The 230,686-nt window shown below is 68.8% G+C and carries 186 protein-coding genes, 2 pseudogenes and 1 riboswitch (2 of these 189 cut by a window edge); of the genes and pseudogenes, 131 read left to right on the forward strand and 57 right to left on the reverse strand.

The features are described from left to right. Positions 1 to 411: the 5' portion of a hypothetical protein gene (locus ACFV2O_RS12985; protein ID WP_379251953.1), read on the reverse strand. The gene continues 60 nt to the left of window position 1, outside the view; the window shows 411 of its 471 coding nt (coding positions 1–411); its start codon is at positions 409 to 411; its stop codon lies off the left edge, out of view. 172 nt (positions 412 to 583) lie between these two features. Between ACFV2O_RS12985 and ACFV2O_RS12990 the strand changes: the two genes are divergently transcribed. After that, the gene (locus tag ACFV2O_RS12990) at positions 584 to 1,870 is read left to right on the forward strand and encodes a SidA/IucD/PvdA family monooxygenase (protein WP_379251954.1); all 1,287 of its coding nucleotides are present in this window, start codon (positions 584 to 586) and stop codon (positions 1,868 to 1,870) included. Between the two features lie 44 nt (positions 1,871 to 1,914). On the opposite strand, the gene ACFV2O_RS12995 is transcribed toward ACFV2O_RS12990, so the two are convergent. Further along, positions 1,915 to 2,580 (reverse strand): GNAT family N-acetyltransferase, encoded by a 666-nt coding sequence (locus tag ACFV2O_RS12995; RefSeq protein WP_379251955.1) that lies wholly within the window; start codon positions 2,578 to 2,580, stop codon positions 1,915 to 1,917. Between the two features lie 144 nt (positions 2,581 to 2,724). Here ACFV2O_RS12995 and ACFV2O_RS13000 point away from each other — a divergent pair, with 144 nt between their 5' ends. The 7 genes from ACFV2O_RS13000 to ACFV2O_RS13030 all read left to right on the forward strand — a co-directional run bounded on the left by ACFV2O_RS13000 (position 2,725) and on the right by ACFV2O_RS13030 (position 22,237). After that, positions 2,725 to 3,498 (forward strand): thioesterase II family protein, encoded by a 774-nt coding sequence (locus ACFV2O_RS13000; RefSeq protein ID WP_379251956.1) that lies wholly within the window; start codon positions 2,725 to 2,727, stop codon positions 3,496 to 3,498. A gap of 7 nt (positions 3,499 to 3,505) precedes the next feature. Further along, on the forward strand, positions 3,506 to 4,834 hold the full coding sequence (locus ACFV2O_RS13005; protein WP_379251957.1) for a polyketide synthase: 1,329 nt from the start codon (positions 3,506 to 3,508) through the stop codon (positions 4,832 to 4,834). Further along, positions 4,827 to 7,856, forward strand: coding sequence for a nocobactin polyketide synthase NbtC (gene nbtC / locus ACFV2O_RS13010; protein WP_379251958.1), 3,030 nt, complete (start codon positions 4,827 to 4,829; stop codon positions 7,854 to 7,856). Before ACFV2O_RS13005 ends, nbtC begins: the two co-directional genes overlap by 8 nt. 35 nt (positions 7,857 to 7,891) lie before the next feature. Further along, the gene (locus ACFV2O_RS13015; RefSeq protein WP_379251959.1) at positions 7,892 to 12,421 is read left to right on the forward strand and encodes an amino acid adenylation domain-containing protein; all 4,530 of its coding nucleotides are present in this window, start codon (positions 7,892 to 7,894) and stop codon (positions 12,419 to 12,421) included. A 52-nt stretch (positions 12,422 to 12,473) separates the two neighbouring features. Beyond that, on the forward strand, positions 12,474 to 17,483 hold the full coding sequence (locus tag ACFV2O_RS13020; protein WP_379251960.1) for an amino acid adenylation domain-containing protein: 5,010 nt from the start codon (positions 12,474 to 12,476) through the stop codon (positions 17,481 to 17,483). A gap of 109 nt (positions 17,484 to 17,592) precedes the next feature. After that, on the forward strand, positions 17,593 to 18,654 hold the full coding sequence (locus ACFV2O_RS13025; protein ID WP_379251961.1) for an MAB_1171c family putative transporter: 1,062 nt from the start codon (positions 17,593 to 17,595) through the stop codon (positions 18,652 to 18,654). A gap of 82 nt (positions 18,655 to 18,736) precedes the next feature. Then, on the forward strand, positions 18,737 to 22,237 hold the full coding sequence (locus ACFV2O_RS13030; RefSeq protein ID WP_379251962.1) for an amino acid adenylation domain-containing protein: 3,501 nt from the start codon (positions 18,737 to 18,739) through the stop codon (positions 22,235 to 22,237). Between the two features lie 309 nt (positions 22,238 to 22,546). On the opposite strand, the gene ACFV2O_RS13035 is transcribed toward ACFV2O_RS13030, so the two are convergent. Beyond that, positions 22,547 to 23,518 (reverse strand): ABC transporter substrate-binding protein, encoded by a 972-nt coding sequence (locus ACFV2O_RS13035; protein WP_379251963.1) that lies wholly within the window; start codon positions 23,516 to 23,518, stop codon positions 22,547 to 22,549. Between the two features lie 150 nt (positions 23,519 to 23,668). On the opposite strand from ACFV2O_RS13035, the gene ACFV2O_RS13040 reads away from it, so the two are divergent. Continuing rightward, positions 23,669 to 25,459 (forward strand): MFS transporter, encoded by a 1,791-nt coding sequence (locus ACFV2O_RS13040; protein WP_379251964.1) that lies wholly within the window; start codon positions 23,669 to 23,671, stop codon positions 25,457 to 25,459. A 64-nt stretch (positions 25,460 to 25,523) separates the two neighbouring features. Then, a complete protein-coding gene (locus ACFV2O_RS13045; protein WP_379251965.1) occupies positions 25,524 to 26,654 on the forward strand; it encodes an MAB_1171c family putative transporter in 1,131 nt (376 codons plus the stop codon). Between the two features lie 216 nt (positions 26,655 to 26,870). On the opposite strand, the gene ACFV2O_RS13050 is transcribed toward ACFV2O_RS13045, so the two are convergent. Continuing rightward, positions 26,871 to 27,260 (reverse strand): cupin domain-containing protein, encoded by a 390-nt coding sequence (locus ACFV2O_RS13050; protein WP_379251966.1) that lies wholly within the window; start codon positions 27,258 to 27,260, stop codon positions 26,871 to 26,873. Between the two features lie 230 nt (positions 27,261 to 27,490). Further along, a complete protein-coding gene (locus tag ACFV2O_RS13055; RefSeq protein WP_379251967.1) occupies positions 27,491 to 28,951 on the reverse strand; it encodes an MFS transporter in 1,461 nt (486 codons plus the stop codon). 69 nt (positions 28,952 to 29,020) lie between these two features. On the opposite strand from ACFV2O_RS13055, the gene ACFV2O_RS13060 reads away from it, so the two are divergent. Further along, on the forward strand, positions 29,021 to 29,683 hold the full coding sequence (locus tag ACFV2O_RS13060; RefSeq protein WP_379251968.1) for a TetR/AcrR family transcriptional regulator: 663 nt from the start codon (positions 29,021 to 29,023) through the stop codon (positions 29,681 to 29,683). A 43-nt stretch (positions 29,684 to 29,726) separates the two neighbouring features. Here the strand turns inward: ACFV2O_RS13060 and ACFV2O_RS13065 are convergent, their stop codons facing one another. Continuing rightward, positions 29,727 to 31,775, reverse strand: a complete 2,049-nt coding sequence (locus ACFV2O_RS13065; RefSeq protein ID WP_379251969.1) for a M13 family metallopeptidase — start codon at positions 31,773 to 31,775, stop codon at positions 29,727 to 29,729. A 347-nt stretch (positions 31,776 to 32,122) separates the two neighbouring features. Here ACFV2O_RS13065 and rplN point away from each other — a divergent pair, with 347 nt between their 5' ends. From rplN to ACFV2O_RS13090, 5 genes are all read left to right on the forward strand, one after another. Next, positions 32,123 to 32,491, forward strand: coding sequence for a 50S ribosomal protein L14 (gene rplN / locus ACFV2O_RS13070; protein ID WP_039795505.1), 369 nt, complete (start codon positions 32,123 to 32,125; stop codon positions 32,489 to 32,491). Position 32,492: 1 nt separating this feature from the next. Next, the gene (gene rplX / locus ACFV2O_RS13075; protein ID WP_039795507.1) at positions 32,493 to 32,810 is read left to right on the forward strand and encodes a 50S ribosomal protein L24; all 318 of its coding nucleotides are present in this window, start codon (positions 32,493 to 32,495) and stop codon (positions 32,808 to 32,810) included. 1 nt (position 32,811) lies between these two features. Continuing rightward, entirely contained in the window at positions 32,812 to 33,375 is a 564-nt protein-coding gene (gene rplE, locus ACFV2O_RS13080; protein WP_355076098.1) for a 50S ribosomal protein L5, read from the forward strand. A gap of 4 nt (positions 33,376 to 33,379) precedes the next feature. Beyond that, positions 33,380 to 33,565 (forward strand): type Z 30S ribosomal protein S14, encoded by a 186-nt coding sequence (locus tag ACFV2O_RS13085; protein ID WP_014981705.1) that lies wholly within the window; start codon positions 33,380 to 33,382, stop codon positions 33,563 to 33,565. 121 nt (positions 33,566 to 33,686) lie between these two features. Beyond that, a complete protein-coding gene (locus tag ACFV2O_RS13090) occupies positions 33,687 to 34,268 on the forward strand; it encodes a Uma2 family endonuclease (RefSeq protein ID WP_379251970.1) in 582 nt (193 codons plus the stop codon). Between the two features lie 269 nt (positions 34,269 to 34,537). Here ACFV2O_RS13090 and ACFV2O_RS13095 read toward each other — a convergent pair whose 3' ends face one another. Continuing rightward, positions 34,538 to 35,230: an NAD(P)H oxidoreductase gene (locus ACFV2O_RS13095; RefSeq protein WP_379251971.1), complete on the reverse strand. Its 693-nt coding sequence runs from the start codon at positions 35,228 to 35,230 to the stop codon at positions 34,538 to 34,540. 132 nt (positions 35,231 to 35,362) lie between these two features. On the opposite strand from ACFV2O_RS13095, the gene ACFV2O_RS13100 reads away from it, so the two are divergent. Together ACFV2O_RS13100 and ACFV2O_RS13105 are read left to right on the forward strand one after the other, a co-directional pair. Continuing rightward, positions 35,363 to 36,301, forward strand: coding sequence for an AraC family transcriptional regulator (locus ACFV2O_RS13100; protein WP_379251972.1), 939 nt, complete (start codon positions 35,363 to 35,365; stop codon positions 36,299 to 36,301). A gap of 77 nt (positions 36,302 to 36,378) precedes the next feature. After that, positions 36,379 to 36,510 (forward strand): hypothetical protein, encoded by a 132-nt coding sequence (locus tag ACFV2O_RS13105; protein ID WP_379251973.1) that lies wholly within the window; start codon positions 36,379 to 36,381, stop codon positions 36,508 to 36,510. An 85-nt stretch (positions 36,511 to 36,595) separates the two neighbouring features. On the opposite strand, the gene ACFV2O_RS13110 is transcribed toward ACFV2O_RS13105, so the two are convergent. Continuing rightward, positions 36,596 to 37,414, reverse strand: a complete 819-nt coding sequence (locus ACFV2O_RS13110; RefSeq protein WP_379251974.1) for an alpha/beta fold hydrolase — start codon at positions 37,412 to 37,414, stop codon at positions 36,596 to 36,598. Between the two features lie 32 nt (positions 37,415 to 37,446). Here ACFV2O_RS13110 and rpsN point away from each other — a divergent pair, with 32 nt between their 5' ends. From rpsN to ACFV2O_RS13145, 7 genes are all read left to right on the forward strand, one after another. Beyond that, positions 37,447 to 37,629: a 30S ribosomal protein S14 gene (gene rpsN, locus ACFV2O_RS13115; protein WP_379252175.1), complete on the forward strand. Its 183-nt coding sequence runs from the start codon at positions 37,447 to 37,449 to the stop codon at positions 37,627 to 37,629. 166 nt (positions 37,630 to 37,795) lie between these two features. Beyond that, positions 37,796 to 38,164, forward strand: a complete 369-nt coding sequence (locus tag ACFV2O_RS13120; protein ID WP_379251975.1) for a WXG100 family type VII secretion target — start codon at positions 37,796 to 37,798, stop codon at positions 38,162 to 38,164. A gap of 10 nt (positions 38,165 to 38,174) precedes the next feature. Continuing rightward, entirely contained in the window at positions 38,175 to 38,474 is a 300-nt protein-coding gene (locus ACFV2O_RS13125) for a WXG100 family type VII secretion target (protein WP_379251976.1), read from the forward strand. 119 nt (positions 38,475 to 38,593) lie between these two features. Beyond that, complete coding sequence (locus ACFV2O_RS13130; protein WP_379251977.1) at positions 38,594 to 39,763, forward strand: polymorphic toxin type 24 domain-containing protein; 1,170 nt, start codon at positions 38,594 to 38,596, stop codon at positions 39,761 to 39,763. Between the two features lie 10 nt (positions 39,764 to 39,773). Next, complete coding sequence (locus tag ACFV2O_RS13135; protein ID WP_379251978.1) at positions 39,774 to 40,181, forward strand: HEAT repeat domain-containing protein; 408 nt, start codon at positions 39,774 to 39,776, stop codon at positions 40,179 to 40,181. A gap of 463 nt (positions 40,182 to 40,644) precedes the next feature. Then, the gene (locus tag ACFV2O_RS13140) at positions 40,645 to 41,058 is read left to right on the forward strand and encodes a hypothetical protein (protein WP_379251979.1); all 414 of its coding nucleotides are present in this window, start codon (positions 40,645 to 40,647) and stop codon (positions 41,056 to 41,058) included. Then, a complete protein-coding gene (locus ACFV2O_RS13145; protein ID WP_379251980.1) occupies positions 41,048 to 41,254 on the forward strand; it encodes a DUF397 domain-containing protein in 207 nt (68 codons plus the stop codon). Before ACFV2O_RS13140 ends, ACFV2O_RS13145 begins: the two co-directional genes overlap by 11 nt. Before the next feature lie 540 nt (positions 41,255 to 41,794). Here the strand turns inward: ACFV2O_RS13145 and ACFV2O_RS13150 are convergent. Continuing rightward, complete coding sequence (locus tag ACFV2O_RS13150) at positions 41,795 to 42,448, reverse strand: Uma2 family endonuclease (protein ID WP_379251981.1); 654 nt, start codon at positions 42,446 to 42,448, stop codon at positions 41,795 to 41,797. Between the two features lie 283 nt (positions 42,449 to 42,731). Here ACFV2O_RS13150 and rpsH point away from each other — a divergent pair, with 283 nt between their 5' ends. From rpsH to map, 9 genes are all read left to right on the forward strand, one after another. Next, positions 42,732 to 43,130 carry a 30S ribosomal protein S8 gene (gene rpsH / locus ACFV2O_RS13155; RefSeq protein ID WP_039795549.1) on the forward strand — a complete coding sequence of 133 codons (399 nt, stop codon included), beginning with the start codon at positions 42,732 to 42,734 and terminating at the stop codon, positions 43,128 to 43,130. Between the two features lie 14 nt (positions 43,131 to 43,144). After that, entirely contained in the window at positions 43,145 to 43,684 is a 540-nt protein-coding gene (gene rplF, locus ACFV2O_RS13160; RefSeq protein ID WP_379251982.1) for a 50S ribosomal protein L6, read from the forward strand. A 2-nt stretch (positions 43,685 to 43,686) separates the two neighbouring features. Further along, the gene (rplR, locus tag ACFV2O_RS13165) at positions 43,687 to 44,094 is read left to right on the forward strand and encodes a 50S ribosomal protein L18 (RefSeq protein ID WP_355076134.1); all 408 of its coding nucleotides are present in this window, start codon (positions 43,687 to 43,689) and stop codon (positions 44,092 to 44,094) included. Positions 44,095 to 44,125: 31 nt separating this feature from the next. After that, a complete protein-coding gene (rpsE, locus tag ACFV2O_RS13170; RefSeq protein ID WP_039795557.1) occupies positions 44,126 to 44,785 on the forward strand; it encodes a 30S ribosomal protein S5 in 660 nt (219 codons plus the stop codon). Next, positions 44,785 to 44,964: a 50S ribosomal protein L30 gene (gene rpmD / locus ACFV2O_RS13175; protein WP_039795559.1), complete on the forward strand. Its 180-nt coding sequence runs from the start codon at positions 44,785 to 44,787 to the stop codon at positions 44,962 to 44,964. The genes rpsE and rpmD overlap by 1 nt, the downstream gene beginning before the upstream one ends. Before the next feature lies 1 nt (position 44,965). Then, positions 44,966 to 45,409: a 50S ribosomal protein L15 gene (gene rplO / locus ACFV2O_RS13180; RefSeq protein ID WP_039795561.1), complete on the forward strand. Its 444-nt coding sequence runs from the start codon at positions 44,966 to 44,968 to the stop codon at positions 45,407 to 45,409. 172 nt (positions 45,410 to 45,581) lie between these two features. Next, a complete protein-coding gene (gene secY / locus ACFV2O_RS13185; RefSeq protein WP_355076137.1) occupies positions 45,582 to 46,904 on the forward strand; it encodes a preprotein translocase subunit SecY in 1,323 nt (440 codons plus the stop codon). Continuing rightward, positions 46,901 to 47,446: an adenylate kinase gene (locus ACFV2O_RS13190; protein ID WP_379251983.1), complete on the forward strand. Its 546-nt coding sequence runs from the start codon at positions 46,901 to 46,903 to the stop codon at positions 47,444 to 47,446. Before secY ends, ACFV2O_RS13190 begins: the two co-directional genes overlap by 4 nt. Before the next feature lie 29 nt (positions 47,447 to 47,475). Further along, entirely contained in the window at positions 47,476 to 48,273 is a 798-nt protein-coding gene (map, locus tag ACFV2O_RS13195; RefSeq protein WP_355076141.1) for a type I methionyl aminopeptidase, read from the forward strand. A 433-nt stretch (positions 48,274 to 48,706) separates the two neighbouring features. On the opposite strand, the gene ACFV2O_RS13200 is transcribed toward map, so the two are convergent. The 4 genes from ACFV2O_RS13200 to ACFV2O_RS13215 all read right to left on the reverse strand — a co-directional run bounded on the left by ACFV2O_RS13200 (position 48,707) and on the right by ACFV2O_RS13215 (position 52,299). Beyond that, complete coding sequence (locus ACFV2O_RS13200) at positions 48,707 to 49,504, reverse strand: class I SAM-dependent methyltransferase (RefSeq protein ID WP_379251984.1); 798 nt, start codon at positions 49,502 to 49,504, stop codon at positions 48,707 to 48,709. Between the two features lie 36 nt (positions 49,505 to 49,540). Beyond that, on the reverse strand, positions 49,541 to 49,912 hold the full coding sequence (locus tag ACFV2O_RS13205) for a DUF4254 domain-containing protein (protein ID WP_379251985.1): 372 nt from the start codon (positions 49,910 to 49,912) through the stop codon (positions 49,541 to 49,543). A 56-nt stretch (positions 49,913 to 49,968) separates the two neighbouring features. Beyond that, a complete protein-coding gene (locus ACFV2O_RS13210) occupies positions 49,969 to 50,427 on the reverse strand; it encodes a DNA-directed RNA polymerase subunit beta (protein WP_356964781.1) in 459 nt (152 codons plus the stop codon). 348 nt (positions 50,428 to 50,775) lie between these two features. Next, positions 50,776 to 52,299: a hypothetical protein gene (locus ACFV2O_RS13215; RefSeq protein ID WP_379251986.1), complete on the reverse strand. Its 1,524-nt coding sequence runs from the start codon at positions 52,297 to 52,299 to the stop codon at positions 50,776 to 50,778. Between the two features lie 166 nt (positions 52,300 to 52,465). Here ACFV2O_RS13215 and dtd point away from each other — a divergent pair, with 166 nt between their 5' ends. The 19 genes from dtd to ACFV2O_RS13310 all read left to right on the forward strand — a co-directional run bounded on the left by dtd (position 52,466) and on the right by ACFV2O_RS13310 (position 97,249). After that, positions 52,466 to 52,909: a D-aminoacyl-tRNA deacylase gene (gene dtd / locus ACFV2O_RS13220; protein WP_379251987.1), complete on the forward strand. Its 444-nt coding sequence runs from the start codon at positions 52,466 to 52,468 to the stop codon at positions 52,907 to 52,909. A gap of 184 nt (positions 52,910 to 53,093) precedes the next feature. Continuing rightward, a complete protein-coding gene (locus ACFV2O_RS13225; RefSeq protein ID WP_356964778.1) occupies positions 53,094 to 53,417 on the forward strand; it encodes a hypothetical protein in 324 nt (107 codons plus the stop codon). An 18-nt stretch (positions 53,418 to 53,435) separates the two neighbouring features. Then, positions 53,436 to 53,936 (forward strand): YbaB/EbfC family nucleoid-associated protein, encoded by a 501-nt coding sequence (locus ACFV2O_RS13230; RefSeq protein ID WP_379251988.1) that lies wholly within the window; start codon positions 53,436 to 53,438, stop codon positions 53,934 to 53,936. A 37-nt stretch (positions 53,937 to 53,973) separates the two neighbouring features. After that, entirely contained in the window at positions 53,974 to 85,725 is a 31,752-nt protein-coding gene (locus ACFV2O_RS13235) for a hypothetical protein (RefSeq protein ID WP_379251989.1), read from the forward strand. 45 nt (positions 85,726 to 85,770) lie between these two features. Further along, positions 85,771 to 86,055, forward strand: a complete 285-nt coding sequence (locus tag ACFV2O_RS13240) for a hypothetical protein (RefSeq protein ID WP_039795825.1) — start codon at positions 85,771 to 85,773, stop codon at positions 86,053 to 86,055. Between the two features lie 29 nt (positions 86,056 to 86,084). Beyond that, a complete protein-coding gene (locus ACFV2O_RS13245; protein WP_355076159.1) occupies positions 86,085 to 86,576 on the forward strand; it encodes a DUF6301 family protein in 492 nt (163 codons plus the stop codon). Then, positions 86,573 to 87,016, forward strand: coding sequence for a hypothetical protein (locus tag ACFV2O_RS13250; protein ID WP_355076160.1), 444 nt, complete (start codon positions 86,573 to 86,575; stop codon positions 87,014 to 87,016). The genes ACFV2O_RS13245 and ACFV2O_RS13250 overlap by 4 nt, the downstream gene beginning before the upstream one ends. Positions 87,017 to 87,121: 105 nt before the next feature. After that, positions 87,122 to 88,720, forward strand: a complete 1,599-nt coding sequence (locus ACFV2O_RS13255) for a hypothetical protein (RefSeq protein ID WP_379251990.1) — start codon at positions 87,122 to 87,124, stop codon at positions 88,718 to 88,720. A gap of 473 nt (positions 88,721 to 89,193) precedes the next feature. Beyond that, the gene (locus ACFV2O_RS13260; RefSeq protein ID WP_379251991.1) at positions 89,194 to 91,032 is read left to right on the forward strand and encodes a hypothetical protein; all 1,839 of its coding nucleotides are present in this window, start codon (positions 89,194 to 89,196) and stop codon (positions 91,030 to 91,032) included. Further along, positions 91,029 to 91,802 carry an ESX secretion-associated protein EspG gene (locus tag ACFV2O_RS13265; RefSeq protein ID WP_355076166.1) on the forward strand — a complete coding sequence of 258 codons (774 nt, stop codon included), beginning with the start codon at positions 91,029 to 91,031 and terminating at the stop codon, positions 91,800 to 91,802. Before ACFV2O_RS13260 ends, ACFV2O_RS13265 begins: the two co-directional genes overlap by 4 nt. Positions 91,803 to 91,857: 55 nt before the next feature. Then, positions 91,858 to 92,214, forward strand: a complete 357-nt coding sequence (locus tag ACFV2O_RS13270) for a hypothetical protein (protein WP_379251992.1) — start codon at positions 91,858 to 91,860, stop codon at positions 92,212 to 92,214. Between the two features lie 38 nt (positions 92,215 to 92,252). Further along, on the forward strand, positions 92,253 to 92,540 hold the full coding sequence (locus tag ACFV2O_RS13275; protein ID WP_379251993.1) for a YbaB/EbfC family nucleoid-associated protein: 288 nt from the start codon (positions 92,253 to 92,255) through the stop codon (positions 92,538 to 92,540). 99 nt (positions 92,541 to 92,639) lie between these two features. Further along, entirely contained in the window at positions 92,640 to 92,957 is a 318-nt protein-coding gene (locus ACFV2O_RS13280) for a type VII secretion target (protein WP_379251994.1), read from the forward strand. After that, a complete protein-coding gene (locus ACFV2O_RS13285) occupies positions 92,954 to 94,327 on the forward strand; it encodes a hypothetical protein (RefSeq protein WP_379251995.1) in 1,374 nt (457 codons plus the stop codon). The genes ACFV2O_RS13280 and ACFV2O_RS13285 overlap by 4 nt, the downstream gene beginning before the upstream one ends. Positions 94,328 to 94,359: 32 nt before the next feature. Next, on the forward strand, positions 94,360 to 94,701 hold the full coding sequence (locus ACFV2O_RS13290) for a PE family protein (protein ID WP_379251996.1): 342 nt from the start codon (positions 94,360 to 94,362) through the stop codon (positions 94,699 to 94,701). A gap of 34 nt (positions 94,702 to 94,735) precedes the next feature. Further along, the gene (locus ACFV2O_RS13295; protein ID WP_379251997.1) at positions 94,736 to 95,737 is read left to right on the forward strand and encodes a PPE domain-containing protein; all 1,002 of its coding nucleotides are present in this window, start codon (positions 94,736 to 94,738) and stop codon (positions 95,735 to 95,737) included. After that, positions 95,734 to 96,525 (forward strand): ESX secretion-associated protein EspG, encoded by a 792-nt coding sequence (locus ACFV2O_RS13300; RefSeq protein ID WP_379251998.1) that lies wholly within the window; start codon positions 95,734 to 95,736, stop codon positions 96,523 to 96,525. The genes ACFV2O_RS13295 and ACFV2O_RS13300 overlap by 4 nt, the downstream gene beginning before the upstream one ends. A 62-nt stretch (positions 96,526 to 96,587) precedes the next feature. Next, positions 96,588 to 96,896, forward strand: a complete 309-nt coding sequence (locus ACFV2O_RS13305) for a WXG100 family type VII secretion target (RefSeq protein ID WP_355076182.1) — start codon at positions 96,588 to 96,590, stop codon at positions 96,894 to 96,896. Between the two features lie 59 nt (positions 96,897 to 96,955). Next, positions 96,956 to 97,249, forward strand: a complete 294-nt coding sequence (locus ACFV2O_RS13310) for a type VII secretion protein EsxR (RefSeq protein ID WP_356964767.1) — start codon at positions 96,956 to 96,958, stop codon at positions 97,247 to 97,249. Positions 97,250 to 97,316: 67 nt separating this feature from the next. Here ACFV2O_RS13310 and eccE (ACFV2O_RS13315) read toward each other — a convergent pair whose 3' ends face one another. Then, positions 97,317 to 98,969: a type VII secretion protein EccE gene (gene eccE / locus ACFV2O_RS13315; RefSeq protein ID WP_379251999.1), complete on the reverse strand. Its 1,653-nt coding sequence runs from the start codon at positions 98,967 to 98,969 to the stop codon at positions 97,317 to 97,319. Between the two features lie 265 nt (positions 98,970 to 99,234). Here eccE (ACFV2O_RS13315) and eccB (ACFV2O_RS13320) point away from each other — a divergent pair, with 265 nt between their 5' ends. Next, positions 99,235 to 100,743: a type VII secretion protein EccB gene (gene eccB / locus ACFV2O_RS13320; protein WP_379252000.1), complete on the forward strand. Its 1,509-nt coding sequence runs from the start codon at positions 99,235 to 99,237 to the stop codon at positions 100,741 to 100,743. 25 nt (positions 100,744 to 100,768) lie between these two features. On the opposite strand, the gene eccA is transcribed toward eccB (ACFV2O_RS13320), so the two are convergent. Next, the gene (gene eccA, locus ACFV2O_RS13325) at positions 100,769 to 102,601 is read right to left on the reverse strand and encodes a type VII secretion AAA-ATPase EccA (protein WP_379252001.1); all 1,833 of its coding nucleotides are present in this window, start codon (positions 102,599 to 102,601) and stop codon (positions 100,769 to 100,771) included. Between the two features lie 285 nt (positions 102,602 to 102,886). Between eccA and eccD (ACFV2O_RS13330) the strand changes: the two genes are divergently transcribed. The 3 genes from eccD (ACFV2O_RS13330) to eccCa (ACFV2O_RS13340) are packed head-to-tail and all read left to right on the forward strand — an operon-like array spanning position 102,887 to position 109,854. Next, entirely contained in the window at positions 102,887 to 104,317 is a 1,431-nt protein-coding gene (gene eccD / locus ACFV2O_RS13330; RefSeq protein WP_379252002.1) for a type VII secretion integral membrane protein EccD, read from the forward strand. 32 nt (positions 104,318 to 104,349) lie between these two features. Continuing rightward, positions 104,350 to 105,729, forward strand: coding sequence for a type VII secretion-associated serine protease mycosin (gene mycP, locus ACFV2O_RS13335; RefSeq protein ID WP_379252176.1), 1,380 nt, complete (start codon positions 104,350 to 104,352; stop codon positions 105,727 to 105,729). Positions 105,730 to 105,774: 45 nt separating this feature from the next. Then, positions 105,775 to 109,854 (forward strand): type VII secretion protein EccCa, encoded by a 4,080-nt coding sequence (gene eccCa / locus ACFV2O_RS13340; protein WP_379252003.1) that lies wholly within the window; start codon positions 105,775 to 105,777, stop codon positions 109,852 to 109,854. 165 nt (positions 109,855 to 110,019) lie between these two features. Here eccCa (ACFV2O_RS13340) and ACFV2O_RS13345 read toward each other — a convergent pair whose 3' ends face one another. Then, the gene (locus ACFV2O_RS13345) at positions 110,020 to 110,625 is read right to left on the reverse strand and encodes a GNAT family N-acetyltransferase (RefSeq protein WP_379252004.1); all 606 of its coding nucleotides are present in this window, start codon (positions 110,623 to 110,625) and stop codon (positions 110,020 to 110,022) included. 3 nt (positions 110,626 to 110,628) lie between these two features. Beyond that, a complete protein-coding gene (locus tag ACFV2O_RS13350) occupies positions 110,629 to 111,432 on the reverse strand; it encodes a GntR family transcriptional regulator (protein WP_355076198.1) in 804 nt (267 codons plus the stop codon). A gap of 358 nt (positions 111,433 to 111,790) precedes the next feature. Here ACFV2O_RS13350 and ACFV2O_RS13355 point away from each other — a divergent pair, with 358 nt between their 5' ends. Beyond that, positions 111,791 to 112,102, forward strand: coding sequence for a DUF4254 domain-containing protein (locus ACFV2O_RS13355; RefSeq protein WP_355076200.1), 312 nt, complete (start codon positions 111,791 to 111,793; stop codon positions 112,100 to 112,102). A gap of 50 nt (positions 112,103 to 112,152) precedes the next feature. On the opposite strand, the gene ACFV2O_RS13360 is transcribed toward ACFV2O_RS13355, so the two are convergent. Beyond that, a complete protein-coding gene (locus tag ACFV2O_RS13360) occupies positions 112,153 to 115,677 on the reverse strand; it encodes an AAA family ATPase (RefSeq protein ID WP_379252005.1) in 3,525 nt (1,174 codons plus the stop codon). Positions 115,678 to 116,189: 512 nt separating this feature from the next. Between ACFV2O_RS13360 and infA the strand changes: the two genes are divergently transcribed. From infA to truA, 8 genes are all read left to right on the forward strand, one after another. Beyond that, positions 116,190 to 116,411 (forward strand): translation initiation factor IF-1, encoded by a 222-nt coding sequence (gene infA, locus ACFV2O_RS13365; protein WP_003418601.1) that lies wholly within the window; start codon positions 116,190 to 116,192, stop codon positions 116,409 to 116,411. Positions 116,412 to 116,561: 150 nt separating this feature from the next. Then, the gene (gene rpmJ / locus ACFV2O_RS13370; protein WP_011207363.1) at positions 116,562 to 116,675 is read left to right on the forward strand and encodes a 50S ribosomal protein L36; all 114 of its coding nucleotides are present in this window, start codon (positions 116,562 to 116,564) and stop codon (positions 116,673 to 116,675) included. A 248-nt stretch (positions 116,676 to 116,923) separates the two neighbouring features. After that, positions 116,924 to 117,295, forward strand: coding sequence for a 30S ribosomal protein S13 (rpsM, locus tag ACFV2O_RS13375; protein ID WP_039795645.1), 372 nt, complete (start codon positions 116,924 to 116,926; stop codon positions 117,293 to 117,295). 9 nt (positions 117,296 to 117,304) lie between these two features. Further along, positions 117,305 to 117,718: a 30S ribosomal protein S11 gene (gene rpsK, locus ACFV2O_RS13380; protein ID WP_039795647.1), complete on the forward strand. Its 414-nt coding sequence runs from the start codon at positions 117,305 to 117,307 to the stop codon at positions 117,716 to 117,718. 20 nt (positions 117,719 to 117,738) lie between these two features. Beyond that, positions 117,739 to 118,344 (forward strand): 30S ribosomal protein S4, encoded by a 606-nt coding sequence (gene rpsD, locus ACFV2O_RS13385; protein WP_356964759.1) that lies wholly within the window; start codon positions 117,739 to 117,741, stop codon positions 118,342 to 118,344. A 108-nt stretch (positions 118,345 to 118,452) separates the two neighbouring features. Further along, on the forward strand, positions 118,453 to 119,511 hold the full coding sequence (locus tag ACFV2O_RS13390; RefSeq protein ID WP_039796155.1) for a DNA-directed RNA polymerase subunit alpha: 1,059 nt from the start codon (positions 118,453 to 118,455) through the stop codon (positions 119,509 to 119,511). A 50-nt stretch (positions 119,512 to 119,561) separates the two neighbouring features. Then, on the forward strand, positions 119,562 to 120,083 hold the full coding sequence (gene rplQ, locus ACFV2O_RS13395; RefSeq protein WP_355076207.1) for a 50S ribosomal protein L17: 522 nt from the start codon (positions 119,562 to 119,564) through the stop codon (positions 120,081 to 120,083). A gap of 106 nt (positions 120,084 to 120,189) precedes the next feature. After that, positions 120,190 to 121,065 carry a tRNA pseudouridine(38-40) synthase TruA gene (gene truA / locus ACFV2O_RS13400; protein WP_355076320.1) on the forward strand — a complete coding sequence of 292 codons (876 nt, stop codon included), beginning with the start codon at positions 120,190 to 120,192 and terminating at the stop codon, positions 121,063 to 121,065. Positions 121,066 to 121,207: 142 nt separating this feature from the next. On the opposite strand, the pseudogene ACFV2O_RS13405 reads toward truA, so the two are convergent. Next, positions 121,208 to 121,645 (reverse strand): annotated as a pseudogene (locus tag ACFV2O_RS13405) (Hsp20/alpha crystallin family protein); the annotation flags it as partial. Positions 121,646 to 121,818: 173 nt separating this feature from the next. Here ACFV2O_RS13405 and ACFV2O_RS13410 point away from each other — a divergent pair. The 5 genes from ACFV2O_RS13410 (at position 121,819) to ACFV2O_RS13430 (ending at position 127,313) form a co-directional block, all read left to right on the forward strand. Then, the gene (locus ACFV2O_RS13410) at positions 121,819 to 122,652 is read left to right on the forward strand and encodes an LLM class F420-dependent oxidoreductase (protein WP_379252006.1); all 834 of its coding nucleotides are present in this window, start codon (positions 121,819 to 121,821) and stop codon (positions 122,650 to 122,652) included. A gap of 160 nt (positions 122,653 to 122,812) precedes the next feature. Next, the gene (locus ACFV2O_RS13415) at positions 122,813 to 124,225 is read left to right on the forward strand and encodes an MFS transporter (protein WP_379252007.1); all 1,413 of its coding nucleotides are present in this window, start codon (positions 122,813 to 122,815) and stop codon (positions 124,223 to 124,225) included. Between the two features lie 46 nt (positions 124,226 to 124,271). Continuing rightward, positions 124,272 to 124,931, forward strand: coding sequence for a response regulator transcription factor (locus tag ACFV2O_RS13420; protein ID WP_195084845.1), 660 nt, complete (start codon positions 124,272 to 124,274; stop codon positions 124,929 to 124,931). A gap of 28 nt (positions 124,932 to 124,959) precedes the next feature. After that, positions 124,960 to 126,381, forward strand: a complete 1,422-nt coding sequence (locus ACFV2O_RS13425) for a sensor histidine kinase (RefSeq protein WP_379252008.1) — start codon at positions 124,960 to 124,962, stop codon at positions 126,379 to 126,381. Continuing rightward, positions 126,378 to 127,313, forward strand: coding sequence for a TAXI family TRAP transporter solute-binding subunit (locus ACFV2O_RS13430; protein ID WP_379252009.1), 936 nt, complete (start codon positions 126,378 to 126,380; stop codon positions 127,311 to 127,313). The genes ACFV2O_RS13425 and ACFV2O_RS13430 overlap by 4 nt, the downstream gene beginning before the upstream one ends. Positions 127,314 to 127,318: 5 nt before the next feature. Here the strand turns inward: ACFV2O_RS13430 and ACFV2O_RS13435 are convergent, their stop codons facing one another. Further along, positions 127,319 to 127,642, reverse strand: coding sequence for a metal-sensitive transcriptional regulator (locus ACFV2O_RS13435; protein WP_355076219.1), 324 nt, complete (start codon positions 127,640 to 127,642; stop codon positions 127,319 to 127,321). Positions 127,643 to 127,839: 197 nt separating this feature from the next. Between ACFV2O_RS13435 and ACFV2O_RS13440 the strand changes: the two genes are divergently transcribed. Both ACFV2O_RS13440 and ACFV2O_RS13445 read left to right on the forward strand, forming a co-directional pair. Then, a complete protein-coding gene (locus ACFV2O_RS13440) occupies positions 127,840 to 128,649 on the forward strand; it encodes an S-methyl-5'-thioadenosine phosphorylase (RefSeq protein ID WP_379252010.1) in 810 nt (269 codons plus the stop codon). A gap of 5 nt (positions 128,650 to 128,654) precedes the next feature. Continuing rightward, positions 128,655 to 129,644, forward strand: a complete 990-nt coding sequence (locus tag ACFV2O_RS13445) for an NAD-dependent epimerase/dehydratase family protein (protein ID WP_379252011.1) — start codon at positions 128,655 to 128,657, stop codon at positions 129,642 to 129,644. 1 nt (position 129,645) lies between these two features. On the opposite strand, the gene ACFV2O_RS13450 is transcribed toward ACFV2O_RS13445, so the two are convergent. Next, on the reverse strand, positions 129,646 to 129,795 hold the full coding sequence (locus tag ACFV2O_RS13450) for a hypothetical protein (protein WP_379252012.1): 150 nt from the start codon (positions 129,793 to 129,795) through the stop codon (positions 129,646 to 129,648). 73 nt (positions 129,796 to 129,868) lie between these two features. Here ACFV2O_RS13450 and ACFV2O_RS13455 point away from each other — a divergent pair, with 73 nt between their 5' ends. After that, on the forward strand, positions 129,869 to 130,429 hold the full coding sequence (locus ACFV2O_RS13455; RefSeq protein ID WP_379252013.1) for an NADPH-dependent FMN reductase: 561 nt from the start codon (positions 129,869 to 129,871) through the stop codon (positions 130,427 to 130,429). Between the two features lie 15 nt (positions 130,430 to 130,444). On the opposite strand, the gene eccE (ACFV2O_RS13460) is transcribed toward ACFV2O_RS13455, so the two are convergent. Further along, on the reverse strand, positions 130,445 to 132,088 hold the full coding sequence (eccE, locus tag ACFV2O_RS13460) for a type VII secretion protein EccE (protein WP_379252014.1): 1,644 nt from the start codon (positions 132,086 to 132,088) through the stop codon (positions 130,445 to 130,447). 112 nt (positions 132,089 to 132,200) lie between these two features. Here eccE (ACFV2O_RS13460) and eccB (ACFV2O_RS13465) point away from each other — a divergent pair, with 112 nt between their 5' ends. Next, positions 132,201 to 133,682, forward strand: a complete 1,482-nt coding sequence (gene eccB / locus ACFV2O_RS13465) for a type VII secretion protein EccB (RefSeq protein ID WP_379252015.1) — start codon at positions 132,201 to 132,203, stop codon at positions 133,680 to 133,682. 96 nt (positions 133,683 to 133,778) lie between these two features. Continuing rightward, positions 133,779 to 134,012: a hypothetical protein gene (locus ACFV2O_RS13470; protein WP_379252016.1), complete on the forward strand. Its 234-nt coding sequence runs from the start codon at positions 133,779 to 133,781 to the stop codon at positions 134,010 to 134,012. Positions 134,013 to 134,125: 113 nt separating this feature from the next. Here the strand turns inward: ACFV2O_RS13470 and mycP (ACFV2O_RS13475) are convergent, their stop codons facing one another. Together mycP (ACFV2O_RS13475) and eccD (ACFV2O_RS13480) are read right to left on the reverse strand one after the other, a co-directional pair. Continuing rightward, positions 134,126 to 135,493, reverse strand: a complete 1,368-nt coding sequence (gene mycP / locus ACFV2O_RS13475) for a type VII secretion-associated serine protease mycosin (RefSeq protein ID WP_379252177.1) — start codon at positions 135,491 to 135,493, stop codon at positions 134,126 to 134,128. 112 nt (positions 135,494 to 135,605) lie between these two features. Beyond that, positions 135,606 to 137,072, reverse strand: coding sequence for a type VII secretion integral membrane protein EccD (gene eccD / locus ACFV2O_RS13480; protein ID WP_379252017.1), 1,467 nt, complete (start codon positions 137,070 to 137,072; stop codon positions 135,606 to 135,608). 170 nt (positions 137,073 to 137,242) lie between these two features. Here eccD (ACFV2O_RS13480) and eccCa (ACFV2O_RS13485) point away from each other — a divergent pair, with 170 nt between their 5' ends. Continuing rightward, complete coding sequence (eccCa, locus tag ACFV2O_RS13485; protein ID WP_355076241.1) at positions 137,243 to 141,274, forward strand: type VII secretion protein EccCa; 4,032 nt, start codon at positions 137,243 to 137,245, stop codon at positions 141,272 to 141,274. After that, a complete protein-coding gene (locus ACFV2O_RS13490) occupies positions 141,274 to 142,701 on the forward strand; it encodes a type VII secretion-associated protein (RefSeq protein WP_379252018.1) in 1,428 nt (475 codons plus the stop codon). Before eccCa (ACFV2O_RS13485) ends, ACFV2O_RS13490 begins: the two co-directional genes overlap by 1 nt. Positions 142,702 to 142,802: 101 nt before the next feature. Here the strand turns inward: ACFV2O_RS13490 and ACFV2O_RS13495 are convergent, their stop codons facing one another. The 6 genes from ACFV2O_RS13495 to ACFV2O_RS13520 form a co-directional block, all read right to left on the reverse strand. Continuing rightward, positions 142,803 to 143,105 (reverse strand): WXG100 family type VII secretion target, encoded by a 303-nt coding sequence (locus ACFV2O_RS13495; protein ID WP_355076245.1) that lies wholly within the window; start codon positions 143,103 to 143,105, stop codon positions 142,803 to 142,805. A 36-nt stretch (positions 143,106 to 143,141) separates the two neighbouring features. Then, positions 143,142 to 143,459 (reverse strand): WXG100 family type VII secretion target, encoded by a 318-nt coding sequence (locus ACFV2O_RS13500; RefSeq protein WP_039795679.1) that lies wholly within the window; start codon positions 143,457 to 143,459, stop codon positions 143,142 to 143,144. Between the two features lie 407 nt (positions 143,460 to 143,866). Beyond that, positions 143,867 to 145,402: a serine/threonine-protein kinase gene (locus ACFV2O_RS13505; protein ID WP_379252019.1), complete on the reverse strand. Its 1,536-nt coding sequence runs from the start codon at positions 145,400 to 145,402 to the stop codon at positions 143,867 to 143,869. A gap of 82 nt (positions 145,403 to 145,484) precedes the next feature. Then, a complete protein-coding gene (locus ACFV2O_RS13510; protein ID WP_379252020.1) occupies positions 145,485 to 146,714 on the reverse strand; it encodes a hypothetical protein in 1,230 nt (409 codons plus the stop codon). After that, entirely contained in the window at positions 146,711 to 147,910 is a 1,200-nt protein-coding gene (locus ACFV2O_RS13515; RefSeq protein ID WP_379252021.1) for a hypothetical protein, read from the reverse strand. Before ACFV2O_RS13515 ends, ACFV2O_RS13510 begins: the two co-directional genes overlap by 4 nt. A gap of 112 nt (positions 147,911 to 148,022) precedes the next feature. Then, on the reverse strand, positions 148,023 to 149,228 hold the full coding sequence (locus ACFV2O_RS13520; protein WP_379252022.1) for a hypothetical protein: 1,206 nt from the start codon (positions 149,226 to 149,228) through the stop codon (positions 148,023 to 148,025). 145 nt (positions 149,229 to 149,373) lie between these two features. On the opposite strand from ACFV2O_RS13520, the gene ACFV2O_RS13525 reads away from it, so the two are divergent. Next, on the forward strand, positions 149,374 to 150,693 hold the full coding sequence (locus ACFV2O_RS13525; RefSeq protein ID WP_379252179.1) for an FHA domain-containing protein: 1,320 nt from the start codon (positions 149,374 to 149,376) through the stop codon (positions 150,691 to 150,693). A 7-nt stretch (positions 150,694 to 150,700) separates the two neighbouring features. On the opposite strand, the gene ACFV2O_RS13530 is transcribed toward ACFV2O_RS13525, so the two are convergent. Further along, positions 150,701 to 152,146 (reverse strand): metallopeptidase, encoded by a 1,446-nt coding sequence (locus tag ACFV2O_RS13530; RefSeq protein WP_379252023.1) that lies wholly within the window; start codon positions 152,144 to 152,146, stop codon positions 150,701 to 150,703. Positions 152,147 to 152,253: 107 nt separating this feature from the next. Between ACFV2O_RS13530 and ACFV2O_RS13535 the strand changes: the two genes are divergently transcribed. The 5 genes from ACFV2O_RS13535 (at position 152,254) to glmM (ending at position 159,198) form a co-directional block, all read left to right on the forward strand. Continuing rightward, entirely contained in the window at positions 152,254 to 154,746 is a 2,493-nt protein-coding gene (locus ACFV2O_RS13535) for an FHA domain-containing protein (RefSeq protein ID WP_379252024.1), read from the forward strand. 100 nt (positions 154,747 to 154,846) lie between these two features. Next, positions 154,847 to 156,481 (forward strand): hypothetical protein, encoded by a 1,635-nt coding sequence (locus ACFV2O_RS13540; protein ID WP_379252025.1) that lies wholly within the window; start codon positions 154,847 to 154,849, stop codon positions 156,479 to 156,481. Positions 156,482 to 156,655: 174 nt separating this feature from the next. Beyond that, positions 156,656 to 157,099, forward strand: a complete 444-nt coding sequence (rplM, locus tag ACFV2O_RS13545; RefSeq protein ID WP_067803768.1) for a 50S ribosomal protein L13 — start codon at positions 156,656 to 156,658, stop codon at positions 157,097 to 157,099. Next, positions 157,096 to 157,605 (forward strand): 30S ribosomal protein S9, encoded by a 510-nt coding sequence (gene rpsI, locus ACFV2O_RS13550; RefSeq protein ID WP_195080437.1) that lies wholly within the window; start codon positions 157,096 to 157,098, stop codon positions 157,603 to 157,605. Before rplM ends, rpsI begins: the two co-directional genes overlap by 4 nt. Positions 157,606 to 157,821: 216 nt before the next feature. Continuing rightward, positions 157,822 to 159,198, forward strand: coding sequence for a phosphoglucosamine mutase (gene glmM, locus ACFV2O_RS13555; protein WP_379252026.1), 1,377 nt, complete (start codon positions 157,822 to 157,824; stop codon positions 159,196 to 159,198). Positions 159,199 to 159,226: 28 nt separating this feature from the next. Here glmM and ACFV2O_RS13560 read toward each other — a convergent pair whose 3' ends face one another. Beyond that, complete coding sequence (locus tag ACFV2O_RS13560; RefSeq protein ID WP_379252027.1) at positions 159,227 to 160,882, reverse strand: ABC-F family ATP-binding cassette domain-containing protein; 1,656 nt, start codon at positions 160,880 to 160,882, stop codon at positions 159,227 to 159,229. Positions 160,883 to 161,029: 147 nt separating this feature from the next. On the opposite strand from ACFV2O_RS13560, the gene ACFV2O_RS13565 reads away from it, so the two are divergent. The 5 genes from ACFV2O_RS13565 to ACFV2O_RS13585 all read left to right on the forward strand — a co-directional run bounded on the left by ACFV2O_RS13565 (position 161,030) and on the right by ACFV2O_RS13585 (position 164,333). Then, a complete protein-coding gene (locus tag ACFV2O_RS13565) occupies positions 161,030 to 161,221 on the forward strand; it encodes a PspC domain-containing protein (RefSeq protein ID WP_039795694.1) in 192 nt (63 codons plus the stop codon). A 98-nt stretch (positions 161,222 to 161,319) separates the two neighbouring features. Then, positions 161,320 to 161,628: a DUF6802 family protein gene (locus ACFV2O_RS13570; RefSeq protein WP_379252028.1), complete on the forward strand. Its 309-nt coding sequence runs from the start codon at positions 161,320 to 161,322 to the stop codon at positions 161,626 to 161,628. 128 nt (positions 161,629 to 161,756) lie between these two features. Then, the gene (locus ACFV2O_RS13575; protein WP_355076269.1) at positions 161,757 to 162,068 is read left to right on the forward strand and encodes a hypothetical protein; all 312 of its coding nucleotides are present in this window, start codon (positions 161,757 to 161,759) and stop codon (positions 162,066 to 162,068) included. Between the two features lie 58 nt (positions 162,069 to 162,126). Next, positions 162,127 to 163,935, forward strand: a complete 1,809-nt coding sequence (locus ACFV2O_RS13580) for a hypothetical protein (protein WP_379252029.1) — start codon at positions 162,127 to 162,129, stop codon at positions 163,933 to 163,935. 47 nt (positions 163,936 to 163,982) lie between these two features. After that, positions 163,983 to 164,333, forward strand: a complete 351-nt coding sequence (locus ACFV2O_RS13585; RefSeq protein ID WP_379252030.1) for a hypothetical protein — start codon at positions 163,983 to 163,985, stop codon at positions 164,331 to 164,333. A 27-nt stretch (positions 164,334 to 164,360) separates the two neighbouring features. Here the strand turns inward: ACFV2O_RS13585 and ACFV2O_RS13590 are convergent, their stop codons facing one another. Next, positions 164,361 to 165,218: a hypothetical protein gene (locus ACFV2O_RS13590; protein ID WP_355076274.1), complete on the reverse strand. Its 858-nt coding sequence runs from the start codon at positions 165,216 to 165,218 to the stop codon at positions 164,361 to 164,363. A gap of 36 nt (positions 165,219 to 165,254) precedes the next feature. Between ACFV2O_RS13590 and glmS the strand changes: the two genes are divergently transcribed. Further along, the gene (glmS, locus tag ACFV2O_RS13595; RefSeq protein ID WP_356964722.1) at positions 165,255 to 167,138 is read left to right on the forward strand and encodes a glutamine--fructose-6-phosphate transaminase (isomerizing); all 1,884 of its coding nucleotides are present in this window, start codon (positions 165,255 to 165,257) and stop codon (positions 167,136 to 167,138) included. A 57-nt stretch (positions 167,139 to 167,195) separates the two neighbouring features. On the opposite strand, the gene ACFV2O_RS13600 is transcribed toward glmS, so the two are convergent. Beyond that, positions 167,196 to 168,383, reverse strand: coding sequence for an MFS transporter (locus ACFV2O_RS13600; RefSeq protein WP_379252031.1), 1,188 nt, complete (start codon positions 168,381 to 168,383; stop codon positions 167,196 to 167,198). Positions 168,384 to 168,522: 139 nt separating this feature from the next. Here ACFV2O_RS13600 and ACFV2O_RS13605 point away from each other — a divergent pair, with 139 nt between their 5' ends. Continuing rightward, positions 168,523 to 169,005 (forward strand): MarR family transcriptional regulator, encoded by a 483-nt coding sequence (locus ACFV2O_RS13605; protein WP_356964719.1) that lies wholly within the window; start codon positions 168,523 to 168,525, stop codon positions 169,003 to 169,005. A 171-nt stretch (positions 169,006 to 169,176) separates the two neighbouring features. On the opposite strand, the gene ACFV2O_RS13610 is transcribed toward ACFV2O_RS13605, so the two are convergent. Then, positions 169,177 to 169,602: a cupredoxin family copper-binding protein gene (locus ACFV2O_RS13610; RefSeq protein WP_355076281.1), complete on the reverse strand. Its 426-nt coding sequence runs from the start codon at positions 169,600 to 169,602 to the stop codon at positions 169,177 to 169,179. A 42-nt stretch (positions 169,603 to 169,644) separates the two neighbouring features. Between ACFV2O_RS13610 and ACFV2O_RS13615 the strand changes: the two genes are divergently transcribed. From ACFV2O_RS13615 to tsaD, 7 genes are all read left to right on the forward strand, one after another. Continuing rightward, complete coding sequence (locus tag ACFV2O_RS13615) at positions 169,645 to 171,090, forward strand: NAD(P)H-hydrate dehydratase (RefSeq protein ID WP_379252032.1); 1,446 nt, start codon at positions 169,645 to 169,647, stop codon at positions 171,088 to 171,090. A gap of 243 nt (positions 171,091 to 171,333) precedes the next feature. After that, the gene (gene alr, locus ACFV2O_RS13620; RefSeq protein ID WP_379252033.1) at positions 171,334 to 172,554 is read left to right on the forward strand and encodes an alanine racemase; all 1,221 of its coding nucleotides are present in this window, start codon (positions 171,334 to 171,336) and stop codon (positions 172,552 to 172,554) included. After that, a complete protein-coding gene (locus ACFV2O_RS13625) occupies positions 172,551 to 173,639 on the forward strand; it encodes an alpha/beta fold hydrolase (protein ID WP_379252034.1) in 1,089 nt (362 codons plus the stop codon). Before alr ends, ACFV2O_RS13625 begins: the two co-directional genes overlap by 4 nt. Further along, entirely contained in the window at positions 173,632 to 174,084 is a 453-nt protein-coding gene (tsaE, locus tag ACFV2O_RS13630; RefSeq protein ID WP_355076288.1) for a tRNA (adenosine(37)-N6)-threonylcarbamoyltransferase complex ATPase subunit type 1 TsaE, read from the forward strand. Before ACFV2O_RS13625 ends, tsaE begins: the two co-directional genes overlap by 8 nt. Before the next feature lie 55 nt (positions 174,085 to 174,139). Continuing rightward, a complete protein-coding gene (gene tsaB, locus ACFV2O_RS13635) occupies positions 174,140 to 174,856 on the forward strand; it encodes a tRNA (adenosine(37)-N6)-threonylcarbamoyltransferase complex dimerization subunit type 1 TsaB (RefSeq protein ID WP_356964715.1) in 717 nt (238 codons plus the stop codon). Positions 174,857 to 174,861: 5 nt separating this feature from the next. Then, the gene (gene rimI / locus ACFV2O_RS13640; protein WP_355076292.1) at positions 174,862 to 175,365 is read left to right on the forward strand and encodes a ribosomal protein S18-alanine N-acetyltransferase; all 504 of its coding nucleotides are present in this window, start codon (positions 174,862 to 174,864) and stop codon (positions 175,363 to 175,365) included. Continuing rightward, on the forward strand, positions 175,362 to 176,405 hold the full coding sequence (gene tsaD / locus ACFV2O_RS13645; protein ID WP_379252035.1) for a tRNA (adenosine(37)-N6)-threonylcarbamoyltransferase complex transferase subunit TsaD: 1,044 nt from the start codon (positions 175,362 to 175,364) through the stop codon (positions 176,403 to 176,405). Before rimI ends, tsaD begins: the two co-directional genes overlap by 4 nt. An 88-nt stretch (positions 176,406 to 176,493) precedes the next feature. On the opposite strand, the gene ACFV2O_RS13650 is transcribed toward tsaD, so the two are convergent. After that, positions 176,494 to 178,029: an Hsp70 family protein gene (locus ACFV2O_RS13650; protein WP_379252036.1), complete on the reverse strand. Its 1,536-nt coding sequence runs from the start codon at positions 178,027 to 178,029 to the stop codon at positions 176,494 to 176,496. Between the two features lie 586 nt (positions 178,030 to 178,615). Here ACFV2O_RS13650 and groES point away from each other — a divergent pair. Then, the gene (groES, locus tag ACFV2O_RS13655) at positions 178,616 to 178,918 is read left to right on the forward strand and encodes a co-chaperone GroES (protein ID WP_028479292.1); all 303 of its coding nucleotides are present in this window, start codon (positions 178,616 to 178,618) and stop codon (positions 178,916 to 178,918) included. A 174-nt stretch (positions 178,919 to 179,092) separates the two neighbouring features. Further along, the gene (gene groL / locus ACFV2O_RS13660; protein WP_356964710.1) at positions 179,093 to 180,703 is read left to right on the forward strand and encodes a chaperonin GroEL; all 1,611 of its coding nucleotides are present in this window, start codon (positions 179,093 to 179,095) and stop codon (positions 180,701 to 180,703) included. 210 nt (positions 180,704 to 180,913) lie between these two features. On the opposite strand, the gene ACFV2O_RS13665 is transcribed toward groL, so the two are convergent. The 3 genes from ACFV2O_RS13665 to ACFV2O_RS13675 form a co-directional block, all read right to left on the reverse strand. Further along, entirely contained in the window at positions 180,914 to 181,165 is a 252-nt protein-coding gene (locus ACFV2O_RS13665; protein ID WP_355076299.1) for a hypothetical protein, read from the reverse strand. A 1-nt stretch (position 181,166) separates the two neighbouring features. Then, entirely contained in the window at positions 181,167 to 181,742 is a 576-nt protein-coding gene (locus tag ACFV2O_RS13670; RefSeq protein WP_355076300.1) for a sigma-70 family RNA polymerase sigma factor, read from the reverse strand. A 429-nt stretch (positions 181,743 to 182,171) separates the two neighbouring features. Then, the gene (locus ACFV2O_RS13675; protein ID WP_355076302.1) at positions 182,172 to 182,465 is read right to left on the reverse strand and encodes a WhiB family transcriptional regulator; all 294 of its coding nucleotides are present in this window, start codon (positions 182,463 to 182,465) and stop codon (positions 182,172 to 182,174) included. A gap of 627 nt (positions 182,466 to 183,092) precedes the next feature. On the opposite strand from ACFV2O_RS13675, the gene ACFV2O_RS13680 reads away from it, so the two are divergent. The 3 genes from ACFV2O_RS13680 (at position 183,093) to ACFV2O_RS13690 (ending at position 185,849) form a co-directional block, all read left to right on the forward strand. Next, positions 183,093 to 183,965 carry a hypothetical protein gene (locus ACFV2O_RS13680; protein WP_379252037.1) on the forward strand — a complete coding sequence of 291 codons (873 nt, stop codon included), beginning with the start codon at positions 183,093 to 183,095 and terminating at the stop codon, positions 183,963 to 183,965. A gap of 134 nt (positions 183,966 to 184,099) precedes the next feature. Then, positions 184,100 to 184,678: a sigma-70 family RNA polymerase sigma factor gene (locus tag ACFV2O_RS13685; RefSeq protein ID WP_039795737.1), complete on the forward strand. Its 579-nt coding sequence runs from the start codon at positions 184,100 to 184,102 to the stop codon at positions 184,676 to 184,678. Next, entirely contained in the window at positions 184,671 to 185,849 is a 1,179-nt protein-coding gene (locus ACFV2O_RS13690) for an anti-sigma-D factor RsdA (protein WP_355076306.1), read from the forward strand. Before ACFV2O_RS13685 ends, ACFV2O_RS13690 begins: the two co-directional genes overlap by 8 nt. Positions 185,850 to 186,087: 238 nt before the next feature. Here ACFV2O_RS13690 and ACFV2O_RS13695 read toward each other — a convergent pair whose 3' ends face one another. Further along, positions 186,088 to 186,501 (reverse strand): DUF5319 domain-containing protein, encoded by a 414-nt coding sequence (locus tag ACFV2O_RS13695; protein ID WP_039795739.1) that lies wholly within the window; start codon positions 186,499 to 186,501, stop codon positions 186,088 to 186,090. A 223-nt stretch (positions 186,502 to 186,724) separates the two neighbouring features. Here ACFV2O_RS13695 and guaB point away from each other — a divergent pair, with 223 nt between their 5' ends. Beyond that, complete coding sequence (gene guaB / locus ACFV2O_RS13700) at positions 186,725 to 188,269, forward strand: IMP dehydrogenase (protein ID WP_355076308.1); 1,545 nt, start codon at positions 186,725 to 186,727, stop codon at positions 188,267 to 188,269. Between the two features lie 290 nt (positions 188,270 to 188,559). Beyond that, complete coding sequence (locus tag ACFV2O_RS13705; RefSeq protein ID WP_355081654.1) at positions 188,560 to 189,723, forward strand: GuaB3 family IMP dehydrogenase-related protein; 1,164 nt, start codon at positions 188,560 to 188,562, stop codon at positions 189,721 to 189,723. Between the two features lie 203 nt (positions 189,724 to 189,926). Here ACFV2O_RS13705 and ACFV2O_RS13710 read toward each other — a convergent pair whose 3' ends face one another. Next, positions 189,927 to 190,727, reverse strand: coding sequence for an alpha/beta fold hydrolase (locus tag ACFV2O_RS13710; protein WP_379252038.1), 801 nt, complete (start codon positions 190,725 to 190,727; stop codon positions 189,927 to 189,929). 119 nt (positions 190,728 to 190,846) lie between these two features. Here ACFV2O_RS13710 and guaA point away from each other — a divergent pair, with 119 nt between their 5' ends. Then, positions 190,847 to 192,421 (forward strand): glutamine-hydrolyzing GMP synthase, encoded by a 1,575-nt coding sequence (guaA, locus tag ACFV2O_RS13715; protein ID WP_379252039.1) that lies wholly within the window; start codon positions 190,847 to 190,849, stop codon positions 192,419 to 192,421. 54 nt (positions 192,422 to 192,475) lie between these two features. On the opposite strand, the gene ACFV2O_RS13720 is transcribed toward guaA, so the two are convergent. From ACFV2O_RS13720 to ACFV2O_RS13730, 3 genes are all read right to left on the reverse strand, one after another. Then, positions 192,476 to 192,610 carry a hypothetical protein gene (locus tag ACFV2O_RS13720; RefSeq protein WP_355078986.1) on the reverse strand — a complete coding sequence of 45 codons (135 nt, stop codon included), beginning with the start codon at positions 192,608 to 192,610 and terminating at the stop codon, positions 192,476 to 192,478. 97 nt (positions 192,611 to 192,707) lie between these two features. Beyond that, positions 192,708 to 192,926, reverse strand: coding sequence for a hypothetical protein (locus tag ACFV2O_RS13725; RefSeq protein ID WP_355078988.1), 219 nt, complete (start codon positions 192,924 to 192,926; stop codon positions 192,708 to 192,710). After that, positions 192,919 to 194,634: a PspC domain-containing protein gene (locus tag ACFV2O_RS13730; RefSeq protein ID WP_379252040.1), complete on the reverse strand. Its 1,716-nt coding sequence runs from the start codon at positions 194,632 to 194,634 to the stop codon at positions 192,919 to 192,921. Before ACFV2O_RS13730 ends, ACFV2O_RS13725 begins: the two co-directional genes overlap by 8 nt. A gap of 215 nt (positions 194,635 to 194,849) precedes the next feature. Between ACFV2O_RS13730 and ACFV2O_RS13735 the strand changes: the two genes are divergently transcribed. Further along, entirely contained in the window at positions 194,850 to 196,169 is a 1,320-nt protein-coding gene (locus ACFV2O_RS13735) for a PspC domain-containing protein (RefSeq protein ID WP_379252041.1), read from the forward strand. A gap of 96 nt (positions 196,170 to 196,265) precedes the next feature. Continuing rightward, positions 196,266 to 196,901: a response regulator transcription factor gene (locus tag ACFV2O_RS13740; protein ID WP_157111826.1), complete on the forward strand. Its 636-nt coding sequence runs from the start codon at positions 196,266 to 196,268 to the stop codon at positions 196,899 to 196,901. Positions 196,902 to 196,929: 28 nt separating this feature from the next. Here ACFV2O_RS13740 and ACFV2O_RS13745 read toward each other — a convergent pair whose 3' ends face one another. Continuing rightward, positions 196,930 to 198,051 (reverse strand): serine/threonine-protein kinase, encoded by a 1,122-nt coding sequence (locus tag ACFV2O_RS13745; protein ID WP_355078994.1) that lies wholly within the window; start codon positions 198,049 to 198,051, stop codon positions 196,930 to 196,932. A gap of 554 nt (positions 198,052 to 198,605) precedes the next feature. Here ACFV2O_RS13745 and ACFV2O_RS13750 point away from each other — a divergent pair. Further along, positions 198,606 to 199,397 carry a hypothetical protein gene (locus ACFV2O_RS13750; RefSeq protein WP_379252042.1) on the forward strand — a complete coding sequence of 264 codons (792 nt, stop codon included), beginning with the start codon at positions 198,606 to 198,608 and terminating at the stop codon, positions 199,395 to 199,397. 22 nt (positions 199,398 to 199,419) lie between these two features. Continuing rightward, the gene (locus tag ACFV2O_RS13755) at positions 199,420 to 201,006 is read left to right on the forward strand and encodes a DNA polymerase Y family protein (protein ID WP_379252043.1); all 1,587 of its coding nucleotides are present in this window, start codon (positions 199,420 to 199,422) and stop codon (positions 201,004 to 201,006) included. Between the two features lie 6 nt (positions 201,007 to 201,012). Here ACFV2O_RS13755 and ACFV2O_RS13760 read toward each other — a convergent pair whose 3' ends face one another. Beyond that, positions 201,013 to 201,711 (reverse strand): class I SAM-dependent DNA methyltransferase, encoded by a 699-nt coding sequence (locus tag ACFV2O_RS13760; protein ID WP_379252044.1) that lies wholly within the window; start codon positions 201,709 to 201,711, stop codon positions 201,013 to 201,015. Between the two features lie 196 nt (positions 201,712 to 201,907). On the opposite strand from ACFV2O_RS13760, the gene ACFV2O_RS13765 reads away from it, so the two are divergent. Then, a complete protein-coding gene (locus ACFV2O_RS13765; protein WP_379252045.1) occupies positions 201,908 to 202,663 on the forward strand; it encodes an alpha/beta fold hydrolase in 756 nt (251 codons plus the stop codon). Positions 202,664 to 202,701: 38 nt separating this feature from the next. On the opposite strand, the gene ACFV2O_RS13770 is transcribed toward ACFV2O_RS13765, so the two are convergent. Beyond that, positions 202,702 to 203,658 carry an SDR family NAD(P)-dependent oxidoreductase gene (locus ACFV2O_RS13770; protein WP_379252046.1) on the reverse strand — a complete coding sequence of 319 codons (957 nt, stop codon included), beginning with the start codon at positions 203,656 to 203,658 and terminating at the stop codon, positions 202,702 to 202,704. A 226-nt stretch (positions 203,659 to 203,884) separates the two neighbouring features. On the opposite strand from ACFV2O_RS13770, the gene ACFV2O_RS13775 reads away from it, so the two are divergent. The 4 genes from ACFV2O_RS13775 (at position 203,885) to ACFV2O_RS13790 (ending at position 209,019) form a co-directional block, all read left to right on the forward strand. After that, a complete protein-coding gene (locus ACFV2O_RS13775) occupies positions 203,885 to 204,340 on the forward strand; it encodes a hypothetical protein (RefSeq protein WP_356964698.1) in 456 nt (151 codons plus the stop codon). A 54-nt stretch (positions 204,341 to 204,394) separates the two neighbouring features. Beyond that, entirely contained in the window at positions 204,395 to 207,748 is a 3,354-nt protein-coding gene (locus ACFV2O_RS13780) for an error-prone DNA polymerase (protein ID WP_379252047.1), read from the forward strand. A gap of 88 nt (positions 207,749 to 207,836) precedes the next feature. Beyond that, positions 207,837 to 208,829 (forward strand): DUF4349 domain-containing protein, encoded by a 993-nt coding sequence (locus tag ACFV2O_RS13785; RefSeq protein WP_379252048.1) that lies wholly within the window; start codon positions 207,837 to 207,839, stop codon positions 208,827 to 208,829. Further along, positions 208,786 to 209,019 carry a DUF167 domain-containing protein gene (locus ACFV2O_RS13790; protein ID WP_364437822.1) on the forward strand — a complete coding sequence of 78 codons (234 nt, stop codon included), beginning with the start codon at positions 208,786 to 208,788 and terminating at the stop codon, positions 209,017 to 209,019. The genes ACFV2O_RS13785 and ACFV2O_RS13790 overlap by 44 nt, the downstream gene beginning before the upstream one ends. 15 nt (positions 209,020 to 209,034) lie before the next feature. Here the strand turns inward: ACFV2O_RS13790 and ACFV2O_RS13795 are convergent, their stop codons facing one another. Next, the gene (locus ACFV2O_RS13795; RefSeq protein WP_355079013.1) at positions 209,035 to 209,499 is read right to left on the reverse strand and encodes a tRNA (cytidine(34)-2'-O)-methyltransferase; all 465 of its coding nucleotides are present in this window, start codon (positions 209,497 to 209,499) and stop codon (positions 209,035 to 209,037) included. A gap of 217 nt (positions 209,500 to 209,716) precedes the next feature. Here ACFV2O_RS13795 and ACFV2O_RS13800 point away from each other — a divergent pair, with 217 nt between their 5' ends. Continuing rightward, positions 209,717 to 209,962: a DUF3017 domain-containing protein gene (locus tag ACFV2O_RS13800; protein ID WP_355079114.1), complete on the forward strand. Its 246-nt coding sequence runs from the start codon at positions 209,717 to 209,719 to the stop codon at positions 209,960 to 209,962. Positions 209,963 to 210,000: 38 nt separating this feature from the next. Here ACFV2O_RS13800 and ACFV2O_RS13805 read toward each other — a convergent pair whose 3' ends face one another. Further along, positions 210,001 to 210,648 carry a nitroreductase family protein gene (locus ACFV2O_RS13805; RefSeq protein ID WP_355079015.1) on the reverse strand — a complete coding sequence of 216 codons (648 nt, stop codon included), beginning with the start codon at positions 210,646 to 210,648 and terminating at the stop codon, positions 210,001 to 210,003. A gap of 69 nt (positions 210,649 to 210,717) precedes the next feature. Between ACFV2O_RS13805 and ACFV2O_RS13810 the strand changes: the two genes are divergently transcribed. After that, complete coding sequence (locus tag ACFV2O_RS13810) at positions 210,718 to 211,095, forward strand: winged helix-turn-helix transcriptional regulator (RefSeq protein ID WP_379252049.1); 378 nt, start codon at positions 210,718 to 210,720, stop codon at positions 211,093 to 211,095. Between the two features lie 63 nt (positions 211,096 to 211,158). On the opposite strand, the gene ACFV2O_RS13815 is transcribed toward ACFV2O_RS13810, so the two are convergent. The 3 genes from ACFV2O_RS13815 to ACFV2O_RS13825 form a co-directional block, all read right to left on the reverse strand. After that, positions 211,159 to 212,316, reverse strand: coding sequence for a homoserine O-acetyltransferase (locus tag ACFV2O_RS13815; RefSeq protein WP_379252050.1), 1,158 nt, complete (start codon positions 212,314 to 212,316; stop codon positions 211,159 to 211,161). Beyond that, a complete protein-coding gene (locus tag ACFV2O_RS13820) occupies positions 212,313 to 212,447 on the reverse strand; it encodes a hypothetical protein (protein ID WP_379252051.1) in 135 nt (44 codons plus the stop codon). The genes ACFV2O_RS13815 and ACFV2O_RS13820 overlap by 4 nt, the downstream gene beginning before the upstream one ends. An 86-nt stretch (positions 212,448 to 212,533) precedes the next feature. Further along, positions 212,534 to 212,644, reverse strand: a riboswitch (SAM riboswitch). 52 nt (positions 212,645 to 212,696) lie between these two features. Then, complete coding sequence (locus ACFV2O_RS13825) at positions 212,697 to 213,410, reverse strand: TetR family transcriptional regulator (protein ID WP_379252052.1); 714 nt, start codon at positions 213,408 to 213,410, stop codon at positions 212,697 to 212,699. Between the two features lie 132 nt (positions 213,411 to 213,542). On the opposite strand from ACFV2O_RS13825, the gene ACFV2O_RS13830 reads away from it, so the two are divergent. The 3 genes from ACFV2O_RS13830 to ACFV2O_RS13840 all read left to right on the forward strand — a co-directional run bounded on the left by ACFV2O_RS13830 (position 213,543) and on the right by ACFV2O_RS13840 (position 218,216). Further along, entirely contained in the window at positions 213,543 to 215,036 is a 1,494-nt protein-coding gene (locus ACFV2O_RS13830) for an MFS transporter (protein WP_379252053.1), read from the forward strand. A 355-nt stretch (positions 215,037 to 215,391) separates the two neighbouring features. Beyond that, positions 215,392 to 216,609, forward strand: a complete 1,218-nt coding sequence (locus ACFV2O_RS13835; protein WP_355079025.1) for an NADP-dependent isocitrate dehydrogenase — start codon at positions 215,392 to 215,394, stop codon at positions 216,607 to 216,609. 386 nt (positions 216,610 to 216,995) lie between these two features. Continuing rightward, complete coding sequence (locus ACFV2O_RS13840) at positions 216,996 to 218,216, forward strand: MFS transporter (RefSeq protein ID WP_379252054.1); 1,221 nt, start codon at positions 216,996 to 216,998, stop codon at positions 218,214 to 218,216. A 69-nt stretch (positions 218,217 to 218,285) separates the two neighbouring features. On the opposite strand, the gene ACFV2O_RS13845 is transcribed toward ACFV2O_RS13840, so the two are convergent. Next, positions 218,286 to 218,867 carry a helix-turn-helix domain-containing protein gene (locus tag ACFV2O_RS13845; protein ID WP_356964887.1) on the reverse strand — a complete coding sequence of 194 codons (582 nt, stop codon included), beginning with the start codon at positions 218,865 to 218,867 and terminating at the stop codon, positions 218,286 to 218,288. A 345-nt stretch (positions 218,868 to 219,212) separates the two neighbouring features. Between ACFV2O_RS13845 and ACFV2O_RS13850 the strand changes: the two genes are divergently transcribed. From ACFV2O_RS13850 to ACFV2O_RS13870, 5 genes are all read left to right on the forward strand, one after another. Next, positions 219,213 to 220,430 (forward strand): lipid-transfer protein, encoded by a 1,218-nt coding sequence (locus tag ACFV2O_RS13850; protein ID WP_379252055.1) that lies wholly within the window; start codon positions 219,213 to 219,215, stop codon positions 220,428 to 220,430. Between the two features lie 28 nt (positions 220,431 to 220,458). Beyond that, a complete protein-coding gene (locus tag ACFV2O_RS13855) occupies positions 220,459 to 220,896 on the forward strand; it encodes an SRPBCC family protein (RefSeq protein ID WP_356964688.1) in 438 nt (145 codons plus the stop codon). Positions 220,897 to 221,041: 145 nt separating this feature from the next. Next, positions 221,042 to 221,917, forward strand: coding sequence for a MaoC/PaaZ C-terminal domain-containing protein (locus ACFV2O_RS13860; protein WP_379252056.1), 876 nt, complete (start codon positions 221,042 to 221,044; stop codon positions 221,915 to 221,917). A gap of 61 nt (positions 221,918 to 221,978) precedes the next feature. Beyond that, a complete protein-coding gene (locus ACFV2O_RS13865) occupies positions 221,979 to 222,854 on the forward strand; it encodes an SDR family oxidoreductase (RefSeq protein ID WP_379252057.1) in 876 nt (291 codons plus the stop codon). A 26-nt stretch (positions 222,855 to 222,880) separates the two neighbouring features. Next, positions 222,881 to 224,131, forward strand: coding sequence for an acyl-CoA dehydrogenase family protein (locus ACFV2O_RS13870; RefSeq protein WP_379252058.1), 1,251 nt, complete (start codon positions 222,881 to 222,883; stop codon positions 224,129 to 224,131). A gap of 383 nt (positions 224,132 to 224,514) precedes the next feature. Here ACFV2O_RS13870 and ACFV2O_RS13875 read toward each other — a convergent pair whose 3' ends face one another. Then, the gene (locus ACFV2O_RS13875; RefSeq protein WP_379252059.1) at positions 224,515 to 225,405 is read right to left on the reverse strand and encodes an alpha/beta fold hydrolase; all 891 of its coding nucleotides are present in this window, start codon (positions 225,403 to 225,405) and stop codon (positions 224,515 to 224,517) included. Between the two features lie 62 nt (positions 225,406 to 225,467). Between ACFV2O_RS13875 and ACFV2O_RS13880 the strand changes: the two genes are divergently transcribed. Then, positions 225,468 to 226,244 (forward strand): exodeoxyribonuclease III, encoded by a 777-nt coding sequence (locus ACFV2O_RS13880; RefSeq protein WP_379252060.1) that lies wholly within the window; start codon positions 225,468 to 225,470, stop codon positions 226,242 to 226,244. 73 nt (positions 226,245 to 226,317) lie between these two features. Here the strand turns inward: ACFV2O_RS13880 and ACFV2O_RS13885 are convergent, their stop codons facing one another. Together ACFV2O_RS13885 and ACFV2O_RS13890 are read right to left on the reverse strand one after the other, a co-directional pair. Then, on the reverse strand, positions 226,318 to 227,169 hold the full coding sequence (locus ACFV2O_RS13885; RefSeq protein WP_379252061.1) for a helix-turn-helix domain-containing protein: 852 nt from the start codon (positions 227,167 to 227,169) through the stop codon (positions 226,318 to 226,320). Beyond that, a complete protein-coding gene (locus ACFV2O_RS13890; protein ID WP_379252062.1) occupies positions 227,166 to 227,675 on the reverse strand; it encodes a DUF6879 family protein in 510 nt (169 codons plus the stop codon). The genes ACFV2O_RS13885 and ACFV2O_RS13890 overlap by 4 nt, the downstream gene beginning before the upstream one ends. Before the next feature lie 233 nt (positions 227,676 to 227,908). On the opposite strand from ACFV2O_RS13890, the gene ACFV2O_RS13895 reads away from it, so the two are divergent. From ACFV2O_RS13895 to ACFV2O_RS13910, 4 genes and pseudogenes are all read left to right on the forward strand, one after another. Next, on the forward strand, positions 227,909 to 228,136 hold the full coding sequence (locus ACFV2O_RS13895; RefSeq protein ID WP_379252063.1) for a hypothetical protein: 228 nt from the start codon (positions 227,909 to 227,911) through the stop codon (positions 228,134 to 228,136). 224 nt (positions 228,137 to 228,360) lie between these two features. Then, positions 228,361 to 228,453 (forward strand): annotated as a pseudogene (locus ACFV2O_RS13900) (exodeoxyribonuclease III); the annotation flags it as partial. After that, positions 228,450 to 228,944, forward strand: a complete 495-nt coding sequence (locus ACFV2O_RS13905; protein ID WP_379252064.1) for a ribonuclease domain-containing protein — start codon at positions 228,450 to 228,452, stop codon at positions 228,942 to 228,944. The pseudogene ACFV2O_RS13900 and the gene ACFV2O_RS13905, both read left to right, overlap by 4 nt. Further along, positions 228,944 to 229,438, forward strand: coding sequence for a barstar family protein (locus ACFV2O_RS13910; RefSeq protein WP_355079045.1), 495 nt, complete (start codon positions 228,944 to 228,946; stop codon positions 229,436 to 229,438). Before ACFV2O_RS13905 ends, ACFV2O_RS13910 begins: the two co-directional genes overlap by 1 nt. Before the next feature lie 9 nt (positions 229,439 to 229,447). Here the strand turns inward: ACFV2O_RS13910 and ACFV2O_RS13915 are convergent, their stop codons facing one another. Then, the gene (locus ACFV2O_RS13915; RefSeq protein ID WP_379252065.1) at positions 229,448 to 230,083 is read right to left on the reverse strand and encodes a TetR/AcrR family transcriptional regulator; all 636 of its coding nucleotides are present in this window, start codon (positions 230,081 to 230,083) and stop codon (positions 229,448 to 229,450) included. Between the two features lie 102 nt (positions 230,084 to 230,185). On the opposite strand from ACFV2O_RS13915, the gene ACFV2O_RS13920 reads away from it, so the two are divergent. Then, on the forward strand, positions 230,186 to 230,686 hold the 5' portion of the coding sequence (locus tag ACFV2O_RS13920; protein ID WP_379252066.1) for an oxygenase MpaB family protein. The gene runs 468 nt beyond the window's last position; 501 of the gene's 969 nt are visible here — the first part of the coding sequence; it begins with the start codon at positions 230,186 to 230,188; the stop codon falls past the right edge of the window.

Below are 230,686 nucleotides of genomic sequence, written 5' to 3' on the forward strand. Positions count from 1 at the left end.
GGTGCCGTCGATCTGCTTCCAGGAGACGTCGTAGGTGAAGTCCGGGTAGCCCTCGGTGGTGATCAGGAGCTGGGCGTCGATCCGGTCGCCCGACGTGGACGGGTTGATCACGTTGTAGCGCAGGCTCGGCGGGGAGACCGCCAGCAGGCCCGCGATCTTGTCCATCGTGGCGACGCCGGCATCGCCGGATTCCAGCTCCGCCGCTCGCGTGCTGCGCGCGGCGCCGGTATTGATCGCCACGCGAAGTTTGGCGGTCAGCTCACCGGCGCCCGGGGCCTGGGCGTGCAAGGGTGCGACCAAGGGCGCCGCGACGGCGGGCGTGACCGTCCCGACCACGCCGGCGAATGCGGCGCTGACCACGACCGCCGTAGCGGCTAGTCGGGCGAGTGTCTTGTTCGGGGTCTTGGTCATTCGTTCATCCAATCTTTCGAGGGTGTGAGTGTCACCGCTCTAGTCGGGTACGAGTGTGCAATATAAGGTAAGCCTATGCAAACATGATCCGCACGGGTTCTGGTTGTCGGCGCGGCGGCAGGCCCGCGCACCCGGCGGGAAGCCGCGGGATGTCGGAGAGAGTGGAGAACCGGTGGAAACGCTTCTGGTCATCGGAGCTGGTCCGAAAGCCCTTGCGGTGGCGACGAAAGCGCATGTGCTGCGCACGCTCGGCCTTCCTGCGCCCCGGGTGATCGTCGTCGAGGCGCACGCGGTCGGCGGCAACTGGCTGCCGAGTGGCGGTTGGACCGACGGCAGGCACCGATTGGGCACCAGCCCGGAGAAGGACGTGGGCTTCCCTTACCACTCGACCTGGGCGCGCGGGCGCAATCAGGAAATCAACGCGGCCATGATGGCCTACAGCTGGACGTCCTTCCTGATCGAGCAGGGCACCTATGCGGAGTGGATCGATCGGGGCCGTCCGAACCCGGCCCATCACGTCTGGGCCAAGTACCTGCAATGGGTGGCTCGCCGGATCGATCTCGAACTGGTCTCCGGCACAGTGCGTTCCATCGGCGCGACCGCCGACGGCTGGCGCGTCACCGCGACCGATCCCGACGGTGGTGCGATCCGGTTGGACGCGGTCGGGCTGATGATCACCGGCCCCGGTGCGAGCACCAAGGCGCTCGCCGACCATCCGCGCGTGCTGAGTATCGCTCAATTCTGGGATCTGGCCGGGCGGCGCAGTCTGCCGGTCTCCTCCCGGGTCGCCGTGATCGGCGGCGGTGAGACCGCGGGCTCTGCCTTGGACGAGCTGGTGCGCCACGGCATGTTGTCCATTTCGGTGATCTCGCCGATGGCCACGATCTACACCCGCGGCGAAAGTTATTTCGAGAACTCGCTGTTCAGCGACCCGGTCAAGTGGGCGGGACTCACCGTCCAGGAGCGGCGTGACGTCATCCGCCGAACCGACCGCGGCGTCTTCTCGGTGCGGGTGCAGGAGAGCCTGCTCGGCGACAGCCGGGTGCATCACCTGCAGGGCCGTGCCGTCCGGGTGGTCGATCAAGGCGACGGCGTGGCGCTGACTTTGCGCAACGAGCGGCGCGCGGACCAATCGCACACTTTCGACCTGGTCATCGACGCCACCGGCGGACAGCCGCTGTGGTTCCTGGACCTCTTCGATCAGGACGCGGCCGACCTGCTGGAACTGGCGGTCGGCGGCAGGCCGTCCCAGGAGCGGATCGAAGTGTCGATCGGCTATGACCTCGCGGTCTCGGGGATGGAGACCAAGCTGTATCTGCCCAATCTCGCCGCGGTCGCGCAGGGGCCTGGTTTTCCGAATCTCAGTTGCCTCGGGGAGCTTTCCGATCGGGTACTGCAACCGGCGACGCGACGGTCCGGTGTGCCGTTGACGGGCGCCGTCGCGCGGGCTTTCGGGTGAGCGCCCCCGCCCTCGCGGTCGCGGCCGGGGGCGCGGACCGCTCCTCAGCGCCGCGCCGTCGGGACGTCCGCGGGCGTGCGCGGCAGGTAGTAGAGCGTGATCCGGCGATCCGGCCGGATGTCGAAGTCGCCGAGACTGGGCACGCCGAACCGCTCGGTCATGCGCCGCACCGCGACATTGCGGTGATCCGGTTCGATCAGGATGCGACGGCAGTTCGGTTCCGCCGCGAAGATTCCGGGCAGCAGGCCGCGGACGAAGGCGAACATGATGCCGCGCCCGATCACCTCCGGGTCGGCGGTGGCGAGGTGGAAGGCCACGTCATACGGGTCGGCGTGGTAGATCCGGGCGATCTCGTCTTTGGCGGGGCGATACAACTCCAGGTAGGCGATGTCGCGACGGCCCAGTTCCGGCCGGTCGGTGCCGGTGAAGTCGTACCCGACGATGTATGGGCGGGAATAGCTTCCGTCCAGCTGCGCGCGCAGATTCTGCCTGCGCAGTTCGACGGGCCACGGCTGTTCCCACGTCTCGATGAGATGCGGCCGGTTCATCCACTCGGTGAGCAGCTCCGCGTCCGCACCGTCCGCGTCGGCCGTCCGGATGTCGAACGGGGCGGGCAGAGCCGGTTGCGGCGGAGCGGGCACGGCCCGCAGTTCGTCGGGGATATCGGTCAGCTCGCGCGCGATGACATGAGGCGTCTGGGTGGGGTTCATCGGTCGTCGAGCTCCGTTCGGTAGTGGCTCCGCTGGATGAATGTAAGGTTACCCTATGCTAACCTCGCGTGGTCGGCGAGGCCCGGCCGTTCGGAAAGGACGGCGCGCGGGCGCCCACACCGCGTTATGTGTAGGAGCTGTTGGATGTCGAGAAGACCCGGGTGGATTCGGAAGTTTCACAAGCCCGTCACGGAAACGCTGCCGCCCCTGGTGCTGTTTCCCCATGCCGGCAGTGGCGCCTCCACCTATCGCGCCATGTCCAAGCGGCTCAGCGCCGATTTCGACGTCGTGCTCGTGCAATATCCGGGACGCCAGGACCGAGCCGCCGAACCCATGCCGGACAGTCTCGTCGAACTCGCGGCGGGTGCCCTTGCGGAATTCCTCGAATCGCCCTATCACCGAGGCATTCCCATCACTGTGTTCGGCCACAGCGTCGGCGCGATGGTGGCCTTCGAATTCGTCCGTCAGGCCGAGGCCGCCGGTGTGCCGGTAGCGCTGCTCGGCGCCTCCAGCGCGGTGGCGCCCGCATTGGTGGCCGACAGCGAGCCGCTGCCGACCGAGGAGGAGGCGTTGCTCGACCGGCTCGTCGCGCTGAACGGAACGGGCGCGGACGTTTTGGCCGATCGCGACATCATGCGAATGACGTTGCCCGTCCTGCAGGCCGACTATCGCGCGTTCGACGCCTACACGTGCGACCCGGACGTGCGGATCGGCGCGCGGATCGAGGTGATCGGCGGCGCCGACGACGACTTCGTCACCGTCGCCGAACTGCGTCCCTGGATCGCGCACAGCACTCGGGGCGGCTCGGTCACGCTCTTCGACGGCGGGCACTTCTATTTGTACGACCACATCGACGGCGTCGCGGAATTGCTTGCCTCCGCCGCCGCTGACGCCGGACAGTCCGCTCTTTCCAGTTAGGTTCACCATGTCAGGATCGGCTTCGGGGGACGAAGACCATATCGTCGTCGTCGGAATCGGGGTCGAGGCCCCCGCCGGAATAAACAGTCCACGCGAATTCTGGACGGCGCTGGCCGAATCCAGGGAACTCATCGGCCCATTGCCACGAGATCGGGAGTGGCCGATCGAAGGGTTGCTCACCCTCGGCCGCAACGAGGGCTGGAGCGACGTACGCGACGCGGGCGGATTCCTCACCGAAGCAGCGGAATTCGATGCGGCCTTTTTCGGGATAACGCCGCGCGAAGCCGTCGCGATGGATCCGCAGCAGCGGGTGGCGATGCGCGTCGCATGGCGGGCGGTCGAGGATGCCGGGCTCAATCCCGGCGCCGTCGAAGGTGCCGAAGCGGGGTGCTGGATGGGCGTCACGCCGCTGGAGTACGGCCCGCGCATGGCGAGCGTCAGCGAGCACAGCGGTTATCGAATGACCGGCACCACCCTCGGCGCGGTATCCGGCCGTATTTCGCACAGTCTCGGGCTGATCGGGCCTTCGATCAGTGTGGACACCTCCTGTGCGGCGGGTTTGACCGCCCTCCATCAAGCCGCGGCGGCCGTCCGCGCGGGCGAGTGCGACTGGGCCCTGGCAGGTGGTGTGTGCGTGATGGGCTCACCCGGCATGTTCGTCGAGTTCGCGAAGAACAACGCGCTCTCGACCGACGGCCACTGCCGCGCGTATTCCGCGGGCACCACCGGGACCCTCTGGGGCGAGGGCGCGGGAGTGGTTGTGCTGGAGCGCGAGTCGCGAGCGCGCCGGCTCGGCCATCGGATCTACGCTCGGCTGCTCGGCTCCCGGGTCAACCACAACGGCAAGAGCGGCCCGTTGGCCGTGCCCAGCGCCGACGCGCAGGAGCGGCTGATTCGCGCCGCGCTCATCGCGGCCCGCGTCGACCCGGAACAGATCGGGCTGGTCGAGGGGCACGGCACCGGCACGGCGGTGGGCGATCCCATCGAACTGTCCGCTCTCATCCGGACCTACGGCGCGCCGGAGCGCGTCCGGGGCGCGCTGCTGGGATCGGTCAAGTCGAATATCGGTCACACGCAGGCGGCGGCGGGCATGCTCGGCCTGATCAAGATGCTGCTGTGCGGCGCGCACGGGCACGTCGCGCCGAGTCTCTGGGCAGAACACCCGACCGAGGCGGTCGACTGGGAAGCCACCAGTCTGCGGCTGGCCACGAAATTCGTTCCATGGGAGCCGATCGACGGCATTCGCTACGGAGCGGTGTCGGCATTCGGAGTCGCGGGGACCAACGCGCACGCGGTCGTCGGGATGCCCGTCCTGGAGGAGGACAGCGATGTCTGAATATCTGCTGCCGGACGGCACCGTCCCCGTCCTGCTCTCCTCGGACAGCGCCGAAGGCTTGCGTGCGGAGGCCGCGGCGATACTGGCCTACGTGCACGACCACCCTCGGGTGGACTCGGATCGACTGGCGAGCCAGCTCTTCCGCACCAGGATCGCCCGCAGGTATCGCGCCCTGGCCATGGTCGTCACGCGCGAGGAGTTGACGGACGCGTTGCGGTCGATCGCGGCGGGTTCCGCGCACCCGGCGGTGGTGACGTCCGGCGCCGTCGCGTCGCGTCGCGTCGGCTTCGTCTTTCCCGGACAAGGCAGCCAGCACGCGGGTATGGGCAAGCCGTATTACGACTTCTCCCCGGCCTACCGGGCCGCCGTCGACGAGTGCGCGGCGGTGCACGAGGAGCGGTACGGCCATGCACGGCCGGTGCACTATCTGCTCGGCGCCGACGCCGAGTTCGGCGAGACGCTGTGGGAAGTGCAACCGGCCAGAATGTTCCACCTGATCGGCTTGGCCGCCATGTGGCAGGCGGCGGGCGTGCGCCCCACCGCGACCATCGGTCACAGCCAGGGTGAACTCGCGGCCTGCGTGGTCGCCGGTGTGCTCACGCTGCGCGATGCCGTGTCGATCGTCACGCACCGGGCCCGGCTTCTGGAGCGCGACCTTTCGGACGGCTACGCGGTGGCCGTGCTCGGCGCGGGGCGCGACGAATGCGAGGCGCTGCTGGCCCGCAATTCGGGCTGGGCGGAGGTCTCCTTGGTCAACTCACCCGAGTTGACCGGTGTCTCCGGCGACGAGGCCGCGATCGCGGAGCTGGTGGCGACCGCCACCGCGAAAGGTCTGTTCGCCAAGCAGATCCAGATGTCGTTTCCGTCGCACACCTCCGCGATGACGCGATTGCGCGACGAATTCCAATCGTCACTGGGCGAATTGAGCAGCAAGACCTTCACGCTCGGCGACGTCACCTGTTACGGCGGGACGCTCGGCGCGGCGATCACTCCCGAGTTGACCCACCACGACTACTGGTACTGGAACCTGCGCAACCGGGTGCGCTTCGATCGCGCGGTGGCGGCGGCTACCGCGGACGTGGACACCTTCGTCGAGATCGCCGAGCACCCGACGTTACAGCCCGCGCTGCGGGAGAATCTGTCCCCGGTCGCGCGGGATGCCCGCGACTTCCGGGTCGTGGGGACATCGCTGCGCACCGCGAACGGGTTGGGTGAATTCACCCGCAATCTGGTCGAAGTCGCGGTGCACGATTTGCATTACGACTGGCAGGCGCTCCGCACGGACTCCGGCGACCGCACTCCGGCGCTGCCGCTGCGTGACTTTCCCGCCACGGTGATGAACTCCAAGAGGTTGTGGGCGCCGTATCAATCGGGTGCCGAGGCGCCGATCCCGGTCGCCGTGCCCCCCGCGCGGTTGCGCGAGGAGTGGACCAGGTTGTCCCGGTTCGAGCTGGCCGCGCCGCGCACCGTACTGCTCGCCGAGCACGACGGCGCGGACGACCTCGCAGCGGCGCTGTGCGCGCGGGCCGCGCGCCACGGTGCCGCGATCGCCGACACCGCGACCGAGGCCGACACCATGGTGCTGCTGCTTCCGTCGAACACGGCCACGGACGAGCAAGGCGCGGTGGCCGAGCTCGCCGAGTTCGCCCGAGCCGCGGAAAGTTTGACCACGGAAGCCTCCGGTGTCACGGAATGCTGGCTGGTGACAACCGGTGCTGAGGCGGTGTCCCCGGACGATGCGCCGTCCCTGGGTCATTCGGCGGTCAGCGCCGCGTACCGCAGTCTCGGCCTCGACCATCTCGGCATCGCGTTCCGGCACCTGGACTTGCCCCCGGATGCCGCCGAGCAGGATCCGACGACGCTGGCGGACAAGATCCTCGAGGCCGTTCACGTGCCGGGCGAGCCGGAACTCGCGCTGCGGGGCGGCAAATTGCACGCCAAGCGTCTCGTTCGCGCCGAGCTGCTGGGCACTTCGGCGCCCCCGGATCTACGCGAGGTCCTCATTCTCGGTGGCACGGGGTACGTCGGCCTGGAATTCTGCGCGCAGCTCGCCCGCGACGGCGCACGGCGCGTCACCCTGGTGAATCGCACCGGGGAGACGAGCGTGCTCGCCGAGCGGCTGCGGGCGATCCGCGCCTCCGGATCCACCGAAATCGACGTGGTGGCCTGTGACATCACCGACGCCGACGCGGTCGCCGAGTTGGCGCGGCGCTTCGCCGAGCGCCCCGTGAGCGTGGTCGTGCACGCCGCGGTCCAGTACGCATGGGCGCGGTTCGAACCGGAGGCGGTAACCGAAGCGGCCGCCGCGAAGGTGATCGGGCTCGGCGAGGTGCTGCGCGCGGTGCCGCGGACAGTCGACTGCACCGTGCTGTTGTGCTCCTCGTTCGTGGCCACCCTCGGCGGGCGTGGTCAGGCGCTGTACGCGGGCACGAATCGCATGCTCGACAGCCTCGCCGTGCGACTGCGGGCGCAGGGCAGGGATTGCGTGTCGGTGCAATGGGGGCTGTGGGGTCTGCCCGGCGCGGTGCACGCCGACGTGGAAGCCAGGATCCTCGGCGCTGGTCTACGACCCATGCCCGCCGCGCCCGCCATCGCGGCGGGTTTCGCCGACCGTACCGGGAACAGCGCGGTGCTGTCGGCGGACTGGGAGCGCTTGCGGGATACGGCCGAGATCGTCGGCTTGGCGAGGGTTTTCGCGCCCGCATCGGCGGTCCCGGAGTCCGCGGCCGCGCCGTCCGAACCGTCCGCACCGAAGTCGGCCGCCGTCGAGCCGGAAGCCGATGCCACGCGGAGCGTCGCGGAGATCATCCGGCGCGAACTGGGGCAGGTGATGCTTCTCGACGGCCCCGACCACATCGACGGCTCCGTCCCGCTGGTCGCGCTCGGGTTCGATTCGTTGCAGGCGGTGGATCTGCGCGCGCGGCTGAAGACGATGTTGCGCCGCGAGTTGCCGGTCGCGGCGATCCTCGGCGGCGCGTCCCTGGACGACGTCGTTCTGCTCATGTCCGAGAACCGAGGCTGATGATGCCCGAGAACACAGGCTCAGGAGGCCGCTCGATGCCGGAGAACACGCAGGCGACCATGCCGGAGATCGAGGACGTACTGGCGTTGAGCCCGTTGCAGGAGGGGTTGTTCTCGCTGGCCAGGCTGGCCGGCGAGGGCGATCTGTACGCACTGCGGTTCGTGTACGAGATCGCCGGTCCCGTCGATGTGGCATTGCTGCGTCGCAGCGTCGCGGCCATCCTGCGGCGGCATCCGAATCTGCGCGCGTCGTTCTGGGACCGCGACCTGCCGCGGCCGGTGCAGATCGTCCCCACCGCTGCCGAGTTGCCCTGGGCCGAACGCGAAGTCGACCCGGGCGACCTCGACGCCGTCATCACGGCCGAGACGCGGGCGCCGTTCGACCTGACCCGCGGCCCGCTGCTGCGCGTGCTGCTGCTGAGATTGCCGGACGGCACTCGGCGCCTGGTGCTGACCGCGCACCACATCCTGCTGGACGGCTGGTCGCTCGGCGTGTTCTTCCGGGAACTGTTCGCCCTGTACCAGGCAGGCGGCGCGGCGGAGGCGCTGCCCGAACCCCGACCCTACCGGGACTACATCGGCTGGCTGTCGGCCCGCGACAGCGATGCCGCGTTGCGCTCCTGGCGCGGATACCTCGGCGATGTCGATCCGCTGATCCTCGCCGACCGTGGCGATTCGGCGGTCAACACGATCGTGCCCAGCGTCGACACGGTCACCCTGGACGCGGCCGACACCAGCCGGTTGACGGCGTGGGCGCGGTCGAACGGCCTGACGATGAACACCGTCGTGCAGTACGCCTGGGCCGTTGTCCTCGGCAGCTTGACCGACCGGCGCGACGTGGTCTTCGGCAGCACCGTCTCGGGGCGGCCCGACGAGTTGTCCGGGGTCGAGACGATGATCGGGCTGTTCATCAACACCGTCCCCGTCCGGGTGGCGGTCGGGGCCGAGAACGTGGTGCGGGACTGCAGGCGAACGCAGCGCGAGTCGGCTCCGATGCGTGATCTCGCCTACGTCAGCCTGTCGGCGATCCAGCGGTCGGTAGGCTCCGGCACGCTGTTCGACACCCTGTTCGTGTTCGAGAACGCGCCGATGTCCGACATCCTGCGCCCCATCGACATGGCGGACGGCGTTCGGGTGCGGCCGATGACCTCGGAGAGTTTGACGCACTATCCGCTCGCGGTGACCTCGTTCCTGTACGAAGGGCAGCTGGTGGTGACGGTCGAGGCGGTGCAGGCGGCACTGCGCGGCCTGTCCGGACCCGGCATCGGGGCGCGGTTGCTCTCGGTGCTGCGGCAACTGCCCGCGATCGGCGAGCGGGGGCCCGACGCGCTCGATGTCCTGCTGCCGGGCGAGACCGCTCCGCCACCGGCGCCGATCGCCGCCGACGTGCGCGGTGTGACCGTGTGGGAGCTGTTCGCGCGCCAGGTCGCCGCCACGCCGGACGCGCTTGCCCTCAGCACCGAAAACGATCGCTACACCTACCGCGAACTCTTCGATGCCGCAGGCCGATTGGCGAGCGCGCTGGTCGCACACGGGGCCGGTCCGGAAGAGGTCGTCGCCTTGGCGCTGCCGCGTTCGGCGCAGTCGATCGTGGCGATTCTCGCCGTGCTGGCGACCGGTGCGGCGTATGTGCCCGTGGATGTCACGCTGCCCGCGGCCCGTATCGAATCGATCGTGCGCCGGTCCCGGCCGCGCTCGATCCTGATCGACAGCTCGGGGCTGTCCGCGCTCGACGAGATCGCCGAGCGCCCGGAAGTGCTGGTAGTGAACGGTCTCTCCGACGGGCTTCCGGAGCTCGCGCCCGCGCCCGGCCACCCCGACCAGGCCGCCTATCTGATCTTCACCTCCGGCTCCACCGGCGAACCGAAAGGCGTCGTCGGCACCCATCCCGCGCTGGCCGCGTACTTCGCCGACCACCGCGACCGGGTGTATCGGCCCGCGGTGGCGCGGCTCGGGCGGCCGCTACGGATCGCGCACGCCTGGTCGCTCAGCTTCGACGCCTCCTGGCAGCCGCTGATCGGACTGTTCGACGGACATGCAATCCACCTGTTCGACGCCGAGGAGATGCGCGACGCGCGACGCCTGGTCGACGGCATCGTCCGGCACGGACTGGACATGATCGACACGACCCCGTCGATGTTCACTCAGCTGGCGGCGGCCGGACTGGTCGAGGCGGGCGTCACGCCGCTGTCCGTGCTGGCGCTCGGCGGCGAGGCCATCGGTGTGCCGCTGTGGAAACAGTTGTGCGCCCTGCCCGGCACCGCCGTGCACAACTGCTACGGCCCCACCGAGACGACGGTGGAGGCGGTGGTCGCGGCGGTGCGCGATGGCGATGCCGAACCGGCCATCGGGGCGCCGGTCACCGGAATGACCGGCTACGTGCTGGATTCGCGGCTGCGCCAGGTGCCGATCGGCGTCGTGGGCGAGTTGTACCTCTCGGGCGCTCAGGTCGCGCGTGGTTACGTCGGCATGCCGGGAACCACCGTTGGCCGATTCGTCGCAGATCCACACCGTGCCGGTGAAAGGATGTATCGGACGGGTGATCTCGTGCGCCGCTTGCCCTCGGGCGATCTCGCCTACGTCGGCCGGGCGGACGATCAGGTGAAGATTCGCGGCTACCGGATCGAGATCGGCGATATCGAGACAGCTCTGCTCGCCTTGCCCGGGGTGCGGGCCGCGGCGGTCGTCGTGGTGCGCCGTACGGGTGGTCCGAGCCTGGCGGCGTTCGCGGTGGGCGACGGTCTCGACGCGGTGCGGCTGCGCGCCGCGCTGGCCGATCGGCTGCCCGGTTACATGGTGCCGAACCGGATCGTGGTCGTCGAGCGGTTGCCGGTGACCAGCAACGGAAAACTCGATGCGAAACGGCTCGCGATGCTCGCCGAGGACCGGGCCGCCGGACCGGGAGCGGAGACGGCGCGCACCGGCACCGAGCACCGTCTGTGCGCCGCGATCGCCGAACTGTCCGGCGGTCCGGTCCCGAGCATCGATGACGACCTGATCGGCCTCGGCATGGACAGCATCGTGGCGATCTCCCTGGTGAACCGGCTGCGGCGGGACGGCCTCTCGATCAGCCCGAAGGCGGTCCTCGGCGCCGCCACGATCCGGGAACTCGCCGCGCGGATCGACGCGGAAGCCGGTCGCGAACGCGCGACGAGTTCGGAGGGCTACGGGCCGGTCGGCCCGACCCCGATCGTGTCGTGGATGCACGAGTACGGGGGCTACCGCAGACTCACGCTCAGCAATCTGCTCGAGTTGCCCGACGGCGTCGACCAAGGCGGCCTGACGGCGGTGCTGCAGGCGTTGCTCGACGGACACGACATGCTGCGGGCCCGCTTCGTCACCACACCCGAGGGATACGACCTGCACACGCGCGCCCCGGGCAGCGTCCGAGCGCGGGACATCCTGTCCCGGGTCGAGGAAGGCGACGACTTCTACGCGACGCTGGCCGCACGCGGCCGTGCGGCCACCGACGAGATCGACCCGTCCACCGGAGATCTGGTGCGCGCGGTGTGGTTCACCAGGTCCGGCGCTCCGGACGTGCTGCTGCTCACCATCCACCACCTGGCCGTCGACCCGGTCTCCTGGTACGTCATCTCCGCCGACCTCGCCGCGTACTGGGCCGAGGTGCTCGCGGGACGGACGCCCGTCCCGGCGGTCGAGCACACCGGCTACCGGCAGTGGGCCCGGCTGTTGCGCGAACGCGCGGGCGCCGAGGCGGTCACGGCTCAGCGCGACTACTGGACGCGCCAGGTCACCGCGCCGGACCCGGTGCTGGGCGCGCGGCTGCCCGATCCCAGGACCGACACCTGGGCTTCCTACCGGGTCCATCCCGTGCCCACCCCGGCCGAGACGAGCGCGGCCATCCTGGACAGCCTCGGCGGCGGCGCGGCGGGAGTCCGCGAATTCCTGCTCGCCGCTTTGACGATGACGCTGGCGAGCTGGCGTCTGGAACGCGGTCAGGACCCCACCGCGGGCGCGTATCTCGCGCTGGAAGGACACGGCAGAGAGGACGCGGTGCTCGGCGCCGACGTCGACAGCGCGCACACGGTGGGCTGGTTCACCAGCATCGTGCCCGCCCGGCTCGCAGCGGGCGCCGAGAGCGTGGATGTGGCCACCGCGCTGACCGATCCGGTTCGCGCCGCCGCACTGCTCGAACACGTCGCGGCACATCTGGCCGAACAGCCGAACGGCGGCGTGGACTTCGGCGTGCTGCGCTACCTCGCGCGAACCCCCGAACTGGTCGATGCGCCGCAGCCGCAGGTGCTCTTCGACTACCTGGGCCGGTTCGACCTGGCCGGTGCGGGACGGCCGTGGGCGCCGATCCCGGATCTGGCGTTGCACGAATGCCTTCCGCTCGTGGCGGAGCCCGACTTCCCGCTGCGCTATGCGCTCGACGTCGTCTCGGCGGTGCGGACCACCACCGAGGGGCCGCAGCTGGTCACCATGCTCCGCTGGAGCGAGGCGGTGTTCACGGTCGCGGACGTCGACCGGCTCGCCGAGCTATGGCACGACGCCGTCGTGGCCCTCGCGCGCGCGATCTCCGTGGTGACCGTCGGCGCCGACTGACCGCGATCGCCGAGCCACTCAGCCCATCCGAACCCAGTCCGAAGGACCCACCATGTCAGACGAGATTCTCGAGCGGCGCAAGCGGCTGCTGCAGCAGCGACTGCGCGAACAGCAACTCGCGCCCGCGCCCGCGCGACCCGCGCGCGGCAGGCGCCCCGGCGATCCGGCTCCGCTCTCGTCCGCGCAGCAGCGGATGTGGTTCGTGCAGACGGTCGCGCCGGAGGACACCACGCTCAACGTCTGCGTCGGCTACCGACTCGACGGTCCGTTGGACAGCGCACGGTTGCGCGCCGCCTTCGACACCGTCGTGGCGCGGCACGAGATCCTGCGCACCACCTATCACGTCGGCGCGGACGGCGAGCCATATCAAACGGCACACGCCGAACTGGGGCCGGTGTGGCAGCAGCACGATCTCACGGATCTCTCCGAGGAAGGCCGAGGCAGGCGACTCGAGGTTCTGGCGAGACGGGAGTTCGCGCGTCCGTTCGACCTGAGCTCCGAGTCGCCGCTGCGGGTGACGTTGGCGCGCACCGGTCCGGCCGAACACGTGCTCGTGCTGACGATCCACCACATCGCCTGGGACGACGACTCCTGGTCGGTCTTCTTCGCCGAGCTCAATGCCGCCTACCGCGGTGACCCGCAGGCGGAGATCCGTGCGCAGTACGTGGACGTGTCGCTCGCCGAGCGGCCCGCCGAAGACGACGCCGACCTGGCGTACTGGCGCGAGCGGTTGACTCCGCTCCCTGAGCGACTCGAGTTGCCCGGAACGCTCGCCGGTGGCGCGGCTACCCGCAACGCCGACAAGTGCGTGCTGCCCTTGCCCCAGGAACTGCTGGACCGGGTCACCGAGGTCGCGCGCGACCGTTCGGCCACCCCGTTCATGGTGTTGCTGGCAGCCTTCCAGGCGCTGGTCCAGCGGTACACCGCGGCGACGGACTTCCTCGTCGCGGTGCCGGTGACCGACCGCCGCGGTAGCGACGCCGAGGCGCTGATCGGCTATTTCGGCAACACGCTGCTGTTGCGCGCCCGAATCCGTCCGGGGCGCAGCTTCGCCGAGCTGGTCGACGTGACGAGGGACGCCGCCCGCGACGCGTTCGCGCATCAAGGGATCGGCGTCGAACGGGTCGTCCGCGAGGTGAGTTCGGACCGGATCGCGGGCAGCGACGGCCTGGCCCAGCTCGTGCAGCTGAGCTTCAGCGTGCGCGGCGGGGCGAACGGGTTCGATCTCGCCGGGGTCCGCTCCACCGAGCTGCCGTGGGGGAGCACGGTCGCGCAGGAGCCGCTGGGGCTGATGGTCGTCCTCGACGACGCGGGCGCGCGCGTGGAGGCCACCTACCTCGTCGACGAGCTGGACCGGTCGGTGGTGGCGCAATTGCTGCGCCACTACCTGGAATTGCTCACCGACGCGGTGCGCGATCCACGGCAGCCGGTCCGCGCGATCGATATGCTCGGCGCCGCCGACCGAGCGGACATCGTCGCGGCATCGCACGGTCCGCTCGTCGACGCGCCCGCGACAACGCTGGTCGAGTTGGTGCAGCGGCAGGCCGCGGCGACCCCCGATCGCGTCGCGGTGGTATCCGACGAAGCCGAACTCACCTACGGCGAGTTGAACCGGCGGGCGAATCGATTGGCGCACTGGCTGATCCGGCGCGGCGTCGGCGCCGAGCAGCTCGTCGCGCTGCGCATGGCGAACTCCATCGAATTCATCATCGCGAGTCTCGCGGTACTCAAGTCGGGTGGCGCGTACCTGCCGATCGATCCGGCCTATCCACCGGACCGCATCGACTATCTGTTGTCGGACGCGCGTCCGGCGCTGTCGTTCGACGCCGAAACGATCGCGGCGGCGATGACCGAGGCGGTCGACGCGCCGGACACGAATCCCACCGACGCCGAACGCGAGTCGCCGCTGCGCCCGTCGAACATCGCCTACGTGATCTACACCTCGGGCTCCACCGGACAGCCCAAGGGCGTGCCAGTGCCGCACGACGCGATCGCCGATCACCTGGTGAACTTCGCCGCCGACTGGGACGCCAGCGTCCCGGAGCGGGTGTTGCAGGCCACCTCGGTGAGCTTCGACGCGTCGCTGGCCGACATCTTCCTACCGCTGATCGCGGGCGCGAGCATCGTCGTCCCGAAACCGAACGCCTACCGCGATATTCCGTACGTCGCCGAGCTGATCGCTCGTCACGGGATCACCGTGCTGCACATGGTGCCCTCGCTGCTGGCCACTTTCCTCATGCTTCCCGAGGCGAACGACTGGCGGGCGTTGCGGCACGTGCCGGTCGGCGGCGAGGCGCTGCCCGGCGAGATCGCCGACCGGTTCGCCGCGCAATTCGACGCCGACCTGCGCAACCACTACGGGCCGACGGAAGCGGTGGTGTGCTCGACGTCCATGCCGGTCGACGGGCCGCAGGGCACCAGGATCGTGCCGATCGGATTCCCGAACCGCAACGTCTACGTCTACCTGCTCGACGACTCGCTGCGGCTGGTCCCGCCGGGCGTGATCGGCGAGATCTACCTGGGCGGACGCCAGCTCGCGCGCGGTTACCTCGATCGGCCCGCCCTGACCGCGGAGCGGTTCGTCGCCGACCCCTTCCTGCCCGGCGGAAGGCTGTACCGCACCGGCGATCTCGCCCGGCGCACCGCCGACGGCGAGATCGAATTCGTCGGCCGCGCCGACGAACAGGTGAAGGTGCGCGGGTTCCGCATCGAACTCGGTGAGGTGGAGGCCGCGGTGGCCGATCACCCCGGCGTCGCGCAGTGCGTCGCGATCGTCACCGAGCACGAGCGGCTCGGCCCGATCCTGGCCGCGTACCTGGTGCCCGCGCCGGGAAGCGAGATCGACCTCCAACAGGTGCGCGCGACGGTCGCGGCGACGCTGCCCGAGCACATGGTCCCCGCGGCCTTCGCCGTGATCGATGAAGTGCCGTTGAGCGCCCACGGCAAACTCGATCGCCGCGCGCTGCCGGAGCCGGAGCTGACGCAGACACGCACGTACCGGGCGCCCGAATCGCCCACCGAGATCCGGCTCGCCGCGCTGTACGGCGAGCTGTTCGACACCGAGCGAGTTGGCGCCGACGACTCGTTCTTCGAACTCGGCGGCCACTCCCTGCTCGCGGCCCGGCTGGTGGCCCTGGTGCGCGACACGTTCGGGATCGATATCGACGTGCGCGCGGCGTTCGACACTCCGACGGTCGCCGGGCTCGCCGCGCATCTGGTCGCCCGGTACCACGATCGGTTCGGCGAGAATCTCGATGAGGTCGTTCCCACCGGCCTACCCTCCGGTGACAACGCCGCGATGCCGACGAAACGACCGCGCCCCGAACGTATTCCGCTGTCGTACTCGCAGCGGGCGCTGTGGCTGCGGCGCAAGCTGGAAGGCCCGTTCGGGTGGGAGAACTTCCGGTTCGCCATCCGCTTCGACGGCGAACTCGACATCGCCTCGCTCACCGCGGCGCTCGGCGACGTGATCGCCCGTCACGAGTCGTTGCGCACCAGCTTCCCGGAACACGAGGGCACGCCGTACCAGCGGGTGGCCCCGGCGGGACCGGTCGAGTTGCCGCGCACCGCGCTCGACGGCGCTCGCCTGGACGAGGCGCTGGCGGCCGAGGCGAACCATGTGTTCGATCTGGCCGGGGAGTCGCTGCTCCGCTTGCGCCTGTTCGTCCTGGACGAGCGCACCCACGTGCTGTCGGTGCTGACCCATCACATGGTCACCGACCGGGAATCGTGCCGGGTCTTCCTCGAGGACCTCACCGTCGCCTACCGCGCGCGGGTGAGCGGCACGGCTCCGTCCTGGCCGGAACCGGCGCTGCACTTCGCCGACTTCGCGGTGTGGCAACGCGATACCTTCGACCACGCCCCCGGCCGCGACGATCTGAGCGAATACGGCAAAGCGCGACTCGACTACTGGCGCGCGGCCTTGGCGGGCCTTCCGGTGGAGATCGCGGTCGGCCACGACCGCCCGCGTCCCGTGCGGCTGGGCCATGCGGGTGTCAGCGCGACCCGGATCGTCGCGGCCGAGACGTGGCAGGCACTGCGATCGCTGGCGGAGACGACCGGCGCGACCGAGTTCATGCTGTGCCAGGCAGCGGCCGCGGTGCTGGTGCACACCCTCGGCGGCGGTGACGACGTGCCGATCGGCGCGACGGTCGCCAATCGGCCCTGGCGGTCGGTGGACCGGCTGATCGGCCTGTTCGCCGACATGATGGTGCTGCGCAACGATCTTTCGGGCGACCCGTCGCCGCGAACCGTGCTCCAGCGGGTGCGCGAATCGGCGCTCGGCGCTCTCGGCCACCAGGACGTACCGTTCGAGCGGATCGTGGAAACGCTCAACCCGCCCCGGGTACTCGGCCGCAATCCGCTGTTCCAGGTGATCATGCAGTTCGGGCACACCGCGCCGACCGTCGGCTTCACCGCCGAGACCACGCTGACCCCGCTCACGCCGCAGTACGACGCCGCGTTCATGGACTTCCACCTGGATTTCCTGGTGGAACCCGGTGGCGAGTTACTGGTGCGGGTGGTGGTCAACTCGGAGCTGTACGACCCGGCCTCCGGCGAGGAATTCGCCGACACGCTGGTGCGGATCTTGACCGCGTTCGCCACGAAACCCGATACCGCGGTGCGGGAATCGAACCTCGCGCCGCAGGGCTGGGACACCGCGCGTACCGTTGTGCGCCACGCGGCGTCCGAGTCCACGGTCGGCGAGGCCGAGGCGGGCCCGCCGCAGACCGAGACCGAGCGCGCTCTGGCGGCGCTGTTGGAGGAACTGCTGGAGATCACCGACGTGGACCGCACGGACGGATTCTTCGCGCTCGGCGGAGACAGCGTCATCGCGATCCAGTGGGCCGCGCGAGCGGGCGAGGCGGGCCTGGCGCTCACCCCGCAGCTGATCTTCGAGCACTTCACGCTGCACGAACTGGCGGCGGCCGTCGACGCGGCCGCCGATCAGGCGGCGGGCGCGCCTGCGCCGGAGGAGCACCGGTACGAGCCGATGTCGGCCTCGGGCCTGTCCGGTGACGCGTTGGCCATGCTGCGCGAATCCTGGTCCGCGCAACGCTGATTCGGGTGAGCCGGTCACGGTCGCGCACCGCGACCGGCGCACTGCCGTTGGACCTGGGGGCAGCGACGATTAGGGTTGCACCTCGATGGATTCGGTGTCTGTTTGGATCATGTTCCCGGTCATTCTGACTATCGCGGCGATCACGGTCGGCCGGTGGTTCCTGGTCGCGGACAGTGTCACCGATCGCATGATCAACCATGCGTGGGCGTGGAATCTGTGCGGTCTGGCGCTCTATGTCGCCGCCGCGGCGGCGGGGTCCGCGCAACTCGGGCAGCGACTGTTCCTGTGCTGCGGACTGATGACCACCGCCGTCGTCCTGGTGCTCGCGCAACTGGCGGCGGGTGCGGACCCCGAGGTCATGCTGCGACGGCAGAAGATCTACGCGGCCGTCGCCGCCGTGAGTTCGATTCTGACATTGATCTTTTCGCCCTTCGCCCGGAACGTGCTGCACGTCGGTTTGGACGAGATCGTGTGGACGTTGTCGGAGCTGCCCATGGTGGCCAGCGGATATCTGGTCGCAAATGCCAGTCTCCGAGAGTTGCGCACCGCCGCGCGGATGACGAAGGAGAAGCTGACGTATTCGGCGCTGCTGTTCCTCGCGGTCTATTGGGCCGCGGCGGCAGTGGTCACCGTGGTCCGCGCGCTCTTCGGCGTCCCGCCGAGCCATCCGGGGAACGTGCTGGCGAACTCGTCCTTCTTCTGTGTATTGATCATCGCGACGCTCACGGCGATACCGCTTTTCACCGCTGTGCTGACGCGCGCGGGGCTGGATAAGACCGGTCGGCGCTGCCGCCGCCTGCGTCCGCTGTGGTATGACCTGACCGCCGCCGTCCCGGAAGTCGTGTTGAGTCGGTCCGACGACGGAGACGGCGGTGCGGCGTCCCGGCTCTATCGGATGACGGTGGAGATCCAAGACGCGCTTTTGCATTTGAAGCCGTATATGCCGTCGCCCGCGCCGGGGCGGGAGGCCGCCGACGCGGGTCATGGCGTCGGCGATTACGCCCGTCAGATCGCCCACGCCATCCGGTCCCGAGCCGCCGGGCTGCGTCCGGTCACACCGACCGCTCCGTTCGCCGCCGTGGCGACCGGTGGTCACGATCGTGCCAACGGCTTGCGGCAATTACTCGAATTGGCGCGGGAATGGCCGAAAGCACGCGCCGATGTAGGTTAGGCATACCTATTTAGGGTCGGCTAAGCTGTGCCCCAGCAGTCCAGACCGCCGGATCCGGCGGCAGACAAGGAGTGGCAGCGCGATGGAGTCGACACAGCGTCGGGCAGAAGGAACGGTGGACATCGGCCGGGAGGAGATCCGGTCCGCGGTGGCCGACCAACTGGGCCTCGCCGCCAGGGAGATCGCCGATCACGACGACCTCATCCAACTGGGGCTGGACTCGATTCGCACCATGAAGCTCGCGGGCGGCTGGCGCAAACGCGGCGCCGACATCAACTTCGCTCAGCTGGCAGCCAGCCCTACGGTGGCTTCCTGGCACGGTCTGCTCGGCGCGAGTGCGGTCGGGCGGGCGGCAGGCCCGATGACCGTCGTGCCGGTGGCGAGCGCGGGCGACGAGGCGGCGCCCTTCCCCTTGGCCACCATGCAGCACGCGTACTGGATCGGCCGCTCCGACGAACAAGAGCTCGGCGGCGTCGCGGCGCACCTGTACATCGAATTCGACGGCGGCCGTATCGATCCGGAGCGGCTGGAGCGCGCGGTGGCCGATCTGGTCGCCACCCATCCCATGCTGCGCACCAGGTTCCTGCCGGATGGCACCCAGCAGACCATGACCGCACCCGGGAGGCCGGTGTTCGAGGTCGTCGACCTGCGTGATCGGTCGCCCGAGGCGGCCGAGGCCGCGCTCGCCGAGCTGCGTGACCGCAAGACCCACCAGCGTCTGGCCATCGAAGACGGTCAGGTCATCGATGTCACGCTCACCTTGCGCGACGCGGACCGCAGCCGACTGCACCTGGATGTCGACATGCTCGCGGGCGACGCCATGAGCTACCGGGTCCTGATCGCCGATCTGGCCAAGCTGTATCACGGGAGGGCCGTGCCGGTCCCCGGCTACACCTATCGCAGGCACCGCACCGAGCACCAGGGAGACGGCGCCGCTCGCGAGCGCGATCGGCAGTGGTGGCAGGAGCGGCTGCCGGAACTGCCGGGCGCGCCGGAACTTCCCACCGTGCCGGTGAGTGAGCGCACCGACCCGAATCGCACCGTGCGTTACGACCACTGGCTGGAGCCGGAAGCCAAGCAGCGGTTGCTCGCCGCCGCACACGAGCGCGGCATCACACCGGCCATGGCGCTGGCCGCGGTATTCGCCGAGACCATCGGCGGTTGGTCAGCGCAGAGCCGATTCCTGCTGAACGTGCCACTGTTCCACCGGGATCCCGTGCACCCCGACATCGATCGGGTGATCGGCGACTTCACGTCCTCGATCATGCTGGAGGTGGACGTCACCGACAGCATGTCGGTCACCGAGCGCGCCCGCACGTTACAGCGCGGCATGCACGAAAGCGGTACGCATACCGCGTATTCCGGGCTCGAAGTGCTGCGGGATCTGGGTAGGCATCGCGGTGAACCCGTGCTGGCCCCGGTCGTCTACACCAGCGCGCTGAACTTGGGCGAGTTGTTCGCCGACACGGTCACCGAGACCTTCGGCGAGCCCGTGTGGATCATCTCGCAGGGCCCGCAGGTACTGCTCGACGCGCAGGTCACCGAGGTCCGCGGCGGGCTGCTGTTGAACTGGGACGTGCGCGCGTCGGCCTTCCCGGACGGCATGATCGACGCCATGTTCGCCTGGTACCGCGCGGCGATCGGGCGGCTCGGTGACGGGGCGGCAGGGTGGAACGCGGAGGCCGCCGTGCGGCTGCCGGTCGACCAGGCCGCGGTGCGCGCCGCGGTCAACGCCACCGACGGCCCGGTCAGCGGGCGGTCCCTGCACCAGGGGTTCTTCGACAACGCGGCGGCGAATCCCGAAGCGCCCGCCGTGGTCTGGGGCCTGGGCGACGGCCGAGGCGCCTGGAGCTACGGGGAGTTGGCCGCTCGCGCGCTGGCGGTGGCGGGGGCCTTGCGCGCCGAGGGCGTGGAGCCGGGCGACGCGGTCGCCGTCGCGCTGCCGAAGGGGCCGGACCAGGTCACCGCCGTGCTCGGTGTGCTCGCCGCCGGGGCGACCTACGTGCCCATCGGATTCGATCAGCCTGCAGGCCGCCGGGCGGAGATCCTCCGCACCGGCGGTGTCCACGCGGCGCTGACGGTCGAGGGCGCGGACTTGGGCGCACCGATCACGTGCCTGTCCATCGACGCGGCCAGTGCCTATCCGGAGCCGCTCGCGGCCCCCGTCTACCCGGACACCGGCGAAATCGCCTATGTGCTGTTCACCTCCGGATCGACCGGCGTGCCCAAGGGTGTCGAGATCCCACACCGTGGCGCGATGAACACCATCGACGCGTTGAACGAGTGGTTCGGCGTCGGCGGCGCCGACCGCTCGCTTGGCCTGTCCGCCCTGGAATTCGACCTCTCGGTCTACGACATCTTCGGCTTGTTCGCGGTGGGCGGCGCGGTCGTGACCGTCGATCCGGAGCAGCGCGCGGACCCGTCCAGCTGGGTGGAACTGCTGCGCACGCATCGGGTCTCGATTCTCAACTGCGTACCGAGCATGCTGGACATGATCCTGGAGATCGGCGGTGATCAGCTGGGCGATTCGCTGCGCGCGGCCATCCTCGGCGGGGACTGGGTCGGCGCCGATCTCGCTCGCAGGCTGTCGGCGCAGGCGCCGGGTTGCCGATTCGCCGGACTCGGCGGCGCGACCGAGACCTCCATCCACACCACCATCTGCGAGGTGACGGGTGAACCGCCCGCACACTGGGCGACCGTGCCGTTCGGCGTTCCGTTGCGCAACGTCCGATGCCGCGTCGTCTCTCCCGCGGGCCGCGACTGCCCGGACTGGGTGCCAGGCGAACTGTGGGTCGGCGGCGTCGGTGTCGCCGCCGGCTACCGCAACGACCCGGAGCGCACCGCGGAACGCTTCGTCGAACACGACGGCATCCGCTGGTACAAGACCGGCGATATGGCCAGGTACTGGCCCGACGGCACGATCGAATTCCTCGGCCGTGCCGACCATCAGGTCCAGATCCGCGGATACCGGGTCGAACTCGGCGAGGTCGAGGCCGCGTTGCGCACGGTGCCCGGCGTCCGGCACGCCGTCGCGGCGGTCGCCGGTGCGGGCGCACCCAAGCTGGTCGCCGCCGTCGCGGGTGACCTGGACGAGATCGGCGACATCGCTACGGCGCTCGCGGACCTGTTGCCCGGCTACATGATCCCCGTTCGGATCGAACTCCTCGAGCAGATGCCGTTGACCGCCAATGGGAAATTGGACCGCCGCGCCGTGGTCGCCCTGCTCGAGCCAGGGGTGGGGGAGGACCGGGAGACCGCCCCACGCGACGACGTGGAGGCCGCGCTCGCCGACATCGTCGCGACCGTCCTCGGCATCGATGCGATCGGCGTGCACGACGACTTCTTCGGCCGCGGCGGCGATTCCGTGCTCGCCACGACCGTCATCGCCCGCGTGCGCGAGTGGTTGCAAGCCGAGCACGCGCTGGTCGCGGACCTGTTCGCCGCACGCACCGTCGCCCGGCTGGCCGAGTGCCTGCGGGAACGCGAGTTTCGGCACGGCGCGGACGGCAGGCTGTCCGCGGTGGCCCGGCTCTACCTCGAGGTCGCCGCGATGACGGACGAGGAGATCCTCGCGCAGACGTGAAAGCGGTTGGCAGGCAGCGCGGTTGTCCACGACGAACCGATCGGTGAGCGCGCCCGGCGGTCTTCGGTCCGCAGGCGGACCTGTGGACTGTCCGCGCTCCTCTCCGGATCGACCCTGATGACGGGCGTCGCCGCAGGCTCGCGTCGCCCCAGCGCGGACGCCGCTCCGAGCGCGCGGGCGCAGTCTGTCGCCGTGGACGCGGTCGAGTGGGTCATTCCCACACAGCCGATCGGGTCCCGCTGTGGACATGCGGCGGCGGGCAAGCAGCGCGTACCACCGCTTGCCGGGCCGAGTCGACTGACGCGGCGGCTATTTCGCCGCGGCGGCGAAGGCGGGTTCCAGCTTGTCGAGGATGTACGGCACCGAGAGCGCCGTCGGCGTGTTAACGGCGCTGATCTCCTGGGTGGTGAGGAACACGACCGAGCCCTTCTTGACCGCGGGCAGGTCGGCGTAGCCGGGTAGCTGCCGGAACTTCTCGTCCAAGCCGGAGGCGTAGCCGGCCAGCAAGAGATCGGCGGTCAATTCGTCGACCCGCTCGGGGGACAGGGCCAGCCTGCCCTGATTGGCGGGCAGGTCGGTGAGGTTCTTCGGAATGCCCAGACCCAATTGAGTGAAGACCTTCGACGATCCGTCGTCGGGGTCGGTCAACACCATGAGCTGTGCCGGACCGGCCAGCCAGGTACTGGCGAACGTCTTGCCCTTCAATCCGGGGTTCGCGGCGGCGATCGCGGCGACCTTGTCATCCACCTTCGCGATCACCTTGCTCGCCTCGTCCGGCTTGTGCAGCACCTTGCCGAGGGTGGTGATCTGGTCCTGCCAGGGCGCTACCGCCGCTTTGCTCAGGGCGGGCAACGTGGGCGCGACGCGGGAGAGTTCGTCGTAGGTCTTCTGGTCGGCGATGAACGGATCGACCAGGATCAGGTCCGGCTCCAGCGCGGCGACCTGTTCGGCGAGGTTCCCAGTGCTGGTGAGCGCCTTCGCCGACGCGAGGCTCTCCGGCTCCCACGGCGGGGTGCTCTTGGAGGCGATCGCGACATTGTCGAGGTATCCGACCGGCACTACGCCGAGCGCGAGCGTGGTGTCCAGCCACTGGTTGCCGAGGGCGACGATCTTGTTCGGAGTGCCTTCTACGGTCGTCTCGCCGCGGGCGTGGTGGATGGTCACCTGTTCGCCGCCGGACGCCGAGTCGTCCTTTGCCGATCCGCACGCGGCCAGGCCGAGGGCGAGGACTCCCGTCAGCGCCGCCCGCGACCAACGGCCGCGCGTCCGAACAGAGTTCATCTGCCGCACCTTCCTTCCGAGCAAGCTAGCCAAGGCTAACCTATGTAGCTCCGAGCTGGTATCGGTGCTCAGTGGAAGGCGGCTCCGTTTGATGGTTACATCGGCTAACTATATAGTTTGCCGTGATAACTATCTGGTGAGGGGCTGTCCGTGACGAATCCATCCATCGAAGTCGATCCGGGTGATGTCCGAACCATCCGGCGCCGGTTGCGCTACGACCGGGACCATCCGCGCTACAAGTGGATCGTTCTGACCAACACCACGCTGGGTGTCCTGCTCACGGCGATCAATTCCTCGATCGTGCTGATCTCGCTGCCCGCGATCTTCCGCGGCGTCGGGCTCAACCCACTCGAGGCGGGCAATGTCGGGTACCTGCTGTGGATGCTGATGGGTTACCTGCTCGCCACCGCCGTGCTGGTGGTGATGTTCGGGCGGCTCGGCGACATCTTCGGCCGGGTGCGGGTGTACAATCTGGGCTTCACCATCTTCGCGCTGTCGGCGGTCGCCTTGTCCTTCGATCCGTGGCACGGGGGCGCGGGCGCGTTGTGGATCATCGTCTGGCGCGTCGTCCAGGGTGTCGGCGGCGCGATGCTGACGGCCAACTCCTCGGCGATCCTCACCGATGCCTTCCCCGCGAGCCAGCGCGGCACCGCGCTCGGCATCAACATGGTCGCCGCGGTGGCCGGTTCGTTCTTCGGCCTGCTCATCGGTGGCGTGCTGTCGGAATGGGATTGGCGTGCGGTGTTCTGGGTCAGTGTCCCGATCGCCGTTCTCGGCGCGGTCTGGTCCTATCGTTCGCTGCACGAGGTCGGCATCCGGACCTCGGGCAAACTGGACTGGGCGGGCACCATCACCTTCGGTCTCGGACTCACGGCGCTGCTCACCGGCATCACCTACGGCATCCAGCCCTACGGCGGCCACGCGACCGGCTGGACGAGCCCGTGGGTGCTGGCCGCTGTACTGGGCGGCCTTCTCCTGCTGGCCGCGTTCTGCGTGGTGGAGACGAGGGTCCCCGATCCGATGTTCCACCTGGGCCTCTTCCGCCACCGCGCCTTCGGTCTCGGCAACTTCGCCAATCTGATGGTCTCGATCGGACGTGGCGGCATGCAGTTCATGCTCATCATCTGGCTACAGGGCATCTGGCTTCCGCTGCACGGGTACGACTTCGAGTCCACCCCGCTGTGGGCAGGCATCTACCTGCTGCCGTTGACCATCGGCTTCCTCGCCGCAGGCCCGATTTCGGGCTGGCTGTCCGATCGCTACGGGCCCCGGCTGTTCACCACCGGAGGCGCGTTGCTGACCGGCGCGACCTTCATCTTGCTGCTGGTCATCCCGGTGAACTTCGACTACTGGCTGTTCGCGTCGATCACCGTGCTCAACGGCATCGGCAGCGGGCTGTTCTTCTCGCCGAACACCGCCGCCATCATGTCCAGCGTTCCCGCCGCCCAGCGCGGCGCGGCCTCCGGGATGCGCGGCACCCTCTTCAACGGCGGCAACGCGCTGTCCATGGGAATCTTCTTCTCCCTGATGGTCCTCGGACTGGCGGCGAGCCTGCCATCGGCGCTGGACTCCGGTCTGCGCGCACAGGGCGTCTCCGCCGGAGCCGCCGCCGAACTCGCCGGCATGCCGCCGGTGGCGAGCATGTTCGCCGCGTTCCTCGGCTACAACCCGATCCAGGAGCTGCTCGGACCGTCGGGTGAACTCGACAAGCCAGGCGTCAACGCCGAAACCCTCACGGGCCAGGAGTTCTTCCCGAACCTGCTCACCGGCCCGTTCCACTCCGGATTGCTCGTGGTGTTCGTCTCGGCGGCGGTGATGATGCTCCTGGCGGCCGTGGCGTCGTGGTTCATCGGCGAGAAGTACGTCTACGACGAGGCCGCCGAACTCGCCGAAGCCGATCGGGTCACGCAGGACGCGTCCGCCGCGGTGCCCGTGCGCTGAAACACCGCGGCGGTTTCGCGCCCGGGCTGGCCCCACGCCGAGCGACGGCATACGGTCGATCGCGATGAACGCTGTTCCGACTCCAGTGGTGCTGTCGGTTGTCGTATTCGTCGCGCTCATGACCGCCGGGCGGTGGGTGCTCGTCGACGAGACGGCTACCGATCGGCTGATCAACCGCACGTTCAGCTGGAACCTGCTGGGTCTGCTGCTGTACGAGGTGACCGTCGCGGTGGGCCGTCCCGAGTTCGGGCCGCGCCTCTACCTCGGCTGCGGTCTCCTGGCGCTCGGCAGTTTCTACGGGCTGGCCAGGCTTGTCGACGGCGCCGATGCGGCAACCGTCCACCTGCGTCAGCGGCGATACGATGCGACGGCGGTCGCTGCCGTTGTTTCGCTGATCGTCGCCACGCCGATCCTGCGGTGGGCCTGGCAGTTGGACTATGTCGAAATCGTATGGACGATGTCCGCGCTCCCTGGAGGTCTCTGTGGGCTGCTCTTCGCCCGCGCCTGCGTTCGCGAACTGCGCGCCAGAGGCGTTTCGATCAGAGAGAAGCTGACGTTCGCGGTACTGCTGGCGTTCGCGACCTATTGGCTCATCTCGATGACGATCATGGTAGGTCGCGCGCTCACCGGTACGCCTCCGAGCCAGCCGGGCAAGGTGTGGGCCGTCGCGGCGGTTCTCACGTTCTCCGCCGTCACCCTGTTGACCATGATCCCCCTGGTCACAGCGCTGCTGGCGCGAACGGGCTTGGATCGGACCGGCCGTGACTGCCGTAGGTTGCGGCCGCTGTGGCGAGATCTCACCGCCGTGGTGCCGGAAGTGGTTCTGGCGGAGGACGGTTCCGCGCCGAGGGAAGCCACGTCCCGGCTCTATCGGATGACCGTCGAGATCTGGGATGCGCTGCTACACCTGAGACCGTATGTACCCGCTTTGTCCGAGGCCGGCTCGCCCGCCGGTCGCGACGATGCGCGTCGCTCTGCCCTCCAGGTCGCGCTGGCCGTGCGAGCCAAACGCGATGGTGACACACCGACTCCCGGCTCGATGGCTGCGGGCGCGGCGCATGGGGAGGCTCGCGATCGCGCGGCGGAGTTCCGGTTCCTGCTCGAATTGGCGCGTGTATGGCCGGAAGCCGTCGCGGCCGTGGGATATCGGTCGGACACGGCGCGGTTTTCCACAATCGCGGCGGTGTCCCGATAGCCGGACGTGTCTCGGCGACACGGCGAATCGATGGACATGATCGTTCCGCCCGGGCCACTCGGCTCCCGGATTCGGCTCCTACCGTATGTATCCCGGTCGGTACGTCATGGATCGGTCGCTCGCGCGGCCCGACCGCCGGGTGCGGGCAAGGCCGGCGGTGATCAGACCCCGCGGTGCTCGCACACGCGATCCATGCGCGAGCACCGATGGTGCGGATCACCGTGCGGTGACGGGCTCCTGGCGGGTCTCGTTGCGCAGGCCGACGGACATGATGTCGGACGGTTCGTCGAGTTCGATGCGGTGCCAGCGGTTGCGGGGGACGACGAACGCGGTGCCCGCGGTGAGGCGCACCATCGTCTCGTCGTCGCCCGCGTGCTCCGGTCGCAGGTAGAGACGCAACGCGCCGGTCAGGCAGCACACCGCTTCGTCGCTGCCGGGATGGACTTCCCAGTGGTCGGCGTGCACGTCGGCATCGGATTCGACGTGGAACGTCGCGAGCTGCCAGTCGCCGTCGCCGGTGCTCATCCGGCGTTCGCCGGCTGCTACGTGGCCGTCGCGGCCGAAATGAATGGCGCGGCCGAACAAATCGATCGGGGCCTGGTTCATGATGCTTCCTCTCGTCGGATTGGATGAGACTTTCCGGGCCGATCAAGGGCGGTGCCGGAACGAAGTGGGGGAGTGGATCGCCAGGCGCGGCATGGATACCGGCATCGGATCCATGCCGCACCAATGTGGATCGGCAGCAGCGAGGTCCGGTGGTAGCGGCTCGGTGCGCGGTCAGTGCAGAGCACTCGGCGCAATCCGACCCGTCTGGCTCTCGGGGCGGTTGCGCTGTCTTATGGTCGCGCGGCGGAAAACTTTTCGGATAGTTCGGCTTTGGGTCGAACCACGTCTGCTCTGGGTGTGGAAATCGTGCGGTGCGTCCTCGGCAGCACAGTCGCGGCGACGACGGTCGCCACGGCGAAGAATCCCGCCGCGCAGCACAGCGCGAGGGCGTAACCGTCGTTCAGCGCCGCGGGCGCGACGCTGTCTCCGGTGCGCGCCGCCGCGACGGTGGCGAGTGCGGCCACCCCGACACATCCACCCAGCTGCCGCGCGCTGTTGAAGGCCCCGGAAGCCATTCCCGCTTCGTGGGGCGCGACGCCCATGTTCGCGGCGGCGGCCACGGGAGCCAGGCATAATCCGAGGCCGAAGCCGCCCAGCAGCGAGGGTCCTAGAACATCGGCGAGGAAACTGCCGTCGGCGCTGATGAAAGCGAACCAGCCGATACCCGCCGTGGTGAGCACCCCGCCGATGACGAGTGCCGCTTTCGGGGACCGGCGGCCGCCCACGCGAGTGGCCACCACCGTCCCGGCGATGACACTGAGCGAGAACGGTACGAAAGCCGTACCCGCCGCGCCCGCGCTCATGCCCAGGACCTGCTGCTGGTACAGCGACAGCAGATAGAACGCGCTGAATTGGCCCGCCGCGGCCGAGAACACGAATACGTTCGCTCCGGCCACCCAGCGGTTGCCGAACAGTCCGAGCCGAACCAATGGTGTCGATGTGCGCGCCTCGACCGCGAGAAAAGCCGCGAGCAGGATCGCACCCGCCCCGAGCGTGAGGGCTGTGGCGGCGGAGAACCAACCGTGGTGTTCGGTCCGCACCACGCCGACCACCAGCAAACCTATTCCACCGGTGGCCAGGACGGCGCCCGGCACATCGATCCGCGCTCGCCCGCTCACTCGATCGGCCGCCACACCGGCCACCGCCGCGACCGATGCGACCACCACGATCGGGACGTTGACGAGCATCACCCAGCGCCAGTTGGCGTACTCGGTCAGCAATCCGCCCACCAGCACGCCGATCGCGCCGCCCGCCGCGTTCACCGCGCTCCACACGCCGAGCGCTCGCACCCGGGCGGGACCTTCCGGAAATGTCGTGGTCAACGTGGCCAAGGCGGCGGGCGCCACGGCCGCCGCCGCGAGTCCCTGGACGGCCCGCGCGGCGACGAGTTGCCATGGCTCCTGCGCGAATCCGCCCACCAGCGAGGCGATGCCGAACAGCACGAGCCCGCCGGTGAACAACCTGCGCCGCCCGAACAGGTCGCACGCCTTTCCGCCCAACAGCAGGAACCCGCCGAAAGTCAGCGCGTAGACGTGCACCACCCAGGCCAGATCGACCGGCGCGAAACCCAGATCGGCGCGGATGGCCGGCAGCGCCACGTTCACCACCGCCATGTCCAACGCGACCATGAACTGCGCGACGGCCACCGCCGTCAGAGCGACGCCGGGTCGCCCGCGAGAGTTTTTATACATGTATAGAAAGTAACCGCGCGAGTCGCCCCGTGTCCACACCCGGTTCTGCGGATGGGCGAAGATGGACGGATGCCGAGTTCGTCGTCGCAGCCACAACGCACCGGTCGACCTGCGCGTATCTCCCGAGCGGAGATCCTCGCGGCGGCCAACTCGGTGATCGAGGCCGAGGGCGTGGCGAAGCTGACCATGCGCCGCCTCGCCACCGAACTCGGCTGCACGCCGATGGCGCTCTACCACCACGTCCGGGACAAGGAAGACCTGCTGCGCCTACTGCTCAACGAATACGCCGACCAGGTGGCGTGGCCGGATTTGCCGGAGGAGCCGCGCGAGCGCGTCCGCGTCGCGGCGCGCGCCATGCACGACGTGCTCGCCGCACGGCCGTGGATCGTCGAAATCCTCACCGCCGACGACCTTTTGGGCGTCTCGGCGCTCTGGGTCAGCGAATCCATCGTGGACGGATTCGTCGCGGGAGGCCTACCGCTGGACCGCGCCGCCCAGGCGTACCGCGTCATCTGGCATTACACGGCGGGCGACCTCATCGTGCGCGCCCGATCCGCCCGCAGGGCCGCGGAGGACCGCCCCACCTTCCGCGCACAAGTCTTCGCCGACCTCGACGCCGACAGCTTCCCCCGCTTGGCCGCCCTCGGTTCCGACTATCTGTCCCTGGCCGCTCAGGACACCTACGACCTGGGCCTCGCCGCGCTCATCGACGGTCTGCTCCGGTCCGCATAGCGATCGAGCCCGCCGCGACGGGCAGGCTCGAACCTCACTTCGCTCAGAATGTCACCCGCTGATCGGGCGGCATGTACAACTTGTCGCCTTCCTTCAGCTCGAAAGCCTTATAGAACTCGTCGAGATTGCGCACGACCTGGTTGCAGCGGAATTCGTTGGGGGAGTGGGTGTCGGTGCTGAGGTAGCGGACGGTGAGTTCTTTCGTCTGCTTCTCACGCCAGCTGCGGGCCCAGGACAGGAACATGGTGCGGTAGTCGGGATTGTCGATCCCGCGGCGCTTCTCGGCGATGCGGAAGGCGGCCAGCGTGATCTGCAGTCCGCGCAGATCGGCGAGGTTCTCGCCCAAGGTGAGTTCGCCGTTGACGTGCTGATTCGGCTGCAGCCCCTCCGGGACGAGCGCGTTGTATTGGTCGACCAGTTGTTTGGCCTTGGCGTCGAACGCCGCGCGATCCTCTGGCGTCCACCAGTCGCGGCGGTTGCCGTCGCCGTCGTACTTGGAGCCCTGGTCGTCGAAGCCGTGGCCGATCTCGTGCCCGATGGTGGACCCGACCGCGCCGAAATTGACCGCGGGCAGAGCGTCCTTGTCGAAGAAGGGCGGCTGAAGGTAGGCGGCCGGGAAGACGATCTGGTTGGACGTCGCGGAGTAGTAGGCGTTCACCGTTTGCGGCGACATCCCCCATTCGGTCTTGTCGACGGGCGTGCCCAGGCGCGCGAACGTCCGCTTGACCTCGAACTCGTTGATGGCGAGCAACGACTCGATCAGCTTGCCCTTGGTGATCTTCAGCTTCGAGTAGTCGACCCACTTGTCCGGATAACCGATCTTGGGATCGATCTTGTCCAGCTTCGCCAGCGATGCCGCCCTGGTGGCAGGTGACATCCACGTCGAATTCGTGAAGTTCTCCCGGTAGGCCGCGATCACGTCGGCGAGCATCTCCTTGGCGCGATCCTTGGCTTCCGGCGGGAAATGCTTGGCCACATAGAGTTTCCCGAGCTGCTCGCCGAGCTTGTCGTCGACGATGCTCACGCCGTACTTCCAGCGTTCCGGGCGCTCGTCCTGTCCGTTGAGAATCCTGCCCTTGAAGTCGAAATTCGCGTCGTTGACGGCCTTCGGCAGATAGGGCGCGAACTCCCGCAACACGGCCAACTTCAAGTAGTCCCGCCACGTGGCGATGTCCACCTCGGTCCACAGCTGGCCCGCTGCCGTGATGAAGGACGGCTGGTTGACCACGATCGTCGCGAACAACTCGCGTGGGCGGTCGGTGTTGCCCGCCAGCCACGGATCCCAGTCGAACCCCGGGGCCAGCGCCGTCATATCGGTCCAGCTGTAGACGTTGTAGGTCGCGTCGGTGTCGCGGTTGCGTACGTTGTCCCAGTGCGCGGGGGCGATGCGCTTCTCCAGATCGAACACCCGCTGAGCGACACCGGCCGGGTCGGCCCATCCCGCGCCCGCGGCGACGCGCTCGAGGAAGGTGCGGTACTGCCCGAGCACCTCGGCGTATTCGGGCTTCCGGTAGTACTGCTCCCCGAGCCCGAGTCCGGACTGGCCGACCGAGGGGATGTAGGCGTTGGAATTCTTCCGGTCGACGCCGATGCCGAGCCCGATCAGCCCGCCGATCGGCAACTCGGCCATCACCTTGGCCAGCTCCGGCTTGGTGGCGGCCCCATCGATCTTCGCGAACAGCGGCGCCAGCGGCGTCATGCCGAGCCGCTCGATCTCGTCCCAGTCCACCCTGGCGTCGTAGAGATCCCTGATCTGCTGTTCTTCCGAGCCGGGCTTCGGGTCGTGGATACCGTCGATGATCTCGCGCAACTGCTGCTCGGTGCGCTCGCCCGCCTCGCTGCCCGAGCCGTAGCTGACCTTGTCCGGCGGCAGCTGGTACTCCCGCAGCCATTTCCCGTTGACGTGCCGGTACAGGTCGTCCTGCGGCCGTATCGTCTCGTCCGCTCCGCTGAGATCGACGCCGGTCAGCGTCCTGCTCGCGGGTTCGGTGTCGTCCGAACAGGCGACCAGCGCGGCGGCGGCCGGGACGGCTCCGAGGGCGATCAGGAAGGCACGACGATCCAGCTTCGCTGGCCGACCGGTAGATGTCACGAGAATCCTCTCCCCGACGCGGCGGTGCCGCTGGTGTACGAAGGCAGCCTTGCAGGACACGAGGCTACCGGCGCGGCGCCGGTCCGGCCCGGATTGGGGACGAGCGTCGTCGTGCGGGCCGGCGACCACCCCCGATTTGGGAACGACCTGCGGATTCCCATACACTAGACCGGTTGCCTGCGGGAGCTGTGCCCGCAATCCGGCAGTGAACCCCCAGTGGTTGGTTCCGCGTTTCTGGTTCGAACCGAGAAAACCGCTGGCAGGCGCGCGTCCGGAGGGCGACCGACCATGCCCGTCGGGTCGGCAATCCGGCGTGCACATACGTCCAGGTCAAGGAGGACGCTGAAGTGATTCAGCAGGAGTCGCGACTGCGCGTCGCCGACAACACGGGCGCGAAGGAGATCCTTTGCATCCGCGTTCTCGGCGGTTCGTCGCGTCGCTATGCCGGTATCGGCGACATCATCGTCGCTACCGTGAAGGACGCCATCCCCGGCGGCAACGTGAAGCGGGGTGACGTCGTCAAGGCCGTCGTCGTGCGCACCACCAAGGAGCGCCGTCGTCCGGACGGTTCCTACATCAAGTTCGACGAGAACGCGGCCGTGCTCATCAAGGCGGACAACGACCCGCGCGGCACCCGCATCTTCGGCCCGGTGGGCCGCGAGCTGCGCGACAAGAAGTTCATGAAGATCGTCTCGCTGGCCCCGGAGGTGCTCTGACATGAAGGTGCACAAGGGCGACACCGTGCTCGTCATCTCGGGCAAGGACAAGGGTGCCAAGGGCAAGGTCATCCAGGCCTACCCGAAGGAGAACCGGGTTCTCGTCGAGGGCGTGAACCGCATCAAGAAGCACGTCGCGAACTCCGCCAACCAGCGCGGCGCCTCCTCGGGCGGCATCGTGACCCAGGAAGCCCCCATCCACGTCTCCAACGTGATGGTCGTCGACTCCGACGGCAAGCCGGCCCGCGTCGGCTACCGGACCGACGAGGAGAGCGGCAAGCGGGTCCGGATCTCCCGTAAGAACGGGAAGGACATCTGACATGACCACGACCGAAAAAGTGCAGCCCCGGCTGAAGCAGCGCTACCGCGAAGAGATCAAGGACGCGCTGAACAAGGAATTCTCCTACGCCAACGTGATGCAGATCCCGGGCGTGGTGAAGGTCGTCGTCAACATGGGTGTCGGCGACGCCGCCCGCGACGCGAAGCTGATCAACGGCGCCGTCGAGGACCTGGCCCTGATCACCGGTCAGAAGCCGCAGATCCGCAAGGCGACCAAGTCCATCGCGCAGTTCAAGCTGCGTGAGGGCATGCCGATCGGCGCGAAGGTCACCCTGCGCGGCGACCGCATGTGGGAGTTCCTCGACCGCCTGGTCTCCATCGCGCTGCCCCGTATCCGCGACTTCCGCGGCCTGTCGCCGAAGCAGTTCGACGGCAACGGCAACTACACGTTCGGCCTGAGCGAGCAGTCGATGTTCCACGAGATCGACGTGGACCGGATCGACCGTCCGCGTGGTATGGACATCACCGTGGTGACCACCGCGACCAACAACGAAGAAGGCCGTGCCCTGCTCAAGCACCTCGGCTTCCCGTTCAAGGAGAACTGAGCACATGGCTAAGAAAGCACTGGTCAACAAGGCCAACGCCAAGCCGAAGTTCGCTGTCCGCGCCTACACCCGCTGCCAGCGCTGCGGCCGCCCCCACGCGGTCTACCGCAAGTTCGGCCTCTGCCGCGTGTGCCTGCGCGAAATGGCGCACCGCGGCGAGCTCCCGGGCGTGCACAAGAGCTCCTGGTGAGCTGACGCTCTGCGCGTCACCAACTGAAAATTGAACGAGGGCACGGACTCCATGCGAGTCCGTGCCCTCGCTCGCATCCTTGATCATGATTTCGCCACGGTTGACTAGGTAGGCTTCGGGCATGACGATCCAGTCACCGGACGACTTGCCGCACGAGATGACCGAGGAGCAGTACCGCCAACTGCCGGAGGGCGTCGCGCGTGAGATCGAGGTTGTGCACGGACACGTGATCGTCTGCGAGTCTCCGGTTCCTGAGCACAATCGCGTGGCACGCCGTTTGGCAGGCTCGATGGAGGAATTACCGAGCACCGAACCGTGCATCCGCGTCGAGACGGATATCGATGTCGTCCTCTGGCGGATACCGAAGTTCACGTTCCGCCGACCGGACGTGACGGTGTACCGCTGCTTGCCCGAGCGCGGAGCGAAGCCGGAAGCCGGTGACGCGCTGATCGTCGTCGAGGTGTCTTCACCGTCCACCGCCGCCGAAGACCTATTGGATAAAAAGGTTCAGTACGCGCGCGCAGGCATTCCGCTCTACTTGGTCGTTGTCCTCGACACCAAGTTCGACATCGAAGAGGTGCGGGAATTCCGCCTCGACGCCCACGCCGCCGAGTACCGTCTGCACCGTCTGCACCGTGACGGATTCGTCCGCCTGGAACACGTCGTGCTCGGCGACATCAGCTTCGCCGACCTGGTTCGGTAGTCGCTGGCTCATTTCGATGCCCTAGTCCCTCGAGCCCTATCAGGACCGTCCGGGTGGCAACACGCGGACAATCCCGTGGATGCAGCGGCGACAGGCCGTTCGTGGAAGCCAGGCGTGCATCTTCCCTCCAGGGACCGCCGCCGGGACGCCGGAAAAGGCTCCCTCGGTCCGCGCGATTACCGACGGCGATCATCCGTTGGGTCGATAAGCCCGCCATTCGAAGCAACGAGGGCAGATGTCTGCCTCCGCGTTTACGGACGGGCTCCGGGTCAGGCCGAAACTCGGTCGGCGGCGAGGAATTCGTCGACGAAGCCCAGCGCCCGGTTGTCCAACTCCGCGTAGTGCGCTTCGCGCGCCGCGCCGGTGAGGGCTTCGTCGAATAGCAGGTTGCCCGCGGCATCCAGGCGCTGCCGCTTCTCTTCCGCGCCGGGCAACAATCCCACCGATGACTGCGCGAGCCCGCAGTAGTAGGCGATGCCGTCGTCGAGTTGCGCGCTGAGCGCATCCCGCATGGGTCCGACGAGCGCGTCGTCGTCTGCCACGCCCGCCAGTCCCAGCCACAGCATCCGCTTGCCCGCGAGCCGGGATTTGCTGCGGCCGTAGGCGAATCCGTAGTTCCACACCCGATCGATCCAGCCCTTCAGAATCGCCGGGACCTGCATCCAGTACACCGGGAACACTGCGACGATTACGTCGGCAGCGAGGACGCGCCGCATATGGCTCTCGACCTCGGGGGAGTAGGCCTTCTCCCGGTTGCCCCATTCCGGAAGGTCGGCGGCGGTCATCCGGGGATCGAAGTTCTCGGCGTGCAGGTCCAGCAGGTCGATCCGGTAGCCGTCCGTAGTGAGCCGCCGGATGGCCAGTTCGGCGATATGGGCGGTCAGCGAATCGGGCCGGGGATGGGCGACGACGACCAGCGCGGTGCGGGTGATCGCGGTGTCCACGGTCGGGTTGTGCGGCAAGGTGGCCTCCACTGTTGGTCCGGAGTTTCGGACGATCGGTTGTTCGGTCCGGTTTCCATTCCATACCTCGAGCAGTGGACGATCTATGGGTGAAGATCTACATCTGATAGGAGTTCGTCTAATCTCGATGGCGTGGATCCTCTGAGCAAACTGCTGGGCGGTATACGTGCCGAGGGAGCTGTGCTCACTACCGCGGTCTTGGAAGCACCGTGGAGCATCCGGTTCGCCGACGAGGCGCCGTTGACCATGGTGACCGTGCTGCGCGGTGCGGGGACACTACTACTGCCGGGCGGTCTGGAACGTCGGATCACAATGGGGGACACCGCGATCGTGCGCGGCCCGCAACCGTTCGTTCTCGTCGACCGCGCCGATACTGTCGGCCTGCCGCACGAGGAATACGAGATCGCCTGCTTCGCGCCGGACGCGAAATGTGATCCCGCGCTCGATCGCGGTCGCTGGGAGAACGACCCCGCCGGTGCGACCGCTCTGATCGTCGGCGCTTATCGGGCTTCCGGCCGACGCCACGAACGTCTGCTGCGTGCTCTACCGCCGGTCCTGGTGGTGACCGACGACGTGGAGGTGTGCGCGTGGATGGAGTCGATCGCCGCCGATGCCGCCCGGCGTCCGGCCGGAGCGCAGGCGATGATGGACCGGCTGCTCGACTGGGCGCTGGTCTGCACGCTGCGCGACTGGTTCGACGAACTGGACGCCGACGCGCCGGGGTGGTATCGAGGGCCGGCCGATCCGGTGGTCGGGCCGGCGTTGGAGGCCATGCACGGAAAGCCCTCCGCCGGTTGGACAGTCGCGTCGCTGGCCGCCGAGGCGGGGGTATCCCGGGCGCTGTTCGCACGGCGGTTCTCCGAGGTCATGGGCCAGTCGCCCCTGGCGTACCTCACCGAATGCCGGATGGATGAGGCGGAGGAACTACTGGCTGACCGGAGTCTCACCGTGGCGCAGGTGGCGAAGGCCGTCGGCTATGCGGACGCTTTCGGTTTCAGCGCGGCGTTCAAGCGACTTCGAGGTATCCGCCCCACTGATTTCCGCGCTGCCACCCCCGGTCTCGGAGCGTGAATCGGTTCCGCCGCTTCGAGACCGGCTCCAGCGCGTTCTTGATCGGCAGAGCCGAGTGAAGACTTCCGATATCGTCGATGCACATCGAAGAGGTGCGGGAATTTCGCCTCGACGCCCACGCCGCCGAGTACCGCCCGCACCGTGACGGATTCGTCCGCCTGGAACACGTGGTGCTCGGCGACATCAGCTTCGCCGACCTGGTTCGGTAGTCGCTGGCTCGGCCAACCTGCCGGTACCGAAAGCACTGGTGGTAGCGGCGGGGTAGGACAAGTATCCGCCGCTACCGCACCGGCCTCATGCCTTGATGAAATCGAGGATGTCGGCGTTGAGCTGCGTGGCGTGCGAGATCATGATGCCGTGTCCGGTCGCGGGGTATTCCTTGTAGGTGTTGCTGGGAATCAGATCCTTGATCACCCGACCGCAGAGGTCGATGGGAGCCGAGGCATCGGCGTCACCGTGGATGACCAGCGTGGGCACGGTGAGTGCGCGCAACTCGTCGCGGAAGTCGGCGTGGTAGATCGTATTCATGATCTCGTCCGCGGCGAGAAGCGAACAGTCCATGCACTTCTGCACCATCCACGCGATCCGCGCCGAAGACACCTGGTTGCCCAGGTGCGTCGCGAAGAATGCCTGCGCGTTCTGTTCCATCCACAGCGGCCGATCCGCGGCTCGAGCCGCGTTCACCGCATCGAAGACCGCCTTCGGCACGCCGTTCGGATTGTCCTCGGCCTGCGCGAAATACGGCATCGTCACCGATACCAGCGCGACCCGGCTGATCCGATCGCTGCCGTACCGGGTCAGATACCGGACGATCTCACCGCCTGCCATCGAATGCGCGACCACGGTGACGTCGCGCAGATCGAGATGGTCCAGGAATGCGGCCAGATCCGCGGCCAGTGTGTCGTAGTCGTACCCGTGCCCGACCCAGTCCGACTTGCCGTGTCCACGCCGGTCGTACGACAGGCACCGCAGGCCCTGCTTGGACAGCGGCAGCATTTGCAGCTCCCATGAAGTGCTGCTCAACCAGCCACCGGCCAGGAAGAGCACCGGCTGTCCGGTACCCCAGTCCTGGTAGTGCAGGGTGGTGCCGTCGTGCGATTCGAAGTAGGGCATCGTTTTCTCCAATCCTCGGATACCTGATCATCATCTCGGGTCTTGATAATGAAGTCGATTACCTCTCGGGTAAGAGCCCTACTTCACGACGAGCAGCGCCGATTTCTCGATGTGGTCGCTGCCAGCGCTGCCGCCGCCATACGGTCTACCGCAAGCTCGGTCTGTGTCGCGTCTGCCGCGACGAGCTGCCGGGCGTGCACAAGAGCTCCTGGTGAGCTGGCGCTCGGCTGAGCGTCACCAACTGCATCGCGAGCGAGGGCACGGACTCCATACGAGTCCGTGCCCTCGCTCGCGTTTGGGGAAGCGGTCGCTCGGTGTTCCGCGGCCGGGTGAGCGCCGTTTCCGCGTTCGGCATTGTCGGGCAGCGCTTTTCCCGTCGCTATGGCCGGAGTACTTTGTCGGGTGGGACTGTTCGGTGACAGAGGGGGCAGAGGGTTGGTCGGGGAGCAGCCATCGCTGTCGGTCGATACCGACGCAGTCAAAGCCTTGGGGCGCTTGGCATTCGATGTCGCCACTCAGTGCCGGGACGGGTATTCGGCATTGGAGACCGATGTCCGCGACTTGCTGGAGAGCTGGACCGGTAACAACGCAGGCGCTTTCGCGGCCGGGTGGGAAGAGTTCCATCAAGGGGCGGTGCAGGTGTGGGATGCGCTGTTCGAGCTGGCGGAGAAGCTGGGAATCACCGCGGACACCGTGCGCGGCGCCGATCAATCATTCGCGGCGGGCGTCAGCTCGCTCGATCTGCCCTGAGGGGGACCGCATGTCCGATGAACAGGCGTTCTCGGTCGATCTCGACAAGTTCGAAAACTTGGCCGCCCGGATCCGCGGCTTCGCGGGGTTGCTGTCCGATCAGCTGACGGCGATCGACCAGAAAGTCAAGGAGGTCGATGCCGCGTCGGCCGGTGCGGCGATGGCGGCCTACCGTGAGGCGCACGACGAGTGGTTAGCGGGAGCCACCGACATCACCGAAGGGCTCACGGCTTTGGAGGAGGCCGTGAAACTCGCCCACGACGGCTATACCGGAGCTGTTGCCGAGGGCTTGAGGATCCTCGGGGTATGACGGCTCTGGCTGTCGACCCGAAGGCTTACTACCAAGCGGCCACCAACTGCTTCGACGCGGCCTCCGCGCTGCGGGACAGCTTTCTGTACATCTTCGCGGAGCTGTCCGAATGCGGATCGATGGCGGGCGTAGACGAGAACGGCCAGGAGTGGGCGCGTTCGTACAACACCTCCGCCTACGAAGCGGTGGGATTCTTCCAGGACGTCCACTCCACGCTGTACGCATACGGCAGCGCCCTCAACGACATCGGCTTCACGCACGCGCAAGCCGACGCCACCATGAAGGGCGCGCCGCAGCCGGACCGGCCGACAGACCCGGGAATGCCTGTGTTCGGCCCCTTCTCGGTCCCGGCTTCCGCTGGTGGCCCTGGCCAAGGGATCGTCGACAAGGGCATCAATATCATCAGCCACATCGGCATCCCCGTTCCCGACGGCGACACTGGAAAACTCGCCAAGGCAGCCGACGCCTGGGATCGCCTCGGCACGATCTACCAGAACACGAACGCCCGCGACAAGATCACGATCGCGGCGAGCCTGTTCGACAGCGTCACCGCCGACGACGCGGGCCACATCCGAGACGACCTCAAATCTCTTGCGAGCTCCATGGACCAACTGCTGACCGCGTGCACCCAGATCAGCCAGTCCTGCATCGCATATAAGGACGCGCTGACGGAACTCCGCGACGAGATCAAGGGCTTCTTGAATTCCCTCGTCCAGGAGCTCGCCATCGACGCCGCTATCACCATCGGCCTGTCGCTGATCAGCTTCGGCGCAGGCGCGGTCACCGCCGCCAAGTCGCTGGACACGGTGCGGAGATGGGCCGGGAAGATCAAAGACGGCATCATCGCCTGGCGAGCCCGCAAGGCGTTACAGATCGCTGGCGTCAAACAAGAAGCGAAAGACGCCGTTGTCAAAGCCAGGAAAGTCGTCACCGACCTGCGTGACCGATTGCGTGGGAAGGTCGATGACTCCGGAAAGCTGCCGAAGAAATCCCTGCGGCAGGAACTGGACAACGCCACCGTAACGACCGACCGCAGAATCGACATCGCGCACGGTCCACCGAATGGTTACGTGGTAAAAAAGGACGCCAACGGTAACATAACCAATTATGTGCAGTACGACGAATATGGAAGAGGTATCAAACGTGTCGATCTGACGGGTCGGCCCCACGGATCCGTGCCGACGCCGCATGTAGTCGAGATGGTCCATGATGTCGCGCCGGATGGCACGGTGTACGTGCGAGAATTGACGAAGCAGGTCCGGCCTGCGACACCGGACGAGATTCCATGATAGGAGCAGCGTGGAACTAGCGCGTGTGCTGGCTGATTCGCACTCGGCGGACTGGAAGGTGCGTGAGGGTGCGGCTACCGAACTCGGGAAATTGCTCCCATCGGAGCAAGTGATCGAACGACTGGCTGAACTTCTCGGTGACGATGATATGGCGGTAGAACTGGAGGCAACAGAGGTCTTGGCTCGTTTCGGTGGCCGAGCCGGACTCGTGGCCATCTTGCGCGAGTTGGGGAGAAGAATCGACGATCCCGATTCGGACTATATTGCTTACCGTCTGCAAGAGTTGCAAACCAACGATCGCATCCCGATCTTGCAGAATTCTCGTGAGATATTGATTCAGTCGCCCTCGCCTGAAGTGAGCGAGGGAATCAATCAAATCGAGCAGCTTTTCGGCTACTTGGCTCCGAAAAGTGAGTAGAATCTTCGTGTATCTTCGTGTATCTTCGTGTATCTTCGTGTATCTTCGTGTATCTTCGTGTATCTTCGTGTATCTTCGGATTGTATGAGGGCGGCTACGTACTCGGTGAGAAGTTGAAGAACTTTCTCCTGTGCAGCGTCTCGGACGATTGGGCTCCGATCGGCGAGTTCGACGGGACGATCGAGAAAATCGCAGCGGAAGAATATTCGCGCACATATGTGCTGCGTGTTGTCGAAGAATTGGCTAACGAGGGATATATCGAGTTCGGCGCCTTCCCCGGGGGCGGCAGGGGGTGGGAGCCCTGGAATGTCGGTACAAAGGAAGCGGTCAGGCGGATTTCGGATGGCTATAACGGGGTGCCTGGATATCTGAGTATTGCTGATAGCGAGATCGGCTCCAGTGAGATCTTCAGGGCGCGGATAACCGAGAGCGGCAGACGGCGATTGCGGGAGCTCTGGGTCATATGGAAGTCCTGCTGCGGAACGCCTTGGATACCGAGTTGCGCAAGCATTTCGAGGAGGCATCTCGCGGCATCCCTTGGTTCTTGCTGCCGTTGAACGACAACGTGACAACCGCAGTGGAAGTTGTCCGAAATCGCCTCCGAGAACAAGACCTCGAGTACCGAGATCAGATCGTTGCAGGCTTGAGCTTCGGATTCTGGACCGGACTACTCGGCCCGAAATACGAACAGCTGTGGCGGGATTGCCTGCGTCATGCCTTTCCTAACTCGTCGGGACGACGCATACAGGTGATGGTGGCTCTCGAGGTGCATCGTTACACTGAAATGGCCGACGCCATCCGAGAGACGGCCCTGGACGAAAAGACCTCACGATACCTGCTCCGCCTGGTAGCAAGGAGTTTTGACGGTGACCGCTGACCTATCCGGAGCGAACTGGTTCAAGAGCAGCCACAGTGAGTCCAACGGCCAATGCGTAGAGATCGCCCACCTGAACGACGGCACGATCGGCGTGCGCGACTCCAAGAACCCGACCGGCCCCGCCCTGACGTTCACCCCCACCGCCTGGGACACCTTCCTGTCCGCAACCAAACACGGCGAGTTCACCCACAGCTGAAGACTTTCGACCCCGGCGGCACCCCGCCGCCGGACCAGCACCTCCCCGCCCCACCAACTCCCCGGCCGACACCCGCGAGTGGCACACGGCTGCGGCAAAACGCGAATAGACCTCTCGGTGGTGTGCCACTCACGGGGACCACCTCACGCATGCAAGTAGGGATCGTCCGCCCAAGGATCACCGTAGTTCTCGTACAGATCGCCCACACCTCGAACGAGGCAGCAACAGTCCGGGCGCTCCAGGTGTAGAGCTTCATGGCGGCGGCGCGGTCACCCTGTGCGGCGTGTAGGTACGGAGCCATTCGAGGCTTGGAGAGCAGGTCCCAGACCTTGGTGTTGCTGTAGTCGACATCCCCCGTCACGAGCCGGTATGCTACGTCACGAACGCCCCAGTGTCGCCTCTGAGCTTCTCATGCGCCTGGGGCTCCTTCATTGGTTCGCATTAGCAACTGCAGCGAGCCATTGCAGTGATGGTTCGCAGGTCTCGCGTCCGGGCGTGCGGCGATACCTCGGACCAGCAGCGGCCAGTTCTCCGAGCGACTCAGACCTCCAACTCCGACCAGGGGATGTGGATCGGGAACGGGAAGTCGATGGTGATGGCGTCGGAATCGTTCGGTGACCATTTGCCGATCAGGAGATAGTTCGTCGGATAGAGCGGGCGTACGCCGGGTGGGAGCTCGCCGGGGACGGTTTCCAAGGCGTACGCGCGGACTGTCGCGATGGCACTCTTCTTACGCGCGAGCGTCACCTCCCAATACCAGGGGATGCCACCATCGGCGTAACGTCGCTGCTCCTCGTGCGGATCGATTGCGATGTTCGCCGGAGAACTGATGCGGCCGACAAGCAGCACGTCGTCAGCGCGGATGTCCTGGTAGGGGGTGTCGAGGCGGCGGTAGACGAGCACGTCGGGGGTGGCGAAGTCCGACTTGCCGGTCTTGCCGAAGAAGACGTTGGTTTCGAAGTCGACACGCCACCAGCTTTGTGGCTGCTCGGCCATGCCATCGCGGGCGCAGCGCTTGAGTGCGCTGGTCAGCGCGAACGTGAACGCTTGATGTTCGGCAGGTCCCCGCTGTCGCCAGACGACGCGCCCCTTGCGCAGTTCGATCCGTCCGGCGATCTCCTCGGGTAGCTGCTCGAGCTCCTCCCAGGTCATGGACTCTGGGAGGTCGGGTCGTTCGACGCCTGAGCTCGACATAGGCCCATGTTAGCCCGGTCACGGGCTGTTTCCGCTGGTCATGAGTCCAGCGAAGCGGGCACCTCACACACCCCGATTTTGCCCAGGTGAACCCCTTGCCTACACTAGAGCGGTTGCCTGGGCACCTCCATGTCCGCATGCGTGCGCTCGGGCGATCGAACCTCCTCCGGTCGGCAAGGGTCGGCCGGACCATCCGAATTGTCGTAGGCCCACCGCTGGGCATGCCGATGTGCATGGCTGCGCTGTATGGGAACCGCGGCGAGAAAGGTGTCTAGGTCGAACCATGACCATGACTGATCCGATCGCAGACTTCCTGACACGTCTGCGCAACGCCAACTCGGCGTACCACGATCAGGTGAAGGCTCCGCACTCGAAGCTCAAGGCGAACATCGCCGAGATCCTCAAGCGCGAGGGTTACATCGCCGACTACCGGACCGAGGACGCACAGGTGGGCAAGACGCTCATCGTCGACCTCAAGTACGGCCCGAGCCGTGAGCGCAGCCTCGCCGGCGTGCGCCGCGTCTCCAAGCCCGGTCTGCGCGTGTACGCGAAATCCACCAACCTGCCCAAGGTGCTCGGCGGCCTCGGCGTGGCGATCATCTCCACGTCCTCCGGCCTGCTGACCGACAAGCAGGCGGCCAAGCAGGGCGTGGGCGGCGAAGTCCTCGCTTACGTCTGGTAAGGGAGGTCAGGACAATGTCGCGTATTGGTAAGAAGCCCATCGCAATCCCCGCTGGCGTCGACATCACCATCGACGGCCAGGACATCTCGGTGAAGGGGCCCAAGGGCACCCTGTCGCTCACCGTCGCCGAGCCGATCACCGTCGCCAGGGGCGAGGACGGCCAGCTCGAGGTCGCCCGTCCGGACGACGAGCGCCGCAGCCGCGCGCTGCACGGCCTGACCCGCACTCTGGTGTCGAACATGGTCGTCGGCGTGACCCAGGGCTACGAGAAGAAGATGGAAATCTTCGGCGTCGGTTACCGCGTGGCGCTGAAGGGCCAGAACCTCGAGTTCGCCCTCGGCTACAGCCACCCGGTGCCGATCGAGGCCCCCGAGGGGATCACGTTCGCGGTGGAGTCGCCCACCAAGTTCTCCGTGTCCGGAATCGACAAGCAGAAGGTCGGCCAGATTTCGGCGGTCATCCACGGCCTGCGCAAGCCCGACCCGTACAAGGGCAAGGGCATCCGCTACGCCGGCGAGGTCGTTCGCCGCAAGGTCGGAAAGACGGGTAAGTGATCATGGCGCAAACCGAAAACCAGAAGGCCAAGCGCATCCCCCTGGGCAAGGACGTGTCGACGCAGCGCCGTCTGTCGAAGACGCGCCGTCACTTCCGCCTGCGCAAGAAGCTCGCGGGTACCACCGAGCGTCCGCGCCTGGTGGTCAACCGCTCCTCGCGCCACCTGCACGCGCAGCTGGTCGACGACTCGGTCGGCAAGACCATCGCCGCCGCCTCGACCATCGAGGCCGACGTGCGCGCGGTGGACGGCGACAAGTCGGCCAAGAGCAAGAAGGTCGGCGCCCTGCTGGCCGAGCGTGCCAAGGCCGCCGGTGTCGAGGCCGTCGTGTTCGACCGTGGTGGGCACGACTACCACGGCCGGATCGCCGCACTGGCCGATGCCGCTCGCGAAGGTGGGTTGAAATTCTGATGATCGATAACAAGAACGGAAGGAACGTCTGATGCCGGGACGTCAGAGGCGTGACGGCGGAAGCGGACCCGCCGGACAGAATGGCAGCGCCCCCGAGGGCGGCCGCGGCGATCGTCGCGGTGGCGGCGACCGTCGGGGCGGTGGCGACCGTCGCGACAACGCCGCGGAGAAGAACCAGCTCGAGCGGGTCGTCGCGATCAACCGCGTCTCCAAGGTCGTGAAGGGTGGTCGGCGCTTCAGCTTCACCGCCCTCGTGATCGTCGGTGACGGCAACGGCCTGGTCGGCGTCGGCTACGGCAAGGCCAAGGAAGTTCCCGCGGCCATCCAGAAGGGTGTCGAAGAGGCTCGCAAGAACTTCTTCCGCGTCCCGATGATCGGCTCCACCATCACGCACCCGGTTCAGGGTGAGGCGGCCGCCGGTGTGGTCATGCTGCGTCCGGCCTCGCCGGGTACCGGTGTGATCGCCGGTGGCGCGGCTCGTGCCGTGCTGGAGTGCGCCGGTATCCACGACATTCTGGCGAAGTCGCTCGGTAGCGACAACGCCATCAACGTCGTGCACGCGACTGTCACTGCCCTCAAGCAGCTGCAGCGTCCGGAAGAGGTCGCGGCCCGCCGTGGCCTGCCGCTCGAGGACGTCGCCCCTGCCGGCATGCTGCGTGCGCGCGCTCAGGCTGCCGGAGGTGTCAAGTAATGGCAGATCTCAAGGTGACCCAGATCAAGAGTTCGATCGGCGCCAAGAAGAATCAGCGGGACAGTCTTCGGACCCTCGGTCTGCGCGGTATCCGCAAGACCGTGGTCCGCGAGGACAACGCCCAGAACCGCGGGCTGATCAACGTCGTGCGCCACCTCGTGACCGTTGAGGAGGTCTGACATGACCATCAAGTTGCATCACCTGCGTCCGGCTCCCGGCGCCAAGACCGAGAAGATCCGTGTGGGTCGCGGTGAGGGCTCCAAGGGCAAGACGGCGGGCCGTGGTACCAAGGGCACCAAGGCGCGTAAGAACGTCCCGGCCGCCTTCGAGGGTGGGCAGATGCCGATCCACATGCGGCTGCCCAAGCTCAAGGGCTTCACGAACCCGTTCCGCACGGAATACCAGGTCGTGAACGTCGGCAAGATCGCGAAGCTGTTCCCCGAGGGCGGCGAGGTCGGCAAGGCCGAGCTCGTGGCGGCCGGTGCGGTTCGCAAGAACCAGCTGGTCAAGGTCCTGGGCGATGGTGAGATCGGCGTCGCGGTCCAGGTGACCGCGGACAAGGTCACCGGCGCGGCGAAGGAGAAGATCACCGCCGCCGGTGGCACCGTCACCGAGCTGGGCTGACGGTACTCTGCATTACAGCGGCGCCGGACGAGTGGAGAGCTCGTCCGGTGCCACTGTTAGAGTTCAATTGTTGTCTGCCAAGCCTCGTCGTGGTTTTCGGCGTCCCTTCTATGTCGAGCAGGGACATCGCTGAACATCCATGTCATGACCATGTCGTTCGCCAGGAGGATCAGTGCTTTCCGCCTTCGTATCGGCCTTCCGGACTCCGGACTTACGGCGGAAGATTCTCTTCACGCTGGGGTTGATCGCGTTGTACCGGCTGGGTGCCTCGCTGCCGTCCCCCGGTGTCGACTACAAGGCGGTCCAGGAGTGCATCGACCTGGTCTCGGGCGGTGAGTCCGGCGGCATCTACCAGCTGATCAACCTGTTCTCCGGTGGTGCGCTGTTGCAGCTGTCGGTCTTCGCGATCGGCATCATGCCCTACATCACCGCGAGCATCATCATCCAGCTGCTCACGGTCGTCATCCCGCGGTTCGAGGAACTGCGCAAGGAAGGCCAATCCGGCCAGACCAAGATGACGCAGTACACCAGATACCTGTCGATCGCCCTCGCGATCCTGCAGGCCACCGGCCTGGTCGCGCTCGCGGCCCGCCGCCAGCTGCTGCAGGGCTGCCAGAAGGACATCCTGGCCGACACCAGCATCTTCGGCATGATCATCATCGTGCTCGTGATGACCGCGGGCGCGGCGCTGGTGATGTGGTTCGGCGAGCAGATCACCGAGCGCGGCATCGGCAACGGTATGTCCCTGCTGATCTTCTCGGGTATCGCCGCCCGCATCCCGAGCGAGGGCAAGGCGATCCTGGACAGCCGGGGCGGTCTGGTCTTCGGGCTGGTGTGTGTCGCCGCGCTGGCGATCATCACCGCCGTGATCTTCGTCGAGCAGGGCCAGCGCCGGATCCCGGTCCAATACGCCAAGCGCGTGGTCGGCCGGAAGATGTACGGCGGCTCCTCGACCTACCTGCCGTTGAAGGTGAACCAGGCGGGCGTGATCCCGGTCATCTTCGCCTCGTCGCTGCTGTACCTGCCGAACCTGGTGGCGCAGCTGACGGGGTCGCAGAACAACCAGAATCCGAGCTGGTGGCAGGAGATCATCCAGAAATACCTGGTGAATCCCGGCAACCCGGTGTACATCGCGATCTACTTCAGCTTGATCGTGTTCTTCACCTACTTCTACGTCGCGATCACCTTCAACCCGGAGGAGCGCGCCGACGAGATGAAGAAGTTCGGCGGCTTCATTCCGGGCTACCGGCCCGGCAAGCCGACGGCCGACTACCTCAACTTCGTCCTGAGCCGTATCACCCTCCCCGGCTCGATCTATCTCGGTCTGGTAGCGGTGCTGCCGAACCTGTTCCTCGACATCGGCGCCTCCGGCGGTACCCAGAACCTTCCGTTCGGCGGTACCGCGGTGCTGATCATGGTGAGCGTCGGTTTGGACACCGTGAAGCAGATCGAGAGCCAGCTGATGAATCGAAATTACGAAGGGTTCCTCAAGTGAGAGTTGTACTGCTCGGTCCGCCGGGCGCCGGTAAAGGCACCCAGGCCGTCCTGCTGTCGGAGAAGCTGGGCGTTCCGCACATCTCCACCGGGGACCTGTTCCGCGCGAATATCAGCCAGCAGACCCCGCTGGGTCGCGAGGCGCAGAAGTACATGGACGCGGGCGACCTGGTGCCCAGCGACGTGACCAATCGCATGGTGGAGGCGCGGGTCAACGAGCCCGACGCCGCCAACGGCTTCGTCCTCGACGGCTACCCGCGCACGGTCGACCAGGCCGACGCGCTGGAGAAGATCCTCAAGCACATGAACACCTCGCTCGACGCGGTGCTGCGCTTCGTCGTCCCCGAGGACACCGTGGTCGAGCGGATGCTCGCGCGCGGCCGCGCCGACGACAACGAGAGCGTGATCCGCAACCGGCTGCGGGTGTACCGCGAGGAGACCGAGCCGCTGCTGGACCACTACGACGGCCTGGTCGTCTCGGTGGACGGCGTCGGCGAGGTCGACGACGTCAACGCGCGGGCGCTGCGCGCGCTGGGCCACTGAGCCGACTCGCGATGGAGCGCTGAGGGCGGATGGTCTTCAACCGCAAGAAGAAGGTCGTGCCGTTCCGGACGGCAGGCGAACTGGACGCCATGGCGGCGGCGGGCGCGATCGTCGGCCGCGCTTTGGTGGCCGTACGCGCGGCCGCCAAGCCCGGGGTGTCCACCGCGGAACTGGACGAGGTCGCCGAGCAGGTGATCCGGGACGCTGGCGCGGTGCCCTCCTTCAAGGGCTACCACGGCTTCCCGGCGTCCATCTGCGCATCGGTGAACGACCGCGTGGTGCACGGGATTCCGACGGCGGGGGAGATTCTCGCCGAGGGCGACCTGGTGTCCATCGACTGCGGCGCGATTCTCGACGGCTGGCACGGCGATTCGGCCTGGACGTTCGGCGTCGGCACCATCATCGAGGCCGATCGGTTGCTCAGCGAGGCGACCAAGTCGTCGATGGAGGCCGGTATCGCGGCGATGTTGCCCGGTAACCGGCTGACCGACGTCTCGCACGCCATCGAGCTGGGCACCCGGGCGGCCGAGAAGGAGCACGGGCGCGGCTACGGCATCGTCGACGGCTACGGTGGACATGCCATCGGGCGCGAGATGCACCTGGATCCGTTCCTCGCCAACGAGGGCGAGCCCGGTAAGGGCCCGAAGCTCGTGGTGGGATCGGTGCTCGCGATCGAGCCGATGCTCACGCTCGGCACCACCCAGACGAAGGTGCTCGACGACGACTGGACCGTGGTCACCGTGGACGGCAGTCGTGCGGCACATTGGGAGCACACGGTCGCCGTCACGGAGGACGGACCCCGGATCCTGACGTTGCGTCCGGAGTAGTGCGCGGCCGTCGGACGGGTCCGGTTCGGTGACACTGCGCGGCGAGGAAACGAGCCGCACCGACGCCAGGATTCCTGGTCGATCTCGCCGCTTCTCCGCGTGCGGGCACCATGCGCCGACACGCCACCGGGCGATACCCAGCGTTCGCTGGATCGGTGACGTCGTTCCTTGCACCCGCGTCCTTCGCGTCGAGCCGAAGCGGTGGGCCGGTCGGTGCCCGTGCGGGGTGGAACGGTTACTTTCTCCTTGGTTTCGAACTGTTCTGAACGATGCCGTCAGCGTATGGCGAGGCAGTAGCCGGTGACCTGAGTAGACCGCTACTCGAATCGGCTTGGCGCACGCCGCAGTTCGCCGCTATCCGGCCTGCTCCGTGGACACCGCGACGGGGCGGGCAACGCTGTGGCCTGGCTATTCCGTGTGCGTAAGTAGCCGTTCAATCCGCGCGGCGCAGAGTCGTTCGCAGCACCAAAGTGACTATCGGCAGATCGAATTCGCCTTCGGCCGTCTCCGGCCTCGCCAGCAGATAGGCCCTGATCCGGGCGAGCACCTCGGTCCGCTCGTCGGGGGAGACCACCACCGTGTGCGATTGCGTACCGATGGTCGCGGTCAGGGACTCTGCGGTGCGCCGATGTCGGTGCGGGAAGGTCGACCGCTCGAACACGTGCCGGCGGAACAGCGGGTGGTCGGGTAGCGCCACTTGTCCGCTCGGCGGCGGGGGCGTGGATACGCTGGATCCGGCCACCTTTTTCAGCCCCGCGACCCACTCCACGGAGCTGTCGTCGGTGTTCCACAAGGCAGCGAGAACGCCGCCGGGCCGCAGCACTCGGAGGAACTCCGGATAGGCACGGTCCAAGTCGAACCAGTGGAAAGCCTGCCCCGCGAAGATCGCGTCCACCGAATCGTCCGCGAGCGGAATGTCTTCGGCCGTACCGGCATGGGCGGCGACGTCCGGGAATCGGCGGGCGAGTTCGGCGCGCATGTGCTCGTCCGGTTCGACGGCGATCACGGTGGCGCCTGCTTCGAGCAGACCCTCGGTCAGCTTGCCGGTTCCGGCGCCGAGATCGAGGACGGTCAACGGTCGCCGGTGGGCGACGGAGGCCAGCGCCCAGCGGATGGCCGCGGCGGGATAATCGGGACGGTGTTCGGCGTACGCGGCGGCATGTGCGCCGAACGAACTCGCCCTTCTGGTGTGCAAGGCGAGCTTTTCTTCGTAGTCCTCCGGACTCCCCATCCGTTTCACTCTACGGATGGGGAGCCGCGACGGAACCTAAGATGCGCCGGGAAGTCTCCGCACGCCCGCGCAGACCTCGGCGGCCAGGTCGTCGTAGCCGACGGCCAGTTCGGCCAGGCGCTGCCAGGCGTCCCACAGATCCCATTCCGAACTGCTGGCCAGCGCCGCGTAGGCGTTCGCGGTGAACTGGGCCAGGCGATCGATCACGGCGCCGACGGTCTCGGTGTGCACGTGCGCCGCGCCGTGGGCGGGCGGCAATTGCGTGGTGATCCAGCGATCGATGTCGTGAATCAGGCTCGCACGCAACGCGTCTATCTCGCCGAGTGATTCGGGTCCCGCGCTGAGCCTTCGTTCGTGCAACGTGGTGAGTTCGTGTGCGCAGCGCAGCATCGGGTTGCTCTCGTGCATCTCGCCTCGGCAGGCTTGCAGCACTTGATGTTTCGCTGGAAGAACCGCCCCGGTGGTCATCGCCCGGCCGTTCTCGTGCAGGACCGTACGGTGTCGATGATGGACGACCCGGAGGGGCGGAAACCGTTCTCGGGAGCCACGATCCAGTGCCGATAGTCGGCGTCGGCCACGGCGGGAGACGGCAGTGCGATCTCACCGCCGGAGGGCACGATGGAGACGTTGAGACGGAACAGTTCCGCGAACAGCCGGACGTCGTCGGGTAAGTCGGGGCGGGTGAGGAAGGTCCACCGTTTGGACCGAACGTGAGAAACGATCGGGCCCAACGCTATTCGTCGATGGGTGAGATCGTCGCGAACTTTCTGCCCCAACGCGGCGGGCATCGTGATCGCGCCGACGAATCCGGCGCGGAGGACGATTCGGCCTATCTCCGGATGGACTCCGGCGGGCAGGTCGCAGGTGTGTCGATAGTAGGCGCATCGGGCGGTCGGGGTATCCGCCAACGCCAGTTGGTCCATAGGGCCCTCGGGTAGCTTCGTGTGACTTTTTCCAAGCCGCCCGGACGGCGCTGCGGCACCAGTGCTTGTGATCCGGTTCATCGTGCGGGCGTTGTCTCAGTAGAGCACTCCATGGAGCGGATCAAACATTCCGTTCAATTAGTTCTCGAGAAATTCGTTCGCCCGCCGGTTACCGGCGGGTGCGGTTACCGGTAGGGTGCGCGGGGACGCCCCGCGTTCAACTCGGCGTACGTAATTCCTGGTCGAACGACCTGTGCAGATGCGGGGCGGGAACGCGGGGAGTTTTGTTCAGCGCCGTCGCCGACGGGTGCGCTACCTTGCCGCAAATCGATACCGCGGCAGCGCGCCTCAGGGTGTCGTGCGGAAGTACAGCACGCGGTCGCCGTGCTCGGACAACGGCGTGTCGACACTGATCTGGCGCAGGCCGCAATCCGGCAGGTAGGTGAGGTTGGCGAACACCTTCGTGTTGCCGAAGGCCGCGCGCAGCTTGCTCTCCGTCGCCCGGTCGGGGTTGTACAAGGCCAGCGTCTCGAAATCGAGTGGCGCGAGCGGTTTGTCGAGGGGAGCCTGCCCGGCAGGACGGCCGAGCGCGGCGTACTGGGTGGCCGTACCGCGCTCGTACCAGCACAACTCGTAGGCCACGTCCTCCGTGACCGTGATCGCCGCGACCGGCCAGTCCTGGGAGAGGCGCAGTGCCAGCGGATGTTTCGCCACCGGGGTGAGTTCCCAGTTCAGGCTCATGACCGTCACCCAGCCGCCGTAGGGCTGGTCGATCAGCACGATGTCGTCGCCGAGGGTGGCGGAGGTGTTCAGCTTCGGCTCGCGGATCTTCCACTTCGACTCGGGCGTACCGAGATAGCTGTCGCGGTCGAGGGGATAGGCGTCGTCGACGGCGTAGGCCGCGATGATCGCGGCGCGCACCTGGGCGATGGCGTCCCGTTCCGGCACGTAGACGCTGAGCGCGCCGAAGGTGGAGCCGATCTGGACGGGCGTCGACGGCTGATCCTGCTCGGTGCCCGGCGCGAGCGGTCGCAGGCCGACGAGAGCCAGCTTCCAGTTGATCTCCTCGACGGTCGACAGGTCGCCGGAGGATTTGAACATGATCTGCTGCTGGGTGAGCCGTCCGGCTCCCTCCAGGGTGCGGCAGCCCAGTTCGACCAGCGCCCGGTGCGACTTGGGAGTGAGATCCAGGTCCTGGATGCCGCAGGCGCGCAACCGGATGGACATGCTGGTGGAGGTGAACGCGGCGTACCGCTCCCGGTACATGGCGATGGCCTGCTTGCGCGACCGGCCGACCATGAGCGTGCGCAGCAGCGTGCTCAAGCTGGCCAGGTACTTGCCGGACAACTCCGGGTTCGCCGCGGCCAGGCCGGCACGGATGCGGGCCGCCTCCTCGGTCGCGGCCACAGCGGCGTCCTGGTCGAGCCTGCCCAGCCAGACACCGCACTTGGACAGGCCGTCGGCGCACGGGCCCGCGACTTCCGGATGCGCCCGCGCCACTTGCCGGTAGACGTCACAGGCGCGCCGGATCGTCGTGGTGGCCAGTTCCCTGCGCCCGCTGTGCCGTGCCGCCTGCTCGAAGGAGCGCAGCGCGTCGTTCAATTCCCCGGCCAGACGGGCGGTGAGCACTTGGCCCCTGGACAGCAGGCGCAGGCGGATCGCCACCGCTTCTTCGGCGGGCGCCAGCGCTTCCCTCGTGCGGTCGCGCGTCGAGCCGTTGTTCTTGGTGGCGATCAGCCCCTTGGCGAGTTCGCCGAGCGAGGTGGCCAAGCGCAATTCGGATTCGACCGTCCGGTCGAGGGCCGCATACCGATCCGCCGCGATCTGACGCTCCATCGCGTCCAGATCCATCGCGCTCCTCGTTTCCAGCATGATCCTCCGCCAACGCGCGGCAACCGCGCAACACATTCTTCTGCGCACCGAGTTTGTCACGCTTGCCGCCCGCGCGCACCTGTATCCCGCCAGGCAGACCGGGTCGTTCGGCGGTCGGCGACCCGCCCGGCGGCTGACGCGATGGCGGAAGGCATGATCGAGGGTTGTGCGAGCCCTTCTACAGCGCGTGAGATCGGCCCGGGTGACGGTCGGCGAGCAGGTCGTCGGAAGCATCGATCCGGTGGTCGACGGCCTCCCGCACGGCCTGGTCGCCCTGGTCGGCGTGACGCACTCCGACACCGAGGCGACCGCGCGGGCATTGGCCGACAAAGTATGGCGGTTGCGCATCCTCGACGGGGAGCGCTCGGCGGCGGACCTGGGCGCGCCGATTCTGGTGGTCAGCCAGTTCACGCTGTACGCGGACACGAAGAAGGGCAGGCGTCCGTCGTGGTCGGCGGCCGCGCCCGGCGCTGTCGCCGAACCACTCGTCGAGCACTTCGCGGAGGCGTTGTGCGAATTCGGCGCAACCGTGGCCACCGGGCGGTTCGGCGCGCACATGCACATCGACCTGGTGAACGACGGTCCGGTCACCCTTATGGTGGAGCTGTGAGCTGTTGTCTTGCCCCGAAAATCGGGGGCTCCGAGCGTATCTGGTGATCCGCGCCTCGCTCGACCTGGGCGCGGAGTCTGCCCGCAAACATCGAGGAATTTCCCGTTCACGTTGACGTCACTGGTGATTAGTCATCCGCTGTTACCTTGGGTGGGAAGGACTCGAGGGTGGAGGAGCGGACGCGATGGCGGACAATGTCGAATTCGATGAGCATCTGTTCCGCAAGGCGGCCCAGAAGACGGGGCATGTCCAGGACCGGATCACCGGCATCATAGACAGATTGAGCACGTCGATCGCGGCGCGGGGGAACTGCTGGGGCAACGACAGTATCGGCCGTAACTTCGCCAACGGCCCGGACGGCTCGGGCGGTTACACCACGACCAGGGACAACCTGATCAAGGGCGCACGAAACATGGCGGGCACGTTCGAGAACTTCAGCAAAGGACAGACGAAGACCGCGAATCTGCTGCGCGACATGGAGCACGGCAACCGCGACGGCATCCGCTGACCCGGGGTTCACCGACCGATGACGAACGAGCAAGCCAAGGCGGACTTGGCCGACATCCTCGACGGCGTCCAAGAACAGATGCGGATCATCGCACGGTTGCAGCAGGAGCGCGCCGAACTGACCGGCCGCGCGACGGTGCGCGGCAAGCGGGTGACGGTGGTCGTGAACGCCGACAACACGGTGATCGATACCCAGTTCGGGCCGAATATCGAGGATCTCAGCCATGCCGAGATCGCCAAAGCGGTCACCGAGGCCGCGCAGCAGGCCAGCGCCGATGTGGCCCGCAAGACACGAGATCTCATGGCCCCTTTGGACACTCATCGGGCCCGGATGCCGAAGCTGTCCGATCTGGTCGAGGGCATGCCCGAGGTGCGCGCTCCGGAACCCGTCCCGGCTCCGACGGCGCCGCCGAACGCGCGGGAGCGCAGGGAGTTCTCCGACGGCAGCGGCATGCGCTTCACCGATACCGAGACGGTAGAACGCGATCGTGGTGGATCGGTCACCGATTCCAGCTGGTGAGCTCGGTGGCCGCACCGGGCCGTCGAGGTAGCTGAGCATGGCCATCGAGCTGCCCGGCGCGCTGAAGTACCTCGAGCCGATCGTCGGCATGGAGTGGCCCGAGGGCAACGAGGATCAGATGTGGGCCTTGGGCGGGGACTGGCGGACCGCCGCGTCCGAGTTGCGCTCGGTCATCCCCGACATCGTGGCGGCCAAGAGCGCGTCGATGACCGCCTATCCCTCGGGCGACGGCTACGAGGAGATGGTCAAGGCCTTCGACAGCTTCCTGACATTCGGCGGCGGCAACCCGCAGGACGACCAGACGCTGTCGAAGCTGGCCGACTACTTCAAGGAGATCGGCGACTCCGCTTACGACGTCGGCACCGAGATCGAGTACGGCAAGCTGATGTACTGGTCGTCGCTGGCGTTGCTGGCGGGGGAACTGGCGGCGTCGTTCGCGTCCGGCCCGTTCAAGCCCGCGGTGGACGCGGCGGCGATCGCGGCCACCCGGATCGCGGTCCGCATCATCGGTCAGCGGTTGGTGCAGGCGGTGATCCAGCGCGTGGGCCGGATCGTGGCGAACCGGTTCGTGAGTTTCCTGCTCCGACACATCGCGATCGACACGATCCTCGGCACCATGCAGGAACTCGGCGTGCAGGCCTATCAGGTCGAGCAGGGGCACCGCAAGAACATCAACGTCGAACAGGTCGTCGTCACCGCCGTCAGCTCCGCGGCGGGCGGCGCCGCGGCGGGGCCGTTGGGCGAGAGACTCGGCCACGCGCTGACCCGGCGGTTCGGCCCGGAGTTCAATCCGTTCCTGCACGGCATCATCACCGGGACGACGGCGGGATTGGTCGGCGCGGGTGCGGGTTTCGTCGGCGCGACCGCGACGCAGTTCGGCTTCGATGTCGCGACCGACGGGTTGGACCAGGCGCTACAGAACCTGGGGAACACGCCGGTCGACTGGCGGATGTTCACCGCGGGCGCCTCCAACGGCGCGATGACCAGCGTCGCGAAGGTCGGTTCCGCGCACATGTGGAACAAGATGATGCCGACCACGATGAGTCGTCCCGACTTGGGAACCCGCCTGAACAATCTCTTCGCCGACGCGGGCGGGGCGCGGGTGGGCTACCGGCCCGACGGCGCGGGAACGACCGGCGCGGGCGACGGCAGTCTGGCTCCAGGCGCTGGGAACACTTCCGGTGCGTCGGACACGTCCGGGGCGACGAACGGTGCGGGCGCACCGCGCGCCGGAATGCCCGCGGCCGGCAATAGTTCATCGAACTCCGGCGGCACGGATACGTCGCGCGCCACCGCGTCCGGGGGAGATCGGGTTTCGAGCGCGGCCTCCGATGGCGCGAGGTCGGAGGGCAACGACGCCGGGCGGAGTGGTGAGCCCGGCACTCCGGCGCAGACCGGGGAGCAGGGCACGTCCGGCGAGCGCGCGTCGTCTGGAGAGCGCGCGTCGTCGGGGGAGCAGTCGTCGGCTGGTGAGCAGTCTTCGGCTGGTGAGCGGTCCACGTCGGGTGAACAGTCGTCGTCGGGTGAGCGGACTACGTCGGGCGAGCAGTCGTCGTCGGGTGAGCGGACTACGTCGGGTGAACAGTCGTCGTCGGGTGAGCGGTCCACGTCGGGCGAGCACTCGTCGTCGGGGGAACGGTCCACCGGTCAGCGGTCGGCGTCCGACACCGGCGCGGGGCTCGCCGACGAAGGAAGACAGGACCGCGGCGCCGGAGCCGGTCGGTCCGAAGAGCCGAATATCGCCGCGGGTCAGCATGATAGGGCTACCGAACCGGGGGTCGCCCAGCGCGGCACCGTCGACGGCGTGCAGAACACGGAGACGCGATCGGTATCGGACACGGCGCCGACGGGCGCGGCACCGGTCGTGGGCGCTCCGCTGACCGGCCACCCGGCGTCGCCACACGCCGGACCGAGTATCGCGAGCACGCCGCCGTCCACTGGTGTCGCGCCGGGCGCGACGCACGCGTCTCCTGCTTCGCCGGGATCGAGCGACGCACGGCCCGCGTCGTCCGCCGATTCGCGCGCCCAGGCCGCCAACCCGGACAGCAGGGCGGCCGCCGACAGGGGCCGGGCCGGTGTGGCCGATCGCGCCGCCGGTTCCGGTCGCGACGAGGCCGGGGTGCGTGCGGGCAAGGCCGACTCCGAGGCGCCGCGAGCCGAATCCAGGCGGGAGGCGGGCGCGACCCGTCAGGTCGGGGAGACGCGCCAGGACGGCGGGACGCGCCCGGCCGGAGAGACGCGTCAGGCGAATGCGGATCGACCGGGCGAGGCGTCGCGATCACGCGATACCTCGGAATCCGACGACGGCAGGCGCGATACCGCGGAACCGGTTGTGCTGCCGCTCGCCGGTGACGCAGGTGAGTCCAGACCGGCGCGCCGCCCCGGCGGGGATACCGATGGCCCGGCCCGCCGCCCGGGCGCGGATGCTGATGGCCCGGCCCGCCGCCGGAGTGCGGACACCGATGGCCAGGCTCGCCGGGACACCGACGAGACGACACGGAACGATCCGGATTCCGATGCGCAACCGGATCATCCGGAGAATCGCGGGGAGTGCGCCAGGCTGTCGCTCGCGGAACTCCAGGAGGCCACCGGTAGCGATACCATCCGGCCGCCGGACGAGCCGGTCGGCGAGCGCGGCATGTCCCTGCGTGAAATCGAGGAGGCCGCGGGCGGGCGTCTCTGGGACTACCCGGACGGCGGGCCGGACGAGTCTCGTCACCAGGGCATCGCCGACGAATTGCTGCGGATGGCGGCGGGGATGGACCCGCGCGATGTCGCCGAAGGCCGTGGACCGCGCGCCCTCGTGGTGGACGAATACACCGGTCCGGTCGACGAGCACGGGGTCGGCGCGCACGCCTACACCTTGACCGTGCGCATGCATCCGGACACCGGCGAGTTCCGCATCGAGGTGTCCGACCCGGGAGCGGAGAGCCGCAAGGGGTTCCCGCCGGACGTGCCGTCGGACCTCCGCTCGGTTTCGGCGATCCTGTTCGACGGTGCGGGAAAGGTGGTGCCGCCGAGCGGTTCCGACCCGCGGGTGCGACCGGCCGACGAACGGCCGATCTATGGTCCCGAGGGCGAGATCGCGGGTCGGCGCGATGGCGAGACGCCGAAGCAGTTCCGCGCGCGGTTGCGCGCCGAGATGGCCGACATGCACTCCAGGCGGGCCGCCGAGCAAGCGCGGCGGCTGCGTGACCTGATCGACCGAATCGATGAGGCGGATCTGCCCGAAGGGGTGACGAAACGCTCGCTGCGGATCAAGGCGGGACAGGCCGAATGGCATGCCCGCGAGTTCCGCAAGAACGCCGACACTTGGTGGCGGGTCGCCGGTGGGCGTCCCGCGGACGATGCCCCGATACCGCCGCGCTCGGCATCGAACCCGATGCCGGACCCGGCGCGCTCGCGCAACGACTCGAATGCATCTGACCCGGAGCGTCTTCCGCCGGGCAACCGCGACCCGGACGCCACTGACGAAGCGAATCGGCCATCCGATCCGGCGGGTCCGCCGCGCGACAGCGAGGGAGTGCCGGAACCGGGTGATCGGAAGGTGGCGCCGCTGGATCGTGGTGATGCGGAGGGCGACGGCGCGCGACCCACACGCGACCGCACTCCGGCGCTCGACGAGTCGCCCGACTTCCTCGGTGAATCCGACGACGCCGAGCACCGGTCGGAGCACGGCGACGACGATGTGCCAACCGGTATGTACCGCGACGCCGACGGGGTGCTGCACAAGTTCGGTGACCGGCCCGACTCCTACCGGGATCCGGACGGAACGTGGCATCACGAAGACGACGCCGCGGGCACCTACCGCGACGACAGCTTCCGGTTGCACGACGAGCTGACCAAGGAATATCTCAGCGATCCGCTGACGAACCGCCCCTACCGGTTCATGGCCGATCCCGGCGACAAGCAGCCGTACACCGTGGTCGACGCGAAGATCGCAGCCCAGATCGCGGAAACGGTCACCGAGCGGGCGACGGTGGAGGCGCAGCGCAACAAGGCCAATGACGCGGTCAAGCGGCACATGGCGGAGTTCGAGATCAAGAAGATCAGTGATCTGGCCGAGGAGAAGCTCCCCGGGCGCGTGGAGAAACTCGAGATCGAGATTCTCGAGTCCGACCTCTCCGACGAGGAGAAGCAGGCGAAGCTGGATCGCCTCGGCGAGATGGAGCGCAACGCCGCGGAGTTCAACCGGCTGGGTCCGTTGCTGGTGAAGGCGTCCAAGACGCTCGGCGAACTGGCGGGCAGGGCGTTCGGGCTCGACTCGGAAGCGCGGCCGGGGGCGATACTGCTGTCGCCGTTCGATGGCGCGATCGATGGCGCCGATACCGTCGACATAGCGGTGCTGGTTCCCGGCGCCGACGGTGGTCCGCCGAAACTGGTGGTGATCGAGGCCAAGGGTGTCCACTGGGACCTTGGGGGTTCGAAAGTAGCTGAAGCGCAACAGGGTTCGCCGGAGTATCTGCGCCGCACGGCCGCGATCGACAAGAACTTGCGGCGGATTCTGACCGAGACGCCCGAGGAGATGGCGGCGCGCGGCGTCGACCCGGACAGCGCTGCGGGGCGGGCGCTGTCGAAGGCGCGTGAGCAACTGCTGGAGGCGCACCGGAACGGGACGCTGGAGGTCGAGTACCACCTGGTGCACGCCACCAAGAATGGCGTTGTCACCTCGCGCGAGTTCAACCTTCATCGGGACGGCGCGCTGGTGCGGGTCGATGTCATCGGCGGCATCGAATCGCCCGCGCTGGCGCGAACACCGGCTCGAGCGCCGCTCGCCGACGCCTCGGTACCTGATGCCGACGCTCCGGTACGCGATACCGGCACCTCGGCGCGCGACACCGGCACTCCGGCGCGGGACGCCGACGATTCGTCGGTCCCTCCGCAGGACGGCGACAGCGACGTGGCCACCGCCCGCGATGCGGAGCTGCTCGGCGTTCCGGGCGAGGACGAATGGTCGCACCTGAGTCCGGAGGAGGTCGGCGAGCGGCTGCAGGAGCACCTGCGCGACGCCATGCGGAATCCCGACTTCGAAGTCTTCGGGTTCGACCTCGACGGTCTGAACCCCGAGGTGGTGCGGGAATACGCCAGGGCAATGGTCGATCTGGTCGATCGGTTCCCGTCCGCCGACCTGCGCAGCATCGGTATCGGCGGGCTGCCGCCCGAGGTGATCGGCATGGCGCAGCCACGGCTGGACGCGTCCGGCCGCATGTTCACCGAATCGATCGTCCTCAGTTACGACCACGCGACCGGTGCGCAGACCTTCCGGGACCGGATGCGGATCGGTGTGGACAACGGCCGGTTCTCCGCGGAAGTTCTGGGCCGTCCGGTCCGTGCCGTCGTGGCGCACGAATACGGGCACGCGCTCGACCACGCGAGCCAGCAGAGCGCACGCCATCGCGCCGAGGAACACCTGTACGAGCGCTATCTCGACGACGACACCCGCGACCCCGGTCTCGCTTTCGAGGATTGGCTGCACCAGCTCAGCGGCCACAGCTTCGACCGCGACGGCAACCTGCGGCCGGAAGAGGCGCTGCCCGAGGCGTTCGCCGATCACGTGCTCCGTGGCGACGACGAACCGGTCAGCGCGCCCGCCCGAGCACTGCACGACCTGCTGACCCGGCTGGCCGCCGAGCCGCCGGAGAACAGCGACGCGCCGCTCTCGCTCGACGCCGACCACATCGACCTTCCGAACGACGGTTCGCGAGCGCGTGACCCCGACGACTCGTTCGGTCGCGACGGGGACGTCCTGTTCGAGGGCGACCTGCCGGAGGACGGGACGCCGCTGTATCGCGGCATCCCCCGGTTGCTGCCCGACGGGTCGGTGAATCCGTCGTATCGCGAGGCGATTTCGGGACGCGCGGTGCCACGCGGAACCGTGGACTTGTCCGCCGAAGAGCACATCTCCCAGCGCCGCGCCGCCGAGAGCGACACCACGTCGTGGTCGCGTACGCGCAGTGCCGCCGAGGCATTCGCCAACGGCGACGGGGTGATCCTGGAATGGCGGACCGGGGCGCCGCCGGAGGGCGCGTCCTGGAAGTACAAGCCGATCTTCGATCTGCCGGACCAGTTCTCCCAGGTGCTGATCCAGGGGACGCTGCACGACGCGCGCGCGACCAGGTTCGTCGCCGCGGACGCGCATCCCGATCTCGCGGTCGGGGAGCACCCGGGGCAACCGGCGGGCGACCCGACGCCGCCACGCCCGCCGGATGACGAGCCTGCGGCGCATGCTCTCGACACCGAACTGCTCGGCGCACCGACCGATGACGAATGGTCGCGCCTGAGCCCGGCGGAGGTCGGCGAGAAACTACGCGATGACCTGCGCCGGATGACGGAGAACCCGCAGTTCGAGGTGTTCGGCTTCGACCGCGACGGTCTCAACCCGGAGGCGGTGCGCGAGATCGCCCGCGCGATGGTCGACCTGCACTCGCGCTTCCCGCAGGTCGACATCCGCCGCATCGGCATCGGCGACTTGCCGGACAAGGCGATCGCGGAGGCGCATTCCGGGTACGAGGACGGGCACCACTACACCGAGTCGATCACGGTGAGCCCGAAATACGTCGCGAGCGCGCGGGACCTGCGGCAGACGATGACCGACCGGGTCGGCGACGGGTTGTACGACCGGGCGGTGCTGCGGCGGCCCGCGTATTCGATCGCCGTGCACGAGTTCGGGCACGCGCTGGAATTCGCGGGTGACAACGCCGCCAGGCGCGGAGCCGAGGACCAGCTGCTCGACCACTACATGGACAACCATCCGGACAACCGGACGATGGACGGCTTCACGGAATGGTTGCGCGACAACCTCAGCGGCTACAGCCTGACGTCCCAAGGGATCGAACCGTCGGAGGCGATGGCCGAGGCGTTGGTCCAGGTGGTCGCCCACGGCCGCGACAACGTGGCCGAGCCGGTCCGGATGCTGTACGACCGGTTGATCGATGCGGTCGAGGGCGATGCGAAGCTGCTCGGTGCGCCGTTCGACGACGAGTGGTCGCGGCTGGGTCCGGCGGAGGTCGGGGAGAAGCTGCGCGACACGATGCGGCGGATCACGGGCAATGCCGAGTTCGAGGTGACGGGCTTCGACCGGGCCGGCCTCAACGGGGAGGTGCTGCGGGAATACGCCCGGTCGATGGTCGAGATGTTCGAGCGGAACCCGCAGGCGAACCTGCGCCGAATCGTCGTCGGCGAGCTGCCGCGCGGCGTCTTCGCCGAAACCGGGCAGTTGATCGAGCACGGCACCCGGCGGGTGTACGCGGACGACCTGCTGATCAACGAGCGCTATGCCGCGAGCGCGACGGAGTTCCGGAAGGCCGTCGAAGAGAGCGTCGAATCGGGATGGTTGCATTCGAGCGCCACCCGCAGGCCCGTCCATGCGCTGGCGGTCCACGAGTTCGGCCACATCCTCGACATCAGCAGCGGTGGCTACGCCCGGCGCAAGCTCGACGCCGCGTTGCTGAACCACTACATGTCCAAGCAGCTGGGCGAACCGACGACCGAGGGCTACCTGGCGTGGCTGAAGGACAACCTCAGCGGATACAGCTTCGACAAGACCGGGCAGCTCAACCCGGCGGAGGCGCTGGCCGAGGCGTTCGCCGAAGTGCAGTCGCGTGGCCTGTTCCAGGTCAGCGAGCCAACGCGGGTGGCCTACAGCCTGCTGCACGAAGCGGTCGACCGCGGTGGCCGCCGCGGGTGGCTCGGCCGGTTCATGGACGGGCTGCGGCTGGAGCGGTTCATCTCGGGCGATGAGCCGGGCGGGTTCGAACGCGACGCCGTCGAAGCGCCGCAGAACTCCGAGCGACACGCGGTTCGGGCAGAGGACCCCCGGGACGGGGACGAGCCGCGCCGCCGAACCGATGCACAGCCCGCCGACCTCACCGAACCCGTCACCGCCGGTAGCGACGAGAACGGCGCGCGTGATCTGGTCCGCCCGGACGAGGCGCAACCGGCAGGCTGGCACCATCGCCCGACCGATGTGGCCGCGACGGAAGTACGTGAAGTGCTGGTGCGCAGCGAGATCGGCAGGCAAGCGCTCACCCGGCTGCGCGACCTCGGCGCCGCCATCCGGTTCGAGGAACCCGGCGACGGTCCCGGACAGCCGGACGGGTTCGACGGGCGGACGATGGAAGTGTTCGTCGGCACCCGTGGCCGCGACCAGCTGGCGCAGGCGGCGGCGGTCGTGCGGGCGGCGGAGCTGGCCGGTGCGGTCGCCGAGGGCAGACTCGAGGTGAACCCGGCCCGGATCCGCGCGCTGGACCGCGCCGATCACGTCGCCGCGCGGGTGCGGGTGGAGGCCGAAGCGCTCGGCCGCCAAGCCGAATTCCACCGGGAGATGCGCGAGGCCGGTTACGACCCGTACGGCGGGCCGGTGCGCGATGTGATCGATGCCGCGCAGCGCAGCGCGCTGGAATCGGCCTATCTGGATGTCTTCCACCGGGCCGTCGAGCCGGATGGCCTCGTGGACGACCCGGCGCGCCGGGCGATCCGGGATGCGGAGGCGGCTCGGCTTACCGCCCGGCGTGACGCCGCGGCCGCGGCGGTCGACGCGGCGCGGGCGCTGCGTGCGGAGGCGGCTCGCGGCCTGGCGGACGACGGGCAACTGAGCACTCGCGTCGCACTGGCCGACACCATGGAGCAGTTGCACGGCCGGACGATCCGGATCGACCAGGCGAGCGCCTGGCGAGACCGGTTGTCGGAACTGGAGCGGGCGTCGCTGCGGGTGATCGATCTCGAGGAGGTGCGCAACCGCGCCGACGCGGACCTGCGTCAGGTGCTGGACCTGGATGCCAGGGAACCGCGATCGGATTCGGGCGTGGACAGCGAGCGACGGCGCGCGGCGGGCGTGGCCGAGTTGCTGGCCGATCCGCGATTCGACGCACCGGAGGATCCACGCAAGGGCGTCAGCGGACGGCACGAGGCGGGCGAGGAGTGGGACGCCGCGCACCGCTCACCCGAGGGGGCGGCGGAATACGCTCCCTCCGATCTCGCGACGGCCCGCGAACTGGATCGGCTCCAGCGGACGGAGGCGGCGGCCAGGCGCGAGCTGGCGCGCATCGAGGCGGATTGGGATCGCGCGTTCCGGCGGCTGCAGGACGGATTCAACCTTCCCGACGACGAGATCCCGTCCACCCGGCAGGAGAAGTTCGACCTGGTCCGGGAACGGTCCGAGCGTATCGACATCTGGAATGGCACCAGCTACGTGCTGCTGCTCGCGGATCTGACCGCGCAGCACACGCGGGCGACCACGGAGCATGCCCGCGTACTGGGCGAGATCACCGACATCGTGCGGCGGGACCTGTCCGACCGCGCCGCCCTGGCCGGAGAACCGCCACCCACCGACATCCGGGTGCACCTCGACGAATCCGGTGACCTGCACGTCCTCCGAGACGCCGCCGACGCGCCCGCGCCGGCCGATCCGCCCCGGCACCGGGTGGACGAGGGGACGCACCAGCGGACGATCACCGAGCACGCGGCCGCATTGCGGAACGAGGCACTGGTCGAACTCAGCGGCAGTCGACAGGGCAGATGGGCGGCGGCCGTGCTCGAGCGGCTCGGGGTGGACATCCGGTTCAGCGCCGAGTCCGAGGCGAGCATCCGTCGCATGGACAGCGGCCGCTACGGACTGCGGCCGGACGCGGGCTACAACCCGGTCACCAATACCGTCGTGCTGGAATCCGACGCCGGATCTCGGCGGCACGCAGCGGAATTGGTGCGCGCGGCGCGGCTGGCCGAGCAAGTGAACGAGGCAGCGGGCGAACCGCTGGCGCGGCTGACGCTCTCCCGCGACGAATACGTCGACCTGATGCTGGACCGGATGGCCGAGGCGTACGCCCTGATGTACGCGGGCAACGCCGACGACACCGGCATGATCGATCCGAACCGGATCGGCGTCGACGACCTGGAACGCGCCTACGGCAAGGCCTACGACGACGCGCTGCGGTACGCCGAGAAGACGTACTGGAAGTCCGGCGTCGTCCGGTCCTTCCCGCTATACCACCGGGCCGCCTTCCGCGCCGGTGTGCGCGCCGTGCGTGAGCACCTGAACCACCTCGGGCCGCACGTCGACTGGCGCGACTACGGCGATCACTTCGGGGCGGCATGGGATCGGGCGCACGGCATCGCGCCGACCGAACGCGTCGTCGATGCCGACGCGCAGGCGCGCGACAGCCGTGCCAGGGTCGGGGAGCGCGCCACGCATGTCGCGCTGGAGATCGAAAGCCTGCGCATGCTGCGCGATCTGGGCGAATACGTCCCGGTAAGCCCGGCCGAACGCGCGTACACCGAGGCCTACGACAAGGCGTACCCCAAGGCGGAGAAGGCGCATCGCCGCAACCCCGAGGCTCCGCCGCCGGAGCAGGCCGCCCACCGGGCGGGACGCGAGGCGGTACGGCGCTATCTCGACCGGGTCGGCTTGGACCGGGCCGAGATCGCCCTCGACGTCGTCCGCGCGGCGGGCAACGAGGACGAGTCGCGGTGGGGTCATCCGCAGGCGCGCGAGGACGGGATCGCGCCGCGCTCCGAAGACCCCGCGACGCGCGAGATCGGGCGCGACGACGACGCCGAACTCGCCCGGCGCGTTCTGGATCAGGAATTCGACGGTGAGCCGCATCCGGAGCGGCTCACCGATCGCGTCGCGCGCTACCCGGCCGATTCCGAGCCGGGGAGGCGGCCGCGCCTGGTGGTCGTCGCAGAACCCGGACAGCACATCGACGCCCTGCGCGAACTGGCGGCGACCCACCCGGAACTCGCCGACGTGCTCTGGGACCGGTCGCACTATCTCGACTACCGCGAGGCGGTGCGCGGGGCAGGCGGCCTGCCGACCATGCACCACATCACCGTCACGGCGGCGGAGGGGCCGTACCGTCACCCCAGCAGGACCGAAGCGCTCACGGAGATGCTGGCGCACTATCTGCGCTACCGGGCGGAGGGCCGCACGCATCTCGGGTTCGAGGAGTGGCTGAGACAACTCGGACCCGACGCGTTCTACACCGCCGAAGACGCCGAGAAGGCCCGCGGTACCAGCCGCCAGGGTTTCCACGTGCCGGGCAGGCTGACCGAGGGCTTCCACGAGGCGGGGCACCGCACCGCTGCCGCCGCCGATCCGCCGTTGACGCCGCCGCATCCGGCCGAGGTAGCGCACCGGTTGTACACCCGCCGGATAGCGCTGCCCAGCGACTCGGGAATACCACGCCCGTCGCATCACGAACTGGAAATCTTCCGAGTCGGGTCGACGGTGCTGAGCATCCACCTGGAACCCGACGGCAACGGCGGCTGGCGGGTGCCCGCTCCGCTGTCGAACCGATCGGAATCCGATGTTCTGTCCACGCATCTGCGGGGCCTGTCCGCGCCCGACCGGAAGAAGCTGGTCGCGCGGATCATCGAGCTGCTCGGCGACGGCTCCACCGACTTGGCGGATCGCGCCGCGCCGCGCGGCAGGTTCGGCCGGTTCATCGATCGGTTGACGCCGGGCAGGGCGAGCACGCCGGAAGGCGAACAGCCGCACCGCGTCGAGCGGTCCGGGAATGACGATCCGCACGTCGATCGGGACCGCATGGCGGACGAGTCCCCGCGCGGTTCCCATCCGCCCGAGGACATCGCGGCGGACGCGCCCGATACGGAGGTGCTCGGCGCCGCGACCGCGGACGAGTGGTCGCAGCTGAGTCCGCACGAGGTCGGCGAGCTGTTGCGGGACCGGCTGCGCGAGGCCACGGGCAACCCAGGGTTCGAGGTGCTCGGGTTCGACCGGCCGGGCCTGAACCCCGAGGTGGTGCGCGAATACGCCAGGGCCGTGGTCGAAATGCACCAGCGGTTCCCGCACGTCGACCTGCGCGGCGTCGGCATCGGCGAGTTGAAGCGGGGCGAGCTCGGGTGGGCCGACGGTCAGATCGACGACGTCACCAAGAAGGTCTTCACCAGAGCGATCGTCCTCAGTCACGAGCACGCTACGAGCGCACGCGACTTCCGTGCGGCGGTGCACAACGCCGTAGGCAACGACCAACTGAAGCCGATGATGTTGCGGCGGCCCGTTTTCGCCGTCGCGGTGCACGAATACGGTCACGTGCTCGACCACGCCGGTGGTCTCGCCGCGCGGATGCGGGCGGAGCGCCATCTGCTCGAGCTGGCCGCCGCGGACCCCGACGGTGATTTCGGCGAGTGGCTGCGGGAACTCAGCGGGTACAGCCTCGACGAGGACGGCCTGCTCGACGATCACGAGGCGGTGGCCGAAGCTTTCGCCGAAGTCGTGCTGCGCGACCACTTCGGCGATCTCGGCCCGGCGAGCAAACCCGTACGCGCGCTGCACGATCTGTTGCTGCACCACGCGGAGCAGGGCGGAATCGGCCGTGCCGTCGACGCGCCGACGAACGACCGCCTGGTTCTCGACACCCACGACGACCAGGTCCGCGCCCTGCTCCGGCAGACCGACTACGGCAAACAGATTCTGGCGAGCTTGGACAGCGGCCCGATCCGCACCGGCTACGAAGACACCGCGCCGGACGGGCGGACCGGCGAGTTCCGGCGTCGCGAACTGTCGGCGCTCGCGTTCACCGCGGGCAATTCGCACGTGCGCCAGGCGCTGGCTCTGGCGCACGAATCGCTGCACGCGCAACGTCATCTCCAGCGCACCACGGCGAACACACCCGAGCGCATCCGCGCGATGTCGCGCGATGAATTCGTCGACGCGATGGTCGACGAGGAAGCCGCCGCCAGCGGCAGGCACCTCCGGCTCGCGGCCGAACTGCGCGCGCTCGGCTACGAGATCGCCGAACATCCGCTCGAAGAGCACTACCGGGCAGCGTTCGACCGCGAGCTGTCCCGGCGGCGCTGGGACAACGCGGGAACCCGCACCGAGGCCCACGATCTCGGCGTCGCGGCGCTGCGCGAGCCGCTGCGCCGGACGGAATGGAACAACGGGCGCAACTACGCCGACTACTACGGAAACATCTGGGACGAGGCCAATGTCGGTCGCGACGGCGCAGCGGAGGCGGGCAGGCACCATCCGTTCTCGCCGACCACCGCGGCCGAACTGTGGCACGGCGCGCTGACCCGCCAGGACGCCAGGCTGCGGGCGCGGGAGGCCGCCGCGGAATTCGCCCGCCGGGCGGAGGCGCTCTTCGGCACCCGCGACGTCTCCCGATCGACGATCGATCGGGCGCTGCGGGAGGCGGAGGACGCGGCCACCCGGTCGGACCACGATGCCGAATCGCTGCGCAGGCAGCACGATCTGCGTGTGCTGAGCGACGCGGCGGATCTGCGGGACCAGGCCGGCACCCGGCTCGAAGGGCAACAGCACAGTCTCGCCGCATCGGCCGCGCGGGGCGTGCTCGGCGCGGCCATCCGCGGTGAGTCGGGCGCCCGGGTGCTCACCGATCACGTCGCTCATGTGCCGGGCGAGCCGGACCGGCTGGTGATCGCCGCGGAAGCCGGTGACCACGAGCGAGTCATGCGGGAAGCCGAGCGCGACCCGTTCGCGGCCGCGCTGCTCGGCCGCGACGATGTCGACCGCCGGTTCCTCGAAGTGGAGATCGACGACTTCGGCCGCGTGCGCGTCCGATCCGTCGACGAGCCAGGGCCGATCGCGCCGAGCGACCCGGTCGGTGCGGTCACGCCGCGCGATCTCGCCGGGACCGCGGCAGCGGAGCGGACCGCCCGTCTCCGTGCGGAACTGGCCCGGACCGAGATCGGCAGGCAGATCGATCGGGCGCTGACCGAGCACAAGGTGCGGGTCGAGTACGAATCGGGCGCGCCGGATCGCTACTACCCCGCGCAACGGCGATTGGTTCTCGATCCGGGCCTGACCGACACCCAGCAGATACTCGCCCTGGTGCGCGGCGGCACGCTCGCCGATCTGGCCCACGCGCCGGACATGCCCGACGCCGCCCGGCTCCGGACGCAGTCGTCGCGCCGCGCGTACGTCGGCGCGATGCTCGACCTGGAGACGGCCGCGCGCATCATGCAATTCGCGGCGATCGGCGAACTGCGCGCGGCGCGGCACGAGATCCCCGAGACCGAACTCGAGCGGGTGTACATCCAGGCGTACGACGCCGCGCACGCGGCCGCGCGGGCGGCGGAGCCGAACGCCTGGCCCGAGGATCTGCAGGACAAGGCCCGCGAGGCCGCGTTCGAGGCGCTGCGCCCGCTGATGGACGCCGAGACCGTCGGCCCGGACCGGACCCACGCCGATTTCTACGGCGACGCCTGGGACGCCGCGCACGGCACCCGCTCGTTCGACCAGGTCGTGGCGGATGCGCTGGCTTCCGGCGAGATCGGCGCGACGATACTGCGCGAGGGCGATTCGGCGCACAGCGCCCGGAGCGTCGAGTTGGTCCGGTTCGCCAACGGCACCGAACTGATCCGCAAGATCGTCGTCAATCCGCGGCACGCCGTCGCCGAGGTACTCACCGGGGCGCTCGGCCGGGCCGTCGACGCCCCCGTGCCCGAGTCGGTACTGCACGAGCCCAACGTCGTCTACCAGCAGGTGATGCCAGGTGAACCGGCCGGGGACCGGCACCGCGATTTCGCCGATCCGCACGAACTCGGCTACGCCGATTCGATTCCCGGCCGCGCCCTCGGCCTGCTCGACACCGTGGTCCGGCCCCCGGACCGGGATCGTTTCGGCTGGCTCGCCGGGCCGGACCGGCAACTCGCGGGCATCGACCACAGCCGCGCCTTCGAGAACAGCGCCGAGGCCCGCGACGCGGTGAGCCCGTTCGCCGAAGGATTCCTCGCCCGCGACGCCGACGGAAGCGTCCGCTACCGCGACAACGAGCTGACCCGCGAGGCCGTCGACATCCTCATCGAACGGGTCGCCGCGCTGCGGCCGCAGTTCGAGCGCTACGGCCGCACCGACTGGCACGACCTGGCCATGCAGCGGCTGGCGCGGGTACGCGAGCACGCGCGCGACATCGCCCCTGTGCCGCCGCCCGACGCCATCACGCCGGTCGGCGACGACCACACCGTGGTCCGCGAATACGACCGACGCAACACCTGGCTCTACCCCAACGGCAAAGGCGGCATCCACGTCACCGTCGACACCGAGGGGGTGCTGCGCGTCCATATACAGCCCGCCACCAGACCGGCCGACGGCGCGGGCCTTTTCCGCAGCGCGATGTCCGAATTCGGGCACCTGGTGACCGAGATCCGGGGCGAATGGCACCGGGACGGTGGCCCGGGCCACGACCCGGACCTCTACCGGACGCCAGAGGAAACGATGCGCGACTCCCTCCTCGGCGAGCTGGCGGCCGAGCACGGCTTCACCGAAATACGTGTCGAAGCAGGCGATCCCGCGCCGACAGTGCGTTTCAGCGAGCCGGAGTTCGCCGACGCGGACACGCACTCGACGCCGGACGCCACCGGATCGCGCGAGCGGGTCGACGACAACCAGCGGGAACCGGCGGCGGACGACGCGGCCGACCAGCCGGAGCGCGCCGACAGCGAAGTCCGCGCCGACGACCTGTGGCAGCTGAGCCGGGTCGACGCCGAATCGGCCCAAGTGTGGCAGGTGCTCGAAGAGTCCGCCGTCGGTCGCGAGGCGGCGGAACTGCTCCGCGCGGAGGGCGCCCGGGTGCGGTTCGCCGACCTCGGCGACGAGATCGGCGCGGCCGACGCCTTCGACCGCCGCACCATGGACATCCGGCTCGACACCCATGACCGCGGACAGGTGGAGCTGGCCGGCGAACTCGTGCGTGTGGCCGCGCTGACCGAGGCGATCCGGGCAGGGCAGGTGGAGGTCACGCCGTCCCGGATCCGGGGCATGTCACGGGAGGACTACGTCACGGCGCAATTGCGCGCCGATGCCGTCGCGACCGGCAGGCAGGCGGAATTCCTGCGCGAACTGGAGAACGCCGGGTATCCCGGCCGGCCCACCGCGCTGGCGCCGGTCGAGGTCGAGTACCAGCGCGCGGTACGCAGGCAGTACCTCGACGCCTACGACGCGGCCGTGGCCCGGGCGCAAGAGGCCGACCCGGCGATGGATGCCGACCGGTTGCGCGAACGGGGACGGGAGGCGGGCGTCGAGGCGCTGCTCGCCGGTGACCTGTTCGACCCGCCGTGGTTCGCCGAGGAGAGCGCCAGTGCCCGCAGCACGCACGGCCGGGACTGGGACGCCGCCCAGCACCACGAGCGCTCGGCCGCTGAATACCGGCCGGCGACAGCGGAGGCCGCGCGCGAGACGCAGGACCTCGTGCGCAGGCACGCGGCTCACACCAGGGAGATCGGCCGCATCGACGCGATGTGGGATGAACTGGTACGCAAGCTCGACGGATTCGATCCCGAGCACAACGCGCTCGACCGCAGCGCGCTGGCACAGGATCGGGCGGATGTGCTCGCCCACCTGCGCGAACTCGCCCGCACGCGGCGCGAACTCGGCGACGACCAGCTGGCCGACTTCGACGCTCAGCTGCGGATCCTCAGCGAACTCGCCGCCGATCGCGTGCGCGCGGTCGCGGCCCGGGACGACGTCGCCCTCGAACTCGCGGCGCGAGTCGGGCACGACCTGATGGATCGGCAGGTTCGCGAGGCCGGTGGCAGCTGGCTCACCGACCGGGTGGCGTGGCTGCCCGGACGGCCGCCGAAGGTGTTCGTCGCGGAGACCGGCGACCGGTTCACCCGGGTGACCGGCGACGAGGCGCCCGACACGTCACTGCGGCACACCCTGGTGGTGGAGGATGTCGTCGCGGACCGGGTGTGGGTGGACGTCGACGACTCCGGCGCGGTGCGGTTGCGGCACGAGCAGACCGATCCTTCCGCGGTCCGGTCCGGGGACGACGGCCACTGGATGCGCGAGCGGACGCCGAATCCGCCCGACGATGTCGCTCGATCGGAGCGGCCCGCGGCCGAGGAGCCGGTACCGGCCGACCACCTGGCCAACCGGCTCGACCGCGTGATGCGCGAGCTGGACGGCGACAACCTGCGCGTCTACCAGAACATGCGCGGCGAGCGGGTGCGCGGCGACGGCAATTCCGTCGGCCGGTGGGCCATGAGCACCGTCGACCGGCTCGGCGTCGATATCCGGTTCACGTTCGACGACCCACCGGCCGCGCGTGACGGCAGGCAGCAGCTGCGGTCCGACAGCGGCTACGTCCCGTCGGCCGACAGCATTGTGCTGCACCTGAATTCGTCGGCGCTCGAGCTCGCCGAAGCGTGGGTGCACGCCGCCACCATGGCCGAGCAGACGCGGGTGGGCGACGGTCCGCTGGAACGGCTCACGCTGTCGCGTGACGAGTACGTCGGCACGATGCTCGACCGCCAGGCCGAGGCGCACGCCAGGGCCTTCGAGTTCGCCCGGGTCCGCGAGGAACGCGCGAAGTACCAGAGCGAGCGGGAACGCACCCCGGACGAACCGCGCACCGTCGAACACGACGACCGACTGCGCGAGACGTTCGACGAGGCACGCAAGAAGGCACGCAAGATCGCCGCACGCGCGTATCGCGACAACTCGTCGGTCCGGCCATCGATGCTCGACGCGGCGGCCTACCGGGCGGCGGTGCGCGAGGTGCGCGCCGCGCTGGTCGAACGCGGACCGCTGATCGACGGCGTCGACTACGCCACGCACTACGCCGCGGAATGGGACCGGGCCAACGGATTCACCGCCGCCGACCTCGACCACGCGCCCAGCCCGCACAAGGCGGACTCGCCCGAACTTCGGCGGATGCGCACCGGTGACTTCGCTGTCGAGATCGAAACCCTGCGCGTGCTGCGGGAATCGGGACGCTTCGTGCCCGTCGGCCCCGCCGAGACCGCCTACACGCAGGCCTACGATCGGGCCTACCGGAAGGCGTCGCACGCCGACGACGGCGTGCCGCCCGAGCGTCGCGCGCTGGACGCCGGGCTGACGGCGCTGCGCAAGTACGTCGACAAGGTGGGGCTGCCCGAGGCCGAGATCACGATGGAAGTCGCCCGTTCCGCCGCGGACAACCACGGCCGCTACCAGCCGTGGCCGATGGCCGATGATGCGGCGGAGCCGGCGCGGCACGCTCCCGTCGAGGCCGACGACTCGGCGGTGGCGCGGCGCACGGTCAACGCCCTGCTCGACCGGGATCCCGCCGGTGTCCGCCTGACCGAACGCATCGCGCTGTTCACCGGTGAGCGGGGTGTGCACCGCCTGGTCATCGTGGCGCAGCCCGGCGGGCATATCGACGCGTTGCGTGAACTGGCGGTGCGGAATTCGGCATATGCCGAGGTGTTGTGGAGCGGAACGCATCGCCTCGACTACCTCGCCGTCTCGCCGGACGACGGGGGCACCCGCTGGCTGCCCGCGGGGGTGGCGGAGGGGCCGTATCGCGCGCCCGACCGCTACGAGACGATGCAACAGTTCTTGGCGCACTATCTGCGCTATCGCGAGGCAGGCCGCACCGGTCTCGGCTTCGAGGCGTGGCTGCGTCAGCTCGGTCCGGAAATGTTCCACACCAAGCAGGATCAGCGGGAAGCGGACGCACACGAAGCCTACGAGGGCCGCCAGAACAAGGGCTCGCTGCGCCACGACGCGCTGACGAACTTCCGTACGGAACCGGAGGTCGGCGAACCGCATCCGGCGGTGGTGGCCCACCGGCTGGCCACCAGGCAGGTGCCGCTGCCCGAGCCGGGGAGCGGACCGGGCGTGTCGTGGCCGCGGACCACGGTCGGCAGCATCGATATCGCCGATTACTCGTTCGGCATCGTGCTGGAGGCCGATGGCAACGGCGGGTGGCGTGTGCCGGCCCCGACCGGCGACGGTGGTTTGGACGACGCCTTCGGCAGGCTCTTCCACGGCATGTCCGACGGCAGTGTCAAGAAGCTGGTCAAGCGGATCTCCCGGTTGCTCGGCGACGGCGGGTCCGATCTGGTCCGGCGCGAACCAAGGGGAGCGCTGCGGCGCATGGCCGACCGGCTGTCCTTCGGATCGCGCGACGACGCCCCGCGCTCGATCGACGCGGGCGAGACCGAGCACAACCCGCCGCAATTCGACCGGCCGCGCACCCCCGACCCGGATGAGGCCCGCCGCGCCGAGGCCGACCGGCGGCAGGCGGTGCTGGACCGGCTTGCCGCGCAGAACCACGACGCGGTGCGCGAACACGACGCCGCGCGCGCGGCGGACGATCCGGAACGGCTCGCAAGGGCCGAGGAGCGCGTCGAGCGCCTGGACCGGGCGATGGCGACCGCTCTGGAACGTGACGCGTTGCTGCGCGCGGATGCCCGGCCGGTCACCGATCGCGTCGGCATCCTGGCGGGCGAGCCTCCGCTGGTGCTGGTGGTGAATCTCGGCGGGACGGATCCGGCTCACGCGCTGGCCGAAACGGCCGCAGGGTATCCCGAGGTGGCGGACGCCCTCGCGCGAGGCGCACGGCCGCGCGAGCTGCGGGTCGACCCCGACGGCACCATCCGGGTCGTGCCGATCGCCCCTCGCGCGGATGTGGCCGCAGGCGGAGAGTCGCGGCACAGCGCGGCCGGGCGGAGATCCGATGACCCGGCCGAGCCGGGTGAATCCGGAACCGCGAAACCCGATTCCGGCGAGGATGGAGCCGATTCCGCCAACCTCGGCGATGGCGATGCCGAGACCGTGCGGCTCGGCTCCGGCGAGGGTGACGCCGATGGGAAGCCCGGCCCGGGCGATGGTGATGCTGATTCCGTGAAGCCTGACGCGGGCGATGGTGATGCTGATTCCGTGAAGCCTGACGCGGGCGATGGTGATGCTGATTCCGTGAAGCCTGACGCGGGCGATGGTGATGCCGATCCCGCGCAGCCCGCTTCGGGCGACGGCGGTGCCGAAAAGCCGCCGACCACACCGCGCTCCGCGGACGAACCCGGCGACGAGCCCGGCCCGCCATCCGACTGGTACTTCCGGATGCGGATCGAGCAGGCCGACTGGGAGGCGGACATGGCCGCCGACCACGCCGCCTGGTTGCGCGAGCAGGCCGACGCGAACCCGGACGACCGCTGGGCACGGTTACGCGCCGAACAGGCGGAATGGAACGCCCGCATGGCCGCCGACCGCGCGGCCTGGTTGCGACTGGAGCAGGCGGAGAACGAGACCTGGTCCGCCACGCTCGAAGCGGACCGGATGCGGCGCATCGCCGACGCCGATCCGGACGACCCATGGGCGGAACTCCACGCGCAACAAGCGGAATGGAACGCCCGGATGGCGGAGGACCGGGCGCAGTGGTTGCGCAGGCTCTACGCGCCGATCGGGAGCGAACCACACGCCGATTCGGCCACACCGGACTCGGCGGCGTCGACACGGACCGACTCCGCGCCGCCGTCCGCCGCTACTCCGGAGACGGACACACCACCGCTCGGCGCGGACGAGTCGCGGACCGGTAGCGCCGATGACGACCCGCGCGCTCGGATGTCACCCGAGACGCGGGCGGAATACGACCGACTCGCAACCGAACTCGAGCAGGCGCGGGACCGGCACGACGAATTACGCTCGCGGCGCGACGAACTGGCGGGACGGATGCCGATCGATGACGCCGACGACTGGGCGGCCCTGCGACCCGGACCGGACGGCCTGGACCGGACGCTGGAGGAGCTGCGCGGACGGACCATGCCGGTCAGCGAGATGCCGGAACGTCTCGCCCGGATCGACGAACTGGAACAGACCGCGCGGGACTTCGCCGACGCCGACGCGGAAACCGCCCGCCTGGAGACGCAACTCGCGGATCTCGAACTGTCCACCACTCCGGTGGGCGAATACGACCGGCTCGTCCAGCAGCGCCAGGCCCTGACCCGTGAACACGAGTTCTGGCGGGCCAAACGTGAGGACCGCGCCGCGCGCTGCGAATCCTGGGGTGACAGCGTCGTTCTGGACGAGTCGGCGTTGCGCGGGGATCAGCTGGAGACCACTGTGCTGCGGCTGTACGAGGCCGCGAACGTCCGGACGGTCGACGACGTCGGCGGCCCCGACGACGCGCCGCACACCGACCGGGTCGCGCCGGAGCCGCTGGAACTCGAGCATCGCAGGCGGACGATCGAGAAGCTCGCCGCGGCCGCCGAGCAGGTCAACCAGCTCGACGAGCGGATCCAGCAGGTGGACCGCCGAATCGATGAGTTGCGCAGGGCAGGCGTCGGAGCGCAGCGGTCCCGGCCGCAGGACGTGATCGACGCGCTGGAAGGGCTGGCCCAACAGCGGGCCGACGCGCTGCGCGGGGTCAAGCCGCTGCGGCACGAGCGCGACGACCTGGCGGCGCGCCTGGGCCTGCTGGATCCCGAAGGCCGAGTCGATCAGGCGGCCTGCGAGCCGGAGCGGCTGGACCGGACCGTGGCCGACCTGCGCGCGGCGGTCCGGGACGGGCTCGCCGACGGCACGCTCTCCGAGGCGGAGGCCGACGCTCGCCGCCGGGACATCGACGCGCTCGACGCCGTCGCACGCGAGGTGAACGACGCGCACAACGCGATCGGCCGCATCCAGGACGACATGGCCAGGGTTGCGGGCGCGTATCGGGATTTCATCGAACGCGTCGGCGGCCGGATGGTGACCGACCGGGTCGGCATCATCGACGGCGAGCGCCCGCGCATCATCGTGTTCGGCGCCCGGCCCGACCCGTCCGCCCCGCGCGCCGATCACGACGCCGCTCTGACCGACGCCCTGCGTCGCAGTTCCGATGTGGCACAGGCGATCGTGCGCCCGGAGACCACGGTCGACTACCGTCACGTGCTCGCCGACCGCGAAGACAACGTGCGGACGCAGCACATGGACCCGCCCGAGATCGAACGGTTGAGCACCGGGTGGATCGGCGGCCGCCGCCTGGACATCACCTCGTGGCGCGACGCCGATGGCGTCTGGCACCGCGTCGATCCGACCCGTCCGGACTGGGAATTCGGGCGCGATCGCAGCGAACTGCCGAAGAAGTACTCGCGGAAGGAACTGCTGGACGGTGTCAGCGGGTGGGCGATGGAGGACGTCGTCAACGACATCACCCTGCCGACCGACGACGTCCCGCCGGGGATGATCCCGGAGAGCACCCTTCCGCTGCACATGCCGCAGGCGCCTTCGCGGTACGACACCTCGGGCGTCGACGAGCACGACGTGTACACCCAGCACTGGGGCGGCGATTCGTACAACGTGGTGCGCCTGCTGCTGATGGCGGCGCAGGTGCCCAAGCATCCGGCGGTGAAGGCGTGGATCCAGCGTCATCCGGAGATCGGCGAGTGGGTGCAGGCGCGGCCGTGGCTGCGGCATGTGCCGCCGTTCGGCACGGTGTTCCGCAACTACGAATGGTTCGCCCCGCCGCAGCGCAACATCCAGCCGATGCACCGGCCGTGGAATGCGGCCGACCATGTGCCGCCGGGCGACCGGGTCGACATCCCGGAGGGCCTGCGGCGCGAGTGGGATCGTGACGTCGCTGCCTGGCAGCGGGTCCAGGACTGGGCGGACGGGGAATACCAGCGCTTCCTCGCCGACGACACCGACATCGACCGGATCGCCGACGGCCTGGACCGGCATCGGCGCGCCGAGCAGGAAACCCGGGCGCGTGAGGTGGTGGACGCCGTCGCACGGCTGGTCCGGCGGCAACCGGGTATCGATCCGCTCGGCGACGTCGACGCGCAACTCGGACGCATCCACGACGAGATCGACCGGATGGCGGCCGACCTCGCGGACCGGTTCGCCGCCGAGGACCCCGACGCGATTCGCGACACGGTGGAGGACATCCGCGAACTGCTCGCGGGCGGTGGCGATCCCGACGACATCGCCACCGCGTTCGCCGAGCACATGCGCGACGACGTTCCCGTGTTCACCCGCGAGGAACTGGCGCGTATCAAGGACCACCTGATGGTCGACCAGCATCGGGTACGCGAACACAGCGATCCGGCCGGCCGGTACACCGACGAGAAGATGGACCGCCTCGCCGATGTAGCGGAGGCGTGGCAGCGACTGATCGACGGCGCCCCGCTGTCACAAGACTTCGTGCTGCTCAACGACATGCTGGCCGAAGCGCGATTCCTGGATGAAAATCCGCTTTCGACCTGGCAGCAGGCCAACGCGCACGCGATCACGCTCGGCTATCACTGGGACGCCGACCGCCCGCCGTTGACCGATTGGCGCGCGGGCATCCCGTACGCTCCCGCTCCGCTCGCACCGGACCCGGGCTACCTGCCGCCCGCATCGGGTGCGACGCCGTCGCGGCCCCACGGCCCGACCGACGGCCCCGGCGAAGGACCCCGAGGCGGCGATCGCCGCCCGCCCGCCGGAGAGGAGCCGTCGCGTCCACGCGAAGAGGACGAATCGTCGGCGCCGAACGCCGACGGCGGTGCGCAGAAGCCCCCGGAGGATCCACCCGCACCCGCGCGTCCGGACGAGCCCGACGAGCCCGATGGTTCGGGTGACGGTGAGCAGGGTGCGCCGCGGACCGATAGTCCCGAGGACGAACCGGATGCGGCGTCGCCACGCACCGCTCGTCCGGATGAGTCCGATGGTTCGGGTGACGGTGGGCAGGGTGTGCCGCGGACCGACCGTCCTGAGCGCGAACCGGATGCGGCGGAGACGTCGCGCACCACGCGTCTGGGCGCGTCCGATGATTCGGGTGACGGTGAACTAGCCGTGCCGTCGACCGACCGTCCCGGGAGCGAGCCGGATGCGGCGTCGCCGCGCACCGTGCGTCCGGATGAGTCCGATGAAAGTGCGTCGGACGACCCGCGGAACGCCGCGCCGCACTCCCCATCCGTCACCGCGCGCGAGGATGCGCACCGAGCGCTCGCCGACCTCGACGAGCTGCACCGCCGAATCGACCAGCAGCTCGACGACCTGTTGCGCCGCGCGAGTACGGATCTGGACCGGATCGAGCAGCGCGCTCTCGACCGCCTGGCCGACATCGAAGCCGAGATCGCCGCACGGTTCGACGAGCTGTCCGCTCGGCCCGACCAGGGCGTCCCGGCCGCCGCCGAGGTCCCGCCGCTCATAGCGCCCACGGCCCGCCCGGGCGCGGAGAACTCGGCCGAGGCGGCGCTGGAGCGCATCCGCGCGGAGTTCGACGACGCGGCCCGGCGCACCGACGAACGATTCGACGAGCTGCTTCGCGACACCTTCGCCCAGCTCGACGGGATCGCGGTGGACCTCGATCAGCACTTCGACGCCGCCGTCGCCCGGCTCGACCGGCTCGCGGGCGGACCGGACGAGGCGGTACACCCGTCTCCGGAGGCCCAGGCGCTGGACGAGTCGCACACGCGCCTGCTGGACGAACTGGACGAGATCCACCGCCGCGCCATGGACCGCCTCGACGCACTCGAACGCGAGCTCGACGGGTTCCCATCGGGCACAGAGCCCACGCCACCGCCCGCGCCGGGGGAACCAGTGGCGGGAACTACGCGCGTGGGCGATCCGGCTCCGGGTGACGGCGACCGGTCTCCCAGGAGACCCGTCGCGGGAAGTGCGCGCGTCGGCGACCCGGCTTCACCCGGAGAAGCTCGGGAAACCAGAGGGCCTGTCGCGGGGAAAACACGAGCCGACGACCTAGGTGCGCCTGGCGGCGAAAGGCATACGGGTGTTGACGCCGAGCATCTGTCGGCTGAGCGTGATGCGGCGGCACAGAAGTTGGCGGATGCGCGGGCCGACCTCGCGGATGCTCGCCGTGGGTTGCCGGTGAACGACGAGGATCTGACGCGGGATGCGTTGGACTATACGCTCGAAGCCTTGCGTGGCCGCACATCGCGGGTGGACGAGCAGGGGCCGTGGCACGAGCGGATTGCGGAGTTGGAGCGTGCCGCGCGGCGCGTGTTCGACGCCGAGGACGAATTGGCGCGGGCCGAATACGCTCGCGCACAAGCGGCTCGGGCTGCCGACACCGGATCGACATCGGAAGACTCAGGCGCAGAGCCGGTCACACGTGAGGTCGAGACCGAAGCACCGGTGCGTGCCGACGCCGACCAGGATCGCCCGGTCGCTGGGCTGCCTGACACCGCCGAACCGCGGGCGGAGGCCGCAGGTGCGGATGGTGAGCCGCCATCCGGGCCGCCGACGCCGCCCACGAATGCCGAGCCACCGGCCGATGGCCGTCCGGATGGTGCTCGTCGCACCGGCAATCCCGTCCGCGACGTGCTCGAATTCCTTCGCGAACAGCGTGATTGGACCGATCAGCGCGATGCCGACCCGCTCACCGATGCCGAGGCCGAGCACGTTCGCCTGCTCGCCGAGGCATTGGGTCTCGACGAGAGATTCGCCGCGCTGCGCGATCCGCTGGCCGCTCTGGCCGAACTCGCCGAAATCGCGCGGGCGCGGGGCTTCCTCGACGATGCCGACGGCCCGCGCATGCGCTACCCGGACGATTTCGAGCCGCTCACCAGCGCGGAACGCTACGGAGACGAGCAGTTCTGGCTGGCCGAGGCGCCCGACGACGGTCTGCGCGACGTACAGGACGACTTGCGCCGCGCGGGCCTGCCGATCGAGCAGCCGCGACCACCGCGACTGCCCGCGGCTGCCACGAGCCCGGATGCCCTGCCACCTGCCGACCCAGGCCGCACGGTCGCCGACCCGGAACGCCTGTCCGCGCAACGGGACGCGGCGGTCCGCGAATTGGCCGACGCGCGCGCCGGTCTCGCGGATGCGCGGCGTGGTCTTCCGGTCGATGACGAGGATCTGACACGGGACGCATTGGACGACGCGCTCGACGGACTGCGCGGACGCACGCTGCGGTTGGACGAACAAGGTCCGTGGCAGGACCGTGTCACGGAGTTGGAGCGCGCTGCCCGCCGTGTCTTCGATGCCGAAGCGGAAGTCGCTCGGCTGGACGATGCCGGCGCACAGGCCACTCGGGCAGCCGAGCCGCACTCGAATGATGCGAACCGAGAGCGTGCCGGGGATGCGCACGAGTCGTCCCGCGCTCCGCGTCCTGAACCGATCGACCGGACTCGCGATCGGCTCGCACGCCGATTCGCCCTCGACGAGGACGATCTGTCCCCGGAGCATCTCGGCGCCACCATCGCCGACCTGCGTTACCGAAACTTGTTGCAGGCGGGCATGGTCGAGGCGCTCGCGGCAGCGACCGAGCGGGCGCGCGGCACGCGTCATCCGGACTTGCGCGCGCAGGTGCGCGAGACCCGCGACGCCTGGGCACGGCGGCTCCGCATCGATCCGGCCGATCTCGATCGCGATCCGGCCGGGACGGTGGAGCAGGCCCGTGCCGCGGTGCGCCGCGACGCGCAAGCCATCGCAGACCTCGCCGACGCCGTCCAAGCGGCCCGCGGCCAGACCGGCGCCGAGCCCCAGCCTGGGGAGACCCGCCGGTACACCCTCGAGGTCGATGGTGAGCGCGTGCCAGCGCGGCTGGTCGCCGACGAGAACGGCGGCTGGCGGGTGGAGACACCCGAACGTCTCGACGCACCCGGACCGGCGGACACCGACGTGCCCGCACCGCGGCAACCGGAGCGGCCGAAGTCGCGGCTGCGTCGCCTGTGGGAGGCACTGACGGCGGGATACCTCGGCGAGAGCCCGAAGTACCCGTCCGGCTCCGGCATCGACAGCGCGGGCCAATCGCTGATCGCGCACGAAGCGGGGCTGCCGCTCACCAAGCACTATGACCCGACTCCCGCGCCCGGCGACGAATACGAGGTGATGCAGACCAAGTTCAGTCCGGTCCGCATCCTCAAAGAAGCCGTCACCATGTGGCGCAAGCGGGAACTCGTCCCGTTCCTGAAACGCCTGACCTCCCGGGTCGCCGACTCGGCGGCCGAATACGGCACACCGGTCGCCCGCGACGGCGAGGAGTACCGGTACTGGCTGGAGGAGGCCGATCCGGAGCTGGTGCGCAGGGAACTCGGGGTGGAACTCGAGGAGCTGAAGCGACAGGCCGAGGACGCCGCCCGCGCGATCGCCGCGCCGGAGTCCAGGCCGGAGCCGACCGACGGCGAGACGCCCGACGCCACACCGGAACCGGCCCTGCGGTCGGGCGAGGAGCTGCCCGCGAGCACCGGTGAACTCACCGGCTGGCTGCACGAGTTGTCCGAGGCGACGGTCCGGCGGCAGGAACTGGCCGACGCTCTGGTGGCCGCGGCCGATGCGCTGGGCGTCGACCTCGGTGAACCGACCCCCGAGAACGTCCGTCGGGTCGTCGATCTGCTGCGGTATCAGCAGATCCGTCGGATCGGCGCGCTCACCGGCCTCGCCGAGGCGTCCCGCCGGTACAACGCCGAGCACGAGCGGATCCCGTACAGCGACGAGGTCGGCTTCTTCGACGCCAACCCGATGAACCGTTTCCTCGGTGAGGTAGTGCGCGCCTTCGGCGGCAACCCCACTCTGTTGGACTGGCAGGGCGTCAACAATGGCGGTGAGCCGAGCCGCGAGTGGGGTGACCTCTACGACACCGACCAGCCGGGCCAGGACCAGGGCCTGCGCTCCTTCTTCGAGAATGCGCTGCGCCGCGACCAGATCAAGGACGAGCGTTCCGTGTGGGCGCAGCTGCTCGGCACCGATCTGCACGCGCTCGACGCGCATCAGCTCGCGAACGCGCTCGCCGACGAGATGGACCGGATCCGCGAGCACGCGCGCGGCATGACGGCCTTCCGCGCCGACGCCGACGAGTTCCTGCGGGCCGATGCCGCGGCCGACGAACTCACGGGCCTGATCGGCGACATGGCCGGGCGGGACTGGGTACTCGCGCGGGGCGGCGCGATGCTGGAAGACGGCACCGGTCTCGGTCTGGTCCCCGGCGAGCCCGGCGGGCCGATGCGGTTGGTGGTCGTGGACGGCACGCTCGGCCACGACCGCGTCCTCGCCGACGCCCTCGCGGCGCACCCGAGGCTCGCCGAGGCCGTCAACGAGGGCATAGTCGAGGTCCACTACCTGGTCACCGACGTGCGTCCGGACCGGATCGCGATCGCCGACGGCGGGGCGACGCAGGTGCGTCACTTCACCGGCGAGGTCGAGGGACGCAGCCTCGACGTCACCGTGGTGAACGACGGCGACGGCTGGCGTGTCGTGCCGGACGCTGTCGTGAACTCCGACACGCTTCCTGTCGCGGACGAGGCGCCGGAACCGTTGTCGCGGGAGGAAATCGGCGAGGCCATCAGCGAACTCGCGCAGCGCCTCGCCATCACCGAAGCGGAGCTGGCTTCCCCGGAACTGCTCGCCGAGCGGCTCGCGGTGCTGCGCGACGAGAACGCCATTCGCGCGGGACAGATCGAGGCGATCATCGACTACGCGCGCACCGCCTGGGACATCGACGCCTATCACGAGGTCGGCGACGTGCGGCATGTGCTGGCCCACCGGCTCGGCCTGGACGCCGCGGACATGACACCGCGGCGCCTGGCCGAGGCGATGGCGGACCCGGATATCCGCAACGCCTTGCGGCAGCAACGGGCCGAGGCGCTGGTCAAATACGCGAAGCTGTTGCGCGGCATGGACCCGGCCGCGATCGATGCGGCCAACGACCGGCTGGTCCGGCGTCTCGACGCCTTGCCGGGAACAGTGCGGATCACCGGCCTCGGGCAGCTGGGCGAGGTGATCGCCAACCAGTCACATCGGCCGAACCTGCACCCCGACCTGGTCGACGCGCTCACCGACTACGCCGACGCGCTCGCCGCGGTCGATGTATTCGACCCGCGCGCCCACGGTGACCGAGCGCTCGATCCCCGTGTGTCCGATGTCGAGTTCCCGGTGCACGACAAAGCCGTTCGCCACCTGCTGGAGGTCATCGGCGACGTCGCCCACCTCACCGAGGCTCCCGGCCGGCTCGGCATGCTGGACGGCGACACCAGCGCCGCGCCCGGCCCCGATCGCGGGGCCGGGCGGGACTTCGCGCGCCTGGTCGGCGTGGACCTGACCGACGCGGGTCCGGAACGGTGGGCCGAGGTCTACGAGGTCTACCGCGACGGCAAGCTCGACCAGAACGAGCGACTGACCCCCGGTCAGCTCGCCGAAGTGCAGGCCGAGCTGCGCGCCGAGGTCGTCGGGCGCGCCGACGACATCGCCGCCCTCTCCGATCTCGTCCAACGTGCCGCGCGCACCGATGTGGAACGCCTGTCCGCGCAGCGCGCCGCGGTGGTTCGGGAGTTGGCGGACGCGCAGGCCGATCTTTCGGATGCCCGCCGTGGTCTTCCGGTGAATGACGAGGATCTGACGCGCGATGCGTTGGACGATGCGCTCGACAACCTGCGTGGGCGCACGTTGCGAGTGGAGGAGCAGGGCCCGTGGCAGGAGCGGGTCGGAGCGGTGGAGCGCGCGGCACGCCGCGTCTTCGACGCCGATGCGGAACTGGCCCGTTTGGACGACGCCCTCGAGCAGGCCGATCGAGCGGCCGAGGCGACCTCGCACGACCGAGCGCATCAGCCGGAGGCGCCGGACAGCGGTCACGCGGTCGAAAGCCCACGTGCCGATACCGAGCGGGCGCGGCTGTCCGACCAGCGGGACGCGGCGGCGCGGGAATTGGCGGACGCCCGGGCCGATCTCGCGGCGGCTCGCCGTGGATTACCGGTCGACGACGCGGATCTGACGCCGCAAGCCCTGGATGACGCACTGGAAAACCTGCGCTCGCGGACGATGCGAGTGGACGAGCAACAGCAGTGGCAGGACCGGCTGACCGGACTCGAGCAGGCCGCCCGCCACGTCTTCGACGCCGAAGCGGAGGTGGCCCGCCTGGACGACGCTCTCGCCCAGACACCCCAGCCATCCGACCGGTCGCCGAACGTTCCAGCAGAAGAACCAGCTCCAGACGCGGCAGCGAAATCGGCCCGTGCCGAGGCGGATACCGAGCGCGAGCGTCTGTCCGCGCAGCGTGCTGCGGCCGCCCGTGAGTTGACCGATGCACAAGCCGTACTCGCGGATGCTCGTCGCGGACTGCCGGTGAACGACGAGGATCTGACGCGGGATGCGTTGGATGACGCGCTTGATGGTCTGCGTGGGCGGACCATGCGGGTGGATGAGCAGGGCCCGTGGCAGGACCGAGTCACGGAGTTGGAGCGTGCGGCCCGCCGCGTATTCGACGCCGAAGACGAGCTCGCGCGGTTGGACGAGACACTCGAGCAGGCCGCTGGAGCCATCGAGCCGCTCTCGCCCGACGGACCGGAAGAATCGGTTTCGCGGGCAGCGGAAGAGTCCGCTCGTGCCGAGGCGGAAGCGGAGCGGGCGCGTCTGTCCGCGCAGCGTGCTGCGGCGGAGCGGGAGTTGGCTGATGCGCAGGCCGGTCTCGCGGATGCGCGGCGTGGTCTTCCGGTGAATGACGAGGATCTGACGCGGGATGCGTTGGATGACGCGCTCGATGGTCTACGCGGGCGGACCATGCGGGTGGATGAGCAGGGCCCGTGGCAGGAGCGGGTTGCGCGGCTCGAGGATGCGGCTCGGCGTGTGATCGATGCCGAGGACGAGCTCGCGCGGGCCGAAGACACTGTGCGCCAGCATCATTCGGAGCGCTCCGCGCATCGTTCCCCCCAGGAGGGTGCATCCGCTTCTCGGGTTGCGCGCGGTGGCGGGGAGAGGAATGGGGAGACGTCGCGCCGGGAGCGTGACGGTGGCGAGGATTCGCCGGAGAGCGGAACTCGCCTTCACCGCGACGGTGCTGACGAGTCGTCGGGCGGTGCTCGCTCGAACCGCGACGGTGATTCGGAGCCGCCCGCGGGTCCGTCGGGTCCGGGGCCGGTGCGTTCCCGCCGGATGCCGCCGAACTGGGCGCTGCGCTCGCACATTCCGCATCCGCCGAGGGACTACGAGTTCGAAATGCCGGGGCCGTTCCTGAACGAAGTGGAGCGGTGGCCCGTCCCTATGCCGCAACCGGAACCCCCGAAGCCGCCGAACCCACCCCAGCCACCCACGCCGCCGGTTCCGCCGCTCCCGCCGGCACCGCCGGTTCCGCCGAAGCCACCGGCACCGCCGACACCGCCGGTTCCGCCGACGCCACCGGCACCGCCGGTTCCGCCGACGCCACCGGTTCCGCCGCTCCCGCCGACTCCGCCGACTCCGGTTCCGCCGACGCCACCGCCGACTCCGGTTCCGCCGACGCCACCGCCGGTTCCTCCCACGCCGCCGGTTCCGCCTATACCCACAGAGCCGCCCATACCCACGGAGCCGCCGGTTCCGCCGACACCCACGGAGCCGCCGGTTCCGCCGACACCCCCGGAGCCGCCCACACCTACGGTTCCGCCCACGCAACCTCCGTACCCGCCGACGCCTCCCTTCCCGCCCGGCGGGCCGACACCCGGCCAGCCGACGCCTCCGTACCCGTCGACGCCACGGGGAACACTGCCCCCATACCCGTCGACTCCACCCTCATACCCGACTATGCCGACCCCCGGACCGTCCGCACCGCCATACGCGGGACCGTCCGTACCGTATCCACCCACGTCACCGACGTGGCCTGGCAACACGAACGACCCCGGCCGCCCCGACGGCACGGTCCCGCCGGGTATGCCCATGCCCCCGATGCCGCCCGGCATGCCGATGGCGCCAGCGGTGAACGGTGGCGCACGGACCAACGGCCGCGGGCCGCAGGGGAACGGGCGCCGCGGCCAGGACCCGGAACGCGGTATCTTCGTCCGCCCGTTCGCAGGCTTCGGGGTACCCGCGGAGTTCGACCCGATCACCGGCGCGCTGCGCGCCAACCCGTCCGAGGCGGCCACGCACGACGGCGTCTACGGTGAGCTCGGTGGAGTCTCGGTGGTGTTCTATCGACACGACGGCAGACTCGTCCTTCGTGTCGGTGACCGCACGGTCGAGCTCGACGGGCCCGTCGGCGTCGAATGGGGCACGGTGGGATGGCGCACCACCCGGTTCGCGGTGGCCATCGGCGGTGCCGTCTTCTGCGAGCTGACCTATCGCTCGGTGCCGGAGGAGATGGACATCGGCGCGCTGGTCCGAGCCGTGGTCGACGACCCGGTGCGCCGCGCCGAGATCTTCGCCGGATGACCGGACGGCGATGCGACAAGGTAACCATCGACGTGAGGAGTAGTGATGCGGATCGACCATCCGACCGATGACGAACTGCGAGAGAACTTCGACGAGATGCTCCGCTCCGTGCTGACCGGCGGTGGCATCCGCACGGAGACGGGCCTCGATATGAAGACCGAGGACGCGCTGTGGGCGATCGCCCGCGCCTATCCCGACGTGCCGGACGCGCTGGTCGACGCGGCCCGCTCGGCGTTCGCGGGCCAGCTCGACGGCTCCAACGCGCGCGAGCGGAAGGAGGCGCTGGCCCGCAAGATCGAGGAGATCAATCGTCGGCGGTCGGCCCGGTGAGCACCGATGTCACGACCTAAGGTGGGCCCATGACCGAATGGCGCGCGCTGACCGACAGCGAGATCGTCGACCTGGCGACCGGCCTGCGGTCGCTGGACGGCTCCCAGCCGATGGACGCGGTGCCGCGGCTGGCCGAGGCGTTCGGCTGGAAAGTGCTGACCGCCCATCCGGACCGGGCGATGCTGGACGCCGGATTCGGGATGGCCAGCGGAAAGATTCACGGACGTGCCGGCCTGATCGTCGACATCAAGCTGCGCGTCACCGATTTCGCCCCGGACGACGCGGACGGAAGGGCACGGTCGAGGGACGCGTTCGTGGCGATGGTCGCGGCGCTGACCGGCGCACTGGGCGAACCGACCACCCGGGTTCCTGGCGCCACGGCGGAGGTCCGCTGGGCGGGGCCGGAAACGACACTGGTGGTGGCGGACCTGGGCCGCTCGGTTCAGCTGTCCTCGACCGCCAATTCCTGGCTCGAACTGCACGATCAGGCCGTCGAGCTGGAGCAGCAGGAGCAGAGTTGACCGGGTGGGGAGATTTCGCCGCTGGTCTGGCCGTGGAACTGGCCGCGCTGCGCGCCGGTTCCATCGTGAAGCTGGTCGAGTCCGATACCGGACCGCGGCGGCGATACGCCCAGTTCCTCCAGCTCGATGACGCGCTCGAGGCCGAATTGGTCGATGACGAATGGCTCGACCCCGCCTTGCGCGCGGGCGCCGCGGGACGTGCGTTGATCGCCGAATCGGGTTGGCGCGAACGCGACACGAGCCACAACAACTGGTGGACCGAGCTGCCGTGGCCGAGTCCCACGACCGAATACCGCCGCCTGGCGGACATGGTCGTCACCGGGTTGCGCGACGGGTTCGGCATCGACGCCCCCACTGCCCTGGCCTATACGGGGTGGAACGAGCGTTCGGGGAATCGCAAGCTCGACCTGCCGCTACTGGGCCTGCGGCAGGAGCCGTGACGAGCACCGCGCGGACCGGCGCTGTATGAGGATGAACGACGAGCAGAGCAGGCATCGCGGCGTGTACGCCGGCTCCGATGCGGTGGATGAGGGGATTTCCGCGACGTGACCAGACCAGGCGGCCAGGCGACCGGCGACGAGCTCGGTGCTGCTCCAGAACACGGTGCTGACGAGCCGCACCTGTCGCCGTCCGCGGTCGAGGTGCCGGCCGAAGCGGTAGCCCACCAGTCCACGGAGGGCCACGAGGTCGCTACGGAGGAGCCCGATGTCGGCTTCACCCTCTCCGAGGCGGCGCCGGTCGAAGATGTCGCCGAACGGGCCAAGGCGCTCATGCACCAGGTCGCCCGGGAGCTGGCCGCGGGCGGTCCGCAGGGCTGGCGGCGGGTCGACGCGGTGTTCGCGCTGACGGTGGCCGCGGAGGTCGCGCTGGCCGTCTATTCCGACGATCGAGAGCGCGCCGCGCGGGTGACTCCCGAACCCGGGATCGTGGCGCTGGTCCGCGAGCATCGGGAGCTGGCGGCCGGGCTCGAGGACGGGCCCTGGTGGCGTTTGCTCTTCACGCTGACCAGCGACGGCCGGATGGAGGTCGACTACGACTACGGCGACGAGCCGTTTCCGGACGAGCAGTTGTTCCCCCCGGAGGTCTATCTCGCTGATCTCACGGCGTTTCCCCGGGATTCGCTGCCGGTCTGGCTCGGCGCCTACGTCGGTCACGGTGACCGTCAGTCGCGACCGCCGCAGGTGGCGGCGGCGCAGGCGCGGGCGGATCGGGAGGCGGGCGTGCGGGCTGTGCCGTCCGAGGACGAGCTGCCTCCGTTCCCCATCATGGCCGCCCGGTGGGCCGTGCTCGCCGCGGCGTTCGTCGCGGCCGAATCACCATGGGGCCCAAGGCTGCTACCTTCCGTGAGCTGGTTCGAGGGAGCCAAGCGCAGCGGTTGTTCGCTGTACGCGCTGCCCGGCGGGCGGGCCGTGCTGTCCGGCGGGGTGTGGAATGCCCCGGAACTGGCGGCGGCATACAACGACGGGCTCCAGTTGCCCGATCTGTACGCGGGCGCTCCGGAATGGGTGGCGGGACAGGTGTTGAACCACCGCTGCACCAGCGGTCTGCTGTCGTTCTGCTACTGGTGGGAGAACGGCCGCTGGTACCGCGGTGCGTCACCGGGGCCCGCCCGGTTCGCCGAGGCGATGCCGGGTGTGTGGAGTTCGGAGACGGTCGTGGACATCGTCGGCAGCCTGCTCGGCGACGACGCGAACGCGCGTCGGCGCGCGGCCGTCGGCGCGCTGGTGTCCGCCGCGGAGGCCGGTGTGGTCACGCGGGACACCCTCGCCGGTGTCTTCGATGACGACGAACGATTCGACGTGGACGGCGCTTTCTTCCAGCTGACCATGGCCGGGGTGACCATGACGGCGCCGGGGCCGATGTCGCGAGAGGACGCGCTCGCCCGGGTCGAGCGGTTGATCCGGGACAGCGGGGCCGATCTCGCGAACTATTCGCTGGAGGACCTGCGCGCCGATCGGATCAGCGTGGGCTGGATGGTGTACGTCCCGGTCGAGCCGGGTGAGATCGCGATCGGCCGGGCGATCTACTACATCGCCGATGACGGTGTGCTGGAACGGTCTTCGTCCTCGGTGGCGCCATCGGTCTACCGCGCGGAGTTCGAGCGGCGGTTCCGGAATCGGCACGGCGCGGTCGGAGCGTCCTGATCTTCGTGTCTCGTCTGCGCCGCAGCGGAAACCGGCTGGTCCGGGGCGGTGAGCGGCGCGAAGGGGCCACCAGGATTCGGGTCTGTACATGCGTCGGCGAACCGACTCACCATAGAATCGTTGGTGCGTCGTAAGACAATATTCGGTCTGCCGTAAGAACCGGCTGCCATATTGACGTGTGGCGCACAGCCGTTCACGGCACGCCAGCGATGAGGAGGGTCGTCAGCGTATGAGTTGCCGGGCGCAGGAGAGTGATCCCGTACGCGGGGGCGAACGGGACGCCGCGCCGTGGCGCGCATATCGTCGACGCCCACGTCGGGGAGGTATTCAGTTGTGCGGGTCGGAGTCTCTGCCTCCGGGATCGGACTTCGGCATCGTATCTCCCGGGGGCGTCGGCGCTCATCCAGTGCGCTTCCCAGCGATGACAACAGGTGCGGGAGCCTTCCGAATCGTCGAGACGGAAAGAGCGCGGCATGTCTGAGACGAATCCATGGAGCAGCCTGTCCCGCGAGGCACAGAACGGCACCTTGGAGCTGCGGCCCGGCACACTCGAAGCTCTGATCAACGCGGCGAACGGAGTTCGCGTCCGCGTCGCCTCGGTGAAAAAGGAGCTATCCAAGATCGATTCGCTGCCGCCGTTCGCCGATGTGTTGCTATCGGCCCAGGCGCTCGCCTCTCGCTTCTCGGAAAAGGGAAAAGAACTCGGCAGCATTCTGGACGACCACATCACCATCCTCGACGATCTGACCGATACCTTCTTCGCGGCGGCCAGGCACTACCGGGGCACCGAGGAAGACAACAGGGTCGATTTCGCCGCGCTGGAGCGCCGCGTGGGTGAACACAAGGGAATCACCGAAAACCTCTCGAAGCGCTGGGATCCCGCCGGTTTGACCACCGCGGGCGACGGCAGCGGAAACACCTACGCGCATCCGGATTGGAATGAGGTCGGGAACCGAAAGCCCGAGGAGAACCACGGATTGCCGACGAGTCTGGCCGATCCGGGCGATGTGAAATTCGAACCGCGGGGCGTGCGTGCGGACGACCCGGAGAACTTCACGTATTCCCAATATCAGACGATCATTTCGTCGATCACCGGGGGCAGTCCGACCATGCCGATCAAGGTCGCTCAAGCCGCGTCGGATTGGCGGTGGCTGGCCGGAGAACTCAAGGAAACGTTCGACATCCTCACCAACCAGATGACGACCAGTAGGTCGAGCTGGACGAGTCCGAACAACAATGGCGGTGCGGACCGAGCGCGCCAAGCGATCACCGCCTATGGCACCGGCACGGATCAGCTGAATACGAATATGAAGCTGATCGGCGACAGCCTCGAATACGTGTCGGAATGGCTGTATACCACCGGGGTGCTGCTCCAGCAGGGTGACGACTATCCGCCCACACGAACCTCGGGTGAGACCGACGACGCGTACCGGCAGCGGAAGGAAGAGGCCGCGGTCCGGAATTACGTCAGGGCGATGCAAGCGGCCTACGTCCCCGGCGTAGAGGAGACCGACAAGGTCATCGCGGTACTGCCGGATCCGATCCCGCCGACCACCGGCCGAGTGCCGGGGCCGGGGCCAGGACCGGGCGGTCCCGGGCCGGGCGCCGCACCGGGGCCGGGGACCAGCGCCGCGCAACTGGCGTCGATGCAGAACGCGCAACGGCAGGCCGAACAGCAGCAGAAGGCACTGGAAGACGCGCAGCGTCAAGCGCAATTGGACGCTCAGCGCCGCGCCGCCGAACAGCAGCAACAGCAACAACAACAGCAACAGCAGGCCGCGCAGCAAGCCGCCCAGCAGGCCGCCCAGCAGCTGGCGCAACAGGCGCAGCAGGCAGCCCAGCAGATCGCGCAACAGGCGCAGCAGATCGGGCAGCAGGCTGCCGGCGCCGCGCAGCAAGCGGCGCAACAGGCCGCGCAGCAGGCTGCGCTGGCGGGCCTGCCGGGCATGCCGAATCTGTCCGACGCGACGAAGAAACTCGAGTCGGCCCTGGCGAAGGGTGCGGGCGGCCCCGGTGGTTCGGCGGGCGGTCCCGGCGCACCGAAGTCGGCCGCGAACCAGAACCTGGAGAAGGCCTCGAAGTTGTTCCCGCGGGCGACGAACGCGGTCGCCGCGGCGGCCACTGGGCGCGCGGGTCTGGCGGCGGGCCAGGGCATGATGGGCGGCCCCGGCATGCCGATGGGCGGTCCCGGCGCCGCCCAGGGCGGCCAGCAGAAGGAGCACAAGCGCGCCGACTACCTGGATTCCACCGAGCATCTGGAAGAGGCGCTCGGCGACGCGCCCGTGGTAGCGAAACCCGTTGTCGAGCAATGAACGACACGTGGGAGTTCTCCGGTCTCGAATTCGCCGCGGCATGGCACGCGGCGAAGGAGAGCCTGCCGGATCCGTTCTTCTACCTCAGCGGCACGACATATTACGACGACGCGCGCAGGCAGAAAGCCGAAGCGTGGCAGCGGATCCAGGCCCGCTGGGGCCGGGCGCTGGAGGAGTTGATGGACGTGCTCACGGTTCCCGACATCCGGCTGGTGATCCGCGGGATCGACGGCCGGGACGCGCGGAACCCGAAGGGCGCCATCCGCATGCTCGCCGGCCGCAAGGGCGATCGCGCGTTCCTGGTGACCCAGAAGCCGGGAACGGAACGCCGAACCGAGGGATTCACGGTCGCCGAACACGACGTCCTGTCGCTCGGCCACAGCGTGGCCGAGGCATTGCCGAAGGTCGACGCCGGGCGCGGGTCCGCCTTCGATCTCATCGAGCCGGGCGGCGACGGGCTGGACTATTCCTATGGCCGGTCCCTGGTGAACGACGTCGAAGACCGCACGGCTGGCCGCAGCGAGTCCTTCGATCGCGCGCCCGCCGCCACGGTGGGCACCATCGTGGTGGAGCAAGGGCATTCACGGTTCGGTCCGCGCGGTATCACCCGGGCGCACCTGGCCTGGCGCGATCTCGTCGACGACGGGCGTTACGCGATCGTGCCGGGCAGCCCGCCGACAGTGCTCGCGGCGGACGTCCGGCGACTGACCGAATTGATCAACGCGCGGATCGCCGAAGTCGTCCAAGCCATCAAAGACGAGCGGATGTGATCGGTCGTATGCGCGCCGTTCCGTTTTCGATCTCGATTCTCCGAGGGGGTTTTCGATGACCGCATCGCAGCAGGGGAACCCGGGCGATTTTCCTGCCGAATTCGTGGCTACTTCGCTCACCGGCTCGATTTCGGTGCGCACCACCGAAATGGGTCTGCCGCTGGGCGTCAAGGTCGACGCCGATCAATTGCGCCGCGACCCGGAGGCGCTGGCGGGCGAGGTCCTGCGATTGTGCAAACAGGCGGCGAACCGCGCGGGCCTGGCGCGGCGGGCGCAATTGCGGCAACTGGGATTCACCTCGGAGATGCTGGCGCTGACCGGGTTGCCCACCGAACAGCAGGTGGCGACGCAGGAGATCATCGACGAGCAAGAGTACGACACCGAACCGCAGAGCTGGCTGCGATCGGTTTGAGCGGCAACGGAATTCGTGAGGTCGGCATGGTCGAAACAATGGACGAGCTCATCGCTCGGGTACAGAATCAGGTCTACCGGCTCACCGATCTCAATGACGCCATGAATGGGATCCGGGTAGCAGAGACATCGCCCGACGGCGCGGTGACCGCGGAGGTGGACGGCAACGCCGCGTTGATCGGACTCAGCTTTTCCGCCGCGGTGTCGAAACTTTCACCGGATGAGTTCGAGAAAACGGTCGTCGACACCGCGCGAGCGGCCGCGCACAAGGCTTTTGCGGAGCGCGGCGCACTTATCACCGCATTCAATGAGGAGGCCACCGGGTAGTCACCGGATGTTAACCACGACGGGATCGTGATACGCGGTCTTCGCTAGGTAAAGTTGAATACGAAACGTCGGGGGATGTTTCGGGATTGGACGATGATCATGAGCCACATTGAAGTAGTCCCGGATGCGCTGCGTGTGTACGGAAGCGAATCGGCGGCCATGGCCGCCGGAGTAGGGGCGATCGCCGCGACCGACCAAGCCGCGACGGTCGCCGCGGTGGTCCCGGTGTTCGGCCTGATCGGCCAGGAGTTCCTTGTCTCGTACGCTTTCGCCCAGGCCAACCACCTGTCGTCGGTGGCGCAGCTCGCCGCCGTGCACGCGGGTACGGCGTTGACGGCGCATCAGGCCGCCGCCACCTACGAGGGCACGGACACCGCGTCGGGCGCGGCCATCGGAGCCAACCGCACGCAGTCATGACCACGCCGGGAGCCATTCCGCCACCCGGCGCCGATCCACTGGATCCCACGATCCTGGAATTGCTGCGGGGCAGCGCTCTCGCGCCCATGCTCGACATGCCGGTGAACGACGTTCTGCGCAGCATGGGTTTACCGAATCTGCCGGAGATGCCTGCCTTCGTGCAGCTGCCGGAGCTGCCGCCGCTGCCGACGATCGATCTCGGCGCGCTCATGCGCCCGCTGACCGATCTCGCCTCCGCGTTCGGCACCGGTCAACTCGGCGCGCCCGCGCCCGCACCGGCCGGTGCCACCGCCGCGCCCGCGCCTCCGGCCGACCCGACGCAGTTGCTGCAGAACGTGTCCACCGTGATGCAGACGGTGATGCAGGTCGGCTCGTCGCTGGTGCAGACCTTGATGTCGGTCTGGCAGGGCATGGCGGCGATGGAGGCGGCGAAGAAGGCCGGTGCGGCGCAGACCGACGCGAACGAGCTCGCGGCGCAGAGCACCCAGGAGAAGTCGGTGCTCGGCAGCGCGGCGGGCAGCGTCTTCACCGGCGCGGGCCTGATGTCGGCGGTGCTGGCGAAGTTCTCCACCACCATGGCCTTCGCGCCGCTGCTCGCGGCTTCGCCGGGCGGGCAGGGTTTCCTCGTCGCGTCCGCGATCGAGGCGATGACCGAGGCGCTGGCGATCACCGCCAAGACCAAGGCGGAGATGGTCGGCCACAGTGCGAGCATGACGCAGGCCGGTCAGAAGGTGCCGATCACGAACGCGCCGACGGGAGTGAAGTCACCCGAACAGCTGACCCAGCTTATGAGCATGATCACGCCGCTGATCAGCACGGCCGGTCAGGTAGCGCAGTCGCTCGGGCAGTTGGCGGCCGCCAATCCTTCGCTGCTGGCGCCGAAACCGATCAGCGCCCCCGGCGCGCGCGAAGGCGCGGGTGAACGCGGGGAAGGCAAGGAAGGCGAGGAAGGCGAGCACGCAGGCGGCGCGGGTGGCATCGGCGGTGGCGGCCCGGGTGCGATCGCCGCGGCCGCCGCCCCGCTGAACCCCTGGCCGGGGACCCGGGTGGCCGGTGGGTCGCTCGGCAGCATCGGCGGTGCGAGCGCCGCTGGTACCGGAACGTCGTCCGAGGTGTCGACCACCGTCGCGGGTACCGCCGCGGCGGGGACCGGAACCGGGGCCGGATACATGCCGATGGGCGGCGCGGGCATGGCGGGAGCGGGCCTGGCCCGCGACGGCGAATCGACCACCGACGCGCTGCGCGGCCAGATGGTCACCGGTCAGCACGGCGACGAAGTGGTCGGCCGGATCGAGGGGGTCTCGCTGCCGGTGGTCGGCGCGGCCGACGCGACATCGGAACCACCGCCGGACAAGGAACTCACGCTCTGACGCGAGTGCCGAGCAGTACACAGGAGGGTCTTATGAGTGACGGGCGGGGTCAGGTGTACGACAGCGTGCGATTCGACTCGGTCACGGCGGCCAAGGCGTCGTCCGGGCTGGACGCGCTGGCCGACCGGTTGGCGTCGGATCTGCGCTCCGCGGAGGAAGCGCTGACCGTCGTCCCCGCCGGCGCCGACGAGGTGTCCGGCCGGGCCGCGCGGACCGCGAACGACGTGGCGTCGTCGTACCTGGCCGGCGCACAGGCCAGCGTGCACGAACTGCGCAAGCTGGCGGCCACGTTGCGGCTGCACTCGAACCAGTTCGACGGCATGGAATCGGCCAACACGGCCGATTTCGACACCACGGGCGGCCGGTCGGCCTGACCGTCGTCGAGCAACCGAAAGGTCTTCCGCGGCAATGATCGAACCACCGCAGCCAGGTTTCACCGGCGTGGTGTGGACCGCGCGCCCGCCCGAGCGGCTCGCGCGCGACCTCACCACGGGGCCGGGCGCCGTGCCGATGGCCGAGGCCGTCGCCGCGTGGTCGCGCCTCGCCGCGTCGTTCGGCGCCGCTGTGGTCGAGTACGAGAAGGTTCTCGCGGACGTGCGCGGGGCCTGGCAGTCGGGACGCAGCGACGAAGTGCTGCGACAGATCACGACTCTGCGGGACTGGCTGTCCGACGCCGCCGCCGCGGCGGCGGCCAACGCCACGCGGTTCCAGGCCCAGGTCGCCGCGTACGAGATCGCCCGGCTGGCGATGCCGAACACCGCCGATTTGGAAACCCTTCAGCAGGTCCAACGGATGCTGGAGTCGATGACCGGGATGCTCGGTACGCCGATCCGCGCGATCGCGGCGGACACCGACGCCGAGCAGGACGCGGCGAAGGCGATGGCCTCGCGGGTCATGCGGAACTACGAGATGGCCACCGAGCCACTGGCCTTGCCGTGGCAGCACCAGGAACCGCCCGTCGTGGCGTCGGAGCAGGCGCTGGCCGCCGAACAGGCCGCGGGATCGGCCGAGGCCGCGAATTCGGCCAGGATGCCGCGCGGTGCGGCGCCGATCGGTGCGATGCCGATCGGGACGGCGCCCATCCCGGCGATGCCGCGGGTGCCCACCGCGTACCAGGCGCCGGTGTACGCGCAGTCGGCCGCCACGGCCGAGGTCGTCCCGCGCGCCACCCCGGCCACGGTGAACGCGGGTGGGCAGCCCGCTCCGCTCGTTCCCGGTGCGCTGGGGCAAGCCGGGCCCGCACAAGACGCGGCACGATTCCCGCGCGCCGGCCTTCCCACGGAGACGAGCGATCAGATCGGCTTCGAGGGTGGCATCCAAGCCGCGCCCGCGGTGCTCGGCGGCGCCGAACCAGCGACGCACGCCGTCGCGCCGAGCGAGACCGGTGCCGAGACGGGAGGTGCGCCGTGACGTCGCTGACGAACGACGCGCTGCTCGTCGTCGCCGAGCGGCTCGGTGTGCAAACCTTGCCGTTGGTGCTTTCGGTCGGGCCGCAACAGGATTCGATCGAGGAGTATCGCGCCGCGCGGGAGCGTGCGCTGTCCGGCCTGATCGGTGACGGCCTGCTCGACGCCGAGGGCGAAGTCGAATCCGACCTCGCCGGTGCGCTGTTCGTCCTGGCGCAGCCGGACCGCGAACTCGTCGCCCGCGTCTACACCGAGGACGGCGCTCGCCGCTTCTGCCTGGCGCGCCGGGGCGAACAGCACGCGCTCGCCGTCCGCTCGGGCGACAGCTTCGAGGTGACGTCGATCTGGGCCGACGGCTCGGACGCCGCACTGACTCGTCCACTGCTGGCCGCGCTCGGCTCGTGCGAACCCGCGCGGATCGCCGGATTCAGTGCGCTCGCGAGCGAATTGGCCGACCGGATGGACGCGGCCGAGGGCTCCGGCGATTACGCCGACGCGGTGTACGCCCTTGGCGTCGGCGAGCGCGACGCCGCCGTGCTCGGCCTCGCCTTCGGCTCCTGCCGCGCCTACGCCGAGATCGTGGCCTACGCCCATCGAGACGGGCTGACCAGCCGGGCGCCCGGCGCGGTGGTGGTGTACGACACCGGCCGCGGCCGCATCGTCGTCGCCCCGATGGTCGCGCCGGATCAGCAGCTCTGGTCGACGGTCACGACGGGCACCGACCACCGGGTGACTCAGGCGGTCGCCACGTTGCTGGAAGGGCTGCCCGGGGGGAGGTGGCTGCCTCAGTAGCTGCTCGGTGAGATCGTCCGGATCTCCGCACCCATACAAGTTCTGACGAAAGGATCAACGAAATGGCTTACACATCTCTCGGCGACGGCTCGGGGAACACCTACGGTGTCGAGGCAGGCGGCATCGACAGCGTCGTCAGCCGCATGGAGGACTCGATCTCGACGCTGCGCACCTCGATCAACCAGATCGACGAGTCGGTGCAGGCCGTCGCGCGCGGCTGGCAGGGCGACGCCCACCGCGAGTTCAACACCGCGGCCCACGACTGGCACGACGAGGTCACCGCGCTCAACGGCAAGCTGGACCGGCTCTCGCAGGCCGTGACCTCCGGCAAGAACACCATCGTCGGCTCCGACCAGGCCGGTCTGGCGTGACCGCTGGACGGTGATGCCGTCCAGCCGGATCACCAACCTCTCAGCAGAAGGAGACAACCATGACCATCAAGTACAACTCCCCGGCCATCACCGAGATGGTCAGTGACCTGAACCAGTACGGTTCCAACATGAAGGCGCAGATCGACGAACTCAACGGCGCCGCAGCCGCGTTCCAGCAGAACCTGCAGGGTGAGCAGGCGGTCGCGAACTTCACCAAGGCGCACAAGGATCTGACCGGCGAGCTGGAGGACACCCTCCAGAAGCTGGACAACCTGGGCGTCAAGGTGGAGAATGCGCTGAACCGCGCCATCGAGGCCGACGGCAAGGTCGGCGACGGTTTCGCCGCCTTCTGATCGCGGGTAGCGACGAACAGCGGCCGGCTGGAACGGTAAGGGTTCCAGCCGGCCGTTTCGTGTGCGGTCAGCGGGCCGCGAGCGACTCGCCGATGTAGTGCATCTCGTCCGGTGTGGTGACCATCAGCACGGTCGCGCTGCGCGCGGCGGTGCGCACCGTGATCCGATTGGGCGCGTCCGGATCCTGGATGAGCGTGACGTCCGCGTCGACCGACCTGCCGGTATCGTCCGGCCGCCGCACGTGCACGATCGTCGCGCCGCCCGCGTGTGCGATCGGCGGAATTCCGTCGAACACCAGCACCGTCGTGCTCGGATAGGGAGCGGCGGGAGGCGGCGGGGGAGCGGGGGGATGGTAGCTGGCGCCCGCGGCCCGCGGAGCGATCGAGAGCACATGCGGTGCACCGAGATTCGCCACCATGGTGTGCCACGCCTCGGGCCTGGCGGTGTGCACGATGGCATGCGCGCCGAGCGCGGTGGCGCGCAGGATCACCTGCTGAGCGAGATCCAGGTTGCCGATCACCTCCAGGTGCCTGGTGCCCTCGCCGATCAACGGCACCGCGATGCCCTGCCCGCGCTCGTCGGCGCCGATGAGCTGGCCGCAGCCCGCCGTCGGCACCGCGAACTCGGTGAGCGCGGCCAGCGTGCCGCGATAGGCGATGTCGCTGCCCCAACGGCCTGCGTAACCGATGGGCAAGGTGTCCAACAGGATTCGCAGCTGGTTGCCGATCAGCTCGCGCAACCCTGGCAGGGGTGGTTGCTCGGGCGGTGCGACGGTGTCGAAGCGGACGACGGCGTTGAGCACAACGGTGTCGGCGAAATCGGTGCGCCGATCGTGGCGGCCCGCTCCCGGCCGCAAGCGCAACGTCACCGTGGTGGACAAGCTGGGCACCGCCCAGATGTCGGCCAGTCCGCGTGGGCCGATCATGTCGGCCGCGATCTGGTACTGGGTGAGGTAACGGCCTCGGTACTCCAACGTTTTCGGGGACTCGGCGAGTTGGTCGACGTCGAAGCCGTGGGTGAGCTGGCGCACGGCTGTGTTCATCTCGGTGGCGGTCAGCACGGACGCGGCGATGTCGTGTGCGGCGAGCCGGTTGGCGACCCGGCGGGTGGCGATGATCGCGGTGCGCAGCGCGCCGCTGCCACCGCCGCCGCGATTGTCGACCGCCTCGGCGTTGGCCAGCGGATCCATCCGCAGGACCAGCCAGCAAGTGCGGTGCGCGATGGCGGGCAGGGGGCCGAGGATGCGGTCGTAGAGTTGCGCGGCCACGCCGGTGCCCGCCGTGCGCGCGCCCGTGCTCACCACGTCGATGCCGGCCAGGGTCAGATCGAATTGATCGAGGCAGCGGGCGATCTCGGCGAGCGGGAGCAGTTGGTCGGTGCTGAGCGAACCACGGTCCAGCAGCGTCAGCGTGTCCGGCGGCGGATCGATCCGGAGCATGGTGAGCAGCAGATCGCCGTCCCAGCGCACGCCGTAACCGCCGCCCTCGGCGAGCGGAACGTCGAGGGCGGGAGCCTGTGTGAGGCGTTCGGCCGGGCGCAGTCCGGGACGTCTGCGGGCGATCGCGCTACCGAGGCGTTCGGCGGGCGTGTGTCCGCGCAGCGGCGCGAGACCGGCCAGCGCGACCACCGCGCCCGCGGCGATCGCACCCCAGATCGAATGGCTGACGGCGAGAACGATCCACGCGACCGCGGCGGCCGATATCGAGACGGGAACTGTCACGCGCAAGGGAAAAATGCGAAACAACCAGAATTCCGGATCGCGCAGTGTGTCATAGTCCGATCGGCGTTGATTTCTCGGCGCAGGCGCATCCGTTATTTCACTATCGGTTGCCTCGCCGTTCATCGTTTCGTACACAGTTGTTTGTCCCTGCTTCGCCTCGGTACGGCCGCCGTTGATCGGCTTCGGATTCCATCGGTTCAGGGCCGTCGGTGAATTACGGTACCGTGTCGAAGAGAATGGTGATCGATAGCTCGATGGAGACCATGTGCCTGCACAGCTGACCACCCGCGCTCAGGTCAATGGATACCGATTCCTGTTGCGCAGGCTCGATCACGCGCTGGTCCGTCGCGACGTGCGCATGTTGCACGATCCGATGCGTTCGCAGATCCGCTCGCTGTTCGTCGGCGCGGTGCTCGGCGTGCTCGTGGTGGCGGGCGCCGCGATCCTGGCCTTCCTGCGTCCGCAGGGCGCGATCGGCGACGCCGTGATCGTCTCCGGGAAGCAGAGCGGCGCGCTGTACGTGGTGGTACAGGGCCAGGACGGCAACAAGACCCTGCACCCGGTGCTGAATCTCGCGTCCGCGCGGTTGATCACCGGCGCCGACGCCGAGCCGCACGCGGTGAAGGACGACAAGCTCGGCGATCTGCCGCGCGGGCCGCTGCTCGGCATTCCCGGCGCGCCGAGCGCGCTGCCCGGTTCCACGCAGGGCAAGAATTCGGAGTGGTCGCTGTGCGAGACCATTCCGTTGTCCGAAGGCGGTAGCGCCGCCGCATCATCGGGTGGCACGACGACGGTGATCGCAGGCCACCCCGCGCTCGCGGACCGCATCCGGACCTCGAATCACGACGAGGCGCTGCTCGTCCGGCGCGACAACAAGACCTACCTGGTCTACGACGGCAAACGCGCCGAGGTGGACCCCGCCAATTCGGTGATGGCGAGGGCATTGGACCTGCGCCCCCAGCGGCCCCGTCCGGTCGGCACCGGGTTGCTCGGCGCGACGACGCAGGTTCCCGCGCTGGCTCCGCCGCAGATCCCCCGGGCGGGGGAGCGGGGGCCGGGCCCGCTGTCGGAGATCCCGGTCGGCGGCGTCATCTCGGTGTCCGGCGTGGGGCCGGACGGCGGTGCCGCGCTGTACGTCGTGCTCGCCGACGGTTTGCAGCCGGTGTCGCCGTTCACCGCGCAGGTGATCAGGTACGCCGATTCGCACGGCATGCGGGAGATCGCGACCATGCCTCCCGATGTGCTGGAACGGGTTCCGGTGGTCCGGCAACTGCCGGTCGACGACTTCCCGGTGCGTGCCCCGAGGATTCTGCCCGCCGAGGACGCGCCCGTCGCCTGCGTGGCCTGGGCGAAGTCGCCGGGCGCCGCTCCAGGGCAGGGCCAGGACAACACGGGCGACGGCCCCGGCGAGCGCGCGGCGGTCAGCCTGCTGGTCGGCACCCGTTTGCCGATCGCGGAGTCCGCGAAACCCGTCGAGGTGTCCACCTCCGACGGCGCGGGCGACCGGGTCGACGCGGCCTACATCCCGCCGGGTTCAGGAGAGTTCGTGCAGGTGACCGGCATGGAGCCGGGTAGCCCGCGCCGCGACAGCCTGTTCTACATCGCCGATACCGGCGTGCGCTACGGCATTCCGGACGCGGCCACCGCGAACGTGCTCGGACTGGGCGGCGCCCCGCGCCTCGCGCCATGGGCGATCGTCGGTCAGATGGTCCCCGGGCCCACGCTGTCGGCGCGAGAAGCGCTGGTCAGCCACGATTCGCTGCCCACGAAATAGCGCTCGCCGGGCCGCCCGACCGGACTCAGTCCGTCCAGCCGACGTTCAGCGAGGTGAGCAGGCTGGACAAGGCCAGCTCCATGTCCGACGCCTCGATGCGGCGCAGCACCGCCTCATCGATGTCGGTCAGGTCCAGCGATTCGTCGTTGGCCAGCCGGAATTCGCGCTCTTCCTCGGCCGCTTCGATCACGTTGCGGACGAACCGACCGTTGCCAGCGAGGTCGACGCCGCGGCGCGGCTGACCGCTCTGGTCGGTGCTCTGCATCGCGTACAGGCGCTCGCAGGCCCGGACCAGCTGCTCGAGCGCTTCTTCGGACAGGTCCGAATCGCGTTTCCTGGCGATCACCTGGCCGATCTGCCCCAGTTCGTCCGCCGTGTAGGACGGGAACTGCAACCGCTTCGAAAAGCGCGAGGCCAGGCCGTCGTTGGCGGTGAGCAGCCGGTCGATCTCGCCGTCGTAGCCCGCGATGATCACCACGAGGCGATCACGGTCGTTCTCCATGCGCGCCAGCAGCGTGTCCACCGCTTCCCCGCCGAACGCGTCGCCGCCTTGCAGACCGGTCTGGATCAGCGTGTACGCCTCGTCGATGAACAGCACGCCGTCCATGGCGGTGTCGATCAGCTTCTCGGTCTTGATCGCGGTGCCGCCCAGGTTCTGGCTGACGAAGTCGACGCGCTTGGCTTCGACCACCTTGTCGGTCTTCAACAGGCCGACGCCGCAGTAGATCTTCGCGACCACCCGCGCGATGGTCGTCTTACCGGTGCCGGGCGGCCCGGTGAAGGCCAGGTGCTGGCCGCGCGGCTGACTCGCCAAGCCCTTCTCGGCCCGGATCTTCGCCAGTTGCGCCGACGACTGGAGCTTCGCCACCTGGGTTTTCACCGAGGCCAAGCCGATCTGCGAGTCCAGTTCGGCTCTGGCCTCGACCAGGATCTTCTTCGCCCGGTCCTGGCTCTCGGCCTGTTCCATCTGCTCCATCGACGGCGAGGACGCCGGGTCCCACTTGTCGGTGCGCGCATCGATCACCTCGCGGCTGGTGACGGTGATCCGGTAGGTGCGGTCACGCATCGCGGCCGCGTTCGCCTCGAAATCCGGTGCCTGCGAGTACACCTTCTCGAACAGGGCTTGGGCTTCCTCCTCGTTGCCCGATTCCCGCAGGCACAAGCCGCGGCAGAACATCGCGGTCGACCGCGCCGCCGGGATCGGGCCCGCCTCGGCCTGCTGCATCCGCCGGATCGCCTCGCCGAACAAGCCGAGCTGGGCGCACGCGGTGCCGACCATCACGTGCGCGCCCGCCGCCAGGTACGGATCCTCCCAGTCCGCCGAACCGGCGAGCACCGCCATCACGTCGGGCCAGCGCTGGGTGTTGTAGTGCAGCACGCCACGGACATACGCGCAGATGCGGCTGTCGATCTCGCCTTCGGGGTTGCTCAGCTGTCCACCGCGGAACGTGTCGAGTTCGTCGAGCACCCGCTCGGCCTCGTCGTACTCCTTGTCGGCGATCAGCTGTGCCGCCCAGGCCAGCGTGACCTCGGTGTGGTTGGCCAGCGGGTAGTCGATGTACAGACCGGGCAGGAAGCGGCCCGCGAGTTCGCGTGGACGCAATCCGAGCCTGCGCTGCTCGCGGTAGAGCGTGCTCGCGCTGGTCTTGTGCAGATTGAACAGAACGTCCTTGGTCAGCTCGCCCGCGGCGGCGCGGCCGAGCCACGCGTCGCACATCGTGGGATCCCACTCCGTGGCGCGTTGAAAAGCCAGTTTCGCGTAGTCGAGATCACGTGCGGATTCTTGCCCCTCGATGGACAATCCGAGCGACAGGATTCCGGCATCGAATGCGCGTTGTGCTTGACGGTTGCCGGTCATTGCTGTCGAACCCCGAAATCTTCGTTTCTCGTAGTAGAGACGTTCATCTGGATACCAGACTACCGATCGCGCGTGGCCCGGTTCGTCCGTTACATTAGGTTCAGCTGCCGGGAGGTCGCAACGCAAGAGTCGGCTATGTGTGCGAGTGCTCGATGTGGTGAAGTCGGGCACTCGGGACGGGTTCCAGCAAATGCTGTCGATGCGTGAATCATTGTTCCGGATGAGGGCTGGGGAAGGTTGCCGTTGATCGAGTCGGCGAGCGGTATACGTGCCACCGAACCCGTATTGAGTCGTGTTTCGGTCATCGGTGGGAACACTCAGGTCGATGTCGGATTGCCGGCCACCGTGCCGATCGCCACATTCATCGGTGATCTGGTGGCGCTCATCGAATCGCGTAACCCGGAGCGGACCGAGGCCGAGGAGGAGTCGGCGCCGCTGGACGCGCGGCACTGGACCCTGGCCCGGCTCGGCCGGGAGGCGATCGCGCCGAGCCGCACGCTCACCGAGGCCGAGGTCTACGACGGTGAGTTGCTGGTGCTGCGGTCGGTGGCCGCGAAGGAAGCGCCCGCGCTGTTCGATGACGTCATCGACGCGGTATCACGGCTGACCGCCGAGGAATTCCTGAGCTGGTCCGGGGCAGCCGCGCGCTGGATGGGCCTGGTCGTGTCGGCGCTCAGCGTGCTGATCACGCTGGTCGTGCTGGTGATCTCGCGCGGGCACGGCGATCCGGTCGCACCCGCTCTCGCGCTGCTCGGCTGTGGCACAGCGGGTTTCGTCACAGCGGGTATCGCCGCGCACAGATACGCCGACACGGCGACCGCGACCTGGTTGTCCCTGGACGGACTGCTACTGCTCTTCGGCGGCGCCGCGCTGCTGGTGCCGGGCACGCTCGGCAGTCCCCATCTGCTGCTGGGCAGTTCGGTGCTGCTGATCGCGGCGCTGCTGGGCTACCGGATAACCGGCACCGGCGCGACGCTGTTCTCCTGCGCCGCCGCGCTCGCCGTGATCGCGGGCGTCGCCGCGGCGATCCACCTGATCTGGCATCCGGGCCTGCCGAAATTGTCGGCCGGTCTGCTGGTGGCGGGCATCGTGATCATCTCGGCGGTGCCGCGGCTGGCGGCCGTGCTCGCGCGGCTGCCGATTCCGCCGGTTCCCACCGCGGGCGGCGCGATCGACCCGGCCGACCACGAGCCGCGACCGACCATCGAGGGCATCGGCGCCATCGGCGCCAGCGCACTGCCCTCGGCCGCGGGACTAGGGGTACGGGCACGAACGGCCAACCGGTTCCAGTCCGGCCTGGTCGCGGCGTGCACCGCGAGCGCGGTCGTCGGCGCGTTCGGCGTGGCCGATCCGCTGGGTTCCGGACGCTGGCAGGGCATCACGCTGGCGGTCGTGACCGCGATCATCCTCGCGCTGCGCGGCCGCTCGTTCGCCGATCTCACCCAAGCCGCGACGATGATCGGCGGTGGGTGCCTGACTGTCGTGGCCCTGGCCGTCGGATTCGCCGTCGGGGATTCGGACTACACCTTGCTCGCGGCAGGCATCCTGCTCGCGTTCGCCGCGGGCGTGGTCGGGTTCGGGGTGATCGGTCCGCACATCGAGGTCACCCCGGTGACCCGGCGGATGATCGAGATCTTCGAGTACTTGCTGATCGTGGCGGTGATTCCGCTCGTGCTGTGGGTGATGAACATCTACTCGATGGCCCGGAACATATGACCGGCAGCGCCTTCCGCCGGATCGTCATGCGGATGGCCTGCGCGGCAACGGTTGCCGGCGCCGGAATCGGCGTGCCGTGGCCGAGTGCCCAGGCGATCGCCCCACCCGGCATCGACCCCGGCGCCCTCGGCGCCGCACAAGGTTTGAGCGCGCGGCCCGCGCCGTTGGAGCCGACCGAACAGCGCGCCGTCTGCGCCGAACCCCTGCTCACCGGCGCGCCGCCGGGCGAGCCTCCGATGGCCCAGCGCGTGCTGGATCTGCCGTCGGCGTGGCAGTTCAGCCGCGGCGCAGGGCAGAAGGTGGCCGTCATCGATACCGGGGTGAATCCGCACCCGCGGTTACGGTCTTTGCAACCTGGCGGTGACTTCGTCTCCGACAGCGACGGCACAGTCGATTGCGACGGCCACGGCACCCTGGTCGCCGGAATCATCGCGGCCCAGCCCAGCCCCGGCGACGCCTTCGCAGGCGTCGCGCCCGACGCGGACCTGCTCACCATCCGGCAGCTGAGCCTGGCCTACGAGCCGAAGGACCGCGGCGGCCGTGGCGATCCGCCGGGCAAGATCAGCAGCGACGGCTACGGCAGCGTGCTCACCCTGGCGGCGGCCGTGGTCCGCGCCGTCGATCTCGGCGCCACCGTCATCAACATCTCCGAAGTAGCTTGCACCGCAGCCGGTTCGGACACCGCCGACGCCTCGCTCGGCGCGGCGGTGAAGTACGCCTACGACCGCAATGTCGTCGTGGTCGCGGCCGCGGGCAATCTGCAGCCCGACGGCGCCTGCTCGAAACAGAACGAGGGTTCCGGCTGGAGTTCGGTGGCCACGGTCGCGAGTCCGGCCTGGTTCACGCCCTACGTGCTCTCGGTGGGCTCGGTGGACTCGACGGGCCAGGTGTCGGAGCTGTCGCTGCACGGCCCATGGGTGGGCGTCGCCGCGATCGGCCGCAATATCGTGTCGCTGGACAGCAAACCGGGCGCCACCGGCCTGGTCGACGGCGTCCAGACCACCGATGGAATCCGGGCCGTGGAGGGCACCAGCTTCGCGGCCCCCTACGTGGCCGGGCTGGCCGCGCTGGTGCGGGCCCGCTTTCCGGAACTCAGCGCGCAGCAGGTGATGGACCGCATCATCCGCACCGCACACGGACCGGGCACCGGCCGCGACGACCGGATCGGCCACGGCCTGATCGATCCGCTCGCCGCGCTCACCGCGCAGCTGCCGGAGAAACCCGTGAGCGCGGGCGCCGACGCCGCACGAGCCGTCGCCGCGCCGGTGATGCCGCCGGGCCCCGACCCGCGGCCGCGCCGGATCGCGGTGATCGGCTCCATCGTCGCCCTGGCCTGCCTCGCCATCGGTGTGGCCGTGGCGTTTCCGTTCCGGCGGACCAGGCAGGACCTGAACGCGGAATTCGATCCGTAGCGCGGGCGCAGCTCGACCGCTCGCCACCGACCGAACGAAGGAATCATGGCTACCGAAGGCTTTGTGCGCCGCCCCCGTATCGCGCCGCCCCGGGCGCCCGGTGGTGAGGTGGCGCTGACCGCTCCGCCGGAGATCGCGCGCGCCCTGCCCGCGCCGCTGATGATGAAGCTGATGCCGGTCGTCATGGTGGTCGCGGTGGTCGGCATGATCGCCATGATGGCGATGATGGGCCGCAACCTGCTGGCCAATCCGTTCATGATGATGTTCCCGATGATGATGCTCATGTCGATGGTCGGCATGATGGCGGGCTTCCGTGGCGGCGGCCCCAAGCGCGCGGTGGAACTCAACGAGGAGCGCAAGGACTACTTCCGCTATCTGGACCAGGTCCGCAAGGAGGTGCGCCGCACCGGCGGCAAGCAGCTGGAGACGCTCCGGTGGAGTCACCCCGAACCCGCCGACCTGCCGTCCCTGATCGGGACGAGGCGAATGTGGGAGCGCAGGCCCAACGACCCGGACTTCGGACACGTGCGCGTCGGGGTCGGCAGCCACCGGCTGGCCACCAAACTGGCGCGCCCCGAGACAGGGCCGTTGGAGGATCTGGAACCGGTGTCCACCGTGGCCCTGCGCCGATTCGTGCGCACCCATTCGGTGGTGCACCGCCTGCCGACCGCCGTGTCGCTGCGCGCGTTCCCCGCGATCAACATCGGCGGCCCGGTCGAGGACGCGCGCATGCTGGCGCGGGCGATGCTGATGGAGCTGGCCGCATTCCACGGACCCGACCATCTCGCCATCGCGATCGTCTGCTCGGACCCGGACGGCCCGGCCTGGTCCTGGGCGAAATGGCTACCGCAACTGCAGCATCCGACCCAGCGCGACGGCATGGGCTCGACCCGGATGATGTACCACTCGCTCGGTGAACTGGAAACGGCGCTTGCGGCCGAGCTGCTCGAGCGCGGCCGGTTCATGCGCAACCCACAGCCGACCCAGGGGCGACTACATCTGGTCGTCGTCATCGACGACGGCTACGTCAGCGGCAGCGAACGGCTGGTCAGCGAATCGGGCCTGGATTCGGTGACGGTGCTCGACCTCACCGCGCCGGAAGGCGGGCTCGCGGCGCGGCGCGGACTGCAACTGGTCGTCGGCGACGGCGAGGTGGCCGCGCGCAGTGCGGCCGGCGTGGAGAAGTTCGCCACCGCCGACGAGGTGAGCACGGCGGAGTCCGAGTCCTTCGCTCGCGCGCTGGCCAGGTACCGGCTCGCGACGGCCGCGCAGATCGTGAGTCTCGGTGAGGGAACCACGGCCGATCCGGGACTGATGGCGCTACTGAAGATCCCGGACGCGGCCCAGATCGATCCGGCGCGAGTGTGGCGTCCGCGCACCGGCAGGGAACGGCTGCGGGTGCCGATCGGCATCACCCCCGACGGCACTCCGGTGGAGATCGACATCAAGGAGTCGGCCGAGAACGGCATGGGCCCGCACGGCCTGTGCATCGGCGCCACCGGCTCCGGAAAGTCGGAATTCCTGCGCACTCTGGTGCTCTCGCTGGTCACCACGCATTCGCCGGACGCGCTGAACCTGGTGCTCGTCGACTTCAAGGGCGGCGCGACCTTCCTCGGCCTCGACTCGCTGCCGCACGTCGCCGCCGTGATCACCAACCTGGAAGAGGAACTCTCGCTGGTCGATCGCATGAAGGACGCGCTCGCGGGCGAGATGAACCGCCGCCAGGAGCTGCTGCGTTCGGCGGGCAACTACGCCAACGTCACCGACTACGAGAAGGCGCGCGCCGCGGGAGTGCCGCTCGATCCGCTGCCCGCGCTGTTCATCGTGGTCGACGAGTTCTCCGAACTGCTCTCGCAGAAGCCGGATTTCGCGGAGCTGTTCGTGATGATCGGCCGCCTCGGCCGGTCGCTGCACGTGCACCTGCTGCTGGCGTCGCAGCGCCTGGAGGAGAACAAGCTGCGCGGACTGGAATCGCATCTGTCCTATCGCATCGGCCTGCGCACGTTCTCGGCGAACGAGTCGCGTGCGGTGCTCGGCATCACCGACGCCTATCATCTGCCGAGCGTGCCCGGATCGGGATATCTGAAGAGCGACGCGTCGGATCCGTTGCGGTTCAACGCCAGTTACGTGTCCGGTCCGTACGTCGCGCCGCAGGGCGCGGTGACCGGCGAGGACGGCAGCCCGGTCGCGGGCAGGCGGCCCGCGTTGTTCACCGCCGTGCCGGTGGAGATACCCGACCCGATCGATGCGGAGACCGAAGCGGAACCGGTCGCGCCGTCGAACCCGCTGCTGGAGCTGCCGCCGCCACCGTCGGCCGCTGGGGCCGTGCCCGGCGCCGACGAGGGCATCCCGGACACGTTGCTCGACGTGGTCGTCAAGCGGCTCACCGGGCACGGCCGACCGGCGCACGAGGTGTGGTTGCCGCCGCTGGACGAATCCCCGACGGTGGACATGCTGCTGCCGGACCCGGACTGGCGTTCGCCGGTCAACCGGCACGGCCAACTGTGGATGCCGATCGGCGTCATCGACAAGCCCTACGAGCAGCGCCGCGATGTGCTCACCATCAATCTGGCTGGCGCCCAGGGCAATGTCGCGGTCGTCGGCGGCCCGCAGTCGGGCAAGTCGACGACCCTGCGCACCATCATCATGGCGACCGCGGCCACGCACACTCCCGAACAGGCGCAGTTCTACTGCCTCGACTTCGGCGGCGGCAGCATGGCGGGCTTGTCCGGCGTGCCGCACGTGGGCTCGGTGGCCGGTCGCCTCGACGGCGATCGGGTGCGCCGCACCGTCGCCGAGCTCACCACGCTGATGCGTCAGCGCGAGGAGCGGTTCGCCGCGCTGGGCATCGAATCGATGGCCGAGTTCCGGCGCCGCAAGTTCGGCGAGGGCCGTCGCGTTCCGGATGGCACAGCCGGTCCCGCCGACCCCTTGGCCGACGACAAGTTCGGCGACGTGTTCCTGGTGATCGACGGCTGGGCCGCGATCCGCGAAGAGTTCGACCTGCTGGAGCCGCAGATCAACGCCATCGCGGCGCAGGGCTTGTCGTTCGGCATCCACCTGATGATCGGCGCCGCGCGCTGGGCCGAGATCCGCCCGGTGGTCAAGGACCAGATCGGCACCCGCGTCGAGCTGCGGCTCGGCGATCCGTCCGACTCGGAGATGGGCAGGCGCACCGCGCACCAGGTTCCGGTCGGACGCCCGGGGCGCGGTCTGACCGCGGACCAGCTGCACATGCTGATCGCCCTGCCGCGCCTGGACTCCGACTCCGACCAGGGCAGCCTGGCCGACGGTGTCGCGCAGGCGCGGGCCGGACTCGAACAGCAGTACCCGAACCGCCGCGCGCCCGAAGTGCGCATGCTGCCGCTGCGCTTCGGCAGGGACGAGCTGATGGCCTCGGCGAAGGCGGAAGGCGTCGAGCTCAGCCCCACTCGGGTGGTCGTCGGTCGCGGCGAGTCCGAATTGCAGCCGCTGGTGCTGGATTTCGGCGTAGAACCGCACTTCATGGCCTTCGCGGACGTGGAATGCGGCAAGACCACCCTGTTGCGCAACATCGTGATGGGCGTGGTGGAACAGTCGACCACCGAGCAGGCCCGGATCATCATGGTGGACTACCGCCGGACCATGCTCGGCGTGGTCGAGGGCGACCACCTGGCCGGATACTCGACGTCGTCGCAGACCTGCGGTCCGATGATCCAAGAGGTGGCCGGGTATCTCGCCAAGCGGATTCCCGGCTCGGACATCACACCGCAGCAACTGCGCGAACGCAGTTGGTGGAGCGGCCCGGAGATCTACATCGTGGTCGACGACTACGACATGGTGGCGGCCGGTACCGGCATGAATCCGTTCGCGCCGCTGTTGGAATACCTGCCCCAGGCGCGGGATATCGGCATGCATTTCGTGGTAACCCGCCGCAGCGGCGGTGTGTCCCGCGCGCTGTACGACCCGATTCTGGGCACCATGAAGAACCTTTCGGTGGAGACGCTGATCATGAGCGGGTCGCGCGACGAGGGCAAGCTGATCGGCGACGTGCGGCCGAGCAAGCTGCCGCCCGGCCGTGGAACACTGGTCTCGCGCAGCAGGGGTATCGAGATGGTGCACATCGCGCACTTGCCGCCCATCTGATCGGTTCGCCGTCGTGCGCCGGATATTCCGGCGTGCGCGGAGCGGCTCGTGAGTGCGCGGCACGATCGCGCACAAGGCGTCCTGCGATATTCGGTTACACCGTGCCCGTCGCGCGCGGCGGGCAGCCCCGGACAGCGCGGATCGTTCAGTTGTCGCCGCGTGGGATCAGTTGTTCGGCGGCGGTGGGCGCAAAAGCGCAGGCGCGGCCACTCGCCCGACAGCGGGGACCGGCACGGGAAGTGCGGGATCCCAGCTATCGGCTCTTCGCTCGAACAGCGCGCGCGACGGTCCCAGCGCGAGCGGGCCCGCGATGCGCACCAAACGGAATCCCGCCGAACGGTAGTAGGCGTGCAGGTGGGTATTGGTGGTCCACGCGTCGAGCCGGACCCAGGCGCGGCCCTGCGAGCGGGCGAGCAGTCCCGCGTGCGCCAGCAGGTGATGGCCCACGCGGCGGCCCGCGAAACGCAGATCCACGATCATGTAATGGGCGATCACCGCGTCGTCGAGTTCCCACGCCGACCACAGACCGGCGTCGGCGCGGTCGTTGACCGTGATCGTTCCCGCCGGTTCGCCCGCGACCTCGGCGATCCAGGTCTCGCCCGCGTCCAGCGACCGTCCCACGGCGCGAGCGAAGATCTCGATGGGCAGGCCGCGTCCGGCGACCGTCCACTGGTCGGAGCCGCGCGCGGTGAGCCACGCCGTGCGCTGTACGCGCAGGCGGCAGATCATGCCGAGATCGCCCCATGTCGCCTGGCGCAGCGCGATCGTCATGGGCTAGGCCCGGCCGGTCCCGTGCGAATCGGCAAGCGTGGTCCGGATGACTGCGGTGCCTTCGGCGTCGCCGAGCTCGTAGGCGAGCCGATTGCCGGAGGCGAGCGAACGTTGCCGCGTGGCACGGGTGACGCGCTCGTGGTTGGCGCCGATGCGCAGGTGGTCGAGCAGGATGGTGCCGGTGGCGACGCCGAGCACCAAGGCTTCCTCCGCGGTGGCAGGCCGGGCGACGAGCGTGTCGCGGTGCGCGGTCTCGGCATGGCCCCGGTCGGCGAGGCGGCGGGTGGTGCCCTCCGGAATATCGTGCGGCGAGTCGATTCCGGTGGCCTCCGCCAGATCACGGGGATAGAAGCTGACCTCCCACGACCACGGCTCATGGTCGAGATACTGGACCACCGTCCTGGCCAGCACCCACGAATCCGGCGGTATCCCCAACCAAGACGCGACTTCGGGGCTGGCGGGCTCCATCTTCGCGCTGAACTCCTTCGACGGCTCCCGGTGCGCGGCCCGCGCGATCTCCTCGAAGATGTCGTGCGGGGTCTGCGGCCGGTCGGGGCGGATGGAATCGGTGACAACGGATTCCAGGATTTCCTGGTTTCGAACGATCGTTCCGCGGGAAGTAGCTGTATAGACGAGATTTTCGGTCACCAGCACCTGGATCGCGTTGCGGGCCGTGGTAATCGAGACCTGCATTTGATCGGCAAGCTCCGAGTGACTGGGCAGTCGATCGCCCGGTTTCCACTTGGCTGCGCGGATCTCCTCGCGGAGGAGGTCTGCGATCCGGTGATACGTCGGACCGTCCGCCATCTTGCTCCTCGGTTGGTCATGCAGGTAACGAAGTGTACTCTCCGTGACTCCCTACGGCCCGTTAACGCTTGACAGGTGCCTTCAGAGGTTTATTGTAATGAAGTCCTGATCCGGTGTTGTGCGGCGATGACGGCGAGGCAACGTGGCAGGTTCGGATACAACGGTCGTAATGGCCCTCCCTGGCACACCTAGGTGTGTCGATCCTTCGGTGCGCTCTTCGGCACCGGGATTGCTTCCCACGTCCGACCTATTGGTTCGGGCGTGTCGCGGACACCGCGTGGTCGGTGGTCCGCTCTTGTGGTTCGCTCGTGATCTGGCAGTGCTACATGAGCGCCGCCTGGTCGGCCGCGGTGGTTCGGTGGACACCTCCGTGGCGGTGGTTCGCGAAATCGAGCGTCGCAGAGTCGAATTGGTGATGGCCATCGACGACTGGGTGATGCGAAGTGTGCCGCAGCATCGGCTCGGCGCCACTCTGCACACCGAAACGGTGGGTGCGGTGATCGATCGCCTCGCCGAGTCGTCGGTGCGCGCACACCACGCGTTGATGACTCTGAACGCGCACGACGATTTGCTGCACAACGCGTGGCATCATCTCGCCGAACTCGCGGACGCCTATGACGATCTGGTGCGCGACGTCATGGCGGGCAGGCGGCGTCTGCCCGAGTGGTGAGCGGCTGATCCGTTCGCCCTTCGCCCCGCCGGGCCACCGCCCGGCGGGTGTCACGGGTGGTAACGACGATGATCGGTGGCGAAGTCGTCCGCGACGGTCGCGGCCAGCTCGACATAGGCCCGTTTGGTCTGCTTGTGCAAGCGGTGCAAATCGATTTCGGCACCCTCGGACATGTGCGCGTCGAACGGGATGATGTGCACGGCGCGGCACCGGGACAGGAAGTACTCCCGTAGCTGCTGGATACCGACGTTCGGCGATCCGGCCCGCGGGGAGTTGATCACCACCACCGCGTTGCGCACCAAATGGTCGTGGCCGTGCAGCGACAACCAGTCCAATGTGGCTGCGGCACTGCGGGCTCCGTCGATCGCGGGGGAGGAGATCAGTACCAGCGAGTGCGCCAGGTCGAGCACACCGGACATGGCCGAATGCATGAGCCCGGTACCGCAGTCGGTGAGGATGATGTTGTAGAACCGCTGCAGGATTCGGGCGACCGCGCGGTACTCCTCTTCGCTGAACGCCTCCGACGCGGCCGGATCACGTTCGCTGGCGAGCACTTCCAGGCGGCTCGTCGCCTGCGAGGTGTGCCTGCGCACATCCGAATAGCGCTGGATGGTCGAATCGAGGAGCAGGTCGCGCACGGTGGACCTGGTCTGCAGGGGCACCCGCTGCGAGAGCGTGCCGAAGTCAGGATTGGCGTCGACGGCGATCACCCGGTCGCCCCGGATCGAGGCGAAGGTGGAGCCGAGACCCATTGTGGTGGTGGTCTTTCCGACACCGCCCTTGAGCGACAGCACCGCGATCCGGTAGTCGCCGCGGACGGGCTGCCTGATCCGCGCGACCAGTTCCTGCAACCTGCGTTCCTCGGCGGACATACCGGGGTTGATCGCGCCGCCGGACACGTGGTGCACGGCCTTGCGCCACCCGGTTCCCGGAGCTTTCTTGGCCCGGCGCAGCGGCACGTCGTCGAGTGAAGGCTGCTGGAACGGGGCGCCCTGCTGCCGGGCGGGCGGCTGTGGGTAGCCGGGAGGCGTGCCCCACTGCGGGGCGGGGTGACCAGTGGCTTGGTGCGGCGGCACGGAATGCGGTGATGCCGGGCCGGATTCGGGCGCGGCAGCATTGCGCCACTGGTCGACGGGGACCTGCGGTGCGCTGCCCGCTGCCTGATCGCCCGCGGACTGCGTCGGGTGACCGGCGGGTACGCCGCTCGAGGCGTAGGGGTGCGGCTGTGGCGCGCCCGCGTCGTAAGCCGCGTCCGGACGGGGCTGAGGTGCAGGCTGCTGGTCGGAGTTCGGCGCCTGTCCGACCGGCGGCTGGGACGCCGAAGGTTCGTTCGGCTCCGCGGACAGCCGGTGGCGTCCGCCACCGGCGACAGGTCGCGCCGCCACCGGGCCGATGTCGGTCGCGCCAGCGCGGTTCGACGCCGGTGCGCTCGAGTCCCTTTGTGCGCGAGTCGCATCGACCGACTCCGCCGAGTCGGGCTGCACGGGGGCCTCCGGCGCGGTACCGGATGCACTGTTGTGCGGCGCGGGCGGGTCGGGCAGCGGTGGGAGTCGGCGCGGCGCGTCGGTCGCGGGCGCGGCGGCCTGCTCGGGCCGAGGAGCCGCGAGCCACGGCGGCGGACCATCGGGAATCACCGCCGTGGGAGCGGGTGCGGCGGTCTGCGGGGCTTGCGCCGGATGCTCGGTAATGGGCGGTGTCCGGTGGGCATCGCTCGACGGCGTGATGTCGCCGGTGCTCGGCGTGGAGCCATGCTCGGATCCCGCACCTGCCGACGTTGTCAGGGCCTGAGCCGCTGCCGCGCTCCGGTTCACCCCGGCAGTGGTGTTCGCGCTGTGCGGTTCGGCCGGGCTTGCGCCGGTGGATGACGTGCCGGTGTCGGCGCCGGTCGGCGTCGCTTCTCGGCTCTCGGCCTGCCGAACAGCGTCCGCTCTCCCGGAAACGGGATCCTCAGCGGAACGTGCCGCTGTCGGAGCGCCTGCGTGCTCGTCCGCTGACGGCCCGGATTGCTCGCCGTGCGGTGACTGCGCATTTTCGCTCAGCGGGTCGGGGGCCTGCCACGCGCTGGATACTGGCGTGGCGATCGGGGCCGACGGGTGTCCGCCCTGCCGCGACGCGTCCTCCGGGCCGGTTACGGCCGAGGTCCCGCCGCTGGTCGGGCCTGCCGACGGTGGAGCGGATGGCACGCCGGTCGGTGCCTGAGCGTTCTGCCGCGCCGTGTGGTCGGCCGTGCTTCGGTCGGGAGGCGACGTCGCCGGGTCGATGGGCTGCTGCGGTGCGGGTTGTGTGCTGGTCGGTGTCGAGGAGTGTCCGTCCTGCCACGCCGCCTGGTCCGGAGCGGACGGAGGCGCGGCGGGATATCCGGCTTGGGGCGGTTGCGCGGCCGGTTCGCGGCCGGTCGATGTCGAGGTAGGCCAGCTCTGGTTCGGACCGGCGGGTGGGGTCTCGCGAGGCTCGCCGCGCTGAGTCGCCTCGTTTCCGGTCGGGCTCGGGCCGATCGGAGGGATGGTCCGATTGGGCGGAGCCGAGTTCGGCCACAGGCTCGGAGCCACGGCCGACAGGGCGGCATCGAGGCGAGGGTTGCCGGTGGACGGCCATCCACCGTGCTGCGGCCCGAGCGGAGGTCGGCCGCCGACGGCCTGGCCCGGCGAGCTCTGGCCGTGCGATGGCGGGGCATGCTCGTCGTTCCCGGGCGGAGCGGGCCGCTCGTCGGCTGATTGCCGGGGCGGCGGCGGGAGCTCCGACCGGTGCGCCTGCTGTTCGTTCGGCGCGGGCGGGTTCGCGGACCTGCTCCCCAGCGGCTGGAAACCGGGTGAGGGCTGCGACGGATTGCGCGTGGGCAGGCTGTGCTGCGGAACGCCGGTGCGCTCCGGCGGCGCTTGCCACGAATTGTCCTGCGCCGGTGGAGTGCGGTCGTAGCCCGGCTGCTGCCAGGACTCCTGCGGCTGCTGGGACTCCTGTGGGTGGGGCCAAGACTCTTGCGGCTGTTGCCGGGACTCCTGTGGCTGTTGCCGAGACTCTTGCGACTGCTGCCACGACTCGTGCGGTTGCTGCCAGGCCTCGTATGGCTGTTGCCGAGACTCTTGCGGCTGCTGCCAGGCCTCGTATGCCTGTTGCCGGAGGGACTCTTGCGGAGGCTGTTGCCGGGACTCCTGTGGCTGCTGCAGAGAATCTTGCGGCTGCTGCCGAGAATCTTGCGGCTGTTGCCGGGACTCCTGTGGCTGTTTCCACGACTCTTGCGGCTGCTGCCACGACTCGTGCGGGGCACGAGCCGGTGCGGGCTCCTCCGGAACCGGCGCGGGCGCGCGACTCGCGTCGCCCTGCCGCTGCTCCTCCTCGGCATTCCCCTCGTGCTTGTCGCGGCGCCAGCCCTTACGGCGCTTCTCCGGCCGTGCGGCATCCGGGCGTTCCGCCTCGGGCGCGCGGTTGCGCAGACGGCCGCGCCTGCGGCTGGGGGAGTCCTCGATGAGGTCGTCGTGCGGAAGGTTCTGTACCGGCGCTTCGTAGCCGCTCTGGCTGACGTCGCTCTCCGACAGCCACGGCGGCAGCATGGGCAGGCCGTCATTGCTACGGCTCACGACTGCGCCTCGCCGATGTTCGGCGTGCCGATCTCTCGCTCGCTGCGCTCGGTCACGACTGCCCTCGCTGCCCGCTCGGCTCGGTCGTGGCCAGGGACGCTCTGCCGTTGACTCGCTCGCTACGATTACTCACGGCCTCGCCTCCCTGCCGCTCGCTTCGGCCGCGACCGAGAGCGCCCACGCCGGTGGCTCGCACGCTGCGCCGGCTCACGCGTCCCCCTCGATCCGTTCGACCCAAATACCTGGACAGCGGCCAGTTTACGCGACAACCCGGTCCCGTCGCGGCGCAGCGTCCGAGGCCCGCCACGAGTGGGAAGACGGCTGCGAAACCGCTGGCGACACGGGTATACAGGGAGGCATTTTTGCCCGATCCGGAACGGATCGGTAAGCTGGAGCGGCGGTGCACCTAGGCGCCGCCTGTTTGTGTGCGAGCGGTTCGCTCCGGCGATCGGTCCCATTCGAGCAGAACCAGCAAACAAACCAGGTTGAGCGTAACCGGGATCGCGGAGGACATGGCGAAGAAAGACGGGGCCATCGAGGTCGAGGGTCGAGTTGTCGAACCGCTGCCCAATGCGATGTTCCGGATCGAGCTCGAGAACGGACACAAGGTTCTCGCGCACATCAGCGGGAAGATGCGGCAGCACTACATTCGCATCCTCCCCGAGGACCGTGTGGTCGTCGAGCTCTCGCCCTACGACCTGTCGCGTGGCCGGATCGTATACCGCTACAAGTGATCGTGCCCGGCGCGATCGGCGTCGGTTGCGAGCCGGCAGTCCCGGCGTGAGCCGGGGCCGAGTCGAAAGACTCACACCAGAGCTTCCCCAGTCGCCGACTGGGGAAAAACTGTGTTCACACCCCTGTGAACCACAACAGATTGGACGGACGTGAAGGTTCAGCCGAGCGTCAAGAAGATCTGCGAGAAGTGCAAGGTGATCCGCCGTCACGGCCGGGTCATGGTGATCTGCGACAACCTGCGCCACAAGCAGCGCCAGGGCTGAGCGGAGGCGAGGGAGACCTCGCACCACCCGCCCGAGGCTTGCCGACGGCGAACGCTCGACGCGACACCAGCCAAGCACCGAACCGCAGTTCGGATTGGCAAGAAGAACTCCCAGCACCAGCCGCACGCTGCGGAAATCAGGGTTCGCCCTGGGCGTGCGCGCCTACCACCGGTTCGGAGGCCGGTGCCCCGCCAAGACGAGGGGACGGACAGGGAGCAGACCTCCGCAACGATTAAGGAAACTGCCAGATGGCACGTCTCATGGGCGTCGACCTCCCGCGCGAGAAGCGCATGGAGATCGCACTGACCTACATTTTCGGCATTGGCCGTACCCGCTCCAAGGAGATCCTCGAGGCCACCGGCGTCAGCCCGGACCTGCGCTCGAAGGATCTCAGCGACGACGATCTGACGAAGCTGCGTGACTACATCGAGGCTTCGGAGTTCAAGGTCGAGGGTGACCTGCGCCGCGAGGTGCAGGCCGATATTCGCCGCAAGATCGAGATCGGCTGCTACCAGGGCCTGCGCCACCGTCGTGGCCTGCCCGTGCGTGGCCAGCGCACCAAGACCAACGCGCGCACCCGCAAGGGCCCGAAGCGCACCGTCGCCGGCAAGAAGAAGTAGGGATAACCGATGCCTCCGAAGAGTCGGGCCGCGGGCCCGAAGAAGACCCAGAAGTCGCGTCGCAGGGACAAGAAGAACGTCCCGCACGGCAACGCGCACATCAAGAGCACGTTCAACAACACGATCGTGTCGATCACCGACCCGAACGGCAACGTCATCTCCTGGGCGTCGTCGGGTCACGTCGGCTTCAAGGGCTCGCGCAAGTCGACCCCGTTCGCCGCGCAGCTCGCCGCCGAGAACGCCGCCCGCAAGGCGCAGGAACACGGTGTCAAGAAGGTCGACGTGTTCGTGAAGGGCCCCGGTTCGGGCCGCGAGACCGCGATCCGCTCGCTGCAGGCCGCCGGCCTCGAGGTGGGCACGATCTCCGATGTCACCCCGCAGCCGCACAACGGCTGCCGTCCGCCCAAGCGGCGTCGCGTCTAGCGGGAAAGGAATAACGAACAATGGCTCGTTACACAGGCCCTATCACCCGCAAGTCGCGTCGTCTGCGCGTCGACCTCGTCGGCGGCGACCAGGCGTTCGAGCGTCGCCCCTACCCGCCCGGCCAGCACGGCCGCGCGCGGATCAAGGAGAGCGAGTACCTGCTCCAGCTGCAGGAGAAGCAGAAGGCCCGCTTCTCCTACGGCGTCATGGAGAAGCAGTTCCGCCGGTACTACGAAGAGGCCAACCGCCTCAAGGGCAAGACCGGTGACAACCTGCTGCGTCTGCTCGAGACCCGCCTGGACAACGTCGTGTACCGCGCCGGCCTGGCCCGTACCCGCCGCCAGGCTCGCCAGCTGGTCTCGCACGGCCACTTCCTGGTGAACAACAAGAAGGTCGACGTTCCCAGCTTCCAGGTCACCCAGTACGACATCATCGATGTCAAGGAGAAGTCGCTGGGCACCCTGCCGTTCCAGGTGGCGCGTGAGACCCTCGGCGACCGTCCGGTTCCGGGCTGGCTGCAGGTGCTCCCCGGCCGGCTGCGGATCCTGGTCCACCAGTTGCCCGAGCGCGCCCAGATCGATGTGCCGCTGCAGGAACAGCTGATCGTCGAGTACTACTCGAAGTAACACTTGGCACTACGTGCCGCTGGTGCGTGGCCGCCCCGATGGGCGGCCAGGCACAACCCCTGAGACGAGGCGTCAAATAGCGGGCGCCCAAAAAGGAGGATGATCCACATGCTGATTTCACAGCGTCCGACGCTGACCGAAGAGGTCGTCGCCGAGAACCGCTCGAAGTTCACCATCGAACCGCTCGAGCCGGGCTTCGGTTACACCCTCGGCAACTCGCTGCGGCGTACCCTGCTGTCCTCGATTCCGGGGGCGGCGGTCACGAGCATCCGCATCGACGGCGTCCTGCACGAGTTCACCACCGTTCCGGGCGTGAAGGAGGATGTCACCGACATCATCCTGAACCTCAAGGGCCTGGTCGTGTCCTCCGAGGAGGACGAGCCGGTCACGATGTACGTGCGCAAGCAGGGTCCGGGCACCGTAACCGCCGGTGACATCGTCCCGCCCAGCGGCGTGGTGGTGCACAACCCGGACATGCACATCGCGACCCTGAACGACAAGGGCAAGCTGGAGATCGAGCTCGTCGTCGAGCGCGGTCGCGGCTACGTCCCCGCCGTGCAGAACAAGGCGTCCGGCGCGGAAATCGGCCGGATTCCGGTGGATTCGATCTACTCGCCGGTGCTGAAGGTGACCTACAAGGTCGAGGCGACCCGCGTCGAGCAGCGCACCGACTTCGACCGGCTGATCCTGGACGTGGAGACCAAGAACTCCATCAGCGCGCGGGACGCGCTCGCCTCGGCGGGCAAGACCCTGGTCGAGCTCTTCGGCCTGGCCCGTGAGCTGAACGTCGAAGCAGAGGGCATCGAGATCGGCCCCTCGCCGGCCGAGGCGGATCACATCGCCTCGTTCGGCCTGCCGATCGAGGATCTGGACCTCACCGTCCGGTCCTACAACTGCCTCAAGCGCGAGGGTGTGCACACCGTGGGCGAGCTGGTCGCCCGCACCGAGTCGGATCTGCTGGACATTCGCAACTTCGGTCAGAAGTCCATCGACGAGGTCAAGGTCAAGCTGCACGCGCTCGGCCTCTCGCTGAAGGACAGCCCCGCGTCGTTCGATCCGTCCAGCGTGGTCGGCTACGACGCGAGCACCGGCACGTGGAGCGACAGCGGCACGTTCAGCGACACCGACGGCGGCGAGCAGGACTACGCCGAGACCGAACAGCTCTAGGCCGCCGGGGTAGGCGCCCCGGCCCGGCCTCATACAAGGAGAACACCACAATGCCCAAGCCCAAGAAGGGTGCCCGCTTCGGCGGGTCGGCGTCGCACCAGAAGGCGATCTTCGCCAATCTGGCCACGGCGCTCTTCGAGCACGGCCGGATCACCACCACCGAGGCCAAGGCCAAGGCCGTGCGTCCCTACGCGGAGAAGCTGATCACCAAGGCGAAGGGCGGCACCCTGGCCGACCGTCGCGAGGTGCTGAAGGTGATCCGCAACAAGGATGTCGTGCACGAGCTCTTCGCGGAGATCGGCCCGTCGTTCGAGGGGCGCGAGGGTGGCTACACCCGCATCACCAAGACGCTGCCGCGCAAGGGTGACAACGCGCCGATGGCGATCATCGAGCTGGTTCGCGAGAAGACCGTGACCAACGAGGCCGATCGCGCCCGTCGCGTGGCCGCCTCGAAGAAGGCGGAGGAGGCTCCGGCCGCCGAGGTCGTCGAGGAGGAGGCCGACGAGGCCGTCGCCGAGACCGCCGAGGCTCCGGCTGCCGACGAGGCCGCCGAGGACAAGAAGGACGCCTGACGCTTCGCGTCGGAGTTCGCGCACGAGCCCGCCACCCGCACTGGGTCGGCGGGCTCGTTCGTTTCGACCAGAGGATCATGTGACCGTGGAGGAATCGGTGGGATCGTTGTCGGGTCGACCGGGCGAGGACGCACCGGGCGTGCCCGGTATCGACGTGCCACGTACCCGGGTCCGGTTGGACATCGCCTACGACGGCACGGATTTCGTCGGCTGGGCGCGTCAGCCTGGTCTGCGCACCGTGCAGGGGGTGCTGGAGGACGCGCTGAGCAAGGTGTTCCGCGAGCCGATCCAGCTGACCGTGGCGGGCCGTACGGACGCGGGCGTGCACGCCGAGGGACAGGTCACGCATTTCGACACCGCCGGTGAACTGGACGCGGCGAAACTGGTGCACCGGATGGCGCGCTTCCTGCCGAAGGACGTGCGGATCAGGCACGCGCGCCCGGCCGCACCGGAGTTCGACGCCCGGTTCTCCGCCATCCGCCGCCATTACGCCTACCGGCTGACCACCGCGCCGTACGGTGCGGAGCCGCTCCAGGCCCGCAGCGTGGTCGCCTGCCGATCCGACGTCGATGTCGACGCGATGCGGGCGGCTTCGCGAAAGTTGCTCGGACTGCACAACTTCGCCGCCTTCTGCCGCCGCAGGGAGGGTGCGACGACGGTACGGGAGCTGCAGCGGTTCGACTGGGTGCGCGATGGTGACCTGCTGATCGCCTACGTCAGCGCGGACGCGTTCTGCTGGTCGATGGTCCGCAGTCTGGTCGGTGCGGTCCTCGCCGTCGGCGAAGGGCGGCGGACGCCGGAATGGGTGGCCGATCTGTTGCGGGAGACCGAGCGCTCCAGTTCGGTCACCGTCGCTCCCGCACATGGTTTGAGCTTGATAGGCGTGGACTACCCGGCCGACGAGGAACTCGCGGCCCGCAACGCGCAGACGCGGGAGATGCGGTCGGTCCCGGTACCTGGCGGAGGCTGCTGCGGCGAGTGAGAATGTCCGCGCACTACCCGCACCCGTGCTCGGGTGCGGGTAGCGGACGCGGTCACTTCGATGACCGCGGGTATTGCTGCTGCGACTGTGCCGACTGCTGAGCCTGCTCCTGCTGGGTCGGCGACATCGGTGTGGACCGGCCGGATTGCGCTTCGATGGTCCTCGGCTCGTGGGACGCCCCGGAAATCTGGATGCGGCGCGGCTTCGCGCGCTCCGCGATGGGGATCGTCACCGACAGCACGCCGTTGTTGTAGGTCGCGCTGATGTTCTCGACGTCGACGTTCTCGCCGAGGGACATCTGGCGCATGAAGGTGCCCGCGAAACGTTCCGAGGCGATCCACTGGACGCCTTCTTCGCTCGGCACGGTGCGTTGCGCCCGCAAGGTGAGCGTGCCGTTGTCGACGCTGACGTCGATCGAGCCGGGGTCGACGCCGGGCAGATCCGCGTTCAGAACGTAGTGATCTCCCGCTTTGAACAGATCCATCGGCATGAATCGCGGTGCGCGACCGGTTCCGGCGGTCTCACCGAGCAGTTGGCGGGCAACGGTGTCGATGTCATGGAATGGATCGAATCGAAGCACAGCAATCACCTCCATCTCCTAGTGGTGGCGCCGGCCAGGCGCCGGGCGCCGATAGCTGTGCAATAGCCACAGTAGCCCTCTGTAATCGGGACGGCATCGACCCGACGGGGCCGTCCTGGCAGTGCACGGGCCCGGCCGGAATAGCGCCCTCCGGGCGTGTGTTGGGTCGGGACATGGCATTCGACAGTCTCGGACGGTTCGGAGTGTGGCGGGCGTACAACGGGTTCAGCCCGGAAGACGCGCGAGAATTGGAGCGGCTCGGATACGGCGCGCTCTGGCTGGGGGCTTCGCCTCCGGCGGATCTGGCGACGGTCGAACCGCTGCTGGAGGCGACCGAAACGATCACCGTCGCCACCAGCATCGTGAACATCTGGGCGGCGCCCGCGAAGGAGGTGGCCGACTCGTTCCACCGGATCGAGGCCCGCTTCCCGGGCCGGTTCCTGCTCGGCATCGGTGCGGGACACCCGGAGCACACCGGTGAGTACCGCAAGCCGTACGACGCGCTTGTCGAGTATCTCGACGACCTCGACGCCGCGGGAGTATCCGCCGAACGTCGCGCGGTGGCCGCACTGGGCCCGCGCGTGCTGAAGCTGGCCGCCGAGCGGTCGCTGGGCGCGCTGCCCTATTTCGTGCCCGCGGCGCACACCGCGAAGGCCCGCGAGATCGTCGGCCCGGACGCGCTGCTGGCGACCGAGCACAAGGTGGTGCTGACCGACGACGCAGGCACGGCGCACGCGGTCGCCGATGAGACCGTCAAGTTCTATGTCGGCCTGACCAACTACGCGTCGAACCTGCGCCGATTCGGTTTCACCGACGCCGACCTCACCGTGCCGCCGAGCGAGGCGCTGTTCGACGCCGTCATCGCGCACGGCACGCCCGAGCGGATCGCCGCCCAGCTGTCCGAACACGCCGACGCGGGTGCCGACCACGTCGCGGTGCAGATCCTCGGCGACAACTACCTCCCGGCGCTGCGCACCCTCGCTCCGCTGCTCACCGGGCGATCCTGACCGCCCGTCTCCGGCCCCCGGCGCTGCGCCGGGGGCCGGTTTTGTTTCCGGCGATCGTCCTAAGGGACTGTTAGGAAGCTTCGAGAGCCATTTTGCGCGCGTGTGACTGTCGACACACTGATCTGCGACGACGTGATGAGGCGTCGGAGAAGGAGATGTTGTGACTACGACACAGCCCGTCGGCGAGCGCCGGGTGGTCGCGAATGTTCTGCGCGGATCCATCGGCAATCTCGTCGAGTGGTACGACTGGTATGTCTACGCCGCGTTCAGCGTGTACTTCGCGAAGACGTTCTTCCCGAAGGACGATCCGACCGCCCAACTGTTGTCCACCGCCGCCGTGTTCGCGGTCGGCTTCCTGATGCGCCCGATCGGCGGGTGGGCACTGGGCCGGTACGCCGACCGGTTCGGCAGGCGCTCGGCCCTGACCCTGTCGGTGACCGTGATGGCCGCCGGTTCGCTGATGATCGCGGCGACGCCGGGTTACCAGACCATCGGCCTGGCCGCTCCGGCTCTGTTGCTGGTCGCCCGGCTGCTGCAGGGGTTGTCGGTCGGCGGTGAATACGCCACCAGTGCGACGTATCTGTCCGAGGTGGCCTCGGCGGGCAGGCGCGGGTTCTACTCGAGCTTCCAATACGTGACTTTGGTGGCAGGCCAGCTCGTCGCGCTCGGGGTGCAGATCGTGCTGCAACAGTTCCTCGACGCCGGCCAGATGAACGCGTGGGGCTGGCGGATCCCGTTCGTGATCGGCGCCGCCGGTGCGCTGATCGTGATGTGGTTGCGGCGCGGCATGGACGAGTCCGAGCAGTTCCGCGCCGAATCCGGACAGCGGCCGAAGAAGACCTCGACCGACGCGGCGACGGCCGCCGAGGTGCGGGAATCGCGCGGCTCCCTGCGGATCCTGTTGCAGTACCCCCGCGAATGCCTGCTGGTCGTCGGGTTGACGCTGGGCGGAACGGTCGCGTTCTACACGTACACGACCTACATGCAGAAGTTCATGATCAACACCTCCGGCATCTCCAAGTCGACCGTGGCGTGGATCAACTTCATCGCGCTGCTGGTCTTCGTGGTGCTGCAACCGCTGGCGGGGGCGCTGTCGGACCGGATCGGCCGACGCAAGCTGCTCATCTTCTTCGGCGTGGCGGGCACCTTGCTGACCGTGCCGATCATGACGGTGCTCGCGCGCACCACCAATCCGGTCGCCGCGTGGGGCCTGATGATGGCGGCGCTGGTGATCATCACGGGATACACCTCGATCAACGCGATCGTGAAGGCCGAGCTGTTCCCGACGAAGATCCGCGCGCTGGGCGTAGGGCTGCCCTATGCCTTGACCGTCGCGATCTTCGGCGGCACCGCCGAGACGATCGCGCTCGCGCTGAAGAAGGGCGGCCACGAGTCGCTGTACTTCTGGTATGTCGCAGGCTGCATCGCCGTCTCACTGATCACCTACTACTTCATGCGGGAGACCTCGGCCTCGTCGACGATCGACGCGGCCGAGCCCACCGCGAGCGCCGACACCGGGTCCGGCGCCGCGGGGGCCGAGCCGGGTCGGCCGATGGTCACCGTGCGTGACTGACCGACCGGCACACGCGCCGGTCCGCCCACTGTGGGAGGATCGGCGCGTGCGGCTTGCGGTGGTCGAGGACGACGACGGCGTGGGAGACGCGCTGGTCGAGGCGCTCAACGCCCGTGGCTACCGCGCCGAACGCAAGCGCCGCGGCGCGGATCTGCTGATCGCACACCGCGACTACGACGCGGTGATTCTGGATCTCGGACTGCCCGACGGCGACGGTCTGCAGGTGTTGCGGCGACTGCGCGAGGTGAGTTCGGTTCCGGTGCTGATCCTGACCGCGCGCAGTGACGAACGCTCGATCGTGCGAGGCTTGCGCGGTGGCGCCGACGACTATCTGGTGAAGCCGCCGCGCATCGCGGAACTCGTCGCGCGGCTGGAGACGGTCACCAGGCGGGCGGCCGCGGCGGCGCGACAGGCGCAGTCGGTGATCGTCACCGGTGACGTGCGGGTCGATCTCGGCGCCCGCGTTGTCGAGGTGGCCGGGGAGCCCGTGTCGCTGACCCAGAAGGAATTCGAGCTGGTCGAGGCGCTGGTGGAACGGCCGGGGGCCGCGGTGAGCCGTCAGCAGTTGATGGACCGCATCTGGGGTGACGCCTTCGTCGCGGTCTCGCGTTCGCTGGACGTGCACATGACGGGCCTGCGAGCGAAACTCAACCGGCCCGGCCTGATCACCACCATCCGCGGGTACGGGTATCGGTGGGGGCAGTGAGCGCGGACCGGCGGGCCGGAGGTGTGCCATGCGGCGTCGCTTGCTGGTCGCGCTGACGCTGTTCGCGGCCATCGCGGTGCTGGCGTTCGCGGTGCCGCTGTCGCTGACCATCGCCACCAGCCGCACCCAGCAGCTGGTGCTCGCGCGCTCGGGGGACGCCGACCGCTTCGCCACCCTCGCCGACGACGCGGTCACCGCGGGGGACAGCCGTGCGCTGGCCGACGAGGTGCTGCGCTATCACGAGCTGTACGGCGAGAACGTGCTCGTGGTCGACGCCAGGGGTGCGCCGACGGTGAACGCGGGCGCGGACATGGACGATCCCGGCATCGTCGCGGCGGTGGCGGCCGCGCGCCGCAATCAGCGTCCGCACGCGGTGGACAAGCTGACGCCGTGGGGCGCGCCGAGCATGCTGGTCGCGCGGCCGGTCGGCACCGGCGTGCAGGTGAACGGGGCCGTGGTGATCGAGGCGTCGACGGCCCGTGCTCGCGGTGACATCGCGCGGGACTGGGCGGTGATCGTGCTCGGCGGCGTGGTCGCGATGGCGCTGTTCGTGCTGCTGGCGGTGACGATCGGCCGCTGGGTGCTGCGGCCGCTCGCGGCGCTGTCGCACGGTGTGGCCGAGTTGACCGCGACGCTGCCCAAGCCGCGCGCCGACACCGTCGCGCCGGTATCGATCGCGGGCCGCTACGGCGGGCCGCCGGAGATGCGGGCGCTGGCCGAGTCGTTCGACGCGATGGCGCTGGCCGTGGCCGATTCGGCGGACGCGCAGCGCCAGCTGGTCGCCGACACCGCACACGCGATGCGCAATCCACTGGCCGCTCTGACCATTCGCCTCGATTCCCTGGAACCAGCGATCCCGGCGAGCGCGGCGAGCATCTTCCACAACGCGGGCGCCGAGGTGGAGCGGCTCACCGCGTTGCTCGACGGCCTGCTCAGCTTGGCCGTCGCCGAGACCCCGGCGGCCTTCGACGTCGCCCGCACGGCCGAGGGCGACGACCAGTGCGACGCCGTGCAAGTGATCGCCGACCGATTCGACGCCTGGTGCTCGGCATTCGAGGCGGCCGGACAGCAGTTGCGCGTGGCGGCCGTGGCCGGGCACGCCGACGTCGCGGTCCCGGCCGACGTGCTCGCGCAGATGCTCGACGTACCGCTGAGCAACGCGACACGCTATGCGGGCGCGGGCGCGCACATCGATCTGGTCGTCGCGACCGAGCCGGGCTGGGTCACGGTGACCGTCCGCGACGACGGCAGCGGTGTTCCTCCCGCTGAGCTCGACAAGCTGACCACCCGTTTCTTCCGCGGTTCGGCCGCGCGGGCCGGTGGCTCCGGGCTGGGCCTGCCGATCGCCGCCGCATTGGCGCAGGCGCGCGGCGGCGTGCTCACCGTGGCCGCGGTGCGTCCGCATGGTTTGGCGGTCTCGGTGCGCCTACCCGAGGGGGAGGCCCGATGACCGGCCGGGAGCCGATCGTCCGGCGCGGCGTCGGTCGGCGCGGCTTCCTCGCGCTGGCCGTCGCGGCGGGGCTCGCGGCTTGTGGGCCGGGCGGCCGGGGCGCCACCGCGCGGCTGGCGTCCGGCGAGGTCGGCGGCTTCTATCACGCCTTCGCGGGGTTGCTCGGCCTGGCCGCCGAGGACGTCGGGGAGGTGCGAATCGAGCGGGTCACCACCTCGGGTTCGCAGGACAATCTGGCGTTGCTGGCGCGCGGTGAGGTCGATGCCGCGCTCGCGCTCGCGGATTCGGTGCGCGACAGCGCCGATCAGGTGTTCGCGCTGGGCCGGGTCTACGAGAACTACCTGCAGTTGGTCGTACGCGCGGACAGCCCGATCGGTTCGGTCGCGGGTCTGCGCGGAACGCGGGTGAGTCTGGGCGCGGAGGGATCGGGCGCGGCCTTGACCGGCGAACGGATATTGCGCGTCGCGGGGCTCGACCCGAGCGCCGACGTCGCGATCGCCCATCGCCCCTTGGCGCAAGCGGTGGCCGCCCTGACCGCTGGCGACGTGGACGCGCTGTTGTGGGCGGGCGGCGTGCCGACGGCACGGCTCGCGGTGCCGAGCCGGATGCGGCTCGTGGACATGGGCGACCTGGCCGCGCCGATGCGGGACCGGTTCGGGCCGGTGTACGACCGGGTCGCGATCCCCGCGGACGCCTATCCGGGCGGCGTCTCGGTGCACACCATCGGCGTGGCGAATCTCTTGCTGGCCGCGGGCAGCATGCCTGAGGAGGTGGCCGCGGCCATCGTCGAACTACTGGTGTGGCACGCCGACGCGCTGGTGCCCACCGAGGCGGCGGGCACCCAATTCCTCGACGGCCGGTCGCTGATCAGCACCGGCCCGATTCCGCTGCACCCGGGAGCTGCCGCGGTCTATCGCCGCTGGCACGGATAGTTCCGTCAGGACCTGACCAAGCGGGCGATGGCGTCGGTCGCTTCCTTGATCTTGGCCTCGGCCTCCGGGCCACCCGCGACGGCCGCGTCCACGACGCAGTGGCTGATGTGATCCTCCAGCAGGCCCATCGCGACCGCTTGCAGGGCTTTGGTCATGGCGGACACCTGAGTGAGGATGTCGATGCAGTACTTCTCCTCCTCGACCATCCGCTGCAGACCGCGCGCTTGACCCTCGATGCGCCGCAGCCGCTTGAGGTAGTCGTCCTTGGCGGTGATGTAGCCGTGCGCGGCGTGGTCGGCCGCCGTGTGGTCGTGGGGGGAAGCTGCCACCGATGTCTCCTCGCTGCCTGCCGGTCGCCGGAACCGGATCAATACCCCCCTAGGGTACAGTTCCTGGGGCGTCTTGTCAGGTCGGGCCGCATGGTGCGGCAGACCCCGCTCGGTCGGAACGGTCCGTGTTCCGCCGGAAAGCAGGGTAACGCGGATCCCGGCGCGCGACGGCCACCCAGGGACGAGACAATTGAGGTATGAGTTCGCACCCCCGGCCCGCGCTCGCCGTCATCGGCGGCAGCGGCTTCTACGATTTCTTCGACAACGAGGCGACCATCGTCGAGGTCGACACCCCCTATGGTGCACCGAGCGCGGGCATCGCCGTCGGAGAGGTGGAGGGGCGGCCGGTGGCGTTCCTGCCACGCCACGGCAAGAACCACGAATTCGCGCCGCACACCTTGCCCTACCGGGCCAATTTGTGGGCCCTGCGTTCGCTGGGCGTGCGCCGTATCTTCGCGCCTTGTGCCGTCGGCAGCCTGCGGGCGGACTGGGGCCCCGGCACGGTCGCGGTGCCCGATCAGCTGGTCGACCGGACCTCCGGTCGTCCGCAGACCTACTTCGACGGCGGCGGCATCCACGTGTCCTTCGCCGACCCGTACTGCGAGGAACTGCGGGCCGCGGCCATCAAGGCCGAGTCCGACGAACTGCACATGATGCACGCGGCCACGATGGTCGTGGTCGAGGGACCGCGCTTCTCCACCCGCGCCGAGAGCCGGTGGTTCGCCGCCCAGGGCTGGGAGCTGGTGAACATGACCGGCCACCCGGAGGCGGTGCTCGCCCGCGAACTCGAGATGTGCTACGCCGCCGTCGCCCTCGTCACCGATCTGGACGCCGGTCTGGAGGAGGGCGAGGGAGTGCGCGCCGTCGACGTCTTCGCCGAGTTCAAGCGTAACCTCGTGCCCTTCAAGGAGCTCGTCCGTCGCGCGGTTGCCGCGGTGGACGGCACCGACACCTGCGACCGGTGCCGTGTCCACGCGGACGTGTCGCTGCCATTCGAATTGCCCTGAGTCCGATGCGGGTGCTGGTCACCGGAGCGGCCGGGTTCCTCGGCGGGCACCTGCGCCGTGCGCTGCTCGCCGCGGGACACCAGGTGACCGGGGTGGACCTGCTACGCGACCACGGGCCGGACGCACGAGCACCGGAAGGGATCGAGCGGGTGGACGTGCGCGACGCCGAAGGGCTCGCACCGCTCTTGGACGGAGTGGACGTGGTCTGCCACTTCGCGGGTGTCACCGCGGGCGCGCGGGCCGCCGACTTCGCCTCGCACAACGATGTCGGGACCGCCGTGCTGCTCGGTGCCATGGAGCGGGCGCGAGTCGGCCGCTTGGTGCTCGCCTCGTCCGTCGCGGTCTACGGCGAAGGCCGCTATCGCGGCGTGCGGAGCGGCCCGTTCTTCCCCAACCTGCGTCGCAGGGCCGACCTCGACCGAGGCATGTTCGATCACCGCGCTCCGCACACCGGCGAGATCTTGACGTGGGAGCCGGTCGGCGAGGACGCGCCGCTGCGTCCGCGCGGTTCCTATGCGGCGAGCAAAGTCGCGCAAGAGAATTACGCGCTCGCCTGGGGATTGGCGACCGGTGGTGCGGTGACCGCCCTGCGAATGCACAACGTGTACGGCGCGGGAGCGCGGGCCGGGCTGGTGGGGTGGTTGCACGCCGAGCTGGCACAGGGCCGCGCGCCGCAGGTGTTCGAAGACGGCGGACAGATCCGGGATTTCGTGCACGTGCGCGACGCGGTCGCGGCCACCGTCGCGGCGGTCGAGCGTGCGCTGCCCGGTTTCGTCGCGCTGAACATCGCCTCGGGGCAGCCGATCACGGTGTGGGAAGTGGCCTCGATCATGTCGCGCGCCCGCAGTGGCCCCGCGCCGGTGGTAACCGGCCGATACCGCATCGGCGACGTCCGGCATCTCGCCGCGGACCCGGATAAGGCGAGACGGGTATTGGATTTCACCGCCTCGGTGGCGCCGGCGCAGGGTCTGGCCGAGTTCGCGGTCACCGACTGAATCAGGCACCCGGATCGCCGGATGCGGCTCGGTGCGGCGCGAATGCTTCCGCGTGGGCGGTCGCCCATTGCTCGAAGGTGCGCGGAGACCAGCCGGTCACCTGCTCGACGGTCGGATAGAGCGTCGCATCGTCCAGCCTGGTATCCGGCACTCGTCAACGGCGGGAGATGCTCTGGAGCGCGCCGGTACGCGGCGGCCGGCGGGGCCCGAGTTAGGCTCGCGCGGTGGATACCCCGTTGCGGCTCGAGGTCATCGTGGCCAGTGTGCGTCCGGAGCGGTTCGCGCCGGTGGTCGCGGACTGGTTTCTACGTACCGTGCGCGCTCGTCCCGAATTCGACGTCGGCGTGATCGATCTCGCGCATACGCCGTTGCCGGTCGAACTCACCGACAACGAGGAGACCGCGGCCTATCGCACGCGATTGCGGGACGCGGACGCGTTCGTCGTCGTCACTTCGGAGTACAACCACGGTTATCCGGCGTCACTGAAGACGGCGTTCGACACCGCGAAGCACGAGTGGCGCGCGAAGCCCATCGCTTTCGTCTCCTACGGCGGCCTTTCCGGTGGCTTGCGTGCGGTGGAGCAGTTGCGGCAAGTGGTCGCCGAGATCCATATGGTGTCGGTTCGCGAGACGGTCAGTTTCCACCAGGCCAAGAAGCGGTTCGACGAGACAGGCGACACCCGCGACGGGGCCGCCATCGACGCCGCGGAACGAATGTTGCGTCAATTGGCCTGGTGGGCACGTACTTTGCGAGCAGCGCGTACGACCGATCCGTACCCCGGTTAGCGCTATCGCGCTCGCTTACTGCGGTTGCATTGCGCGTCGGCCGCGCGGCTGACCGATGTAGGTCGCCTCGCTCGGGATGGACACCAGCGTCAGGTCGACCTGTGCCGTGCCGGTGCGCAGCACCACGTGGTTGCCGATCGCGCCGGGCTGGTGGATGGCGAGGTCGGGGCGGGCGGCGGGCCAGCCCATCGGATCGCCCGTGACGTAGATGGTGGTGACGCCCGCGTGCGGGGCAGGCGCGAGCACCCCGTCCACCACCGTGGCGGTGAATCCCGCGTCGGACTGGTGGGTTTCGATCGCGATGGTCAGGCGCTCCGGATTGCCGATGGTGGTGACCAGGTTCTCCCAGGCCCGTGCTCGGTCGGTGCGGATGAGGATCCGTTCGCCGACCGCGAGCGCCCGGAAAACCAGCTGTTGCGCCAGGTACAGCTCGCCGGCGACATACACCGTGGAGATGCCCGCGCCGACGATGCGAGCCGCCACGCCGTTGCCTTCGTCATCGGAACCGATCAGCTGGCCGCAGCCGGAGGAGGGCAGGTGCAGATCGTCGACGATGTCGATCAGGTGCTCGATCATCGGAATGGTGTCGTCCACGCCGGGAACCGCGAGCGGCAGGTGGGCCAGCAGCCCGTCGCGGTGGCGTCCGTTCATCGAGATCATGCCCGGCAGCTCGGAGCGTTCGGGCAGTTCCCGTGCGGTCAGCCGCCAGGCGGCGCCGATGCTCACCGAGTCGGCGGAACTGCCGGGGCGCAGCCGAACCGCCACCGTCGTGCCGCGTGATGGGGCCACCCAGAGCTGGGCGAGCAGGTCCGATTCGAGTCGCTTGGGATCCAAGGCGCTGCCGATGTTCACGCTGTTGCCGATTTCCGCGTAGCGCCAGCCGTGTTCGAGCGTGCGCGGATCGTAGCCGCCGGTGATCTGCAGGACCGCCTTGCGGATCTCGGGCGCGGTGAGGATGCGCGCGTTGCAGTCGGCATCCTCGAGCGTGCGCATGATGCGCTGGGTGGCGATGGTGACCGCACGCGACGCGCCTTCGGCTCCGCCGCCGCGCCGGTCGGTGGCCTCCGGGCAGGCCACCGCGTCGAAACCGATCGCCAGCCACACCGTGCGGTGCGCGGTGGCGGGCAGCGGGCCCAGCAGCGATTCGTAGATCTTGCCCGCGGGCGTGCCGGAACGGCTGCGATGCCCGTGGCTGATGATGTCGATGCCGCTGAGCAGGATGTCGTGCTGGTTCAAGCATTTCGCCAGCTCCGCCAGCGGAAGCAGGTGCGAGGCGTGCACCGTGGTGCGGGCGATCCTGGTCAGCCCGCCGGGGGGAGGCAGTACCTCCACCACCGTCACCACGCGGCTGCCGTCCCAGTACAGGCCGAGCGAGCGACCATCGGTGCCGCGGAAATCGACGGTGTCGCCGAGTTCGTAGTCCCGGTGCGTGAGATAGCGCCACCAGGTCGCGCTCCAGTCCAGCACAGTGCGTCCGGCGACCGGAATCAGCGGAATAAGCGCGACGACCACCGCCACGCCGAGCGTGGGAAGCCCCGGCAAACCGGCGAACAGTGCGACGACCGCGGCGATCAGCCCGATGATCTGGGCGATCAGCAGGTTCCGCATCGAGACGCGCCCGAAAAGCGGTCGTGGTCCCGCACCGGCCGGTTCCGCCATCGTCGTCCCCCAAGTACCCGATATCGGCCGGTTCGCCGCGGCCGAGCTGAACAACAGTCCCCGGGAACTGTACTGTGTTCGGCGAACGCGAGCACTGTTCGGGGGAGGAATAATGGCTTCGAAACCCACCACTCGCTGGCAGGTCAGCGGTTACCGCTTTCTGGTCCGGCGGATGGAGCACGCCTTGGTGCGCAGGGATGTGCGAATGCTGCACGACCCCATGCGTTCCCAGTCCCGCGCGTACGCGGCCGGTCTGATCCTGGCGTGTGTCGCACTGGCCGGATGCGGCGTGCTCGCGTTGCTGCGCCCGCAGGACAAGATCGGTGACGCCAAGATCCTGATCGGCAAGGACTCCGGCGCGGTCTACGTGCGAATCGACGACGTGGTGCACCCGGCCCTCAACCTCGCCTCCGCCCGCCTGGCCGCGGGCGAAGCCGCCAAGCCGGCCACCGTAAAGGATTCCGAACTCGGGAAGAAGCCGCGCGGCCAATTGATCGGCATCCCGGGCGCTCCCGGCTCGCTGCCCTTCGACAAGGAGGGGAAGGGGCGCGCGTGGACGGTGTGCGACACCCTGCAGCTCGACGGCACCAACAAGGCAACCACTTCGGTGCTCATCGGGGACCTGGAACTCGGCGCCAAGGCTTCCGCAATGGAGTCGGGTAACGCTCTGCTCGTCAAGGGCAAGGACGCCACCTACCTCGTTTACGACAACAAGCGCGCCCGCGTCGACATGAACAACAACGCGGTGACCGAGGCGCTGGGCATTCGCAATGTGGCACCGCGGCCGATCAGCGAAGGCTTGCTCAATGCGATACCCGAGGTGCAGCGAATCGAAGTGCCGCACATCGACGATCGAGGCGCGCAGCCGACATACACCATCGGTGATCATCGGATCGGCGAGGTGGTGCAAGATGCCGCGACGAAGCAGTATTTCGTGGTGCTGCACGATGGCAGGCAGGAAATCTCGCAGCTGACCGCCAATATCATTCTCAACTCCGACCCGGCGGCGGGCCGCAATCCGACGATCGTCCCGTACGAGAAGACCTATTCGCCCATATCGACGACGCTGCCGGTGAAGGACTATCCGGCCACCGCGCCCGCGCTCGTGCAGATCAAGGATCGGCCGGTCAGCTGTCTGTCGTGGAAGCCGATCGCTGCCGCGGAGGGCGGTGGTGGCAATCATGCCGAGCTTTCGCTGATCACCGGCGTGAGTCTGCCGATGCGGGAGGATGCTCGCCTGGTGCCGCTGGCCCAAGCCGACGGTGACGGTCCCAACGTGGACTCGGTCTACTTCAAGCCAGGTTCCGGCGCCTTCGTCCAGGGCACCGGCATCGAGCCGGACAGTCAGCGCAAGGACAGCATGTTCTACGTCGCCGATACCGGCGTCCGCTACGGCATCAAGGATGCGGAGGCGGTCAAAGCGCTCGGCATGAGTTCGGATTCCGGCGTGCGGCAACCCGAACCGGCGCCATGGCCCATCGTCGGCCTGCTTGCCTCCGGGCCGACTCTCAGCCGTCAAGACGCGATGGTGGCCCACGACGGCGTCGCGCCGGACGCCAACCCGGCGAAAGAGCTTGTCAAAAATGCGAATTGAGTTCGGGCGCGCCTGAGTTTGCTATTGATGTCGCTTCCGGTACTCTCCGATCCGGCGAGAGGGAGTCTCGCCGCAGAAAGGGAGGGATTCACTGGAATGAAACACGTCGCATACAAACTGGCGATCGCTATCACTGCCGCATTCGTGGTCGGCACCGTCGCCGCGTCGACTGCCGCAACCGCTGAACCGATGCGTACCAAACACGGCATGACCTACAAGGAATGCATGACCACCGGCAAGGACAGTTTCCGGCGGATGTACGGCAAGGAAGCGGTCTGCGTCGAAGACGGCTACGGGTACTACAAACTGGAGCCCGCGCGCGGTCAGTAACTCCGCGGCGTCATCTCGTTTTCGAGATCGTTGAAGCATGGTGGAGAACTGATAATTGCGGCCCGTCGTTCGACGGGCCGCAATTGTTTCGTCGTGCGGTTATCGAGTCTTTCTCACTGGTCCTCGCGGACGCCGAATCTGCGGCGGATCGGGAACGAGGCGAGCATGCCCAACACCAGTAGTATCGCGACGCTGCCGCTGCCGATCAGCGCTACGTTTCGCGCCCGATTGTCGGGTGGTGGGGCCGGTGCCGGAACCTGCAATTGCACCCTCGAGGCTGCCGAGGGCCGCTTGGGCGGCAGCGTTTTCGGCACTTCGGCGGTCAGGGCGGCGATCGGATCGACGGCACCGTAGCCGATGTAAGGGTTCCACCCCTCCGCCGGGGCATGGGCGGTGGCCTCGATGCGCTTGATGACCTCCAGGGCGCTCAGCTCCGGGAAACGGGCTCGCACGAGGGCGGCTACCCCTGAAACCAGCGGGGTGGCGAAACTGGTGCCTTGAATCGGCCCGAGCTTTCCCGCTTGTTGGACGCTGCCGAGTTGGACCGCGGTTCCTTTGCTGTTCGGGTCATTGAAGAGTGGATCGAGGGAAGTGATGTTCTCGCCGGGAGCCGCCACGCCGAGCCATGGCCCGGGCACGGTGAACGTAGATGGCTGGCCGTTTCCGTTGATGGAACCGACAGAGAGCACATAATCGTCATAGCGGGCCGGTGATACGTTCAGGTTCACCTTGCTCCATGGGTCGGCCGCTGGGTCGAGCGGGTCGATCACCGGATTGGTGCCCTTGCAGTCTGTACTCTCATCGAGGTTGCCTGCTGCGACCACCACGACCACGTCCTTCTCGATCGCGGCGTACCGGACCGCGGCACCCAGCTCGGTATCTTCGAAAGGCGCAGAAGTCGGCCTGCACGCGACCTCGGAGATATTGATGACGGTAGCTCCCATGTCCGCCGCGCGACGGATCGCCGACGCCATGGTGCGAGTGGTGCCGTATCCCTGGGGTAGCGCATCGGGCCCTTTGTCCCGATTTGCTCCTTCCTTCTGGTACAGCTTGCTGGTCTGGCGGATGGTAAGTATTCGAGCCTGCGGGGCTACCCCGGAGAAGCCCTGACCGTCGACCTCTGTCGCGGCGATCAGCCCCGCGACCAACGTCCCATGCGCATCGCAATCCTCGGTTCCGTCGCTATTGCTCACATAGTCGCCGCCCGCGATCAACCCCGGCAGGCGCGGATGGCGTGCGACACCGGTGTCGATGACTGCCACGAGTTGACCTGCGCCCTTGGAGAATCGCCAGGCGTGCTGCAAGTCGAGGGAGCGTTGTGCGTCCGGCGTCGAGGGTCCGTTGCCTCCCGAACCGGTACTGACGCACGGAGTATTGGACGCCCGCTCGGTCTTGTCCGGCGGAGCGGCCGGCTCGCCCGGTGGCGGTGCCGTGTTCGGGCTCACGGTGGGCTTCTCCGCTTGCGCAGGAGGGATTCCCATGGTTGCTCCGAGCCCGACGGAGACGCTGAGCGCCAGCACGCAGACCGCCGTGCTCAACCGAACCGCTCGGAAACAACTGTCGACCCGCTGTTTCGAACTCATCGCTCCGAGCTCACAGCCCGCGAACGAGTGCGTAGAGGTCCGCCACCCAGAAGACCAATGGCAGGACCGTGGCGACGAATGTGTACTCGAGCAGTTCGACGCCGCGACGCATCGGTGGGGTGGCCGACTGGTTCGGGATGATGATGCCGAGGATCAGCGCCGCGATCAGGACCACCATCGCCGCGCCGAACACGGCCAGCGGCTGGTGCATCGCGAAACCCGCGCCGACCAACATGATCAGCACGATGCCCGCGCCGCCGGAGATGAGCACGACGGCCTGTTCCGCGCCCGCGTAGGTGCGGCTGCGGAACATCAGCACCACGGCGCAGACCAGGGCGAGCGCTATGCCCGGCCAGTACGGGTCGGCGGAGGCCGGGTCGGTGGCGCCGAGCGCGCCGACGACGGTGACCAGCGTGGTCGCCGCCACCAGGCCCGCGAGGTACATGCGGGCGCGTTCCGACTTCACCCGCAGCACCTCCATGGTCGGCAGCGCGCGGTGATCGTCCGGGTCGTCCTCGGTCGGATCGATGGGTGTGCCCGGCGAAGGCACCGGTGGCAGTGGCAATTTCGCCAGCAGCATGGAGACTCGCGGGGCCAGGGACAGGCCGCCGAGCCCGAGCGCCGCCGCGCCGGCGCCGATCGCCCGCTCCGGCTGGTCGGTGAGCAGGCCGACCAGCGCCGCGGGCACCGCGTAGGTGGCGAGCGCGGCCCCGCCGATGAACAACGCGAGCCCGACGCCGGTGACCCGCCACGCCAGAATCGCCGTCGCCCCGGCCAGGACCGATCCGAGCAGGATGTGCGCCCAGCCGTAATCGTCCGGCACGTAGAGCATTCCCGCGCTGAACGCCGCGGGCAGCGCGCAGCCGCCGAGCACAAGCGCGGTGCCGTTGTCGCCGTACATCCTGCTCAGCACCATCGCGGTGACGACGAGCAGGATCGCGACCACCAGCGCGATCGAACCGCCGACCCCGATCGGCAGCGAGCCGGGGGACAGCAGCAGCCCGAGACAGCCGACGATCATGGTGAGCGCCGCGAGCACCGAGCCGGTGATCCGCGCGACCCGAGGGGTCCAGCTGCGGTAATGGTCGGCGTCGGCGATCGCGACGTTGTACATGATGTCGTCGAACAGCGGTGTCGGCGCGGTGTGCGAAGCGCTCTCCAGCATCAGCAGTTCGCCGTCGCGGACGCCGTGCTCGCCGAGGCTGAGCGAGTTGGAGAACGGCGGATGGCCGATCCGGGCGAGCACCCACTCCGCGGGCTCGTAACGCTCGCCCTCGTTGTCGAAGTCGTTGGAGCGGCTGTGCTGGGCGACCATGTCGACCACGCTCGGAATCACCAGCGCGACCGGCACGTCGACCGGTATGGCCATGTCGACCTGAGTGTGCTTGGCCAGAATCGTCACCCGGGCGAGGTCGGGGGCGCGGACGATCCCGCGCGAGGATTCTTCGTCGATGTGGTCAAGTCGCGCGTGCGTCAAGCTTCCCCCAACTCGGTCTTCTACCTCGTGATTCCACGACTCGGCGGGCCGGGGGCGAGCTTGCGAACCCTCGGTCCGGGCAGCAGAATGCTGGTCGAACTGTACGACATGTCGGCTGTGACCTCTACACTGAGGCCGAATCACAGCTGGCCGAAGGGGGAATCTCGTCGATGAGCACTGTCCGCTTCCAGCGCCGTGCGCGCCGCGAGATGCCAAGGACGCCCGGCGGCGAGGTCACGCTGCAACCCCCGCCCGAAATCCCCCGGGTCACACCGGGAAACCTCGTCCTGAAGCTCATGCCCGCCGTGATGGTGATCGGCATGGTCGGCATGATGGCCCTGATGTTCACCCAGGGCGGCGGCATCGCCTCCAACCCGATGAGCATGATGTTCCCGCTCATGATGGTGTTCTCGATGGTCGGCATGTTCGCGGGCCAGGGCGGGGGCAAGGGGCAGAAGGCCGCCGAGGCCAACGAGGATCGCAAGGACTATCTGCGCTACCTCGACCAAGTGCGCAAGGACGTCGACGAGACCGCCGCTCAGCAGCGCGCTTCCGTCGAATGGAGCCACCCGGAGCCGGAACTGGTCTGGATGCTCGCGGGCACCAGCCGCATGTGGGAACGCCGCGCGGGGGACAAGGACTTCTGCCACGCGCGCATCGGTCTCGGCGGCCAGCGCCTTGCCACCAGACTGGTCGCTCCTGAGACCGGTCCGGTCGAGGAGCTCGAGCCGATCGCCGCGGTCTCGCTGCGCCGCTTCGTGCGCGCTCATTCGACCGTGCCCGATCTGCCGACCGCCATCGCGGTCAAGGGCTTCGCCACCATCGCGCTGGACGGCGACCGCGGCCAGGCGCGCGACATGACCCGCGCGATGCTGGTGCAGCTGTGCATGTTCCAGGCTCCCGACCAGGTGCTCGTCGCGGTCGTCTGCGGGCCGGACACCGCGCCGGAGTGGGAGTGGACCAAGTGGCTCCCGCACACCCAGCACCCCGACGCGCAGGACGGCATCGGTACCCAGCGCATGTTCTACGGCTCGATCCGGGAGGCGATGGCGGGGTTGCATCCGTTGCTCGGCAACCGGGTCCGATATTCGCGCAACCAGCCCGCCAACGCGAACATGGTGCATATCGTCATCGTGGTCGACGGCGGTCTGCTCGAGGCCGAGGACGATCAGTTGCGCGAATCCGGCTACGAGGGCGTCACCATCATCGACCTGTGCGGCTACGCGCCGCGCCTGGCGGTATCGCGCGGCATCAAGATGATCGTCGAGAACGGCGAGTGCGTCGGCCGCGGCGCGACCGGCAATCAGGAGCGGTTCGCGCTGATCGACCGGATCAGCCCCGAGCAGGCGCAGCAGGTTGCGCGCAGGCTGGCCCCGTACCGTGCCGCCACGCAGCGCAGCAGCGACGTGGAAACCGATGACGCCGACGTGATCTCGACGTGGGCGCAGCTGATGGGCCTCGGTGACATCGGCACTTTCAACCCGGAGCACGCGTGGCGGCCGCGCTACGGAAGGGAACGCCTGCGCGTCCCGTTCGGTGTGGGCGCCGATGGCCTTCCGGTGGAACTGGACATCAAGGAGGCCGCCGAGAACGGCATGGGCCCGCACGGCCTGTGCATCGGCGCCACCGGCTCCGGTAAGTCGGAGTTCCTGCGCACCCTCGTGCTCAGCTTGCTGGCCACGCACTCGCCAGACCAGCTGAACCTGGTGCTGGTCGACTTCAAAGGCGGCGCGACGTTCCTCGGTTTGGAGGGCGTTCCGCACGTCGCCGCCGTCATCACCAACTTGGAGGAAGAGGCCGATCTCGTCGACCGCATGAAGGACGCCCTGGCCGGTGAGATGAACCGCCGCCAGGAAGTGCTGCGCGCGGCGGGCAACTTCGCCAACGTCTTGGAGTACGAGAAGGCCAGGGCCGCGGGCGCCGACCTGGACCCGCTGCCCGCACTGTTCGTGGTGCTCGACGAGTTCTCCGAACTGCTCACTCAGCACCCGGATTTCGCGGAGTTGTTCGTGATGATCGGCCGCCTCGGCCGCTCGCTGCACGTGCATCTGCTGCTCGCCTCGCAGCGACTGGAGGAAGGCAAGCTCAAGGGCCTGGAATCCCACCTGTCCTATCGGATCGGCCTGAAGACGTTCTCCGCCAACGAATCTCGTCAGGTGCTCGGTGTGCCGGACGCCTACAACCTGCCGAACAATCCCGGTGGCGGCTACTTGAAGGCCGACTCCGGAGAGATCCAGCGCTTCCAGGCTTCCTATGTCTCCGGCGCGTATGTCGGCGGTGGCTCGCAGCGCGACATGACCGTCGCCACGCAGTCCGGTGAAATCGATGTCAGGGCACGCGCGTTCACCGCTACCCATGTCGACTTCCGGGCGGCGGACCGCGTTCCGCTGCCGCCCGAACCGAGCCTGGAACCGGAACAGGACGAGGACGGCGAGCAGCTGTCCAACCTGAACATGCTGGTCGCCCGGATCCGCGGCCACGGCCGCCCGGCGCACGAGATCTGGCTGCCGCCGCTGGACGAGGCGCCGACGCTCGACCAGCTCGTCCCGCGCTCCGTTCTCACCGGCGAATACTCCCCGGTGTCCACGCTGCGTGCGCCGATCGGCATCGTCGACCGACCCTACGACCAGCGTCGCGACCCGATGGTCATCGACCTGTCCGGCGCCCGCGGCAATGTCGCCATCGTCGGTGGCCCGCAGTCCGGCAAGTCGACGGCGCTGCGCACACTCATCATGGCGATGTCGTTGACGCACACCGCCGAACAGGTGCAGTTCTACTGCCTCGACTTCGGTGGCGGCACCCTGGCGAGCCTGCAAGGGCTGCCGCACGTCGGCTCGGTGGCCAGCCGGTTGGACGAGGACCAGGTCCGCCGCACCATCGCGGAGATGACCACCATCGTCCGGCAGCGCGAGGCGCGCTTCCGCCAGCTCGGCATCGAATCGATGACCGATTTCCGCAGGCTGCGCGCGATGGACCCGGCCGCCAGCCCGGGCGCCGCGGGCGCGCACGAGGATCCGTTCGGCGACGTCTTCCTGGTGATCGACGGTTTCAGCTCGATCCGCCAGGACTTCGAGATGCTCGAGCAGACCATCATGAACCTCGCCGTGCAGGGTCTGTCCTACGGTGTGCACGTGGTCATCGCGCTGAACCGCTGGGCGGAGGCGCGGCCCGCGCTCAAGGATCAGATCGGCACCAGGATCGAGTTGCGCCTCGGTGATCCGATGGACTCCGATCTGGGCCGCAAGTTCGCCTCACTGGTTCCCCAGGGGCGGCCGGGCCGCGGTATGACCCCGGAGTGCCTGCACATGCTGACCGGCTTGCCCCGCATCGACGGCAGCTCCGACCCGACCGACCTCACCCAGGCCGTCGCGGACGCGGTCGCCGCCATCGCCAGGCTGACGCCGGGCCGGCACGCGCCGCAGGTCCGCATGCTGCCCGAACAGCTGCCGCGCGAGCAGCTGCTGTATCTGGCGGGCGATTGGCCCGCCCAGGTCGACCCGAATGCGAAGTGCCTGCGAATCCCGTTCGGCATCAACGAGTCCGAGCTCGCGCCGGTCTACATCGACTTCGTGGAGAGCCCGCACTTCATCATCATCGGCGACACCGAATCGGGAAAGACGACGCTGCTGCGTTCGCTGATCGAGGGCATCGCCGCGTCGAACACCCCCGATCAGGCTCGCTTCATCATCGGCGACTACCGCCGCGGCATGCTCGGACTGGTTCCGGAGGGCTATCTCGCGGGCTATGGTTCCACGGCGCCGCAGTTCACCCAGAACATGAACGACCTGGCCGCGTATGTCGGCAAGCGCACGCCGGGCTCGGACGTCACGCCGCAGCAGTTGCGGGATCGTTCGTGGTGGAGCGGACCGGAGTTGTACGTCATCATCGACGATTACGATCTGGTCGCCACCTCCGCGGGCAACCCGGTCCAAGCGCTGCTCGAACATCTGCCACACGCCCGAGACCTCGGCTTCCACGTGATCATCGCCCGGCGCTCGGGTGGTGCGAGCAGGGCGATGTTCGAGGCGACGTTGGCTCGAATGCGTGATCTGGGCTCGGCGGGCCTGATCCTGAGCTGCAGCAAGGACGAGGGCGTCCTGATGGGCACCAAGCGACCGAGCCCGATGCCGCCGGGCCGAGGCACCTACGTCACCCGTAATGTCGAGGGCCTGGTCCAGACGGCGTGGATGCCGTTGCCCTGATGTCCGAGGTCGAGCTCGTCGTCACCGAGGCGCGTATCTGGGCGCGTGGCGCCGACACGCACTGTGACGCGCCGCCGTCGGTGGTCCTGGGCAGCAACGGCTTCGACCTCGTCGTGGGGCAATCGCTGAGCCCGCCTACCCACGTCGGTTCGGTGGTGCAATTCGTGCCCGCCGATGCCATAGCTTTGCCACCCCGCACACCCTCGGTGGTGGACGCGATGAGCGCCGTTTTCGCGAGTGTGCTCGAGCATCTTCGTGTCGAGACTCCGTGTGCCCGGATGACGTTGGTCTGCCCGACCGAATGGGGCGCGGCCCGTCGTGGCGTGCTCGCTCAGGCGGCGCGCCGCGTGGCCTCGGATGTCGTGTTCGAGGACATCGCGGTCCGTTCGGTCGGGTCGGACGAGGGCACCAGCCACAGTCGGCGAACGCTGGTACTGGAGTTCGGCACGCTGGCCACCACGGCGTCGGCGGTCATCCGAAGCCATCGCGGCGTGCATATCGAATCCTGTGAGCACGAGCCGACGCTCGCGTTGGCCGAGATCGAGAGCGGATCCGCGGGCTTCGCCGCTCTGTGCAACCTGATCACTCGGTTGCTCGACAGCGGCCCGATCGACCTCGTGCAAGTGGCGGCTCTCAGCGATACCAGAAAACTGGACTTGCTCCGTGAGGCGGTCCAGCAGTCCATAGGTGCCGATGTCGAGCTGCGTGCGGTCGCCGGTCCCGATCTCGTCCGGGGGCGGCGGACCGAGGCACGCGAAGTCCACGCCGCGCAGACACAGTGGATGCGACCGCTTCGCGAGCGTGCCGCGACACGACAGCCTCGATATGGCGCCGCGCGTATCGCGATCGCCGCGATCGCGGCCGTGGTGGTCGTCGCGTTGACGATCGTCGGTGCGGTTGTCTTGTCCGGTCGCCGCGGAGAAGAGACGGTAGCGGCGCCCAGCACGGAAGCGGCGTCGCGGACCGCCGCACCGCCGCCGGTCGGCCCGCCGGCCGAGGCGGCACCGGAGGCCTTCGGCCGAATCCGATTCCGTGTCCCTCCCGGCTGGCGTATCGCCCAGTCGCCTGACACGGGGCGCGCTCGTGTCGATCTGGTACCCGACGAGGCTGCGCGGCAACGGATTACGGTAATGCAGGCGCCGCTGACGGCGTCGTCCAGTTACGCGCAAGTCGCGGCGAAGCTGGAAGCGCAGATCGCGCAGCGTCCGCCAGGGGTGCTGACCGACTTGCAGCAGGATGTGATGTTCGGTGGCCGTTCCGGCTTGGCCTACCTGGAACATCCCGGAGACGGATCAACCGTTCGCTGGCATGTTCTGTTGGAGTTCGGAATTCAGCTGAGTATCGGTTGCCAGTACGCAGGAGACGAATGGGGGCAATTGGAAGCCCCGTGCTCGCATTTCGGGGATACGGTCCGCGTCGTGCCGTGATGGGCGCGGGCACGCAGACCTAGCCGATTTTACTGCGGCGCAGAATGATTCGAGCCCCCGGCACCGAAGTACCGGGGGCTCGAATCAGCCGAGACGGGATCTCAGAAGAGGCCCGCCAGCGCGGTGTCGGTACCCTGCAGGTCCGAGTTGCCACTGCTGACCAGCTTGCCCGCGCTTTCCAGCGTGGTGTTCAGCTGGGTGACCTGCGTGTTCCACTGGGCCTGCAGCGAGGCGAACGCGTCGTTCGCGTCACCCTTCCAGTAGTTGGTCACGAAGTCGGTGACCTGCTTGTGGAAATCTTCGAGCATGGTCATGACGCTGCGCGCTTCGGACACGATGGCCTGGGCGCCCGCCTCGACCTCGCCGAAGTTCGAAGCAATCCGACCGGGATCGTTCGCTACCATGGGGAGCTCCTTGTTGTCTGTGGTTCGGCTATCGGATCAGGGAAGGTCCAGGCTGGAGGCCTGCGCGGCCACCTGCTGGGCGAACTGCTGGTCCTGATCGGCGAACTTCCGTCCGGCGTGGGCGAGCTTGTCCGACGTCTGGTCCAGCTGGTCGTTCAGCTTCCGCGCCTGGGCGAAGTAGCTGTCCATGAACGTGTCGAACGCCTGACGAGCCGCACCGCTCCAGGTGGCGGTGGTCTGATCCGACTTGCTGTTCAGTGCGGTGATCGCGGTTTGCAGATCCTGGTGCCGCTGCCGGCAGTTGTCCACAAACTTCGAGATCGCCTCTTCGCTCGCTTCGAGCTGTCCTGCCATTTCGGCTCCTTTCGGTTCCCGTCTCGGCCAACGGCGGAAGCCTCAGTTGGCCTGTACATCTGATTGGACGCGGTGCGGGTCTGATCGGTTCCATCCGACTCGAGAAAGTTCGGCATCGCCCCACGGGATCAGGCCCTGCGCCCCTCAGCCCGGCTCGTCCGTAGATTTCGGCGGCCGCGCACGGGCCTGCTCGGAAGACCACGATGCGATCCGGGTCTGCATGACTTGTAACGCCAGCGCTCGGCTCCCCTCCTTCCCCCTGCTCGCTGCTGTAATGATCGGCGAGTGGGCTGGCTGCGGTACACCTTACCGAACGCCTAAGTCCGCCGCTACCAGCAGAATGACGAAATCCGGTGGTCGCGAACCGAAAACCTAACGAAGGCTTGGATTCAGCGGACGCGACCGAATCACTTCACGCGATTGCGCAGCACCGGCACCAGACGGTCGAGCAACGTCTGCTGGGACGACTCGCTCCAGTCGCGGACCGCGGCGACGGCCGCGGGATCGTCCAGCGGAATCACCGTGGCACGGGTGCCCGCCACTTGGTACGGAAGACCGAGCAGGCCACCGCCGCCGGCCTTTTCGTCGCTGCGCACCGCCAGCACGTAGCCGTCCGCCGCTACTTCCAGCCGGTTGGTTCCGGTCAGTTCGCGAGGCGATGCCTCGTCGCCCGCGCGCCGGTAGTTGAGGTTGTAGACGAATCCGAGATTTTGCAGGAACTCGGTTTGCGGGGTGCCGCCGAGGAAGATCGAGACCTGCGAGCCGCGCGGCACGTCGACCATCGTGATCGTCTTGCCCCGGAATACCGGGTTGTCCGCTCGCGCCCGGTCCAGCGGCGACAGCGCTGCCGTGCTGCTCGGCGTGGCGACGGCGGGATCGGGTGCTTGCCCCTCGCGATTAGAGGCCCAAATGCCGATCCCCGCGGCGAGTGCGACGGCCACCACGCCCGCGGCCGCCGCGAGCAGCCAGTTCTTGCGCGCGGGTCGTGCGGCGGCGCTCCCTTGACCGGAGACGGCCACTCGGGGGTCGGTCCCCGGCCGCGGATCGAATACCTGGATGGGATAGGTCGGGGAGGTGTTGGTGGCGACGGGGTTGTAGCCGGGAATGAGGGCGCTCGCCGCCGCATCGGTGAATTCGCGGCAGCTGTCGAATCTTTCGGCCGGGTTCTTCGCCATGGCGCGGGCGAAAACGTGGTCGATGGCGGGCGGCAGGCCGGGGTTGACGGCGGTGGCCAGCGGCGGGGGCTCGTGAAGATGCCCCATCATCACCAGCGCGGGTTGGGTTCCCGGGTAAGGGTTGCGCGCGGTGAGCAATTTGAAGAACGAGCACGCGAGGCTGTAGACGTCGGCGCGGTGGTCGAGCGGGCTGCCGGTGAGCTGCTCGGGCGGGGCGTAGGCGATGGTCGCGACGAAACTACCGGTCTGCGTGAGTTCGGTGGTGTCGTCATTGGCTTTCGCCACGCCGAAATCGGTGAGCAGCACGCGCTCTTCCTCGCCGTCGGCAGGTGCGGACAGCAGGAAATTCGCCGGTTTCACATCGCGATGCAGCAAGCCCTTGCGGTGCGCGTAGTCGAGTCCTTTGCCGACTTCGGTCGTGATACGCAGTGCGCGAAGCGGATTCATCGCATGCGGGTCGCGAGCCAGTTCGGCGGCGGCATCGGTACCGTCCACGTATTGCATGGCGATCCACAACTGGCCGTGTTCTTCACCGCGGTTGTATACCGAGACGATGTTCGGATGATCCAGTCCGGCGGCGAGATTGGCTTCACGCTCGAAGCGGGTACGGAACTCGTAGTCGCGGCTGAGTTCGCCGCCGAGCACCTTCAACGCGTCGGTCCTGGGCAGGCTGGGATGCTTGGCCAGATACACCGTGCCCATGCCGCCCGCGCCGAGCACCCGCATGATGCGGTACCCGCCGACAATGGTCCCGGGGCTCATCGCCATGTGCACGATCTCCTGACTCCACGCGGGCCGCTGGCGTTCGCCACGCAGCATACTCGACCGAATTCGCGACGAAAGTGCCGCATTATCGGCTGTTCGCGAAAACGGAATACTGTGCGGCGGCGCGCTGTTGCGCGTCCAGCAGTTGATTCGCCGCGACGAATCCGACGTATTCCTTATACGCGACGACGCAGGTGAATCGCCTGTCGTCGAAAAGTCCGCTCCGGTTCTCCACGCACGCCGAATCGGGCAGGTGCTGCGGGGGATCGGCCGGACCCGCAACCACTGTGGGGGTGATACGTTCCGCGGCGATCCGCCGGGCCGTTTCCTGGTTCGGCGTGCGGATCACCAATGTGTCTCCGGAGACGGCGAATTTCTCGGCCCCCATCGCCGTGAAACGTTGTTTCGCGTAATCGAGGTCTTCGGCGTATTGCATGATGCCGCGCAGGCCGAACAAGGCGTGCGAATCGTCGTAGCTGGGCGATTGGACCCCGGCCGGATTCAGGGTGCGGCTCAGCAGATGATCGGGATCCCAGGGCAATCGCAGCATCTCCTCCTCGGTCAGCGGAGCCAGCTGATCGAGCAGCGGAAGCTGAACGTCGTACGCCTTTTCCGCGAGAGTGACTAGGGCGTCGCGGTCGGGAGCGTTGGCCGAGACGAGGAACGCCACCACGTAGGAGCCGTGCGCGAGCATCGCGCGCAGGAAGGGCGAGCCGGGGCGCCAGTGCGCTCGCGCCTGCGGCTGCCGCGGCAGCGTGACCGGCTCGTTCTGGTCGCGGTAGGCGCCGAGATCGGCGTCGTAGAACTCGTACGCGGCCTGACGGGCGCGGTCCGGGTCGGGAAACTGCATGACGATCGTGCCGATCGTGGTGGAATTGGGCCGGGGCTTGGTCGGCCACCCGGAGGCGATCAGGCTGACATTCTGATCCGATCCGTTGGTGTGGAACCCGTACATCATGCGGTTGCGTTCCGCGATCGGTCGCATGTCCTCCTGGCGACCGAGTTCACCGGGCAGCGTTCCCTTGCTGATACTCGACGGCGTCCAGCTGTACTTCATCCTGGGATCGATGTCGTAGGCCGAGGCGACGTGATCGGCCAGCCGCATGGCGGCGACCTTTCCCATGTCGATGAACAGCGGTTGGTAGTCGTCGTCGTGCGCGTTCGGCGGCTCGGTGGGGTAGTTGCCGGTGTCGAGACCGCGAATATCGATCTCACCCGGCCGCGCGGTTCCCGCGAGCGTCGAACCACAGCCGGTGACGATCGTGGCGGCCAGCGTGCACGCGAGAGCGACAGCGGCGGTGCGGAATCCTGTCATGCGGCATTCACCAACAATGCGTACTGGGCGGAGATGCGTTGCTGTGCGTCGAGCAGTTGATGCGACCAGGCGAACGCGGCGTAGCGGTCGTAGGACACCGAACAATAGAACCGGACGACGACCGTCTCGTTGCCGATGTACTCCTTGCACTGGGCAGCGGGAAGGCCCTTCGGCGACTCGGCTCCGCGGAATTTCTTCGTGAGTCCGCCGAGTTCCTCGCGTAGTCGTGCGGCCGAGTCGGCGTCGCGCGCGCGGAACAGATGGGTTCCGTCGGCGGCGTACCGATCCACTCCCGCCGCTTCGATGATCCGGCGGTCGTCGGCCGAATCGATGGTGAAGTGCAGCGCGCCACGCTCGGTGTACGCGCCGGGCGGATCGATCCAGGAGTCTTCCCTGGGACGCGGCAGCGCCCGGTTCAGCATGCCGTCGATATCGACCGGCAATGTCATCAGCTGGTCGACGGGCGTGGGCGTGAACCGGCCGATCGCCGGGACCACGGTGTCCAGGCTCTTCTCGACCAGGGCGAGCAGTTCGGCGAGGTCGACTTTCTCCAGGTAGACCTTCGCATAGTCGTAGACCCAGGTGTAGACGACGAATTTACCCGTGGCGAACCATGATCCGATCGACTGATCCGTGGGTTGCCAATGCGCGTGCGCGGCTGGGTACTTCGCGATCTGGACGGGCGTGTTGCGGTTGTTGGCCTCGAAGTCGACGCGTTCCAGGGCCGCCGCCGCGGCCGCCGCCTTCTGCTCGTCGGGAAAGATCATGACGGCGTTGACCAGGTCGGTGCCCCGGTTGTCCGGCGCATTGCCCGCGTTGCTGAAGAATCCCGCGACGAAATCCGGCGCCGCCTCGGCGAACCGGGAGACGTCCATGATCCGCCCGAGCGAGTTCTTCGGCTCGATGAACACCTTGGACAAGGACGGATTCTGGAAGACGAACCCGGGGTCGATGTCCGAGGGCGGCGGGAGGAAGTTCGCGAGCCGCTCCGCCTCGATCATGCGCGCCTGCTCGGGATTCTTCGCTGTTCCGTACGCGCGCGGCGTCGTCGCGTAATTGCCCACGTCGAGCTGCGCCAGATCGACGGGCTGCGCGGACTTGTCCGTTCCGGCCGCCGGGCCGCCGCACGCGCCGCCCCCGAGGGCTACGGCGCAGGCCAGCACCAGGGCACCGGCGGTTCGGATCGGTCTCGACATCGCGCCGTGCTGCACTCTTCCCTCCCCTGACTGCGGTAGTTGCGCCGGATCCTACTTCGGCCCACCCGCGGCCGAGGATCGCGAAAGCGCTGGACGCTTACCGCCGTCGATCTCAGAAACTGTTCGCCAGCAGCGCGTACTCCGCGGCGACCTTCTGTCGCACGTCCGGTTCCTTATCACTGGTGACGACTCCGACGTACCGTTTGTACGCGACGTAACACCGGTATTTGTACTCGCGGTCCGGGTCGCCCTTGCTGTTGAGTTGCAGGCACTTGGCGCCGGGGACATCCTTGGGAGCGCCCAGCGGATCGTAGTGCGCGCCTTCGCTGTCCAACAGGCCGGTGACCAGTTTCTGGGCGGCGGCCGCGTCTCGGGTTCGAGCGACGTAACTGTCGTCGAGCAGGCCGATGTGATCGACGCCGGCTTCCTCGACCAGGCGCAGGTGGACCGACTCGTCATCGGCGCGGTGCACCGTGTGAAAGCCGCCGTAGACGGCGAAGGTCGCCGGATCCGGCACGCGGTTCTTGCGGTCGGCGACCGCGACGCGGGCGAGCAGGCCGTCGGGATCGGCCTTCAGGGTGTCGAGCTTGTTCACCGGGGTCGGGGTGAATTTGTCCAGCTGCGCGACCTGGGCGGCCAAGGTCTTGTCGACCCACTTCACCAGGTCGTCGCCATCCGCCGTCGGACGCTGGATGAACAAGGAGATGACGAATTCCTTGTACGCCATGAAAGTGCCGACGTTGGGAACGCCGGGCCGCCAGTGGATGTAGGAGTCGGGATACTTCGTGGACGACAGTTTGCGATTGTCCGGCGAAACGGCGATGTCGACGTCCTCGAGTTCACGGGCGGCGAGCTTCGCGGTGGCCTCGTCGGGGAAGCGGAACAACGCGTTCGTGACCGCGGTGGCCTGCGGCGCCGGATTGGACTGGCCGGCCGGATCGGGACGGTCGGCGCCGCTGGCGGCGTATCCCACGACCAGCTTGCGATTGTCGAAGACCGGCCTGGACACCTTGGCCACGAAGTCGAGCGCCTGCTCGGCGTCCTTGACGACGGTGCTGCCGCGGCCGAACTTCAGCGTGGAGTCGACGCGCACGGTCGGAGCCACGGCGTCGGACATCCGCATGCCTTCCAGCAGCGCGCCTTTGCCCGCCGAATCCTGGTTGTACTCGTGCTTGTCGACGGGATAGGTGCCGACTTCCAGCTTGCGCACATCGATCTCACCCGCGGTCGGCGTGCCGTGCACACCCGCGCAACCGGCCAGCATCCCCGCCAGTGCCAGGCAAGACGCGGTGAGCGCGATCCGTTGCGTCCGAACCATCTCAGGCCCCTCGTTCCTCCCGTTGCTGACACTGAAGTTACCCGACGGACGCCGGGTAGGGGGACCGATGGTCGTCGTATTGCAATACCCTTGTCGGTGTGGCGACGACCTTGCACTGCAATCCCGGTGGAGGCCGATACCGGTGATGGATCGGCAGGTCGAGGTCGTCGTCGGCAGCCACGCCGTGGCCAGGGTCGCGGGCGCGGTCGTCGTCGTCGCGCACCGCAGGCCGGGCAGGCCCACCCCGGACTCGACCGCCGTCGTCGCTTTGGAATCACTGGCCGAACTGGTGCGCGACGCGACCGATCGGGAGCCGGGTGGCCCCGGCGCTCTGGTGGCCCGGCACGCGACGCGCTGGCTGATGAAACAGGCCGAGCAGATCAGCCCGGGCGAGCCGATCGACTTCGGCATTCTGTCCACCGCCGAGCACGGGGGCGTGGCGATCTTCTTGCACGGGGCGATCACCGCCGTGCTGGCCGGTGACGGCGTGCTCGAGCGATACCGCGGCAGCGATGCCGCCTTCACGGTGGATCGGGTCGCGGCGGTTCCGGCGCGGGCGGCGGCGCTGTTCGTCGACGACGCGAAGGGCCGCATCCCGGATCTGCCACCCGAGCCCGGCATCGGCAGGCTGGTCGAGGGCATCGCGCAGGCAGGTGGCGCGATCGTCTGGACGGATGGCTCCCGCACGGGCCTGCCGACGAACGGCGGAGAGTCCGGCTCCGCCGGCGCGCACCACCGCCCGGAGACGCATCCGGTGCCGACGGCGCGCGTCGAATACGAGCCGTCCGCCGAATCGCAACGGCAGGAGCCGCGACCGCCGCGATACCCGACGGCGCCGTCGACCGCGATGCTCGATGCCCAGACCGAGCAGACGCCGATCGACCCGCACCACGCCCCGACGCAGCTGGGCGGCACCAATCCCGCGCCGCGGCCCGACCCGGAGCTGCAGCGTCGGCTCGAGGCGACCGCGAAGGCCACCGCGCTGACGGTCAAGGTGATGGGATTCAAATGCGCGCGAGCGCATCCCAGCGATCCTCGGGCGGCGTTCTGCACCGTCTGCGGTATGCCGGTCGACCAGACCCAGGCGCTGATCGAGGTGGTCCGTCCGCCGCTGGGCATGCTGATCCTCGACGACGGCATGACCTACATGCTCGCCGCGGACGCGGTGATCGGTCGCGATCCGGAGCACTCGCCCGCCGCGGAGAGCGGACTCGTCCCGCTGCGGGTCGACGACGCCTCCGGTGGCATGTCCAGGGCGCACGCCGAAATCCGATTGGTGAACTGGGATGTGACGGTGGTGGACTGCGGCTCGACCAACGGAACCCGCACTCGCCTGCCGGGCTACCGCGACTGGGTGCGCCTGGCGCCGCGCCAGTCCATGGCGCTCATGCCGGGCACCGAGATCATGCTCGGCAACCGCGTGCTGCGCTTCGAACTGGCCGCGCCGCCGCCGTTCGGCCGCTGAGCCCGCGCTACGAATAGCGCGCGGCGCACACGCTTTCGCCGTTCAGGACACCGGCGCGGAAGGCCTCGACTCGTGAGAAACCACTCGGGACGGTCTTGCCCTGGGCGTCGCTCGCGGCCAGGCCATCGGTGAGCAGCCCCGAGACCGCCTCGTCCAGATCGCCTGCGGCGAGCTTGATATCGCCCTGATCCACCGGCCGCCCGGACTCGGCGAGTTTGCCGGTGACCACTCCGGACAGACAGGCCGCGCGCAGGCCGGTCTTGGCCCCGACCAGACTCTGACCACGGCTCTGCTGGACGGCCAAGGTGTATCGGGAGATGAACACGATGTAGCCGTTGTAGTCGCCGGTTACCTTGAGCGGCAGCGGGTCGTCCGCGCCGGACGTCGAGGTACCGCGCTCGGCGAGTCCGGGAATATCGGTGGCGATCGTGTTCGCGGCGGGGCAGTACGACACCGGTTCGGTCACGACGCCGTCGGGGCAATTGATCTTCGCCCGTGAGTAGTCGTATGTCGGCTCGTGGTCGATCGGCAGAATGGCTTTGAGTGCTTTGGTGAGTTCGACCAGGGTCTGTTTCGTGATGGGGTACTCGCCGCGCCCGTTGTCATCGCTGAAGCTCTGCGGCAGATTGGCGCGGCGCTGGTCGATCTCGTCCTGGTCGATGCCCTTGCATGCCTTGGGACCGTCGGTGAAACCGATTTGCACGGCGGTGACCCGTTCGAAGGCGGAGCCGTGCACGCTCTCCGGATCGTCCGGGTCGGAGTCGCGGATGGCGACGGTGGCGGCGAGCACGGTGTTGAGGCCGTCGGAGGTGTTGATCGTGAAGTGCTTTGCCTTGCCCTCTGCCACGTGCCGCATGAACGCGCCCGCGAAGCAATCCGCCTGCTGCTCCTTGACGATCACCGGGTCCTTCGCGCCGACGATCTTGGCCATGGTCTGCACCGCGTGCCCGTACTCGTGCGCGAGCACCATCACCACCGACATCTTCCCGAAGGTCTCCTCCATGGTGGGAAGCAGCACCGACCGATCCCAGCCGATGGAATTGTCCAGGCGGCAGAAGGCGGCGTTCACCAAGCGGTAGGTGCTCTCCTTGCAGAACTCGACCGACTCGGGACGCCCGGCCTTCGCGCTCCAGGACAGCAGCTTCTCGACCGGCTTGAACTCGCCTTGGAACTCCTTGCCGAACTCGCCGCGCCAGTAGGTCTGGATGTCGTCGACGGCGTTGAGCGCCAGGGTGTCCACGGCGCCGCCGTCGCCGTTGGTCGCGGTCAGCGTGCTGTCCGGGACGCCGGTGCGGGGGCCGCTGGGGCCGCTCGTGGTGGGCAGCCCGGCAACCTTGAACGGATCGTCGTAGACGGAGACGGCCCGGCCGTCGACCACTCGAATACAGCCGCCGACCAGCACCAGAATGCTGAGCAGCGTCGCAACCAGCGCGGTCGGTCGGACTCTCGGCAAGGCTCCCCCTAGTCGGCCGCTAGATCGTTCACATCGGTCGCCGGATCGGGGCATTTGGCGCATCGGGGGCACCGCCGATGTCCGGGTGATGGAATAGTATCCGCTGCATGTCTTCACCGGGGGCGCAGACCATCACCGTGCGCCATGATGGAAACGAACGAGTATTCGATTCGAGCCAGCAGGTCACGATGGGCCGCGCGCCGGAGGTGACGCTTTTCGTCGACAGCCCGCTCGTCTCGCGTGTGCACGCCACGCTGGCCTGGCAGGGCAGCGCCTGGGTGTTGACCGACAACAAGAGCACCAACGGGGTTTTCGTGGACGCGCGCAGGCTGACCCAGCCGGTGTCGATCGACCGCCCCACGCAGGTCCGGCTGGGTGACGCGATCAGCGGCCCGCTGTTGCACCTGCTGCCCGCGAACCCGCAACCCCCGCACCGTCCTTCCGCGCGCCCGCCGCAACCGGCTCCGGTGCCGCAGCCGGGACCGCCGCCGCACGGGGTCCGGCGGCCCGTGCAGCAGTTCCAGCATCCGCACTATCCGCCGCCCCAGGACGCACCGGCGCCCGCGGTGAACATCAACATGACGACCAGGGCGGACACCTCGAACATGCCGCCGGTCCGGGCCAGGGCGAGCACAGCGCCCATCGCCCGCGCCGACCGGATCCCGCAGACCGGCCTGAGCATCGGCCGCACCACCGACAACCAGATCGTCGTCAACGATCCGCTGGCCTCGCGCAAGCACGCCCGCCTGGTTGCCTCCGCCGAGGGGCTGGCCATCGAGGACCTCGGCTCGGCGAACGGCACGTTCGTCAACGGGCACCGCCAGCAACGGGCGGTGCTGCGCGAGCGGGACATCATCACCATCGGCAACGTCGACTTCGTCGTCCAGCAGGGCACACTGGTGCACCGGCAGAAGCCGGTCGCCGAGCAGGGCCTCGCGGTGCACGGGGTCGGCTTCACCGTCGAGGGCAACAAGCAACTGCTCGTCGACGTGAACATGTCGGCCAGCCGCGGCACCCTGACCGCGCTGATCGGCCCGTCCGGAGCGGGCAAATCCACGCTGTCGCGCCTGATCGCGGGCACCACCCGGCCTTCGGGCGGCGTGGTCACCTTCGAAGGCCGCAACCTGCACGCCGAGTACGAGGCGCTGCGTTCCCGGATCGGCATGGTGCCGCAGGACGACGTGCTGCACCGCCAGCTCACAGTGCGCCAGGCACTCGGTTTCGCGGCCGAGCTGCGGCTGCCGAGGGACAACAGCAAGCAGGACCGGCAGCAGGTCATCGACGGTGTGCTGCAAGAGCTCTCGCTCACCGAGCACGCCGACACCAGGGTCGACCGCCTTTCCGGCGGTCAGCGCAAGCGCGCCTCGGTGGCGCTGGAACTGCTGACCGGCCCGTCGCTGCTCATCCTGGACGAACCGACCTCGGGCCTGGACCCGGCATTGGACCGCCAGGTCATGGTGATGCTGCGCGAACTGGCCGACGCGGGCCGCGTGGTGATCGTGGTGACCCACTCGGTGGCGCACTTGGACATGTGCGATCAGGTGCTGCTGCTCGCCCCCGGCGGGAAGACCGCCTACTGCGGCAATCCGGCCGGTGTCGGCGCGACGCTGGGCACCAGCGACTGGGCGGAGATCTTCGCCGACGTCGCGGCCAACCCGGATCAGGCGTTCGCCGCGTATCGCTCCCGGCAGGCGTTCGCGGCGCCACCCCCGCCGCCTGCGCAACCGTACGGGCCCGCGGGCAGTCCGCCGCAATCCAGCCGCGGCAAACAGTTCTCGACCCTGGCGCGCAGGCAGGTCCGCCTGATTTTGGCCGACCGCGGATATCTGACGTTCCTGGTGTTGCTGCCGTTCATCCTCGGCGGCCTGTCGCTGGTGGTGCCGGGGAAGAACGGTTTCCAGCGCGGTGCGCTGAGAGCGCTGCCGGACGGCACATTCGTGCCCGAAGGCGGAAGTGAGACACAGCAGTTGCTCGTGGTGCTGATCCTGGGCGCCTGCTTCATGGGCTCCACGCTCACGGTGCGCGACCTGGTCGGCGAACGCACGATCTTCCATCGCGAGCGCGCCGTGGGGTTGCTGCCCTCGGCGTATCTGATGGCGAAGATCGCGGTGTTCAGCTTCACCGCGCTGCTGCAATCGGCGGTGCTGGTCGGCATCGTCCTCGCGGGCAAGAAGCGTCCGGGTCAGGGCGCGGTGCTGGCGTCCGGCAGCGCGGAGCTGTACATCGACATCGCACTGACCGCGATCTGCTGTGTGGTCGTCGGATTGCTGCTCTCGTCGCTGGCCAAGTCGAACGAGCAGGTGATGCCGCTGCTGGTGGTGGCCATCATGTGCCAGCTGGTGATGGCGGGCGGCCTGATCCCGGTCACCGGCCGGGTGGTGCTCGAGCAGGTGTCCTGGCTGTTCCCCGCTCGCTGGGGATACGCGACGGGCGCGTCGACGGTGAACATCCGCGAACTGTTCCTGAACGCGCAGGCCGACACGCTCTGGCAGCACAAGGCGGAGATCTGGGCGTTGGACGTCGGCGTGCTGTTGCTGATCACCGTGGTGCTCGCGGTCATGACCTGGCGCCGGTTGCGACTGAAGAAGTCGGCCGCGTGACGCGGTCCGGACGGTCCGGCTACGCCCCGGTGCGCGGAGGCGGCGCCCAGCGGCGTGGGACGGCAACGACGAGCATCTCGGCCGCGAACCGGGCACACTTATGCCTGTGACGGTGCGAGTAGGGGCAGTGCATCTCGGCTGGGATGTGGTGTCCGTGGCGGCCGGTGGCGGTGGCGTTCCCATCCGCCCCGTGCAGGTGGAGGGCATGTGGACGCCGCCGGCCTATCTGCTGGCGGATTCGTCGGGCCGGTTGCACACGGCAGGCGTGGAACGCAACAGACCCGATCTCGGGATGGCGATCGCCGACGTGCGCGACATCCTCGGGCATCCGCAGATCGTGGTCGCCGGCGCGACATGGCCCGCGGAGTTGGTGTTCCGCGCGCGTCTGTACAACCCGCTCGCCGAGATCGGCAAGCACTTGCGCGGCAAACCGGATCTGGTGGCGTTGCCCTACCCGGACAGCTGGCCGGACGAGAAGATCGATGTCTACGCCTCGATGGTGGAACAGCTCGATGTCGTCGTGGAACCGCTGCCGGAGAGCGTCGCGCTGTCCGGCTACGTCCGCGCCCTCGGACTGGTGCACCCGCCGGACCGGTCCAGGCCGAACGGCGTCGGCGCGACGGGTGTGTACTCCGACGGCCGCGGCATGCTGGTGGTCGCGGTGCACGGCGACGACGAGCAGCCCACCGAGTCGGTCGACGTTCCGGTGGACGCGGAGGCCATGCGTGACGCCAGGTCGGCGGACGACGTCGTGATCGAGGTCATGGCGGCGGCCCGTTCGATCGGCGCGGACACCTCGACGGTCCTGCTGTCGGGCAACGTGCGCTTCAACGACGCGTTGCGCCTGGCCTTCCAGAACCATCTCGGACACCGCCTGCACGTGGCCGATCACCCGATGCACGCCCTCGTCCTCGGCGCGGCGCACCTGCTGGTGAGCGATCCGGAGGCGGACGAGCCGGAGCCCGCGGGCAGGCACGCCGAACCCGCGCCCGCTCCGCAGCGCCCGGTGGACGCGCAGTACCCCCCGCAGCAGGCGGACGCGGGTCAGCGGTCGGCGCGGCCGGTGCCCGGTGTGCAGTACGGCCCGGGATACCCGACCCAACCCGAAGAGGCGACGACCAGGATCGGTCGCGACGAAGCGCCGCGTGGCCTGCCGCCGAATCTCGCCGAGCTGGGTAGCCGCTTCACCCGGCCGCCGAGCGCGCCGGACGAGCAGCAAGACGGCGGTCGTCCGCCCGGTGGGCCGGTGCCGCCCCTCGGCCCGCGTCCGCCCTATCCCGGCGGGCCGGAACAGTCGTACCCCGGTCAGCAGCGCCAGGGGCCATGGCAGGACTCGGGCGCCGACTCCGACGACGAGGACCGGCACCCCAAAGGCAAGCTGTGGAACAAGATGAAGGGCAACTTGTTCGGGGCCAACACCGTCGTCGGGGCGGTGGCGCTGGCCGTGGTCGCGCTTCCCTCCGGGAATCATGGCGTGGAGCTGACCGCGCGGCCGGGCGTCCTCGACACGGCATCGGTCGTCGCGGAGGAAGGGGTCGATGGCGAGCCGGTCGGCTGTCCGACCGCGCCCGATGCGATCATCCAGCCCAAACCAGGGGTCACCGCCGCACGGGGCAACCAGCGGGAAGCGCGGGAACGGGCCGCCGAGTGCGGACGGCCCGATGTCGATACTCTGCGCTATTTGGTCCCCGGCCCGCCGGGCGCCATCGACCTGGGCCCGCCGATCGAGATCTGACGCGATTTCTTCCCGCGATACCCCACTGGTATCGTTGCTCGCTGGCGTGTGGAACGTCCGGCCGACTCCTGGTGATCGTCCGGATGTCCGCCGAGTCCCGGGTCTCCACCGGCCGCCGGGAACACCTCGACCGCACGCTCGGCTGGCAACACCGACGACAGACAGGGAAGCACTGTGCCTACGTACAGCCCCAAGGCGGGTGACGTGACCCGTAAGTGGTACGTCATCGACGCCACTGACGTAGTGCTCGGCCGTCTCGCCGTCCAGGCAGCGAATCTGCTGCGTGGCAAGACGAAGCCGACCTACGCCCCGAACGTCGATGGTGGCGATTTCGTCATCATCATCAACGCCGACAAGGTTGCCATCAGCGGCAACAAGCGGCAGGACAAGCTGATCCACCACCACTCCGGGCACCCGGGCGGCCTCAAGTCGCGGACCGTCGGTCAGGTGTTGGAGAGCCGCCCCGATCGGCTCGTGGAGAAGGCCGTCAAGGGCATGATCCCGAAGAACAAGCTCGGCAACGCGATCGCGGGCAAGCTGAAGGTGTACGCGGGCCCGACGCACCCGCACGCCGCCCAGCAGCCCATTCCGTTCGAGATCAAGCAGGTGGCCCAGTGACCGCTCCCGAGGAATTCAACGAGGAATACGTCGAGGAATTCGACGCCGCCGAGGCTGTCGAGGACGGTGCGGGCTACGAGGACTCCGAGGCCTCGGCGTCCTACGCTCCGATCGTGATCGACCGCCCGGTGCAGACCGTCGGCCGCCGCAAGGAGGCCGTCGTGCGCGTGCGCCTGCTGCCCGGCTCCGGCAACTTCGTGCTCAACGGCCGCACCATCGAGGACTACTTCCCGAACAAGGTGCACCAGCAGCTGGTCAAGTCGCCGCTGGTGACCGTCGAGCGCACCGAGTCCTTCGACGTGCACGCCCGCCTGGTCGGCGGCGGCCCGTCCGGCCAGGCAGGCGCTCTGCGGCTGGCCATCGCCCGTGCGCTGATCGAGGTCACCCCGGAGGATCGTCCCGCCCTCAAGCGGGCCGGCTTCCTGACCCGTGACCCGCGCGCCACCGAGCGCAAGAAGTACGGTCTGAAGAAGGCGCGCAAGGCGCCGCAGTACTCGAAGCGCTGATTTCGGCAACGTCGGCCCACCGCATCCGGCACCCTCGCGGTGCCGGACGCGGTACGGTCGACGCGGCAGCTGTACGAGAGCAGGCTCCAGCGAACAGCTGGTCGCCTGCTCTCGCGCTGTATGAAGATGCGGCGTTAGCGGGGCCTTCGTGGTGCACGGGCCGGTGCCTCCCGGGCCGGCGCGCCCACGCCACAGATCACCAATGAGGGGCGAGGTATGGGACGGTTGTTCGGCACCGACGGAGTCCGCGGGCTTGCCAACGAGTCACTGAGTCCGGAGCTGGCGTTGCGCGTTTCCGGCGCGGCCGCGCAGATCCTGAGCCGGGGCAAGAAGCGCGCGCTCGCGGTGGTCGGGCGCGACCCGCGGGCCAGCGGGGAGATGCTCGAGGCCGCGGTGACCGCGGGGCTGACCGCGGCGGGAGTGGACGTGCTGTCGGTGGGGGTGCTGCCGACCCCGGCCGTGGCCTACCTCACCGGTTTGTACGACGCCTGTCTGGGCGTGATGATCTCCGCCTCGCACAACCCGATGCCCGACAACGGGATCAAGATCTTCGCCGCGGGCGGGCACAAACTCGACGACGCGATCGAGGACCGGATCGAGGCGCTCATGGCCGCGGAGACGCAGTTCCGGCCGACCGGTGCGGGCATCGGCCGGGTCCGCAGCGCGGCGGGCGCGCGCGATCACGGGCTGGCCGTCCCGGATCAGTACAGCCTCGCGGGCACCCACGAACGCTATGTGGAACATCTGGTGGAGGCGACGGGCCAGGACCTATCCGGGCTGACCGTCGTGGTCGACTGCGCGCACGGCGCCGCCGCGGAAGTCGGACCCGCCGCCTACCGTGAGGCCGGTGCGACGGTGATCGCCATCAACGCCGAGCCGGACGGGCTGAACATCAACGACGGCTGCGGATCGACCCATCTCGAGCAGGTACGGGCCGCGGTGGTGGAGCACGGCGCCGATCTCGGTCTCGCGCACGACGGCGACGCCGACCGCTGCCTGGCCGTGGACGCCTACGGCAATGTGGTGGACGGGGACGCGATCCTCGCGATCCTGGCCCTCGCCATGCACGAGGCGGGCGAGCTGGCCGAAGACACTTTGGTCGCCACCGTGATGAGCAACCTCGGCCTGCACATCGCGATGCGGACGGCCGGAATCACCGTGCGCACCACCGCCGTCGGCGACCGTTATGTGCTCGAGGAGTTGCGGCGCGGCGGCTTCACGCTGGGCGGCGAGCAGTCGGGGCATGTGGTGTTCCCGCGATACGGCACCACCGGCGACGGCATTCTCACCGGCCTGCGCTTGATGGCGCGGATGGCGCAGTCCCGGCGCAGCCTGGCCGACTTGGCGAGCGTGCTGAGCACCGTGCCGCAGATTCTGGTGAACGTGCCGGTCAACGACAAATCCGTGGTCGCGCGCGCACCCGAGATCCGCGAAGCCGTGCTGGAGGCGGAACGGATACTCGGCGACTCCGGGCGCGTGCTGCTTCGACCCAGCGGCACGGAGGAATTGGTGCGGGTGATGGTGGAGGCCACCGACCCGGCGCAGGCGCGCCAGCTGGCGGACGATCTGGCGAAGCGGGTCGCAGGGGTATAGAGGGTTGAGGTCGTGCCGCGGCCGTGGGTCAGTGGGTTTCGGTGAGTACGCCCGCGTTCATGTGCCAGCGGCGGGTCGCGCGGACGGTGTCGAGCATGCGGCGGTCGTGAGTGACGAGCAGGAGTGTGCCGGTGAAGGACTCGACGGCCTGCTCCAGTTGTTCGATGGCGGGGAGGTCCAAGTGATTGGTCGGCTCGTCGAGCACGAGCAGGTTCACGCCCCGGGCTTGGAGCAGCGCGAGGGCGGCGCGGGTGCGTTCGCCGGGGGAGAGCGTGTCGCACGGCCGCAGCACGTGTGGGCCACGCAGGCCGAATTTCGCCAGTAGCGTGCGCACTTCGGCCTCCGGCCAGTCCGGCAGTTCGCCGCCGAAAGTGGCGGCCAGGGCCGCGGTCCCGCGAAACAGCCCGCGCGCTTGGTCGACCTCGCCGACCTCGACGCCGGAGCCCAGGCTCGCCGTCCCGGTGTCGGGCTGGAGCTGTCCCAGCAACAGGGCGAGCAGCGTCGACTTCCCGGAGCCGTTCGCCCCGGTCAGCACGATGCGGTCGGCCCAGTCGACCTGGGTGGTGATCGGGCCGAGCGTGAAGTCGCCACGGGTGACGGCCGCCTGGGACAGGGTCGCCACCACCGAGCCGCTGCGCGGGGCCGCGGCGATGCTCATGCGCAGTTCCCATTCCTTGCGGGGTTCTTCCACCACCTCGAGCCGTTCGATGCGGCGCTGCGTCTGCCTGGCCTTGGCGGCCTGCTTCTCGGTGGACTCGGCCCGCATCTTGCGGCCCGCCTTGTCCGAGTCCACCTTCCTGGGATCACGCGCCTTGCGGCGGGCGGTGCGGACACCGTGTTCGAGCCAGTTGCGCTGCATCTGCGCGCGGGCCTCCAAGCCAGCCTTGGTGTCGGCGTAGTCCTCGTACGCCTCGCGCGCGTGCTGCCGGGCGATCTCGCGCTCCATCAGGTACGACTCGTAGCCGCCGTCGTACGACCCGACCTGTTGCTGCGCGAGATCCAGCTCCACGATGCGGTTCACCGTGCGCGCCAGGAACTCCCGGTCGTGGCTGATCACCATCAACGGGACCCGCACACCGGCGACGAACTGTTCCAGCCGGGCCAGGCCGTCCAGGTCCAGGTCGTTGGTCGGCTCGTCCAGCAGCAGGATGTCGAAGCGGGACAGCAGGACCGAGGCCAGCCCGGCCCGCGCGGCCTGACCGCCGGACAAACCGGTCATGGGTGTATCCAGGCCGCTGGGCAGACTGTCCGCGAGGCCGAGATCCGCGGCGACCTCGTGGGCGCGCTGGTCCAGATCGGCCCCACCGAGGGCGAGCCAGCGTTCCAGTGCGGGGGAGTACTCGTCCGGCCCGCCGTCGGCGAGGCGCTCGGCCGCGGCGTCCATCACTCGCTGCGCCTCGGTGACTCCCGTTCGGCGGCCGAGGAATTCGAAGACGGTCTCGCCTTCGACCCGTTGTGCCTCCTGGGCCAGATAACCGACCGTCGCGTCGGGGGGACTGAGCGTGATGCTGCCCGTCGGTGCGTGCCGGTCGGCGAGCATGCGCAGCAGCGTCGACTTGCCCGCGCCGTTCACACCGACCAGTCCGATCACGTCGCCCGGCGCGAGGGTCAGATCCAAGTCGGCGAACAGCGTGCGCTCGCCGTGACCGGCCGACAGGCCGCGGGCATGCAGAGTGGTGCTCACCAGCACGAGTCTGCCGTGCTCGGGGTCGGACCCTGAGGTCGACCCCGGGAGAAATCAGGGTCGGTATCGGCCGCCGGGCCGATGGCGGGGCCCGCGACGACGGGCACAGTGGAGGACGTAGCGATCACCGCACGAGAGGGAAGACCAATGACCGCCCCCACCCGCCGTTTCACCCGCTCCACCCACGACAAGTGGATCGCAGGCGTCTGCGGTGGCATCGCCGAGTATCTCGGCTGGAACGCCAACGTCGTCCGTCTGCTGTTCGTGGTGTCGTGCCTGCTGCCCGGCCCGCAGTTCGTCATCTACTTGGTGCTGTGGCTGTTGATGCCGAAGAAGTGAACTCGCGGGGCTGCGTCGAGCCCGCGCGGGTGACAGGATGGAACGATGCCGCTCGAGCGGCATCGCACCACCGGTACGAGTCCTGCTGAGGAGGGGTCATGATCACCTCGAGCGAATTCCCAGGCCTGGATATACCCGGTATCGACGCGTCTTCGTCGCTCGACGGCCTGGGCGCGATCGAATTGCACCACCCGACGCAGGGCATCGACGGCGACGGCTCGCTCGACACCGTCACTACCACGGGTGCCGACGCGATGCAGGTCTGGACCGACTACGACCACGACGGCTTCGCCGACCACGTCACCGTGGTGGAGAAGGACGGCGACTACGCCGCATGGGAATTCCACCGCCACCCCGACGGCACCTCCGAATGGGTCCGCACCGACCGAGGCAGAATCGGAAGCTGACCGAATCCGCGGGGGCGAAAATTCGAGGGAACCGAGTGTCGGCGTGTTGCGTCGAAGGAAGTAGGGCGGCATTCGGCGCGAACGAGATTCGCGTCGGCGCAACGACACTACGAGGACGGAGGGGAGTCGTGGGCGGGTCGGAAATGGTCGGTGTGCGCACGGGGGAGCTCGGTGCGCTCGGCAGCGACTATCGCAGATCGGCGGACGTCGTCCGCGACCAGGCGAAGGGAGTCGCCGATCACCTGTTCGGCAGCGGTGACGAGGCGGGCCGGAATTACGCGCCGCAGGGGATCGCGGTGCATCAGGGCCTCGAACGGGTCGGTGCGTGGCTGCGGAACTGGAGTGAGGCCACCACCGCGACCGCCGACGCGCTCGGGGCCGCCGTGGTGGCCTACGCCGAAACCGACCAGCAGCGCGCTTCCGAGACGAACAAGACATGAGACCGCCGAATGACCCGTGCTCGCACCGGCGACGCCAGACATTCGGGGAGTCGGAATCATGACGGTTTCCTGGCAGGGCAAGGCGATCGACACCCTCTTGGACGAGGGCAGCGCGGGGTTGCAGTACTGGATCGAGTTCACGCCGCTGTACGAGGCGGCGTTCGGCGACAACGAGAGACGCGTCGGCGTCGGCAAACTGCTGGCGATGTACGACGAGCAGCGCGGCACCCGGTTGGACAGACTGGAGCAGACGGGCGAGGCGCTGAAAGCCGCACTGTCGGAAGTGGATCGGCAATGGGACGCGCAGCAGGGCTACACCCGTCGGCTGCCCGGACTGTGGCAGGGTACGGCGGCCGCCGCCGCGCTCGACATGCTCGGCAAACAGTCGGTCCTGGCCGACGAGGACCGGCAGCACGTCAGGGCCGCCGTCACCGTGATCGCCGATATGGCGGGTTCGCTGCGGTCGGCGGTGGCCGCGAAGGCGTTCGCCACCCGAGAGTTGCTCGCGGGACCGGTGGGCGGCAGGAAGGTCGTCGAGATCGACGGTAAGACCCCGGCGGAGGTGAAGGTCATCGTCGACGTGCACAACGCGCGGGAATGGATCGACGCCGACCAGGTCCGCGAGCTGGGCCGCATCTTCCCCGCACTCGCCGTGCCGGAGGACAAGATCAACACAAGCGTGCTCGGCTTCATCAACTCCGACAGCGAGAACATGCTCACCGGCGCGTACGGCGAGCGAGTGCGCAGCGTCACCGATGAATGGCTGACCAAGACGTTCAAGCCGGACTTCGACCGCAAACTGTCGTCCTATATCGACGTCTGTACCGAGGTCGATCGACTGTTCAAGGACCAGTACAAGAACCTGGCCGATGCGCTGACGCAAGTGGCCGAGCATGGCTACCCGCGACCGGAAGGTCCGTCCGAACCACAACCGGGGACACCGGTCGACCAGGACAAAACCGAGGTGACCAGTGCGTCCGCCCCGCCGGGCCCGCCCGCCGCCACGGTCCCAGCGAGCACGACACCGAGCACAGTCCCCGCGTCGACCACACCGACCACAGTCCCCGCGTCGACCACACCGACCACGTCGGACAACCCGTCCACGCCGAGTATTCCGACCGCACCGAGTATCCCGACCACACCGAGTATCCCGACCGCCCCCGCGCCCAGGATGCCCGCACTGGACGGACTTGCCGCGCTCAGCCAGGTGGCGCGGGAATTCGCGCCGCTTGCAACCGGTCTCGGTCAAGCGGTGGAGCAGGGCGTGTCCGCGTTGAGCGGAATCATCGAAAGCGGAGTCGACGACGCGATCGAAAAGCTCATGCACAGCATTGATCCGCAGAACGCCGAAGCCGACGACCGGGACGACGAAGGTCGGAACCGAAAGCCGCGCGCCGAGGCGGAATTCGATATCGGCGGTAAGCATGTGCAGTTCGAGATGGGGCCGGACGGCCGGTTGAAACTCGTCCTCTCCGATACCACCGGTGCGGAGCAGGAGTTCACCGTCGAGCTGAACGAGCACGGCATACCGGTCATCTCGACGATGGAGCCGGACGCAGACAACGCGCAGCCCCCGGCGCCTGAGGCTCTTACGCCGGAGTCTCGGAACGGGGAGTCTCCGGCACCGGAACCTCAGGAAGAAGAGAAAACGCCCGCTCCAGGTTCGGAACCGGACACCGAGGACGATCGGCCCGGGCTGCCGAGCGGAACCTTGCCGCGCACCCGGCGCGAAGAGGACGGCGAGCACTACCCGAAGCCGATGCCGGAGCAGGGCGCGCGGGAACCGGACGTTCCAGTGGACAGTGGCGCGGAACTCGCCGAAGCCGGGCCGCTGGACGCGGGGTTCGCCGAGGCGGGTCCACTGTGAGCCCGTCCGGGACGAGGTCGCACACCGCATGAGCGAGGAGGCGCAGCATGGTCGACTACGCCGAGGAAGCGAGGCAACTCGCCGCCGAGAACCAGCGCCGCATGTCGCTGCTGCTCGACGAGATCCAGGCGATCAACGAGCAGACCGCGGCGACCGGCCGGGAAATCGCCGACCGGCTGACCGCCGAGATGGAGGAGTTCTGGGTGACGCACGCCGCCGACCTGGACAAGGCCGCCGCCGAGGCGGAGGAGCGGCAGCGACTGCAAGAGGAAGCACAAGAGCAGCGCGCGGCCATCGCACGGTCGATGGCCGCCCGCCGGGCCAATCACACGGTGACGCCGGTCGATGAAGAGGACGAGGAGGCCAAGTTCTACCAACGCAAGAGCTGGCTGATCTGACCGGCGCTCCGCGGGCCGGTCGGTCGGCTACCGCCGCAGCAGCGCGGCGAGCTGGCCGACCTTCAGCTTCGGCGGCTCCTTCTCCTGCGGCGCCGCGGGGTCGACCACGGTGGTGTGCGGGATGACCTCGTCGGGATCAGTGAAGGCGCGATAGGTCTTGTCGCCCGCCAGCGTGGCGAGCAGGTAACCGGCCAGCAGGGCGCGCGTGGTGCGGGAGGTCTTCGATTCGTGCTTGCCCGCACCCACGGCGGCGAGGACGCGCCGCCCCTCGATGATGCCGTTGTGCGAGGCCTTGTCGATGGCGCGCAGGGTCGCCGGGCCGCCCCAGGCGGTGGCCAGTGGGATGGCGTTCGAGCTGACCGAGGTGATGTCGGTCGCGCCGGCCAGGATCAACGCCGGAACGTCCAGCTCCGGTGCGACGGCTTCGGCGGCAGGCGCCGTCGGCGCGGGGAACAACGCCGCGACGGTGGCGACGTCGCGGCGGCCTGCGGCGATGACCGCGGCGCCCGCTCCCATGCCGTGCCCGGCCAGAGCCAGGCGCTCCGGATGCACGCTGATCTCGCCGTCCCCGAGCCGCACGCCGGTGCAGATGTCGAGCGTGGTGAGCAAATCGGCGGCCAACCCCAGATGTGACGGAATCGGTCCGCGCTCGGTGTCGGGCGCGGCGGCCACTATTCCCCAGGAAGCGAGGTGTTCGAGCAGCGTGCGGTAGTGGTTCGCCCCGGTCAACCAGCCATGTCCGAACGCGACGGCAGGTAGGTTCCGCCCGGTCTCGGGCGTGAACACCACCCCCGGCTGGCCGGCGATGGCCAGATTGCCACGCAACACGCGGTGCGGGCCCCGGCTGGTCAGGGTGCTCAATAGCGATTTCACAGACGCCGACACGACGTGAACGTTATCCGATAAGTAGTGTGGTGAGCCATGTGCGGAATCGTGGGGTACGTCGGGTACCGAGACGCGCTCGGCGTCGTCGTTGACGCGTTGCGCCGCATGGAATATCGCGGATACGACTCCGCGGGTGTGGCGATCCTGGATGGCGCGGGCACGCTGGCGGTGGAACGCAAGGCGGGCCGCCTGGCCAACCTGGAGGCCCAGCTCGCCGAAACCGGGATCGATCGCTTCGTGGGCACCACGGGCATCGGGCACACCCGCTGGGCCACGCACGGCGCGCCGACCGACCGCAACGCACACCCGCATCGGGACCACACCGGCAAGGTCGCCGTCGTACACAACGGCATCATCGAGAACTTCGCCCCGCTGCGTCGCGAACTGGAGGACGCCGGGGTCGAGCTGAACAGCGACACCGACACCGAGGTCGCGGTGCACCTGGTGGCCCGCGCGTACGCCCATGGCCCGACCGCAGGCGACTTCGCGGCCAGCGCGCTGTCCGTCCTGCGCCGTCTGGAGGGCGCGTTCACGCTGGTCTTCACGCATGCCGACCATCCGGACACGATCGTGGCGGCGCGCCGCTCCACCCCGCTGGTGGTGGGCGTGGGCAAGGGCGAGATGTTCATCGCCTCGGATGTCACGGCGTTCATCGAGCACACCCGCGAGGCGGTCGAGCTCGGTCAGGACCAAGCCGTGGTGATCACCCTGGACAGCTACCGGGTCACCGACTTCGCCGGCGAGGACGCGAGCTCGCGCACCCGCCCGTTCACGATCGACTGGGACCTGGCCGCCGCCGAGAAGGGCGGCCACGACTACTTCATGCTCAAGGAGATCGAGGAGCAGCCCGCGGCGGTCGCGGACACCCTGATGGGGCATTTCAGCACCGACCACGACGGCGCGGGCCGGATCGTGCTGGACGAGCAGCGCCTCGCCGATCAGGAGCTGCGCGATTTCGACAAGGTTTTCGTCGTGGCGTGCGGCAGCGCCTATCACTCCGGCCTGCTGGCGAAGTACGCCATCGAGCACTGGACGCGGCTGCCCGTCGAGGTGGAGCTGGCCAGCGAGTTCCGCTACCGCGATCCGGTGCTGGACCGCTCCACGCTGGTGGTGGCGATCTCCCAGTCCGGCGAGACCGCCGACACGCTGGAGGCGGTGCGGCACGCGAAGGAACAGAAGGCGCGCGTCCTCGCGATCTGCAACACCAACGGCGCGCAGATCCCTCGCGAGTCCGACGCGGTGCTCTACACCAGGGCCGGGCCGGAGATCGGCGTCGCCTCCACCAAGGCGTTCCTGGCCCAGGTGACAGCGAATTACCTGGTCGGGCTCGCCTTGGCGCAGGCGCGCGGCACCAAGTACCCGGACGAGGTGGCCCGCGAATTCACCGAACTCGAGGCGATGCCGAAGCTGGTGGAGCGCGTGCTGGAGACCGCGCCGCAGGTGCGGGCCATCGCGCGGGAGCTGGCGCAGGTGCCGACCGTGTTGTTCCTGGGCAGGCACGTCGGTTACCCGGTGGCCTTGGAGGGCGCGCTCAAGCTCAAGGAACTGGCCTACATGCACGCCGAGGGGTTCGCGGCGGGTGAGCTCAAGCATGGTCCGATCGCCCTGATCGAGGACGGCCTGCCGGTGATCGTGGTGATGCCGTCGCCGAAGGGGCGCGCGGTGTTGCACTCGAAGCTGCTGAGCAACATCCGGGAGATCCAGGCTCGCGGCGCGCGCACCATCGTGATCGCGGAGGAGGGCGACGACACGGTGCGTCCGTTCGCCGACGACCTCATCGAGATCCCGAGCGCACCGACGCTGTTCCAGCCGCTGTTGTCGACGGTGCCGTTGCAGATCTTCGCCGCCGAGGTGGCGCAGGCGCGCGGCTACGACGTCGACAAGCCGCGCAACCTGGCCAAATCCGTCACCGTGGAATAGTTCGGCGGCCGCGCACTTCGCAGTGCGCGGCCGCTGTTTCGCCGGGGCGACCGGCGGCTATGCCGGCACGGTAGCCAGGGGCTCCGCCGGGGCGGTGGGTGTCGCGCGACGCTCGAGCTGCCCGGACAGGATCGCGAGCAGTAGCGCCGCCAGCACCAGACCGACGCCGACCCAGTTGGGTGCGGTGTAGCCGTAGCCTGCGGCGATCACCACGCCACCGAGCCAGGCCGACACCGCGTTGCCGAGGTTGAACGCGCCGATGTTCACCGCCGACGCGAGGGTCGGTGCGCCCGCGGCCTGGTCGAGGACGCGCTTCTGCAACGGCGGCACGGTCGCGAAGCCCAGTGCGCCGATCAACACCACCGTGACGGCGGCGGCTATCTTGTCGTGCGCGGTGATGGTGAACAGCGCGAGGACGAGCGCGAGCCCGCCGAGTGTGAGATACAGCATCGGCATCAGATGACGGTCGGCGAACTTGCCGCCGATGAGATTGCCCGCGAAGAAGCCGAGGCCGAAGAGCACCAGCAGCCAGGTGACCGAACTCTCCGCATAGCCGGTGACCTCGGTCATCATCGGCGCGAGATAGGTGATCGCGGCGAAGACCCCGCCGAAGCCGAGGACCGTCATCGCCATCGCCAGCAGCACCTGGGGGTTGCGGAACACCGCCAGTTCGGTGCGCAGCGCGGCGTTCGCCGCGGCAGGCTGTTCCGGGACCAGCGCCGCGACGCCGAGCAGGCCGATCAACCCGACCAGTGCGACGAACACGAAGGTCAGCCGCCAGCCGAAGTGCTGGCCGAGCAGCGTTCCCAGCGGTACGCCGACCACCGTGGCGACGGTGAGTCCGGTGAACATGATCGCAATCGCACCGGCGCGCCGATCGGCGCTGACCAGGGTCCCGGCGACGACCGCGCCGATCCCGAAGAACGCGCCATGGGCCAGCGACGCGACGATCCGTCCCGTCAGCATCAGCGCGAAGGTCGGTGCCGCGGCGGACAGGAGGTTGCCGACGACGAGCAGCGTCAGCATGCCGAGCAGCATCCGTTTGCGCGACAGCCGGGTACCCAGCCCGGTCATCAGCGGCGCACCCGCCACGACGCCGAGCGCGTAGCCGGTGACCAGCAGGCCCGCGGTGGGGATGGACACCGAGTAGCTGCTCGCGATGTCTGGTAGCAGTCCGACGACGACGAATTCCGTCGTCCCGATTCCGAATGCCCCGAGGGTCAGGGCGAGGAGTGCGAGGGGCATGAACGAAGCCTCCACGTGACGTTGCTTCAAACTATTACAGGCGGAAACAATAATTGCATACGCTCTTTAATTGCAAGCGCGGGCTATTGTGATCCCTGGCTATCCTGGAGACACGAACCCCGACGCCGAAGGAACGCCGATGACCGCGGATGCCGCCCTGACCGGCCTCGCCGATGGTTGGTACGCACTCTCGCTGCTACACGACCGGATCGAGGCGCACATCGAGCGGGCCCTGCAATCCGGCCACGACCTGAGCGTTCGCGAGTACTCCCTGCTGGTGGTGCTGAGCCGCCAGCACGACGGGCCGGGCGGGCACCTGCGGATGAACCAGGTGGCCGAGGCCGTGGTGCTGAGCCAGAGCGCGACCACCCGATTGGTTTCCCGGCTGGAAGATCGCGGCCTGCTCCAGCGTTACCTCTGCCCCGACGACCGTCGCGGCATCTACACCGATGTCACCCCGGCGGGCTTGGACCTGCTCGAACAGGCGCGGCCCACGCACGACGCCGCCCTGGCCGGAGCACTCGGGCAGGCGGCCGCCGATCCCGAACTCGCTCCGCTCGTGGCCGCGGTCGAAGCACTGAACACCCACGGCGCACGGCACCGCGACTACCGTCCGGTGTGAGTGCGGGACGGCTCGGCGATCAATGAGTGCGGAGTCGAGGTCCGGGCTTTTCTCGGGGACGCTTCGTCGGAGGTTTTCGCGGTTTCTCGGCTGGACCTCGCCGAGGCGACGTCCGGAGCGCTTCGCCGGTGGAATGCCCCCGCTAGGCCCGAAGGGTCCGTACCCTGCGGTTTACTGCACGGTGACCGAGCCGCGCATCTCCGGGTGCAGCGAGCAGAGATAGCGGTAGGTGCCCGGCGCGGTGAAGGTGTAGCTCCACTCGCCTTTGTCGAAGATCGGGCTGTTGATGCCCATGGCCTTGTCGCCGATGCCCTGCACCGTGTGCGGGACCTTGTCGTCGAATTTCCAGGTGACCGTGTCGCCGACCGCCACGGTGACCTCGGCGGGGGAGAATTTCATGTCATGCGCCACGACGGTGGCTGCGGCGGGCTTGCGGTCACCGGTCTGCTGTGCGGTGGTGGTCGGCCGAGCCGGTTTCCTCGTCGTGGTGGCGGCCGAACCGGATTCGTCGCCGCCGCAACCGGACAGTAGGAGCGCGCAGGCCAAGGCGACTCCCGTGACGACGCGGACGATCCCGATGCGGCGGACGCTTGGCATGATGGCCAAGCGTAGTAGGCCACACCGACGGAGGGAGCGGCGATGTCCACGCAGCGGGGCTATTTCACGGTGGACGAAGTGCGCGCGGCGGAGGCCGAGCTGTTCACCCGGGTGCCGGACGGCGTGCCCATGCGCCGGGCGGCGCACGGCCTGGCCACGGTGGTGGCGGGCGAACTCAGGGAGCGTACCGGCGGTATCGCGGGGCGGGCGGTGACCCTGCTGGTCGGTTCCGGGGACAACGGCGGCGACGCGCTCTGGGCCGGAGCGCGGCTGCGCCGCCGCGGTGTCGCGGTCACCGCGGTGTTGCTCAGCCCGGAGCGGGCGCACGCCGGAGGACTCGCGGCGCTGCGCGGAGCGGGCGGTCGAGTCGCCGACGACGTGGGCCGCCCGGATCTGGTGATCGACGGCATCGTCGGCATCTCCGGTCGCGGTGCGTTGCGGCCGCGTGCCGCCGAAATCGTTGCGGCGCTGGAGGCTCCGGTCATCGCGGCAGACCTGCCCAGCGGCGTCGACCCGGGCACCGGCGCGATCGAAGGCCCGGCGGTTCGCGCGGACGTCACGGTCGCGTTCGGCGCGTACAAGCCGGTGCACGCGCTCGCCGCGCCGCAGTGCGGGCGAATCGAATTGGTGCCCATCGGTTTACGTCTCCCGGAGCCGGGCCTCCTCGCGCTGGAGCCCGCGGCGATCGGGGCCGCGTGGCCGGTCCCCGGCCCGGCCGACGACAAGTACACGCAGGGTGTGACGGGCGTATGCGCGGGTAGCGCCACGTATCCGGGCGCCGCGGTGCTGTGCGCGGGCGCCGCCGTCGCGGCGACATCGGGCATGGTGCGGTATGCCGGGACCGCGGCGGCCGAGGTGCTGAACCACTTCCCCGAAGTGATCGCCGCGGAGGAGGTCGCCGCGACCGGTCGCGTACAGGCCTGGGTCTTCGGTCCCGGCGCGGGCACCGACTCCGCCGCCAGGGAACGCCTGCGCGAGATCCTGGCCACCGACCTCCCGGTGGTGATCGACGCGGACGGCCTGACCATGCTGGCCGCGGAGCCGGACTTGGTGCGCGGTCGTGCGGCCCCGACCGTTCTGACTCCGCACGCGGGCGAGTTCGCCCGCCTCACCGGCCACGAGGTCGGTCCCGACCGGGTGGCAGCGGTCCGCGACTTCGCCGCTTCCTGGCAGGTGACGGTGCTGCTGAAGGGTCGCGCCACGCTCGTCACCGCCCCGGGCGGTCCCGTGCTGGTCAACGAGGCGGGCGGTTCCTGGGCGGCGACCGCGGGCGCGGGCGACGTGCTCTCCGGCATCATCGGGGCGCTGCTCGCGGCGGGGCGGGAACCCGCATGGTCGGCGGCGGCGGCCGCGCGCGCGCACGCGTTGTCCGCGAACCTCGCCGCACATGACGCCGCCCCGGCGGGAACTCCGATCTCGGCGAGCGTGCTGGCAGCTCACGTCCGCCCCGCCATCGGCGTCCTCCGTGGCCTGGCACACCCCTTCTGACTGTTTCCGCCCGCCACGGTGATGGAACCGGTACGAGCCGATGGCCGCATTCAGCCGGACCGACGGGTTCCGGCGGGCGCAAAGCTGAGGCGCCGAGTGCCGGGTGCCGATGGCGTCGACGTATCGATGCTGGTCGTGGCGCTCGACACACCGGCCCGAGCGCCACGGAAACCGATTGGAACCAGAATCGAGCGCGCCAATAGACTCGACCGGAATCAACGCAACGACTGATCTCGAGAGCATATGGGTAACTCGTCGGGCACGCCCGAAATCCAGGCGGCATCAAACGCAGGACCTGAACGTGAATCCTGCGCGTCCGACTGGGACGGCCCGGATACGCGGAGAGGCGGCACAGCGCAAGTGGAAACGGTCATCGACCTGGACGCCATCGCCCACAACGTGCGGATCCTACGGGAGCACGCGGGCGGCGCCGCGGTGATGGCGGTGGTGAAGGCCGACGGCTACAACCACGGCGCGGTCGAGGTGGGCCGGGCCGCTCTGGCGGCGGGCGCGGCGGAACTGGGTGTCACGACGGTGGGCGAGGCCGTGCAGTTGCGTGCGGCCGGGATCACCGCGCCCATCCTGTGCTGGTTGCACAGCACGGACACCGACTTCGCGCCTGCGGTGGCCGCCGACGTCGAGATCGGGATCTCTTCGGCGGCTCATCTGCGAGCGGTCGAGGCCGCGGCGCGCGAGCTGGGCCGTCCGGCGACGGTCACCCTGAAGGTGGACACCGGCCTGAACCGCAACGGCGTGTCGCCGGACGCGTACCCGGAAGTCCTGACGGCGCTGCGCGCTCTGGTCGACGAGGGTGTGGTGCGGTTTCGCGCGATCTTCTCCCACCTCGCGCACGCCGACGAACCCGAGCATCCCAACAACGACGCGCAACGCGCCCGGTTCCTGGAGGCCATCGCCACGGCCAAGGAGCACGGCCTGGAACCGGAGCTGGTGCACATCGCCAACTCCGCCGCTACCCTGACCCGCCCTGACCTGGCCTTCGACTTGGTCCGGCCGGGCATCGCCATGTACGGCCTGTCCCCGATACCGGACGACGATTTCGGCCTGCGGCCCGCGATGACGTTCCAGGCAGAGGTCGCCCTGGTCAAACGAGTGGCCGCGGGCGAAGGCGTTTCCTATGGGCACCAGTGGATCGCGCCGCGCGACACCACCGTCGCGCTGATCCCCGCCGGTTACGCCGACGGCGTTTTCCGCCCCCTGAGCGGACGTTTCGATGTCTGGCTCGGCGGGGCGCCGCGCAGGAACGTGGGGCGGGTGTGCATGGACCAGTTCGTCGTCGACCTCGGTGACAACGCGGCGGGCGTTCGGGAAGGCGACACCGCGATTCTCTTCGGTGCGCGACCGCACGCCCAGGAGTGGGCGGACCTGCTCGACACCATCCACTACGAAGTGGTGTGCTCACCGCGCGGCCGGGTCACCCGGCGCTATGTCGGTGGCGTTCGATGAGCCGCTTCCGGGTGACCCCGCTGCGCGGCGGGCTGGCCACGGCTGGTTTCGTCGGTGCGCTGGCAGGCGCGCACGCCTTGCGTCGCGCCGGTGCGCGGGTGTTGTGGCCCGCGCGGGGCGACGACTACCGCGACGAGAATTTCGCGCTGATCGATGCCGACCGCGCGGGGACGGTGCTCGCCGACGACGGCGTGCCGTTGGCCACGCGGATCTGCGGCCCCGACGACGCACCGGTGACGGTGATCTTCGTGCACGGCTTCTGCAACAGCATGGCTTCCTTCCACTTTCAGCGTCGTGACCTGGAAAAGCGCTACGGCGCAGGACTTCGCATGGTGCTGTTCGATCTGCGCGGGCACGGCCGTTCCGGCGTGCCGAGCGCCGCGAGTTGTACCGTCGCCCAGCTCGGGAGCGACCTCGCCGCCGTGCTGAACGCCACCGCTCCGGCCGGGCCGGTGGTGCTGGTCGGGCATTCGCTGGGCGGGATGGCGATCCTGGCCGCGGCCGCGCGATTCCCGGAATTGTTCGCGGCCAGAGTGATCGGGATCGCACTGCTGTCGACCGCGGCCGCCGAGGTCACCGCGGCGGGAATCGGGCAACTGTTGCGCAATCCCGCGATCGACGGGTTCCGGGTGGCCGTGTACACCGCGCCCGCGCTGGTGCAGGCGGGCCGCGTCACCGCTCGGCGGGTGATCACGCCGATCCTGCACGTCAGCTCGTTCCACGGACCGGTGAGCCCGACGCTGTCGCGCTTCATGACGCTGATGATCGACCAGACGCCGGTGGAGACCGTAGTGAAGTTCCTGCAGGCCATCGAGCTGCACGACGAGTCGGCGGCGTTGCCCGCGCTGGCGGGCACACCGACCCTGGTACTCGGCGGCGGGCACGATCTGGTGATCCCGTTCCGGAATTCGCGTGCGCTCGCCGCCGCTCTGCCGTGCAGCGAACTCATCCGGTTGGAAGGCGCGGCGCACATGCCGCATCTGCAATACCCGGACATAGTCAACGCCGCGCTGGATCGCTTGCTGGTGCGTGCGGGCGTGGTCGACCCGGCGCAGGGGGAGGCCTCGGAGGTGGCCCGTGGCTGATCCAGGGCATCGAGTGCTGCCCACCGTCGCCGACACCGAGGCGCTGGGCCGGGAACTGGCCACCGATCTGCGTGCCGGGGATCTCGTGGTGCTGGACGGTCCGCTCGGCGCGGGCAAGACCGCACTGACCCGCGGTATCGCCGAAGGTCTTGGCGTGCAGGGGCGGGTCAGCTCGCCGACGTTCATCATCGCCCGCCAGCACCGCGCGGGGCAGCGCGCAGGCGGCCCGTCGGTGCCCATGGTGCACGTGGACGCCTACCGGCTCGGCGGCGACCTGGACGAGCTGGACGCGCTGGACCTGGACACCGATCTGCATCAGGCGGTCGTCGTGGTGGAGTGGGGCCGCGGCGTGGTGGAGCACCTCGCGGATCGGCATCTGCGTGTGGTGCTGTCGCGGGCGCCGGACTCGGATGTGCGCACCGCCAGCTGGGAATGGGTGAATTAGCTACCGGGTAGCTCTGCATCGGCCTCACCTACCACCCGGTATCGTTGGCCCAATCATGCTTGTACTAGCCGTCGACACCGCGACACCCGCCGTCACAGCGGGACTGGTGGACTTGGAGCAGGGCGCCGACGCGGCGAATCCGGTCCGGGTACGCACCGTCGCATCCCGGGTGCGGGTCGACCCCCGCGCCCATGCCGAGGTACTCACTCCGCAGATCCTCGAATGCCTCACCGAGGCAGGTCGTTCCAGGACCGAGATCGACGCGATCGTGGTCGGTGTCGGTCCGGGTCCGTTCACCGGCCTGCGCGTCGGCATGGCCACCGCGGCCGCGTTCGGCGACGCGCTCGGGATCCCGGTGTACGGCGCGTGCAGCCTCGACGCGATCGCAGCCGACGCCGCCGTCGACCCAGCGGTGCCGCCCCCCGTGGAGCTCCCGCCCGAAGCCGAACTGCTCGTGGTGACCGATGCCCGGCGGCGCGAGGTGTATTGGGCGCGGTACCGGGAGGGTGCCCGCGTGGCCGGACCCGAGGTGTGCAAGCCCTCGGACTTGGACGCGGGGGAGGCCACGGCGATCGCCGGATCCGCTTCGCACGTCGACTTCTTCGATCTGCCCGTGCTCCCCGCCGAGACGCCCTCGCCCGCCGGGTTGGTCCGCGTCGTCGCCGCCGAGGTGCTGTCCCGCAGCGTGCCGGAGCCGCTGGTTCCGCTGTACTTGCGCAGGCCGGACGCGGTCGAGAACGCCTACCGCCGACTCGACCGGACGGGGGCGTGAAGCCGGTGACTTTCCGAATCGCGCCGATGGTGGCCGCCGACATCACGCGCTGCGTCGAACTGGAGCAATTGCTTTTTCCGGAGGACGACCCGTGGGCCGCCGTGGCGTTCCAGTCCGAGCTGGCCGGGCGGCACAACCGCTACATCACCGCGCGCGACGACGACGGGCGAATGGTCGGCTACGCGGGTATCGCCCTGCTGGGTGATGCCGAACACCCCGAGGCCGAGGTCCACACCATCGGCGTCGACCCCGGCTGCCACCGCACAGGTGTCGGCACGCTCCTGCTGGAGGCGCTGCTCGCCGAGGCGGACCGGCGCGGTGGACCGGTGTTCCTGGAGGTCCGCACCGACAACGCGCCGGCGATCGCGCTGTACGCCAAGCACGGGTTCCACATCATCGGGTTGCGCAAGAACTACTACCACCCCAGTGGCGCGGACGCGTACACGATGCGTCGCCCCGCGCTGACCAGCGGGGAGCGCTGGCGCACACGGGACGAGGTGTTGTCGTGATCGTCATGGGCATCGAAAGCTCCTGCGACGAAACCGGAGTCGGCATCGTCCGCAGGAACCCCGACGGCACCTGCGTACTGCTCGCCGACGAGGTCGCTTCCAGCGTCGACCAGCACGCGCGCTTCGGCGGCGTCGTCCCCGAGATCGCCTCGCGCGCGCATCTCGAGGCGATCGTGCCCGCGATGCGCCGCGCGCTGTCGGCCGCGGGCATCGCGAAACCGGACGCGTTGGCGGTGACCATCGGCCCGGGCTTGGCCGGTGCGCTGCTGGTCGGTGTCGCCGCGGCGAAAGCGTATGCGGCGGCGTGGGATGTGCCCTTCTACGCGCTCAACCATCTCGGCGGGCACGTCGCGGTGGACACTCTGGAGCACGGGCCGATGCCACCGTGCGTCGCGCTGCTGGTGTCGGGCGGGCACACGCATCTGCTGCACGTCACGGATCTGGCCGAGCCGATCGTCGAGCTGGGCAGCACCGTCGACGACGCGGCGGGCGAGGCGTTCGACAAGGTGGCGCGGCTGCTCGGGTTGGGCTTTCCCGGCGGTCCGGCGCTGGATGCCGCCGCGACGGCCGGTGATCCGCGCGCCATCGCCTTCCCCCGCGGCATGACCGGGCCGCGCGACCCGCGCTACGACTTCTCCTTCTCGGGTCTCAAGACCGCGGTCGCCCGTTACGTGGAGGCGGCCCAGCGCGACGGCGTCGCCGCGGAGGATCTGCCCATCCCCGATATCGCGGCGTCTTTCCAGGAGTCGGTCGCGGATGTGCTCACGATGAAGGCGGTTCGCGCGGCCCAGGATGTCGGCGTCGGCACACTGGTGCTCGGCGGCGGCGCGACCGCCAACTCGCGGATCCGCTCGATGGCCGAGGAACGCTGCGCCGCAGCCGGTTTGACCTTGCGGGTGCCCAAGCCTCGGCTGTGCACGGACAACGGGGTGATGATCGCCGCGCTCGGCGCGCATGTCATCGCTGGTGGCGCGGCTGCTTCGCCGCTGACGGTCGCCACCGATCCGGGTCTGCCGGTGTCGGTCAGTATGGTTCGCTGACCGGCTCGGATTCAGCGCACGAAGCGGCGGCGGCCGCACCGGGTTTCTTTCCGGTGAGATCGCCGCGAAGGGCCGTCGTGCGGCCGGATCAGTTCGGTGCGAGCAGTCCGGGATGCGACGCCGACCCCGAATTCCCCCGGAGGAGTGGCAGGCTCGACCGCGCGGGCGCCTGGGTGGGCGTCGGGCTCGTGCCGGGTGCCGGAGCGGTCGGCGCCGCCGGGTACCACGTCCGGCTCGATGGCGATTCGGGCGAACCGTTCGGTGCCGCATTCGGATTCCCGAACAGGGGGCCGAGCAGTTCGGGGAACGGAATCGGCGGAAGGTTCGGATCCGGGCGCAGCGTGGGCTGCGTGGGTGTGATCACCTGCGTGGACGACGGCCCGCCGGTCGTGCTCTGCGGTCCGCGTTCCGTGGTCGTCGGTGCGATGCCGGTGTTGTCCGGCGTGCGGTTGTGCGGCGTGGCGGCAGCCGTGGTCGCGGGCGGCACGGACGTCGGGTTGGGCAGTTGCGACGCGCTGCTCGTGGTCCCCGCGGGAGAGACCTCGTCATCCGAGGTCGGCGCGAACGTCTTGACCCCGTAGCCGACGATCAGTCCGACGACCACGATCGCACCGGCGAGCGTGCCGAACACCTTGGTCACCGTCCCCGCGGGCGCGTCGCCGCCGAGCCCGGCGACCGGGAACACCGACGGCTGCATCGAATCGGCGACCAGCGCCGCGCCTTTGGCGGTCACCGCCTCGGGATCCGGCACGGTGAACACGGGGATGTCCAGGGCGGCGGTGAGCGTATCGAGCACCGCGGGGATGTTGGCGCCGCCGCCGATGACCGTGACCGCCTGCGGCTGCCTGGGCGCCCGGGCGAACGACATCGTGACGAACCGCGCCAGGTCGCGCAGCAGGTCGGCGATCAACTCTTCGAAGTCGGCCCTGGTCAGCTTCAGCGGACGACCGGCGACGTGGTCGATGGTGACCGCGGGCGCGATGGACAGGTGCTCCTTCGCCGCGCGGCCCCGGTTGGTGAGCATGCCGCGGTTGGGGCGGGTACCGCGCCGGGCGAAGTGCAGGTCCACCAGATGGTGGTAGATGAGATCGTCGATCGCCTTGCCGCTGACGGTCGCGGTGCGATCGGAACGGAGCAGGGAGCCGTCGGCGCGGTCGGCGACGGTGACGCCGAGCCCGGACGCGCCGAGATCGACGATGGCGACCGTGTCGTAGCGGTCCAGCAGGCCGGTGTGCCGCAGGTAGGTCAGCGCGGCGGTGCCCTCCGGGATCAGCCGCAGGTCGCGCTGTTTTCCGGTGGCCGAGCGGATGATCTGGGCCTGCTCCTTGGTGCGGTAGGCGACCGCGACGCTGGTGGGCGGGTGACCCGTCGCCGGCTCGAAGTCGCGTGGCCCGCCCGCGAAACGGCCGCCGACCGGGCGGATGATCTCGCGTGGCGGCTGCGTGGTCGGCAGCTGGGTCGTCATCAGCTCGATCGAGGACGACACCAGGTCACCGAGATCGGAATGAGCCGCGTCGGCGGACACGACGCGGTAATCGAAGCTCTGCGTGCCGTTCGGCGCGGTGGAGACCAACGCCGAGCACACGACCTCTGCCCCGGCCGAGATGCCGAGGGATGTTCGCATGTTCACCTCCCTTCGAGCGGATGGTCATGGTGTCGCCGACCATCTCGAATGGACTGCCGGACCGCCGTATGGATGACGCGCGACCCGGACCGGGAAACGAACCGGCCCCTCGTCCGGGTGGGTCGCGGGGACCGGCCATGGATCACGTGTGTCTTGCTCTCTGGTGAAGCTGGTGGTGCAACGATCGTGCTGCGGCGCTGCGGGTTCGGCGACGCTGTGGTACCTCTGTGCCGCCTGGCCGCCGCTCGGAGGAGCGACGAACCGGCGGCCGGACCGCAACCGTCGTCAATAGTGTCACAATCCGTTATCCGAACGTTACTGTTTTCCCGAACTTATAGCCAAGCTCGCAGTGTCGCCGGGCGCGCCGCGCAAAGTTGGCACCGCCCAGCCTTGAGCGCTGGCACTCTCATGTATAGAGTGCTAGTCGGCACTGTGTGTAGTGCTTGTGCCAGCAGCTTGACCACTGGGCAGGGGTCCCGGCACCCGCGACGACGGGGCTATGCGCAGGGTCAGCATCGTGACCAACCGACGAGTTCGGAGCGACGAGTTCCGGACGACCGAATCCCCTGAAAGTGGAGGGCTCAACGTGGCGAGCGTGAACATCAAGCCGCTCGAGGACAAGATCCTCGTCCAGGCCAACGAGGCCGAGACGACGACGGCCTCCGGCCTGGTCATCCCTGACACGGCGAAGGAGAAGCCGCAGGAGGGCACCGTTGTCGCCGTCGGTCCCGGCCGGTGGGACGACGAGGGCGAGAAGCGCATCCCGCTGGATGTCCAGGAGGGTGACACCGTCATCTACAGCAAGTACGGCGGCACCGAGATCAAGTACCAGGGCGAGGAGTACCTCATCCTGTCGGCGCGCGACGTGCTGGCCGTCGTCACCAAGTAGCCGATCAGGCACGCATGCGTTCCGCCCCGGTGTCTTTCGTGACCCGGGGCGGAGTGCGTTCGGCGCCGACACCACGGCACTGAAACACGCGGTGCGAGCGACGGGCCCTGAGGCGGCAGCCTGCGTGACGACGGGACCCGGGAGCGCCGCAATCCACTACAGGAGCGAATCCCCATGGCAAAGCAGATCGAGTTCGACGAGAAGGCTCGCCGGGCTCTGGAACGCGGCGTCGACAAGCTCGCCGACGCCGTGAAGGTCACCCTAGGCCCGCGCGGACGGCACGTCGTACTCGCGAAGTCCTTCGGCGGCCCGACCGTCACCAACGACGGCGTCACCATCGCGCGCGACATCGAGCTGGAAGACCCGTTCGAGAACCTCGGCGCGCAGCTGGTCAAGAGCGTCGCCACCAAGACCAACGACGTGGCGGGCGACGGCACCACCACCGCCACCGTGCTGGCCCAGGCGCTGGTCCGCGCCGGGCTGAAGAACGTTGCGGCCGGGGCGAACCCGATCGTGGTCGGCTCCGGCATCGCCAAGGCCGCCGACGCGGTCTCCGAGGCGCTGCTCGCGCTGGCCACCCCGGTCTCCGGCGAGCAGGCCATCGCGCAGGTCGCGACCGTGTCCTCGCGGGACGAGGAGATCGGCGAGATGGTCGGCAAGGCGCTGACCACCGTCGGCAAGGACGGCGTCGTCACCGTCGAGGAGTCCTCGACGCTGCAGACCGAACTCGTCGTCACCGAGGGCGTGCAGTTCGACAAGGGCTACCTGTCGCCCTACTTCGTCACCGACCCCGACAGCCAGCAGGCCATCCTGGAGGACGTGTTCGTCCTGCTGCACCGCGAGAAGATCAGCTCGCTGCCGGACTTCCTGCCGCTGCTGGAGAAGATCGCCGAAAGCGGCAAGCCCGTCCTGATCATCGCCGAGGACGTCGAAGGCGAGGCGCTGTCGACCCTGGTGGTCAACGCCATCCGCAAGACGATCAAGGCCGTCGCGGTCAAGGCGCCGTTCTTCGGCGACCGCCGCAAGGCGTTCCTCGACGACTTGGCCGTGGTCACCGGCGGCACCGTGGTGAACCCCGATCTGGGCATCACCCTGCGCGAGGCAGGCCTCGACGTGCTCGGCAAGGTGCGCCGCGTCGTCGTCACCAAGGACGACACCACGATCATCGATGGCGCCGGTTCCGCTGCGGACGTGGAGGCGCGCGTCGCGCAGCTGCGCCGCGAGATCGAGGCCACCGATTCCGACTGGGATCGCGAGAAGCTGGAGGAGCGGCTGGCCAAGCTGGCAGGCGGCGTCGCGGTGATCAAGGTCGGCGCGGCCACCGAGACCGCGCTCAAGGAGCGCAAGTACCGCGTCGAAGACGCGGTGAGCGCCGCCAAGGCCGCCGTGGAAGAGGGCATCGTGCCCGGTGGCGGCACCGCGCTGGTGCAGGCGAGCAGCAAGCTCGTCGAGCTGCGCGATTCGCTGTCCGGCGACGAGGCCGTCGGCGTCGAGGTGGTCCGCACCGCGCTGCGTGCGCCGCTGTACTGGATCGCCACCAACGCGGGCCTGGACGGCGCCGTGGTGGTCAGCAAGGTCGCCGAGGGCAAGGACGGCTTCAACGCCGCCACGCTCACCTACGGCGACCTGCTCACCGACGGCGTCGTCGACCCCGTGAAGGTGACCCGTTCGGCCGTCGTCAACGCGGCGTCGGTCGCGCGCATGGTGCTCACCACCGAGAGCGCCGTGGTGGACAAGCCCGCCGAGGAGCAGAACGACCACGGCCACCACGGCCACGCGCACTGAGCCCGGTTTTCTCGGGACAACGCACGGACAAGGCCCCCGAACCGCGTGGTTCGGGGGCCTTGCCGTACGCGGCCTCGACTACCGGTTGGACCGAGAGAGTTCCGAAGCGCGACACGCTGTCTGCCGCGGGATCGGAGGGAGGCCGCGGGAAGCTCAGGACCGCTGGGGTCGGTTACGCGCGGGGCGGGAATGCCTGGCGGGACGCCGGATTCAGCTGGCGACCGGTGGCTGCTCGGCGGCGATGGCCGCGAGTAGGCGAGCACGCAGCGACGGCGGCGGAGTGGCCGCCGTGGCTGTGGCGAGAACGGCGAGCGCTTCTTTCGTGTCTCTGACTTCCTGGATGAACTCCGCGCGTAGCACGGGGTCCTCGCTGTCGAACAGCTCCTGCACTTCCTGATGGTCTTCGTCGTCGATCGATCCGAGCGCGACGGTGTGCGCGAGATCGATACGGCGTTCGTTCATCTCACGTCACCCCCAAACTTTTCTTCAGTCGTGTCAATCCGTCCCGAATCCGGGACTTAACCGTAGGTAACCCTACGTCGAGGTAGGTGGCTACCTCCGCATAGGTGCGTCCGCCGTAGTAGGCGAGCGAGATGGCTTCCCGCTGGGTTTCGGTGAGTGTGGCCAGACCGGCCAGGACGGCCTGTTGTTCGAGCCTGCGCTCGACCTCTTCGGTGACCTCGTCGAATTCGTTGCCGAGCACCCGGATCCCGTACGCGACCTCGCGCTGGGTGTGGGCTTGCTCGGCGCGGACCCGGTCCACGGCGCGCCGGTGGGCGAGCGTCATCAACCAGGTGACCGCGGAACCTTTCGCCGGATCGAAACTCGATGCCATGCGCCAGACCTGCAGATAGACCTCTTGCGTGGTCTCCTCCGCGTAGCCCGGATCGTGCAGAACGCGCAAAACCAGACCGAAGACGCGCGCACACGTCCGGTCGTACAACTCGGCGAATGCTTCCTGGTCGGCTCGACCGCATCGATGCAAAAGCGCGGCGAGCTCGATACTTTCGGCTGCGCGTGCCGTAACCGCAGAATCCACCGTGGGTGGGAAGGCTGCTCTTCGGAACGAGTCGCCCTCTGCGGCCGACGGCCGCGTTGTCACAACGCTCCATTCTGTGTCATCGGTCACTACCGTAGCGCGCCGCTATGACCTCCCTTCGGGTGGGGTGGCCACAAGGCTCGTCGTGGACCGGCGCCGCGTTGCGGAAAGCGCCGATACGCCGGACATCTCGGGAGCGACACGCCGTGACACGCCGAACCGTCGCACCGTGCCGGAACGCCGGGTGCACGACCTCCGGCCTCGCTCGGCGGCCGGCCGATCGATGGTGACGATCGGAACCCACGCGCCGACCTTCGGCGCGGAACCGGTCACCGTGTCATGTGAGCGGCTCGGCCGAAGCATGTTGCAGTGGCCCGTTGTTTGCTAGGAATTCGACGCCCGGCGGCGTGCGGATGGGAGGGGATTGATTCAGACGGCCATGCGGCGGCGGCTGCGCCGCGCGTGCATCTCGCGCTCGGTCTCCGACATGCCGCCCCAGATGCCGTAGGGCTCGCTGACTTTCAGCGCGTGCGCGCGGCACTGCATGAGCACCGGGCAGGTCCGGCAGATCTCCTTGGCGCGCATCTCGCGGGCCGTGCGGGCCCGGCCGCGCTCACCATCGGGATGGAAGAACACCGCGGAATCCTGCCCGCGGCACGATCCTCGCATCTGCCAATCCCAGACATCGGCGTTGGGTCCCGGGAGGTGGGTCGGCATGGGCATGGTGAACTCCTCGTGGTGCGAGCTCGTCAGCGTTGTCGAGCAGTTGTTCTGCAACAGTTGTGGGCCACGACGCCGTGTCGGCGGGGGTACCCGGGGGGCTCGCCCTTCGTGGTCGCTGCAATTTCGCGCGGCGCCGTCCGTGGCGATGAGCTACGTTAGGTCCAGCCGCGAAATTCCGTCAATAGTTCGGCGCAGCACTTTTCCAAATCTCGCGCTGCCAAATTTAACCTCCGAACTGTTTACTTTTCGTGCTGGTTCCGGCGATACTGTTCGGTTGGCCGGAGGCCCGTGGCTGCCGCATGTGCCGCAACTGATCCAATTTCCGCTGGTAGGGGCGATTTCATGGTCGTAGCGCCGACGCGACGCCGATCTCGTGCCGATGATGTCGGTCACTGCCGCGGCCGAGGGGGTTCGTGGGGTGTGGATCCGAAGATGGCGGCAACGGGGCGGGCAGGTTAATTACGCGAAACACGCATGAATTCCCGGCGTGGCCGCTCGGCGATAGCCAGGACGAGATTTACCTAATGGCAACATCCGCTCGGCGTCGGAAATCCCGAGTGTCGCCGGTCGGCCGTCGCTCACCTTTCCTCGCCGGAGCCGGGGTGCCGCACGGGATAGAGTGCGCCCGTGTTCGCGCCCGCTCCGCTCGGAGATCCTCACCTCGCGGTCCTCGCCGAGGCCGCCTTCGGCGCCGCTCCGGGTCGCGCCGCCGCCGACCTTCCGTCCGCGTCGGACGCACTCGGCCGGTGGTATCGCGCGGTGGTTCTCGGCGGCCAGGGCCGTTATGCGGCGGCGCGCGCCGAATTGCGAAGGGTATGCAACCACAGCAACGACCCCGTCCTCCTCTCACTGGCGGGAAGTACCGAGGGTTCTTTTCTTCGCCAGCTCGGCTGGCACGAACGCGCCGCGGCGTTCGACGGGCGGTCGGCCGCGTTGATCCTCACCGCCGGCGCCGGAGCGGAGCCGGACAGCGCCGAGGAGTTCGGCGGCTACCGTCCCAGCCGCGCCGACGCGATCTGCGACGCGCTCACCGGACTCGCCGCCGACGCGCTCGGAACCGGGCGCCTCGCGCTGGCCGACCGCTTGCTGCGGCGCAGCGCGTCGGCGGCACAGCAGCATCGGGCCGGTTGGCGTCCAGCGATCCGCTTGCGCTGGGTGTCCGCGGAAACGGCGCTGGCGGCAGGCGATTTCGAGGTGGCGGCGGCGCGCGCGGCGGCCGCGCTGGAGCTGGCCGAGCGATCCCCGTCGGTGCGCCACCGGGTCAAGTCACGCTTGCTGGTCGCCGCCGCCGACGTGGCGCTCGACGCGCGGGGAAGATCGGGCGTCTCGGCCGAGGATGTCGCCGAGCAGTGCCGCGAGCACGGCCTGCTGCCGTTGCGCTGGGCCTGTGCCATGCTCCGCGCCGGATCGGGCGCGCGGGACGCGGCGGCGGAGGCGGCCGAATGTGCCGCGGCCATCGCCCGCTCCGGCGGCGTGTTGCGCCCCATGGCGGGGTGGTAGGTGATCACGGAGTCCACCGTGTTGACCAGTTCCGGCCAACGGGTCGCTATTGTTAGATCCGTTCCGCCCCTTCGGTGGAAGCATTGGTCGTCACCTGACCATGCCACTTTGTAACGCCGGGAATATCTCTGACGATGACGCACACGGGCGAAGAGTTGGACCTCGCCGTCGCTGCCGCTGCGCAGGGCGACAGATCCGCTTTAGCTCAGGTACTGGAGATGATCCGCCCGCTGGTGGTGCGCTACTGCCGCGCGCGGATCGGAGCCGCGGAGCGTGGGCAGCTCTCCGCGGACGACGTTGCGCAGGAGGTTTGCCTGGCCGTGATGACAGCCTTGCCCAGGTATCAAGACCAGGGCAGGCCCTTCATGGCCTTTGTTTACGGAATCGCTTCGCACAAGGTCGCCGACGCGCATCGCAACGCCGCCCGTAACAAGGCGGAGGCGATGGCCGAAGTACCAGATGTCATATCCACCGACCAGGGACCGGAACAACGAGCTCTCGAGTCCGAGACGAGCAGACAGATGAACCGTCTGCTCGCGACGCTTCCCGAGAAGCATCGAGAGATCTTGATCCTGCGCTTGGTCATGGGTTTGTCAGCGGAAGAAACCGCGGTCGCCGTGGGCAGTACGGCGGGCGCGGTACGGGTCGCCCAACACAGGGCACTCGCGAAACTCAAGTCACAAGTGGCGAGGGCAGGTGAAATGTATGGCTAGGGATGGCGAGCGCGGTCGGGGTGACTGGAAGGCGCGGCTTGGATCGCGGAACAGCGGTCCCTACGCCGAGGCGTCCGGTGACACCGGCCCGGTCGACATCGCCGCGGTACGCCGCGACGATGCTCTGATCGATGCCATCGCCAGCGATGGTCCGGTGCACACCGACAGCGCCGAGGAGTATCAGCTCGCGACGTTGCTCGCGGACTGGCGAGCGGAGTTGATCGCGCCTCCGATGCCGGCCGAGCCGGACCTGGACGCGATCGTGGCCGCGGTCAACCAGGAGATCGGCGCGCGGCAGGTTCGCATCGGGGCGCACGGCGGCGGCGGGCGACTGCGGCTACTACGTCCGATCATGGGCACCGCGGCCGCGCTGGCCCTGGTCATCGGCGGCATGACGGCGTTCTCGTACAACGCCGAGCCGGGCGATCCGCTGTGGCGGGTCAAAGAGGTCGTGTTCAGCGAACAGGCCCAGACGACCGTGGTCCAGCGGGCGGGCGACGATCTGAACGAGGCTTCCACGCTGGTCACTCAGAACCCGACGCAGGCCAAGGTGCGCCTGGAGCGGGCCAAGGAGAATGCCGCGCAGGTCAGCGATCCGGACAAGCGCGCCGAGCTGATGACCGAGTGGGAACAGTTGCTCGCGAAGCTGCGCGAGGTCAATCCGGAGTTGGCCGATCAGCTGGGTGCGACGGTGCCCAAGACCACCGACCCGCGTGCCACCCCGGGCAACGCGACCACGAAGCCCAGCCCGACGCCAGGTAGCGGGACCTCGACGATCGTGCAGCAGCCCGGTCAGCCGACGAACAAGCCCTCGCCCTCGGCCGACGCCACCGCGCCCAATGGTGGTGGAACGTCGAACAGCGGCGGAACGACGAACGGCGGTGGCGCGCCGACCACGGTGCCGCCGGTGACGACACCGCCGCCCGTGACCACCCAGCCGCCGGCCACCGTGGAACCGACGGCTCCGCAGGAGCCGCCGGTCACCGAGGTCAAGCCGCCTGCGGGCGGACCTACGGGAGACACCGGTAATCCGACGGCGCCGCAGCAGCAGCCGCCGACAGCTCCGGCGCCGGGCAACACCAATACCCACAACAGCAACAATCAGCCGCCGCCGACGTTCAGCGTCCCCGGCATCCCCAACCCGGGCTCGTTCGTGCCGCCCGGCCGCTGACAGAAGAAAACGGTCCAGGCAAGAACCGATCGCCAGCCAGGCGGTCGGCTTTTTGTCTTTCCGGGAGAAGTCGGTCTAGCCAGCGGCTGACCATAGGGCGGTAACTCTTGGGCGTGTCCGCCCGCGACGGAACCTCGCGGTGCGTCTGCCGAAGTGATCGTGTGCGTCGAAAATCACAGCGGCAAAGGCGGGGTACGCGAGCCTCGAAAGGCCCGCGTGCGGTTCGATCGAGCCCGAATCAGCCGTCGAATCCGTCGAACCCGTCGCCGTGGAAGGCCTCGTTCATCGACGCGTCCGCGTAGCCCCGGCAGTAGTCCCAGGTGACGTACGCTTCCGGCGTCGGGTCGTAGGCGGGCTCGTGCGGGCGGACCGTGCCGTCGACCAGCAACTGAAGCAAGTTGGCGCGCAACATGTCCCAGTCGTGGTAGTGGTCCTGCCTACAGTCTTCGCAGCTGACCACGAGTCCGCGGATGCCGCGGTGGGCCAGCAGTGCCTCGTACACCGCGAGGTCGGCGAGATCCTCCTCGACCGCAAGGCGCTCGTGGGGATCCAGCGGTTCGCCGGGCTCGATGGCATCGAGCGCGGCGGACGGGTCGGAGGGGTCTCCGGCGAACGGATCCGGCGGCAAGCCAGGTGGTAGATGGTCACGCACATCCCCACGGTACGCAGAACAGGGTGGTCTGCGCCAGCTATGCGGCCTGCCAGTTTCGGTGGTGGGCTCACTTCGTCGGCGAGTTCACCGGACAGATACGATGGAGCAAGGCTACGGCGGGTCCCGATCGCACCGCCGCCGAACCACGTCCATCCCATCAGCCGTCACGGCGCCGGTGACACCGGCGCCGGTCGCTATCGACGTCCAGGAGGGGTCGATCCGAATGAGTAATCCCGTATCGGGCGAACGAATCGCAGTCCGCCCTCCTACGGGTGGCGACGATCCGAACAAGATCGCCATGCTCGGCCTCACGTTCGACGATGTGCTGCTGCTGCCTGCCGCCTCGGATCTCATCCCCAGTTCTGTGGAAACCTCCAGCGTGCTGACCAGGGAGATCCGCCTGCGCACGCCGTTGGTCAGCTCGGCCATGGACACGGTCACCGAGGCGCGGATGGCCATCGCGATGGCGCGCGCGGGCGGCATGGGCGTGTTGCACCGCAACCTCTCGACGGCCGACCAGGCCGCCCAGGTGGAGACGGTCAAGCGGTCCGAGGCCGGTATGGTCACCGACCCGGTGACCTGTCGTCCGACCGACACCCTCGCCGAGGTCGACGCGATGTGCGCCAGGTTCCGCATCTCGGGTCTTCCCGTGGTGGACGAGACCGGTGCGCTTGTGGGCATCATCACCAATCGCGACATGCGTTTCGAGGTGGATCAGAACCGCCGCGTCGCCGACGTCATGACCAAAGCCCCCTTGATCACCGCGCAGGAGGGCGTCACCGCGGAAGCCGCGCTCGGACTGCTGCGCAGGCACAAGGTGGAGAAGCTGCCGATCGTCGACGGCAACGGGCGTCTGCGCGGCCTGATCACCGTCAAGGACTTCGTCAAGACCGACCAGTACCCCAACGCCACCAAGGACCGCGACGGCCGCCTGCTGGTCGGCGCCGCGGTCGGTGTCGGCGAGGACGCCTGGTCGCGGGCCATGACACTGGCCGACGCGGGCGTCGACGTGCTCGTGGTGGACACCGCGCACGGTCACCAGGTGCAGGTGCTGCAGATGGTGACCAAGGTCAAGGCCGAGGTCGGCGACCGGATCCAGGTGGTCGGCGGCAACGTGGCCACCCGCCAGGGCGCGGCCGCGCTCGTCGAGGCGGGCGCGGACGCGGTCAAGGTGGGCGTCGGCCCCGGTTCGATCTGCACCACCCGCGTGGTCGCCGGTGTCGGCGCGCCGCAGATCACCGCGATCCTGGAGGCGGTCGCCGTGTGCAAGCCGGCAGGTGTCCCGGTGATCGCCGACGGCGGCATCCAGTTCTCCGGCGACATCGCCAAGGCCATCGCGGCGGGCGCGTCCACGGTGATGCTCGGGTCGCTGCTCGCGGGCACGGCCGAGTCGCCGGGCGAGCTGATCCTGGTCGGCGGTAAGCAGTTCAAGAGCTATCGCGGTATGGGCTCGCTGGGCGCCATGCAGGGCCGCGGCCAGGCGAAGTCGTTCTCCAAGGACCGTTATTTCCAGGACGACGTGCTCGCCGAGGACAAGCTGGTCCCCGAGGGCATCGAGGGCAGAGTGCCGTTCCGCGGCCCGGTCAACCAGGTGATCCACCAGTTGGTCGGCGGTCTGCGCGCGGCCATGGGCTACACCGGCTCGCAGTCGATCGCGCATCTGCAGGAAGCCCAGTTCGTGCAGATCACCGCGGCGGGTCTCAAGGAGAGCCACCCGCACGACATCACCATGACCGTCGAGGCCCCTAACTACACCGGACGGGGTTAGCCCACTAGGTTCATGTACAGGACCAACCGGTCCGTGCATGATGGAGCTTGCCCACCGGCTGTGGCGGTGAGCGACCTGCGGCGAGTTGGCGGTTTTGTGCTGCCCACCTGCCCCCACAAGTAACCACTGGAGGCGCGAGTCTTACGAGCGCCCGTTCGCGGCCCGGCTCGCGTTCCAGCGGTCGATGCCATGCGCCGCAGGCGCGAGTCTCGACCGCTGGAACGCGAGCCATAAGGGGCCCGCGAACACGCAGCGCCGCAGGCGCTGCAAATCAGACAAGGAGATTTCGCGTGCGCGACATGGTGGAGATCGGCATGGGCCGGACCGCCCGGCGTACCTACGAGCTGGACGACGTCGACATCGTCCCCTCGCGCCGGACCCGCTCGTCGAAGCAGGTCTCGCTGTCCTGGCAGCTGGACGCCTACCGCTTCGAGATCCCGTTTCTCGCGCACCCCACCGACGCCCTGGTGTCCCCGGAGTTCGCCGTCGAACTCGGCCGCCTCGGCGGGCTCGGCGTGATCAACGGCGAGGGACTGTGGGCGCGGCACGCGGATGTCGGCGCGAAGATCGACCAGTTGCTCGAGCTGGTCGGCAAGGGCGGTTACGAGCGCGCCGTGGCGCTGCTGCAGGAGTTGCACGCCGCGCCGATGCAGCCGGATCTGCTCGCCGCCGCGGTGGCGCAGGTCCGCGCCGCCGGCGTCACCGTGGCGGTGCGGGTGAGCCCGCAGAACGCGCGCACGCTCACCCCGGCGCTGCTGCAGGCGGGCATCGACCTGCTCGTGGTGCACGGCACGATCATCTCCGCCGAACATGTCGGCGACGGTGAGCCGCTGAACCTCAAGACCTTCATCGCCGACCTGGACGTGCCCGTGGTCGCAGGCGGCGTGAGCGATCACCGCACCGCGCTGCACCTGATGCGCACCGGAGCGGCGGGCGTGATCGTCGGCTACGGCTCCTACCCCGGCGCGACCACCACCGGCGAGGTACTCGGCATCGGCGTGCCGATGGCCACCGCGATCGCGGATGCCGCCGCCGCCCGCCGCGATTACCTGGACGAGACCGGCGGTCGCTATGTGCACGTCATCGCGGACGGCGACATCTCCACTTCCGGGCAGCTGGCCAAGGCGATCGCGTGCGGCGCGGACGCGGCCATGCTCGGCGTCCCGCTCGCCGTGGCCGCGGAGGCGCCGGGCCGCGGCTGGTACTGGCCGTCGGCGGCCGCGCACCCGTCGGTGCCGCGCGGGTCGATGCTGCACGTCGACGATCCGTGGGATCTCGGTGGCGAGCCGGTCGGCGACACGGTGCGCCCCAGCCTGGAACGGGTGCTCTTCGGCCCGTCCGACGATCCGTTCGGTTCGCTGAATCTCGTCGGCGGCCTGCGTCGTTCGATGGCCAAGGCCGGCTACTCGGATCTCAAGGAGTTCCAGAAGGTGGGCCTGAGCGTACGCGCTTGAAGGTAGGCCTGAACGTACTGCGGCCCTCCCAGCTACCCGGCGATCACCGGAGAAGCGAGTCTTACGAGCGCCGTTCGCGGCCCGGCTCGCGTTCCAGCGGTCGAAGCGCATGCGCCGCAGGCGCGAGTCTCGACCGCTGGAACGCGAGCCATGAAGGGGCCGTGAACACGCGGCGCCGCAGGCGCTGCGAATCGACACAGCGTTCAGCGCACGCGGGTCGGTTTCGTTCGTGCGCGCAGGAACTGCTGGATCGCGTGGTTCACCGGCTCGGGATGGGTCATCGTCACCGCGAGTCGGGCTTCGGCGATTTCGATGAAGGTGGCGCCGGACAGCCCGCGGGCCAGTTCCTGGGCGCGCTCGCGGTCCATGCCGCTGTGGGTGGGGTGGATCACCAAAGCGGGGCAAGCGATTTCGCGGAGGCGGTCCAGTACCGAATCCCGGCTGAGCAGGCAGCCCGCCGCCACCTCGATGCCGCGGCGGTCGCGCACCAGCCAGCGTTGGGTCCAGATCGAGCGGTACCACTCGTCGTCGCCGATCAGCCAGGAAGCCAGCTGGTGCACGGCTCGTTCGCGGGAGCCGTCGTCGTACCACTCGTCGAGGAATTTCTGCGTCGCGGTGGACTGCTCCGGGGTGGGACCGTGTGCTTCGGTGCTGATCAGGATCAGCGCGGAGACGCGTTCCGGTGCGATCAACGCGGTGCGCAGCGCCGTGAAACCTCCCTGCGCGGTGCCGCCGACGACGGCCCGCTCGGCGCCGAGATGATCCAGGACGGTCAGCGCGTCCCTGGCCGCGGTCCAATAGGTGAAGGGTAGGCCCTCGTCCCTGGTGCGGCCGTGGCCGCGGGCATCCCAGGAGACGATCCGGAATTCCGGTGCGAGAGCGGCCGTTTGGGCGGCGAACATGGTGCGGTCCATGAGGAACTCGTGCGCCAGCAGTACCACCGGGCCGTCCCCGCCGCTGTCCTCGTAGTGGATGTCGGCATCGATCGCGCGGGCGAAGGGCACGAGCAGAAGGATAACCAGCGAGCCGGGCGGCGGGTGACGATTCGGGCGGTCGGCTCGCCTCCCACACGGGCCCGCTGTGCCGATGATTCGCTCGTTTCGCCGCTCACTAAACTGGGCGAGTGGCACAAACCCAGAGACCGGTCCTCGTCGTCGACTTCGGAGCACAGTACGCCCAGCTGATCGCGCGGCGGGTTCGCGAGTCGAGCGTGTACTCGGAGGTGGTTCCGCACACCGCGACGGTGGAGGAGATCGCCGACAAGCAGCCGCTCGCGGTGATCCTGTCCGGCGGTCCGGCCAGCGTGTACGCCGAGGGCGCGCCGCGGCTGGATCCGCGGTTGTTCGATCTGGGGCTGCCGGTCTTCGGCATCTGCTACGGCTTCCAGGCGATGGCCCAGGCGCTGGGTGGAACGGTCGCGCACACCGGCACCCGTGAGTACGGACGCACCGAACTCAACATCGACGGTGGTTTGCTGCACGGCGGCCTGCCCACCATCCAGCCGGTGTGGATGAGCCACGGCGACGCGGTCACCGACGCGCCGGAGGGCTTCGAGGTCACCGGCACCAGCGCGGGCGCGCCGGTCGCCGCCTTCGAGGACCGCGCGCGCCGGTTGGCCGGTGTGCAGTACCACCCGGAAGTGCTGCATTCGCCGCACGGGCAGCAGGTACTGAGCCGGTTCCTGCACGAACTCGCCGGCATCCCCTCCACCTGGACTCCGGCGAACATCGCCGATTCGCTGGTCGCCTCGGTACGCGAGCAAATCGGCGACAAACACGCGATCTGCGGACTGTCCGGTGGGGTGGACAGCGCCGTCGCCGCCGCCCTGGTGCAGCGCGCCATCGGTGACCGGTTGACGTGTGTGTTCGTCGACCACGGCCTGCTGCGGGCGGGCGAGCGGGAGCAGGTGCAGCAGGATTTCGTCGCCGCGACCGGCGCCAAACTGGTGACCGTCGACGCGGTGGACAAGTTCCTCGGCGAGTTGAAGGGTGTGACCGATCCCGAGGAGAAGCGCAAGATCATCGGGCGGGAGTTCATCCGTTCCTTCGAGGACGCGGTGGGCGAGGCGGTGCTCGAGCACGGTGCGGCCGACGGCGAGACGCCGAAGGTCGAGTTCCTGGTGCAGGGCACGCTCTACCCGGACGTCGTTGAGTCCGGCGGCGGCAGCGGCACCGCGAACATCAAGAGTCATCACAATGTCGGCGGTCTGCCCGACGACCTGGAGTTCGAACTCGTCGAACCGCTGCGGTTGCTGTTCAAGGACGAGGTCCGCGCGGTCGGACGCGAGCTCGGGCTGCCGGAGGAAATCGTCGCACGCCAGCCCTTCCCCGGTCCCGGTCTCGCCATCCGTATCGTCGGTGAAGTCACCGCCGACCGGTTGGAGACGCTGCGCAAGGCCGACGCCATCGCCCGCGAGGAACTGACGGCGGCCGGTCTGGACGCCCAGATCTGGCAGTGCCCGGTCGTGCTGCTCGCGGAGGTCCGCAGCGTCGGCGTGCAGGGCGACGGCCGCACCTACGGACACCCGATCGTGCTGCGCCCGGTCTCCAGCGAGGACGCCATGACCGCCGACTGGACCCGGTTGCCCTACGAGGTGCTGGAACGCATCTCCACCCGCATCACCAACGAGGTGGCGGAGGTCAATCGCGTGGTCTTGGACGTGACCAGCAAGCCGCCGGGCACCATCGAGTGGGAGTGAGCTCCCGGCCGCCCAGCGGGCGGTGACTACTCGCCGCCGTCATCGCGTGCGAGATCAGCGGGGGCGGTGGAAAGCGCTGTACAGGATCACGCGGCCCAGAAGTACGCCGTTCGTGATGCCGGGTCTGGGATCGGGCGGTGTGGTCCGGGTGGTGGGTGGCGTCTGATCGGCGGGTTCGTCGCGCTTCATGCGGTGGTTGTCCTGTCGTAGGAATGCGGCCCGGCTACGGTGGCGGTGGCTCGGGGCTGAACGCGAAACGGCCCGTCCAGGTGGACGGGCCGCACGCTCATCGTCGTCTGCGGGGGGAGATCACCAGCACGATGCCGATGACGATGGCGGCGAGCACGACGATCCAACCGATCGAGATCATGCCGGCCGCGGGCCAGGACGCCGGGCCGACGAAAGCCCACACGCTGATCGCGAGGGACAGCAGTCCCGCGATGAGCAGCGAGGCGGCGGGGCCGCGGCGGGAGTCGGTCGTCTCCTTCTTCTCGTTCTCAGCCACGCTGCACCTCCACGTTGCCGACGCGGACGTCGACGTTCAGATCGAGCACCGGCGCGCCGGGAGTACCGGGACCACTGATGCCCTCGGGGCAGAGTGCCTCGGCCATCGTCGCCGTGCACGTGGTGCGGACGGTCATGTCGGCGGGCAGCAGGATGTGGGCTTCGCCCATCCGGACGTCGATGTCCACGGTGCGGTTCTCGGTCAGTTTCAGCGACCGCAGGTCCAGCGTGCCGGTTCCCATGGTCAGCTTGTAGTTCTGGGCCAGATCGGTGACGGATGCGGGCGCCCAGGTGCGGTCGCCCAGTTGATCGGATTCGATCGGACCGATCGCGGAGGCGAGCAGGACGAACCCGGCGAGCGGCGCGGTGAGCACGAGCAAGCCGTAGCCGCGCCGCAGGAACGCGCCGACCACCAGGCCGAGGCCGATCACGGCCAGCGCCGCCGCGGCGATCCGGCCGGGGGTCATCCATTCCGCGCCCGAGGCCGCCGCCGCACCGGCACCCGCCGCCGCGAGGATGGCCAAGCCGATCACCACCGGCGTGAGGCGCGAGCGCGGACGCTTCTGCGGCGGGGCGACGACGGTGCGGGCCGGGGTGGGCTCCGGCAGGTCCCAGGCGAGTGGAGCTACGCCGAGTGGATCCCAGGACGGCGGGGTCGGGCCGCCGATGATCGCGGGGTGAGCGGCCGCGGGGCCACGCGAGCTCGGAGCGCGGCCCGGGGCCGGAACGTCTTTGCCGAGTGAGATCGGAGCGTCGGACGATGACGGTCTCGTGCCTGGTCCGCTTTCGGCTCGATCGTCATGAGTCGAGTCCGATCCGGCCGAATCGGCTCGGTCGGTGTGAGTCGTATCCGATCCGGCTCCGCCGACCGAATCGATCCGGCCGCTGCCGACCGCCGCCGGGCCGTCTTGATCGCCGAGCGTGGCGGCCGAATCGGTCTGATCGGTGACCTGAGCGTCGGCTTCTCTCTCGTCGGCGACCGAACTCGTCGCTGATCCGGCGACGGGCACGGCGACGTCGTCCGGTACCACGGTCGCGTCATCGACGGCGGGCTTGTGCAGCGGGACCGTCGCGCCGTCCGCCGCAGGCGCGGACGTCTCCGGGACGTAGGAATCCGGCAGTTTGGTGTACGGCGTGTACACGGCGGTCGGCGGCACGTACAGATCACCGACCGTCCGGGTCGCTCCTTGCGGGAAGACCGCGCCGGGGTAGCCGGTGGCGTTGATTCCGCTCTCCGGGGCGAATCCGCCGAACACTTCGGTGGTCCCGGGTGGCGGGTTGGGGGTGCGCAGGTGCAGCATCCACCAGCCCGCCAGCATCAGGGCGAGGCTGATCAGGCCGGATCCGCCGAGACCGACACCGACCGGTCCCATCGTGCTGACCGCGATGGCCAGCGCCACGATCAACACGATGGTCTTGGTCTGCGACTGCGAGCTGTGGCCTTTGCCGACCAGCGACTCGGCCGCGGATGCCTGGTCGCCCGCCGCGCTCAGCAGTAGCCAGGCCAGCAGGTAGAGCACGATGCCCGCGCCGCCGAAGATCGTCGAGACGACGAACGCGACCCGAACCAGTACCGGATCGATCTCGTAGCGGCGCGCGAACCCCGCCGCGACGCCCGCGACGGGCCCCTGCTGCGGCAATCGGACCGGCCGGGTCTGCCATATCTGCTGGACCTGGTCGCCGAAGCTCGTTTTCGTCATGCTTCCCATGGTGTGCCGATCCGTGGAATCGGCGCATCGGGGGGAACCCTGAAAAACAGCCTGAACACTTTGGACCGATCCACCGATGCAGCAAACTTTCAGCTATGAACGGGTTCGACCGGGTCCGGCCGCGTCCGCCCTGGTCGGCGCGGGTGTGGTCGAGCAAGCGAGATCAGGGTGAATCCCGATGCTGGCAGCTTCGTCGCCGTGCCAGTATCGAAGACATGTACCCGTCTGTTCCCGCGTTCGACACCCGGGGGTTCGACGCTGCACGTGGGCTGGGTCCCGCGCCCGCGCCGGTCCCATGGCCGCCGCAGGCGCGGATCTTCCGCCGGTCGGGCGGCCGGGTCGTCGGCGGAGTGGCGGGCGGTCTGGCCGACCATCTCGGCGTCGACGTGTTCAAGGTGCGGATGGCGTTTGTGCTGCTGTCCGCGCTGGCCGGGGCGGGCATCGTCGCGTACGGGCTGCTGTGGATCTTCACGCCCGGCGGGTCGGATCAGGCAAAACCCTCCGGTACGGAGCGGCGGCAGGCGATCGGGCTCGCGATGCTCGGGCTCGGGCTCGCGATCGCCGTGTCCTGGGTGTTCAGCGGGACCGCGGCGAAGGTGATCGCGCCGATCATCGTGGTGGCGGTCGGCGCGGCGCTGGTGTGGCGGGAGTACGACGTCGACGGGCCGCGTTCGCTGCTCGGGCTGCCCGCGCGTCCATCGGTGGTCACCTGGTCGCGCATCGTCGCCGGTGCGACGCTGATCGTGGCCGGTCTGGGTGTGGTGGTGCTGGCCAGGATCAATTTGAGCTCGATCGGTTCGGCGCTGCTGGCGGTGGCGGTCACGCTGATCGGTGCGGGACTGCTGACGGTTCCGCTGTGGCTGCGCATGATGCGCGCGCTGAACGCCGAGCGCGCCGCCCGCATCCGCAACGAGGAACGCGAGGAGATCGCCTCGCACCTGCACGATTCCGTGCTCCAAACACTCGCGCTCATCCAGCGTCAGGCCGACGACCCGCAGGAAGTGCTGCGGTTGGCCCGCAGCCAGGAGCGGGAACTGCGGAAATGGCTGTTCGAGGATTCCGGGCCCGCGCAGTCGAGCTTGGCCGCGGCCCTGCGGACCATCGCGGGCGAGGTGGAGGACCAGCACGGCGTGAAGGTGGCGCCGGTGACCGTCGGCGACGTATCGATGGACGTCGACGGCTCCGGATCGGGTCTGCCGAAGGAACACTTCACCGCCCTGCTCGGCGCGAGCAGGGAAGCGCTGGTCAACGCCGCGAAGCACGCGGGTGTCCCGGAGATCGATCTGTTCGCCGAGGTCGAGCCGCATCAGGTGAGCATCTTCGTCCGTGACCGCGGCTCCGGCTTCGACCTCGCGTCCGTGCCGGAGGATCGTCGCGGCCTGGCGAAGTCCGTTCGCGGCCGGATCGAGCGCCGCGGCGGCCAGGTGGACATTCTGTCGACGCCGGGTCGCGGCACCGAGGTCCGAATCACCCTGCCGCGGACCGATTCCGGCTGCGCCCCCTTGGACGAAGAGCCCGCTCCGGCCGCCCGCTAGGCACGCGTTGCGCACCTGCCAGGACGAGACAGGCGTGTGGGGGACGAGTGTGGTACGGGTTGGGGGTCAAGGGTCGGTTAGGAGAAGTAGGTGACCGTGCGGGTCTTTCTCGTCGATGATCACGCCGTTTTTCGGTCGGGTGTGCGTGCTGAATTGAGCCGGGAGGCGGACATGGAGGTGGTCGGTGAGGCCGGCGGGGTCGCGGAGGCGGTAGCCGGGATCAATGCCGAGCGACCGGACGTCGTCCTGCTCGACGTGCACATGCCCGACGGCGGTGGGGTGGCGGTGCTGGCGGGCATCGAGCCGGGGCCGGTGTGCCTGGCGCTGAGCGTGTCCGACGCGGCCGAGGACGTGATCGCGGTGATCCGGGCCGGGGCCAGAGGGTATGTCACCAAGACGATTTCGGGAGCCGAGCTGGCCGACGGCATCCGCCGGGTGGCGGGCGGCGATGCGGTCTTCAGCCCGCGCCTGGCCGGCTTCGTCCTGGACTCGTTCACCGGGAGGTCCCCGGTACCCGAGCCGCCCTTGGATCCCGAACTCGACTCCCTGACCCCGCGTGAGCTCGAGGTCCTGCGCCTGCTCGCGCGCGGCTACACGTACCGCGAGATCGCCGAATCACTCTTCATCTCGGTCAAAACCGTGGAGACGCACGCCTCCAACGTCCTGCGCAAGACCCAGCAGTCCAACCGCAACGCCCTGACCCGATGGGCACACCGCCGCCGCATCGACTGACTGCCGTTCGGCTCCGGGTGCCCGGACGTCAGAGGACGGCGACGATGATCCCGATGATGATGACCAGGCCGATCAGCAGGCCGACGGCGATGGCCAGGGGGGCGTTGCCGGGCTGAGAATTCCTGGTGCGCTGCGGGGGCGTGGCCGCGGCCGCTCCCGCGAGGTTGCGGTGCGGGCGGGGGAGCGGCGTGGAGTGCTGGCTGCGGATCCCGGATGCCGAATTGCGCGCGGCCCAGAACGGGATGGTTCCGTCCTCGGTGCGGACGGGCGCGCCCAGAATGTACGGTCCGGTGCCGGGACCGAAAGCGGCGGTGAGGATTTCGTCGCGCGCCTCGGCCATGGTTGGACGGCGCTGCGGCGCGGGCTCCATCATGTGCAGCAGCGCCTGGGTGAGCATGCCGCTGCGGGTCGGCGGGATGATCTGCGCCATGGCGGCGCGGTGCACGATGACGTCGCTGTCCTCGTCGAAGCCGTACGGCGGCTGTCCTTCGATCGCGGTGTAGAGCGTGGCGCCCAGGGAGAACACGTCGCTGGCCTTGGTCGGTTGCGCTCCGCGCGCGACCTCGGGGGGCAGGTAGGAGGGGGTGCCGGTGATCACGCCGTCCGGTTCGTCGAGCAGGTCGCCCGCGCCGCTGGAGATGCCGAAGTCGCTGAGTTTCGCCATGCCCACGCCGGTGCCACGGTCGGCGACGAGGATGTTGCCCGGCTTGATATCCCGGTGCACGATGCCGACCGCGTGCGCGGCGGCCAGCGCGTCGGCGACCTGGGCGCCGATCTGCGCGACCTCGATCGGCGGCAGCGTGTCGACCAGCGCGAGCGCCTTCGCGACACTGCGCGACGGCAGGTGCTCCATCACCAGCCAGGGCTCACCGGCCTCGAGCACCACGTCGTACACGGCGATCGCGTGGTCGTGCGAGAGTTTCGCGGCGACCCGGCCCTCGTGCATGATCTGGTTGCGGACCGCCTCGGCTTCGGCCTCATCGAGCCCGGCCGTGGTGAGCACCTGCTTGATCGCGACGTCCCGGTCGAGCAGGCGGTCGTGCGCCAGCCATACCGCGCCCATGCCGCCGCCACCCAGCTTCGACTGGAGGCGGTAGCGGCCTGCGACGAGATATTGGGGGCCGACAGTAGGACGAGCGCGTTCGGTCACGGGTGCAGGGTAGCGGAAAATGGGGCTAGCTGGCCTGATTCGTGTTCGCGCATAGGCGGACATGAGGCACTGGTATGTGTCACGCCCGCTCTCGGTTCGAATGTGTGCCCCACACCATACCGATGAACCGGTGCCGGGCGTGGTAGCCGGGCGCGCGCCGGATCCGGTCCCGATGCGTCTTGCGGCGGGGCATGGGGAAGCTGCGGCGAGGTTGCCCGGCGGCGATCGTCGGGCGGAACCGACGGCCAGGCGCCCTCGCCCGCGGAGGGCGCCGCGGGTGCGAAACGAGGGCTGTCGCGGATCGCTCGCACTCCATCTCGTGTCGACACCCGCGTGCTGGACCTGCACCGATTCCACTCGAAGCCGGATCGGACCCGCGTGACCGCGACACGAGGCTGCCGAACCCTTGACGGAAACCCGGGGGTCGGTTTCTACTGTGTCGGTATCGAACGTATATTCGATACAAATCGATAGCTGAATCGGTGCTGGCACTCGAATGGAGGGTCGCTCCGCATGCTTCGCCTCGGGTCCATCGCGGGAAGTAGGTGGTTGAGATGGGTTCGGATGCGATCTCGCAGGGAGGGGTGAATCGGGGCGCGCCGGCGCGACGCGGTGGTGGGCGGGAAGGTGCCCCATCCCTCGCTGAGCTGCGTAGCCGCATGGCTGCGGTGCCGGGTCGCGGTGAATCGGCAGCACAGCGGGCTCCGCTCGGAGACGGGGCGCGCCGAGCGGCATTGCCGGTGCCCACGGCTCTCGCACCGTTGTTGCCGGATGGTGGCTTGGTCAAGGGCTCCGTGGTGGCGTACACGGGAGCGAGTTCGTTGCTGGCCGGTCTGCTCGCCGCGGTGACCGAGGGCGGTGGGCACGCCGCGGTGGTGGGCATGCCCCGGCTCGGTCTGCTCGCCGCGGTGGAGATGGGGGCGCAGCTGCGGCGGCTGGCCGTGATCGCCGATCCCGGCCCCGACCCGGTGGAAGTGGCCGCGGTGCTGCTCGACGGGCTCGATCTGGTCGTACTCGGACTCGGGGGCGCCGCCGTCGCGCCCGCTCGCAGCCGGGTGATCGCCGCCCGCGCCCGCAACAAGGGCGCCACCCTGGTGGTCGCCGACGGTCGCTGGCCCGGCGCGTCCCTCCAGCTCGATGCCCGCATCGCGGGGTATGCCGGTCTCGGCCGCGGGCGCGGACGTTTGCGTTCGCTCGGTTTGACGGTCGAAGTGCGCGGCAAGGCGGGACCGCCACGGCGTGGGCGGCTGGATTTGTGCCCGAATGCGGGGCGCGTGGAATGGGTGCTGCGCGAAAAGGCGGCTCCGCCGGTCGAAGCCGTCGACACACAGGAGGCGGTGTCGTGAGTGCCGCGGCCCGCGGTGCGGCGTGATTCGGCCGGGAGCCAAGCGGGTGCTCGCCCTGTGGTGCCCGGACTGGCCCGCGGTCGCCGCGGCGGCGGTGGCAGGCCTGCCCGCGACGCGGCCGGTGGCGGTGCTGTTCGCCAACCGGGTGGTGGCCTGTTCGGCGATCGCGCGAGCCGAAGGGGTGCGCCGCGGCCTGAAGCGCAGGGAGGCGCAGGCGCGCTGCCCCGAGCTGTTCCTCGCGCAACAGGATCAGGATCGGGACGCGCGACTGTTCGAACCGCTGGTCGCCGCGGTGGCCGCGACGGTGCCCGGTGTGGAGGTGCTGCGCCCCGGGCTGCTCGTGCTCGGCGCGCGCGGCGCGGCGCGGTTCTTCGGGTCCGAGGAGGCGGCGGCCGAGCGCCTGGTCGACGCGGTGGCAGCAGCCGGGGCGGAAGCGCAGATCGGGATCGCCGACGAGCTGTCCACGGCGGTGATCGCCGCCCGCCGCGCCGCGATCGTGCCCGCGGGGGAGGGGGCACGGTTTCTCGCACCGCTACCGGTTGGGGAACTCGCGGTCGAACCGAGCCTGGCCGCCCCGGAACGCGCCGAGCTGGTCGATCTGCTGCACCGCTTGGGGCTACGCAGGATCGGCGATTTCGCCGCGCTCTCCGCGGCGGAGGTCGCCTCCCGGTTCGGCACCGACGCCGTGCTCGCGCATCGCTGTGCCAGGGCGGAGCCGGAGCGTCCGCCGTCCGCGCGGCAGCCACCGCCGGATCTGGTGGTGGAGTACCGCTGTGATCCGCCGATCGAGCGGGTCGACGCGGCCGCCTTCGCCGGTCGCCTGCTCGCCACCCGGCTGCACAGCGCGCTCGCGGATGCCGGGCTGGCCTGCACCAGGCTTTCGGTGTACGCGGAAACCGCGGCAGGGGAACACCTTTCGCGAATCTGGCGCTGCGCCGAGCCGCTCACGCCGGAGGGCACGGCGGATCGGGTGCGCTGGCAGCTGGACGGCTGGCTCACCCGGCGCGACGGTGCGCGGCCCACCGCGCCGATCACCGTGCTGCGGCTGGAACCGGTCGAGGTGGTCACGGCGGGCGCGCTGCAGCTCGGCTTGTGGGGCGGGGACGGGGAAGAGGACGAACGTGCCCGCCGCGCGCTCATCCGAGTGCAGGGTCTGCTCGGCGGGGAAGCGGTGCGTGTCGGCGTGCTGAGCGGCGGACGCGGCCCCGCCGAACGAATCACCATGGTCACGCTGGGTGACGAACTCGTTTCCGCCGCCGACCCCGCGCAGCCATGGCCGGGCCGGCTGCCCGAGCCCGCCCCCGCCGTGATCCTGATGAACCGTCCGCTGGTGCGACTGGAAGCCGCCGACGGCGCGCCCGTCAAGGTCACCGACCGCGCCCTGTTCGACGCCGACCCCGCGCTGTTGCGCTGGGGGAGCAAACAGTGGCGGCTCACCGGCTGGGCTGGCCCGTGGCCGGTGGACGAACGCTGGTGGGCCCCCGATGCGGACGACGCGGAATTCACCGCCCGCGCACAGGTCCAACTCGACGACGCCCCCGCCGCCAGCCGGGTGCTGCTGCTGGTCTATCACGACGAAACCTGGCACGCCGAAGGGATTTACGGCTGAGAGGCCTCATTCAGGGCGCGACCACACGGTCGCCAACGTGAACGGATGTCCGCGCAGGGCGGCCCATTTCGGTTTGCGGGCCAACCACGCGTCGTCGACCAGTGCCTCGGCTACCTCGGTGAGGACCCAGCCCGCGGCCAAACCGGCCGACAGGTGCTCGCTGATCAAGTGCAGGTGGGTGCTGATCGCCACCGGTTCGCCGGAAGGGTCGGTGTAGTGCGTCGGCATTCCGGAAACCATGATGAATTGCGGGTGGTAGCTGACCAGTACGCAGCGCGCGCCCGGTGCGGCCAGCCGCCACGCCTCCGCGTAGAACGGCGCCAGCTCCGGTAGGTGCTCATCGATCAGCGACGCGATCACCAGGTCGTAGGCGCCTTCCGGCAGACCGGTGGCTCGCACGTCCGCTCGGGTCAGCGTGGTGTGGGCGCCGCGTTCGGCCGCCAACGCCAGCATCCCCTGGCTCACGTCGACGCCGTCGATGTGCGGTATTCCGCGGTCTCGCAACCAGGTTCCGGTTCGCCCGGTGCCGCAGCCGAGGTCGGCCGCGCGCCGCACCCGGCCGAGGTCCAGCCGCAGTCGCCCGAGCAGAGCGAGATCCATCTCGTCCAGGACGGTCTGTTCGTAGGTGGGGGCCCAACCGTCGTACCCCGTGGCCACGTCGACGGTGCGGTAGTCGCGGCGATCGAAATCGGCGAAGGAGGGCATGCGGCGAGTATTGCTCCGAGTTCGCCCACGCGCCAGGGATTTTTCGCGCCAGTCGAAACACCAATGTGGGCAACGAACTTCGCAATGGCGCGGGTATCGGACCTGGTAAGTGCCGTTCGAACTGCGTTTTCGCCGTTGGGTGATCAGCGCTACACCACGCCGGGGTATGGCATGACTGCCGGTATCCTCCTATGTCGTGGATCTGACGCTGGGCCAGGTGACATTCGGAGACGTGCGGATCGCCTATCGGGATTCGGGGGTGGGCGCGGTCAGCGACATCCCCGTGCTGCTCGTGCACGGCATGGGCGGCGACGGGTACACCTGGGACCGGTTCGCGCGTGTTCTCGTGCGATCCGGACGCCGCGTGATCATCCCCGATCTCCGCGGACACGGCCGTAGCTCACACACCGATTCCTATCTCTTCGACGAGTTCGGCGACGATCTGCTGCGCCTGTGCGACCACCTGGAACTGCCCGTGGTGGATCTGGTCGGGCATTCGCTCGGCGGTTACGCGGTGTCGCGCGTCGCGCAGGAGCGCCCGGAATTGGTGCGCAGGCTGGTCATCGAGGAATGCCCGCTCCCGCTGCGGTCCGGCGCCGAGGAATTGCGCCTGACCCGCCGGCTTCCCACCGCGCCCGAACTGTGGCACGCCACTTCCAGCCTCGTCCGGCACCCGCGCGCGGTGCTCGCTTTCGACCGCTCCATGACGAAGACCGCGCTGGAGCAGTTCCGTAAGCCGAACCCGGAGTGGTGGGACCGACTCTCCGACATCACCGCGCCCACCTTGGTGTTGTGCGGCGGACCGGGCGGCATGGTCGATCCGGAGAAACTCGCCATCCTGCAAGAAAGCATCACCGACTGCACGGTGACCACCTTCACCTGCGGCCACAGCATCCACCGCGACCGCTACCTCGACTTCGCCGCAACCGTCCGCCCATTCCTGGCGGGCTGAACCGCGAGTGGCACATGGTCGTGCGGGTCACGGACGCCTTACCAGTGCGTGCCGGGGACCCAGCGGGCGGCGCGGCGTAGGGCGGTGCCGGTGAGGCGGCGTGTGGTTGATCGGGGGCGGGGCTGGGGGTGTGGTTCGGCCGGTTCTTCGGGGGTGGTCGACTCGCCTTTTGCTGCGGGGGAGTCGGGTAGCGCGCGGTAGTAGCGGTGTAGGACGCGGTCGCGGATCTTCGGGGTGAGCAGCGCGCCGTATTCGGCGATGGTGCCCAAAGGCACGTCGATGCGCTTGGGCCGTTCGGTCAGGGCGCGCACGATGGTCGCGGCCGCCCACTCGGGCGACTCGGCGGGGCCCTGGTCGCCGCTCGGGGTGATCATGGGCGTGCGCACCAGCGGCATGTGGATGGTGGTGAACGTGACGCCATCCGCCATGGTCTCGACGGCTGCCACCTCGGTGAACTTGTCCAGTGCCGCCTTGCTGGCCAGATATGCCGAGAACCGCGGCGTGGCCACCTGCACGCCCGCGCTGCTGATGTTGACGACGTGCCCGAACTTGCGTTCCCGCATCTGCGGCAGCAGGGCCAGCGTCAGCCGCAGCGCGCCGAAGTAGTTGACGGCCATGGTGCGTTCGAAGTCGTGCAACCGGTCGGTGGAGCGGTGGATGGCGCGGCGGATGGAGCGGCCGGCGTTGTTCACCAGCATGTCCACGTGACCGTGTTCGTCCAGGACGGTTTTGATCACCTGGTCGACGGAATCGGAATCGGTGACGTCGCAGGAGTACCCGTAGGCCGAGCCGTCCGCCGCCCTGATCTCGTCGACGACCGCGGCGAGTTCCTCACCACGGCGCGCGAGCAGGAACACGGTGGCGCCCTTGCCTGCGACCGCGAGCGCGGCCGCCCGCCCGATCCCGGAGGATGCCCCGGTGATGAGGACATGCCGCCCGGTGAGGTCGCGGTTGTGGCGCCGGCGGCGGGCGGGCTCAGCGGGGGCGTCGGTCATCGCTGCTGCTCCTTTGCAGGTCTGGTGGCCATGAACTTACTCCAAAGTAAGTTCCCTGCCAAGTGCTCTCGGTCGCATCCGGGATCGGCCGCCCCCGGTCGTCGCGGCGTGTCGCGCCGGTGCGGCCTGCCGGTTCGAGAACCGCACGCGGCCTGGGGATTTGCGAATGCGCGAAACGGATCGAACAACTCTCGAAACGTTCGAACATATGTGCGATACTCAGCGCATGTCGGACGATCGGATGGCGGAGGTGTTTGCCGCGGTGCGGCTCGGTGGCGTCGACCCCGCGGCGGGGCGACGGGCGTTGGAAAAGCTCTGGGACGAACTCGGCGAACACGGCGGGGTGTTGCAGCGCTGCGTGGTCGCACATCATCTCGCCGATCTCCAGGAGGAGCCCGCCGAGGCGCTGCGCTGGGATCAGCGCGCGCTGGCCGCGGTGTTCGGGCCCGGTGTGCCGCTCGATGAAGGCCTGCGCGGCTTCTTGCCGTCGCTCTACTTGAACCTGGCCGACAGTCATCGCCGGGTCGGCGAGTTCGAAGTGGCCAGGATGCAGTTGGCCATCGCGCGCGGGCATCTCGACGTCCTCGCCTCCGATGCCTACGGCGCGCTCATCCGGACTCGTCTGAAAGGTGTCGAGGCCGCTCTGTCCGCCGGTTCCGTGGAGCGTCTCCGGGCGTCCTGACCTGCCTGTACATCGTCCGTCTTCGAATGTATGTTCGAGACGAGGAGGTGAGTCGTGGGCTGGGGAAACGGTCCGCCCAGCTGGGCGGAGATGGAGCGGGTGCTGTCCGGGCGGCCGAGCCCCGATGTGACGTATCCGGGCGACGGCGGCGACAGTCCGGCGTGGTCGCGTAAGCGCGGCGAGTACCGGCCCGAGCCGGTGCGCCCTGTCGATGAACCGACGGTCCCGTACGCGGAGCTGCACGCGCATTCGGCCTACAGCTTCCTGGACGGTGCGAGCCAGCCGGAGGAACTGGTGGAGGAGGCGGTGCGGCTCGGCCTGACGGCGATCGCGCTCACCGACCACGACGGCTTCTACGGCACCGTCCGTTTCGCCGAGGCGGCCAAGGAATGGGGCATGCCCACCGTCTTCGGAGCCGAACTGTCGCTCGGCACGGCACTCGAACCACACGTGCCGGGCGCCGTGCGCGGGCACGCCGCCGCCCCCGACTCGGCGCCGCGCACCGGCGCGCCGGACCCGGCCGGGCCGCACCTGCTGGTGCTGGCCCGCGGCCAAGAGGGCTACCGCAGGCTTTCCCGAGAGATCGCCGCCGCGCACATGGCCGCAGGGGAGAAGGGCATCCTGCGCTACGACCTCGACACGCTCACCGCGGCGGCCGAGGGGCACTGGCACATCCTGACCGGATGCCGGAAGGGTCACCTGCGCCAGGCGCTCGAACTCGACTCGCGCGCGGGCAGCACCCGGCTCGAGCGTTCGGAAGCCGCGTTGCGGGAACTCACCGACCGCTTCGGCGCCGATCGGGTGAGCGTGGAACTCACCCATCACGGCATCCCGGAGGACGACGAGCGAAACGCTCATCTCATCGCCCTGGCCGATCGTCTCGGCCTCCCGGTGCTCGCCACCACCGGAGCGCATTTCGCCGCACCGAGCGGGCGTCGCCGAGCCATGGCGCTCGCGGCGATCCGGGCCAGGCAGAGCCTGGACGAGATGGCGGGCTGGCTGGCCCCTGCGGGCGGTGCGCACCTGCGGTCAGGGGCGGAGATGGCGCGGTTGTTCGCCGACTGCCCGCAGGCGGTGGCGAACGCGGCGGCCCTGGCTCGCGAATGCGCCTTCGACCTGCAGTTGATCGCTCCGAACCTGCCGCCCTTCGACGTGCCCGCCGGACACGACGAGCAGTCCTGGCTGCGCGAACTCGCCATGGCGGGCGCCGCGGCGCGCTACGGGACTCCCCAGGAGAACCCGGAGGCCTACCGGCAGATCGAGCACGAGCTCGCGGTGATCAACGACCTGGAATTCCCCGGTTACTTCCTGGTGGTGCACGACATCGTCAGCTTCTGCAAGGACAACGACATCCTCTGCCAGGGCCGCGGGTCGGCAGCCAACTCCGCGGTCTGCTACGCGATCGGCATCACCAATGTCGACCCGGTGCGCAACCACTTGCTGTTCGAGCGTTTCCTCTCCCCGGAGCGCGACGGCCCGCCGGACATCGACGTCGACATCGAATCCGATCGCAGAGAAGAGGCGATCCAACACGTCTACCGCAAGTACGGCCGCGAATACGCCGCGCAGGTGGCCAATGTGATCACCTATCGCGGCAAGTCCGCGGTGCGCGATGCCGCACGGGCGCTGGGTTTCTCGCCCGGCCAGCAGGACGCGTGGAGCAAGCAGGTGAGCCGCTGGACCGGCGTGGGCGCGGAGACGAACACCGACATCCCCGCCGAGGTGCTGGAACTGGCCGCCGATATCGAGGGGCTGCCGCGGCATCTCGGCATCCATTCCGGCGGCATGGTGATCTGCGACCGGCCGATCGCCGACGTCTGCCCGGTGGAATGGGCGCGCATGTCCGGCCGCAGCGTCCTGCAGTGGGACAAGGACGATTGCGCGGCCATCGATCTGGTGAAGTTCGACATGCTCGGCCTCGGCATGCTCTCCGCGCTGCACTACATGATCGACCTGGTGCGCGAGCACGAAGGCGAGACCGTCGAGCTGCACGCGCTCGACCTGGCCGAACCCGAGGTCTACGAGATGCTTTCGCGCGCGGACTCGGTCGGTGTCTTCCAGGTGGAGTCGCGTGCGCAGATGGCCACCCTGCCCCGGCTGCGCCCGCGCAGCTTCTACGACCTGGTGGTCGAGGTGGCGCTGATCCGCCCCGGCCCGATCCAGGGCGGGTCGGTGCATCCCTATATCCGCAGGCGCAACGGGGCCGAGGACGTCGTCTACGACCATCCGGCGCTGAAGAATTCGCTGGAACGCACGCTCGGCGTGCCGCTGTTCCAAGAGCAGCTCATGCAGATGGCCGTCGACGTCGCCGGATTCACCGCCGTGGAGGCCGATCAGCTGCGCCGCGCCATGGGCTCCAAGCGGTCACCGGAGCGCATGGAACGTCTCAAAGCGCGGCTCTACCAGGGCATGCGGGAGCGGCACGGCATCACCGGCGAGGTCGCCGACCGTATCTACGAGAAGCTCTACGCCTTCGCGAATTTCGGCTTTCCCGAGAGTCATTCGCAGAGCTTCGCCTCGATCGTCTACTACTCGGCCTGGTTCAAACTGCATCATCCCGCCGCCTTCTGCGCGGGTCTGCTGCGCGCCCAGCCGATGGGGTTCTACTCGCCGCAATCACTGGTCGCCGACGCGCGTAGGCACGGGGTCGTGGTGCACGGTCCCGACGTCAACGCCAGCCGCGCCGAGCCCACCCTCGAGGCGAAGGGCACCGAAGTACGCCTCGGTCTCGCCGCGATCCGCCAGATCGGCGACGACCTCGCCGAGCGCATCGTCGCCGCCAGGGGCGAGCGACCCTACACGTCTTTCCTCGACCTGACCGGCCGGGTGGAACTCACTGTCGCGCAAGCGGAATCGCTCGCCACGGGGGGCGCGCTCGGCAGCCTGGGCAGCGCCCGCAGGGAAGCGCTCTGGGCGGCGGGCGCCGCCGCGGGTGAGCGCCCGGACCGGTTGCCCGGCACCGGCGCGTCCACCACCGCGCCCGTCCTGCCCGGGATGAGCGATCTGGAGACGGCCGCCGCCGACGTCTGGGCCACGGGCGTTTCGCCGGGCAGTTACCCGACGCAGTTCCTGCGCCCCCACCTGGACGCCCTCGGCGTCATACCCGCCTCCGGCCTGCGCACCGTGCCCGACGGCTCGCGGGTCCTGGTGGGCGGCGCGGTGACGCATCGGCAGCGTCCCGCGACCGCGGAGGGCATCACCTTTCTCAATCTGGAAGACGAAACCGGCATGGTGAACATCGTCTGCTCGCTGGGGCTGTGGCGGCGCTACCGGCGCCTGGCCCAAGGCGCGGCCGCGCTGCTCATCCGCGGGCGGGTGCAGAATGCCGAGGGCGTGGTCAGCGTGGTCGCCGAACATCTGCAGCGCATGGATCTGCGGATGGCGTCCAAATCGCGCGACTTCCGTTGAGCCGGTTGCTTTAAGGAAGTGTTAGAAGCGTTCTAGAGAACCGTTATGCGCGGCTTTTCGCGCAGTGCGAACCGCTACTGTGCCAGGCATGAGGAAGCTTGCTGTGCTGTGCGTGGGCGCGCTGGGGTTGATCTTGCTCACCGGCTGCGGTGACGACAACGCGGCACCCGCCCGGGATCGGACGCCGACGATCGTCACCGGGCCGGGACCCGCGGCTCCCGCGCTCGTGCCCCCGGGGCTGCACGAACAGGCGCCGCCCAAGCGGGAGGACAACTCCGGCGCCGAACCGACGTCCACCCGCAAGGAGGTGGTCACCGGCAGTGTCGAGATCACCGCGGACGCGCCGGTCACCGCGGCGGGCACGATCATCGACCAGGTGCGCGCCGCGGGCGGCCGAGTCGACAGCCGCACCGAGCAGCCCGGCACCGACGACACCGAGCCAAGCGCCACGCTCGTCGTCCGGTTGCCCGCGGACAAGACCGACGCGTTCATCGCGGGCCTCGGCGGGGTCGGACAGATCACGCGGGTCACCACCAACCGCGACGACGTCACCATGCACTGGGAGGACCTGGACGCGCGGATCAAGGCACTGCAAGCCTCGGTCGACCGGCTGCGCGGACTCATCGCGGGCGCCACCACCACCTCCGACTTGATCGCCGCCGAGCAGGCGCTGTCCAGCCGCCAGGGTGAGCTGGACAGCCTCAGCGCGCAGAAGCGCAGGCTCGACGACCAGGTGGCCCTGTCCACGCTGACCATCGACGTCACCACCGATCACAAGAACTCCGGCGACGACCCCGACAACTTCTGGGACGGCATCGTCTCCGGCTGGAACTCGCTGGTGGGCTGGCTGCAGGACGCGATCGTGTTCAGCGGCAAAGCGATTCCGTGGCTGGGCTTCCTCGCGGTGGTAGCCGCCGTGCTGTGGGGGATCGTGCGCCTGGTGCGGCGGCGCAAGCCCACGCCTGGTGCGGGAGAATCGGCACCGGAGCCGGTGAGCAGCGCCTCGGATGGCGCGGAGACCAGCGCAGGAGGCAAGAGTGCCGACGGTGGTAAGGGCGACGATCAAGCCGAACAGCCGTAAGGGACCGCTGGTGGAGACCCTCGACGACGGGAGCCTGCAACTGTACGTGCGGGCTCCCGCCGTCGAAGGCAAGGCCAACAAGGCCGCCATCGAGTTGCTCGCAGGCCACTACGGAGTCCCCAAGTCCGCCGTCCGGCTGACGGCGGGTGCGACCTCCCGCTTCAAACGATTCGAAATCGACATGCCTTGACGTCGCCGCCGCAGCTCAAATGCCGCCGGGGAAGCCGAGTTGGCGCCATGCTTCGTAGACGGTCACCGCGGCCGCGTTGGAAAGGTTCATGGAGCGGCGACCGGGCAGCATCGGGATGCGCAGCCGGTCGGTGATGCGCGGATCGGCCAGCACCTCCGCGGGCAGGCCGGTGGGTTCGGTGCCGAACAGCAGCACGTCGTTCTCGCGATAGGCCACGTCCGTGAACCGAGTGGTGCCCTGGGTGGTGAACGCGAAAACCCGCTCCGGGCGCAGTACCTCCCATGCCGCCGCCAGATTCGGGTGCACCGTCACCGACGCCAGATCGTGGTAGTCCAACCCGGCCCTGCGCAACTTCGGCTCCGACAGATCGAATCCCAACGGCTCGATCAGATGCAGATGACACCCGGTCCCCGCGACCAACCGGATCGCGTTGCCGGTATTCGGCGGAATGCACGGCTCATGGAACATCAGATGGAACACGACGCATCAGTCAACCAGGTCACCGGAGCCGTCCGCCCGCACCCCACACGAGTGGCGCACCGCCGCGGGGAGTACTCGCGATTCGCCGCAGCCATGCGCCACTCGTCGACCACCGGACCGGTCTGCAAGAATCGGGAAGGTGACCGATGCCGATACGCCTATCGCCCGGGCCGGACGCCGCGGTTCGGGAGCGGAGTTCTTGCGTTCTCATCTGCCGATGGTCGTCGTGACGCTGGTCATCGTGGTGGCGGTGGTGTTCGTGGCGTCCGATCGTTGGCGGCGCGGGACGTTCTTCTTCGGCGGTGCGACGCTGCTGGCGGCGGCATTCCGGCTGTGCCTGCCGACTACCCGGGTGGGGCTGCTGGCGGTGCGCAGCAAGCCGTTCGACGTCGGCGCGCTGACGCTGCTGGGGTCGAGCATCCTGTTCCTCGCGGCCACGATCAACACGCTCGGCGTCGGCTGAGGGCGGGCGACCCAGCGATGGCCGGGTCGTCCTTGTGCTCAGCGGGCAGCGGCGAATCGCTCGGCGAAGACCGTCCGCTCGCGCGGACGACGCCCCGGGTGCGGAGGGGCGGCGTCGCTGTAGCCGATGGTGACCAGTACCGCGATGGCGAGATCTGCCCGGTCGCCGATACCGATGGCTTGCTTCACCGACTCCGCGTCCCAGCCGTTCATCGGCGCCGAGGCCAAGCCGAGCCCGGTCGCCGCGAGCATCGCGTAGGTGGCCGCGATCATCGCGTTCTTGACGGCGTTCTCCCGCAGCAGTCCGCGCTGTTCCAGCGCCAAATATTCGGCGCGTGTGTCGAACATGGCGGTGAACTCGGCGTTCCACGCGCCGTTGCGACCAGCTAGTTCGGCGATGTCGGCGTTGCGGTCTCGCCAGGCGGCGGCGTCGGCGACGAAGACCAGCACCACCGGCGCCTCCCTCGGCTGCGGCTGGCCGAACGCCGCCTCCGACAGCGCGGCGCGGCCGGATTCGCTGGTCACCACCACGATCGACCGGTCCTGCATATTCCATGCGCTCGGCGCTTGCATCGTCAGCTCGAGCAACTCTTCGATCAGTTCGGGCGCCACCGGGTCGGGGCGATAGTGTCGCACCGTGCGACGTCCACGGATCGCATCGGCTACCGAAAGTGTCTTTGTCTCCATATTTCTAACTATCGGAGAGTCACACTCCAATAGGAAGAAGGCACTATTTGGTGCGCTACACTCCAATAGGTGCCCACCTATATCGAAGGTTCCGGCCTTCCCGCCGACGTGTACTCCGCGAAGTGCCCCACGCGGGAGATCCTCGACCACATCGCGGGGAAATGGACGGTCCTGATCATCGACGCGCTCGCCGACGGCACCATGCGCTACACCGATCTGCGCCACCGTATCGAGGGCATCTCCCAGAAGATGCTGACGCAGACGTTGCGGCAACTGGAGAGCGACGGTTTCGTCACGCGCACAGTGCATCCCACGATCCCGCCACGAGTCGACTACACGCTGACAGAGTTGGGGCACAGTCTGCGCACGCCGATAGCGGCGCTGCGGGAGTGGATCGAAACCAACATCAACCGCATCGAAGCGGCGCGGCGAGCCGCAGCGCTCTGAGAGTGGACGGCATCACGGCGCGAGGTACCGATCAGTGCGGGCGCGAGGGGAAGCGGACCCTTGTCAGCGTTCGGGGCGCACACCGGCGCGGGCCAGGCGCATGGTCTCGGTCAGCAGTTTGGACACCGCCGCCGCCTCGGTGAGGAATCCGTCGTGCCCGTCGCGGGAGTGCACGATCTCCAGTCCGTCGCATCCGGGCAGCAGATCGGCGAGTTCCTGCTGGGTCCGCAGCGGATAGAGCCGGTCGGAGTCGACGCCGCCGACCACGCACGGCACCGGCGTCGCCGAGAGCGCCGCCTCGATGCCGCCCCGCCCGCGGCCGACGTCGTGGCGGTTCATCGCCTCGGTCAGCAGCACATAGGTGGCGGGATCGAAACGCTTGCAGAGCTTTTCGGCCTGATGGTCCAGGTAGCTCTGCACCGCGTAGCGTCCGCCGTTCCAGGGGTCCTCGTCGCCCTGCGGCTTGTTCTCGAACCGGTGATCCAGCTCGAATTCGGTGCGGTAGGTCAGGTGCGCGATCCGCCGGGCCAGCGCCATCCCCGTCGTCGGGGCGCGGCCGGTGCCGTGATAGTCGCCGCCCTGCCAGTCCGGATCGGACGTGATCGCCGCGATCTGGGTGGTCTGGGTGCCGATCTGATCGGCGGTGGCGCGGGCTCCGACCGCGAGCACCAGCGCCGCGGCGACCCGATCCGGTGCGCCGACCATCCACTCGAGCACCCGCATACCGCCCATCGACCCGCCGACCACGGCCGCGAGCCGCTCGACGCCGAGCAGGTCGAGCAGAGCGGCTTCGGCGGTCACCTGATCGCGGATGGAGATCCCGGGAAAACGCGCACCCCACGGCTTTCCGTCCGGAGCGGTAGTGGACGGCCCGGTGCTGCCCTTGCAGCCGCCGAGCACGTTCGTCGCGAGCACACACCATTCGTCGGTGTCCAGCGGCGCGCCGGGACCGACCATGCCGTCCCACCAGCCGGGCATCGGGTGCACGCCGTCGGGCTTGCCGACGACGTGCGAGTCGCCGGTCAGCGCGTGTTCGACCAGCACGATGTTGTCCAGGCCGGGGGAGAGCTCACCCCAGCGTTGTACCGCGAGGTGGACGTCCGGGATGACCGCGCCGTTCTCCAGCCGCACGTCCCCGATGGCGATGGTGCCGAGCTGTCCATCCGGGGGCGGCAGGGCGATGCCGGAGGTCCGCGCGCTCGGTTCGGTGTTCACGGTCATGTCGCCGCCGCCGCGAAACCGGCGGGCGGAGGATCCGGGAGGAAGCGCACGACCCCGAACTCGGCACCACGGCTGTGCGGGGCCGACTGCGCCGGGCCTCGCTCGGCCCCGGGCGCGGTGAATTCACTCATGGTTTGCTCCCAAGCAGGTGTTCGCCGGTACAGCAGGGGTTAGCGGTGTGTGGGTGACGAACAACAACACATGCCGGCGACCTCCTGTTACGCGCTTGCTCCCGGCTCTCGGGAGCCAGGTCATCACCCGGAGCACCCCACCGCGGCTGGAGGGTTGCCGACCAGCGAGCCGGGGCTTGACGCTGGTACTCATGACCTGCCCGGCATCATAACCGGCGGGCGGTCAGCGCCCGAAATCCTCCGTCGAACTCACTGGTCCGCAGCGGTCGGCGCCCCGCAGCAGGTGCGCACGAACTCGTCGTAGGCCTCGGTGAACGCCGTCCGCCCCGCCCTGGCCGCGACCGCCAGGTCGTCGTCGAGGAACACATCGTCGGAGCACTCCATGCCGATGTGGCCGATCAGTTGCCAGGTGCCGACGATCAGCCGCACCGGGCGCGCGTCCGGCGTGGTGCCGAGGCGCTCGGCGACCACCGCGGCGATCGCGTGGTTCTTGTCGTCGGCGTGCTCCATGCTGCGCGCGCTGACCGACGGGCTGCTGCGCAGAATCCGCTGCATCTTCTGGAACTGCCGGAACGACAGCGGATCCGCCTCGCCCGCCGCGGCGGCTTCATCGACCACGTGCAGGAAGGCCTGGCGCAGCGCCCCGAGTTCGTTGCCCGTGCGGGGCAACTCGCGCAGCGTCTCGGCGATGGTCTGCCCGAAATCCTGCACCGGCCCCAGGACGATGTCTTCTTTGCTGTCGAAATAGCGGTTGATCGTGCGCGGCGAGACGTCCGCGGCGTTGGCGATCTGCTCGATCGTGGTCGCGTCGAAGCCCTGTGTGTCGCACAGATCGAGGGCCGCGGCGATGATCCGCAGCCTGGTCTGTTGCTTCTTGCGTTCGCGCAGGCCCTGGGTCGCCGGGCCGCCGGCGGCGCGGTCGGCCGCTGCGCCCGCGCCCGTCGGCGCCGATAACTCGAGCATGCCCCCATGTTAACGCAACCTGCCGTTTTCCTGTCCGTAACGGTCAAATGTCGTAACACGACATTTTGCGCTTGACGACAAATGTCGGTCGATGACAGGATTGCTCCGGACATCGAGGACGAGGAGAAGACCGTGACCGAGACCGCGACAGCGGTGCACGCGCCGCAGCGGGTGAGCGGTTCAGCGCGTTGGCTCGCGCTGGGAGTGATCGCGTTAGCCCAGCTCATGGTGGTGCTGGACGCCACCATCGTGACGATCTCGCTGCCGTTCGCGCAGCGGGATCTCGACATCAGCGACGGCAACCGGCAATGGATGCTCACCGCCTACACGCTGATCTTCGGCGGCCTGCTGCTGCTCGGCGGCAGGCTGGCCGACTACCTCGGCCGACGCCGGATCTTCATCATCGGCCTGATCGGCTTCGCGAGCGCGTCGGCGCTGGCCGGTCTCGCGCAGACCGGCGCGGAACTGTTCGCCGGACGCGCGTTGCAGGGCGCGTTCGCCGCACTGCTGGCTCCGGCCGCGCTCTCGCTGCTGTCGGTGACCTTCACCGAGCCCGGCGAGCGGGCCACCGCGTTCGGTGTGTTCGCGGGCATCTCCGCGGGTGGTGCGGCGCTGGGGCTGATCGCCGGTGGCGCGCTCACCGAATACGCCTCCTGGCGCTGGTGCCTGCTGGTCAACACGCCGATCGCGCTGATCGCGCTGCTCGGCGCGCTGGCCTGGGTGGCGAAGGACGTGCCCGCGCCGCGCAGCGGGGGATACGACGTGCCAGGAGCCGTCACCGTGACGCTCGGTCTGATCGCCATCGTGTACGGCTTCAGTCGTGCCGCCGACGACGGCTGGCTGGCGGGCAGCACGCTGGCGCTGCTGGTCGCCGGGCTGGCCTTGCTCGTCGCCTTCGTCGCGATCGAACGGCGCTCGGCGAACCCGCTGCTGCCGTTGCACATCCCGGGTGAGATCAACCGGGGCGGCGCGTTCCTCGCCGCGCTGCTCATCCCGATCGCGATGTTCGCGATGTTCCTGTTCCTGAGCTTCTACTTCCAGATCACGCTGGGCTACTCCGCCCTGAAGGCGGGCTTCGCGTTCCTGCCCTTCCCTGCGGGCATCGCGATCTCGGCGGGTGTCACCAGCGCTCTGCTGCCGAAGCTCGGCCCGCGTCCGCTGATGCTGGCCGGGGCCGTGCTGGGCGTCGTCGGCCTGGTGCTGCTGGCTCAACTGAGCTTCGGTGACAGCTTCCTCGCCGGTGTGCTGCCCGCTCAGGTGCTCATCGCGCTCGGTATGGGTCCGCTGTTCGTCGGCATGCAGACGGTCGCGCTGCATCAGGTGGAGGAAGAGGACTCCGGCGTCGCCTCCGCGCTGCTGAACGCGGCGCAGCAGGTCGGCGGGGCGGTCGGCACGGCGCTGCTGACCACCATCTCGGTGCAGGTCGCCAAGACCTTCGCGCAGGACAACCCTGGCATCGACAACCTGGCCGCGCGGGCCGCGATCCACAGTTACGACGTGGCCTTCTACGTCGGCGCCGGGTTCTTCTTGGCGGCCGTCCCGATCATCGCGCTGATGATCCGGGACCGGCCGGAGAACCTGATCGAAGGTTCCGAGGACGGGGCACGGCTTCCGGTCGCGGTCTGATCCACCGGAACGAGGTCCGCGCGGCGTGCTGACGCCGCGCGGGCCTCGTCGTGTGCCAGGCGGTTGCCGTGCTGGAACGGAAGGCGGATCATGGCGGCGACGGCGGTTGCGCGGGTGCCCGCCGAGGCGCTGGAAGGCGTTGCCTACCAATCGGTGGCAAAGGTGGTCCAGCTCACTCCGGGGGCTGCCCGTGCGGTGAGGACTTCGGCAGCAGTACGCTTGTCTTGTTTGCACCACATGTCCCGCCGACAACGCGGGACATATACGTTGTCTGTTGGAACAGCTGGGGTCCGCTCACAAGCGTGTTCGCCTGGCCGTGCAATGAGGGCACCATCCTAGGAGGACACGAAGATCCATGTCCAAGATCAAGGTTGAAGGCACCGTCGTAGAACTCGACGGCGACGAGATGACCCGGATCATCTGGCAGTTCATCAAGGACAAGCTGATCCACCCCTATCTCGACGTGAACCTCGAGTACTACGACCTCGGCATCGAATACCGCGACAAGACCGATGATCAGGTCACCGTCGACGCCGCCGAAGCCATCAAGAAGCACGGCGTCGGTGTGAAATGCGCCACTATCACCCCGGACGAGGCGCGAGTCAAGGAATTCGGCCTCAAGAAGATGTGGCGGTCGCCCAACGGCACCATCCGCAACATCCTGGGTGGCACCATCTTCCGGGCCCCGATCATCATCTCGAACGTTCCGCGGCTGGTGCCGGGCTGGACCAAGCCGATCATCATCGGCCGTCACGCCTTCGGTGATCAGTACCGCGCCACCGACTTCAAGGTGTTCCAGGGCGGTACCGTCACCGTGACCTTCACCCCGGACGACGGCAGCGAGCCGATCGTGCACGAGGTCGTGAAGATGCCCGAGGAGGGCGGTGTCGTCCTGGGCATGTACAACTTCCGCAAGTCCATCGAGGACTTCGCGCGGGCGTCGTTCAACTACGGCCTGCAGCAGAACTACCCGGTGTACATGTCGACGAAGAACACCATCCTCAAGGCCTACGACGGCATGTTCAAGGACACGTTCCAGGACATCTTCGACGCCGAGTTCAAGAGCCAGTTCGACGCCGCGGGCCTGACCTACGAGCACCGGCTGATCGACGACATGGTCGCCTCCTCGATGAAGTGGGAGGGCGGCTACGTCTGGGCGTGCAAGAACTACGACGGCGACGTGCAGTCCGACACGGTGGCGCAGGGCTTCGGCTCGCTCGGCCTGATGACCTCGGTGCTGCTGACCCCGGACGGCCGCACCTGTGAGGCCGAGGCCGCCCACGGCACCGTCACCCGGCACTACCGCCAGCACCAGCAGGGCAAGCCGACCTCGACCAACCCGATCGCGTCCATCTTCGCCTGGACCCGCGGGCTCGAGCATCGCGGCAAGCTGGACAACACCCCCGAGGTCATCGGCTTCGCGCAGACCTTGGAGGACGTCGTCATCAAGACCGTCGAGGGCGGCCAGATGACCAAGGATCTCGCGCTGCTCGTCGGCGGTGACCAGGGCTATCTGAGCACCGAGGAGTTCCTCGGCGCGCTGGACGCCAACCTGGCTCGCGCGCTGCGCTGATCCGGGGCCGAGCCGCGTCGCTCGGCCGACTCCGGCGCTGGGTGGTCACCCAGCGCCGGGCTGAACATCGGGCACCCGCCCCACCCTCGGTGGAACGGGTGCCCGGACTGTTCGGCCGTGAGGATGTTGGACAGACCTGCCCGGTTGACCGCCAGGTCGGAGAAGTTCACCGGGAATTCGCGCGGGGCGCGGCGATCTTCCGGCGCGGGCATGGCCCGAGCTGATAGCTGGCACCGCGACGATGCTCGAAGGTGGCGGGCCGACTACGGTCGTCGGTCTGTATTGGGCGAATTCTCCTGTTCAACTGCGTAGTTCGTCGGCGGCACGTGGGCGAACTCACGTTCGCTGGGGAAGCGATCGCAGGCCGAGGCCGGTTACATGAACACGTGACCAGCGCCCTGACCACCAGCACCACCGCGCCGCCCGGACGAACCGATTGGCACGTGCCCGCGATGCTCGCCCTGGCCCTCGGCGGATTCGGGATCGGGACCACCGAATTCGTCACCATGGGTTTGCTGCCGGACATCGCGTCGGCCATGCGGGTCTCCGAGCCGACCGCGGGGCACTCGGTATCGGCCTACGCGCTCGGTGTGGTGATCGGCGCGCCACTGATCGCGGCGCTGTGCGCGCGGATGCCGCGCAAGCGCCTGCTCGTCGCGCTCATGGTGGCGTTCACCCTGGGAAATGCGGCGACCGTCCTGGCGCCCTCGTTCGAGACGCTGGTTCTCGCGCGATTCGTCTCAGGTTTGCCGCACGGTGCCTACTTCGGTGTCGCCTCGTTGGCCGCCGCCACTCTCGCCCCGGTAGGGCAGCGGGCAAAGGCGGTTGCCGCGGTTATGCTGGGATTGAGCGCCGCCAATGTTGTCGGCGTTCCCGCCGCTACGTGGCTCGGCCAGCATCTCGGCTGGCGCGATGCGTTCGTGGTCGTCGCGCTCATCGGAGTGACCACCGTGGCGGCGCTGCTGCGCTTCGTGCCGGAGCTCACCGGCATCACGGTGACCAACCCGATGACCGAACTCGGCGCGCTGCGTCGCCCGCAGGTACTGCTGACGCTGCTGGTCGGCGCCGTCGGGTTCGGCGGCATGTTCGCCGTCTACACCTACATCGCGACCACACTCACCGACGTGGCGGGTCTGCGGGCCGGCGCGGTTCCCTTGGTGTTGATGCTGTTCGGCGTGGGCATGGTGATCGGGAACATCGTCGGCGGCGTGCTCGCCGATCGCGGCGTGGACCGCGCCATCCTGGTGTCGATGGTCGCGATGACCGTCATCCTCGGTGGCTTCGTCGCCGCCGCGCACAACCCGTACACCGCGGCCTTCGGCGCGTTGCTGGTCGGCGCGTCCGGAGCTGCCTTGGCGCCGGCACTGCAAACCCGTCTGATGGACGTCGCGGCCGACGCCCAGACCCTCGCCGCCGCCCTCAACCACGCCGCCTTGAACATCGCCAACGCCGCGGGCGCCTGGCTCGGCGGCCTGGTCATCGCCGCGGGTCTCGGTTACACGGCTCCGGCCGTGGTCGGGGCGGCCCTCGCGGCGATCGGCGTCGCGTTGTTCACAGTGACCGCTTGGACCGCGCGGAGATCACGCCCGCAGCGAGCGACGCGGTAGCGATGCCGAAGCAGGCCCCGAGGTTGCCGGCGGCTTGCCGGAATTCGGACTCGCCGGGTCGGGCGCGGACTATCCGGCGGGGCGGGCGGCCAGGGCGCGGCCCGCGATGTCGTGCAGGTGCGCCGAGGCGCGTCGCCACCGGCGGCGGGCGCGCTCGTCGTCCGGGTCGATGAAATTCGAGATCAGGATTCCGCGCAGCGCGTCCATGGCCGTGTAGATGAAGTCGCGCGCTTCCTTGCGGCGCACGTCGTCCGGCACGAAGCGGGCGACCGCAAGCAAGACGGCGTTGTTGACGAACGGCTCGACCTTCTCCATCGCCGCGGCCAGCACCGGGTCGGTCCGCCCCGCCACCCACAGTTCGACGGTCGCGATGAACAGCGGACCCTGATGCAGGTCCCACAGGAACTCCAGCGCCGCGGCCACCGGATCGTCGCCGGTTTCGACCCGCGACATCTCCCGCATGGCGGTCTCGGCGCGCAGTTGCGCCAGGTGGCTGATCGCGGCCACCACCAGATCGGTCTTCGAGCCGAAGTGATGGACCTGCGCCCCACGGGTCACCCCGGCGCGCTCGGCCACCCGCGGCGTCGTGGTGCCCGAGTATCCGTACTCGACCAGACAGTCCACCGTCGCGTCCAGTAGCCGGGTGCGCATCTCGGTGCTGCGCTGTTCCTGCGTCCGGCGCTGCTGCTTCACGACTACGCTCCTGGCCACCGTCCGATCCTACACTTACATACAGTGCTGTATGTTCCGCCGTTTCGGTGGGGAAATGGGTGATATCGAGGCTGCCGGGGCGGACTGCGGCCGAGCGCGCCTTCGGAGGTGGCGCTGAAGAAAACATGCATTTTTCACTGTATGTAGCAAGTGAGATGTGATCCGCTGGTTACCAGGGTTGTGGTCCTGCTTCCGCGCGGACCTCTTGTTCACTTACATACAACCTTGTATGTTTGTTTTCATCCGTTCGGCCGCTCGCGGCGTACGCACAATCTGAGGAGTTCGATGGCGAACAAGGTCTACGTCGTCGGTGTCGGCATGACGAAGTTCGAGAAGCCGGGCCGCCGCTTGGTCGAGCAAGCCGACGGCACTACTCGCGCCTGGGACTACCCGGACATGGCCAGGGAATCGGGCACCAAGGCGCTCGCGGACGCGGGCATCACCTACGACCTGGTGGAACAGGCCTACGTCGGCTATGTGTACGGCGAATCCACCTCGGGCCAGCGCGCCGTCTACGAACTCGGCATGACCGGCATCCCGGTGGTCAACGTGAACAACAATTGCTCCACCGGTTCGACGGCGCTGTATCTCGCGGCCCAGGCGATCCGGGGCGGGCTGGCCGAATGCACGCTGGCGCTGGGCTTCGAGAAGATGCAACCCGGTTCGCTCGGGTCCACCTGGGACGATCGCGAGCAGCCGATGGCCAAGCACGTCATGGCGCTGGCCGAGATCTCCGAGGTGCTGTTCCCCGTGGCGCCGTGGATGTTCGGCGCGGCCGGGCGCGAGCACATGAAGCAGTACGGCACCACCGCCGAGCACTTCGCCAAGATCGGCCACAAGAACCACAAGCACTCGGTGAACAACCCGTATTCGCAGTTCCAGGACGAATACACCCTCGAAGACATCCTCGCCTCGCGGATGATCTACGACCCGCTGACCAAACTGCAGTGCTCGCCGACCTCCGACGGGTCCGGCGCGGTGATCCTCGCGAGCGAGGACTTCGTCGACGCCCACGATCTCGCCGGGCAGGCGGTGGAGATCGTCGGCCAGGCGATGACCACCGACTTCGCCTCGACCTTCGACGACACCGCGAAGAACCTGATCGGCTACGACATGAACGTGCAGGCCGCGAGGAAGGTCTATCGGCAGTCCGGACTGGGCCCGGAGGACTTCCAGGTCATCGAGCTGCACGACTGCTTCTCGGCCAACGAACTGCTGCTCTACGAGGCGCTCGGCCTGTGCGGCGCGGGCGAGGCGGGGCAGCTGATCGACGACGGCGAGACCACCTACGGAGGCAAATGGGTGGTCAATCCCTCCGGCGGGTTGATCTCCAAAGGGCATCCGCTCGGCGCGACCGGTCTCGCGCAGTGCTCCGAGTTGACCTGGCAGCTGCGCGGAGCGGCGGACAAGCGGCAGGTGGACGGCGTCACCGCCGCCCTGCAACACAACATCGGCCTCGGCGGCGCGGCCGTCGTCACCGCCTACCAGCGCGCCGACCGCTGACCGCCGACCAACTCGAGGAGTGCGACACATGGGACATATCGAAGCCACCAAGGACGTCAACGCCGCCCCCGAAGCCCTGTGGGCGGTCGTCTCCGACCCGCAGACCTGGGACAAGTGGTTCACCATCCACGAACGCTTCATGGAGGAGCCGCCCGCCGTGCTCAGCGCGGGCGCCAAGCTGGTCGCCAAGATCGTGATGCTCGGCATGGCGAACAAACTGGAATGGACCATCGTCGCGGTGGACGCGCCGAACAAGCTGACGCTCGGCGGCACCGGCATGGCCGGCGTGCGGACCGAGTTCACCTTCGACATCCGGCCCAACGGCGAGGGCAGCACCATCCTCGTGTCGGGTGACTTCGAGGGCGCGTTGATCAAGGGCGCGCTCGGCAAAGCGGTGGAGAAGGACGGCATCAAACAGCTCGACCGTTCGCTCGACCAACTCGACACGTTGGCCTCGGCGGCATGAGCGGTCAGGCCCGGAGGCGGCAGCGGAGCGTGACCACGCAGGGCCCCGCTCGTGCCGGAATCGGACATGGCATGAGCGGTCAGGCCCGCAGGTGGCAGCGGAGCGTGACCACGCAGGGCCACGCTCGTGCCGGAAAGGATGCGGCATGAGCGCCGAAACAAGCGCCCGCACAGTCGAGTTCGACGACAGCGGCTTGGAGACGTGGTCCGACGAGGACCGGTTCGCGGTCACCGGCGAGCGGGTCGCGGAGTACGCCGCCGCGACGAACGATCCGATCGCCGCGCACCTGGCCGGTACGGTGGCCGGACCGGTCTTCGCCATCGTCCCGGTCTTCGAGGCCATGATGATGCCCGTCATCGACGTCGCGCCGATGGACATCTTCGGCCGAGTCGTGCACGGGGAGCAGGACTTCCACTTCCACCGCGCGATCCGCCCCGGCGACCGGCTGGTGTCGCGCGCCAAGGCGATCGGCTATACCAGCCGCCCCAACGGCACGACCATCACCATTCGCATCGAATGTCGTACCGAGGCGGGAGAACCGGTCAACGACCAATACCTCACCGCTTTCTTCCGCAACATCGATGCGGGCAAGACGGTCGGCGCGGCCGCTCCGGCGCACAAGTTCGACGAACGGCTGCGCGAGCAGGACCCGGTCGCCGTCGTGGCGCAGCACGTGGACCACGACCAAACCTTCCGCTACGCACCGGCGTCCGGCGATCCCGTGCCGCTGCACCTGGACGAGCAGGTCGCCGAGGACGCCGGACTGCCCGGCATCATCGCGCACGGGCTGTGCACCATGGCGTTCGCGTCCTGGGCGGTGCTGACCGAGGTCGCGGAGTCGGATGTGCACCGGCTCAGGCGCTTCGCGGTGCGCTTCGCCAAGCTGGTCTTTCCCGGCGACGATCTGGAGACCCGCATCTGGAAGGCGGGCTCCGCCGACGGCGTTACCCGCTACGCCTTCGAGACCGTGCGCGGCGACGATGTCGTGCTCAGCGACGGACTGGCCGAGATCGCCGACTGACCATCGCGCAGCGGCACGATGTCCGCCGCTTCCCTTCGGGCACGACTACAGGAGACAACACATGGGCGTATTGGCCGGGCGGGTCGCCGTCATCACCGGCGCGGGTCGCGGCATCGGCCGCGAGCACGCATTGCTGTTCGCGAAGGAGGGCGCCGCCGTGGTCGTCAACGATCTCGGCGGCAGCAACGCGGGCGAGGGGACCGATGCCGGTCCCGCCCAGGAGGTGGTGCGCGAGATCGTCGCCGCGGGCGGGAAGGCGGTGGCCAACACCGACGACGTCGCCACCTGGGACGGTGCGCAGAAACTGGTCGAGCAAGCGGTCAGCGAGTTCGGCGGCCTGGACGTCGTCGTCAACAACGCGGGCATCCTGCGTGACGCGTTTATCGCGGGCATGGACGAGTCGCAATGGGACGCGGTGATCGCCGTGCACCTCAAAGGCCACGCCGCGGTGCTGCACCATGCCGCCGCATATTGGAAGCAGCAGTCCAAGGCGGGCAATCAGCCGAACGCGGCCGTGATCAACACGGCATCGGCGTCGGGCACCACCTTGCCCAACCCGGGACAGGCCAATTACGGCGCGGCCAAGGCCGGGATCGCCGCGCTGACCCTGGTGGCCGCCGACGAACTGGCGCGCTACGGCGTGCGGGTCAACGCGATCGCGCCGATCGCGCGCACCCGGCTCACCCTGGCCACACCCGGCATGGGCGAGATGCTGGCTGCCGAAGCGGAGGAGTCCGACGGCGGGTTCGACGCCTTCGCCCCGGCCAATATCGCGCCGCTGGTCGCCTACCTGGCCGCCGAAGACTGTCCGATCACCGGCAAGGTGTTCGCGGTGCAGGGCGGCGCGATCTCCGAGCTGGCCGGTTGGCACGATGTGAAGACCATCGAGACCGAAGGGCCCTGGCTGATCGACGACATCACCGCCCGGCTGCCCTGACCTCGGGGAATGTGAGGAGAACGACGATGTTCGAATGGTCCGAGACCGATGTCATGATCCGCGATGCCGTCCGGGCGTTCATCGACAAGGAGATCCGCCCGAATCTGGACGCGCTCGACAGCGGTGCACTGCCGCCGTACCCCGTCATCCGGAAGTTGTTCCGCGAGTTCGGGATCGACGTGATGGGCGGCGAGGCCGTGCAGAAGATGCTGGCCAGGCAGGCGGCGCGGGAGAGCGCTCCCGCCGAAGCGGAACGGAAGCCGAAGTCATCCGGCTCGAGCCCGTTCGCCGGACAGGAATCGCTGATGGCGGTGCTCATCGGCGAACTGTCCGGAGTGTGCATGGGCCTGGTCTCGGCGATGGGCGTGAGCATCGGTCTCGGCGCGACCACGATCATGTCGCGAGGCACGCTGGCGCAGAAGCAGCGCTGGCTGGAGGACATCGTCACCATGCGGAAGGTCGCCTCCTGGGCGATCACCGAACCGGACTCCGGTTCCGACGCGTTCGGCGGCATGAAGACCTACGTCAAGCGCGACGGCGAAGATTACCTGCTCAACGGCCAGAAGACGTTCATCACCAACGGCCCCTACGCCGACGTGATGATCGTCTACGCGAAGCTCGACGACGGCGCGGGCGGCGACAAGCGCGACCGCAAGGTGCTCGCCTTCGTGCTCGACAAAGGCATGCCCGGCCTCACCCAGGGCAAGCCGTTCAAGAAGATGGGCCTGCACTCCTCGCCGACCGGTGAGCTGTTCTTCGACAACGTGCGCGTGAGCCGGGACCGGCTGCTCGGCGAGACCGAGGAGCACAAAGGCGGCGACGGCAGGGACAGCGCCAGGTCCAGCTTCACCGCTGAGCGGGTCGGCGTGGCGTTCATGGCGCTCGGCATCATCAACGAGTGCCATCGGCTGTGCGTGGAGTACGCCAAGAACCGCAGGCTCTGGGGCCAGGAGATCGGACGGTTCCAGCTGGTCCAGCTGAAACTGGCGAAGATGGAGATCGCGCGGATCAACGTGCAGAACATGGTGTTCAACACCCTGGAGCGGGGCCGGGCAGGCAAGCCGCCTACCTTGGCCGAGGCCTCCGCGATGAAGCTGTACGCCTCCGAGGCCGCCACCGAGGTGGCCATGGAAGCGGTGCAGCTGTTCGGCGGCAACGGCTACATGACCGAGTATCGCGTGGAGCAACTCGCCCGCGACGCCAAGTCACTGATGATCTACGCGGGCAGCAACGAGATCCAGGTGACCCACATCGCGAAAGGGCTGCTCGCGCAGTAGTTTCCGAATCGGCTGGCTCGCCGTACGCACTGCGCGGTGAGGCTACGGCCGCGCGCAACCAAATCGGCCCGACCACCGGTCGTGGGCGGGGAGACCGAGCCCAGCCGGTTGACGATCCGGCTCGTGCCCGTCCACTGCATCAGCGGCCGGCTGGCCATAGAGCGGTCATCATCGCCCACCGTCGCCGCGTTCGGGCGTGTCGGAACGGGCACTCGGGAGGCCGCGTGCACTTGGTCCTGAACTCGAAAGCCGACGTGCTCAGCGCACCATAACTACGTCTTTCGAGCGAAGCGAGACCGAGCCATAAGAGGGCCGCGAACACCCAGCGCCGCAGGCGCTGGAAAGATCAACACAGCACACGCCGCGACGAAGTCGCGGCCGAACTACACAGCGCGTAGCCGAGTGCGGCTGGCGTAGACGTGTTCGGCGATGAGGGTGGCGATGCGGTCGGGCGCTTCCAGCATCGGCACGTGGCCGACGCCGTTGACCAGGATGCGGTCGGCGGATTCGGGCAGTTCCTTCAGGTAGCGCCGCGCGTAGACGCGGTTGGGAATGACCCGGTCGTACTCCGACAGCAGCAGCCGGACCGGCGTCCGCAGGGTGGACAGGTCGTCCTGTGCCGGCGCCCGCATCGCGCCGAGAATCATCGGCACCATCGCCGGGCAGTGCAGCGCGGCGGCGAGCGCGGCGGCGGCGTCGCGCCGGGACACCGCGGAGGCCTGCTTGCTCAACGCGAGCAATGCGACCCGCTGAGCGAGTGGGTTGCCGATCACGAATCCGCCGATGCGCTTGCCGATTTCGACGAGCGGTATCAGGGAGAGGAATTTCAGGTTGACCCGCCATTGGGTCAGCGAGGGCGCATGCCAGCCGCCCGCGGGCGCGATCAGCGTCAGGGTGCGGGCACGTCCGCGGCGGGCGAGTTCGACGCCGACCAGTCCGCCGAGCGAGTTGCCCGCGATATGGCAAGTGCGCCAACCCAGTTCATCGAGCTGCTCGCAGATCCGGTCGGCCAGCGAACCCACGTCCACCGACGGGCCTCCGGTGGGCGCGCCGCCCCAGTGGCCCGCGAACGCGGGCGCGAACACCTCGCAGTGCGTCGACAGCCGCGCCGCCGTCTGCTCCCAGCAGTGCGGCGACATCATGAATCCGTGCAGCAACAGCAGGGGATCGCCGGATCCCACGTGCAATGCCTTGATCGGCTGGGGCTGTTTCGCCCGGGTGGATCCGCGCGCGGGGGCGGAGGAGGACTGGGAGGTGTCGGACGACATCGTCATCACCCCTTCCTGGACGGCAGTGTCCAAGGGACTTCATCTGACCAGCATTGTACGGTCGTGGTGTGCCGTATATCTCGACAGTGAACGTGAACGGTGTCCGCGCGGCCGCGGGCAAGGGGCTGCTCGCCTGGCTCGCGGCCACCGAGGCGGACATCGTCTGCGTGCAGGAGACTCGCGCCACCGACGAGCAGGTCCGGGCCGCGCTGGCGCCCGCGCTCGACGCGGGATGGCAGCTGTCGCACGCCGAACCGGAGTCCAAGGGCCGCGCCGGTGTCGGCATCCTGTCCCGGCGGGCGCCCAGCGCCGTGCGAGTCGGCTTCGGCAGCAGTGAGTTCGCCGCGGCGGGCCGCTATCTCGAAGCCGATTTCGACGATGTCACCGTGGCCAGCGTCTACGTGCACTCCGGTGACGCGGGCACGGTGCGTCAAGACGAGAAGTATCGCTTCATGGCCGAACTCGGCGCCTACCTCGCCGCGCGAACCGGTGATTTCGTGGTCGCCGGGGACTGGAACATCGCCCACACCGAGCGTGATCTGAAGAACTGGAAGGGCAATCTGAAGTCGGCCGGGTTCCTGCCGCAGGAGCGGGCGTGGATCGATGAGCTGCTGGCCGCCGGATTCGTCGACGTGGTGCGCCACCTGCATCCCGACATCGACGGTCCGTACAGCTGGTGGTCCTACCGAGGCCGCGCGTTCGACAACGACAGCGGCTGGCGCATCGACTACCACCTCGCTCGCGGTGATCTCGCCGCCCGGGCCAAGGACGCGGTGGTCGAGCGTGCCGTCTCCTACGATCAGCGCTGGTCCGACCACGCCCCCGTCACGGTGCAGTACCGATGAGCCGGTCGATCAAGCCCATCGGCCTGCTGGGCGCGGCGGCCTTGGTGGTGTTTGCCCTTATCTAACTGGTCTCTCACTCGGTGTGTCCACCGCGACGCCGCGCGCTGATCGCCTTCCGGATCAGCGCCCGCGCTGCTTCACCGGTCACGGACTGACGAGCCAGGACGTCGAACGTCCGGTGATACACCGCTATCTCTCGCGGCTGAGTGATCGACAGCTCTGCTGTGATGTTTTCGACCAGGACACGGCTCGAATCGAACATCAGAAACGACGTGGTAGCCGTCTCGAACGGTGCCAGCATCGGCACGATTCCAAGCGTCACACGCGGCATACCTTGGACAGCTAAGAGCCGGTCGAGCTGGCCGACCATCGTCTGCCCGTCGCCCACGGTGGTGTACAACGCTTGTTCACCAAGGACGAAGTGGAACAAGTGGTCACGCTGATACAGGACTTGTTGCCGCTGCATCCGCTTGGATACCCCCCCGTCCAGATCGTCCAGAATCTGCTGGAACTCGATTACCTTCCGCAGGATGCCCGCCGCGTAGTCGGCGGTCTGTAGAAGACCGGGAACCAAGACCGGTTCAAACGATCGGATGATCCGAGCTTCGGATTCCCACTTGATCGACGCTTGCTGTCTGCGCTTGGTTCCGGTACCGAGAATCTTCCGCCATTCGAGGTACGCGGTATCTATGTTCTGCCGCGCCGCGTGGAGGTCTGCTAGTTGGTCACCTGCGTTGCAGTGTCGGCAGTACGCCGAGATGTCCTCCAGGGACGGCCGTATCCGGCCGTATTCGATCTTTGAAACCTTGCTTGCGTCCCATCCGCTACGGCGTGCCAACTCCGCGCCGGACAACCCAGCGGCAACACGAATACCCCGGAGTTGCGCCCCGAGATATTCGCGCTGCTGGTCAACTGAATCGGTCACTGTGTGACGTACTCCGGAAACGGGGTGCCGAGAGACCAGAACCGGGCTCGGAGGCCGCGACAGTACGCGGCAATGTACGGGTCGGTGGTTACCGCACCAGACCAACCTCCGGACTCCCCGAACGCTGAGAAGACCACTGTTTCGTCATCAAGTAGCCAGTAGTCATCCGAAGGGACTTCCCCGGCATGATGCCGGGGCAGATATCGAATGTCTTCGCCTGCCCGTACGTTGAGCGCTGCCACGGCAAGCGCGAACCGGGTGTAGTCGGTGTGCGGTTCGGTGACGATTCGTACCCGTGTGACCGCTACGCCCCGGCTGGCCGTCTCCTGTATCAGCTCGGTCCACGGCTGGAACCATGCGTAGTCATCCGGCTCGTCTGCCAGGAACCGCCGGAACGGTTCATGCTCGTTCGGTTCGGCGTACGAGTCGAGCACTTCGAGGTGAAATGCTTCCCGCTTGCAGGTCCGGAGTAGGTCCGGGAACCCTTCATCGGGCACTAGCAGCACCGTAGAACGTCCTTTCTAACTTCGGAACCTCGATAGCGGCTTCGTCGTCGGCAATGTCGAGCCGTGCGAGTAGTTCTGGTTCGGTGACCGGCCGACCAGTGAGCCGAAATGTTCCTCGGCCGGTGTCGGTCAACGTCGCACCGATGAACGTATCCGGTTCCAGGAAACCGAGTAGCAGGTGTGGCAACTCGACGGTATCGGCCCGGTCTGTCTTCCATGCTTGGACGAGAGTCGTGACACCCGAACTGAGCGAGTACCCGATAGATCCTGATAACCCGCCGGAGTTCCCCGGAAAGCTGCCTCGAGAGCTTTCGGTGGTGGTCCGTGATCAGTTGCAGAAAATTGCCGAGGAAGTGAACCCGTATCTCGGTCCCGACCACCGGGCCATAGCCGCACTGTTCAAAGCTGCGGAAGAGTTGGCGGTAGTCACCTTTCCCAAGTCGGGGCAGTACGCCGAGTAACACGCCGGACGAGTGATGTCCTTACTTCAGTTCCTCCACGAGCTTGGACGGTGTTGCGTCCGTGCTCTAGATGCCGGGCAGGTGACGTAGATTCGTCAGTCATGACGGATAGCCGCGCCACCGGCAAGGCGCGTAACGGGGTCTACATTTCGGTTCCTTATCTGCATCTGCTCACCGAGTCGATCCAATGGCGCGTCGACCATCACCTCGCCCGAGGAGGTCCGGCCACCCGAGCCGAGGAGGCGGTGGTCGAGCGCGCCGCTACCTACGATCAGCGCTGGTCGGACCACGCGCCCGTCACGGTGCAGTACCGATGAACCGGGCGCGACTGATCAAGCGCGGTGTCGGCCTGCTGGTCGCGGTGGCCCTGGTGGTGCTCGCCGCGGTGCTCGCGCTGTACGACGGTGGCGCTACCACCACATCTACCCCGGCGAGTCGCGCGACCACCGTCGCGACGAGCGCGGTAACCCCGACCGCCGCCGCGCCACGCGGTGCGGACAGCGCGTCGCCGGTCGATCAGGCGTCCGGTGTCCCGGAGCGCGCGTACGCCACGCTGCGGGAGATCGACGCCGGCCGGTGGCCCGCCTCGGCGAACGCCCCCGGCACCAAAGGGGGCGAGCGATGGCAGAACCGCGGCGGGGACTTGCCCGCCGCCGACGGCTCCGGTAAGCCGATCATCTATCAGGAATGGGACGTCAATCCCAAGCAGTCCGGCCGATCCCGCGACGCCGAACGCATCGTCACCGGTAGCGACGGTTCGGCCTGGTACACCGGCGATCACTACAAGACCTTCACGAGGATGCGCTGATGACAAAGACCGTCACGCTGTCGCAGTTCCTTGCCCGCTCCGACGCCGACGACGCGCCGCCCGGCGCCGCACTCACCCCGCCGCGTGTCACGTTCGGCACGCTCGCGGTGGACGCCGCCGACTTCAGCGGGGTGCGAGACAAAGCGCCCTCGGGCTACCTGGTGCGTGAACTGCGCGGCGCGAAGATGACCACCACTGCGCGCCTGTTCGACGAGTTCGCCGCCGCGTTCCAGTTTCCGTACTACTTCGGGGAGAACAAGGACGCGTTCGACGAGTGCCTGCGTGATCTGGACGATTTCCTCGGCGAAGGGGCCGGCTACGTTGCCGTGGTGCGCGACTCGGCCGGATTGCTCGCCGACGAGCCCGTCGAGCGTGACTGGTTCGCCGAGGCCATGCGCGATTGCGCGGCCTACTGGTCGCGGCGGGACGTACTCTTCCGGGTCGTCCTGCAAGGCGAAGCGCCCGATCTGGAGGACGTGTCCCTGCGGCTGTGACCAGGGCTGTTACCGCAGTTTGCCGGCCATGTCCTCGCCGAGCAGGACGAACACGTCGACTGTCTGCTCGATCAATTCGTCGCGCGTGAGATCCAGGTCGCCTTGGAGCCAGGCGGTCAGCGTCTGCACCAGCCCCCCGACCAGGTAGAGGGCCCGGAACTCGACCACCGCGGCCGGGCCGGAATCCGGGAGCCGGTAGAAGTCCGTGCCCTCGGTGGCCACCATCCGCGCGAACGTTCGCACCGTCTCGGTGGTGCGGGCGCGCAGTTCCGGCGTCGCCATACCCGCGATCAGGGCGGCTTTCGCCTTACGTGGGTCATCGGTGAGCAGGTGCACGCCCGCGGTGATCGCGGCGTGCGCGGTCGCGCGCGTGTCCGGCGCGGCGGTGCGCACGGCCGCGAGGATGGCCGCCGCCAGTTCCGCGGCGATCCCGTCGATCAGGGCGGTGAGCACGGCGTCGCGGCTGTCGAAGTTCTCGTAGTAGTACCGCTCGTTGAGACCCGCCCGCGCGCACAACCCCGACACGGTCAGTTTCCCCAGCCCCTCCGTGCCGATGATCTCCAGCGCGGCCTCCAGCAACGCCGCACGCCGCTGCGCCCGGCGCTCCTCGGCGGAGATGCCCCCGTAAGTCCGCTGCGCCGTCACCCTTCGATTCTTACAGGTCCGCTGAACACCGTGGTTGTCGCCCGATCGACCCGCGCGCCACATTCTGGCATGGAGTATTGCCAGAAAGGTAGGTTCTGGTGGATGCTATTGCCAGATGTGCTCGATGAGGAGGCGGCGATGTCCGAGCCCGGCTATTTCAGTGACCACTCGATGGTCCGGCGGGTGATGAGCAAGCGGGCGGTGGGACTGACCTACGGCTTGCGCGCGCTGGTGATCGGGGCGGTGCACCCGCTGCTCTTTGTCGGCACGGCGGAGAACACCGAGCACCGCATGACCCCCTACACCCGGCTCGCGCTGACCGGCCGCCTGTTCGAGGCGGTGTTCCTCGGTAGCAGAGCCGAGGCCGACCGCGCGCTGGCTTTCACCAGGAAACGGCACGTCAAGGTGCGTGGGACGCTGCCGGAGGACGCCGGTGACCAGCACCCGGCGGGGACGGGATACTCCGCGCTCGACCCGCACCTCATGTTCATGACCATGGCCTTCACATTCGACTCGGCCGAGGTGATGTACGACCTGCTGGTGCGCACCATGACCGGCGGTGAGCGCGAAGGGCTCTACCAGGACTACGTGCGCTGGGGCGAG

Source organism: Nocardia sp. NPDC059691, from assembly GCF_042733915.1.
Taxonomy (GTDB): Bacteria; Actinomycetota; Actinomycetes; order Mycobacteriales; family Mycobacteriaceae; genus Nocardia; species Nocardia sichangensis.

What these genes read in the sequence shown, in the direction of transcription:
- ACFV2O_RS12995 (WP_379251955.1), bottom strand. Translation starts at nt 2,580, where the DNA reads ATGAACCCCACCCAGACGCCTCATGTCATCGCGCGCGAGCTGACCGAT.
- ACFV2O_RS13000 (WP_379251956.1), top strand. Translation starts at nt 2,725, where the DNA reads ATGTCGAGAAGACCCGGGTGGATTCGGAAGTTTCACAAGCCCGTCACG.
- ACFV2O_RS13005 (WP_379251957.1), top strand. Translation starts at nt 3,506, where the DNA reads ATGTCAGGATCGGCTTCGGGGGACGAAGACCATATCGTCGTCGTCGGA.
- nbtC (WP_379251958.1), top strand. Translation starts at nt 4,827, where the DNA reads ATGTCTGAATATCTGCTGCCGGACGGCACCGTCCCCGTCCTGCTCTCC.
- ACFV2O_RS13015 (WP_379251959.1), top strand. Translation starts at nt 7,892, where the DNA reads ATGCCGGAGAACACGCAGGCGACCATGCCGGAGATCGAGGACGTACTG.
- ACFV2O_RS13020 (WP_379251960.1), top strand. Translation starts at nt 12,474, where the DNA reads ATGTCAGACGAGATTCTCGAGCGGCGCAAGCGGCTGCTGCAGCAGCGA.
- ACFV2O_RS13025 (WP_379251961.1), top strand. Translation starts at nt 17,593, where the DNA reads ATGTTCCCGGTCATTCTGACTATCGCGGCGATCACGGTCGGCCGGTGG.
- ACFV2O_RS13030 (WP_379251962.1), top strand. Translation starts at nt 18,737, where the DNA reads ATGGAGTCGACACAGCGTCGGGCAGAAGGAACGGTGGACATCGGCCGG.
- ACFV2O_RS13035 (WP_379251963.1), bottom strand. Translation starts at nt 23,518, where the DNA reads ATGAACTCTGTTCGGACGCGCGGCCGTTGGTCGCGGGCGGCGCTGACG.
- ACFV2O_RS13045 (WP_379251965.1), top strand. Translation starts at nt 25,524, where the DNA reads ATGAACGCTGTTCCGACTCCAGTGGTGCTGTCGGTTGTCGTATTCGTC.
- ACFV2O_RS13050 (WP_379251966.1), bottom strand. Translation starts at nt 27,260, where the DNA reads ATGAACCAGGCCCCGATCGATTTGTTCGGCCGCGCCATTCATTTCGGC.
- ACFV2O_RS13055 (WP_379251967.1), bottom strand. Translation starts at nt 28,951, where the DNA reads ATGTATAAAAACTCTCGCGGGCGACCCGGCGTCGCTCTGACGGCGGTG.
- ACFV2O_RS13060 (WP_379251968.1), top strand. Translation starts at nt 29,021, where the DNA reads ATGCCGAGTTCGTCGTCGCAGCCACAACGCACCGGTCGACCTGCGCGT.
- rplX (WP_039795507.1), top strand. Translation starts at nt 32,493, where the DNA reads ATGAAGGTGCACAAGGGCGACACCGTGCTCGTCATCTCGGGCAAGGAC.
- rplE (WP_355076098.1), top strand. Translation starts at nt 32,812, where the DNA reads ATGACCACGACCGAAAAAGTGCAGCCCCGGCTGAAGCAGCGCTACCGC.
- ACFV2O_RS13085 (WP_014981705.1), top strand. Translation starts at nt 33,380, where the DNA reads ATGGCTAAGAAAGCACTGGTCAACAAGGCCAACGCCAAGCCGAAGTTC.
- ACFV2O_RS13090 (WP_379251970.1), top strand. Translation starts at nt 33,687, where the DNA reads ATGACGATCCAGTCACCGGACGACTTGCCGCACGAGATGACCGAGGAG.
- ACFV2O_RS13105 (WP_379251973.1), top strand. Translation starts at nt 36,379, where the DNA reads ATGCACATCGAAGAGGTGCGGGAATTTCGCCTCGACGCCCACGCCGCC.
- ACFV2O_RS13110 (WP_379251974.1), bottom strand. Translation starts at nt 37,414, where the DNA reads ATGCCCTACTTCGAATCGCACGACGGCACCACCCTGCACTACCAGGAC.
- ACFV2O_RS13120 (WP_379251975.1), top strand. Translation starts at nt 37,796, where the DNA reads ATGGCCGGAGTACTTTGTCGGGTGGGACTGTTCGGTGACAGAGGGGGC.
- ACFV2O_RS13125 (WP_379251976.1), top strand. Translation starts at nt 38,175, where the DNA reads ATGTCCGATGAACAGGCGTTCTCGGTCGATCTCGACAAGTTCGAAAAC.
- ACFV2O_RS13130 (WP_379251977.1), top strand. Translation starts at nt 38,594, where the DNA reads ATGGCGGGCGTAGACGAGAACGGCCAGGAGTGGGCGCGTTCGTACAAC.
- ACFV2O_RS13140 (WP_379251979.1), top strand. Translation starts at nt 40,645, where the DNA reads ATGGAAGTCCTGCTGCGGAACGCCTTGGATACCGAGTTGCGCAAGCAT.
- ACFV2O_RS13150 (WP_379251981.1), bottom strand. Translation starts at nt 42,448, where the DNA reads ATGTCGAGCTCAGGCGTCGAACGACCCGACCTCCCAGAGTCCATGACC.
- rpsH (WP_039795549.1), top strand. Translation starts at nt 42,732, where the DNA reads ATGACCATGACTGATCCGATCGCAGACTTCCTGACACGTCTGCGCAAC.
- rplF (WP_379251982.1), top strand. Translation starts at nt 43,145, where the DNA reads ATGTCGCGTATTGGTAAGAAGCCCATCGCAATCCCCGCTGGCGTCGAC.
- rplR (WP_355076134.1), top strand. Translation starts at nt 43,687, where the DNA reads ATGGCGCAAACCGAAAACCAGAAGGCCAAGCGCATCCCCCTGGGCAAG.
- rpsE (WP_039795557.1), top strand. Translation starts at nt 44,126, where the DNA reads ATGCCGGGACGTCAGAGGCGTGACGGCGGAAGCGGACCCGCCGGACAG.
- rpmD (WP_039795559.1), top strand. Translation starts at nt 44,785, where the DNA reads ATGGCAGATCTCAAGGTGACCCAGATCAAGAGTTCGATCGGCGCCAAG.
- rplO (WP_039795561.1), top strand. Translation starts at nt 44,966, where the DNA reads ATGACCATCAAGTTGCATCACCTGCGTCCGGCTCCCGGCGCCAAGACC.
- map (WP_355076141.1), top strand. Translation starts at nt 47,476, where the DNA reads ATGGTCTTCAACCGCAAGAAGAAGGTCGTGCCGTTCCGGACGGCAGGC.
- ACFV2O_RS13200 (WP_379251984.1), bottom strand. Translation starts at nt 49,504, where the DNA reads ATGGGGAGTCCGGAGGACTACGAAGAAAAGCTCGCCTTGCACACCAGA.
- ACFV2O_RS13205 (WP_379251985.1), bottom strand. Translation starts at nt 49,912, where the DNA reads ATGCACGAGAGCAACCCGATGCTGCGCTGCGCACACGAACTCACCACG.
- ACFV2O_RS13210 (WP_356964781.1), bottom strand. Translation starts at nt 50,427, where the DNA reads ATGGACCAACTGGCGTTGGCGGATACCCCGACCGCCCGATGCGCCTAC.
- ACFV2O_RS13215 (WP_379251986.1), bottom strand. Translation starts at nt 52,299, where the DNA reads ATGCTGGAAACGAGGAGCGCGATGGATCTGGACGCGATGGAGCGTCAG.
- ACFV2O_RS13225 (WP_356964778.1), top strand. Translation starts at nt 53,094, where the DNA reads ATGGCGGACAATGTCGAATTCGATGAGCATCTGTTCCGCAAGGCGGCC.
- ACFV2O_RS13230 (WP_379251988.1), top strand. Translation starts at nt 53,436, where the DNA reads ATGACGAACGAGCAAGCCAAGGCGGACTTGGCCGACATCCTCGACGGC.
- ACFV2O_RS13235 (WP_379251989.1), top strand. Translation starts at nt 53,974, where the DNA reads ATGGCCATCGAGCTGCCCGGCGCGCTGAAGTACCTCGAGCCGATCGTC.
- ACFV2O_RS13240 (WP_039795825.1), top strand. Translation starts at nt 85,771, where the DNA reads ATGCGGATCGACCATCCGACCGATGACGAACTGCGAGAGAACTTCGAC.
- ACFV2O_RS13245 (WP_355076159.1), top strand. Translation starts at nt 86,085, where the DNA reads ATGACCGAATGGCGCGCGCTGACCGACAGCGAGATCGTCGACCTGGCG.
- ACFV2O_RS13260 (WP_379251991.1), top strand. Translation starts at nt 89,194, where the DNA reads ATGTCTGAGACGAATCCATGGAGCAGCCTGTCCCGCGAGGCACAGAAC.
- ACFV2O_RS13265 (WP_355076166.1), top strand. Translation starts at nt 91,029, where the DNA reads ATGAACGACACGTGGGAGTTCTCCGGTCTCGAATTCGCCGCGGCATGG.
- ACFV2O_RS13270 (WP_379251992.1), top strand. Translation starts at nt 91,858, where the DNA reads ATGACCGCATCGCAGCAGGGGAACCCGGGCGATTTTCCTGCCGAATTC.
- ACFV2O_RS13275 (WP_379251993.1), top strand. Translation starts at nt 92,253, where the DNA reads ATGGACGAGCTCATCGCTCGGGTACAGAATCAGGTCTACCGGCTCACC.
- ACFV2O_RS13280 (WP_379251994.1), top strand. Translation starts at nt 92,640, where the DNA reads ATGAGCCACATTGAAGTAGTCCCGGATGCGCTGCGTGTGTACGGAAGC.
- ACFV2O_RS13285 (WP_379251995.1), top strand. Translation starts at nt 92,954, where the DNA reads ATGACCACGCCGGGAGCCATTCCGCCACCCGGCGCCGATCCACTGGAT.
- ACFV2O_RS13290 (WP_379251996.1), top strand. Translation starts at nt 94,360, where the DNA reads ATGAGTGACGGGCGGGGTCAGGTGTACGACAGCGTGCGATTCGACTCG.
- ACFV2O_RS13295 (WP_379251997.1), top strand. Translation starts at nt 94,736, where the DNA reads ATGATCGAACCACCGCAGCCAGGTTTCACCGGCGTGGTGTGGACCGCG.
- ACFV2O_RS13305 (WP_355076182.1), top strand. Translation starts at nt 96,588, where the DNA reads ATGGCTTACACATCTCTCGGCGACGGCTCGGGGAACACCTACGGTGTC.
- ACFV2O_RS13310 (WP_356964767.1), top strand. Translation starts at nt 96,956, where the DNA reads ATGACCATCAAGTACAACTCCCCGGCCATCACCGAGATGGTCAGTGAC.
- eccA (WP_379252001.1), bottom strand. Translation starts at nt 102,601, where the DNA reads ATGACCGGCAACCGTCAAGCACAACGCGCATTCGATGCCGGAATCCTG.
- mycP (WP_379252176.1), top strand. Translation starts at nt 104,350, where the DNA reads ATGGCCTGCGCGGCAACGGTTGCCGGCGCCGGAATCGGCGTGCCGTGG.
- eccCa (WP_379252003.1), top strand. Translation starts at nt 105,775, where the DNA reads ATGGCTACCGAAGGCTTTGTGCGCCGCCCCCGTATCGCGCCGCCCCGG.
- ACFV2O_RS13345 (WP_379252004.1), bottom strand. Translation starts at nt 110,625, where the DNA reads ATGACGATCGCGCTGCGCCAGGCGACATGGGGCGATCTCGGCATGATC.
- ACFV2O_RS13350 (WP_355076198.1), bottom strand. Translation starts at nt 111,432, where the DNA reads ATGGCGGACGGTCCGACGTATCACCGGATCGCAGACCTCCTCCGCGAG.
- infA (WP_003418601.1), top strand. Translation starts at nt 116,190, where the DNA reads ATGGCGAAGAAAGACGGGGCCATCGAGGTCGAGGGTCGAGTTGTCGAA.
- rpsM (WP_039795645.1), top strand. Translation starts at nt 116,924, where the DNA reads ATGGCACGTCTCATGGGCGTCGACCTCCCGCGCGAGAAGCGCATGGAG.
- rpsK (WP_039795647.1), top strand. Translation starts at nt 117,305, where the DNA reads ATGCCTCCGAAGAGTCGGGCCGCGGGCCCGAAGAAGACCCAGAAGTCG.
- rpsD (WP_356964759.1), top strand. Translation starts at nt 117,739, where the DNA reads ATGGCTCGTTACACAGGCCCTATCACCCGCAAGTCGCGTCGTCTGCGC.
- ACFV2O_RS13390 (WP_039796155.1), top strand. Translation starts at nt 118,453, where the DNA reads ATGCTGATTTCACAGCGTCCGACGCTGACCGAAGAGGTCGTCGCCGAG.
- rplQ (WP_355076207.1), top strand. Translation starts at nt 119,562, where the DNA reads ATGCCCAAGCCCAAGAAGGGTGCCCGCTTCGGCGGGTCGGCGTCGCAC.
- ACFV2O_RS13410 (WP_379252006.1), top strand. Translation starts at nt 121,819, where the DNA reads ATGGCATTCGACAGTCTCGGACGGTTCGGAGTGTGGCGGGCGTACAAC.
- ACFV2O_RS13425 (WP_379252008.1), top strand. Translation starts at nt 124,960, where the DNA reads ATGCGGCGTCGCTTGCTGGTCGCGCTGACGCTGTTCGCGGCCATCGCG.
- ACFV2O_RS13430 (WP_379252009.1), top strand. Translation starts at nt 126,378, where the DNA reads ATGACCGGCCGGGAGCCGATCGTCCGGCGCGGCGTCGGTCGGCGCGGC.
- ACFV2O_RS13440 (WP_379252010.1), top strand. Translation starts at nt 127,840, where the DNA reads ATGAGTTCGCACCCCCGGCCCGCGCTCGCCGTCATCGGCGGCAGCGGC.
- ACFV2O_RS13445 (WP_379252011.1), top strand. Translation starts at nt 128,655, where the DNA reads ATGCGGGTGCTGGTCACCGGAGCGGCCGGGTTCCTCGGCGGGCACCTG.
- eccE (WP_379252014.1), bottom strand. Translation starts at nt 132,088, where the DNA reads ATGGCGGAACCGGCCGGTGCGGGACCACGACCGCTTTTCGGGCGCGTC.
- eccB (WP_379252015.1), top strand. Translation starts at nt 132,201, where the DNA reads ATGGCTTCGAAACCCACCACTCGCTGGCAGGTCAGCGGTTACCGCTTT.
- ACFV2O_RS13470 (WP_379252016.1), top strand. Translation starts at nt 133,779, where the DNA reads ATGAAACACGTCGCATACAAACTGGCGATCGCTATCACTGCCGCATTC.
- mycP (WP_379252177.1), bottom strand. Translation starts at nt 135,493, where the DNA reads ATGGGAATCCCTCCTGCGCAAGCGGAGAAGCCCACCGTGAGCCCGAAC.
- eccCa (WP_355076241.1), top strand. Translation starts at nt 137,243, where the DNA reads ATGAGCACTGTCCGCTTCCAGCGCCGTGCGCGCCGCGAGATGCCAAGG.
- ACFV2O_RS13490 (WP_379252018.1), top strand. Translation starts at nt 141,274, where the DNA reads ATGTCCGAGGTCGAGCTCGTCGTCACCGAGGCGCGTATCTGGGCGCGT.
- ACFV2O_RS13495 (WP_355076245.1), bottom strand. Translation starts at nt 143,105, where the DNA reads ATGGTAGCGAACGATCCCGGTCGGATTGCTTCGAACTTCGGCGAGGTC.
- ACFV2O_RS13500 (WP_039795679.1), bottom strand. Translation starts at nt 143,459, where the DNA reads ATGGCAGGACAGCTCGAAGCGAGCGAAGAGGCGATCTCGAAGTTTGTG.
- ACFV2O_RS13505 (WP_379252019.1), bottom strand. Translation starts at nt 145,402, where the DNA reads ATGGCGATGAGCCCCGGGACCATTGTCGGCGGGTACCGCATCATGCGG.
- ACFV2O_RS13510 (WP_379252020.1), bottom strand. Translation starts at nt 146,714, where the DNA reads ATGACAGGATTCCGCACCGCCGCTGTCGCTCTCGCGTGCACGCTGGCC.
- ACFV2O_RS13515 (WP_379252021.1), bottom strand. Translation starts at nt 147,910, where the DNA reads ATGTCGAGACCGATCCGAACCGCCGGTGCCCTGGTGCTGGCCTGCGCC.
- ACFV2O_RS13520 (WP_379252022.1), bottom strand. Translation starts at nt 149,228, where the DNA reads ATGGTTCGGACGCAACGGATCGCGCTCACCGCGTCTTGCCTGGCACTG.
- ACFV2O_RS13525 (WP_379252179.1), top strand. Translation starts at nt 149,374, where the DNA reads ATGGATCGGCAGGTCGAGGTCGTCGTCGGCAGCCACGCCGTGGCCAGG.
- ACFV2O_RS13535 (WP_379252024.1), top strand. Translation starts at nt 152,254, where the DNA reads ATGTCTTCACCGGGGGCGCAGACCATCACCGTGCGCCATGATGGAAAC.
- ACFV2O_RS13540 (WP_379252025.1), top strand. Translation starts at nt 154,847, where the DNA reads ATGCCTGTGACGGTGCGAGTAGGGGCAGTGCATCTCGGCTGGGATGTG.
- glmM (WP_379252026.1), top strand. Translation starts at nt 157,822, where the DNA reads ATGGGACGGTTGTTCGGCACCGACGGAGTCCGCGGGCTTGCCAACGAG.
- ACFV2O_RS13565 (WP_039795694.1), top strand. Translation starts at nt 161,030, where the DNA reads ATGACCGCCCCCACCCGCCGTTTCACCCGCTCCACCCACGACAAGTGG.
- ACFV2O_RS13570 (WP_379252028.1), top strand. Translation starts at nt 161,320, where the DNA reads ATGATCACCTCGAGCGAATTCCCAGGCCTGGATATACCCGGTATCGAC.
- ACFV2O_RS13580 (WP_379252029.1), top strand. Translation starts at nt 162,127, where the DNA reads ATGACGGTTTCCTGGCAGGGCAAGGCGATCGACACCCTCTTGGACGAG.
- ACFV2O_RS13585 (WP_379252030.1), top strand. Translation starts at nt 163,983, where the DNA reads ATGGTCGACTACGCCGAGGAAGCGAGGCAACTCGCCGCCGAGAACCAG.
- glmS (WP_356964722.1), top strand. Translation starts at nt 165,255, where the DNA reads ATGTGCGGAATCGTGGGGTACGTCGGGTACCGAGACGCGCTCGGCGTC.
- ACFV2O_RS13600 (WP_379252031.1), bottom strand. Translation starts at nt 168,383, where the DNA reads ATGCCCCTCGCACTCCTCGCCCTGACCCTCGGGGCATTCGGAATCGGG.
- ACFV2O_RS13605 (WP_356964719.1), top strand. Translation starts at nt 168,523, where the DNA reads ATGACCGCGGATGCCGCCCTGACCGGCCTCGCCGATGGTTGGTACGCA.
- ACFV2O_RS13610 (WP_355076281.1), bottom strand. Translation starts at nt 169,602, where the DNA reads ATGCCAAGCGTCCGCCGCATCGGGATCGTCCGCGTCGTCACGGGAGTC.
- ACFV2O_RS13615 (WP_379252032.1), top strand. Translation starts at nt 169,645, where the DNA reads ATGTCCACGCAGCGGGGCTATTTCACGGTGGACGAAGTGCGCGCGGCG.
- alr (WP_379252033.1), top strand. Translation starts at nt 171,334, where the DNA reads ATGGGTAACTCGTCGGGCACGCCCGAAATCCAGGCGGCATCAAACGCA.
- ACFV2O_RS13625 (WP_379252034.1), top strand. Translation starts at nt 172,551, where the DNA reads ATGAGCCGCTTCCGGGTGACCCCGCTGCGCGGCGGGCTGGCCACGGCT.
- tsaB (WP_356964715.1), top strand. Translation starts at nt 174,140, where the DNA reads ATGCTTGTACTAGCCGTCGACACCGCGACACCCGCCGTCACAGCGGGA.
- ACFV2O_RS13650 (WP_379252036.1), bottom strand. Translation starts at nt 178,029, where the DNA reads ATGCGAACATCCCTCGGCATCTCGGCCGGGGCAGAGGTCGTGTGCTCG.
- groL (WP_356964710.1), top strand. Translation starts at nt 179,093, where the DNA reads ATGGCAAAGCAGATCGAGTTCGACGAGAAGGCTCGCCGGGCTCTGGAA.
- ACFV2O_RS13665 (WP_355076299.1), bottom strand. Translation starts at nt 181,165, where the DNA reads ATGAACGAACGCCGTATCGATCTCGCGCACACCGTCGCGCTCGGATCG.
- ACFV2O_RS13675 (WP_355076302.1), bottom strand. Translation starts at nt 182,465, where the DNA reads ATGCCCATGCCGACCCACCTCCCGGGACCCAACGCCGATGTCTGGGAT.
- ACFV2O_RS13685 (WP_039795737.1), top strand. Translation starts at nt 184,100, where the DNA reads ATGACGCACACGGGCGAAGAGTTGGACCTCGCCGTCGCTGCCGCTGCG.
- ACFV2O_RS13690 (WP_355076306.1), top strand. Translation starts at nt 184,671, where the DNA reads ATGGCTAGGGATGGCGAGCGCGGTCGGGGTGACTGGAAGGCGCGGCTT.
- guaB (WP_355076308.1), top strand. Translation starts at nt 186,725, where the DNA reads ATGAGTAATCCCGTATCGGGCGAACGAATCGCAGTCCGCCCTCCTACG.
- ACFV2O_RS13720 (WP_355078986.1), bottom strand. Translation starts at nt 192,610, where the DNA reads ATGAAGCGCGACGAACCCGCCGATCAGACGCCACCCACCACCCGGACC.
- ACFV2O_RS13730 (WP_379252040.1), bottom strand. Translation starts at nt 194,634, where the DNA reads ATGGGAAGCATGACGAAAACGAGCTTCGGCGACCAGGTCCAGCAGATA.
- ACFV2O_RS13735 (WP_379252041.1), top strand. Translation starts at nt 194,850, where the DNA reads ATGTACCCGTCTGTTCCCGCGTTCGACACCCGGGGGTTCGACGCTGCA.
- ACFV2O_RS13750 (WP_379252042.1), top strand. Translation starts at nt 198,606, where the DNA reads ATGGGTTCGGATGCGATCTCGCAGGGAGGGGTGAATCGGGGCGCGCCG.
- ACFV2O_RS13760 (WP_379252044.1), bottom strand. Translation starts at nt 201,711, where the DNA reads ATGCCCTCCTTCGCCGATTTCGATCGCCGCGACTACCGCACCGTCGAC.
- ACFV2O_RS13770 (WP_379252046.1), bottom strand. Translation starts at nt 203,658, where the DNA reads ATGACCGACGCCCCCGCTGAGCCCGCCCGCCGCCGGCGCCACAACCGC.
- ACFV2O_RS13775 (WP_356964698.1), top strand. Translation starts at nt 203,885, where the DNA reads ATGTCGGACGATCGGATGGCGGAGGTGTTTGCCGCGGTGCGGCTCGGT.
- ACFV2O_RS13785 (WP_379252048.1), top strand. Translation starts at nt 207,837, where the DNA reads ATGAGGAAGCTTGCTGTGCTGTGCGTGGGCGCGCTGGGGTTGATCTTG.
- ACFV2O_RS13800 (WP_355079114.1), top strand. Translation starts at nt 209,717, where the DNA reads ATGGTCGTCGTGACGCTGGTCATCGTGGTGGCGGTGGTGTTCGTGGCG.
- ACFV2O_RS13805 (WP_355079015.1), bottom strand. Translation starts at nt 210,648, where the DNA reads ATGGAGACAAAGACACTTTCGGTAGCCGATGCGATCCGTGGACGTCGC.
- ACFV2O_RS13815 (WP_379252050.1), bottom strand. Translation starts at nt 212,316, where the DNA reads ATGACCGTGAACACCGAACCGAGCGCGCGGACCTCCGGCATCGCCCTG.
- ACFV2O_RS13820 (WP_379252051.1), bottom strand. Translation starts at nt 212,447, where the DNA reads ATGAGTGAATTCACCGCGCCCGGGGCCGAGCGAGGCCCGGCGCAGTCG.
- ACFV2O_RS13825 (WP_379252052.1), bottom strand. Translation starts at nt 213,410, where the DNA reads ATGCTCGAGTTATCGGCGCCGACGGGCGCGGGCGCAGCGGCCGACCGC.
- ACFV2O_RS13835 (WP_355079025.1), top strand. Translation starts at nt 215,392, where the DNA reads ATGTCCAAGATCAAGGTTGAAGGCACCGTCGTAGAACTCGACGGCGAC.
- ACFV2O_RS13845 (WP_356964887.1), bottom strand. Translation starts at nt 218,867, where the DNA reads ATGCGCACCCGGCTACTGGACGCGACGGTGGACTGTCTGGTCGAGTAC.
- ACFV2O_RS13850 (WP_379252055.1), top strand. Translation starts at nt 219,213, where the DNA reads ATGGCGAACAAGGTCTACGTCGTCGGTGTCGGCATGACGAAGTTCGAG.
- ACFV2O_RS13855 (WP_356964688.1), top strand. Translation starts at nt 220,459, where the DNA reads ATGGGACATATCGAAGCCACCAAGGACGTCAACGCCGCCCCCGAAGCC.
- ACFV2O_RS13860 (WP_379252056.1), top strand. Translation starts at nt 221,042, where the DNA reads ATGAGCGCCGAAACAAGCGCCCGCACAGTCGAGTTCGACGACAGCGGC.
- ACFV2O_RS13865 (WP_379252057.1), top strand. Translation starts at nt 221,979, where the DNA reads ATGGGCGTATTGGCCGGGCGGGTCGCCGTCATCACCGGCGCGGGTCGC.
- ACFV2O_RS13870 (WP_379252058.1), top strand. Translation starts at nt 222,881, where the DNA reads ATGTTCGAATGGTCCGAGACCGATGTCATGATCCGCGATGCCGTCCGG.
- ACFV2O_RS13875 (WP_379252059.1), bottom strand. Translation starts at nt 225,405, where the DNA reads ATGACGATGTCGTCCGACACCTCCCAGTCCTCCTCCGCCCCCGCGCGC.
- ACFV2O_RS13905 (WP_379252064.1), top strand. Translation starts at nt 228,450, where the DNA reads ATGAACCGGGCGCGACTGATCAAGCGCGGTGTCGGCCTGCTGGTCGCG.
- ACFV2O_RS13910 (WP_355079045.1), top strand. Translation starts at nt 228,944, where the DNA reads ATGACAAAGACCGTCACGCTGTCGCAGTTCCTTGCCCGCTCCGACGCC.